This is a genomic window from Pseudomonas sp. EA_65y_Pfl2_P78, assembly GCF_963970495.1.
GTDB classification, from domain to species: domain Bacteria; phylum Pseudomonadota; class Gammaproteobacteria; order Pseudomonadales; family Pseudomonadaceae; genus Aquipseudomonas; species Aquipseudomonas baetica_A.
The window spans coordinates 1-227,911 of the sequence record NZ_CAXAON010000001.1 but is presented as its reverse complement, the minus strand read 5'-3'; the positions used below and the strand labels follow the sequence as shown (position 1 = coordinate 227,911).

The window sequence follows — 227,911 nt, the reverse complement described above, 5'->3', positions numbered from 1 at the left end:
CTGGCGTTGCGCGCCAGTTCGGCGATCAGCGCGAGGCTGCCGCGATCCGGCGAGCGCCGTGGATCGCAAGCGATAACCAGACGTGCCGGGGGAAAGCGGCTGAGTTGTTCGAGCAGTTTGTTGCGTGACTCGCGGCTGTCGAGGATGCCAGCGTTGCTCACGGTTTTCGGCAGGGCCGGCGGCCATGGGCGTTGCTCGTCGAGTTCGATCGCCACCAGCAATGCGCCTTCGCTGGCGTGTTCGCTGACGCTGCTTTCGACGCGGTGCAATTGCTCAGGCGCGGCGTCGGTGACGCCGAGGCGTTCGCTGGTCGGCATCAGGCGTTCGCGCAGTTGGGCGTAGCCGGGCAGGTTCAGGTCCAGATGCAAGCGGTCACGTCCCCGTTTCCAGCGCCAGCGGCAGAACAACATCAGTATCAGACGCGGCAAGACGCCATAGATCAGCACCGCGCCCACCAGCCAGATGGCCCACCACTGGCGAACCAACGCACGGTTGTAGTCGGTGTCCAGCGTCACGCGAATCATGTCGACGCGCGGCGCACTCCAACCCAAGGCATGGGGAATGACCGTCAACGCATCCGTCAGGGCGGCGAAGAAGTCGGCGCCTAACAGCGTGCTTTCCCAAATGAAGTCATAGCGCCGGGCAGCCATCATCAACACCAGCATGCTCAAAGCGCTGAGCATGATCAGCAGCCACAGGCCATTGACCAGCGTGCCGATCGCCCAACGATTGAGTTTTTGGCGTTGCAACAAGACGAGCAACGCTGGGGGCAACTGCGCGGCTTTGGCGTCACGGGCGAATTTTTCGCTGAGCCAAAGCCAGAGCCGGCCGAGTGCGGCGCCATGTTCCCCGGCGAACAACAGTCCCAGCGCCCAACTCAACAGCAAAATCAGATTCACCCCGAGCAACGTACCCAACGCCCAGAAAATATTCACCGGGCGCGTGCCGTCACCCAGCGTGGAAAACGCCATGCCGGCACCGGTCACGCAGGCCAGCACCACCATTAACAGCAGCGCCAGACGCGCGCCTTGCAGCCAGTGCTTGAGTGCGTTGGTCAGCCCGTCACGCTCGGCCAGCCACAAGGCACGGCGTTGAATACGGCTCGGCAGATCGCCGCCAGCCGCGCGGGCCAGACGATTGGCTTCCAGATCATCCAGAGGCCCCGCGTGTTCTTCGCGCAGGCGCACGGTTTCGGTCAACCAGAGGTTTTGCAGTGGAGTCAGTTGTGTCACGCGGCATCCCGTCGCTCAATTGAGCCGTGAGCATAACCGCTGTGGCGCTTATCGGGTCAAGCGAGGCTCTGGTATCCTCGCCGGCATGACTAAAACACTCCCCTTAAGCCTGATCGCAGCCCTCGGTGAAAACCGCGTGATCGGCGTCGATAACAGCATGCCCTGGCACCTGCCGGGGGACTTCAAATACTTCAAAGCCACGACCCTCGGCAAGCCGATCATCATGGGGCGCAAGACCTGGGATTCCCTCGGTCGTCCGCTGCCCGGGCGCTTGAACATCGTGGTCAGTCGTCAGGCCGATCTGGTGTTGGAAGGCGCTGAGGTTTATCCATCACTCGAAGCCGCGGTGGTTCGCGCCGAGCAATGGGCGAAGGAACAGGGCGTCGATGAACTGATGCTGATTGGCGGCGCGCAGTTGTATGCGCAAGGGCTGGCGCAGGCGGATCGTCTGTACCTGACCCGTGTGGCGCTGAGCCCGGAAGGTGATGCGTGGTTTCCGGCGTTCGATCTTAACCAGTGGAAGCTGGTGTCGAATGTGCCGAATGCGGCCGAGGGCGACAAACCGGCGTACACCTTCGAGGTCTGGGAAAAAGCTTAAGAGCTTCGTCGGAACGCCGCCCGGAGCAAGCCCACACACATTGGATCTGTGATCGACACAAATCCAATGTGGAAGAGGGCAGGTCAGGCAAAGAACAACTCAAGCCTGTGCCAACTGCCCATGTTCATCGGCATCGAGCAGTGCTTTATCGGTCTGCTGCATCACCTGACTGGTGATCGCACCGGCGGTGATTGCGCCACTCACGTTCAACGCTGTACGCCCCATGTCGATCAGCGGCTCAACCGAAATCAGCAAGGCCACCAGTGACACCGGCAAGCCCATCGCCGGCAGCACGATCAGCGCGGCAAACGTCGCACCGCCACCTACGCCCGCCACACCGGCCGAACTCAGGGTCACAATCGCCACCAGCGTCGCGATCCACAGCGGGTCCAGCGGGTTGATGCCCACGGTCGGCGCTACCATCACCGCCAACATCGCCGGGTACAGGCCTGCGCAGCCGTTCTGGCCGATGGTCGCGCCGAACGATGCGGCAAAACTGGCTACCGATTGTGGAATGCCCAGACGGCGGGTCTGCGCTTCGATGCTCAGCGGAATGCTCGCTGCACTGGAACGGCTGGTGAATGCAAACGTCAGCACCGGCCAGATCTTGCGGAAGAAACGCAGCGGGTTGATCCCGGCCGCCGACACCAGCAGGCCATGAACGACGAACATCAGGCCCAGACCGAGGTACGACACCGCCACGAAACTGCCGAGTTTGATGATGTCTTGCAGGTTGGAGCCAGCCACCACTTTGGTCATCAGCGCCAGTACACCGTACGGGGTCAGCTTCATCACCAGGCGCACCAGGCGCATCACCCAGGCTTGCAGGGTGTCGATGGCGTTGATCACTTTCTGACCTTTCTCGACGTCATCCTTGAGCAGTTGCAGCGCGGCGACACCAAGGAACGCGGCGAAAATCACCACGCTGATGATTGAAGTCGGTTTGGCCCGCGCCAGATCGGCGAACGGGTTCTGCGGGATGAACGACAGCAGCAGTTGCGGCACATTCAGTTCGGCGACCTTGCCGGCGTAGTCGGTCTGAATGGTTTGCAGACGGGCCATTTCCTGGGTGCCGGCCACCAGACCTTCAGCGCTGAGGCCGAACAGGTTGGTCAGGCCGATACCGACCAGCGCCGCAATCGCGGTGGTGAACAGCAGCGTGCCGATGGTCAGGAAACTGATCTTGCCCAGCGACGAGGCGTTGTGCAGGCGGGCCACCGCGCTGAGGATCGAAGCGAACACCAGCGGGATGACGATCATTTGCAGCAACTGCACATAACCGTTGCCGACCAGATCGAACCAGCCAATCGAGGCTTTCAGCACTGGATTGCCCGCCCCGTAAACGGCGTGCAGAGCTATACCGAACGTGACACCGAGCACCAGCGCGAGCAGGACTTTTTTCGCCAGGCTCCAATGGGTGCGGCGGGTTTGTGCCAGACCCAAGAGCAGGGCGAGGAACACCAGCAGGTTGAGAATCAACGGTAGATTCATGAGAACTCCAGGAAAGACTTTGCCAGCAGCCTTGCGGGGCTGCTGCGAACCGGCAAGCCTAACAGTTTGATTTCAAATGAATTAATACCGAAAACGCAGGGTAATAGTCGCTTTTGGAATAAGTAGGCGTCGCTCTGGGGAATGCATCTGGCGTGATGGAGACGTGGACGGTCGCTGACAGATGAAAACGGTCACACTTATTTGTTACCGTCGGTCTCTTTGATCAGGGAGAAGGGCTTATGAAGTTTGCACCGAAATTTCTGGCTGTCGCACTGACTGTGGGGTTGGGCCTGGCCGGTCAGGCATTCGCCACCGATTTGAAACACTGGCCAGCCGATCAGGCCAAGGCGCTGGACGCGATGATTGCCGCCAATGCCAACAAAGGTAACTACGCGGTGTTCGACATGGACAACACCAGTTACCGCTATGACCTGGAAGAGTCCTTGTTGCCGTTCATGGAAAACAAGGGCCTGATCACCCGCGACAAACTCGACCCCTCCCTGAAACTGATTCCGTTCAAGGACACCGCCGACCACAAGGAAAGCCTGTTCAGTTACTACTATCGCCTCTGCGAAGTCGACGACATGGTCTGCTACCCGTGGGTGGCGCAGGTGTTCTCCGGCTTCACCCTCAAGGAACTCAAAGGCTACGTCGATGAGCTGATGGCTTCGGGCAAACCCGTGCCGGCGACTTATTACGACGGCGATGTGGTCAAGACGCTCGACGTCAATCCGCCGAAAATCTTCACCGGGCAGCAAGAGCTCTACAACAAGCTGATGGAGAACGGCATCGAGGTCTATGTGATGACCGCCGCGTCTGAAGAACTGGTGCGCATGGTCGCCGCCGATCCGAAGTACGGCTACAACGTCAAACCACAGAACGTGATTGGCGTGACGACGATGCTGAAGAACCGCGAGACCAACGAACTGACCACCGCGCGCAAGCAGATCACCGCCGGCAAATATGACGAGAAGGCCAACCTCGGCCTCGAACTGACGCCATACCTGTGGACCCCGGCGACGTGGATGGCCGGCAAGCACGCCGCCATTCTGACTTACATCGACGAGTGGAAAAAACCAGTATTGGTGGGCGGCGACACCCCTACCAGTGACGGATACATGCTGTTCCACGATGTCGACGTGGCCAAGGGCGGCATTCACTTGTGGATCAACCGCAAAGACAAATACATGACGCAGTTGAACGGCATGATGGCCAAGCACGCTGCGGCGCAGGCCAAGGAAGGGTTGCCGGTGACGGCAGACAAGAACTGGGTGATCGTCAAACCCGAAGACATCCAGTAAGCCCCGATCTTCTGTGGGCGCCCGGATTCCGGGTGCACTGACAGTCCCACAGTTTTGATCTTCAGTGTCTGGGGAATCTGGCCAGACAAAAAAATGCCTCGCACTTGGCGAGGCATTTTTGTTCCTGCGATTGACGCTTACAGCCCGTCAAGCATCGCCTTGTTACGCACAGCACCTTTGTCGGCACTGGTCGCCAGCAGGGCGTAAGCCTTGAGCGCGGTGGTCACTTTGCGTGGACGCACTTCCACAGGTTTCCAGCCTTTCTTGTCCTGCTCGACCCGGCGAGCCGCCAGTTCTTCGTCGCTGACCAACAGATTGATCGAGCGGTTCGGAATGTCGATCAGCACTTTGTCGCCATCGCGCACCAGACCGATCGCACCGCCAGCAGCGGCTTCTGGCGAAGCGTGGCCGATGGACAGGCCCGAAGTGCCGCCGGAGAATCGGCCGTCGGTGAGCAAGGCGCAGGCTTTGCCCAGGCCTTTGGATTTCAGGTACGAGGTCGGGTAGAGCATTTCCTGCATGCCCGGGCCGCCTTTCGGACCTTCGTAGCGAATGATGACGATGTCGCCTTCTTTCACTTCGTCGGCGAGGATGCCGCGCACGGCGCTGTCCTGGCTTTCGAAGATCTTCGCGTTGCCTTCAAACACATGGATCGACTCGTCGACACCGGCGGTTTTCACCACGCAGCCGTCCATCGCGATGTTGCCGTACAGCACGGCCAGGCCACCCTCTTTCGAGTAGGCGTGTTCGAAACTGCGGATGCAGCCATTTTCACGGTCGTCATCCAGGGTTTCCCAACGGGTCGACTGGCTGAACGCAGTCTGGGTTGGAATGCCCGCCGGGCCTGCCTTGAAGAAGTGGTGCACGGCCTCATCGGTGGTCTGGGTGATGTCCCACTTGGCGATGGCTTCTTCCATGCTGCGGCTGTGTACGGTCGGCAGATCGGTGTGCAACAGGCCGCCACGGGCCAGAGAACCGAGGATGCTGAAGATACCGCCGGCGCGGTGCACGTCTTCCATGTGGTACTTCTGGATGTTCGGCGCAACTTTGCACAGTTGTGGAACGCTGCGCGAAAGACGATCGATGTCGCGCAGGTCGAAATCGATCTCGGCTTCCTGAGCGGCTGCCAGCAAGTGCAGGATGGTGTTGGTCGAACCGCCCATGGCGATGTCGAGCATCATCGCGTTCTCGAACGCCTTGAAGTTGGCGATGTTGCGCGGCAATACCGCCTCATCGTTGTCGCCGTAGTAACGCTTGCACAACTCGACGATGGTCCGGCCGGCCTGCAGGAACAGTTGTTCGCGATCGCTGTGGGTGGCCAGGGTCGAACCGTTGCCCGGCAATGCCAGGCCCAGGGCTTCCACCAGGCAGTTCATCGAGTTGGCGGTAAACATGCCGGAGCAGGAACCGCAGGTCGGACAGGCGCTGCGCTCGTACTCGGCAACCTTCTCGTCAGAAGCGCTGGAGTCGGCGGCAATCACCATGGCGTCGACGAGGTCGAGGCCGTGGGACGCGAGTTTGGTTTTGCCGGCTTCCATCGGGCCGCCGGAAACGAAGATCACCGGAATGTTCAGGCGCAGGGCGGCCATCAGCATGCCCGGGGTGATCTTGTCGCAGTTGGAAATGCACACGATGGCGTCGGCACAGTGGGCGTTGACCATGTATTCGACGGAGTCGGCGATGATTTCACGGCTCGGCAGCGAATAGAGCATGCCGTCGTGACCCATGGCGATACCGTCATCCACCGCGATGGTGTTGAATTCTTTCGCTACGCCACCGGCGCGTTCGATCTCGCGAGCGACCAGTTGGCCCAGGTCTTTGAGGTGCACGTGGCCCGGCACGAACTGGGTGAACGAGTTGGCAATGGCGATGATCGGCTTTTTGAAGTCGTCATCTTTCATCCCGGTGGCGCGCCACAGTGCGCGGGCGCCGGCCATGTTGCGGCCGTGGGTGGATGTTTTCGAACGGTAATCAGGCATTGAAGCACTCCGGGCGGCTAATCAGGTATCAAAGGGGAAGTGAGCTTCTATTGACGTCTGGAACACCCGGTAATGGCCGTGTGTCTGGAAGTGGCCGATGACGTTGCGGGATCGCCGCTGGTCTCAGCCTGAGCTCATAAACCCGCCGGGGGATGAATGGCGATGAATCTGGCGATTCTACACCGCTGGCGTCTGGAGGGAATGGCGCAAAGTGTTGTTGCAGTGCCAGCGGCGGTTGCGGGATGACGACTGGCAGGATTATTCGCCATCCGGTTGCGCGGTCGTGTTGATCTTGAGCATGTTGGCGCGGCGGCTCACCCCCCTGTTCAACGCCAGAGCCACGCCACTGAGCAAAACAAAGCAGTAACCCAGCGTGGATTGCAGGTTGGCCGGGCTCAGGCTGATCAATGCACTGATTATTCCGCCGCAAATGAAAATGATCGTGCTGCCAGCCGAAGCCGACGTGCCGGCGTTTTCGGGAAACAGGCCCATGGCCCGCGAGGTGGCTGCCGGTCGTGCGATGGTGGTGCCGGCCGTGCAGATCAGCATCGGAATCAGAACGGTGGCTGGGGCCAGTGCATGGTTGGCCGCCAGATAAAGCATCACCAAACCTGACAGCAGGATCAGACTCAGCCCGGTGATGATCTGCCGGCCCGGCGTGATGCGTCGGTTCAGTACGGTGGCGATGATGCCACCGACGACATACGCAGCGCCGTACACCAGCAGGATCAGCGAAAAATCATAGGCCGACAGTTGCAGTTGATCCATGAAGATCAGTGGGGAAATCACGATAAAGGAGAAATGACAGGCGAATGCGAAGGCTGAAATCAGCCAGTAGCCGACAAAGTCGAAATCTCCCAGCACCCGTCGATAGGCCTTGAGGAAACCCGGGTGCGTGCCGCTGACGACAGGGCGAGTGTTCTCCAGAAACAGCCATGCCTTGATCAGCACCGTGGCGGACAGCGCGATGAACACCCCGAAACTGCCGCGCCAGCCAAGGGTGGCTTGCAGAAAGGTGCCGGCCAGCGGCGACACGGAGATAAAAATCCCGGTGGCGGTGACCATCAGAATACGCAAGCGATCACGCTCCTCGCCTTCGAACAGGTCCTGCACCAGTGCCTGGGACAGCACAAAACAGCCGCAACCCAGTGCCTGCACCACCCGGAATATCAGGAACAGCGTGTAGTCGCCGGTCAACACGCAACCGAGGGCGCCGAGCATCGATACGCTCATACCGGCGAGCAACAAGCCCTTGCGTCCGATCACATCGGATAGCGGGCCGATCAACAACTGGGCAAATGCGATGCCCACGGCGAACAGACTGATTGAAAGCGCGATGTCCGCCGGTGTGCTGCGGAAATGCGCCGCCAGTGCCGGAAATGATGGAAGCAGGACATCCAGTGGAAACACGCCCAGCAGCACCATGGCCAGTAAAAGGCCGACAGCCCCGCGACGCTGGCGTGTGATTACCGCGTACTTTCCGTTATCCATCGATCAGTCCTGCCTTGGCAAAAAGTGTCTGGTTATGGGGCGTTGCGAAAAATCCGGCCTTGCGCAGTGCATCCAGCGTAGCGATGGAGCCTGAACGTGCGCGCGCGCGGTTGGCCTGCACCGTTGCCATGCTGGCGACAATGTCCATCACGTCGCTGTCGGCAATGCCCGCACCGCGCAGGCTCTGTTGCAGCCAGCGTTCGTCGACCTCGAAGAAAAGCCCGATGATCTCCAGCAGCGTTCTGCTTGCAAACGTGCGCTGGCGACTGTTCATCGAAAGCCAGAAGTAATGGAACACTTCGGCAAAGTAGCGGCTGTGGCGGGCTTCGTCGGCCAGGTGATCGCGCAGCATGTCGTTCACGCTGGACACCAGACTGTCGCGACAGACGTCCAGCAGCTCCCGGGCAATGATGGTCTCCGAGACGAAGCCAAGCAGAAGCCATGCCAGTGCACGGTGCTTCTGCGGGGTGCGGGCGATCAGTGCGTTCATGCGAGTGATCCGCTTCGGAATCGCCGGACGTGCGCTCATCCCGTAGAACCCGGCGATCTGCTCCGCGAGACGATTGGAGAACAACGCGTGGTAGCCCTCGTCGGTATAAAGTTGCAGCGCCGCGTGTTTCATTGGCAGAGGCACGTAGATAGGCAGTTCCCGATGAACGATGACCTCAACCGCGCGATTGACGATGCGATGTTCGAGCAGGGTGGTGTAATCGAGAAAGTGCACCAGATGGTTGGCCGTCAGTCGGTGTTGCACTTCGCGTCCGGCGGCCTCGATGGCCGGGTGGGCCAGATAAGGCAAAAAGGCCGGTGGAAACCAGTAGCGGGTTTGCAGTTGCTGCAGCACGTCGTCCGGCAATTGATAGTCGTGGGTACTGCTGCGTACCGAGGCGCGGCTGTCCCAATCCCCCAGGGTGAATTTAAGCGCCCATGACACCGGTACTTCGTTCGAATCCGGGATAGGGAGGGTCATGCTTGTACCTCGCGCAAGAGATCGCGCATTTCCTGGCACATCACCTGTCCGTCGCTTTCTCCGCAGCCAACAAAGAACAAAGGTTGTTCAGCGCTTCCCTCGATTTTGAGGAGCGTTTCGACCTGCTTGTCGGCAAATGCACCGGTCAACCAGGTGTTGAGACCCAGTGCTGTGGCGATCAGTTGAAAGGTCTGCGACAGATGACCCGCCTCAATGAATGCCATGCGATAGGCGCGTGAGTGCTCGTACTTCCACCAGAGCCGATCGAATCGAGCGGTGATGAACAATCCCAGCGGCAGGTTGTTGATGAAGTGCTGGCCGCCCAGCAAGTCGCCCAGCGCCGGTTGAGGCAAGGGATTGACCCGGCTAATGGTGTGTTCGGCAGGGTGGTAGGCGTAAATGCCGGGCTCCAGGTCGTCGACGTTGCGCACCAGCAGAAACCCTTCGCATGCATTCAGGCCACCACCGGACGGACTGCTGCGGCGTGCGCCAAGGTCTTGGGCAATGCTGTCGTCGCGATTGAGGTCGCGCTCATGGAGGTAACCGAGAGAAAGGTAAAGCAGGGTGCCGACGTCATCGAGCGTCATCGCTGCGCCGGTGTAGGAGCGACAGGTTTTGCGCTGGAGCAGTGCGTTACTCAGGCTGTCGTCGTTCAAACTGCGCGGGAGGGGCAAAGCGATGCGCTGTCCGGCCACATGCATGGGCCGGTCTGTTGCGGGAGCCGGGGTGGCCAATACTTCGTTGCAGTGCGCCAGATATAGCCTGGACCACTCATGAATATTCTGCGGGCTGTGTTCGCAGGGAATGTTTTGAGTGCCGATGTGATAGATCTTCGACAGTTCATCCCAACCCCATGGCGGGTTGTCTATTTTTGAAACGGTTAGAATGCCGGCGCTTAATAGTTGCGTGTCTATTATGTTGTGTGGGTCGAAGAGGTCTGGGTTGTTTATTAGTTGTGCAAGGCGGGTCGAATAGTTCAGGTCAAGTTCATGTTGGGTGTGCTCTTTGTAGTTCCAGACTATTTGTCCAGGTGAGCGCGGCAATATAAATAGATAAGGGTTTATGTGCATGGTATTCATTCACTCTGGATAAAGTCGAAAGGACGCCGCGTTGCCGGCACTCCACGGCGTCCTGACTCACTTAGCGGGCTTTAGGTGCAACCAGAAAAGCCAGGTTTGCGATTTTGTTGGTTTCCAGAGAAATGCTTTTCATGATGTGAACTCCTTGTTCGTTGATAGTTGAAGTCACCTCGTAGTGACAACTTCATAATAGTTTGTAATGGAATATTGGCAAGTGGATATTAAGTAGGAATGTTCCAGTAATTTTGTCGGAACTATCTTTAGCTGGAGTTGGACTTTGTAGGGTGTTTTTCAATAATTTAAGGGCGTAAGGAAATATCCTTCACGTTAGTAGGAAAGTCCGTGTAGGAAGTCGTGATTGTTGACGTAGAGGTGACGCAGAGTTCGCCAGGGGCAGGCGTAAAGCAAACGGGGAGCCTGCTGGCTCCCCGTCATCCGCATTGATCAGCTGTTAGGCAGCAGGCGGCAGGTGATGCTCTTGATGTAGCGGGTTTCGTTGATCGCCGGGTGTACCGGGTGATCCGGGCCTTGGCCGCCGCGCTCCAGCAACTGGATGTTGCGATCCAGGTGACGTGCACTGGTCAGCAGGATGTTTTGCAGGTCATCTTCCGGCAGGTGCATCGAGCACGAAGCGCTGACCAGGATGCCGTCCTTGTTGAGCAGGCGCATGGCTTGTTCGTTCAGGCGACGGTAGGCGCCTTCACCGTTTTTCATGTCTTTCTTGCGTTTGATGAACGCCGGCGGGTCGGCCACGATCACGTCGAAGCGTTCTTCACTGGCCTTGAGCTCTTTCAAGGCTTCGAAAACGTCACCTTCGATGCAGGTCATTTTGTCGGCGAAGCCGTTCAACGCGGCGTTGCGCTCGACACCGTCAAGGGCAAAGGCCGAGGCATCGACGCAGAACACTTCGCTGGCGCCGAACGCTGCAGCCTGCACGCCCCAGCCACCGATGTAGCTATAGAGGTCGAGGACGCGTTTGCCTTTGGCGTAAGGCGCCAGGCGTGCGCGGTTCATGCGGTGATCGTAGAACCAGCCGGTTTTCTGGCCTTGAATGACCGGGGCTTCGAACTTCACGCCGTTCTCTTCCAGTGCCACCCACTCCGGCACCAGGCCGAATACCGTTTCGACGTAGCGGTTGAGGCCTTCGGCGTCACGGGCGGCGGAGTCGTTCTTGAACAGAATGCCGCTTGGCTTGAGCACTTGAGTCAGTGCGGCGATCACGTCCTCTTTATGCGCTTCCATGGTCGCCGAGGCGATCTGCACGACCAGGATGTCGCCGAAACGGTCGACCACCAGGCCTGGGAGCAGGTCGGAATCGCCGTAGACCAACCGATAGAACGGCTTGTCGAACAGACGCTCGCGCAGGGACAGAGCCACGTTCAGGCGGTGCACCAGCAGCGATTTGTCCAGTGCTACCTTGATGTCGCGCGACAGCAGTCGGGCGCAGATCAGGTTGTTCGGGCTCATTGCCACGATGCCCAGCGGCTTGCCGCCCGCCGCTTCGAGGATGGCCTGATCGCCGGCATTGAAGCCATGCAGTGGCGTGGCGGTCACGTCGATTTCGTTGCTGTAGACCCACAAGTGACCGGCGCGCAGGCGACGGTCGGCGTTGGCTTTGAGGCGCAAGCTAGGCAGGGACATGACGTCGCTCCGGAAAAAAGAGCGGGAGTATACCGTGTTGCGAGTTATGTCGGGTTTGATGAGCGATGAAACGCCGATGCGCCTTCGAGAGCCGCGAATTTGCCACCGAGCGGGTTTCGATTATCCGGTCGGTATCAAAAAGTCCGAAGCCAGGGCTTGAATGAAAGTTCCTGACAAATGCCCACCGAGGTGTCGTCTTGCGGTTTTTAAGCGTTAGAATCGCCGCCTGTCCCAGAGTGTGTACTTATGTCCCAAGAGCTGACCACCGAACAGATTCAACAATCCCTGCAAGGCATCAGCGTGCCCGCGCAGCCGCAGATCATGGTGGATCTGCAAATGGAGCAGTACATGCCCGATCCGGACCTGGAGGTGATCGCCAGACTGATCTCCCAGGATCCCGGCCTGTCCGGCTCGCTGCTGAAAATTGTCAACTCGCCGTATTACGGCTTGAGCAACAAGATCACTTCGATCCAGCGCGCGGTGAATCTGCTGGGCAGCCGTTCGATCGTCAATCTGATCAACGCGCAGTCGATCAAGGGCGAGCTGAACGACGACACCATCGTCACGCTCAATCGTTTCTGGGATACCGCCCAGGATGTGGCGATGACTTGCCTGACGCTGGCCAAGCGCATCGGCATTCAGGCCAGTGACGAGGCCTATGCCTTGGGCCTGTTTCACGATTGCGGTGTGCCGTTGATGCTGCAGCGCTTCCCCCATTACATGTCGGTACTGGAAAAGGCTTACGCCAATGCCAGTGCCGAATGTCGGGTGGTGGACACTGAAAACAGAGAGTTCAACACCAATCATGCGGTGGTCGGTTATTACACCGCCAAATCCTGGCGTCTGCCGGAGCATGTCAGCGCGTCAATCGCCAATCACCACAATGCCTTGGCGATCTTCAGGGATGAGTCGTCGCACGACAATCAGATGAAAAACCTGCTGGCGATCCTCAAGATGGCCGAGCACATCTGCGCTTCGTACCGGGTGCTGGGCAACCAGACCGAAGACTACGAGTGGGAAAGCATCGGTCCGATGATTCTCGATTACATGGGGCTGTCGGACTACGACTTCGAAACGCTCAAACAAACGATCCGCGACCTCGGCGCGCGTTGATTCGAGGACACCATGCCTGAACTGCCCGAAGTCGAAACCACCCGCCGGGGCATTGCCCCGCACCTGGAGGGCCAGCGCGTCAGCCGGGTGATCGTGCGTGACCGCCGGCTGCGCTGGCCGATTCCCGAAGACCTCGATGTGCGCCTGTCCGGGCAGCGCATCGTGTTGGTCGAGCGGCGGGCCAAGTATCTGCTGATCAATGCCGAAGTCGGCACGTTGATCAGCCATTTGGGCATGTCAGGCAATTTGCGCCTGGTCGAGGTCGGTTTGCCGGCGCTCAAGCACGAGCATGTCGATATCGAGCTGGAGTCGGGCCTGGCCTTGCGCTACACCGATCCACGGCGTTTCGGCGCGATGCTGTGGAGCAACGATCCGCTCAATCACGAGTTGCTGATTCGTCTCGGGCCTGAGCCCTTGACCGATCTGTTCGATGGCGAGCGGCTGTTCCAGTTGTCACGCGGGCGTTCGATGGCGGTCAAGCCGTTCATCATGGACAACGCGGTGGTGGTCGGGGTCGGCAATATTTACGCGACCGAAGCGCTGTTTGCCGCAGGGATCGACCCGCGCCGCGAGGCCGGTGGCATATCCCGTGGGCGTTATCTGAAACTGGCGATCGAGATCAAACGCATCCTCGCCGCCGCCATCGAACGTGGCGGTACCACGTTGCGCGATTTCATCGGCGGTGACGGGCAGCCGGGCTATTTCCAGCAGGAACTGTTTGTCTATGGTCGCGGCGGTGAACACTGCAAGGTCTGCGGCACCGGGCTGCGTGAAGTGAAGCTTGGTCAGCGTGCCAGTGTTTTCTGTCCGCGCTGCCAGACCTGAAGCAGGAAGCTGAAAAAATCCCACGGTCTATAGTGAGTTGTCTCACTGTTCAGCCCGAAGGATCGTGCCATGAAATCCTTGCAAGTGCTCCTTGTCGCATTGCTGCTGTGTTCCAGCCTGGCTGTTCAAGCCACGGAAAACGGCAGCGGTGATCCGCGCTACACCCTCCAGAACCCACCGGCCTACGCCATGATCGGCGACTTGCTGATTGCCCGACCTTTGTTGGTCGTGGCGACGGTCATCGGGGCGGGCGTGTTTGTTGTGTCGTTGCCGTTTACCGCGCTGGGTGGCGGGATAGGCGATGCAGGGCAGGCGTTGGTGGTTGATCCGGCAAAAGCGGCGTTTGTGCGGTGTCTGGGGTGTACGGGGGAGGGGTTTGAGCAGCGCGAGTGAGGTGTTCTGAATTCGGCGCGGTTGTTGATGGTCCTTTCGCGAGCAAGCCCGCTCTCACCTTTGGAATGCATTCCAGTGCGGGAGCGGGCTAGCTCGCGAAGAGGCCCGAAGAAACGCTACAAAGCGGTCAGATCAGGCCTTGCCGGTGATCTTGTTGTACTTCTCCATCAACTGTTCTTGAGTTTCAGGATGGGCTTCGTCCAGTGGAATGCAATCCACCGGGCAAACCTGCTGGCACTGCGGTTCGTCGTAGTGGCCGACGCACTGGGTGCACAGGTTCGGGTCGATCACGTAGATCTCCTCGCCTTGGGAAATCGCGGCGTTTGGGCACTCGGGTTCGCAGACGTCGCAGTTGATGCAATCGTCGGTGATGATCAGGGACATGCTCACTCCAGCCGGGGCGGCAGGCCCGGGCGCTATAAATCAATGCGCGCAATTGTGCCGCATTGGCGCCCGCAGTGCACGCGGGCGCCGTTTGAACGGTCGTTACTTCTTGAAGCGCAGGGTCAGGGCGTCTGCCACGGCTGGGTGGACGAACTTGCTGATATCGCCGCCCAACGCGGCGATTTCGCGCACCAGCGTCGAAGAAATGAATGAATAACGCTCGGACGGGGTGAGAAACAGGCTCTCCACATCCGGGGCCAATTGACGGTTCATGTTGGCCAGCTGGAATTCGTATTCGAAGTCCGACACCGCACGCAAACCACGCAGGAACACATTGGCGTTCTTCTCTTTGGCGAAATGCGCCAGCAACGTCGAGAAGCCGACCACTTCTACGTTCGGCAGGTGTTTGGTGACCTCGCGAGCCAGTTCGACCCGTTGTTCCAGCGGGAACAGCGGGTTCTTCTTCGGGCTGGCAGCGACAGCAATGATCACATGGTCGAACAGGCGCGAGGCGCGTTCGACCAGATCGCCATGGCCCTTGGTAATAGGGTCGAAGGTACCTGGGTACAACACTCGGTTCATCGCGTCGTCCTGGCGGGAGTCCGTTGGGGAGTCGGATGGTATCGCAGCCGTCCCGGTCGGCCAAGTCGCCTGTTGGGTAAGAAAGCACTATAGACGATGGGAATGATCCGGTTTTTCATGGGTTTTTCAGTCGATCGGCGAGGGACGTCGCCAATTGTGCCGTCAGCCCGTATACCGACAACTGCGGGTTGGCGCCGATGCTGGTGGGGAACAGCGAGCCGTCGTGAATCGACAGATTGGTGAGCTGATGATGACGGCCAAGGCTATCGGCGACGGCGGTTTTCGGCTCTTCGCCCATCGCACAGCCGCCCATGACGTGGGCGCTGCCCAACCGTGTGCGATACAACTCAAGGCGCAAGCCATCGATCAACGTACGGGCCTCGGCCAGGGTCTTCACATAACGCGCGTCGGCGTGCATCGGCATCACCGCTTTGGCGCCCCCGGCGAACTGGATCTCGGCCATGCTGTGGAAGGCCCGGCGCAACCCCTCCCAGGCATAGGGCGAAACTTGATAGTCGAGCACTGGCGAGCCGTCGCCCCGCAGCTCTACGTTGCCGCCGCTGCTGTCGGGGTGAAACCCATCGCGAAGCAGCGCCAGCGTGACGTGGGTATGTGGCAGATCGGCCATGCGCTGCGCGTTGTCCTGACCAAAACCGCCGAGCAGGGTGGCCGCGAGCGCCGGTTGCAGCGGCGGCACTTCGAGTTTGTAGCCCATGGGGCCGGTGACGCCGTCCTTCCACTGGAAATGGTCGGAATAAATCGACTGCGGCGCGCCGTAGAACGGGTTGATGACGTCATCGAAGCGCCCGGCGGACATGTTCACCAAATGCAGGAATGTGCGTTTGCCCAAGGTTTTGTGTGGGTCTGGCGCGTCTGAACGCAGCAGCAGCGCCGGACTGTTGATGCCGCCGCCGGCGAGCACGTAATGCCGTGCCTTGACCGTGATGGAGCGCCCGGTCGGTTCGACGCAACGCTCGTCCATGGCGACGCATTGCAGGGCGAAAACCTTGTCGCCGGTGATCAACAGCTTTTGCACGCGGGCCAGATAAAGCAGCTCTCCGCCCTTTTCCAGGGTGGCCGGAATGGTCGTGACCATCATCGATTGCTTGGCGTTGGTCGGGCAGCCCATGCCGCAGTAACCGAGGTTCCAGCAGCCGCGCACGTTGCGTGGAATAACGTGCCAGCTATAACCGAGCTGTTCACAGCCTTTACGGATCACGTCGTTGTTGGCGTTGGGCGGAATCAGCCACGGAGCGACGCCGAGACGCTGTTCCATTTTTTCGAACCATGGCGCCATCTCGGCCGGACTGTGGCCTTTGACGCTGTGTTCTTTGGCCCAATGTTCGAGGGTCGGTTCTGGGGTGCGAAAGCTCGATGTCCAGTTGATCAGCGTGGTACCGCCGACCGCCCGGCCTTGCAGGATAGTGATCGCGCCGTCCTTGCTCATGCGGCCAATGCCTTCCTGATAGAGGCTGCTGTAGGCCTTGTCTTCAAGCATTTTGAAATCGGAACTGGTTTTCAGCGGGCCTTCTTCGATCAGCAACACTTTATAGCCGGCGGCGCTGAGGATTTCTGCCGTGGTACCACCGCCAGCGCCGCTGCCGATGATCGCGACATCGGTTTCGAGGGTCAGGTCGTCCGTGAGTTGTGCGCCGTTGTAGGTTTTCCAGCCTCGGGCGAGGCCTTCGCGGAACGGGTCGGGTACTGGCATGTTCAGGCTCTCTTGTTTTTGTTGTTCCAGCGGGCCCCTTCGCGAGCAACCTCGCTTGCCCGCGAAGGGCGCGTCTTGGGTTCAGACAGTCGGCGGGCCGGGATAACCGCAATGCGCCCAGGACTCGGCGCGGGTGTACCAGGCCATCATCACCATTTGCTGAAGCGAGCTGTGGCCCATGCGCAACAGGCTCAACGCGCTGTTTTTCCACCGGTCGAGGAAGTGGCGCATTGCTTCAGGGCTGGCGTTTTCCCAACTGCCCCAGATGCCGGTGAGGGGCCCGCGCGTCACGGCCATGCCCAGCACGTCGAACAACTGCCGGGTGAGCTTGAGCATTTCCGGCGACAGGTGATCGAGGCTGTAGTCCAGCGACTGGAGCGTGCCGTCGACCGCGCCGGGCATCTTCTCGACGGCCACGGCGCCGTCGAGCATTACCGGAATCAATGCGCGCAGAAACAAGAGATCGCCATCGCGCAAAACAGTGAAACCCTGGGCCGGGACGCTCGACGAACAACCACTGAGGCTGGCGCCGAGCCCGGCAGTGGCGAGAAACGCGGTGGCGCCGAGGCTGAATTTCAGCAGGCCACGGCGCGACAGGGCAGGTGTTTCAGTCAGGCTTGGGTGCATTGTTTTTATTACCCGGCGGCGATGACGAATGATTAGCGGATGAACAGCTTCTGAATCAGTTTCTGAATGGATTTTCCGTACGGTGGGTAAATCAGTCTGGCGGCGTTGAAACGCTGTTTGATCAGTACGCCTTTGGCTTTGCTGAACGTCAGAAAGCCTTCGCGACCGTGGTAGTGACCCATGCCCGAAGCGCCGATGCCGCCGAATGGCATGTCATCCTGAGCCACATGCAGCAAGGTATCGTTCAGGCACACACCACCCGAATGGGTTTCGTGCAGCACGCGGTTCTGTTCGCGTTTGTCGTAGCCAAAGTAGTAAAGAGCCAGAGGTCGTGGCCGCTGATTGATGTAAGCCAATGCCTGCTCCAGATCCTGATACGGCACGATCGGCAGCAACGGCCCGAAAATTTCGTCCTGCATCACGGTCATCTCGTCGCTGACATTGAGCAGCACGCTGTGTGGCATGCGGCGACCCTGGCCTTGGTCGAACAACGGAATCAACAGGGCGCCCTTGCTGGTGGCATCGCTGATGTATCCGTTGAGCCGCGCCAATTGGCGATCGTTGATGATTGCGGTGTAGTCCGGGTTGTCGGCGAGGGTTGGATAAAAGCCCTGCACGGCCTGGCGATAGGCTTCGACGAACGCGCCGACGCGGTCTTGCGGCACCAGCACGTAATCCGGGGCCACGCAGGTCTGGCCGGCGTTGAGGGTTTTGCCGAAGGCAATGCGTTCGGCCGCATCCTTCAACGGTACGTCACGGGAGACAATGGCCGGGGACTTGCCGCCCAGTTCCAGGGTGACCGGGGTGAGGTTTTGCGCTGCCGCGCGCATCACCTGCTTGCCGATGCTGGTGGCGCCGGTAAACAGCAGATGATCAAAGCGCAAACGGGAAAACGCCACGCCGATATCTGCTTCGCCGAGCACCACGCACACCAGATCCTCGGGGAAGATTCGCGCCAGCAATGCCTTGAGCAACAGCCCGGTGGCCGGCGTCGATTCGCTGAGTTTGAGCATCACCCGGTTGCCCGCCGCCAGTGCGCCGACCAACGGGCCGATGGCCAGATACAGCGGGTAATTCCACGGCACGATGACGCCAATCACGCCCAGCGGCTGATACACGACTTTCGCCGAGGCGGGCTGGAAGGCCAGGCCGACCTTGCGCCGCGAGGCTTTCATCCAGCCCTTGAGGTGGCGGCTGGCGTAGTGAATGCCGTGCAGGCTGGGCATCAATTCGGCCAGCAGGGTCTCGTCGGCGCTGCGGTGGCTGAAGTCGGCACTGATCGCCTCGATCAAGGCCTGACGTTCATCGCTCAGCACATCGCGCAGGGCCTTGAGCCATTGCTGGCGCTGGGCAGCAGGCGGCATCGGGTTGGCGGCATACGCGGCCCGTTGCGCGTTGAACTGCCGATCAAGCGCTTCCAGTGGCTGTTGCAGCGTTTGCAGGTAGGCTATATCGGCAGTCATAGTGGGCTCCGGAATTATTGTAATGGGGCAATTTTTAGAGCCTATACTCTAGAAAGTCAAATGGCTTCCTTGTGCAGCTTTGTTTTATCCATTTCCGGATAGGTCGTAAGATGCCCGTCACCGCACTCTGAATTAAAGCTCAAGCCATGGCCCCACGAATAAAAACCAGCGAGCGTATCGTGCTGAACAGCCTCGAACTGTTCAATCAACAGGGCGAGCGCAGCATCAGCACCAATCATATTGCTGCTCACATGGAGATTTCTCCGGGCAACCTGTACTACCACTTCCCCAACAAGCAGGCGATCATCGCCGTGTTGTTCAGTGAGTACGAAAGCCTTGTGGACAGCTTCCTGCGCCCACCTCAGGGACGCGCCGCGACGGTCGAAGACAAGCGCTTCTATCTCAAGGAGCTGCTGTCGGCGATGTGGCGTTACCGTTTTCTGCACCGCGATCTTGAGCATTTGCTCGACAGCGATCCGGAACTGGCGGCCCGTTATCGACGCTTTTCCCAGCGCTGCGTGATTCAAGGCGCGGCGATCTACGAGGGTTTCGTTGCCGCCGGGATCCTCGACATGGACCGTGTGCAGATTGAATCGCTGACCCTCAATGCCTGGATCATCCTGACGTCCTGGGTACGCTTTCTGTGCACCACCCGTGAGAACTCCAACCACCTCAGCGAGCAAGCCATCAAACGTGGCGTGTATCAGGTGTTGGTGCTGGAAGCCGGGTTTGTCACCGAGCAGGCGCGCGATCAGGTCAATGCGCTGTTCGAAGAATTCTACGTACCGCTGGCCCAGGCCCTTGAGGACGTGAAGTAAACCGTTCTGTCGAATTCCACAGGAGCCCGTTATGTCGATTGCGCAACTGATCAGCCCTACCGCACTGGATGTCCGCAAGGAGCAGCCGGGGCTGGTGATTCTCGATTGTCGTTTTGCCCTCGATGACCCGGACTACGGTCAGCGCAGCTACGCCGAGGGGCACATTGCCGGAGCGAGTTTCGCCGATCTTGAGCGTGACCTCAGCGGCAAAGTGGTCAAGGGTGTGACGGGCCGGCATCCGTTGCCTGCGCCTGCGGCGCTGGTCGAGCGTCTGCAAGCCTGGGGCATCAACGCTGACAGCGACGTGGTTTTGTACGACGACGGCCCGGGTGCCTATGCGGCCCGAGCGTGGTGGTTGCTGGCGTGGCTGGGCAAGCGTGATGGCGTGTTCATTCTCGATGGCGGGCTCAAGGCCTGGCACGCGGCGGGTCTGCCGCTGAGCCTGAATGCACCGACCACTGTCCGTGGCAGTTTCAGCGGCCAGCCGGACACGACCTTGCTGCTCAGCGCCGAGCAATTGCAGCAGCGGCTCGGTCAACCGACGCTGACCCTTCTTGACGCCCGGGCCTTGCCGCGTTTCAAGGGTGAAGTCGAGCCTATCGACCCGATTGCCGGGCACATTCCCGGCGCGCAATGTGCGGCGTTTACCGACAACCTGGGTGGTGACGGTCGATTCCTGCCGGCCGATCAACTCAAGCAGCGCTTTGCCGCCAGACTTGGCGAGCGTTCGCCGTCGGCACTGGTCGCGTATTGCGGCTCGGGCGTGACGGCGTGTCACAACCTGTTCGCGCTGTGCCTGGCGGGTTATCCGTTGGGGGCGTTGTATGCCGGTTCGTGGAGCGAGTGGATCAACGAGCCTTCGCGTGGAATCGCTACCGGCGAGTAATTACCACGCCCTTCCTTGTGGGGGCGAGCCTGATCAATCATGACGTCAGGCCCGCCAGCCACTGCGGGATGCGCCTTTCCAGATAATAGCCGGGCTGGCGCAACGAGCCCTCGACGAATCCGACGTGACCGCCGCGAGCCAGCAATTGGAATTCAGTCGTCGCCGACAGTTCACTGGCTTGCGGCAGGCTGTGCGGGAACACGAACGGATCGTCCGCCGCTTGAATGATCAGGGTCGGTGTGCGGATCTCGCCGAGAAAGTAACGGCTCGACGCGCGGCGATAGTAATCCTCGGCATCGGTGAACCCGTGCAGTGGCGCGGTCACCCGGCCATCGAAATCCCAGAACGTGCGCATGTTTTCCAGCGAGCCGAGCGCCGCCAGTGCGGCCATACCGTCCTCGCGTCCGTCGTGCTGGAATTGCCTTTGCTTGTTCTTGATGTAGGCGACCATCTCGCGCATGAAGTGCGCCTGATAGACCCTGGAAAAACCCTGGCCGATACGATCGGCGCATTGGTCGAGGCGAAACGGCACCGACACGGCCACCGCACCACACACACCGCTGGTGTTGCCGGTTTCCCCGAGGTGCTTGAGCAACACATTGCCGCCCAGGGAATAACCGACCGCATACAGCGGCGCCAGTGGTCGTTTGGCGCGCAGGTGCCGAATGGTTTCGGCGAGGTCCTCGCTGGCACCGGAGTGGTAACTGCGCGGCAGCAGATTCGGTTCGCCTGAGCAGCCGCGCCAGTTCAGGGCGACACTGGCCCAGCCTTGCGCGGCGAGCGCGGCTTGAAGGCCGGCAACGTATGGCGAGTTCGAGGAACCGGTCAGCCCGTGCAGCACCAATACCAACGGAGCTTTGGCACTGTGAGGGCCGTGCCAGTCGAGGTCGAGGAAATCGCCATCTTCAAGCCACAGGCGTTCACGCTGGCGATCAAGATGAACGGTTTTACGCCACAACGGACCCCACAGGGTTTGCAGGTGTGGATTGCCCAGGCCAAAGGCCGGACTGAAACGAAGGGCGGGGGAAGGGGAACGTGGTTGCACGGCAAATCTCGACTAGGTCTTGCGCAAAGCAGCAGACGCCGGTCGTCTGCTGCTTTTCAATTTAAAACCTAACTTGCCACAAAGCCTGCTACGGCGCGACACATGCACTGGAAGATGTGCCGGGCGGTGTGGCCGGTGGTGCAGGCAACGGCTGCTGATCGACGGTTGCACCGATCGTCACCACGCGCCACTGATCGGCAGCCAGGTGTCGGTTCAGCGCCTCTTTGATTTGCTTGAGCGTCAGGCGTTGCACCTGCTGGGCGATGTAATCGATGTCGAGTGGCAGATCATGGCGATTGATGTCCACCAATTGCTTGAGTATTTGTTTGTTGCTGGCGCTGTCCAGGGCGACCATGTTGGTCACTCTAAGCTTGATCTGGTCGAGCTCTTGTTGCGTCGGCCCGTCGCGCAGATAGTCGCGGAACATTGATCGGGTCAACGCCAGAATGCCTGCGCTCAATGACGGGCTGACTTGCAGGGAAATTGTCATCAAGCCCGCGCTGGCCCAGTGACTGTTTTGTGAATGCACGTCGTACACCAACCCGCGCCTTTCCCGTAGTTCGTTCATCAGTCGGCTGTTTGCCGTGCCACCAAAAATCAGGTTGGCCGCGTACAGCGCGGCATAGTCCGGATGCTGGCGCGACACACCGAGCTGGCCCAGTATCAACGAGGTCTGGGTCAGTGGCTGCTCCTCATGGAAGGTCCGTTTGGTGCCCAGCGGTCTTAGCGCAGGCATCGGCGTAGCCCCCGTGCCCGCAGGCATGACCGGTAATGCGTGGCTGACTTGCAGGCTGATGGCTTTTGCCTGGTCCAGCGTCAGGTCACCGACCAGGGTGATCTGTGCATGACTGGCGCCGTAGAAGCGTTGGTGGAAGTCTTTGACTGCCTGGCGGCTCAGCGACTGCAAGCCTTGATCCGTGCCATAGAACGGCAGCGAATAGGGGCTGCCCGGGGCAAGCAATGCCTTGACCGACTGCTCGGATGAATTGCCTGCCTGCTCCGACCTGAACAGGAGGTGGTCACGCAGTTCGTTTTTTACCCTCTGCAAGGCCTCGTCGGTCAGCAACGGTTCGCCGAGTATCTGAGTAAACAGGTGCAGTGCCGGGGTGCTTTTTTGAGCATCGCTCAAGCTGCGCAACACCAGGTTGGCACGTTCGTGATCGATCGTCATTTCGAGCTGCGCACCGAGGCCGTCGAAGGTTTCGACGATGGCAGGCAAGTCTTTGCCTGGCACGCCTTCGTTAAGCATGCCAAACGTGGCGGCGGCGAGCCCCGGCGTGCCGCCGTCCCGCGCACTGCCCGCCGCGAAGCTGACATGCAGATCGAACATCGGTAATGCCGTGGTGCGGATGAACAACACCTTGGTGCCGGTCAGGGTCTTCCAGCCCTTGATGGACAGCCCCCGTGGCGTGGCCGGATCAGAAACCGGCACCCGGAGAGACTCCAGGCGTGGCGCGGGGAAGTTTGCCGGCGCAACAATCGAAGTGTCTGCAAACGTTCGGGCGCCGCACAGACAGGCGATCAGGCCGAGACCTGACAATGCGACCCAGGTAGGCCAACGGTAGTCGTTCATGGGCGGGTCTCCTTGAACACATGCGCAACACTCAGGCGTTCGCGGGTCAAAAAGGTCATGGCGGCCTGCTGTATATCAGTGGGTGTCACCTGTGCCAGCTCGTCCGCATCCTGATCCAGCAACTGCCAGGGTTGGCCGATACTCTGCAATGCGGCTAACCCCTGGGCCTGCTCTACGATGGAGTCTTGCGCGTAGATCTGCCGGGCAATCAACTGAGTGCGGGCACGTTCCAGCTCATCGGCGGCTGGCGGGCTGGTTCGCAATTCTTCGATCATTTGCCAGACTCGCTGTTCGGCAGCCTCAAGATCGTCAGGGTGGGCGCTGGCAAGATTGGCGGTCAGCAATAGCAGGCTGTCACCGCGTGTGAGGGTGTCGTAAGAGGTTGCCACCTCGCTGAACAACTGCTCGGTAAATTGCAGGCGCTTTTGCAGGCGTGCACTGTTGGCACCGCCCAGCAATGTGTCGATCAGGCGCAGAGCGTGCACGGTTCGCCGATTTTCGGCGGTGACCAACCCCGGCACATTAAAGGTCATGATCAGTTGGGGGGCGGGGACGGGCAGATGCAGGATCAGTCTGCGCTCGCCGGGCTGTTTCAGCTCCGTGGGCCTTAACGCGCCCGGAACGGCTCTTGCTTGCAGATGGCCAAAGTAACGCTGCGCCAACTGCTTGACCTGATCGAGCGTCACGTCACCGACAACGACCAGCGTGGCGTTGCCGGGCGCATAGCGGGTTTCATACCAATGGCGCAGATCGCTGGCATTGAGTTGGTTCAGGTCATGCATCCAGCCAATAGTCGGCGTGCGATAGCTGCTGGCCAAATGCGTCACGGCGGTGAGACGCTCAAGTGCCAGGCCGCTGGGGTCGTCTTCGGTTCGCGAACGCCGTTCTTCGCGAATCACCGCCAGTTCCGGGGTCAGGTCTTCATCGCGCAGGTGTGCAGTTGACATCAGATCGGCCATCAGCTCGAACGCAACCCCCAGGTACCTGGGGGTCAGGGTTTGGTGATAGGCGGTGACATCTTTGCTGGTGAAAGCGTTTTCCCGGGCGCCGAGCGATTGCAGAATCGCCGTGGCCTCGCCGGCGCAAGTCTTGCTGCTGCCTTTGTAGAGCATGTGTTCGAGCGTGTGGGAGAGCCCGCTCTGGCCCGGTGCTTCGTCGGCGGAACCGACCTTGAACCAGAGTTGTGAGGTCACCAGCGGCGCGCGATGATCTTCGCGCACGAGCACCTTAAGGCCATTGTCCAGAGTGAAGTGGTGAGTCGGTGGGGGCGGGGCGGCCAGGGACATCAGGGGCGCCAGGCAAAGAAAGAGCAGCATCCGGCTGCAAAATGTGTCCATACGTGAATCGTCCTCAGTGGTTAACGCAGATTGCGGCAACCACTGTGGCGAGATTCGGAGGGGGCTGTGCGGTATCTATTTATCGCAGATCAGCTAACGCATGTTGCTTGTGATCAGGCGCTGCGTTGCCACAGCGCGTAATAGACACGGCCGGATTTCTGCTCGCGGTGCAGACGCCAGTTGGCCGGCAGGCCGAGGGTCGACGGCGCCGTTTCGCTTTCGGTGTACACCCAGGCGTCGTCGGCCAGCCACTGACGCTCTTCCAGCAGCGTGCAGACGGCGGGCAGCAGGTTCTGATTGAACGGCGGGTCGAGGAATACCAGGTCGAAAGCGCTGGCGGTCTGGGTTTCCAGATAACGCAGGGCGTCGGCCGTCTGCACCTGTCCGTTGGTGCAGCGCAGGGTGCCGAGGTGTTCCTTGAGGCTGGATACCGCGATATTGCTCGCATCCAGCGCCTGCCCCATGGCGGCGCCACGGGACAGGGCTTCGAGAAACAGCGCACCACTGCCGGCGAACGGGTCGAGGACCTTGGCCCCCTCCACATAGGGCGCCAGCCAGTTGAACAGCGTTTCACGCACGCGATCCGGCGTCGGGCGCAGGCCTGGCGCGTCGGGAAAGCTCAGCTTGCGGCTGCGCCACTGGCCGCCAATGATGCGTAGCTGGTTCACGCCGTTGTGGACGTTGTGGGCGGGTTTTTTAGGTGCTCGAGTCGCCATTAATGCTCCGGAACCCCGAGCGGTTGCTCGGCAGGTTTATCAGAAGGGGCCGGTAACGGCTTTTGCGGCACGGTCGGGCCAGCGGTGACGATGACCATTTTATCCGTGCTCAGGTGTTTGTTCAGGGCGTCGCGCACTTGCTCCACCGTCAGGCTCTGCGACTGACGCATGAAGTCGTCCAGATAGCTCAGCGGCAGATTATAGAAGCCCATCGCGCCAAGTTGGCCGACGATATCGGCATTGCTCGCGGTAGACAGCGGGAAGCTGCCGGCCAGTTCGCGTTTGGCGTCGTCGAGCTCTTTCTGGGTCGGGCCGGTTTTCAGATAGTCGGCGAGGACGTCCTGCACCAGTTTCAGGGTGCCCTCGCTCATTTCTGCGCGGGTCTGCAGGTTGATCATGAACGGGCCACGGGCCTGCATCGGGCTGAAACCCGAGTAGACGCCATAAGTCAGGCCACGTTTCTCGCGGACTTCACTCATCAATCGAGTACCGAAACCACCCCCACCGAGGATCTGATTGCCCATCGACAGCGCCGCGTAGTCCGGATCGTCACGGTCGATGCCCAGTTGCGCGAGCATCAGGTTGGTTTGTTTGGACGGGAACTCGATGTGGCTGATGCTGGCCTTCGGTTCCTGCGGCTGAGCGATTTTCGCCAGCGCCGGGCCTTTGGGCAGGGCGGCGCTAACCTGATTGGCAATGGCCTCGGCGTCAGCGCGGGACAAGTCCCCGACCAGCGCGATCACCACGTTGCCAGCGGCGTAGGCCTTGGCATGGAATTCACGCAATTGCGCGAGGGTGATCTGCGGGACGCTCTGCGCATTGCCGTCGCTCGAATGAGCGTACGGGTGATCGCCGTATAGACGCTTCATCAGTTCCAGGCTGGCGAGTTTGCCGGGGTTCTGTTTCTGGTACTCGAAACCGGCCAGCATCTGGTTTTTGATGCGCGCGAACGAGTCGGCAGGGAAGGTCGGCTTGCCCACCACTTGCGAGAACAGCTTCAGGGCCGGCTCGCGCTTGTCGGCAGCACTCAGGCTGCGCAGCGAGGCCAGCGCCATGTCCTTGAAGGCGCCGTTGCCGAAATCAGCCCCCAGCCCTTCAAAGCCTTGCGCAATGGCGCCGACGTCCTTGCCGGCGACACCTTCGTTGAGCATGGCGTTGGTCAGCACCGCCAAACCCGGTGTGTTGCCGTCCTGGCTGCTGCCAGCGGCGAAGATCAGGCGCATGTCGAACATCGGCAGTTCATGCGCCTCGACGAACAGAACCTTGGCACCTTCGGCAGTGTTCCAGGTTTGCACGTCGAGTTTGCGGCTGGCCGGGGCTTTGCCGTCGAGTTCGGTCAGCGATTGCAGCTTTTGGCTGGTCCTGGCCTTGTCCAGCGCTTCGCTGGCGTCGGTTTTAGCGCCGGGCGTCAGGACAAACGCCGCAGAGCCGATTACCGCGATGGCGATCAGACCGAGCAACAGGCGTGGGGGTTTACGCTCACTCATGAGTCGTCTCCAGAGGCAGGACGTGGGCGACGCTGAGACGTTCGCGGGTGAAATACAGCTTGGCGGCGTTCTGGATGTCTTGCGGGGTCACGCTTTCCAGGTCGGCGAGTTCAGTGTCCATCAGTTTCCACGACAGACCGACCGTCTCAAGCTGGCCGATGGCGGTGGCCTGGCTGGTGATCGAATCCCGCTCGTAGACCAGACCGGCAATCACTTGCGCACGTACGCGTTCCAGTTCTTCGACGGTCGGCGCGGTGGTTTTCAGTTGTTCCAGCAGTTTCCAGAGACCGGCCTCGGCTTGGGCGATGGTTTTTTTCTTCTGGGTGTTCGGCGTGGCCGACAGGGTGAACAGGCTGTCGCCACGGGTGTAGGCGTCGTAGCTCGACGACCCGCCGGACACCAATTCTTCGCCACGCTCCAGTTGCGTTGGAATGCGCCCACTGTAACCGCCGTCAAGCAGCGCCGAGATCAGGCGCAGGGCATTGACCGAGCGTTTGTCTTCAGTCGTGGCGATGCTTGGCACGTTGAAGCCGAGCATCAGGCTAGGCAGTTGGGTCTGCACATGCAGGGTGATCTGGCGTTCGCCGGGTTCTGCCAGTTCCAGCGGTTTTTTCGCCGGTGGCACGTCGCGCCTGGCGATTGGCCCGAAGTAGCGCTGGGCGAGGGTTTTCACTTCGTCAGGGGTGACGTCACCGACCACCACCAGCGTGGCGTTGTTCGGCACGTACCAGGATTGATACCAGTGACGCAGCTCTTCGACCTTCATCCGGTCCAGATCAGCCATCCAGCCGATGGTCGGCGTGTGATAACCGCTGGCCGGGTAAGCCATCGCCTTGTAGCGCTCGTAAGCCTTGGACATCGGCTTGTCATCGGTGCGCAGGCGGCGCTCCTCCTTGATGACTTCGATTTCCTTGGCGAACTCGTCGGCCGGCAGGCGCAAGTTGGCCATGCGGTCAGCTTCCAGCTCAAAGGCGACGCCCAGACGATCGCGGGCCAGCACTTGGTAATAAGCGGTGAAGTCGTCGCTGGTGAACGCGTTCTCTTCGGCGCCGAGGTCGCGCAGGATCAGCGAGGCTTCGCCGGGGCCGACTTTCTCACTGCCCTTGAACATCATGTGCTCAAGGGCGTGGGACAGACCGGTCTGGCCCGGGGTTTCGTAGCTGGAACCGACCTTGTACCAGACCTGCGAGACCACTACTGGCGCGCGATGGTCTTCGCGAACGACGACCTTGAGGCCGTTGTCGAGGGTGAATTCGTGGGTCGGTTGCGGGTCGGCCGCCAGGGCCGAAAGAGGCAGGCAGACTGTGCTGAGCAGCAGGCCAGCAGCGCGGCGGGCTAGAGCATTCATTCGTTTTTTAACCTGTTGGGCTGCCCGCTTGGTCTTAGCCTAGGCGGGCGAGGAGGTGCTAGGATACTGATCCGTTTTACCGGCGACCACGCCTATCAGGTTTTCAGGCCTGATCCGGCTGCATGGGTTTGCGGCAGAAAGCTGCGGTGTATCGACTAAACTACGCTTTTTCGCCGATTTTGCCGGTTTAGTCCTTCGTTAATACGATTCTTTGGGGTGCCGCTGGTGCCTCGACAAAATGTTGCGCGTGAACAAGCTGGGTGAAACACAGTCTGTTCTGCATCGAATATTTATTTGCCGGGGCGCCCTTATGGCGCGTCGCTACTGTGAGATAGCCGTCCTCCATGTTTGGTTCCAACGACGACAAGAAGACCCCAGCTGCGGCTGGCGAGAAGAAAAGCCTGTTCGGATGGCTGCGTAAAAAACCGCAGGAACCCGTCGTCGAACAGCCGCCCGCGATTCCTGAACCGGTCAACGCACCCGCTCCTGTAATAGAAGAAGAGCCGGCGCCGACCATTCTGCCGATTGCCGAGCCAGTGTTACAACCGGCGGCCGAGCCAGAGCCGGCGCCGGAGGTGGTTGCCGAGTTGCCGCTGACCCCGGTTGCAGAGCCGTGGCTCACCTTGCCAGTGGCCGAAGAGCCGGTGGCGCTGGTGGAAGAAGCCGCCCCTCACGTCACGCCGCCCATTCCAGCGCCAGCCGCGTTCGTTGCCGAGGTGGCTCCGGCGCCTGTGGTTGAGCCGGTTGTCGAGCCTGCGCCGGTTGTTCCTGAGCCTGTTGCGCCCGTGGTTGTTGAGCCAGTTGCTCCAGTCGTCCAGCAACCAGAGCCAAAACCCGCGCCAGGTGTTGCCGCGCCAATCGTTGCGGCGGACGCTGCGCCCGCGCCAGTGTCGGCCGAAGCCCCGCGCACCGAAGAAACCAAAGCCGGCTTCTTCGCCCGTCTCAAACAAGGCTTGTCGAAGACCAGCGCCAGCATCGGCGAGGGCATGGCCAGCCTGTTTCTCGGCAGGAAGACCATCGATGACGAGCTGCTCGACGACCTCGAAACCCGTCTGCTGACGGCCGACGTTGGTGTCGAAGCCACCACGCAGATCATTCAACGCCTGACCCAGAAGGTCGCCCGTAAAGAGCTGGCTGACGCTGACGCACTGTACAAATCCTTGCAGGCTGAACTGGCCGCTATGCTCAAGCCAGTTGAGCAACCCTTGAAAATCGTTTCGCAGAACAAGCCGTTCGTGATTCTGGTGGTGGGCGTCAACGGCGCCGGCAAAACCACCACCATTGGCAAACTGGCGAAAAAACTGCAACTGGAAGGCAAGAAAGTCATGCTCGCCGCCGGTGACACCTTCCGCGCCGCGGCCGTGGAGCAATTGCAGGTCTGGGGCGAGCGCAACAAGATCCCGGTGATCGCTCAGCACACCGGCGCCGACTCGGCCTCGGTGATCTTCGACGCCGTGCAGGCCGCCAAGGCCCGTGGTATCGACGTGTTGATCGCTGATACCGCCGGTCGTCTGCACACCAAAGACAACCTGATGGAAGAGCTGAAAAAGGTTCGCCGCGTCATTGGCAAACTCGACGCCGACGCCCCGCACGAAGTGCTGCTGGTGCTCGACGCCGGTACCGGCCAGAACGCCATCAACCAGGCCAAGCAATTCAACCAGACCGTCGCACTGACCGGCCTGGCGCTGACCAAGCTCGACGGCACCGCCAAGGGTGGGGTGATTTTTGCCCTGGCCAAGCAGTTTGGTCTGCCGATCCGCTACATTGGCGTCGGTGAAGGCATCGACGATTTGCGTACCTTTGAAGCCGAACCCTTTGTCCAGGCGCTGTTTGCCGAGCGGGAGCGTTCATGATTCGTTTCGAACAGGTCGGTAAACGCTACCCGAACGGTCACGTCGGCTTGCATGAGCTGAGCTTTCGAGTCCGTCGTGGCGAGTTCTTGTTTGTCACCGGCCATTCCGGTGCGGGTAAATCCACCTTGTTGCGCCTGTTGCTGGCGATGGAGCGTCCGACCAGCGGCAAACTGCTGCTGGCCGGGCAAGATCTGAGCACCATCAGCAACGCGCAGATTCCGTTTCTGCGCCGGCAGATTGGTGTGGTGTTCCAGAACCACCAGTTGCTGTTCGACCGCACCGTTTTCAACAATGTCGCGTTGCCACTGCAGATTCTCGGCCTGTCCAAGGCCGAAATCGCCAAGCGGGTCGACTCGGCGCTGGAGCGTGTGGCGCTGTCGGATAAAACCGATCTGTACCCGGGCGACCTGTCCACCGGTCAGCAACAGCGCGTCGGCATCGCCCGCGCCATCGTTCACCGCCCAGCGTTACTGCTGGCGGACGAACCGACCGGTAACCTCGACCCGCGTCTGGCGGCCGAGATCATGGGGGTGTTTGAAGACATCAACCGACTGGGCACCAGCGTGCTGATCGCCAGTCACGACCTGGCGCTGATTGCGCGCATGCGTCATCGCATGCTGACCTTGCAACGCGGCCGATTGATCGGCGACGGGGAGGCCGGCGTATGAGTGCGACACGCAGTCCGAAGGTTTCCGAGCGCGTGGCCCCGAAAGCCGCCGATCCACAACCGCCAAAAAAGAAAAAGCACGACGATGACGACGGCCCGGACTTCGCCACGCTGTTTCGCGCCTGGGTCGAAAGCCACCGTGCCAGTCTGCTCGACAGTTTGCGTCGTCTGGGCAAGCAGCCGATCGGCAGTTTCTTCACCTGCATGGTGATGGCCGTGGCGCTGAGCTTGCCGATGGGCTTGTCGTTGTTGCTCAACAACGTCGAGCGTCTTGGCGGTTCGTGGCAGCGTGCGGCGCAGATCTCGCTGTACCTGCAACTCGATGCCAGCCCAGAGCAGGGCGAGTCGCTGCGCGAGCAGATCAAAGCCATGCCCGGTGTAGCTGATGCTGAATATGTTGGCCGTGACCAGGCGCTGGAAGAGTTCCAGCAGCAGTCGGGATTGGGCGAAGCCCTGCGTGAGCTGCCCGAAAACCCGCTCCCGGGCGTAGTGCTGGTGACGCCGGACGAGGTCGATAAAGCGACGCTGGAAGCATTAAGACAAAAACTTTCCGAACTGCCCAAGGTACAACAGGCGCAACTTGATCTAGTCTGGGTCGAGCGTCTGGCCGCCATCCTCAAGCTCGGTGATCGTTTTGTCTTCGGCCTGACGGTGCTTTTGGTGTCTGCATTACTTTTGGTGATAGGCAATACCATTCGTCTTCATATTGAAAACCGCCGCACCGAGATAGAAGTGATTAAACTCGTCGGCGGCACTGACAGCTATGTGCGCCGTCCTTTCCTTTATATGGGCGCGCTGTATGGCTTCGGTGCGGGGCTGTTGTCCTGGGGAGTATTGGCGTTCGGCCTGAACTGGCTGAACGATGCGGTGGTTGGACTGGCCGGCTTGTACGGCAGTGATTTCGCACTGGCCGGAGTGCCAGTTGCCGACGGTCTGTCGCTCTTGCTTGGCGCGGTGCTGTTGGGTTATATCGGTGCATGGATTGCAGTAGCACGCCATCTCAGGGAGCTGGCGCCGAAGTAGAATCTTTTTGCGCGTGATTGGCCTTACGGTTTTTTTGGGAACTTGTACCTGAGTTCCCGGTCAATTTTTCGCAGTGCTGAAAGGCACAAGTATGTAAGCCGGAGGTTTTTTCGTATGACCAATTCTTTGCAACCTGCGTACGCGTTGGTTCCGGGTGCGAACCTGGAAGCCTATGTGCACACCGTCAACAGCATTCCATTGCTGACGCCGGAGCAGGAGCGTGAACTGGCCGAGAGTCTCTACTATGAGCAGGATTTGGGGGCGGCTCGGCAGATGGTGCTCGCCCACCTGCGTTTTGTCGTACACATTGCCCGTAGCTATTCCGGCTACGGTCTGGCTCAGGCTGACCTGATCCAGGAAGGTAACGTCGGCCTGATGAAGGCCGTAAAACGTTTCAACCCGGAAATGGGTGTGCGCCTGGTGTCGTTCGCTGTGCACTGGATCAAGGCGGAAATTCACGAGTTCATCCTGCGCAACTGGCGCATTGTGAAAGTCGCGACCACCAAGGCCCAGCGCAAACTGTTCTTCAACCTGCGCAGCCAGAAGAAACGTCTGGCGTGGCTGAACAACGAGGAAGTCCACCGTGTGGCGGAAAGCCTCGGCGTCGAGCCGCGGGAAGTGCGAGAGATGGAAAGTCGCCTGACCGGCCATGACATGGCCTTCGACCCGGCTGCCGAAGCCGACGATGACAGCGCCTTCCAGTCGCCAGCCAACTATCTGGAAGACCACCGGTACGACCCGGCGCGTCAACTGGAAGATGCCGACTGGAGTGACAACTCCAACCACAACCTGCACGAAGCACTGGAAGTGCTGGACGAGCGTAGCCGTGACATCCTCTACCAGCGCTGGCTGGCAGAAGAGAAGGCCACGCTGCACGACCTGGCGCAGAAGTACAATGTGTCGGCCGAGCGTATCCGTCAGCTCGAAAAGAGCGCGATGAACAAGCTCAAGTTGTCGATTGCCGCGTAACCGCCCTACAGGCAATAAAAAACGCCCCGATCAGTAATGATCGGGGCGTTTTTTATGGTTCAGTGCAAACCAAATGTGGGAGCGAAAGCGGTAGATCATTGAACATAGATGTTGTCTGACTCCACGCCTTCGCGGGCAAGCCTGGCTCCCACAGGGGCCTTCAGGGCGCTAAGACGACGTTTTGTCATTCGGACCAAGGCGCCCGACGCGAATCATTGAGCCCGAGCAGATAGCTCGTCCCGCCCAGTTGCCTCATCTGCTGGCGAATCCATCCCGCTCGCCGCGAGACATACGCGGTCGGATGGCTTGCGCTCCAAACCCGTGGGTTCGGCAATACGGCTGCCAGATAACTCGCCTGCTGGCGGGACAGCGACCTGGCGCTCACACCAAAGTGATGCCGGGCCGCCGCTTCGGCGCCAAACACCCCGTCATCCCACTCGGCGCTGTTCAGATACACCTCAAGAATTCGCTGCTTGGGCCAGAACACCTCGATCAGCGCGGTAAACCACGCTTCCAGGCCTTTACGCAGATAGCTGCGGCCGGACCACAGAAACAGGTTTTTCGAGACTTGCTGGCTCAAGGTACTTGCGCCACGGATCGAGCCGCCGAGTTCGTTATGGGCCAGCGCTGCCTGAATGGCGCCAAAGTCAAAACCCCAATGCTCGGGAAATTTCTGATCCTCACCGGCCATGACTGCCACTTTGAGATCGTCGGAGATTTCGTTCCACGGCTTCCACGTGCGCTGCAGGTCAATCGGCTCACCATCGACCCACGATTCAATCTTGCGTTCGACCATCAATGCCGTACCCGGCGGCGGTACGAAACGAAACACCAGCACCAGCAAGACGCTGCCGCTGGCGAACCAGAGCAGGGCCTTCGTGAGACGACGGAAAATAGAACGCAGCATAGAGATGGCTTGGCCGAACCGGTGGAGCGGGCCATTATACAGACCCTGCCGATCGAGTCTGAATGGAGTTCCCAATGTTGCGTGGCTTTCTGATGCTGGCCGCTTTCTTTGGTTTTACTGGCGTAGCCTTGGGCGCGTTCGCCGCTCATGGCCTGAAAAGCCGCCTGACGCCCGAGTACCTTGCGATTTTCCACACGGGCGTGACCTACCAACTGCTGCACACCTTGGCGCTGTTTGGTGTGGCGCTGCTGGCCACGCAGATTCAGGGGCGGCTGGTGACCTGGGCTGGCGTTTCGTTCGCTGTCGGTATCGTGTTGTTCTCCGGCAGTCTGTACGTGCTGACCACCACCGGCATCAGCAAGCTCGGCATCATCACCCCATTTGGTGGCCTGGCGTTTCTGGTCGGTTGGGTATGCCTGGGCCTCGCCGCCTGGCGCTTGCAACCAACCGCTTGACGCTTGGTGCTGACCTTTAGGTCATGATCGGGCTAGAATGCCAGCCCCTAAAAATGATGGCGGCGTTACGCATGCGCATTCAGTTGAACGGCGAATCCCTTGAACTGCCCGACGGCGAGACCGTTGCGGCCCTGATCACTCGTCTGGAACTGACCGGGCGTCGAGTAGCAGTCGAACTCAATCTGGATATCGTCCCGCGCAGCCAGCATGCCGACACCACGCTCAACGACGGCGATAACGTCGAAGTTGTGCACGCTATCGGCGGCGGCTAATCGTCCGGTTCGCAAGGCCACAGAATTCTGCAAGACCCTCACCCCTAAAGAGGATTCCCAATGAGCATCGTTCGCAGCGACAAGCCTTTTGTTCTGGCCGGTCGTACTTACCAGTCGCGCTTGCTGGTGGGTACCGGCAAGTACCGTGACATGGACGAAACCCGCCAGGCCATCGAAGCCTCGGGTGCCGAGATCGTCACCTTCGCTGTGCGCCGTACCAACCTCGGGCAGATCGAAGGCGAGCCGAACCTGCTCGACGTGCTGTCGCCGGATCGCTACACCTTCCTGCCGAACACCGCCGGTTGCTACGACGCGATAGAAGCCGTGCGTACTTGCCGCCTGGCCCGCGAGCTGCTCGATGGCCACAATCTGGTGAAGCTGGAAGTGCTGGCCGACCAGAAGACGCTGTTCCCCAATGTGATCGAAACCCTCAAGGCCGCCGAAACGCTGGTCAAGGAAGGCTTCGACGTGATGGTGTACACCAGCGATGACCCGATCATCGCCCGCCAACTGGCGGAAATCGGCTGCATCGCGGTCATGCCGCTGGCCGGTCTGATTGGTTCCGGTCTGGGGATCTGCAACCCTTACAACCTGCAGATCATCCTCGAAGAAGCGAAAATCCCTGTGTTGGTCGATGCCGGTGTCGGTACCGCTTCCGACGCCACTATCGCCATGGAGCTGGGCTGCGACGCCGTACTGATGAACTCGGCCATCGCCCACGCCCAGCAGCCGGTGATGATGGCCCAAGCCATGAAACACGCCATCGTTGCAGGCCGTCTGGCCTACCTCGCTGGCCGTATGCCGAAAAAACTCTATGCCAGCGCCTCTTCGCCGCTGGATGGTCTGATCAAGTAAGAGCCATTGATGACTGAATCGAACGACACGCCTATCCAGACGGAAGAAGGCGACGAGCGCCAACACCGCCGCATCAAGAGCTTCGTGATGCGCGCCGGGCGCATGACCGAAGGCCAGCAACGCGGTCTGGATCAGGGCGCGCCGCTTTACGTGCTGCCGCTGGCCGACGCGCCGGTGGATTACGATCAAGTGTTCGGCCGTTCGGCACCGCGCTCGCTGGAGATCGGTTTCGGCATGGGCCACTCGCTGCTCGAAATGGCGGCGGCTGCACCGGAGCAAGATTTCATCGGCGTTGAAGTTCACCGTCCGGGTGTCGGCGCGCTGCTCAATGGCGTGCTGACCCAGGGCCTGACCAACCTGCGCGTCTACGATTGCGACGCGATCGAAGTGCTCAACCGCTGCATCGCCGACAACAGCCTCGATCGCCTGATGCTGTTCTTCCCGGACCCGTGGCACAAGAGCCGTCACCACAAGCGTCGTATCGTTCAGGCGTCGTTCGCTGAACTGGTACGCAGCAAGTTGAAGGTCGGCGGCATTCTGCACATGGCCACCGACTGGGAACCGTACGCCGAATACATGCTGGAAGTGATGAACGTCGCCCCGGGCTATCGCAACCTCGCTGAAGACGGCAAGTGCGTGCCACGCCCGGCCGAACGCCCGATCACCAAGTTCGAACGCCGCGGCGAACGTCTTGGCCATGGCGTGTGGGACCTGAAGTTCGAAAAACTCGCTTAACCATCACGCAATACCCAATGTGGGAGCGGGCTTGCTCGCGAAGGTGCCGTAACAGTCGATATCAATGTCGATTGATCTAACGTCTTCGCGAGCAAGCCCGCTCCCACAGTTGTTTTGTGTGTGTTGAAAATCAGCGGCGGTCGGCGACTACGCCGATCAGCACCAGCACCACCAACAGTACCGGCGCCAGGCTGTAGTTGTTGAACTGGCTCAACCCCTTGATCACCCAGGGCGTGGCGTAGATCAGTGCGGCACCGCTGCCGATCATGCACAGCAGGGCCATCAGCGGCACGCGCAGGGCGCCGGCGATGCTGCCCAGGCGTTGTTCGACCCAGCCTTTGAAGTCGGCGCCGAACAGCACCAGCAGGCAACCCACCAGGGCCAGGGCGATTTCCGAGAGGTTGCTGCGGCTCCAGCGGGAGACGGTGGCGAGCAGGTCGAGTATCAAATCCATGCGTTTTCCCTTTGGGCTGAAGTCAGTTCAGAAATTGTTGCAGCAAATCGTTTAGAAACAGTTGTCCGCGCTCGGTGGCCGCCAGGCGTGACGGTTCGACCTGCAACAGACCGCTTTGTTCTGCCGCCGCCCGGCCTTCGGCGAGGCTTTCCAGCGACAGCCCCGTGCGCTGCGGGTACAGGCGCGATTCCACACCCGCAGTGAGGCGCAGAGCGTTCATCAGAAATTCGAACGGCATTTCATCATTGGTCAGTGCCTTTTCGCCAGCCTGAAAATTTTTCGCCGGGTTGAGGTAGTCCTTCGGCAGGCGCGTCTTCCAGGTGCGCACGATGCGCCCGTCCGGGTGGCTGAGTTTGCCGTGGGCGCCGGCGCCGATGCCGATGAAGTCACCGAAACTCCAGTAATTGAGGTTGTGCCGCGCCGGGCGACCGGGCAGGGCATAGGCCGAGACTTCGTATTGCGCGTAACCGTGTTCGGCCAGCAGCGCTTGCCCGGCTTCTTGAATGTCCCACAGCGTGTCGTCTTCCGGCAGCACAGGCGGCTGGTTCCAGAACACCGTGTTCGGTTCCAGCGTCAGTTGATACCAGGAAATGTGCGTGGGCTTGAGTTCAATGGCCTGGCGCAGATCGCTCAAGGCATCGTCCAGCGACTGATCCGGCAAGCCGTGCATCAAGTCGAGGTTGAAGTTATCGAAACCCGCCTGCCGCGCCATGCCTGCCGCGCGCACGGCTTCATCGCCGTTGTGGATGCGGCCCAAGGCCTTGAGTTTTTCCTGCTGGAAGCTCTGAATGCCGATCGACAGGCGATTGATCCCCAGCTTGCGATACGCAACGAACTTCTCTTGCTCGAACGTCCCGGGATTGGCTTCCAGAGTGATTTCGATGTCGGCGGCGAACGCAATGCGCTGCTCGACGCCTTCCAGCAAACGGCCGAGGGCGTCGGCACTGAACAGGCTGGGAGTGCCACCACCGAAGAAAATCGAACTCAACTCACGACCGTAAACGGCGTGCAGATCCTCATCGAGATCGGCCAGCAACGCGTCGACGTATTCCTGCTCCGGCAGCACTGGGCTGGCGGTGTGCGAGTTGAAATCGCAATACGGGCATTTGCGCACACACCACGGAATGTGGATGTACAGCGCCAAGGGCGGCAGCGTGGGTAGCGGTGCCCGAGGCGAAGAGGCGCCGCCGCCGATGATCAGCGACGACGCAGAGGGGGTGTCGGTCATTTCAGGCCCAGACGCTGGCGCAGCAGATCCATTGCACGGGCGCGGTGGCTGATCTGGTTCTTGTCGGCAGGGGTCAGTTCGGCGCTTGAGCAATCGCGCTCCGGCACCCAGAACAGCGGGTCGTAGCCGAAACCGTGCTCGCCGCTGGCGGCGGTCAGCATGCGCCCGTGCCACAGCCCTTCGCAGAGGATCGGCAACGGATCATCGGCGTGACGCACGAGCGCCAGGACGCAGACGAATTGCGCGCCGCGTTCGGCTTCAGGTACGTCTTTGAGGGCGTCGAGCAATTTGGCGTTGTTCGCCGCATCGCCCTTGCCGTCGGCATAGCGCGCCGAGTAGATGCCCGGCGCACCGCCGAGGAAATCCACCGCCAGACCGGAATCGTCGGCCAGCGCCGGCAGGCCGGAAATGCGTGCAGCATTGCGCGCCTTGAGGATCGCGTTCTCGACGAACGACAGGCCGGTTTCCTCCGGCTCAACCGTGCTCCACTCGCCGATCGAGCGCAGTTGCACCGATTCGCCGAGCATGGCCTGGAGTTCCTTGAGTTTGCCGGCGTTATGGCTGGCCAGTACGAGTTGCTTGAGGTTCATCATTCGCCGGGAAAAAGTTCTTGGTTGAAATTGATGGTGTCGATCTTGTCACCGGTCTGCACCTTGATTTCAAAGGTGCGGGTTTCTTGCTGAGGTACCGGGTATTGGGCGATGTAGTAGATCGCGCCCTGTTCGGTGACTTGCTTGAAATTCAGCGGCACGCTCTGGCTGGTCAGGTCTTTGACCGTGCCGGTGACGCTGGCGCTCAGTGGTTTGCCGTCCTTGATCACCGAGACATTGATCACGCCCTGGTTCTTGCTGCGGATCAGTTCGGCAGCCTTGGCGATGTCTGGCGTCAGGAAGGTGGAGTTGAAGGTGTTGTAATGCACGGTGACATCACCGAACACTTCCTTGCGCTCACTCTTGATGGCATCGGCAGCCATCGCGGTGGCGCTCAGGCAGGCAGTGAATAACAACAGCGCTAAACGGCCCATGATCGTTCTCCTCGGATTGTCGTGGCTCAGACCGCGACCTTGTGGTCAGCCAGCACGGGGCTGCTGACGCGGTAGATACCAATTTCACCTAACAGATTAGGCCATAGCTTACTGGCCCACCCGTGGCGGTGCTGTTGATCTACGGCAAGCCGATCAATGACCTTCGCGTCACGTTCGCGACAAAGTTCTTCAAAGTCTTCAAAGGTGCAGAAGTGGATGTTCGGCGTGTTGTACCAGGTATAAGGAAGAAACTCGGAAACCGGCATGCGGCCCTTGCTCGCCAGGTACCAGCGGCAGCGCCAGTGGCCGAAGTTCGGGAACGTAATGATGCACTGACGACCGACACGCAGCATTTCGTCGAGGATCTTGTCCGGGTAATGCACCGCCTGCAGGGCCTGGGTCATCACCACGATGTCGAAGCTGTTGCTGGCGAAGTTGCCCAGCCCCTTGTCCAGATCCTGCTCGATGACGTTGACGCCTTTGGCCACACACTCGGCGATGTTGTTGGCGTCGTTTTCCAGGCCATAACCGGTGACCTGTTTATGGTCGCGCAGCCAACTCAGCAACTCGCCGTTACCGCACCCGAGGTCGAGGACGCGGCTGCCAGCGGGGATCCATTCCTGGATGATTTCCAGATCAGCTCTCATGGCTTTCTCACAGCGTGATTCGGTTCATGTAATTGCCGAACGCCTGCAAGTAGCGGGGGATCGGAATCAGGAAGGCGTCGTGGCCCTGTGGCGCGTCGATTTCCAGGTAGCTGACGTCTTTGCGCGCCGCCATCAGGGCATCCACCAGTTCCCGCGAACGGGCCGGGGAGAAGCGCCAGTCGGTGGTGAACGACATCACGCAGAACTTGGCCGTGGCGTTCTCGAAGGTTTTCGCCAGGTTATCGTCGAAGTTCGCCGCCGGATCGAAGTAGTCCAGCGCCTTGGTCATCAGCAGATAGGTGTTGGCGTCGAAACGTCCGGAGAACTCTTCGCCCTGATAGCGTAAATAGCTTTCGACCTGGAACTCGACACTGTGGAAGTCGTAGTTGAGCTTCTCGCTCTTCAGGCCGCGGCCGAATTTCTCGCCCATGGAGTCGTCGGACAGGTAGGTGATGTGCCCGACCATCCGCGCCAGCATCAGCCCGCGCTTGGGGATCACACCCGCTTCCTGGAACGAACCGCCGTGAAATTCCGGGTCGGTGAGGATCGCCTGGCGCGCCACTTCGTTGAAGGCGATGTTTTGCGCCGACAGCTTGGGGGCCGAAGCGATGGCCAGGCAATGGCGTACGCGATCGGGGTAGGTGATGGTCCATTGCAACGCTTGCATGCCGCCCAGGCTACCGCCGATCACCGCTGCCCATTGGCCGATGCCCAGCAGGTCGGCCAGACGCGCCTGGCTGTGTACCCAGTCTTCGACGGTCAGCACCGGGAAATCGGCGCCAAATGGCTTGCCGGTTTCCGGGTTGAGGCTGCTCGGGCCGGTGGAGCCGTTGCAGCCGCCGAGGTTGTTCAGGCTGACCACGAAGAACTTGTGGGTGTCGATCGGTTTGCCGGGGCCGATGCAGCTGTCCCACCAGCCGGGCTTGCGGTCGTCTGGGCTGTGATAGCCGGCAGCATGATGATGGCCGGACAAGGCATGGCAGATCAGTACAGCGTTGCTCGCCTGCGCGTTCAGCGTGCCGTAGGTTTCGTAGATCAGGTCATAGGCCGCCAGCGAACGGCCACAGGCCAAAGCCAGAGGTTCGCTGAAGTGCGCCGTGTGCGGCGTCACCAGACCAACAGAATCGGGGGGGAAGGCAGTTGGCATCGACCCTGCTCTCGTTGAAATGAGGCGTAAGTCTAAAGACCGCTGGGGTTAGCGGCAAGCAACGATCAGGGGCGGCAGAGCCCCGGCAAATCCGGCAACTTCTTCGGCGAGCAGATCTTCACCCGCTTCTGCCGATTCAGCTCACCACTGAGCAAACTGACCTGGCTCTTGGAAACCCCAAAAGCCTTGGCCAGAAAACCCATCAGGTAGGCATTGGCCTTGCCCTCGACCGGCGGCGCGGTCAGGCGGATCTTCAAACGATCACCATGCAGCCCGGCGAAATCATCGCTACGGGCCGCCGGTTGAAGATGACATTCGAGGATCAGGTCGTCCCCGTCCCAGCGAAACCAGCTCACATCAGCAGGCGCAGGATTTCCGGCATCATCGTCATCGCCGCGAGGTTGTTGATCACCAGCATGTCGATCAGTTTCAACGCGAGGAAGGCGAAGATCGGCGACAGGTCCAGGCCACCCATGCTTGGCAGGAGGCGACGGAACGGCGCCAGGGCCGGTTCGCAGATCTGATTGACCAGTTCGGCACCGGGGTTGTGGCTGCCCGGAGCGACCCACGACAGGATCACGCTGATGATCAGGGCGAAGAAGAAGATCTTCAGAAACAGCGCGGTCACGCCAATGATCGACCAAATGAACAGTTGCAGCGGGTTGCCGGTGGTGCCGTAAGTCAGCAGCAGGGTCAGCGCCATCAGCGCCAGTTGCACCAGAATCGCCAGCACCAGCGACGACATGTCGAGACCGAACACGCTCGGGATGATTCGGCGCAGAGGCTTGAGCAATGGCTGGGTGGCCTTGACCACGAACTGGCACAGCGGGTTGTAGAAATTCGCCCGCACCAGTTGCAGGACGAAGCGCAGCAGTACGATCAGCAGGTACAGGCTGCCGAGGGTTTGCAGCACGTAAACCGCTGCGGTGTTCAATCCAATCATGTAAGGCTCCTTATTTGCCCAGTTGTTCGGCCATTTCGGCCGAGCGGTGCGCGGCGGCGCCGAGTGCTTTTTCAACCAGGGCTTCGAAACCACCGGCCTGGAACGATTTGATTGCAGCTTCTGTGGTGCCGGCCGGCGACGTCACGCGGCGGCGCAGTTCGGCGGCATCAACGTCGCTGGAAGCGGCCATGTGCGCGGCGCCCAGGGCGGTTTGCAGGGTCAGTTGTTCAGCGGTTTCTTTTGGCAGGCCGAGTTTGACGCCAGCAGCGGTCATCGCTTCGATCAGCAGGAAGAAATACGCCGGGCCGGAACCGGACACCGCAGTGACCGCATCCAGTTGTTGTTCTTCGTTCAGCCACAGCGCCATGCCGACGGCGGACAGTAGCTCTTCGGCTTGCTGACGCTGCTCGGCGGTCACTGCGTCGGTGGCGTACAAACCGCTGACGCCCTGACGCAACAGCGCCGGGGTGTTCGGCATGCAGCGCACAATCGGCTGTTCGCCGAGCCAGGCGGTCATGCTGGCGCAGGTGATGCCAGCGGCAATCGAAACCACCAGTTGATTGGGTTTCAGGCTCGGGCGGATGGCTTCGCAGACGGCTTTCATTGCCTGAGGCTTGACCGCGAGAACGACGACGTCGACGCCGTCGATGGCTTGGGCGTTGTCGGCAAATGTTTCGATGCCATGCGCGGCGCTGACCTTGGCGCGGGTTTCTTCACCCGGATCGCTGGCGCGGATGTGCGTGGCTTCCAGACCCTTGGCCCGCAGGCCGCCGATGAGGCTGGCGGCCATGTTGCCGGCACCGATAAAGGCAATGCGTGTGTTGCTCATGTCAGGTCCTTATCTGGAAATGTTCAGGATTGGGAATAATCTCGGGCGCCAAACAGGGCCGTACCGATACGAACCCAGGTGGCGCCTTGGGCGATAGCCGACTCAAGATCGTGGCTCATGCCCATCGAAAGTGTGTCGAGCGGCAGACTCAGGCTTTCCTGCAAACGTTGCACGGCGGCAAAAGCGGCGTCCTGTTCGGCGCGCTCTTCGGTTGGCTCGGGAATGGCCATCAGTCCGCGCAGCTTCAGGCGCGGCAGGGCGCTGATGGCCAAGGCCAGTGCCGGCAGGTCGGCCGGGGTGCAGCCGGACTTGCTGGCTTCACCGCTGACGTTGACCTGAATGCAGATGTTCAGCGGCGGCAGGTCGGCCGGGCGCTGCTCGGACAGGCGTTGGGCGATTTTCAGGCGATCCACGGAGTGCACCCAGTCGAAATGCTCGGCGATGGCGCGAGTCTTGTTCGATTGAATGGGGCCGATGAAGTGCCAGATCAAGGGCAGGTCGGCCAGTTCGAGCTGTTTGCCCAAGGCTTCCTGCAGGTAGTTCTCGCCAAAGTCACGCAAGCCGGCGGCATGCCCTTCGCGCAGGGCCTGGGCGGGTTTGGTTTTGCTTACCGCCAGCAGTTGGACGCTGTTTTCATCGCGCTTTGCAGCTTTTACCGCTGCCTGGATGCGCGAACCAACCAGTTGGATGTTGTCTGCTATCGTGGACATCAAGAGGTGCCAGCGGTCTGAAGGTTCGCGGCATTCTACTGGAATTGAGGAGCGCTATGGATATCACTGAACTGCTGGCCTTCAGCGCCAAACAGGGCGCGTCCGACCTGCACCTGTCGGCCGGTCTGCCGCCGATGATCCGCGTCGATGGCGATGTGCGACGGATCAATCTGCCCGCGCTGGATCACAAGCAAGTGCACGAATTGATCTACGACATCATGAACGACACCCAGCGGGTCGACTTCGAGAAACACCTGGAAACGGATTTCTCCTTCGAGGTCCCTGGCGTGGCGCGCTTTCGGGTCAATGCGTTCAACCAGAACCGTGGCGCCGGGGCGGTGTTTCGCACCATTCCCTCGAAAGTGTTGAGCATGGAAGACCTCGCCATGGGCGACGTCTTTCGCAAGATCACCGATGCGCCACGCGGGCTGGTGCTGGTCACCGGGCCGACCGGTTCCGGCAAGTCGACCACGCTGGCGGCGATGATCGATTACCTCAACACCCATCGCCATCACCACATCCTGACCATCGAAGATCCCATCGAATTCGTTCACGAATCGCGCAAATGTCTGATCAATCAGCGTGAAGTCCACCGCGATACCCGCAGTTTCGCCACCGCGTTGCGTTCAGCGTTGCGGGAAGACCCGGATGTGATCCTGGTGGGCGAGATGCGCGACCTGGAAACCATTCGCCTGGCGCTGACCGCGGCTGAAACCGGGCATCTGGTGTTCGGCACGCTGCACACCACTTCGGCGGCCAAGACCATCGATCGGGTGGTGGACGTGTTTCCCGGTGACGAGAAATCGATGGTGCGTTCAATGCTGTCAGAGTCGTTGCTGGCAGTCGTCTCGCAGACGCTGATCAAGAAGGTTGGCGGCGGACGGGTGGCGGCGCACGAAATCATGCTGGGCACGTCGGCGATCCGTAACCTGATCCGGGAGGACAAGGTGGCGCAGATGTATTCGGCGATTCAGACCGGCGGGTCGTTGGGGATGCAGACACTGGACATGTGCCTGAAGGATCTGGTGACCAAAGGCTTGATCAGTCGCGAGCATGCGCGGGATAAGGCGCGTACGCCGGATAATTTCTGAGCGGGCGCTTGTGTCGCTTCCATTGCACCCTTCGCGAGCAAGCCCGCTCCCACCTTTGATTTGTGAACGACACAGATCCAATGTGGGAGCGGGCTTGCTCGCGAAGGGGCCAGTACTGCTTGAACAGATTCTGGATCAGTCAGCTCAGCGCTGAACCACGCGCATCTGCTTCGACTCGTTGGGCAATACGCGTTTGGCCACGACGTAATGCTTCTGCCAGTACGGTTTGTTCAGTGTGTCGATGCTCACCGCTTTGCCACGACGTGGTGCGTGGATGAAGCGGTCGTTGCCCAGGTAGATTGCAACGTGATTGACCCGACGGCTCTTGATGTTGAAGAAGATCAGATCGCCCGGCTTCAGATCCTTGCGCTCGACTTTTACGCCGTGGCCGCTGGCCATGGCATTGGAGGTGCGTGGCAGGTCGAACGTAGCGTCGTTGAACGCGTATTTCACCAGGCCGCTGCAATCGAAGCCTTTACTGGGGCTGCTGCCGCCCCAACGGTAAGGCGTACCGAGGACGTTCACCGCACGGCTGAGGACGTTGCTGCTGGTTTTGTTCGCCATCTGCGGAAGCAGCTTGCTGTGGCCATTGCTGCTCAGGACGGTGTGTTTGACCTGTTTGCTTTTGCTCGATGGCGCAGAAGCATGGGATTTAGGGGTAAAGCCGTTAACGTTGGGAAGACGTTGCTCACGATTGGTGGCGTGGGCGGCCAGTGGCATTAATAGGCAAATAGTTAGCCATGTCTTGAAAAATGGTCGCATTAGGCGTGGCTCTTAGGTGATAGCGCGCAACTTTATAACAGCTTTTTTGTCCCTACCGAGGCCGTTGGTCGATTCAATCGGGAGGCAACGGAACCAAATAAGCTGCAAATTGACGCGATTGTCTGACAGAGGTCCGGTGTTATAAGGGTTTGACGGACGTCACCTTAACATTTGCCATACGTCGGCCACCTGTAAAAAAGTCACAAAGAATTCAAGAATATTTATCTATCGTGTGCAACGAGGTCTTCATGAACAGCTATCGGTTACCCCGTGTGAAGGAAAAAGACACCCACAGCAAAGTGATCGGCTACCTGCTGTGGATTTTCGGTTTTACCGGCGCTCACCGCTTTTATTACGGCAAACCGGTGACCGGGACGATCTGGTTTTTCACCTTCGGTTTGTTAGGGATCGGTTGGCTGATCGACGTGTTTCTGATCCCGGCGATGGACCGCGAAGCGGATCTGCGATTTGCCGCAGGACCGATCGAATACAACGTGGCGTGGATTCTGCTGACGTTCCTTGGCGTGCTCGGTGTGCACCGGATGTACCAGGGCAAGTGGATCAGCGGCTTGCTGTACCTGCTGACCGGTGGGTTGTTCTTTGTGGGTGTGCTGTATGACTTCTGGACGCTCAATGATCAGGTGTCGCTGCGTAACGCCGAAAATCGCGGCGCCTTCCAGTAAGCCTTCGCGAGCAAGACCGCTCCCACACTGGATTTGTGATCGACACCAATCCAGTGTGGGAGCCAGCCCGGTATCAAGCCTGGTGGCTGATCCGTCCGTCCACCAAGGTATAGCGAACCACACCCGGCAAGCTGTGACCGAGGAACGGGCAGTTCTCGCCCTTCGACAGCCAGCCTTCGCCGGCCACGGTCGAGGCTTTCGGATCGAACAGCACGATATCCGCCGCACCGCCGACCGCCAGTTTGCCCGCTGGCAGGCGCAGCGCCTGCGCTGGGCCTGCGCTCAAGCGTGCCAGCAGGGTCGGTAGATCGAGCAAGCCATCCTCAACCAGCGTCATCGCCAGAGGCAGCAGCAATTCAACACTGCTGATGCCCGGCTCGGTCGCGCCGAACGGTGCCAGTTTGGCGTCACGCTCGTGGGGCTGGTGATGGCTGGAAATCGCCGACACCACACCCGACTTCACGGCTTCACGCAGGCCATCGCGGTCGGCGCGGGTGCGCAGCGGCGGCTGGACGTGATAGAGGCTGCTGAAGTCGATCAGCGCTTCGTCGGTCAGAATCAGCTGATACAACGCCACGTCTGCCGTCACTTTCAAACCACGGGCCTGCGCCTGAGCGATCAGCGCGACGCCGCGAGCGCTGGTCAACTGGCTGAAGTGCGCGCGCACCCCGGTTTGCTCGACCAGCAGCAGGTCCCGGGCCAAGGCCACGGTTTCAGCGGTTTCCGGAATGCCCGGCAGGCCAAGGAAGCTGGCGGTTGGGCCTTCGTGGGCCAGCCCCCCGTCTGCCAGATCGTGATCCTGCGAGTTGAAGATCACCGTCAGGTCGAAGGTGGCGGCGTACTCCAGCGCCCGGCACAGGGTACGGGTGTTGCGGAAACTCTCCAGACCATTGCCGAATGCGACGCAACCGGCGTCACGCAGGGCGATCAGTTCGGCCAGTTGTTCGCCGTCCAGGCCTTTGCTCAGCGCGCCAATCGGGAAGACCTTGGTGTTGCCGGCCTCGCGGGCGCGGTCGAGAATCAGCTCGGCCACGGCAGAGGTGTCGAGCACCGGTTTGGTTTTCGGCGGGCAGCACAGGCTGGTCACGCCACCGGCCGCCGCCGCGCGGGTTTCGCTGGCGATGCTGCCTTTGCGGCTGTAACCCGGCTCGCGCAGGGCGACGTTCAAGTCGACCAGGCCCGGAGCGGCCACAAGGCCTGTGGCGTCGATGGTTTCGACAGCGTTGAAACCGGCCGGCGCCGCGCCCAGGGCGACGATCTTGCAGGCTTGAACGTGAATATCGGTGATTTGATCCAGGCCACTGCTTGGATCGATGACGCGGGCGCCGAGAATGCTGAGCTTCACTGGGCGTTCTCCTGCTCGAATTGACGTTGCGCAGTCTGTCCGCTCATGGCCATCGACAGCACAGCCATACGCACCGCGATGCCGTAGGTCACCTGGTTGAGGATCACCGAGTGCGGGCCGTCGGCCACCGCCGACTCGATCTCCACCCCACGGTTGATCGGCCCCGGGTGCATGACGATGCAATCGGGTTTGGCCCCGGCCAGACGTGCAGTGGTCAGGCCGAACAGGCGATAGAACTCGCCTTCGCTCGGCAGCAGGCCGCCGGACATGCGTTCACGTTGCAGGCGCAGCATGATCACCACGTCAACGTCCTTAAGGCCTTCAGTCATGTCGGTGTACACCTTCACGCCGTACTGCTCGATGCCGATCGGCAGCAGGGTTTTGGGCGCGATCACGCGGATGTCCGGGCAGCCGAGGGTCTTGAGGGCGAGCATGTTCGAACGCGCCACCCGCGAGTGCAGGATGTCGCCGACGATGGCCACCGAGAGGTTTTCGAAGCCGCCCTTGTGCCGACGGATGGTGAGCATGTCGAGCATGCCTTGCGTCGGGTGCGCGTGACGGCCGTCGCCGCCGTTGATGATCGCCACTTGCGGGCAGACATGCTCGGCGATGAAGTGCGCGGCGCCGGAGTCGCCGTGGCGCACGACGAACATGTCGGCGGCCATGGCTTCGAGGTTGCGCAGGGTGTCGAGCAGGGTTTCACCTTTACTGGCCGACGACGTCGACACGTTCAGGGTGATCACGTCCGCTGACAGCCGCTGGGCTGCCATTTCGAAGGTGGTGCGGGTGCGGGTGGAGTTTTCGAAGAACACGTTGCACACGGTCTTGCCGCGCAGCAACGGAACTTTCTTCACTGCGCGGGCACCGACTTCAAGGAACGAGTCGGCGGTGTCGAGGATTTCCGTCAGCAACTCGCGGCGCAGGCCATCGAGCGAGAGGAAGTGGCGCAGCTGGCCCTGATCATTGAGCTGCAGCGGGCGCTTGGTATCTAGAGGCGTCATCGCGAGGGGACTCTCAATAGGGCGGATTAAGGATTCAGGTCTTGCAGTTCGAGCGTCAACGGCTCGGGGCCGGACAGCTTTACGCGCTCGTGGGCGGCCAGCGACAGCGTTGCGCCGACCACGTTCGGGCGGATCGGCAGCTCGCCAGCGTCCAGATCGAGCATGCACACCAGGGTCACGCTGGCCGGGCGGCCATAGTCGAACAGTTCGTTCAGGGCGGCGCGGATGGTGCGTCCGCTCATCAGCACGTCGTCGATCAATACCAGATGCTGGCCTTCGATTTCGAAGGGCAGGGAGGACGGACGCACTTGCGGGTGCAGGCCGTTCTGGCTGAAGTCGTCGCGGTAGAAGGAGACATCCAGCGTGCCCAGTGGTGCGTCGCTGCCCAGTTCCTTGAGCAGAGCCTGCGCGACCCAGATGCCGCCAGTGCGGATGCCGATGTAACGCGGTTCGCTGATATCACGCTGTGCAAGGTGCGCCTTGAGGCGGGTCGCCATCTGACTGATCAGATCGGCGGGATTGGGCAGGCTCATGGTTGCTCCTTCTTCAGCCCGAGCCGTGTCCTACCGGACGTGGCTGGGGGTTTGGCCAAAAGAAAAGCGCCGTAGCGCTTTGCAGAATTAAATGCAGTCAGGATTCGAACAATGCAGTGTTTTCATCGAGCCAGCCTTGCAACAGCAGGGCGGCGGCGATGGCGTCCACCGGGTTGTCGCGGTAACTGCCCTTTTGTCCGCCACGTACCAGACGCTCGCCCTTGGCCTCGAACGTGGTCAGGCGTTCGTCGTGGGTATAGAAGGGCACATTGAAGCGGCCGTTGAGGCGGCGGGCGAATTTCTCGGCGCGCAGGCACATCTCGCTCGGCGTGCCGTCCATGTTCAGCGGCAAACCGACCACCACGGCGTCGGGTTTCCATTCCTTTATAAGGGCCTCGACCTGGTTCCAGTCGGGCACGCCGTTCTGCGCTTTCAAGGTGCAGAGTTCGCGGGCCTGGCCGGTGATCACCTGGCCGACGGCAACGCCGATCTGTTTGGTGCCGTAGTCAAAGCCGAGAATCAAGCGCAGGGCCATCAGGCGTGACCTGCCTGGCTGGTCAGCAGGTTGAGGTTGATCCCCAAGTGCCTGGCCGCCGCTTCAAGGCGTAATTCGCTGGTGGTGTTGAACAGGATGTCGGCATTGTACGGGCAGTTCAGCCAGGCGTTGTCGGCCATTTCGGCCTCCAGCTGCCCGGCTTCCCAACCGGCGTAGCCGAGGGCGATCAGGCTTTTCGCCGGGCCGACGCCGTCAGCAATGGCGAACAGCACGTCCTGCGAGGTGGACAGGGCCAGGTCGCCGTCGAGCTGGGCGGTGGCCTGGAACGTCTTGCCCGCCGGGTGCAGAACGAAACCACGATCGGTCTGCACCGGGCCGCCGATGAAGATCGGCACATGCTGGCAGAGGCCGGGCGGGTCGATTTCCGGGCGCAATTGCTCAAGGATGTCTGCCAGATTCAGCTCTTGCGGCCTGTTGACCACGATGCCCATGGCGCCATTGGCCGTGTGCTCGACGATGTAGGTCAAGGTGTGGGCAAAGTTCGGGTCGGCCATGTGCGGCATGGCGATCAGGAATTGGTGCTTGAGGTAGCTGGGGCTGACGTTTTTCATGTGCGCTAGTGTGGCGTTCAAGGGGCGAACTGACAAGCTGGGGATGCTGGCAGCAACACAGTTCCCACAGGGGATTTGCGGTGTGTTCAGTTGCTCGAGAGTTTGTCACCCCGGGCGAATTTCCAGGTGCGGATGATTTCCAGTCGGTCGATATCCGACAGATCGCCGGTAAACGGTGCAAACGGCGCCGCCAGCCGGACGATGCGCTGTGCCGCCTGATCCAGCAGCGGATGGCCGGACGATTCCAGCACCAGCACTTCATACAGCGAACCGTCGCGGTTGATCGAGACCAACAGGCGCAAATTACCGTAGATCTGTTTGCGCCGCGCTTCGTCGGGGTAATTGAGGTTGCCGATGCGCTCGACCTTCTTGCGCCAGTCGTCTTTGTACCAGGCGCCCTTGTCGCGCATGGTCGATGCGGCGCTCAAACGGTGGATGCGCGGGCGTTTGGCGTAGAGTTGTTGTTCCTTGGCCAGTTCCGCTTCGAGGCTGGCGATGTCGCTGGACAACTGGGAGCTGTCGAACTCCGGCGCGTCGACGGTCGGTTTGACTTTGGTTTTGGGTTCTTCTTTCTTGGTTGGCGCTTTTTTCGGCTTTGGCGCGACCGTGGTCACGGCAGCCTTCGGCGCGGCTTCCTGTACTTGCGGTTTGGCGGCCGGTGGCGGGGTGACTTTTTTGACCTGATTGTCCTGGAACGGCGCGACTTCGGTGGTCTTGGGGATCGCCTTCTTGTCGAGGGTGCCGCTGCCTTCCTGATGTTCCTGCGCCAGAAAGTCAGCTTTCTCGGGCTTCTTTTCGCTCTTGAAGGTGGCGAGGGTGATTTCCAGGGTTTTGCTGATCTGCTTGGGCTCGACCATCGTGAAGCCGACGCCTAGCAGCAGCGCCAAATGAATCAGCGCCGCGAGAAACAGGGTAAATCCGAGGCGATCGGCCGGGCGCACGCCGCGATGGGCGAGTTCAGTGGGCAGATCGGACGGGAGGGTCATGACAAGGAAACCAACATCGCGTTTTTCAGAGGCGGGGCATGATAACGCAATGTTGGTCGCATCTTGGTTGTTCTATCTCAACGAGCTTGAAGCTTCTGATCGATGGCATCCATCAACAGGCCACCAATGTCGGTGCCAAACGCGTTATCGATTTCACGGATGCAGGTCGGGCTGGTGACGTTGATCTCGGTCAGGTGCTCGCCGATCACGTCCAGGCCGACGAACAGCAGGCCTTTCTCGCGCAAGGTCGGGCCGACCTGAGCGGCGATCCAGCGATCCTTGTCGGTCAGCGGCCGCGCTTCACCACGGCCACCGGCCGCGAGGTTGCCACGGGTTTCGCCCTGCGCCGGAATCCGCGCCAGGCAGTAATCCACCGGCTCGCCGTCGATCATCAGAATGCGTTTGTCGCCGTCCTTGATGGCTGGCAGGTAAGCCTGACCCATGATCTGCTGGCCGCCGAGAGCGGTCAGGGTTTCCAGAATCACCGAGAGGTTCGGATCGCCTGCACGGTGGCGGAAGATCGAGGTGCCACCCATGCCGTCCAGCGGCTTGAGGATCACATCGCCGTGTTTGGCGGCGAATTCACGCAACACATCCGCGCGGCGGCTGACCACGGTCGGTGGCGTGCACTGCGGGAACAGCGTGGCGAACAGCTTTTCATTGCAGTCGCGCAGGCTCTGCGGCTTGTTCACCACCAGCACGCCCGCGGTTTCGGCTTGTTCGAGCAGATAAGTGGAGTAGACGAACTCCATGTCGAAGGGTGGATCCTTGCGCATCAGGATCACGTTCAGATCGCTCAGCAGGTTGTCCTGCTCGGCGTCCAGTTCGAACCATTTTTCCGGGTTGGCGAAGACTTTCAGTGGGCGCATCCGCGCCCGCGCCTGACCTTCGGCCTGATACAGGTCGCGCTGCTCCATATAGAACAGCTCCCAGCCGCGCTTCTGCGCGGCCAGCAGCATGGCCAGCGAGCTATCCTTTTTATAGGAGATGCTGGCGATAGGGTCCATGACAATCCCGACGCGAACGCTCATTGGATTTTCCTCGAAAATTGGCTACCGGATCGGTATTGAAAAAGTGCCGCCAGAGTGGCTCCGAGCGGGTTTTCGGTCAAGGAAAAACCCGTCGATAGATTGCATCTGGAGACTGTGCTAAAAAGGCTGCCATGCCGTGCTGGCCCTTGAACATCAAGGGTTTCCGGCCATCAGTCATCACAAAACGGACAATTTGATTCGCAAAGGCGACGGTAGAGCCCCCTTATGGAACAGCAGTCCAGCGCCTTGAAGGTCATGGTGATCGACGACTCCAAAACGATTCGTCGCACCGCCGAAACATTGTTGAAAAATGTCGGCTGCGAAGTGATCACGGCGATTGACGGTTTCGACGCGTTGGCGAAGATCGCCGACAACCATCCCGGAATCATTTTTGTCGACATCATGATGCCGCGTCTGGATGGTTATCAGACCTGCGCTTTAATCAAGAACAACAGCGCGTTCAAGGCAACGCCGGTGATCATGCTGTCGTCCAGGGACGGGTTGTTCGACAAGGCCAAGGGCCGGATTGTCGGCTCTGATCAATTTTTGACCAAGCCTTTCAGCAAGGAAGAACTGCTCAACGCGATTCAGGCCCATGTTCCGGGCTTCGCCGCTGTTTTGCCGCAGTAAGACACGCACAGTGACGCTCGGCCAGCGGGCCGGATGTCGACAAGAAAAATGGGGAAAACCATGGCACGTATCCTGATCGTCGATGATTCGCCGACTGAAATGTACAAACTGACCGGCATGCTGGAAAAGCACGGCCACGAAGTGCTGAAAGCCGAGAACGGCGCCGACGGTGTCGCGCTGGCCCGTCAGGAAAAACCTGACGCGGTACTGATGGACATCGTCATGCCCGGCCTCAATGGCTTTCAGGCGACCCGTCAGTTGACCAAGGACGCCGATACCAGCCACATCCCGGTGATCATCATCACCACCAAGGATCAGGAAACCGACAAGGTCTGGGGCACTCGTCAGGGCGCCAGGGACTACCTGACCAAACCGGTCGACGAAGAGACCCTGATCAAAACCCTGAACAACGTACTCAAAGGCTGATCGCGCAACCATGAGCGAATCGCTGACCGCGTTCGAACTGCTCTGGCAGATCGACCAGCGCTGCCGCTTGCTGGCGGCGGACCTGCCGTCGCAACCGGCGCGCCAGGATCGCTGGAGCGGCATCGGCTTTCGCCTCGGCGAGCACTGGTATGTGGCGCCGATGGGCGAAGTCAGCGAAGTGCTGCATGAACCGCGTTTCACTCAGTTGCCCGGGGTCAAACCGTGGGTCAAGGGAGTCGCTAACCTGCGTGGGCGGTTGCTGCCGATCATGGATCTGTGCGGTTTTTTCGGTCATGAACTGTCGCCACTGCGTAAACAGCGGCGGGTATTGGTGGTGGAGCATGGCGAGGTGTTTGCCGGGCTGATGGTCGATGAAGTCTTTGGCTTGCAGCACTTCGATCAGGACAGCTTCGAGCCCATTTCGATCAGTAAACGGCAGGGTTCCAAGGCCGAGTTCGTCAAAGGGTATTTCCGCCGTGAGCAGAACTGGCGGGTGTTCAGCCTGTTTGCGCTGGCACAATCCCCGGTGTTCATGAGCGTCGCAATTTAGTCGAAACACCACAAATCCCATGTGGGAGCGGGCTTGCTCGCAAATACGGTCTGACATTCAATTCGATGCTGGCTGACCCACCGCATTCGCGAGCAAGCCCGCTGCCACATTGAATGCGGCAGGTTTCATAGGCGAGGACCGATGACAAAAGCAAACACAGGCAAGTCGGCGGAAGGATCGCGCAGTCGCTCGCAGATCGTCGTGCTGTTCATCGCACTGATCGTGTTCATCATGCTGCTGTTCGCCAACTTCGCCTACCTCAACACCCAGGCGAACCACGACAAACAGTACATCGGCCACGCCGGGGAACTGCGCGTGCTCTCGCAACGCATCGCCAAGAACGCCACCGAAGCCGCTGCCGGCAAAGCGGCTGCGTTCAAGTTGCTCAGTGATGCGCGCAATGATTTCGCCCAGCGTTGGGGGTATCTGAAAAAGGGTGACCCGGCCACCGGCCTGCCAGCCGCGCCGTCTACCGTGCGCCCGGAAATGCGCGCCGTGCAACTGGACTGGGAGCGCCTGCTGAAAAACACCGACGCCATCCTCTCCAGCGAACAGACCGTACTGTCCCTGCATCAGGTCGCCGCGACCCTGGCCGAAACCGTGCCGCAGTTGCAGATCGAATACGAAAAAGTCGTCGAGATTCTCCTTCAGCGCGGCGCTCCGGCCGCCCAAGTGGCGATGGCTCAGCGCCAATCGCTGCTGGCCGAACGCATCCTCGGCGCGGTCAACACGGTGCTGGCCGGTGATGAAAACTCCCAACAAGCCGCCGACGCCTTTGGCCGCGACGCCACCCGTTTCGGCCAGGTACTCAACGGCATGCTTCAGGGCAACCCGACGCTGAAAATCAGCCAGGTCGAAGACCGCGACGCTCGTGCGCGCTTGAGTGATATTTCCGAGCTGTTCCAGTTCGTCTCCGGCTCCGTGGATGAAATCCTCGAAACCTCGCCGGAGCTGTTCAAGGTTCGCGAGTCGGCCAGCAACATCTTCAACCTGTCGCAAACCCTGCTCGACGAAGCTTCGCACCTGGCCAACGGTTTCGAAAACCTGGCGGGCGGGCGCAACACCGACACCATCGGTGGCTACGTGCTGGGCTTGCTGGCGCTGGCCTCGATCATCCTTATAGGCCTGGTGATGGTGCGGGAAACCAATCGCCAACTGCGCGAGACTGCCGAGAAAAACGAGCGCAACCAGAACGCGATCATGCGTCTGCTCGACGAAATCGAAGACCTCGCCGACGGCGACCTGACCGTGACCGCCTCGGTCACCGAAGACTTCACCGGGACCATCGCCGACTCGATCAACTATTCCGTCGACCAACTGCGCGATCTGGTCGCCACCATCAACCTCACCGCCGGCCAGGTCGCCGCTGCAGTGCAGGAAACCCAGGCCACCGCCATGCATTTGGCGCAGGCCTCCGAGCATCAGGCCCAGCAGATTTCCGAAGCCTCGAGCGCGATCAGCGACATGGCCGAGTCCATCGATCAGGTCTCGGCCAACGCCGCTGAATCCTCGGCGGTGGCCGAGCGCTCGGTAGAGATCGCCAACAAGGGCAACGAGGTGGTGCACAACACCATCCACGGCATGGACAACATTCGCGAGCAGATTCAAGACACCGCCAAACGCATCAAACGCTTGGGTGAGTCTTCCCAAGAAATCGGCGATATCGTCAGCCTGATCGACGACATTGCCGACCAGACCAACATTCTGGCCCTCAACGCCGCGATTCAGGCGTCGATGGCCGGTGATGCCGGACGCGGTTTTGCCGTGGTGGCCGACGAAGTGCAGCGGCTGGCCGAGCGCTCGTCCGCCGCCACCCGGCAAATCGAAACCCTGGTGCGGGCGATCCAGACGGACACCAACGAAGCGGTGATCTCGATGGAGCAGACCACCACCGAAGTGGTGCGCGGCGCACGGCTGGCGCAGGATGCCGGTGTGGCCCTGGAAGAAATCGAAGGCGTGTCCAAGACGCTCGCGGCGCTGATTCAGAGCATCTCCAATGCGGCGCAGCAGCAGACGTCGTCGGCTGGGCAGATCTCGCTGACGATGAACGTGATCCAGCAGATCACCTCGCAGACGTCGTCCGGTTCCACGGCCACCGCCGAGAGCATCGGCAACCTGGCAAAAATGGCCAGTCAGTTGCGCCGCTCGGTGTCCGGCTTCACCTTGCCGGCGGCCTCCGCGTCGGCGACGGATAAAGTGTGATTGGAGCTGCCATGGGTGATCGCCACGACTATGTGGCCCTCGAGTGGGTCAAAGGCGAAATTGCCGAAACGCTGAAACAGGCGCATCGGGCCATTGAAACCGTGCTCGATGATCCGCAGGCGACGCCTGGGCTGGACGAGTGCCTGGATTACATCCATCAGGTCCACGGCAGCCTGCAAATGGTCGAGTTCTATGGCGCGGCACTGCTGGCCGAAGAAATGGAGCAACTGGTCGAAGCCCTGCAACACGAGCGCGTCAGTCATCGCGACGAAGCCCTGCACCTGTTGCTGCAAGCCCTTGGGCAATTGCCGATCTACCTTGATCGCGTGCAGAACGCTCGGCGCGATCTGCCGTTGGTGGTGCTGCCGCTGCTCAACGATTTGCGCAGCGCCCGGGGCGAGAGCCTGCTCTCGGAAACCAGCCTGTTCAGCCCACAACTGCCCGAACTGCCGCCCCTGAACGCACAAGCGCTGGCATTGCTGGCGCCGGCAGAACTGCCAAACATGCTGCGCAAATGGCGCCAGATGCTGCAAATGGCCTTGGTCGGTTTGCTGCGCGAGCAGGACGATCAGACGCACCTCGATTATCTGGCGAAGGTCTTCACCCGCCTCGAAGCCTTGAGCGGCGATGCACCGTTGAGCCCCTTGTGGCAGGTGGCATCAGCCTTGGTCGAAGGCATGCGCCAAGGCGAGATCGCCAACAGCCCGGCGCTGCGCAGCCTGCTCAAGGACGCTGACAAGGAACTCAAACGTCTGCTCGAACAGGGCATGGCCGGCCTCAACCAACCGCCACCGCCGGAGCTGCTCAAAAGCCTGTTGTTCTATATTGCCAAAGCCGAACATCCCACCGGGCAGATGCTGACCATGAAAGATCACTACTCCCTGGACGACGCGTTGCCCGACAGCGCGATGGTCGACGAAGAGCGCACGCGCCTGGCCGGCCCCGACCGCGACGCGATGCGCTCGGTGCTGGCGGCGTTGTGTGAAGAGCTGGTGCGGGTCAAGGAGCGCCTGGACCTGTTCGTGCGCAGCGACCGTCAGCACACCTCGGACCTGGAAGCCCTGCTGGCACCACTGCGGCAGATCGCCGACACCCTCGCGGTGCTCGGTTTCGGCCAGCCGCGCAAAGTCATCATCGATCAACTGGCGGTGGTGCTCAGCCTCGCTCAAGGCCAGCGCGAGCCGAACGACGCCATCCTGATGGACGTCGCCGGGGCGCTGCTGTATGTCGAAGCCACGCTGGCCGGCATGGTTGGCACGGTCGAGCCGCAAAGCCCGGAAGATTCGCGCCTGCCGACCACCGACCTGACGCAGATCCACCAGATCGTGATCAAGGAAGCGCGCATCTGCCTGCAACAGGCCAAGGACATGATCGTCGACTACATCGACGCCGACTGGGATCGCCAGCATCTGCTGCCGCTGCCGGCGCTGCTGACCCAGGTGCGCGGTGCGCTGGCGGTGATTGCGCTCGGTCGCGCGGCCAAACTGGTCGAGGCCTGCAATGGTTTCATCCGCGAACACCTGCTACTTGATTCGCACGAACCAGGCTGGCAGCAACTGGACAACCTCGCCGACGTCATCACCAGTCTTGAGTATTACCTTGAGCGTTTGAGCGATGACCCACTGGCGCCGAGCGAGCAACTGCTGGACGTCGCGCAAAAGTCCCTCGCCAGCCTCGGTTTCTTTCCCGACGAGCAGCCCGACGAACAGCATGTGCCGGTGCTCGAGGATGTGCTCAGCCCCAGCGAAGCGCTGGTGATGCAAGACATGCAGGCGCTCGACGACCCGCACATCGTCCAGTCGCTGGCGGATGTGCTGGCCAGCCCGGTGTCGGCGGTCAACCCGCCGGCACTGATCACCCCCGGCAGCCTGATGCCGCCGCCGGCGGATGAAGAACCGGTCGACGATGAACTGCGCGAAGTGTTCCTCGAAGAGACCGACGAAGTCCTTGAAGTCCTCCACGAGTACTTACCGCGCTGGACGGCCCATCCGCAGGATCGCGCCGCGCTGAGCGAACTGCGCCGTGCCTTCCATACCCTCAAGGGCAGCGGGCGGATGGTGCGTGCGTTGATCCTTGGGGAACTGGCGTGGGCGGTGGAAAACCTGCTCAATCGCGTGCTGGAACAAAGCGTCGAACCCGGTTCGGTGGTGCAGCAACTGCTGGGCGACACCGTGCTATTGCTGCCGGAACTGATCAGCGAGTTCGCCACCCACCGTCAACGCCAGCGCAGCGATGTCGATCAACTCGCCGCCCGCGCCCACGCCCTGGCCAAGGGGGACGAACCGCTGGCCGCCGAAGACACCGATGACGTCGCGGCACTCGACCCCTTGTTGCTGGAGATCTTTCGCAACGAGGCCGAAAACCATCTCGTCAGCCTCAATCGTTTCCTCGATCAAGCCGCCGAACACGTGCCGCTGCAAGCCAGCGACGAGTTGCAACGTGCGTTGCACACCCTCAAGGGCAGTGCATCGATGGCCGGGGTCTCGCCGATTGCCGAACTGGCCGCCCCGCTCGATAAACTCGCTCGCGAATTCAAGGCCCATCAACTGGCGCTGGACCTTGATGAGGTGGAATTGCTGCTTGAAGCCGAAGGTCTGTTTCGGGTCGGCCTGCGTCAACTCAAGCACGATCCGCTGGCACCGATTGTCGGTGCTCAGTCGCTGATCAAACGCACGGAAACACTGCTCGCCGAACGTCTGGAATCGATCCTCAATGCGCTGAACACCGGCCTGCGCGTCAAGCGCGACCCGCAACTGATCAACAATTTCCTCGCCCAGGGCATGGACATCCTGCTCGACGCCGAAAGCCTCTTGCAGCGCTGGCAGCAGCACCCCGGCGAACGTCAGGAACTCAGCGCGTTGCTGGACGAACTGACCACCCTCGGCGAAGGTGCGCACCTGGCGGATCTGCTGCCGGTCGACGTCTTGTGCGAAGCCTTGCTCGACCTTTATGGGGCCGTCGAAGAAAGCAGCCTGGCGGTCAGCGACAGGTTTTTTCAGGAAGCGCAGAACGCCCACGAAGCGCTGATCAACATGCTCGACGAACTGGCCGCCGGTCAGGAAGTCACGCCGCAGCCTGAGCGGATTCGTGCCTTGCATGACCTGCTCGATGAGAGTCTCGACCCGTCCTCCATGGGCTTGATCCGCAGCGATGGCAGCCGCAGCCTGAGCATCCGCGAGCTGGGTGCGGCGACGGCCGAACTGTCACAAACCGCTGCGTCTGCTGCGCCGGCTGACGAGATTGTCGAGATCTTCCTCGAAGAGGCGGTGGACATTCTCGACAGTTCCGGCCAGGCCTTGCAGCGCTGGTTGAAAGACCCTGACAACACCGCGCCGCTGTCGTCCCTGCAACGCGATCTGCACACCCTCAAGGGCGGTGCGCGGATGGCTGAGGTCGAGGCCATCGGCGATCTGGCTCAGGAACTGGAAAGCCTTTATGAAGGGCTGCTCGATCGGCGCTACAGCCATAACCAAGCCTTGGAGCGCTTGCTGCACAAGAGCCATGACCGGTTGGCTCAGTTGCTTGATCAGTTGCAAAACCATCAGCCGCTGACCCCGGCTCAGGATCTGATTGAAACCATTCGAAAGCTGCGCCAGGGGCAGACGCTGGGCGAAACACAGCCGCCGACGGTGGATCCCGACAGCGCCGGGCACGATCCGGAACTGCTGGAAATCTTCCTCGAAGAAGGTTTCGACATCATCGAAAACTCCGGCGCTGCGCTGCTGCGCTGGCAAGCCGAGCCGGGCAATCGCCAGGAAGTCGAAACCCTGCTGCGCGATCTGCACACCCTCAAGGGCGGCGCGCGGATGGTCGAGATCGGCCCCATCGGCGACCTCGCTCATGAGCTGGAGTACCTCTACGAAAGCGTCTCGGCGGCCACGCTGCCAACCTCGGCCGAGCTGTTCGCCCTGGTGCAGCGCGGCCATGACCGACTGGCGCAAATGCTCGATGCCGTGCGCGCCGGGCAACCGTGCCCGCCGGCGGATCGGTTGATCAATGCGATCCAGAATTTCAGTCACCCGGCGAGCCTCGACACGCCGCCGCTGTTGCCTGTGCCGGTAAAAACCGAAACCACGGCGACCGCCCCGGACGCCGGTGCGGACATGGTCAAGGTCTCCGCCGAACTGCTCGACGATCTGGTCAACCTGGCCGGGGAAACCTCGATTTTCCGGGGCCGCATCGAACAGCAAGTCAACGACGCGCAAGTGGCGCTCAACGAGATGGAAACCACCATCGAGCGCATGCGCGATCAATTACGCCGCCTCGACACCGAAACCCAGGGACGTATCCTCAGCCGTCAGCAAGTGGACGCCGAACGCCTCGGTTACGAAGAATTCGATCCGCTGGAAATGGACCGTCACTCGCAGTTGCAGCAACTGTCGCGGGCCCTGTTCGAATCCGCCTCCGACCTGCTCGATCTCAAGGAAACGCTGGATCGACGCAATCAGGACGCCGAAAACCTGCTGCAGCAGCAAGGGCGGATCAACACCGAATTGCAGGAAGGCCTGATGCGCACGCGCATGGTGCCGTTCGAACGGATGTTGCCGCGCCTCAAACGCATCGTCCGCCAGGTCGCCGAAGAGCTGAACAAAGATGTCGCGTTCGTCGTTGGCAATGCCGAAGGCGAGATGGATCGCAACGTGCTTGAGCGCATGGCCGCACCGCTGGAACACATGCTGCGCAACGCCGTTGACCACGGGCTGGAAACCGCCGAAGTACGGTTGGCAGCGGGCAAACCTGCGCAAGGACAGATCCGCCTCGACCTGTCCCGCGAGGGCGGCGACATCATTTTCGACATCCGCGACGACGGCGCCGGGGTGCCGCTGGACGCTGTGCGCCGCAAAGCGATCAAGCGCGGCATGCTCGCCGCGCAGGCCGAGATCAGCGACCGCGACGTGCTGCAATTCATCCTCCAGCCGGGGTTTTCCACCGCCGAAAAAATCACCCAGATTTCCGGGCGCGGTGTCGGCATGGATGTGGTTCACGAAGAGGTCCGGCAACTGGGCGGCAGCATGAGCATCGATTCGGTACCGGGGCAGGGCGTGCATTTTCGCATTCGCCTGCCGTTCACCGTGTCGGTCAATCGTGCGCTGATGGTGCAGTGCTTTGAAGACCAGTACGCGATACCGCTGAACACCATTGAAGGCATTGTTCGGGTATTGCCCAATGATCTGGAGGGGCATTTTCGCCAGGATCCGCCGAGCTACCAATACGCCGGGCAACGCTATGAGTTGTGTTATTTGGGCGAGCTGCTGAAAACCGCGCCGCGCCCCAAACTGATTGGCCAGAGCCTGCCGTTGCCGGTGCTGCTGGTGCAGTGCAACGACCGTCACGTCGCCGTGCAGGTCGACGCCATGGCGGGCACCCGCGAGATTGTGGTCAAGAGTCTTGGCCCGCAGTTTGCGGCAGTGCAGGGCGTGTCTGGCGCAACCATTCTCGGTGATGGCCGGGTGGTGCTGATTCTTGATTTGCTGGCGCCGATCCGGGCGATGCAGGCGCGCGTTGCGCAGCATCCGACGCTGCCGGACATCGACAGCGAACCGCACAAGCCGCTGCTGGTGATGGTGGTCGACGACTCGGTCACCGTGCGCAAGGTCACCAGCCGTTTGCTCGAACGTCACGGCATGAACGTGCTGACGGCCAAGGACGGGGTCGATGCCATGTTGCTGCTGGAAGAACACATGCCCGACCTGATGCTGCTCGACATCGAAATGCCGCGCATGGACGGCTTCGAAGTCGCCACCCAAGTGCGCCACGACGAACGCCTGCAACACCTGCCGATCATCATGATCACCTCGCGCACCGGGCAGAAACACCGCGACCGCGCCATGGCCATCGGCGTCAATGACTACCTCGGCAAGCCGTATCAGGAGTCGGTGCTGCTCGAGAGCATTGCCCACTGGAGCAAGAAACATGCATGAGCGCCGGTACAATGCGCGTAACAGCCAACTCACCGGCCTGCTGCTGCCGCTGGCCGATCGCAACCTGATCCTGCCCAACGTCGCCGTGGCCGAGCTGATCGACTACCAGGCCAGCGCGTTCGATCTCGATACGCCACCGTGGTATCTGGGGCGAGTGAGCTGGCGTGAACGGCAGATCCCGCTGCTGAGTTTTGAATCGGCGTGCGGGCAGAAAATCGTCATCGGCGAACGGGCGCGGATCGTCATTCTCAATGCCCTCGGCGGGTTGCCGGAGCTGAAGTTCATTGCGCTTCTGGTGCAGGGGATACCGCGTTCGTACAAACTCGATAGCCAGTTGAGCTATGTCGATGTGCCGTTGTGTGAATTGGAGCAGGCGGCGGTGCAGGTCGGGGAGCAGGTGGCGAAGGTGCCGGATTTGTTGGGGTTGGAGAAGTTGTTGGTGGATGCGGGTCTCGTTGACTGATCCAAGATTTGCGGTGACCAGACTGGACTCTTCGCGAGCAAGCTCGCACAGTAGGTTTATGTCGTACACAAAATCTGCGTTCTCTGAAGATCTCCTGTGGGAGCGAGCTTGCTCGCGAAAGCGCCAGTCGCCACACCTCAATCCGACAGACAAATCCTCAATCTCTGTGCGCAATAAACGCCTTCCAGTCGCGTTGTTTAAAGACACTAGGTGTTACGGCTCCCTAGCCTACAAATCCTTGCGCCGCTGCCTACGCATGCACCAGAATCCGCCGGCTTGTGCGCCTTTGGCATGCTGCGTAACTTGATTCCGTCACTGATTTCCAGTGATCGGGTTTAGCAGCCCGTGGCTAATCTAAGGGTGCACATACATCATCGTCAGGCTCAGCGCCTGCATTCGATGGCGGCTGTGCGCAGGGCGCTTCGGCGCGCCGGCTTCCTTAGGTTCCCCGGTCTGCTAACCTGCGTTCAGCTGCCACCCCTTCTTTTAGCAGAGAAGCGGTTCCAGCTTTATTTCGGAACCTGAAGATGATTAAACCTACGCCTAACCCCCCGCTCACAGACCCGGCATCCCCCTACGAATCCCCCCGATTCAAAGAAATTCCACGAAGCCGCCGAACGCGCCCTCGACCATTACCTCGGCCCGACCAACGCCGACCTGATGGCCACGCCTTACACCCCCAACACGCTGTACATGGCCAACCCCAATGCCGACACCGAATCCCTGCTGGCCGACGCCAGCGAAACCCTCGGCTCGGCTACGGTCATGCTCAACAACCATGCGGCAATGGTGGAAGGTACGCACCGCAAGACTGTGCAAGGTATTGCGCAGGTGGTGATGGTGGCGGAGATGGCTGTGAATCGTATTTTGGACAAGTTAGTGCCCACAGATTGATCCAGTTTTTTTCAATGATGTTGACTCGTCTTAATGATCGTTCCCATACATAGCATGAGGACGATCATCGGCGGACTGATCCAGCCTTCTTGTGATTTTTGTGCCTTAACTTAACGTGTGCAGCAGGCTAAGTCGGGTTTTAGTTGAGCTGCATGTTTGTGGCATTAGCAAGGGTTATACGTAAGTTTGCCATTGCAATTATTTAGCCCGGTTTCAAGAATCGTATATACCGAAACGCTTTCCTTGTTATATACCGTGTCATTGATTTCTCTCGAGTTGATACGATTCTCAATCTCGCGATGTGTGCTCGAGGCCAGGCAAGTAGCTTCTATCGTACAAATAGCAGCACCTCCAGCCTCATATTTTGTAAGGTTTGATAGTTTGCATGTCTGGGCAGCGCTTGTGGCATCCCATAGTTGCTTACATCCTGCATCGATTTCTGCAAATGCAACATGACTAACAAATGCCGATATTGTCGCCACAATTAAAACCTCAATTTTTTTCATTTTAAACGCTCCATTTTAGAGTTGCGTATGTTCCGATGCTGTAAAAACTTTTGCACGGACATCATTTCACATTTAAAACTTGCGTCCACCTGTCATGTATGACAGGTGTTAATAATGTTAAGAAATAAAAAAGCTGTAGCGCTATAAGAATTTGATCGTCTTGTTCTTTGGATGGTCTGAGGTAATCATTTTTATGGGACTTTATTTAAAAGGCGTGAATCGCGTCTCAGACATGATTGTTTTAAAATCGAGCTCAATCTCCATAAGGCCGGACACTCAATATTGAATTTCTTGTCCTGTTTAACGCAACGTTGGGTCCAACCAGACCGTTACTTTGAGCGTAATGATTCATCGCCCAGCTTGATTGATGCCCACACTCCACACACCTACCTTAGCTCCACGACAGCGAACCCCGTGGAGTGAGCATGACAACAACAATAAACCCCGACTCGCGCTGGACGCGGCGGCGCGATGAAAAGCGGCGTCGCCTCGACAAGGTGCGCGGGATGGCCGATGGTGCGGTGTTGCCCACCGACAAAATCGTCGCCGCGCTCGAAGCGTTGATTCATCCCGGCGACCGCGTGGTGCTGGAGGGCAATAACCAGAAGCAGGCGGATTTCCTCTCCCGTTCGCTGGCCAAAGCCGACCCGGGAAAGCTCCACGACCTGCACATGATCATGCCAAGCGTCGGCCGCTCCGAGCATCTTGATCTGTTTGAGCGCGGCATCGCCCGCAAGCTCGATTTCTCCTTCGCCGGCACGCAGAGTCTGCGCATCAGCCAGTTGCTCGAAGACGGCTTACTGGAAATCGGCGCCATTCACACCTACATTGAACTCTATGCACGGCTGGTGGTGGACCTGATCCCCAATGTCGTGCTCTCGGCCGGGTTCATGGCCGACCGCGCCGGCAACATCTACACCGGCCCCAGCACCGAAGACACTCCAGCGTTGATCGAACCCGCCGCGTTCAGCGACGGCATCGTCATCGTCCAGGTCAACCAATTGGTCGACGACGTCAGCGAACTCCCGCGTGTGGACATCCCCGCCTCATGGGTCGACTTCGTCGTAGTGGCCGACAAGCCGTTCTACATCGAACCGCTATTCACCCGCGACCCACGCCATATCAAGCCTGTGCATGTGTTGATGGCGATGATGGCGATCCGTGGCATCTACGAAAAACACAACGTGCAGTCGCTCAATCACGGCATCGGTTTCAACACCGCCGCCATCGAGTTGATCCTGCCGACCTACGGCGAATCCCTCGGCCTCAAAGGCAAGATCTGCCGCAACTGGACGCTCAACCCGCACCCGACGCTGATCCCGGCGATCGAGAGCGGCTGGGTCGAAAGCGTGCATTGCTTCGGCACCGAACTGGGCATGGAAAATTACATCGCCGCGCGACCAGATGTGTTTTTCACCGGCCGCGACGGCTCGCTGCGTTCCAACCGGATGTTCTGCCAACTGGCCGGGCAGTACGCGGTGGATCTGTTTATCGGCGCGACGTTGCAGGTCGATGGCGATGGTCATTCTTCGACAGTGACCCGTGGTCGCCTCGCCGGTTTCGGCGGTGCGCCGAACATGGGCCACGACCCGCGTGGTCGCCGTCACGGCACCCCGGCGTGGCTGGACATGCGCCACGACGATTCGCAGCAGCCGATGCTCGAACGCGGCAAGAAACTCGTGGTGCAAATGGTCGAGACCTTCCAGGAGGGCGGCAAACCGACCTTCGTCGAAACCCTCGACGCGGTGGAGGTGGCGAAAAAAAGCGGCATGCCACTGGCGCCAATCATGATCTACGGCGACGACGTCACCCACTTGCTGACCGAGGAAGGCATCGCCTACCTGTACAAGGCGCGTTCGCTGGAAGAGCGCCAAGCGATGATCGCTGCGGTCGCAGGCGTCACCGCCATCGGCCTGCGCCACAACCCCAAAGACACCGAACGCATGCGCCGCGAAGGCCTGATCGCCTTGCCCGAAGACCTCGGCATCCGCCGCACTGACGCCACCCGCGAATTGCTCGCGGCGAAAAGCGTCGCCGATCTGGTCGAGTGGTCCGGCGGCCTCTACAACCCGCCCGCCAAGTTCAGGAGCTGGTAATGCACGCACTCAACCTGCAAGCGAAACCGCTTTCTCTGGCCGAGCACCTGGCGGATCTGGCGGTGGATGCGCTGATCGACGAAGCCGATCTGTCGCCGAAACCGGCGCTGGTCGACCGTCGTGGCAATGGCGCGCACACCGATCTGCACCTGGGCCTGATGCACGCGTCGGCGCTGTCGTTGTGGCCGGCGTTCAAGGAGATGGCTGAGGCCGCCATTGAGATTGGCGAGATCAATCCGACGTTGCGTGAAAGCATTGGCCGCATCGGCCGTGAAGGCGAGCAAGCCATGCTCGCCACCACCCACGGCGTGAACACCCATCGCGGCGCGATCTGGGCCTTGGGCCTGATCGTCACGGCGGCTGCACTGGAAACGAGATCCAGCAGCGCCAGTGCCATCTCTGTGCGCGCCGCACGTCTGGCGTTGCTCGACGACCGCTACGCACCGCGCCCGCTCAGCCACGGCGCGCAAGTCGCGTTGCGCTACGGCGCCCGCGGTGCCCGCGAAGAAGCGCAACTCGGCTTCCCGGCCGTGCTGCAACGTGGCCTGCCGCAACTGAAAAAAAGCCGCGCCCATGGCCACGGCGAACAGAACGCCCGACTCGACGCCTTGCTCGCGATCATGTCCGACCTGGCCGACACCTGCGTGCTCTATCGCGCCGGCGAACAAGGCCTGCAAACCATGCAACAGGGTGCGCAAGCGGTGCTCGACGCCGGAGGCAGCGCCAGCCTCAACGGTCGCCGTTGCCTGCACGAACTGGATCAACAACTCATCGCATTGAATGCCTCGCCCGGTGGCGCCGCCGACTTGCTCGCCGCCACGCTGTTGCTCGACCGTATCGAGCACGACGGCATCTTTCAGGGAGCGTTTTGATGGAAACCCTATCGTTTGAATTCCCCGCCGGGCAGCCGCCACGTGGGCGTGCGCTGGTCGGTTGTGTCGGCTCGGGTGATCTGGAAGTGCTGATCGAACCGGGGTTGGCCGGCAAGCTGACGATCAATGTGCAGACGTCGGTCAACGGCGCACAGCTGCGCTGGCAACATCTGTTTGCGCGCATGTTCGACGGCACCACGCCGCCAGCCATGGCCATCGATATCCACGACTTCGGCGCAACACCGGGTGTGGTGCGTTTGCGGCTGGAACAAGGTTTCGAGGAGATCGGCCATGACTGACAGCGCAGCGCTTCTCAACAAACACAGCTTCGTCGAACTCGGCGCGCGGCAACGGGCGAAAGCCTTGCTCGACGCCGGCACCTTTCGCGAATTGCTCGACCCGTTTCAACGCGTCATGTCGCCGTGGCTCGAACGCCAAGGCGTGGTGCCGCAGGCCGACGACGGCGTGGTGATCGCCAAGGGCAACCTCGACGGTTTGCCGGTGGTGATTGCCGCCATCGAAGGCGCTTTCCAGGGCGGCAGCCTTGGCGAAGTCGGCGGGGCAAAGATCGCTGGCGCGCTGGAACTGGCCGCCGAAGACAACCGCAAAGGCCTCCCGACCCGCGCCATCCTGCTGCTGGAAACCGGCGGCGTACGCTTGCAGGAAGCCAATCTCGGCTTGGCGGCGATTGCCGACATTCACGCGGCGATTGTCGATTTGCAGCAGTACCAACCGGTGGTGGGCGTGGTGGCGGGCAGCGTCGGCTGCTTCGGCGGCATGTCGATTGCGGCAGCGCTGTGCAGCTATTTGCTGGTGACTCAGGAAGCGCGCCTTGGTTTGAACGGCCCGCAAGTGATCGAACAGGAAGCCGGGATCGAAGAATACGATTCTCGCGACCGGCCGTTTATCTGGAGCCTGACCGGGGGCGAGCAACGCTTTGCCAGTGGTCTGGTGGATCGCTATGTCGGCGATGATGTGGCGCAGATTCGTCAGCAGGTCGGCGAGTTGTTGCAGCAAGGCTTGCCGGCGCAACCGCGCAGTCAAAGGGCCGAGTGGTTCCTGCAACGTCTGGCTAGCCTGGACACTGACACGCAAATCGAGCCTTCGGTGGTTCGCGATCTGTATCAAGGAGAGCGCTCATGAGTGGTTATTCATTGCGCGGTTTGAACTGGTTCAACGCCTTGTGCGCCGGAGCGAAAACCGTCGAAGGTTTGCCGGCGTCACTGCGGGTGGCGGACACGGCGCTCGGTCGCTTGCTGGCCGTGGTCGCTGACCCGGACAACCGTTTCCCTCGCGCTCGCGATGGCGAAGTCGGCTTGCTGGAAGGCTGGGGTCTGGCCAAGGCTGTCGATGACGCGATCAGCGCCGACCGTGAGCAAACGCACAAGCGTGCGTTGATCGCCATCGTCGATGTGCCGAGCCAGGCTTACGGTCGTCGCGAGGAAGCCCTCGGCATTCATCAAGCGCTGGCCGGTGCGGCAGACAGCTATGCCCGCGCACGTTTGGCCGGGCACACGGTGATTGCACTGCTGGTGGGCAAAGCCATGTCCGGTGCGTTTCTGGCCCATGGTTATCAGGCCAACCGTTTGATCGCCCTGCGTGATCCCGGGGTGATGGTGCATGCGATGGGCAAAGCCTCGGCGGCGCGGGTGACCTTGCGCAGCGTCGAAGAACTCGAAGCATTGGCCGCCAGTGTGCCGCCGATGGCCTATGACATCGACAGCTACGCCAGCCTCGGATTGCTCTGGGAAACCCTGTCGGTGCAACAGATCGAACAGCCGACAGCGCAGGATCTGGCGCGGGTCACTGAGTGCCTGACCCACGCCATCAGCGATATCTCCAACACGGGGCTGAGCAATCGTCTGGGCGCGAAGAATCGTGCCGCGTCCAGCCGCGTGCGGGAACTGTTGAGGGCGCAGTGGTGAACACACCTCTGGCCCACGATCTGCTCTGGGGCATGACCCCGGCGCAATTGCCCGCGGATGCGCCGGGTTGGGCTATCGAGTCGCTCAGCGCCGGGCAACCGGTGGTGGTGCGCCGGGCCTTGAGCGCTGAGGGTTTTGTCGCGGTGGGTGTGCGCGGTGTCTCGCGTGAGCAGCGCTTGGCGGCGTTCATGGCGGTCGATTCGATGGTCTGTCGGGTCAGCCCCGAGGCGCTGAGTCATGTCGACAGTGAGCGTGATCTGCCCGTCATGCGCGCCCTCAAGCAGTTGCGCCCGATGCTCGATGACTGCGGTTGGGTCTGGGGTGTCAGCGGCAGTGCCGGGTTTGAACTGGCCAGCGGCTTTGCCGCGATGCACGAGGGCAGCGATCTCGATTTGATCCTGCGCACACCGCACCTGATTACCCGTAATCAGGCACGCAAACTGGTGGCGCTTTTCGATCAATCCTCATGCCGGGTCGATATGCAATTGCAGACGCCGTTCGGCGCGGTGGCGCTGCGTGAGTGGGCGGGCGCTTCGGCTCATGTGCTGCTGAAAAACGCGCATCAGGCCTGCCTGGTTTCTGATCCATGGAATCCGCAGGAGCAGGCGGCGTGAGCAGTTTGCTGGTGTTTCCCGGCCAGGGCGCGCAACAACCGGGCATGCTCCAGCGTTTGCCTGGGGAGACGCTGACCGAGGCCAGCGACGTGCTCGGCGAGGATGTGTTGTTGCTCGATTCTGCCGACGCGTTGCGCCGCACAAGGGCGGTTCAACTGTGCCTGCTGATCGCCGGGGTCGCGGCGTCGCGGCAGTTGCTGCGTGAAGGCCTCACGGCCGATTACGTCGCCGGTCTGTCCATCGGTGCTTACCCGGCAGCCGTGGTGGCGGGGGCTTTGCGCTTCAGCGATGCGTTGCATCTGGTCAGCCTGCGCGGTGAGTTGATGCAGCAGGCTTATCCACAGGGCTTTGGCATGACCGCGATCATCGGTCTGCAATTATCCACAGTCGAAACGTTGCTGGCGCAGGTTCACGGCGAGGAGTCGCCGGTTTATCTGGCCAACATCAATGCCGATAACCAGGTGGTCATTGCCGGCAGTGATGAGGCGATGCACGCGGTCGCTGAATTGGCGCGCAGCCGTGGCGCAGGACTGGCGAAACGGTTGGCGGTGAGCGTGCCGTCGCATTGTCCGTTGCTGGATGAGCCCGCGCAGAGACTGGCAGAGGCCTTCGCCAGCGTTGAGCTGAAAAACCCGAAAATCGCCTACCTGAGCGGCAGTCGCGCTCGGCCGGTGGTCAAGGTCCAAGCCTTGCGTGACGACCTCGCGTTCAACATGTGCCGCGTGGTGGATTGGCGCGGCACCGTACAAAGCGCTTACGAACGCGGCGTGCGGCTACAGATCGAACTGCCGCCCGGTGCGGTGCTGACCGGGCTGGCGCGCCGGGTGTTTGAGCAGGGCACGGTCACTGCGTTTGACAGTGCTCGCCTGGACACCTTGCAGGCGCTGTTGCGTGAGGAGGGAAGCCGCCAACTCTAAGACCGCCGACTCAAGCTTCGAACAACAAAAACAACATTCGACGATGCAATTTGAGGACTACAACAATGATTATTTACGGTGTGGCGTTTCTGGCGTTTTGTACCCTGGCGGGTATCTGGATCGGTGAAATGCTGGGCAAGTTGATCGGCGTGCCGGCCAATGTCGGCGGCGTCGGTATTGCGATGCTGCTGTTGATCGGTCTGGGCAGTTACCTCAACAAATCCGGTTGGTTCAAGGGCAAGACCGAGCAGGGTGTGGAGTTCTGGAGCGCGATCTACATTCCGATCGTGGTGGCGATGGCGGCCCAGCAAAATGTTTATGGCGCGCTGAAGGGCGGGCCGATGGCGATTCTGGCGGGAACGCTGGCGGTGGTCATTGCCTTTGCCATGGTGCCCGTGCTGGTACGCCTTGGTAACAAGGAACCGGCCGCCGTCATTCCACCCAAGACTGTGGGGTAAGCGCCATGTACGAATCATTGATGAAAGTCATCACCGGTTACGGTCTGATCAGCGGGTTCCTGATTGTCGGCCTGACCATGTGGGTGTCCTACTGGATGTCCAACACCTTCACCAAGGGCCGCTTGCACGGTTCGGCCATCGCCATTTTGCTCGGGCTGTTGCTGTCGTATATCGGCGGTGCGGTGACCGGGGGCCAGAAAGGCGTGGTGGATATTCCGATGCTCTCGGGCATCGGCTTGCTCGGCGGGGCGATGCTGCGTGATTTCGCAATCGTCGCCACAGCGTTCGGCGTGAGTGTCGATGAACTCAAACGTGCCGGATTTGTTGGGGTGCTGGCGCTGTTTGTCGGCGTTGGCACGTCCTTCATCGCAGGCGTCGGCGTGGCGATGGCGTTCGGTTACACCGATGCCGTGAGCCTGACCACCATTGGCGCAGGGGCGGTGACTTACATCGTCGGCCCGGTGACCGGTGCCGCCATTGGCGCCACTTCCGAAGTCATGGCGCTGTCGATTGCGGCAGGGCTGATCAAGGCGATTCTGGTGATGGTGATGACGCCGTTCGTGGCGCCGATGATTGGCCTGAACAGCCCTCGCAGTGCGGTGATCTTTGGCGGGTTGATGGGCACGTCCAGCGGCGTGGCCGGCGGCTTGGCGGCGACGGATCCGAAGCTGGTGCCTTATGGTTGCCTCACCGCCGCGTTCTATACCGCGCTGGGGTGTTTGCTCGGGCCTTCGGTGTTGTTTTTGCTGATGCGTGGGTTGATGGGTTAAGACAGCCTGCTGTCGGGTCTGACGCCTTCGCGAGCAAGCCCGCCTCTACATGGGAAATGCGTTTTCCTGTGGGAGGGGGCTTGCTCGCGAAGGACGCGACTCGGTTTCAGACCTGCCGATTGGCATACATTCGACACTCCGCCAACAACGCCAGCAGATTCGGATCGCGCTCCTTGGCCTTCAAAAACACCACGCCAATGTGCTGCTGCAACCGGTACTTCTCCTGCAACGGGATGAGCTTCACCCGGTTCTCGTACACCGCTGCAATCCTCCCCGGCAGCAACGCATACCCCACACCGGAACTGACCATGCTCAGCAGGGTGAAGATGTCATTGACCTGCATCGCCACTTTCGGCTCGAAGCCTGCCTGTTTGAACACCCGATTGCCGTCCTGATGCGTGGCGAAGCCTTGGGTCAGGGTGATGAAGGTTTCGTTGCGCACCTCGGCCAGATCGACTTCACTGCGCTGGGCAAACCTTGAATCGGCCGGCGTCGCGAGGAAGATGTCATCGCAGAACAGCGCAATCTGCTCGCAGTCCGGGTCGTTGATGCTGTCGTCCAGTGACACCAGAATCGCGTCGACTTCCATGTTTTTCAGCTTGTAGAGCAGGTCGATGTTGGAACCCAGAATCAAATCGATGTTGAGTTCACTGCGGCGGATCTTCAGGCCCATGATCAGTTGCGGCACGGTCTTGACCGTCAGCGAATACAGCGAGCCGAGCTTGAAGCGTTCGGCAGAGAACCCGGCAGCCTCGCGGGTCAGGCGCACGCTTTCGACCACGTCCTGGATCAGCTTCTGCGCGCGCTCTTCCAGCACATAAGCGCTTTCCAGCGGTGTCAGGTTGCGTCCTTCGTGTTTGAACAGCGGGCAGCGCAGGGCGCTTTCCAGTGAATGAATGGCGCGATGCACGCTGACGTTACTGGTTTGCAACTCGGCAGCGGCACGGGCCAGATTGCCGGTGCGCATGAAGGCGAGGAACACCTCGAGTTTTTTCAGGGTCAACTCTTCGTCGATCAGCATGGCGCGGACTCTTTTTGGTATCGGCCGATTGTGCCCAATTACCACGACCTGCGCAGGCTCGTGTTTAACAGAAACATTGCGCTTTTACGCTCAAGGCCCGAGCCTTGCGCGCTGCGGTAATGAATTTGAGGTGAGCGACACATGTATCACGGGGAACGATTGAACGCCTGGACCCATCTGGTCGGGGCGGTGGCGGCTTTTATCGGCGGGGTCTGGATGCTGGTGATCGCCAGCCTCGACGGCAGTCCTTGGAAGATTGTCAGTGTGGCGATTTACGCCTTGACCTTGCTGGTGCTGTACAGCGCTTCAACCGTGTACCACAGCGTGCGCGGGCGCAAGAAAGCGATCATGAAGAAGGTCGATCACTTTTCGATCTACCTGTTGATTGCCGGCAGCTACACGCCGTTCTGTCTGGTGACGCTGCGCGGGCCGTGGGGCTGGACGCTGTTCGGGATTGTCTGGGGGCTGGCGCTGATCGGCATTTTGCAAGAGATCAAGCCGCGCTCCGAAGCGCGGATTCTGTCGATCGTGATCTACGCGGTAATGGGCTGGATTGTGCTGGTGGCGGTCAAGCCGTTGCTGGCGGCGCTGGGCACCACCGGTTTTGCCTGGCTGGCCACGGGCGGGGTCTTGTACACCGTGGGGATTATCTTTTTTGCCCTCGACCATCGGTTGCGCCACGCCCACGGGATCTGGCATCTGTTCGTGATCGCCGGGAGTCTGCTGCATTTTGTGGCGATTCTGTTTTACGTCCTGTAGACGCAATCGTCGTGGGAGGGAGCAAGCCCCCTCCCCTAAGGGTTAGAAATCACCCCAAAGTTGCTGGGCCACCGCCAGTGCCACCACCGGTGCGGTCTCGGTGCGCAGCACTCGCGGGCCGAGGCGCGCAGCGTGAAAACCATTGCCCTTGGCCAACTCGACCTCGGCATCGGACAAACCACCCTCAGGGCCAATCAGGAACGCCAGCGTCGCAGGTTTTGCATGGCTCACCAGCGGCTCGGCCACCGGATGCAAAACCAGTTTCAGGTCTGCCTGCGTCTGCTTCAGCCAATCGGCCAGCAACACGGGCGGATGAATCACCGGCACCCGCGAACGACCACACTGTTCACACGCACTGATTGCAACCTGACGCCAGTGCATCAGGCGTTTGTCCGCGCGTTCGTCCTTGAGTCGCACTTCACAGCGCTCGCTGAAGATCGGGGTGATTTCAGTGACACCCAGCTCGGTGGCCTTCTGAATCGCCCAGTCCATCCGCTCACCGCGGGACAGGCCCTGGCCGAGATGAATCTGTAGCGGCGATTCAACCTGACCGGGCAACTGTTCGTCGATCTGCACCACGACGCGCTTCTTGCCGACGTCCACCAAGGAACCGCGAAACTCATGGCCGGAGCCGTCGAACATCTGCACCGCATCGCCTTCGGCCATGCGCAGCACGCGGCTGATGTAATGCGCCTGGGCTTCCGGCAGTTCGTGTTCGCCAGTGCTCAGCGGGGCGTCGATAAAGAAGCGGGACAGTCTCATGTCGGATCTCTGGAAAAATGTGAATCAGGTGGATCGGTGTCGACTTCATTCGCGAGCAAGCCCGCTCCCACAGGGAAATGCATTCCAAAATGTGGGAGCGGGCTTGCTCGCGAAAGCGGCAGACCAAACACCGCAAATCTAAAGCAAACCGAATCAGCCCGGATCACGGAAGCCGGGATGGAAATCCTTCGGCACCGCCACACTGACGCTGTCACGCGTCGCGATGTCGATGCCTTCGCTGGCGACCTCGGCGAGGAAGTCGATCTGCTCCGGGGTAATCACGTACGGCGGCAGGAAATACACCACGCTGCCCAGCGGACGCAGCAATGCGCCACGCTCCAGCGCATGCTGGAACACCTTCAAGCCGCGCCGTTCCTGCCAAGGGTAGGCCTCTTTGGTGGCTTTATCCTTGACCATCTCGATGGCCAGCACCATGCCGGTCTGGCGCACTTCGGACACGTTCGGGTGATCGACCAGATGCGCGGTGGCCGAAGCCATGCGCTGGGCGAGGGCCTTGTTGTTTTCGATCACGTTGTCCTGCTCGAAGATATCCAGCGTCGCCAGCGCTGCCGCACAGGCCAGCGGGTTGCCGGTATAGCTGTGCGAGTGGAGGAAGGCGCGCAGGGTTGGATAGTCGTCGTAGAAGGCGCTGTAGACGTCATCGGTGGTCACGCACGCCGCCAGCGGCAGGTAGCCGCCGGTCAGGGCCTTGGACAGGCAGAGGAAATCCGGACGGATGCCGGCCTGTTCACAGGCGAACATCGTCCCGGTGCGGCCGAAGCCGACAGCGATTTCGTCGTGGATCAGGTGCACGCCATAGCGGTCGCAGGCTTCGCGCAGCAGCTTGAGGTATATCGGGTGATACATGCGCATGCCGCCAGCGCCCTGAATCAACGGTTCAACGATCACTGCCGCGACACTGGCATGGTGCTCGGCCAGCGTCTGTTCCATCGCCGCGAACAGGTTGCGCGAGTGTTCTTCCCAACTCATGCCTTGCGGGCGCAGGTAGCAGTCCGGGCTTGGCACCTTGATGGTGTCCAACAACAGGGCTTTGTAAGTCTCGGTAAACAGCGGTACGTCGCCGACCGACATCGCGGCCATGGTTTCGCCGTGGTAGCTGTTGGTCAGGGTGACAAAGCGCTTCTTGTTCGGTTGGCCGCGGTTGAGCCAGTAGTGAAAGCTCATTTTCAGCGCGACTTCGATGCAGGACGAACCGTTATCGGCGTAGAACACCCGGTTCAGGCCTTCGGGCGTCATCTTCACCAGACGCTCTGACAACTCGATCACCGGTTGATGGCTGAAACCGGCCAGAATCACATGTTCAAGCTGATCGACCTGATCCTTGATGCGTTGGTTGATGCGCGGGTTGGCGTGGCCGAACACGTTGACCCACCAGGAGCTGACGGCATCGAGGTAGCGCTTGCCTTCGAAGTCTTCCAGCCAGACGCCTTCACCGCGCTTGATCGGGATCAGCGGCAGTTGTTCGTGGTCTTTCATCTGGGTGCAGGGATGCCACAGCACTGCGAGGTCGCGTTGCATCCACTGGTTATTCAGGCCCATTTACAGTCTCCTCGAGGCGGCTCGCGTCAGGCGCGGGCAAACAATCGCGCAAGCCTATGCAATGCATCGCGCGGGAACAACCCATTGTGTCGATTGAGCTACTTTGTATGAGCCGATAGACGTCGCTGGCGGCGCTTTGATGGCTAACGTATTCTTCGCGGTTCTTTGGGTCGTCTGACCCGCAAAACTGCTTTTTCCTACGTGTATTTCCGGAGTTCGCTGAATGTCTGTCGGTTGGCTGCGCGCCTGTGCGCTGGTGATGTTGGGGCTGTTCAGCGTTACAGCGCTGGCCAAGGATAAAACTGCAATCGTGATCGGCGGCGGCCTGTCGGGTCTGACTGCCGCCTACGAGCTGCAAAACAAGGGCTGGCAGGTGACGTTGCTGGAAGCCAAGCCAAGCCTGGGCGGCCGTTCGGGCATGGCCACCAGCGAGTGGATCGGCAACGACAAGACTCAGCCGGTGCTGAACAAGTACGTCTCGACGTTCAAGTTGAGCACCACGCCGGCGCCGGAATTCGTGCGCACGCCGGGTTATCTGATCGACGGTGAGTATTTCTCCGCCGCTGATCTGGCGACCAAGCAACCGGCCACTGCCGAGGCGATTAAACGCTATCAGAAAACCCTCGACGATCTGGCGCGCTCGATTGACGATCCGCAGAACCCGGCGGCCACCAACACGCTGCACGCACTGGACCAAATCAACGTGTCGAGCTGGCTCGACAAGCAGAACCTGCCGGCCACTGCGCGTCAGTTGATCAACCAGGACATCCGCACCCACTACGACGAACCCTCGCGTCTGTCGCTGCTGTACTTCGCCCAGCAGAACCGCGTTTATCGCGGTGTCTCGGACCGTGACCTGCGCGCCGCGCGTCTGGTTGGCGGCAGCCAGGTGCTGGCCCAGGCTTTCGTCAAACAGATCAAGGTCATCAAGACCAACTCGCCGGTGTCGGCCATCAGCCAGGACAAGGACGGTGTGACCGTCAAAGTCGGCGCTGTGGGTTATCAGGCTGATTACGTGGTGCTGGCCGTGCCGCTGCGCGCCTTGAACAAGATTCAGATGACGCCGGCACTCGACGCTCAGCACCTGGCGGCGATCAAGGGCACCAACTACGGCTGGCGCGACCAGATCATGCTCAAGTTCAAGACGCCCGTGTGGGAAAGCAAGGCGCGCATGTCCGGCGAGATCTACAGCAACACAGGTCTGGGCATGTTGTGGATCGAGCCGGCGTTGAAGGGCGGCGCCAACGTGGTGATCAACCTGTCCGGCGACAATGCTCGCGTGATGCAAGCGTTCGGCGACAAGCAGGTGGTCGATCAGGTGCTGATTCGTCTGCACGCGTTTTATCCACAGGCCCGTGGTTCGTTCACCGGTTATGAGATCCGCCGCTACAGCATCGACCCGTCGATGGGCGGCGCCTACCTGGCCTTCGGTCCAGGCCAGATCAGCAAGTTCTGGCGCCTGTGGGAACGCCCGCTGCAACGCATAGCGTTTGCTGGCGAACACACCGACACCTTGTACCCGGGCACGCTGGAAGGCGCACTGCGCACCGGTCAGCGTGCGGCCAGTCAGGTTGAAGATCTGGCGGCAGGCAAATCGTTCGAACCGGCCAAAGTGGTTCCGGCCGCTGCAGCGGCAGGCGCAGCAGGTGCTGTGGCGGCGAAGAAGGGCAACTTCTTCAGCAACCTGTTTGGCGGCTCCGATGACGAGAAGAAGCCAGCGCCAGCCAAGGCCCCGGAACCGGCTCCAGCCCCCGTGGCTCCAGCGCCAACGCCGGCACCTGCGCCAGCTCCGGTGCAAGCGCCGAAGCCTGCTGTTGCGGTAAAAGCTGAGCCAGCGAAGAAAGCGGCGACCAAGCCGGCTGCGAAGAAGCCTGCGGCCAAAACCCAAGCCAAAAAACCTGCGGTCAAGCCTGCAGCGAAAAAGACTGAGCCGGCGAAGAAACCAGTGGTAAAACCTGCCGCCAAGCCTGCTGCAACGACCGAAACCAAGGCGCAGTAAGGCCTTGCGGTAAACAAAAAAGCGCGGCTCTGATGCCGCGCTTTTTATTGGATTGAAACCATGTTTCTATATTCGATGCGGCTATTATTTATATATCAATTATTGCAGTCGGCTCAGTTGTAGGTGCGACCGATAACTCTTATGTTTCGAGCGTATCAACGTTTTTCTTTTTGCTGTGATGGTGTTGAAGCTGCATTGTTATGCTGCGGAGATGCCTTAAGTGCTTCTTGCTTCCAGGACGGCCATTGCTCAACAGTGCGACGAGACTCCGCTAAATGGTTGAGAAAGTCTTCTTTAGTTGGTGTCATTTTGGCTTCCCTCTAGGTACTTTGATAAAAGGTTTGCGGCTATCGTTTCGCGTTCAATGTACGAGCAAGGTAGCATTTGGGTTCGTAATTTAGCATCGTGCTCGCTCCAGTCAAGAGATTGTCCATCGTCAGACTTCCTGATGACAGGATAGCCGCTACCTAGGTTGGTAGAGAATAGATTGAAAAAACTCCTAGGCCCAACTCCGATGAAGGGAGCAAATACGACATTGTCGCTTTGCTGATTTAGTGATATGGAGTCGGAATGAAAGTCCAAGGCTTTGCTCTTCGGGTAAGGTTCAACATATATTACTCTTTTTATTCCGGAGGCGACTATGTGCTTGGCGCAATTGTGGCACGGGAAAGTTGTGCAGTATAAGTCACTGCCAGAGGTGCTGATCCCTAGTCGTGCACTCGAAAGCAACGCTTCCATTTCGGCATGAACGACCCTGCCATATTCCGTAATGTCTTTGATTTTGCTTTTTTTAATGAGGGGGCGAAGCTCTTCACGATACTCCATCGGAATCACCTTCAGAATGCTGTCGATTATCAGCCTTTTTTGAGTGGCATTGGAGTCCTCTCCCTTCATATAATCGCGACCATCTTTTGCGTCTACGATTTCCTGTGTGCTTTCATCTATTTCTGGCCAATATAGTCCGCCGTGTGCTTTTGGTACATCGTTAGCTCCCGTGGAAACTATACATTTATCCTTTGTCAGTACCGCGCCAACTTGTCGGGATAAATCAGCTGATCTCAGCGATGCCGAAAATGCCATGAACATGGCATATTCATCAAATGTTGGCGTTATATAGGGCTTCCCGAAAAGTAAATCAAAAACTCTCCAGATTTGCTTCTTTAGCGAATCTGAGTTTCCGTTATAGTTAATAAAGAAATCTGAAAGATGGTACGTGTCTCGGGTATGCTGGCCATAATCGTCTCGTTCGTCTGCGTCTCTATCGATCAACTTTGACGCCTGCTCCTCGGAAATTGATTTGTCTTTAGTCAGATAATTATGTCTCCTTGTGTGATCGGCATGCACACCAATCAGGAAAAATCCATTTGAGTAAATTTTCCGAAGCCTCTGCACTTCAGCCGGGTTCTTCAAAGAGTTGATAATAAAGGACTTCCTGCGAAATGCTTCCTGCTCTTTTCGAAGTAAATTGATTCTTGCAGCAGCACCTAGTGCCAGTATTGAATTGTCCTTGCTGTTTTTTCTTAGGTTGTTTCCTTCTTCCATGTAAGCAGTAATTCTTCCATACTCGTCTGAGCTGGGAGATGGATTTCCCAGGTTTGAAATTATGTCGGTAGAGATTTTTATACGATCAGCGGTATAGTTGAATTTAAGTAGGCGCTCCTCTATTAATCCTGCGACTTCGGCGAGGTTGGTTCCAATCGTGCCGACTAGGCCGATCACTAGTTCTGAGTCGGAATAAGAATCGTCAAGAAAATAAGTGTCTGGCCCTTGAGAGTCTGCTGAAAGTTCTGCTACAGCAGCCTCTGTTTCAGTGGTGATTTCTCCGGTTTCAGAAATTTCTTCGTGTGCCTGATGATTCAGTAAATCCTCTATCAGCGATTTTAGTTGCTCTGAGGAATTCTGGTCTCCTTGGAAGGTAATGTTTCCCGTCGACGGGTACCAATTCATTATTCCTCTATTGTTGGCTCTGAACTGATGTTGATTTTGGTTGACAGTCCTCCACTCGCCTGCATTTTGCAGTGACAATAATTTTATTTTTAACTCGTCGAATTCGCCGTCAAATCGCATCCCTTATCCCTGTACTGATATTGAACTGGCATCCGGCTACTTGCCGCAGATTCCGGTTCTTGATCATTGGGAGGGTAGTAGACGACTAGTGAGCGGTCTAGCCGCGGCGACAAGGGCAATATTTTTTGCCATTTTTGGCTATAAAAGACGATGTCCTCTAAGCGTCAACCTACACAAAACAAGGTTGATTCCTAATTTTTTGTGGAGATTTCCGACACTGAATCAGTTCTGAGAATACTTTCTGTGTCAGAATTTTTTCCTGTCGGGATAGGATTGAGGTTTTTGGTTAATTTTTCCTTAACGCGGAGGCCAGAAGCTCTTGATCGTATTTCTCGATATTTCAAAGCGAAATTTTCCGCTTTAATTCGATAGATAACTCGCTAGTCTTGGTTCGCAGTTCTCACAGGATTTGGGCAATGCCGCTACGTAACTCTTCTTCGCGCTATGGTTGGGTCAGCATCTTCATGCACTGGGGCGTGGCGCTGGTGGTCTTTGGACTGTTCGCGCTGGGCTTGTGGATGGTTGGGCTGGATTACTACAGCACCTGGCGCAAAGACGCGCCGGACCTGCACAAGAGCATCGGTCTGGTGCTGCTGGGTGTGATGGTGTTGCGGGTGCTGTGGCGCTTTATCAGCCCACCGCCGCCGACGCTGCAAAGCTACAGCCGCATGACCCGCATCGGCGCTAAATTCGGCCACGGGTTTCTGTACCTGGCGTTGTTCGCTGTGATGATTGCCGGTTACCTGATTTCCACCGCAGACGGTGTCGGGATCCCGGTGTTTGGCCTGTTTGAAGTTCCTGCACTGCTCTCCGGGCTACCGGATCAGGCAGATACCGCTGGGGTGATTCATCTCTGGCTGGCGTGGGTGGTGGTAATTTTTTCCGGCCTCCATGCGTTGGCAGCATTGAAGCACCACTTTATTGATCGTGATGCGACCCTCACTCGAATGCTCGGTCGCAAAGCCTGAAGCTCAACCTCGACTCAAAGGAAAAGAAAGCATGTTGAAAAAGACTCTGGCCGCTCTGGCAATCGGTTCTGCCGTGCTGTCCGCCAACGTAATGGCCGCTGACTACATCGTCGACAAGGAAGGCCAACACGCCTTCGTTGACTTCAAGATCAGTCACCTGGGTTACAGCTACATCACCGGTACGTTCAAAGACATCGACGGCAAGTTCAGCTTTGATGCTGCCAAGCCTGAAGCGAGCAAAATCGAATTCAACGTGCGCACCGCCAGCGTATTTACCAACCACGCCGAACGCGACAAGCACATCGCCAGCAAAGACTTCCTGGACGTGGGCAAATTCGCTGACGCCAAGTTCGTCTCCACCAGCGTCAAGTCCACTGGCAAGAACGCCGCGGGCAAAGACACGGCTGACGTGACCGGCGACCTGACTCTGCACGGCGTGACCAAGCCAATCGTGGTCAAGGCTGTGTTCCTGGGTGAAGGCAAGGATCCATGGGGCGGCTACCGTGCCGGCTTCGAAGGCACCACCAGCATCAAGCGTTCCGATTTCGGCAAGATGATGGATCTGGGCCCACAGTCCGACAACGTCGACCTGTACATCTCGTTTGAAGGTGTGAAAGCGAAGTAACTTTCGCCCGCTACACAAAAACGCCCCCGGTCGTAAGATCGGGGGCGTTTTTTATTGTCTGCATCTCACCACGGTTCCCACAGGAGAATGTAGGCGCAGCATAAAAAATGCCCCGTATCTTTCGAGCCGGGGCATTTTTCATGGCAGCGTTAACTCAGCGGTTGCGGGTCAGCAACGCTGGTTTTTCGCCACGCGGGCGGCTTGGCAGTTGGTCGAGTTGCTCAGGCGTCGGGAAGCGGTCGGCTTTCGATTCCTTGTGCATGATCTTCGGGCCATTGCTGCGCGGGTTCTGCACAGCCGGTTCGGTGCGTGGCTGATCGTCACGGGCCGGACGGCGGTTGCGAGAGGAGGACGACGAGGATTCGTCACGACGACCCTGGCCATCACGCGGAGCGCCGTTGCGCGGGCCGTTGCGTTTGCCCGGCGGAGTACCGGTGCTCGAACCGTTGCTGTTGCGCGGGCCGTTCTGACGACCTTGCGACTGACCGCCGCGTGGTGCGCCCGAACCTGCGCCCTGAGCCGGCGCGCCTGGACGACGGCCACGGCCGCCGGCAGGGGCTGGCTTGGGTACGTAATCAACGCGGTTACCGAAGTTATCGATATCGTCGTCAAGAAATTCGTCCGGTGCACGGTCAGCGGCCGCGCGTGGTGGCTGGCTTGGACGTTGTTCGCGGGACGCACTGCCTTCGCGTGGTTTCTGCTGACGGGCAGGGCGCTCGCCACGTTCGCCGGCGGGCTTGTCTTTGCCCTTGTCTTTGCCTTTGTCTTTACGACCGCCGCCGCCACCGCCGCCATTCGGGCCGTCACCGCGTGGGCCGCGAGGGTTGCGTGGATTGCGCACGTCCGGACGTTCACGTACTTCAGGCTTCTCGGCCTCGATGGTGCTGGAATCGAAGCCCATCAGGTCGCCATCGGCGATTTTCTGCTTGGTCATGCGTTCGATGCTTTTGAGCAGCTTTTCTTCGTCCGGAGCAACCAGCGAGATCGCCTCGCCCGAACGGCCGGCACGGCCAGTACGGCCAATACGGTGAACGTAATCTTCATCAACGTTCGGCAGTTCGAAGTTGACGACGTGTGGCAACTGGTCGATGTCCAGACCGCGAGCGGCGATGTCGGTGGCCACCAGGATGCGTACTTCGCCAGCCTTGAAGTCGGCCAGGGCTTTGGTGCGGGCGTTCTGGCTCTTGTTACCGTGGATCGCCACAGCCGGCAGGCCATGCTTGTCCAGGTATTCTGCCAAACGGTTGGCGCCGTGCTTGGTGCGGGTGAACACCAGCACCTGTTCCCAGGCGCCTGCGGTGATCAGGTGCGCCAACAACGCACGCTTGTGACTGGCCGGCAGGCGGAACACGCGTTGCTCGATGCGCTCGACCGTGGTGTTCGGCGGTGTCACTTCGATGCGTTCCGGGTTGTGCAGCAGCTTGCCGGCAAGGTCGGTGATGTCTTTGGAGAACGTCGCCGAGAACAGCAGGTTCTGGCGCTTGGCCGGCAGACGCGCGAGGACTTTCTTCACGTCGTGGACAAAGCCCATGTCGAGCATGCGGTCGGCTTCGTCGAGGACGAGGATTTCAACGTGGGACAGATCGACGCTGCCTTGGCCGGCGAGATCGAGCAGGCGACCCGGGCAGGCGACGAGGACGTCGACACCACGGGACATGGCTTGAACCTGCGGGTTCATGCCGACGCCGCCGAAGATGCAGGCGCTGACGAATTTCAGGTCACGGGCGTAGATCTTGAAGCTCTCGTGAACCTGGGCCGCGAGTTCGCGGGTCGGGGTCAGAACCAATACACGTGGCTGGCGCGGGCCGTGACGCTGGGATTTGTCCGGGTGGCCGTTGGGGAACAGGCGCTCCAGGATCGGCAGGGCGAAGCCGCCGGTTTTACCAGTACCTGTCTGTGCCGCAACCATCAGGTCGCGACCTTGCAACACGGCGGGAATGGCCCGCTGTTGCACCGGAGTAGGCTCGGTATAGCCCGCATCGTTGATGGCGCGGACTAAAGCCTCGGAGAGACCGAGGGAAGCAAAGGACATGAGTAATCCTGTTTTAGTTAGGGCTTGGCCCAATGGGAGTCTTGCCTGGCGCGAATGACGTTTAAGAGGACGCAATCCCGTCCGGTCCTGCTGCGGTTCCGAAGGCACGTCTGGAGCGCTCGCGCGGGCTGGAAAGCTGCGCTGTAGCGGGTCGAGAGGCCTGTTACGGTTCCGGGCGTCCGGGCGTGAGCCTGGCGGGAACGCCGGAGTATAACAGAGCAATCACTGCGCGCTGCTTTCCTGCTGCTCAACGGTTTTGCGGCTGGCCGAAGCAGAGCCCAACGGCGGGTCCTCGACAGGTGCCGCGCCATAGCGTGCGCTGAGTACGGCATAGGCCGGTTCTCGCTTGAACCGTTTGAGTTCTGCGCCGAAACGCTGCACCAGCAAATCCATCCCGGCATTGCGCCGAACCGCCAGAAACTGGCTCTGGCGGCTAATAACGGCAGGATTTTCACTGATCTGATCGCGCAGATTCAGCTCATCGAGCAAATGCTGGCCGACGCGGCGATCAGTGATCAACAAGTCGATACGACCGCGTACCAGCTTGCCGAAGTTGGCTTCGTGGGTGGGGGCCGGCTCACGGGTAAACAATGTTGATTCGCTGAAGTCGGGACTGTAGAGGTAGCCCGGCGAGGTGCCAATGGTCAGGCCCTTGAGTTGTTCGAGTTGGCTGAAAGGGTGCGGCCGGTCGTTGGCATAGAACATCACGAACTCGACGTCCGACAGCGGTTCGCTGGGATAGAGCAGGGTGGCGTCGCGCTCGTCGCTGTGAAAGATGTCCAGTGCGCCGTCGGCCTGGCCGGTTTCCAGCATCGACAGGCAACGCTTCCAGGGCAGGAATTGCCATTCGACTTCAATGCCCAGGCGCTTGAACACGATGGCCGTGGTTTCGAAGTCCAGCCCGAGTTTCTTGCCGTTCTCCTCGTACACGTACGGCGCCCATGGCTCGGTGACAATACGCAACTTCTCGCCTCGAGCGGCGAAGCTCAGGCAAGCAAAAACCAGCACTGCGAATAACTGCGTGATCAAAGGCATGGCCTGAGATTACGACGAGAAACACGAAAGAGCCAGAAAGTGCCTGCACAAGCTCTGTTTCGGGCCTTTAAAAGCAAAAGATCGCAGCCTTCGACAGCTCTTGAGAGCTGTCGAAGGCTGCGATCTCTTGATCTTGCTTTGCGGCTTTAGCGTGAAGCTTGCAACTGCTTCAACGCGGCAACTTCAGGTTATTCCAGATCGCCAGGCTAGGTTCGGCCTGGTTCATGGAATAGAAGTGCAGCCCCGGTGCGCCGCCCTGCAACAGGCGTTCGCACATCTCGCTGACGACGTGTTCGCCGAAGCGCTGAATGCTCTGGCTGTCATCGCCGTAGGCTTCCAGTTGCTTGCGGATCCAGCGCGGAATTTCCGCACCGCAGGCATCGGAGAAGCGCGCCAGTTTGCTGTAGTTGGTGATCGGCATGATCCCTGGAACCACCGGAATATCCACGCCCAGCGCCTGCAAACGGTCGACGAAGTAGAAGTAGCTGTCGGCGTTGAAGAAGTACTGGGTGATCGCGCTGTCGGCACCGGCGCGGGCCTTGCGCACGAAGTTGGCGAGATCGTCTTCGTAGTTGCGCGCTTGCGGATGCATCTCCGGGTAAGCAGCCACTTCGATGTGGAAATGATCACCGGTTTCTTCACGAATGAATTCAACCAGCTCATTGGCGTGACGCAGTTCACCGCTGGTCATGCCCATGCCGGACGGCAGGTCACCACGCAGGGCAACGATGCGCTTGATGCCGGCAACCTTGTACTCGTTCAGCAGGCCGCGCAGGTCGTCCTTGCTGTCGCCGACGCACGACAGGTGCGGTGCGGCCGGTACTTTGACTTCGCTTTCCAGTTGCAGAACGGTGTTGAGGGTGCGATCACGGGTCGAACCACCAGCGCCATAGGTGCAGGAGAAGAAATCGGGATTGTACGTTGCCAACTGACGGGCAACGTTGAGCAGCTTTTCATGCCCAGCATCGGTCTTGGTCGGGAAGAACTCGAAGCTGTAGCGACGGTCTTGGGACATGGGAAATACCCTTGGAAACACGAAGCCTGTGAGGCTTGCGCCGCCCATGTGGGAGCAGGTTTGCTCGCCAAAGCAGTGGGTCAGGCAACATCTGTGTTGAATGATGTACCGCTTTGGCGAGCAAGCCCGCTCCCACAGGGAGAGCAGGCCGCCGCGTCAATCAGTAGCGGTAAGCGTGCGGCTTGAACGGGCCTTCGACGGTGACGCCGATGTAGTCAGCCTGTTGCTTGGTCAGTTGAGTGACCACGCCACCGAAGCCGCGAACCATTTCCAGGGCCACTTCTTCGTCGAGTTTCTTCGGCAGGACTTCAACGGTCAGGCGCTCGGCTTTCTGGGCTGGCGACAAGTCGGCGTACTTCTGGCCGAACAGGAAGATCTGTGCCAGAACCTGGTTGGCGAACGAACCGTCCATGATGCGGCTCGGGTGACCGGTGGCGTTGCCCAGGTTCACCAGACGACCTTCGGCCAGCAGGATCAGGTAGTCGTCGTTCTGTGCGTCGAAAGCGCCCGAACCGGTACGGTGGATCTTGTGTACCTGTGGCTTCACTTCTTCCCATGCCCAGTTCTTGCGCATGAAAGCAGTGTCGATTTCGTTGTCGAAGTGACCGATGTTGCAGACAACAGCGCGCTTCTTCAGAGCTTTGAGCATGTTGGCGTCGCAAACGTTGACGTTACCGGTGGTGGTCACGATCAGGTCGATCTTGCCCAGCAGCGCTTTGTCGATGCTGGCTTCGGTGCCGTCGTTGATACCGTCGATGAACGGCGAAACCAGTTCGAAACCGTCCATGCAGGCTTGCATGGCGCAGATCGGGTCAACTTCGGAGACCTTGACGATCATGCCTTCCTGACGCAGGGACTGGGCCGAGCCCTTGCCCACGTCACCGTAACCGATGACCAGCGCTTGCTTGCCGGACAGCAGGTGGTCGGTACCGCGCTTGATCGCGTCGTTCAGGCTGTGACGGCAGCCGTACTTGTTGTCGTTCTTGGACTTGGTCACCGAGTCGTTGACGTTGATGGCCGGGATTTTCAGCTCGCCCTTGGCCAGCATGTCCAGCAGACGGTGTACGCCGGTGGTGGTTTCTTCGGTCACGCCGTGAACGCGATCCAGAACCTGCGGGTACTTGTCGTGCAGCAGTTGAGTCAGGTCGCCGCCGTCGTCGAGGATCATGTTGGCGTCCCATGGCTGGCCATCCTTCAGGATGGTCTGCTCCAGGCACCACTCGTACTCCTCTTCAGTTTCGCCTTTCCAGGCGAAAACCGGGATGCCGGCCGCAGCGATAGCGGCAGCGGCCTGATCCTGAGTCGAGAAGATGTTGCACGACGACCAGCGTACTTCGGCACCCAGGGCAACCAGGGTTTCGATCAGCACGGCAGTCTGAATGGTCATGTGGATGCAGCCGAGGATCTTGGCGCCTTTCAACGGCTGTTCGCCGGAGTATTTGCGACGCAGACCCATCAGGGCTGGCATTTCCGATTCGGCGATGATGGTTTCGCGACGGCCCCAGGCAGCCAGGGACATGTCGGCCACTTTGTAATCGTTAAAATCTGCAGGCGTGATAACAGCGCTCATGAAGAGCCTCCATTCGTAATGTATGCGAATGGGCGCCGTTGTGCGTTTAGTGTCTGGCCTGAGCCAGTCAACGCCCCATCCGAGCCTGACAGGTTGAACCTGCTGCAGCGCCCCTCGGACAGGTGGCGGGAAAACGGTAGCAAGTGAACGTTACCGTTTTGAAACGGGGGCGATTATAGCTGTCTAGACTGATCTTCCAAAGGCTTTCTGTCGGCCAAATGAAGATCGCCAATGGCGACCATAGTCGAAGGCTCATGGAGCATGACCGATCAGTCTGCCAAGATGGCGCCCATCTTTCGGCAAATGCTCAGGAGTGAACATGAATTTCCACACCCGCAAATGGGTAAAACCCGAAGACCTCAACCCCAACGGCACGCTGTTCGGCGGCAGCCTGTTGCGCTGGATCGACGAAGAAGCGGCGATTTACGCCATCGTCCAGTTGGGCAATCAGCGCGTGGTGACCAAGTACATCTCCGAAATCAACTTTGTCAGCGCCTCGCGTCAGGGCGACATCATTGAGCTGGGCATCACCGCCACCGAGTTCGGCCGCACCTCGATCACGCTCACGTGCGAAGTGCGCAACAAGATCAGCCGCAAGAGCATTCTCACCGTCGAGAAAATGGTCTTTGTGAACCTGGGGGAAGACGGCTTGCCGGCCCCGCATGGGCGGACCGAGATCAAGTACGTCAAAGACCAGTTCAAGGACGATGAACGGGTCACTCCGTAACATCGGCAGCGAGCAAGTCACGCTCCCGCAGTTTCAGCGCAGCCCCTGTGGGAGCGGGCTTGCCCGCGAGGGCGGTGTGGCAGGCGGCGAAGATTTTCCCGCCTACTGAACAGCCATGAGCGCCGGAGGTCGTAGCTAAAAGCCCCCACCGGTTCCGACGCTATGACAACCCCTACAGACGGCAAGACCCCTGACCTCTCGGCCAAAGAGCAAGACGATGTCAAGGAAAGCCAACCGCCCCGTGCGGCGGTGCTGCACGAAATCATTCGCTCCCAAGGTGATCATGAACTGGAGCGCAGCATCGCTGCGTTGTGGTGGTCGGCGCTGGCCGCCGGGCTGACCATGGGGTTGTCGCTCATGGCCATGGGCTTGCTCAACTCTCGCCTGCCCGACGGTGAAGCGTTCAAGGTGATTGCCAGCTTCGGCTACTGCGCCGGCTTCCTCGCGGTCATTCTCGCCCGCCAGCAACTGTTCACCGAAAACACCCTGACTGCCGTGTTGCCGGTGATGAGCAAACCCTCCCTGGCCAACTTTGCTCGTCTGATCCGCCTGTGGACAGTGGTGTTGGTCGGCAACTTGTGCGGCACCATTCTGGTGGCTTACGGAATGCTGGAACTGCCGATTTTCGATAACAACACGGACCTGGCCTTTCTCGAAATCGGTCGCAAGGTCATGGAAAACCAGCCAAGCCAGATGTTTGCCAAAGGCATCGTATCCGGCTGGATGATCGCCACCATGGTCTGGATGATTCCGTCCATGGAGAGCGCGAAGATCTGGATCATCATCCTCATCACTTACCTCATGGCGCTCGGCGATTTCACCCATATCGTGGTGGGTTCGGCAGAAGTGTCGTATCTGGTGTTTGCCGGCGAGTTGCCGTGGAGTGATTTCTGGATGGTGTTCGCAGGGCCGACGCTGGCCGGGAACATCATTGGCGGTAGCTTCATCTTCGCGCTGATCAGTCATGCGCAAATCCGTAGCGAAAGCCGGCCAGTGAAATCCGCCGCCCCTGACGACGCTTATGGCAAATCGAAGAAGGATTGAGTGCGGTCAGGCTAGGCGGTTGAAAGTGCCTTGCACAAAGCGCTCATCATGTTCGGCCGGTCAGTCTGAACATAGCTGATCAGCGCGATCTCTCGGTCATACCGATCATTGCCAACCCGGCTCACGGCACATTTATGGCCCCATTGTTCAAAGCCCGACCAATAAGGCACGAGGCTCACGCCAAGACCTCCAGTCACGAGCATGGCGATGGTCTCCAATGCATCCAGATCTACCAACGGCGTCGGTATCAATCCATGGTCCGCCAAATAATGTTCGGCATGCCGCCCACCCCACGAATCAGGATCGTAGCGGATGTACGGTTGGGTCATCAGTTGGGTCGGGATGCTATCGGCGCACTCTTGCTTCGACAGAAACACCAGAGGTTCCTTGCGTAGCGATACCGCCTGCAGGGCTTTAGGCAACTCAAACGGCGGAACGACGAGGATCGCAGCGTCCACTTCTCCCGAAAGAAGCGCTTGATACAACGACCGCGATGTTCCGGGCACGATGACCGGCGTGAGCCCCGGCGCCAACTCGGTCAGTGCTCGCAATGCCCCGGGTAGCAGCCCCGTGAGAACAGTAGAAACAGCGCCTATTCTCAACTGCCCGGTAAGCCCCCGCACGTCAGCATCTGCGGCCAGTAATTCGATTTCGCGAACGATGCGTTTAGCTCTGGGCAATAAACCAAGGCAGGCTTGACTCGGCTTGGCTGCGTGCCCGACGCGAGATAGCAGCTCAAAACCGAGTTGCCGTTCGAGCACGAGCACTCGCTGGCTGATCGCCGCTGCCGTCAACCCTTCGATGCGTGCGGCATGTGCTATGGAGCCTGATTCCACGACGGCGATGAGGCTCTTCAAGTAACGCGTATCCATAAGAAATACTTTCGATATCGAAAAAATTACATGCTATCTCTTTTGATATAAATCGCACAGTCTTCAACTCGCCAGTTATTTCCGTCTTCCGGCGACCTTCAGGAGCTACCTATGCAGTCTATTTTTCATGTTGCTATTCACGTCAGCGATCTGGAACTTTCCCGCCAGTTCTATGGTGAGTTGCTGGGATGTGAGGAAGGTCGTAGCACCGATACCTGGGTCGATTTCAATTTTTTCGGGCATCAATTGTCGTTGCATTTGGGAGAGCCCTTTAGGGTAACTAACACAGGGAAAGTAGGTGAGCACGACGTACCAATGCCCCATCTTGGCGTGATACTCGAGATGTCGGACTGGATTGTTTTAAAAGACCGTTTGATCAAAGGCCGAGTGAATTTTGTTCTGCCCCCCAGCATTCGTTTTCCAGGAGAGCCTGGTGAGCAAGCAACCATGTTTTTTCTGGATCCCGCCGCAAATCCTATCGAGATAAAAGGCTTCACTGACTTGCAGTCAGTTTTTGCCGCTTGAAGTTTCCATGTAGTGCACTCCCATCAAGTGCTTTTCGAAGGGAAGCCCAAGGAGCGATATGCAAACTTTTAATAACGCAGACGCCACTGCCATTTCGCACATGGTGCGTTCTGGTGTCGTGAGCGCAGAAACGGTCGCCGAGCACTTTCTTGAATGTGTCGAATCGCAAGAGCGAAGCATAAATGCGTTTGTGTCCTTCGACCCGGACAAGGTGCGCAGTCAAGCTTGCCAATTAAAAAACAGCGATGCGAAAGGCCTCCTGGCGGGTGTGCCCGTGGGGGTCAAAGACATCTTTGACACCCTGGATCATCCCACCCGTTTTTACTCCCCCATCTATGAGGACAACCGGCCTTCGCGTGACGCTCATGTCGTCGCGCTTCTGCGCCAGGCCGGAGCCGTCATCATGGGCAAGACCCATACCACCGAATTCGCTTACATGCATACCGGTCCAACCCGCAACCCACATGATCTTGACAGAACTCCAGGAAGTTCAAGTGCCGGTTCGGCAGCGGGAATGGCGGCAGGCTTTTTTCCAATCGCATTGGGCTCACAGACAGCCGGATCATTGATCAAGCCAGCATCCTATTGCGCACTGTATGCGTTCAAACCTTCGTATGGGTTGATTTCTCTAGAGGGGGTCAAACCCTTGGCGCCGAGCTTCGATACGGTGGGTTGGTATGGCCGCTCCGTGCGTGATCTGGAACTGATGGCTCAAGTCTTGATCCCCGGTTTGGCCAGGCGTGTTAATGATCGTCGTCTATGTAAGTTCGGCTTCTGTCGTACCGCCCGTTGGGATCAGGTCGACGAAGATGTGGCGCAATCACTGGACGCTGCTGTTGAAGAACTGAGATTGGCGGGACATCAAGTGAGCGAGGTGTTGCTGCCTGAGGAGTTTGCTGCGGTATTTGATGACCATCTGCTGATAAACGATTGCGAGGGCGCTCGTTCATTGGCCAAAGAACTGCAAGCGCATCCTGACAAACTAAGTGAAGAATTATTGGCCATGATCGAGCGCGCCAGTCTGACGACGTGGGAGCAAGAGTCAGCGGCAAAGAAGCGTTTGGCAACGTTGGCCACGGTGTTGGAACCGATATTCGAGCCTTTCGATGCCGTCCTGGGGGCAAGTTGTGGCATCGTCGCTCCGAAGGGCCTGGGCGCTACCGGACCTTCCGATTTCAGCAAATTCTGGATGGCGTTTGGCTTGCCTCAAATTAACCTCCCTCTGGTTCGCGATATCGGGGCGTTACCCGCAGGGCTTCAAATGATTGGAAGTTTTAGAGGCGACAGCATTCTGTTACACGCTGCCGAGCAGGTTGATGCGGTGCTGAGAGCTGCTGGTTAATACGTGGGCGCTGTGGCATCTGCTCGGGATGCTGAGCAGGCCGTCGCAGAGCGAGTGCTCTGCGAAGGTGCCTGATTGAGCTGTCAGTGTGCTGAATCGGCAGCGCTGACGTTCTGTGCACGGGTCACCCCGCGAACGACGCGGCCAATGGTCAGGCCCTGAAGCAGGATCGATGACAGCACCACGATGTAGGTGATGCTCAGCAGCAGATCACGCTCTTGCCCCAGTGGCAGCGACAGCGCCAGAGCCACCGAGACCCCGCCGCGCAACCCGCCCCACGTCAGCACTCGGATGGTACCGCGTGGCACGGTGCGCCAGCGCCGCAACAGCAGGATCGCTGGGGCCACGGTGAGCAAGCGCGACAGCAGGATCGCCACCGCCAGCAAGCTCGCCGCTGCTACGTGCAACCAGTTGAACGGCAGCAACAACAGCTCCATGCCGATCAGCGCGAACAGCAGGGCGTTGAGCATGTCATCGAGCAACTCCCAGAAGCCGTCGAGGTATTTGCGCGTCATGTCGTTCATCGCCAGGTTGCGGCCCAGGTTGCCGATGATCAGTCCGGCAACCACCATCGCAATCGGTGCCGAGACATGCAACTCACTGGCCATCGCCGAACCGCCGATCACCAGTGCCAAGGTCAGCATCACTTCGATCTGGTGCTGCTCGATGCTCTTGATCATCAGATAGACCAGATAACCGATCAGCCCACCGAACAGCACGCCGCCGATGGCTTCGTGAGCGAACAGCATGGCCGTGGCGCTGACGGTCGGGGTTTCGCCGAGTTGGGCAATGCCCAGCAGCACGGTGAACACCACGACGGCGGTGCCGTCGTTGAACAGCGACTCGCCGACGATGGTGGTTTTCAGTGGTTTTGAGGCATTGGCGGTACGCAATACACCGAGCACCGCGATCGGGTCGGTGGGCGAAATCAGCGCACCGAACAACAGGCAGTAGAGGAAACTCACGTGCCAGCCGAACAGCGCGAAAATATAGTAGGCAAGGCTGCCGATCAGCGTGGTAGCGATCAAGACACCAACGGTTGCCAACAGGCCGATAGGCCAGCGATAGCTGCGCAGGTCATTCAGATTGACGTGCAAGGCGCCGGCGAACAGCAGGAACGACAGCATCCAGTTCATCAGCAAATCGCCGAAGTCGATCTGGCCGATCAGTTGCTGCACACGCTCTTCGAGGCCGGGATAGCCGAGCACGCTGAGACCCTGTAGCAGCAAGGAAAACATCAGTGCGGTCACCATCACGCCGATGGTCGGCGGCAGGCCGATGAAGCGGAAGTTGACGAAGGTGAGCAGGGTGGTGAGGCAGATGAAAGCGGCTACGAGCTCGAGCATCCGGGGTCCTTGGGATGAGGTGTGGAAAGACAGCGCACCGATTCTTCAGTGCAAGGGTTGGATGGGCTGAATCAGGCTGGGGACACAGTGAGGTGTGATCCGATGAAGAGACCTTCACCCCGGCCCTCTCCCGGAGGGAAAGGAGCCGGTGCTGTTTATCAGTGTGCAATGGAGTGCGGCGTGATCGCTTGCGGTATAAACAGTTGCTGATATATCACGCATCCATAACCTGACTGACGGGTGCAGGGTCAACCACAAAAAAGGAGTGGGGTGTGCTGGCGACGGCTCTGGTGTTGATAGCGGCGCTGCTGCATGCGGCGTGGAATACCCTGATCAAATTCAGCGCCGAGCGGCTGCTGGTGGTGGCGTGCATGGACAGCGTGGCGCTGTTGTTTGTCGCTGTCGCGTTGCCCTTTGTGAGCTTGCCTCCCGCAGACATCTGGCCGTGGATTCTGGCTTCGGCAGCTTTTGAACTGCTGTATCGCTATCTGCTGATTCAGGCGTATCGGGTCGGCGACCTCGGGCTGGTCTATCCGCTGATGCGTGGTTTGTCGCCGCTGGTGGTGCTGGCGCTGACGCTGATCTTTGCCGGTGAGGAACTCTGCACTCAGCAGATATTCGGCATCATGCTGATTCCGTTCGGGATGGCATGCCTGCTGTGGCAGGGCGGCGGCGGTAAACATTTACCGTGGTCGATGCTGCCCGTGGTGGCGCTTATCGGCCTGTGCATTGGTTGCTACACCTACATCGATGGTCAAGCGTTGCGGCGCTGGTCGCATCCGCTGGATTACCTGGTCTGGGTCACGCTGCTCAGCGCCTGGCCATTTCCCTTGCTGGCGTGGGCCTCCAAGCGCTCGGCGTTCATACAGTTCTGGCGTGAGCAATGGAAGTTGGGGCTGGCGGTCGGGTTCTGCGTGTTGTTCAGCTACGCTCTGGTGCTGTGGGCGATGCAATTGGGCTCGATTGCCGAGGCAGCGGCGTTGCGCGAGATCAGCGTGATCCTGGTGGTGCTGTTCGGCATGCGTTATCTGAAAGAACCTTTCGGTCGGCCGCGGCTCTTAGCCTGTGGGCTGGTGCTGATCGGCATGCTGGTCATGAAGTTCTGACCGCCCGCAAACCCTATCACTCGAAAAAGGATGGCGTTATGACGGTGGCTTTATGGTGTGTGTTGATTGCGATCTTTTTGCCGTATGTGTGCACGATTGTGGCCAAGGTCTCGGGCGGTTTCAGGCTGAGCGACAATCATGATCCCCGGGATTTTCTCGACAGCGTCGGTGGCGTAGCCCGGCGGGCGCATGCGGCGCAGATGAACAGCTTTGAGGTGATGCCGGCGTTTGCGGCGGCGGTGATCGTTGCGCATCTGGTGGGCACGGCGCAGTTGGTGACGGTCAATGTGCTGGCGGTGCTGTTTATCACCAGTCGCCTGCTTTACATCATCTGCTATCTGGCGGACTGGGCGATTTTGCGGTCGCTGGTGTGGTTTGTCGGGATGGGATTGATTGCTTCGTTCTTCTTTGTGTCGATCTGATTCTGGGGTGTGGCTACTGGCTCTTCGCGAGCAGGCCCGCACCCACGGGGATGTATTCCAACTGTGGGAGCGGGCTTGCTCGCGAAAGCGCGAGTAACCTAAGGTTTGTTTTTGGCTGTGTCTGCCACCTGCGGCACTTGTGGCAACGCGACACCTTTGGGCCAGAGCATCCAGATCTGCCCCTGCTGCTTCATGTCCCCGGCCAGTTGCCCGGCTGCATCGCCAGTGCCCCAGAACAGATCTGCACGAACTTCGCCGGCAATCGCGCCGCCGGTATCCTGCGCCGCCACTGGCCGCACCAAAGCCGTGCCGTCCGGACGGGTGGTCGACAGCCACAACAGGCTGCCCAACGGAATGACCTTGCGATCTACCGCCGCGCTATAACCGGCCGTCAGTGGCACGTTCAACGACCCGCGCGGGCCTTCATTGCTGTCCGGGTTGCGCGTGAAGAACACGTAGCTCGGGTTGCTGGCCAGCAGTTCCGGGATGCGCGAAGGGTTGGCCTTGGCCCAGTTGCTGATCGCACCCATGGTGACGTCTTCTTTCTTCAACTCGCCTTGCTCGACCAGCCAGCGGCCGATTGGTCGGTACGGGTGACCGTTCTGGTCGGCGTAGGCGATACGCAGTTGTTTGCCGTCCGCCGTCTGTATCCGCCCGGAACCCTGGATCTGCAGGAATTGCAGATTCATCGGGTCGGTGAGGTAAGCCACCACGGGTGCTTTCACACCTTTGGATTCGATGGTTGCGGCATCGTCATACGGCTTGAGCACCCGGCCTTCGAGGCGACCGCGCAGACGCTTGCCCTTGAGTTCAGGATAAATGCTGTCGAGGGAGACGATGATCATGTCCTCCGGTACGCCGTACACCGGCACATTGGCCGTTTCGGTTGGCGTCAGGCTGCCGGGGTAGACCGGTTCGTAGTAACCGGTGATCAAGCCGTTGGGGTTGTCGTTCTCGGCGCGCAAGCCGAACACGTCGAGGTTCTGCTTGAGGAACGCGCGGATCTCCTTGGCGCTCTGCGAAACATTGGTCGCCGCTGCGCAGGTGGCGCCCCAGACCGGATCTGCCTTGAGTCGGGTGCAAGCGCTGCGCCACGAACCGAAACCGGCCACCAGATCGCTGTCGGACACGGCCGGCAATGCTTCCCACGTTGCGCTGGAGTAAGTGGCCAAGGCGTGGGTTTTCGGTTTGGCGTCGTCGCCGCCGGTACAACCAGCCAGCATTGCCAGCAGCGCAAGCGTTGCGATCAGCGGGTGACGCCAGGCTTTTAAACGGCTGTTCATGGAGTGATTCCTGTGCTGGCTGCCCGAGAGCTCCATGCGCTCAAGCAATCCGTATTTTTAATAGGGCTATTGGTGTTTGTCGGTGAGGCGAGGATACTGGCCGCCGAATTCCGTGACCTGAAGCCACCATGACTCTTAAAAGATTTTCTGTTGTATTGCTGGCCTGTCTGACCTTGTCCGCCTGCGGCGGTGTCGATCCGAATTCCCCGCTGGGTCAACGCAAAGCGATCTTCAAACAAATGCTCAAGACCAGTGAAAACCTGGGCGGCATGTTGCGTGGGCGCGTTCCGTTCGACGGACCGAAGTTCGCCGAAGGTGCCGTCAAGCTCGATGCGTTGTCCCATGAGCCCTGGAAGCATTTCCCGCAAGTTCGCGAAGAAGATCACACCAGCGCCAAGGACGATGTCTGGCAGAACCAGGCCCGTTTTCAGGAAATGGCCCGTACCCTTGAAGCGGCGACCGGTGAGCTGGTGATCGCCAGCCAGGTTCAGCCCTACAAGGCCAGTAACCTGGGGCCTGCGGTACAGAAAGTTGAAGATGCCTGCAGCGCTTGCCATAAAAAGTTTCGGGATCATTGATCTTTGTAGCCTGACGTCATCGCGGGCATGCTCGCGATGACGTCAGGCAGCTTGCCGGCTTCTTATTTATCGATTTCGTCCAGCGCTTCCTGCAATGCCTTGCGCGCCTCGGCCAGTTTGTCTTTGCGTTTGTTGATCTTCTCGGGATCGCCTTTCTTCATGGCTTTGTCCAGATCCGCCTGGCGCTTGCTGACGTCGTGTTTGGCATCGAGCACCTTGTTTTCGCGCTCTTTCTTCAGGCCGGCGTCGGTGCAATGTTCGGTGACTTCGCGCAGCGCCGTTTCCAGCCCTGTCTGCTGATCGGCATTGCCGCGCGACTTGGCCTGCTCGATCTGGTTCATGATGCCTTGCTTCTTGGCTGCGCAGCCGGTCAGGCCTGGAGCGTCTTCAGCGGCCATCACGGGGGCGGCCATCACACCGCAGAGGGTGAGCAGGGCGAGCGGTGCAAGAAATTTCATAAGAGCTCCATGTGCAAGGGCAATCGGGTCGGTTGGGCACTGCGCTGTTGGAGCGCCTCGGTGGCCGTTGGGTTCCCGGCGCGCCGGGTTTGCATGTTCAGAAACCGTCGATTCCGGCGGCGTGTAAGGTTTCGCTCAGTGCCTGCACCTGCGGTTCGCGGAAGAATGCGCTCAACTGCGCTGCGCGACCGGGGCCGATGCCGGGCTCTGCCTGCCATTGTGCGGTGTCGCGTTGTGCCAGCGCCTGCCATGAGTCAGCCAGTTGTGCCTGGCCGGTGGGCGGTAAGCCCAGCGCTTTGAGCCATCGTGCAAACGGTTGTTGCCGTGCACTGCGAAAACTGTCCATCAGGCGCACGCTGCTGCGTTCGCCAAAGCCGGCAATGTTAGCAAGCTCTGGCTCGTCGAGGGTCAACCAATCCAGCAGGTTGTTCAGACGGCCTGTTTCCAGAAGTTTCTCCCAAGTGCCCCGGCCGACCTGCGACATGGCCAGCCCCTGTTTGCCGCTGAGCCACGTCAAGCGAGCGAGAAACTGGGTTTCGCAGCCCGCTGTCGGTTGCCAACAGCTGAGTGCGTGAAATTCGCTGGAGTCGGGGATGTAAATGTCTGCGCGTTCGGTCGTGCGCAGCACAACACGGTCGAGGCGCGGAATCGTCAGCCCGGCGAGACTGATTGCCACCTGATCGCCGGGGCGAATGTCCAGTTCCTGCCAGCGTTTCAGAGAGCTGGCGCTGACCCGTTTGATCTCCCGGTCGTCGAGCATGACGGGTGTCAGTTCGAGTACGGGGGTGATGCGCCCGGTGCGGCCGATGTTGAAGTTGACCTTGCGCACGTCGGCCAACGCCTGAGCGAACGGATACTTCCAGGCGATGGCCCAGTAGGGTGCACGCGCCTGCCAGCGCTCGGCGGACGGCCGCTGGCTTTGGCGCAGAACGACGCCATCGCTGGCAAACGGCAGGGGCGAGCGGTACCAGTGATCGCGCCACTTCTGCGCGTCTGCGAGGTGGGCGACGGGATGGCTGTATCGCTCGGTCGAGGCGAAACCCAATGTCGCCAGGGTGGATGTTCGTTCGGCCAGATCCAAAGGCCCTTGCGGCCAGTCCCAGACGAACAGTCCGATCCCGGCGGCTTGCTCCGAACTCAGGGCTTTGCGGCCCATCAGTCCGGCGACGATTGCGCGGGCGTTGACGCTGCCGGCGCGTGCTTGCACATGCTCGCTCAGTCGCCAATAGAGTTCGCCTTGCACGAGCAAATCCAGCGGTTGCTTGAGTTGTTGGGGAATGGCGCCGATCTTGCGCGCCGATGCGGTCCAGTCCTGCCCGCTGATGCCGTCTCCCCGACTGATCGCCTGGTGCAAACGTCCGCCGCGATACATCAGCGTCACTGCAACGCCATCGACCTTGGGCTGTACCCAGACATCCTTGCGATCCCGAAGCCAGGCCTCAACGGCTTCGGCTTTATGAAGTTTGTCCAGGCCGGTATGGGCGACGGGGTGCGCCACTGTGCCAGAGGCTGTGCGCAAAGGCGCGGCAGTCAATGGCAAGTTGAAGCACTGGCGCCAATCGCTTAGTCGCAAGCGTGATTGGTCGTAGAGTTCGTCGGCAATCAATGAACGGCCTTGGCGGTGATAGGCGTCGTCCCATTGGTCGATCTGGTTTTGCAGGGTAGTGATTTCGCGTTGGGCTTGGGCCGGTGGCCAGTTCGGGCATTCGGCTTGGGCGTTGAAACTGTGGAGCGTCAGCAGAAAAGTCATCAACAGGCGCAGTGTGGCAAACATCGTGAGCGTCCTTGCTCAAGGGGAATGCTTGAAGGCTAGGCGAGGATTCCAGATTGGGTGTGTGGGGTGTTTTGCGGGGTGTTTCTGATCGGGAATTGATGTCGCCTGTTCGGGTGTCTTCGCGGGCAAGCCCGCTTGTGCAGGTGTATCGGTTGAATTCAGCCTCGCATTTGGGGCAAGAAAAAGCCCCGCACGGCGCGAACCGTGCGGGGCTTTTCATGCCGCCAGGGAATTACAGGCCGGCAGCAGAACGCAGGGTGTCGGCGCGGTCGGTTTTTTCCCAGGTGAAGGTGGTGAAGGTGTCTTCGCCAACCGTCTTGGTTTGCGGCGTGCGACCGAAGTGGCCGTACGCTGCGGTTTCCTGGTACATCGGGTGCAGCAGGTCCAGCATGGTGGTGATCGCGTATGGACGCAGGTCGAACACTTCACGCACCAGTTTGATGATCTTGTCATCGCTGATCTTGCCGGTGCCGAAGGTGTTCAGCGAGATCGACGTCGGCTGAGCCACACCAATGGCGTAGGACACCTGGATCTCGCAACGCTCGGCCAGGCCGGCAGCGACGATGTTCTTGGCAACATAACGGCCAGCGTAAGCCGCCGAACGGTCAACCTTCGAAGGATCTTTGCCGGAGAACGCGCCGCCGCCGTGACGGGCCATGCCGCCGTAGCTGTCGACGATGATCTTGCGACCGGTCAGGCCGCAGTCACCTACCGGGCCGCCAATGATGAACTGGCCGGTCGGGTTGATGTGGAACTGGGTGTCTTTGCTCAGCAGTTCGGCAGGCAGTACGTGCTTGACGATCAGCTCCATTACGCCTTCGCGCAGGTCTTTGTACGACACTTCAGGGTTGTGCTGGGTCGACAGGACAACCGCCTCGATACCGACAACCTTGCCGCCTTCGTAACGGCAAGTGACTTGCGACTTGGCGTCTGGACGCAGCCAAGGCAGCAGACCCGATTTACGGGCTTCGGCCTGACGCTGCACCAGTTGGTGCGAGAAGGTGATCGGCGCTGGCATCAAAACGTCGGTTTCGTTGCTGGCGTAGCCGAACATCAGGCCTTGGTCGCCGGCGCCCTGATCTTCAGGCTTGGCGCGGTCAACACCCTGGTTGATGTCCGGGGATTGCTTGCCGATGATGTTCATCACGCCACAAGTGGCGCCGTCGAAGCCGACTTCGGAACTGGTGTAGCCGATGTCGCAGATCACGTCACGAACGATCTGCTCCAGGTCGACCCAGGCGCTGGTGGTCACTTCACCGGCAACGATGGCCACGCCGGTCTTGACCAGGGTTTCCACCGCAACGCGTGCGTGTTTGTCCTGGGCAATAATGGCGTCCAGCACCGCATCGGAAATCTGGTCGGCGATTTTGTCCGGATGTCCTTCAGACACGGACTCGGAGGTGAAGAGGGAGTATTCGCTCATCTCGATGTTTTCCTGAATTTACCGATGGTGAGTGTCGCCAGCCGGTCGCTGAAAGTGGCGAACCTGGATCTGGAAACCATTACGTAAGCCTATATAGAGGCTTTCCCCGGGAACGAGTCCCGCAGCGGTGGCCCAACGGGCCAAATCATCCTGTTCAAACCCCAACCACAGATCACCGCAGGCCTCCCTGGCCCAACTCTGGTTGTGGCTACATAACTCTGTTACGAGCAAGCTACCGCCCGGTTGCAGCAGGTTGGCCATGTGCTTGAGCGCTTCGGCCGGCGCGGCGAAATGGTGCAAGACCATGTTCAGCACTACGCAATCGGCCTGAAGGCTGGAGCTGTTCAATGCATCGGCCAATTGCAGGCTGACGTTAGCCAGTTCTTCGCGAACGCATACCTGACGCGCCAGTTCGAGCATCGCCGGGCTGTTGTCCAGCGCGGTGACGGTGCTGAAGCGGCTGGCCAGTTCCGGCAGAAAAGCACCATCGCCGGGTCCGACTTCAATGGCCGTGGCAGCACCATTGAAGTTCAGTTTGTCGAGCAGGGCCAGCACGCTGTCGCGGTACTGCGGCAGGCCTGCAATCAAGTCTTGCTGGGCGCGGAATTTCTCCGCCACCCGGGCGAAAAAGTCCTGGCTGGCCGCCGCACGTTGTCCGTGAACCTGAGCGATGCGCGCCAAAACATCGGCGGGCAGGGTCAGATTGTCGACTTCTTCTAACAATGCCGCGTGCAGTTTGCCGCCGAGCAGTTCGGTGTGGGGCAGGGCGCGGCGATAAAAGATCGCGTTGCCTTCGCGGCGGGTCGCCACCAGATCGGCCTGGGCCAGCACTTTAAGGTGATGGCTCATGCCCGACTGACCGATACCGAAGATTTGCGCCAGTTCCAGTACACCGAACGAATCGTTGGCCAGCGCGCGCAATACATTCAGCCGCAGCGGATCGCCGCCGGCCTTGCACAGGGCTGCCAGCTCGTCGCAATCATCATGTCGAATGGAAGGCGCGTGTAAGTTCATAGGGCAGGCAGTCTATTGATGGGCACAAAGCACTGCAAGGGCAATATCAAAAAGTTTTGATATTGCACGATAGATGGCACTTCTCGCTGACGGGTTAACTCTACAAACCAGCAGCGGAAAGGTTTCACCCGCACAATCGGCCGCTAACCATGGGAAAAACGCCTCCGGATGACTATCTGTCATTGCCCCGAGGCGCTCCGGTGAGGGAAAATGCCCTCCTTTTTTCCGTTTCAATCTATTCACACCCAGGAGATCAGCGATGCCTAGCCGTCGTGAGCGTGCCAACGCCATTCGTGCCCTCAGCATGGATGCCGTGCAAAAAGCCAACAGCGGCCATCCCGGTGCCCCTATGGGTATGGCAGATATCGCCGAAGTACTTTGGCGCGACTACCTCAAGCACAACCCGAGCAATCCATCGTTCGCTGACCGTGACCGCTTCGTGCTGTCCAACGGCCACGGCTCGATGTTGATCTACTCGTTGCTGCACCTGACCGGTTACGACCTGTCGATCGACGACCTCAAGCAATTCCGTCAACTGCACAGCCGCACCCCGGGTCACCCGGAGTTCGGTTATACCCCGGGCGTTGAAACCACCACCGGCCCGCTGGGTCAGGGTCTGGCCAACGCGGTGGGTTTCGCGCTGGCAGAAAAAGTCCTGGCGGCGCAGTTCAACCGTCCGAGCCACAACATCGTTGACCACCACACCTACGTTTTCCTGGGTGATGGCTGCATGATGGAAGGCATTTCCCACGAAGTCGCTTCCCTGGCCGGTACTCTGGGTCTGGGCAAGCTGATCGCTTTCTACGATGACAACGGCATCTCCATCGACGGCGAAGTCGAAGGCTGGTTCACCGATGACACCCCGAAGCGTTTCGAAGCCTACAACTGGCAAGTGATCCGCAACGTTGACGGTCACGACCCGGAAGAGATCAAGACTGCCATCGACACCGCGCGCAAGAGCGCGCAGCCGACCCTGATCTGCTGCAAGACCACCATCGGCTTCGGCTCGCCAAACAAACAGGGCAAAGAAGACTGCCACGGCGCCCCACTAGGTGACGCGGAAATCGCTCTGACCCGCCAGGCACTGAACTGGAACCACGGCCCGTTCGAAATCCCGGCCGACATCTATGCCGAGTGGGATGCCAAAGAAGCTGGCCGTGCCGTTGAAGCCGAGTGGGATCAGCGTTTCGCTGCCTACTCCGCCGCGTTCCCGGCTGAAGCCAACGAGCTGATCCGTCGTCTGAGCGGTGAACTGCCGGCTGACTTCTCGGAGAAAGCCTCGGCCTATATCGCTGAAGTCGCTGCCAAAGGCGAAACCATCGCCAGCCGTAAAGCCAGTCAGAACACCCTGAACGCGTTCGGCCCGCTGCTGCCGGAACTGCTTGGCGGTTCGGCCGACCTGGCCGGTTCCAACCTGACCCTGTGGAAAGGTTGCAAAGGCGTCAGCGCTGAAGATGCCAGCGGCAACTACATGTACTACGGTGTGCGCGAATTCGGCATGACCGCCATCATGAACGGCGTCACCCTGCACGGCGGCCTGGTGCCTTACGGCGCGACCTTCCTGATGTTCATGGAATACGCTCGCAATGCCGTGCGCATGTCCGCTCTGATGAAGCAGCGCGTGATCCACGTCTACACCCACGACTCCATCGGTCTGGGCGAAGACGGCCCGACGCACCAGCCGATCGAGCAACTGACCAGCCTGCGTACCACGCCGAACCTCGACACCTGGCGTCCAGCCGATGCCGTTGAATCGGCTGTGGCCTGGAAAAACGCTCTGGAGCGCAAGGACGGCCCGTCGGCGCTGATTTTCTCGCGTCAGAACCTGCAGCACCAAACCCGTGATGCTGGCCAGATCGCCGACATCAGCCGCGGTGGCTACGTGCTGAAGGACTGCGCAGGCGAGCCGGAGCTGATTCTGATTGCGACCGGTTCGGAAGTCGGCCTGGCTGTTCAAGCCTTCGACAAACTGACCGGGCAGGGCCGTAAGGTGCGCGTGGTTTCCATGCCTTGCACCAGCGTGTTCGATGCTCAGGATGCTGGCTACAAGCAAGCCGTCCTGCCGTTGCAGGTTGGCGCGCGTATTGCGATCGAAGCGGCTCACGCCGACTTCTGGTTCAAGTACGTGGGGCTGGAAGGTCGCGTGATCGGCATGACCACTTACGGTGAGTCGGCGCCTGCGCCAGCACTGTTCGAAGAGTTCGGCTTCACCCTGGAAAACATCCTGGGTCAGGCTGAAGAACTGCTGGAAGACTGATCCAGAAGTCGCGTCGTCCGGACTGACGCCTTCGCGAACAAGCCCGCTCCCACAGGAAAGTACATTCCAATGTGGGAGCGGGCTTGCTCGCGAAAGCGGTGGTTCAGACGCCACTGCAATAACGGATTCAAACGGTAATCGAGAACCCCATGCCTCAACCGCGTCCTTACAAAGTTGCACTCAACGGCTACGGCCGGATTGGTCGTTGCGTCTTGCGTGCGTTGTTTGAGCGAGGCGAAAAAGCCGGGTTTGAAATTGTCGCAATCAACGATCTGGCTGACATGGCCAGCATTGAATACCTGACACGCTTTGACTCCACTCATGGCCGGTTTCCCGGCGAAGTGCGGGTTGAGGGCGATTGTCTGCATATTAATGGCGACTGCGTGAAGGTCCTGCGCAGTGCCACTCCCGAAGGCATCGATTGGGCGTCCCTGGGCGTCGATCTGGTGCTTGAATGCTCCGGCGCTTACAACACCCGTGAAGACGGCCAGCGTTTCCTCGACGCCGGCGCGCCACGCGTGTTGTTCTCGCAGCCAATGGCCAGCGAGGCGGATGTCGACGCCACCATCGTCTACGGCGTCAATCAGGATTGCCTGACCGGCGACGAACTGCTGGTGTCCAATGCCTCCTGCACCACCAACTGCGGCGTGCCGCTGTTGCGTCTGCTGGACAAGGCCATTGGTCTGGATTACGTGTCGATCACCACCATTCACTCGGCGATGAACGATCAGCCAGTGATCGACGCCTATCACCACGAAGACCTGCGCCGCACCCGTTCGGCGTTCCAGTCGGTGATCCCGGTGTCCACCGGTCTGGCGCGCGGTATCGAGCGTCTGCTGCCGGAACTTGCCGGGCGAATTCAGGCCAAAGCCGTACGCGTGCCGACGGTCAACGTCTCCTGCCTCGACATCACGATGCAGACCACCACCGCGACCGACGCCAATGAAGTCAACCGGATCTTGCGTGAAGCCGCCACCAGCGGCCCGCTCAAAGGCCTGTTGGCTTACACCGAGCTTCCCCACGCAAGCTGTGATTTCAATCATGACCCACATTCGGCCATCGTCGATGCCAGCCAGACCCGTGTCTCAGGCCCAAAGCTTGTGAACATCCTGGCCTGGTTCGATAACGAATGGGGTTTTGCCAACCGAATGCTGGACGTTGCAGAACACTATCTGCAAACAGCAACTTCAAAAAAACCGTAGGAAGTGCGACCCATGACCGTGTTGAAGATGTCCGACCTCGATCTGCAAGGTAAGCGCGTATTGATCCGCGAAGACCTCAACGTCCCAGTCAAGGACGGTGTCGTCACCAGCGACGCGCGTATCCTGGCTTCGCTGCCGACCATCAAGCTGGCCCTGGAAAAAGGTGCCGCCGTCATGGTGTGCTCGCACCTTGGCCGTCCGACCGAAGGCGAATTCTCCGCCGAGAACAGCCTCAAGCCAGTCGCTGACTACCTGAGCAAGGCGCTGGGCCGTGAAGTGCCGCTGGTGGCTGATTACCTGGGCGGCGTTGACGTCAAGGCTGGCGACATCGTGCTGTTCGAAAACGTGCGCTTCAACAAGGGCGAGAAAAAGAACGCTGACGAACTGGCCCAGCAGTACGCCGCCCTGTGCGATGTGTTCGTGATGGACGCCTTCGGCACCGCGCACCGCGCCGAGGGCTCGACCCACGGCGTGGCCAAGTTCGCCAAAGTCGCCGCCGCTGGCCCGTTGCTGGCCGCTGAACTGGATGCACTGGGCAAAGCCCTGGGCGCTCCGGCCAAGCCAATGGCGGCCATCGTTGCCGGCTCCAAGGTCTCGACCAAGCTCGACGTGTTGAACAGCCTGAGCCAGATCTGCGATCAACTGATCGTCGGTGGCGGCATCGCCAACACCTTCCTCGCCGCTGCCGGTCACCCGGTTGGCAAGTCGCTGTACGAGCCGGACTTGCTGGACACCGCTCGCGCCATCGCCGCCAAGGTCAGCGTGCCGCTGCCGGTCGATGTTGTGTGCGCCAAGGAATTCGCTGAAAGCGCTGAGGCGACCGTCAAACTGATCGCTGACGTCGCTGCCGACGACATGATTCTGGACATCGGCCCACAGACCGCCGCGAACTTCGCCGAACTGCTGAAATCGTCGAAAACCATTCTGTGGAACGGCCCGGTCGGCGTGTTTGAGTTCGACCAATTCGGCAACGGCACCAAAGTGCTGGCCCAGGCCATCGCTGACAGCGCTGCGTTCTCCATTGCGGGCGGTGGCGACACCCTGGCCGCCATCGATAAATATGGCGTGGCTGAGCAAATCTCCTACATTTCCACCGGTGGTGGCGCGTTCCTCGAGTTCGTCGAGGGCAAAGTGCTGCCGGCCGTTGAAGTCCTGGAAACCCGGGCCAAGGCCTGAGGCCACCCGTTTGGCCAGGCAAAGGAGTGGTCACATGGTCAAGTCGTTAGCACTGTTGCTGCTGACCGGTACGCTGGCGGCCTGCGGGAGCAACCCGAAGGCCGAAGCGACACCGGCACCCAGCGAGTTGAACAAGGGCTGTTATCAGGCCGACTGGCAGGCCGAAACCAACCCGGTGCTGAACAAGCGCTCGGGGCCGGACGGTCTGGAGAAATACGAGACGCAAACCCCGGCCAAGGAACATGGTTGTCCTTGACGGGTCTGACTCTTTAACTCAGGGCTGGCGGCGTGCGCTGCCGGTCGAGGAACACGGATGAAAGGCTTGATCGCCATTGCGGCGTTGGCATTGTTGGGCGGTTGCGCGCAGTTGAACCTGTTTCAGTCGTCCGCCCCGGCGGATAACTGGACGACCTGGACCTGCGACAGCCAGGCCAAAGTGCTGTGGCGTTACGCCGATGCCGACAAGAAGGAAGTCGACGTCCGTTTGGGCGGCGGTGATCAGGTCTATCGCCTGAAAGAAGAGCCGGGCGCCTCGGGCACGCTGTACAGCGACGGCATGCTGGCGTTTCACGTCAAGGGTGACGAGGGCCTGGTTTACTGGGTCGCCACCAATGACCTGATTGGCCGCGGCTGCAAAGCGCAGTAATTGACACACCACAGTTCTAATGTGGGAGCGAGCCTGCTCGCGAAAGCGGTCTGACAGGCACTGCATCAGCGACTGCAAGATTGCTTTCGCGAGCAGGCTCGCTCCCACAGGGTTCTGTGTAGTTCTCAGGATTTTGCTTTATCGAATCACCAGACCGGGCCTCAACCCCCGATCTGCAATCACTTGAATAGCCGCCGCCGCTCCGGCAGGCTGGCACGATTAACGACCCTCAACCGGGAGAGACACACACAATGGCACTTATCAGCATGCGCCAGATGTTGGACCACGCAGCCGAATTCGGCTATGGCGTTCCAGCTTTCAACGTCAACAACCTTGAGCAGATGCGCGCCATCATGGAAGCCGCTGACAAGACTGACTCCCCGGTGATCGTCCAGGCTTCGGCCGGCGCCCGTAAATACGCCGGCGCGCCATTCCTGCGTCACCTGATCCTGGCCGCGATCGAAGAATTCCCGCACATCCCGGTGTGCATGCACCAGGACCACGGCACCAGCCCTGACGTCTGCCAGCGCTCCATCCAACTGGGCTTCAGCTCAGTGATGATGGACGGTTCCCTGGGCGAAGATGGCAAGACCCCGACCGACTACGACTACAACGTCCGCGTGACCCAACAAACCGTGGCCATGGCGCACGCCTGCGGCGTCTCGGTAGAAGGCGAGCTGGGCTGCCTGGGTTCGCTGGAAACCGGCATGGCCGGTGAAGAAGACGGCATCGGCGCCGAAGGCGTTCTGGATCACAGCCAAATGCTGACCGACCCGGAAGAAGCCGCTGACTTCGTCAAGAAGACTCAGGTTGATGCCCTGGCCATCGCCATCGGCACCAGCCACGGCGCGTACAAGTTCACCAAGCCACCGACCGGTGATGTGCTGGCGATCGACCGCATCAAGGAAATCCACAAACGCATCCCGAACACCCACCTGGTGATGCACGGTTCCTCGTCGGTGCCACAAGAGTGGCTGGCGATCATCAACCAGTACGGCGGCGACATCAAAGAAACCTACGGCGTGCCAGTTGAAGAAATCGTCGAAGGCATCAAGTACGGCGTGCGCAAGGTCAACATCGACACCGACCTGCGCCTGGCGTCCACTGGCGCCATGCGTCGCCTGATGGCTACCAACCCGAGCGAATTCGACCCACGTAAATTCTTCGGCGCCACCGTGACTGCAATGCGTGATGTGTGTATCGCTCGTTATGAAGCGTTCGGTACTGCGGGTAATGCTTCGAAGATCAAACCGATCTCGCTGGAAGCGATGTACCAGCGTTATCTGAAAGGTGAGTTGAACGCCAAGGTTAACTAAGCCTGAGCGTTAGACTGGTTTAAAAAAAACCCCGCCGTGAGGCGGGTTTTTTTGTGTTTTTTAGAGGTGAATGATTTCCCCTTTGAAGTTGCAGGAAGCCTTAAGTTCGCCCAAGTCCAAAACCTTGATAAGTCCAGACGCCGTTGGGGCCTGCATAGTTACGGCCTCCAGTTAAGGTGTTGAAATCTGAAGTGTTAAATGTCCAACTTTCCGCGTTTTCTCCGATTGTACCTGTCAGCATAACCGTTGTGGTGGTTGCGCCAATGGTTTGATGTCCTGTCAGTGTGCCCGTGGGGCCGCTAACACTGGCGGTTGCTGTTACTGCTCCACCGATGTCATCACTGTAAGTGACATATAGATAAATGTTGGATCCGCCATAGGCGCCATAGAAGTTACCAACGAGCTTGCCCATTATAAAAATCCTTTTCGTGCGGTTAATAGTGGATGGTGGGAATTGTTTTGTTGCTTTGCCTGTTTTTGCTAGTTGCGGAGTTGAAGTTAAACGGTGTCTTGTACTTCGTCACCTGTCAGAGTTGACAGGTTTTAATGTTGTTTCGCGATAAACAATAGTCTTTCTATGGGCGTAATTAGAGCTACCTTGGGGTCACATATGTAAAATCCGCCGGCCAGGCGCGCGGTCCTTTCAATTCGACCGGAACTGACACCGTATCGCTACTAAAGGCGGGAGTTGAATTCTATATTTCATAGAACGGATCGTGCGGTGGATAATTCGAATTCGATATTGATACCTGTCAGGTTTGACAGTGGTCGTTTTTATTGTTTTCGCACAGGCTTGGGGTTCAACTTGGTAATGGAGGACTGACTCATGAGCAAGAAGGATTTACCACCGAAAGAGAAAGGTCCGGCACCCGTAACGATTCCGCCGGAACCAGCGTCATCGACAGAGGTAATCAAAAACTCAAGGGGACCGGCGCCCTATACACTTCCCAAGCAACCGGAGTGAAAGCAAGGACCGAAAACCTGCAGCCATGCGTAATGCTGTTTATTTAAGTATTTGAACTCACGCTGGACTTTCTGGAAATCCGATGCCGGATCTGTAACATCGGATTTTTTTTGTCCGCTCAGCAGGTCTCGACCTCGGCGAACGTTCAACTTCTGCGACGTGAAAGCGTTCATCTACCCATGAACGAAGGTTTAGGGAAACTCTGAAAAAGACTTCCCGATCTGCTGAAATACCCGCCTCACACGAATCGAACGGTTGAGCTCCGATGAAACAGATGTCCTTCGCCGATGCCGAGTACGCCGGCAAACGTAAGCAGACCCGCCGCGAGCGCTTCCTGATCGAGATTGATCAGGTCGTGCCCTGGAAGGGCCTGATTGCCTTGATCGAACCGCACTATCCGAAAGGCGAAGGTGGTCGTCCGGCGTATCCGTTGATGGCGATGTTGCGGGTGCATCTGATGCAAAACTGGTTCGGCTATAGCGATCCGGCGATGGAAGAAGCACTTTACGAGATCACGATCCTGCGCCAGTTTTCCGGGCTGCATCTGGATCGAATTCCCGATGAAAACACGATCCTCAACTTCCGGCGCCTGCTGAAAAAAACGAATTGGCCGGCGGGATTTTGCAGGTCATCAACGGCTATCTGGGTAACCGCGGCCTGCTGTTGCGCCAAGGCACCGTGGTCGATGCGACGATCATTCATGCGCCGAGCTCGACCAAGAACAAGGACGGCAAACGTGACCCCGAGATGCATCAGACCAAGAAAGGCAATCAGTATTTTTTCGGGATGAAAGCGCACATCGGCGCCGACGCCGAATCCGGTTTGGTACATAGCCTGGTGGGCACGGCGGCGAATGTAGCGGATGTGACCCAGGTCGATCAGTTGCTGCATGGCGAGGAAACGTACGTCTGCGGCGATGCCGGTTACACCGGTGTGGATAAGCGTCCTGAGCATCAGGATCGCCAGATGATCTGGTCGATTGCCGCCCGGCCCAGCACGTACAAGAAACACGGCAAGGAGGGTTTGATCGCTCAGGTGTGCCGAAAAATCGAATACGCGAAGGCTCAGGTACGGGCCAAAGTTGAGCATCCATTTCGCGTGATCAAACGTCAGTTTGGGTATACGAAAGTGCGCTTTCGTGGTCTGGCGAAAAACATCGCTCAGCAGACGACGTTGTTCGCGTTGTCGAATCTTTGGATGGTGCGAAAGCGGTTGTTGAATGCAGGAGAGGTGCGCCCGTGATGCGCGAAATGCACCGAGAAAAGGTGTGATTCAAGGAAAAGACATGAATTAAAAAGCGCCAAAGCCTGATTTTTGTCAGGTCATCGATTTTTTGAGCGCCCAATGAAGGGATATCAAAACATCGGTGACTACTTCAGACCTTCCATAAAGAAAAACTGGACAGAAAAAGGACCGGAAAAGGGGGAGGATTTATTAAATTACTCCATCCCCTTCGATTTTGTGTAAGCGCCGCCGCACAGCGATGCGTGACGTCTGTATCGCGGGTTATGAAGCGTTCGGTAATGCGGGTAATGCTTCGAAGATCAAACTGATCTCGCTGGAAGCGATGTACCAGCGTTATCTGAAAGGTGAGTTGAACGCCAAGGATAACTAAAGTCTGAGTGTTAGCTGCTGATTCAAGAAACCCACCGACGGCGGGTTTCTTGTGGCGGCGTTTACAGAGATTGTGGCGAAATTGGAATTTTATGGGGTGTTTCTCTGGGCTTTTAAAAACCAGAAGTGCAACGAACGGAGTTAATTTTGTTTGAGAGACTCCTCTATGAAACTCTCCAGTTGAGGTCTGGGCACGGCGCCAGTCTGATTCGCCACGACGCTTCCGTCCTTGAATAGCTTCATCATTGGGATGCCGCACACGCCAAGCATGGTCGGCGTTTCAGGGTTCTCATCGACGTTCAGTTTGACAACGGTCAGCTTGCCTTTGTAAGCCTCGGCTATCTCGTTCAGTATTGGAGCCATCGTTTTGCAAGGGGCGCACCATTGCGCCCAGAAATCGACCAATACGGGTAACTCGGATTCTAAAACATCGAGCTTAAAAGAAGCGTCGGTGATGTTTTTTATCAGTTCGCTGCTCATGGGGATTTCCTTGAATTAATAGCACTGGCGGGCCAGACGTTATTGCCTGGCTCGCGTTGTCCTGTGCAGGTTGCTTTGCTTCGTTGAATCTAGAACGGTATATGCCGTGCGTCACCTGTAATAACTGACAGTTTTTTATATGAATTCGCTATGTGACCTAGACCCAGATGTGAACTGAAAAAACTCGATGATCAAACAATCGAGGTGGAGCCAGCGTTCCAGCGTTAGCTAAAAGGTTTGTTGAACAAGCGCTCGGCTTTGACCCACGTTATGAAAAACCCGCCGTGAGGCGGGTTGCTTTTTTGCTGAACAGAACTACTCCTTCAACTCAACATGATCCAGCGCCTGATTCACCGCCAGTTCACCAAGCATGACGACCTGCGCGATGCCCAGCGCCGTCTTGCGGTGTGAGGTGTCGAGCATGGCGGCGAAGTTGTTGAGCATTTCGCTGGCTGAGCCCAGGGTTTCGCTGGCATTGGCCAGCAGGGATTCGGTGTTGTACTTCGGGTTGGCGAGGTACATGGGCTCGGGTTTATGCGTGCTGGCCATGATGAAGGCGCACGGTTTGAGGTAATGGTCGAGGGCGCGTTCGGCGGCGTCGTTGAGTTTTCTCGAGTCGAGAGATTCGTAGGGGGATGCGGGATCTGTTTCTGGCGGGTGCGGCGTTGATTTTGTCATTTGCTCGAAACCTGGTTGGAGTGCCCCGCTTTGGCTACTAAATCAAAGTGGAGGCAACTGTACGCAGGTTAGTAGACCGGGGTTTCGAGCAAGCCGGCGCACCCGAAGGTGCCCTGCGCACAGTTACCATCAAGCGCAGGTAGCAAAATACCTGACTGACAGATGCTTGTGCACAACGCTTGAAACCACGGGCTACTAAACCCGATCACTGGAAATCAGTGACGCGAATCAAGTTACCGATGGCCCGCCAGGCGCACAAGCCGGCGGATTCTGGCGTAGTGGTAGGCAACGACGCAAGCTGTTGTAGGCATCCGGAAGTAACGGTGAGAGCCTTTAAACACCGGCGTTTAAAAAGGTCTGGCGGGTGACAAATTACCTGTGGCGAGGGCGCTTGCTCCCGCTGGACTGCGCAGCAGGCCTCGCTTTTTTAGGGCCGCTTCGCGCCCCGGGAGCAAGCTCCCTCGCCACAGGGACAGTGTCTATAGAGGGATTATTTGTCGTGATCGATATCGAGCTTGGAGAAGGTCACCTGCCCACCTTCACTCGTATACCCCGTGTTGTCCTGCACATAAACCCCAGCCTTGAAGTACAACGGCTTGTTCCGCCACGTCGCGCTGATTTTCGAATCCCACTGATAACCCGCCGCGCTGACGCCCAGTGCGCCGCCGGGGCTCAAGTGGATGAGGTAGTTGAATTCACGATCCAGTTTGACCCCGGTGGCGAGCGTGATGACGCGGCTTTCGTCGTCATCTGGATGCATGCGCACCTTGATCACCAGGTTGCCGGTTTGGGTTTTGGTCTTGTACTGGTACTCGAGTTTTACTAGCGGTTTCTGGCTTTGGTAAGCGTGGATCTGGCCGATGACGATCTTTCCGGAACTGGGCACTTTGTTGACCGTAACGGTCGCGCGCAGCAGGTTGTCGGCGTCGGGGTAGTACCAGTTGCGCAAGGTGCCATTGCTGTAGGTTTCGCGCAGTTCGGTGCGCGGGTAGATGGCGTTTTCGGTTTTTGATCCGGTCACCGGCGACCAGAAAAACAGCGTGCCGGTGTCGGAATGGAAGTACTGATCCTTGAAGCCCTTCACCAGTTCTGAGGTTTCGACGGTGTACGGCGGGCTGCCGACTGGAACGCTGAGGTTCCAGGTTGCGAGATCGATCATGTCGGTTCTTCCACTCGATTGATCCTGAACGCGCGTGCCAGAAGCTCTAGTCCGCGCCTTTTGGGGGCGGTCTTTATAAGCGCAGAGGCGTTTTTTGTTAACGGCCGTTTGGCAGATGGTTGGCGTCAACATCCTGTCGAAATGCCATGTTTCCCGGATTGCGTGGGCTGTAGCGACGACCGTTAGTCGGCTAGACAATCATTGGTTAGCTGATGGCCTGATGACAGCTTCTGCTTTTGCCGATCCGGGACTAGAGTGAAGCCTCTATATATGTACGGTTTTTAGCGGAAACCGATCTGATGTCCTGACAAGAGAAGCAGCATGGAATGCGCGCAAACACAGCCAGGTGAAGGCAGCTCAGTCCTATTGATCGTTGATGACTACCCTGAAAATCTGATTAGCATGCGGGCTTTGCTGCAGCGTCAGGATTGGCAGGTGTTGACCGCCGCCTCCGGTTTCGAGGCGCTTAACCTTCTGCTCGAACACGACGTCGATCTGGTGCTGCTGGACGTGCAGATGCCAGGCATGGACGGTTTTGAAGTCGCGCGACTGATGCGCGGCAGCCAGCGTACGCAACTCACGCCGATTATCTTTCTCACCGCCAACGAACAGTCTCAGGCTGCCGTGATCAAGGGGTACGCCAGTGGCGCGGTGGATTATCTGTTCAAGCCGTTCGACCCGCAGATCCTCAAGCCCAAGGTGCAGGCGTTGCTGGAGCACCAGCGCAATCGTCGAGCCTTGCAACGTCTGAGCCGGGATCTGGAATCCGCTCGGGCCTTCAATGCATCGGTGCTGGATAACGCCGCCGAGGGCATTTTGGTGCTGGGCGAGGATGGTTTGATTCGCTTTGCCAATCCGGCGATTTCACGGTTGCTCAATGCGCCGGTAAGGGATCTGGAGGGTAAGGAGTTTCTCGACTATCTGCAGAAACCGCACATTCCGGTGTGGGCCGATTCCGAGTTTTACACCCGCTATCAGCGTGGTGAAACGCTGAGGCTGCACGATGCGTTATTACGCACGGCGCCGGGCCAGCAGGTGCCGGTGGCGCTGTCTTGTGCTGCGTTGCCCGTCGAGCAACACGCCATGGTAGTGACGGTGCTGGATATGTCGGTGGTGCGCCATTTGCACCAGCAACTCGAATTTCAAGCCGTCACCGATCCGCTGACCGGGCTGCTCAATCGACGTGGTTTTTACCAGACCGTGGAAAACCTGCTGCTGCGCGGCGAACGCAATGACAGCAGTTGGGTATTGCTGTATCTGGATCTTGATGGGTTCAAGCGGGTCAACGACTCACTCGGGCACGATGTCGGCGACCGTGTGCTGCGCTGGGTGTCCGAGCAATTGAAGGCTTGCCTGCGGCCGTTCGATATTTTGGCGCGCATGGGTGGGGATGAATTCACGGCGCTGCTGGATCTTGAGTTTCCCGAACAGGCGGCGAAGATTGCGGAAAAGCTCATCGAACGGGTGTCGATCTGTCAGCAGATTGAAGGTCTGGATATCGCCCTCGGCGCAAGCATCGGCATCGCCACTTATCCCGATTGCGGGTCGAACCTCGACGGACTGCTGCGTGCTTCGGACATCGCCATGTACGAAGCCAAGCGTGCCGGGCGTCAGCAATATCGTTTCTACGATCACGAAATGAACGGTCGGGCGCGTTCGCGTTTGATGCTCGAAGAAAGCGTGCGTACCGCCATCGAAAACCGCGATTTCAATCTGGTCTATCAACCACAAGTGGCGATCGACAGTGGTCAGATCCGTGGTTTTGAGGCGCTGTTGCGTTGGCAGCACCCGAGTGTCGGCGACGTGCCGCCGGGGCTGTTTTTGCCGTTGCTGGAAGAGGCGCGGCTGATCAGTCGCCTCGGCAGCTGGATTTATCATCGTGGTGCCGGTCAGCGCAAAGCCTGGGAAACCTTGTTTGCCGAAGACCTGGTGCTCGGCGTGAGTTTGAGCAACACCCAGTTCAGCCTGCCGAATCTGGTCACCGAGTTGCGCCAGGTCATGGAGCGACACGCTCTGCAGCCGCGGCAACTGGAGGTCGAAGTCACCGAAGAGGCATTGATGCAAAACCCCGAGGAAACGCGCAAACAATTGCGTTTGCTGCGCAATCTGGGGGTGCGGGTGGCGCTGGATGACTTCGGCTCCGGACCGTGCTCGCTGGCGCACCTGCGCGATCTGGAACTGGATACGCTCAAGCTCGATCGCCACCTGATTGCGCGATTGCCGGACTCCAAACGCGATGCCTCGCTGGTCAGCACGGTGATCGCGTTGTGCAAGCAATACGGGTTGCTGGTGATCGCCGAAGGGGTCGAGACCATCGAGCAGTACCAATGGCTGCAAGCCCATGGCTGCGAGTACGTGCAAGGCTTTTTGGTGGCGCGGCCATTGATCGCCGAAGATGCCGCCAGCTTTACCGAGCCGTTTGACTGGAGCGCGTTGTCCGGCTGAATTCGCTACACTGGCGCACCTTTTCGAACCGTGTCGCTCGTCCATGACTGTGTTGAAGTATCTCCAGGCCTATCCTGCGCCACTGCAGGATCAGGTACGCCAACTGATCGCCGACGGGCGTCTGGGTGAATACCTGGATCAACGCTATTCGGGGTGCCACGATGTGCAGAGCGACAAGGCGCTTTACACCTACGCCCTGGACTTGAAGCAGCAATACCTGCGCAACGCCCCGGCCATCGACAAAGTGCTGTTCGACAACCGCCTCGACCTGACCCATCGCGCCCTCGGCCTGCACACCACGGTTTCGCGTGTGCAGGGCGGCAAGCTCAAGGCCAAGAAAGAGATTCGTATCGCCTCGCTGTTCAAAGAGGCGGCGCCGGATTTTCTGAAAATGATCGTGGTGCATGAACTGGCGCACTTCAAAGAGTCGGATCACAACAAGGCGTTCTATAAATTGTGTGAGCACATGCTGCCGGGGTATCACCAGGTCGAGTTTGACCTGCGGGTGTACCTGACCTGGCGGGATATGCAGTGAAGATCTGTCACGTTGGGAGTGTTTGGATGGATGTCAGCAAAACCAAAAGCAGTTTTTACCGACGTCTATACGTCGCGTATCTGATCGATAGCGGCTTGGCGCCCAGCGTGCCGGCGTTGACTGAAATCACCGGGATGCCCCGGCGCACGGCGCAGGACACAATTGCCGCGTTGGCGGATCTGGACATCGTCTGTGAGTTCGAGCAGGAAGAGGGCGCACGCAACCATGCCGGGCGCTATAGGGTTCGTGAGTGGGGGGCGATTGATCGCGGGTGGATCGAGCGCAATTTGCGCCAGATCAAGGCTGTGCTTGAGTATCCCTGAGCCTTGTATCGATTGAACTGACACCTTCGCGAGCCAGCCCGCTCCCACAGGAGAATGCATCCCGACCGTGGGAGCGGGCTGGCTCGCGAAGGGGCTGTCAGGAACGGCGCATCCCGATGTGCGCAATGCCATCCTCCAGATATTCCTCACCCACTGCGACAAACCCGTACTTGCCGTAATACCCCTGCAAATGCGCCTGTGCCGACAGGTAGATCGGCACCTGCGGCCAATGCCGCTCGGCCTGTTTCAGCGCCTGTTCCATCATCTCGTGGCCCAGCCCTTTACCGCGCGCCTGTGCTGAGGTCGCTACCCGGCCGATGACCACGTCACCGCCCTGGGACTCCGGATCCAGCAGGCGCAGGTAGGCCACCAGTTGACCTTTGTCCCAGCCCATCAAATGGTAGGTGTCGCCCTCCAGATCCTGCCCGTCGAGATCCGGATACGCACATTTCTGTTCGACCACGAACACTTCCGTTCGCAACTTCAACAGTGCATACAACTGCTCTTTGCCCAGATCGTTGTGATGTTTGCAGACCCACTCGATTGTCATTGTCCGACTCCTTGAACGTGTGGCCCGATACTAAGCGCACTGGCCGCAGATGTCTTTATGGCGTAAGAGTCTGTGACAAAGGTCAAAATGCCACTATTCCTTTCTCGCGACAGTGACATCTTTGTGTAATCTGCATAGGAGCGCTGTGCAATGGCTCCAATGAGCTAATGTTAGGGCCTGGGTTTTGCCGGTAAGGGGCCTTGGGGTTTTGACTGAAAACGCGCCGGGCTGCTCGCCCGCTAAGGATTTTCAAGCATGCCGCGACTGCATCGAGCCTTTGCTTTGATCGGGTTGCTCTTACTGGCTCAAACCGCCGTAGCGGACAAGTTGCGGCTGGTGTTTGATATCTGGCCACCCTTTACCGATGACACCTTGGTCAACGGCGGTCTGGCCACAGACATTGTCAGCACCGCGCTGGCCCGGGCCGGGTATGCCAGCGATTACGAGCAAGTGCCGTGGGCTCGGGCACTGATGGGTGTCGGTGAGGGTCGCTACGATGTGCTGGTCAACGCCTGGTATAACGACGAACGCACCAGGCTTGGGCAGTTTTCCGGTGAGTACCTGCTCAACCGCGTCCGCTTCCTCAAGCGCAAAGACACGCCGCTCGAATACAGCAACTTGCAGCAACTGCACACTTATCCGATCGCGGTGGTGCGCGGTTACGCCTATTCGGCGCCGTTTGATGCCGACACCGCGTTGCAGAAAGTCCCTGTGCATAACTTCGCCATGGCCGTGCGCATGCTCGCGGCGGACCGGGTCAAGTTGACGCTGGAGGATGAATATGTGGCGAAGTATTACCTGGCGCGGGAATCCGCCAAGGTGCGCAATTCGGTGGAGTTTCTACCCAAGCCGTTGAGTGAGAACAGCCTGCACATTCTGGTGAGCCTGAAAAATCCGCAGCATGAGCAGATTGTCGTGGGGTTTGACAAGGCGATAGCGGCGATGAAGGCGGATGGCAGTTATGACAAGTTGTTGAGGCAGCATGGGATGTGAGGGCTGACCCGGATTCTGTGGTGCTGCGAAGGCGTCCTGTCAGCCAGCGCCAATCTCATTGGTGTCTTTGATCAAATGCGCCGCCAAGGTACGCAACGGCCCCAACTGCCGGCAGATCAACGCCAGTTGCGTCTGCACCAGGCGCTGTCCTTCATCAATCTCATCGGGCATCTGTTCCAGTTCATTGGCCAGCGCTTCTTCTTCATCGCTCTGAATCGCAATCGGCTGCTTGCTCGCCAGCCCTTGAGCGATTTCATCGATGCTCGTCGCCAATTTCACCCCGGCACCGTCGATCAAGTGTTCGCGCACATCTGCCGGTAACTGCGTTTCCCGGTGCGCGCCCAGCCCCGACAGGTAGCTGAGCAGGGTGTGCGACAGCACCAGAAAACGGAAGCCCACATCCGCTTCTTTGCGGAAATGTCCCGGCTCCATCAGCATGTTCGCCAGCGTCGTCGACAGCGCTGCATCGGCGTTGTGCGCGTTGCGTCGAGCCAGACGATAAGCCAGGTCGTCGCTTTTGCCCGCGGCGTATTGCTGCATGATCTGGCGCAGGTAGATGCTGTTGCAGGTCAGGGTGTTGGCCAGCACTTTGTTCAGGCGTCGACCCTGCCAGTCCGGCAGGAACAGGAAAACCGCCAGCCCCGCGATCAAACTGCCGAGTAAGGTATCGAACAGCCGTGGCAGGAACAGCCCGTAACCGTCGCCGACCTGGTTGAAGCAGAACAGCACCATGATGGTGATCGCGGCGGTGGCCAGGGTGTAGCGGGTGGTGCGGTTGGTAAAGAACACCACGCCGGCAGCAATCGCAAAGCACGACTGCACCAACGGGCTGGGGAACAGATCGAACAGCGCCCACGCTACGGTCAGGCCGATGGCAGTGCCGACGATCCGCTGGCCGAGTTTGCGGCGTGTTGCCCCGTAGTTGGGCTGGCAGACGAACAGCGTGGTGAGGATGATCCAGTAGCCTTGCGACGGGTGAATCAAATGCACCATGCCGTAGCCGATACTCAACGCCAGCGGCAGGCGCAGGGCATGGCGGAACAGCAAGGATGTCGGCGTCAGTTGCGTGCGCAGGCGAACCCACACGTCTTTCAGATTGCGCGGCGAGCGGTCGAGCAAACTGCTGTCGGTGGCATCGGCCAAGGCATCGGGGTTGCTCGCATCACTGAGCAATCGGTCGAGGGTGCCGAGGTTGGCAGCCAGTGCGCGCAGTGAGCGCAGCAGGCCGCGCCAGGCCGGGTTGCTCTGGATGCGCAGGTGTTCGAGGGAGGCATCGAGGTCGCTCAGGGCGTCAGCGAAACTGGCGTCGTAGACGAAGGGCTGACGCATCTGGATCGATTCGGCCAATGCCCGGCAGGCCTTGCCTTGCTGGCGCAACAGGCGCTGACAGCGGAACAGCACGTCGCTGTGGAAAAACGCATCGGCCAACGCGTTGTACGGATAGTGCGAAGAACTGGCGCGTTCGTGGATGTCCTGGGCGAGGAAGTACAGTTTCAGGTAACGGCTGACTTTCGAGCCAGGGCGACCGTTGCCGACGCGGTGCAGGATGATTTCCTTGGCGCTGTTCAGCGCAGCGACCACGCGACCATTTTGCTGTGCCAGTTCTAGCCGTCGTACTTCGACGTCCATCTGCCGGATCGGCTCGAACAGCGAGGATTTGAGTTTCAGGTAAAAGCCCAGTTCACGGAACAGTCGCGCCAGGCTTTGCTGCACGGGCTGATTGGAGAACAGCGCCTGCCACAACACCGACAGCAGGCCGTACCACGCGGCACCGGCCACCAGCAGCATGGGCTCGTGCCAGAAATCGATGACGGCGCCGCCGCGCTGGTCAACGCCGATCATCGTGTACACGGAAAGAATCAAGGTCGCCGAGGCAATCGCGCCATAACGCTCGCCGAGCGCACCGAGCATGGTCAGGCCGAAACTGGCCAGTGCCAGGGCAACGGCAAAGACGATGGGGTAGGGGAAGAGCAATTCAACCGACAGCGCGGCGACACTGAAACACACCAGCGTCACGGCGAGTGCGTTGAGACGGCCCTGCCAACTGTCGTCGGTTTCGGCCAGGGCGCTGGCGATGATCCCCAGGAACAACGGGATCAGCAGCCCCATTTCATCCTGATACCAACACAGCGCCATGCTGCCGGTCAGGGCGATGAACACCCGCACGCTATAGCTGAATTTATCCAGCGCCCACAGGCGCCGCAAAGACTGACGAAACGAGGTCGAGGACATGAAGTGCGAAGGCCTTCCGAGGCGATGCCGCTAAATTGAGCCAGTAATGACGTCGACGCAATGGCGCCGATCACATCTGACAGCAAAAAGTGTTCCTTTGAGCTCTACACATAACAACTGTGGGAGGGGGCTTGCTCCCGAAAGCGGTGTGTCATTCAACATCAATGTCGACTGATCCACCGCATTCGCGAGCAAGCTTGCTCCCACCGTTTTGATTTTTGCTGGATCAGACGTACTGCGCCGCCGCGTAACCCGAGGCCCAGGCCCACTGAAAATTGAAACCGCCCAAATGGCCGGTGACGTCGAGCACTTCACCGACGAAATACAGGCCGGGGCTTTTCAGCGATTCCATGGTTTTGGAGGAGACCTCACGGGTGTCGACACCCCCCAGCGTGACCTCGGCGGTGCGATATCCTTCAGTCCCCGCGGGCACGACTTTCCAGCTCCCCAGCTTGTCGGCGATTTCCGCCAGTTCGGCGTGGGTGTACTGCTTCATCGGTTTGGAGACGAACCAGTTGTCCGCCAGCAAATTGGCCATCTTCTTGGTGAAGATTTCACCCAGCAAGGTTTTCAACTCACTGTTCGGGCGCTCGGCCACTTGCTGTTGCAGCCAGGCAGCGGCGTCGTGATCGGGCAGCAGGTTGATCTCGACCACGTCGCCGGATTCCCAGAACGACGAGATCTGCAAGATCGCCGGGCCGCTGAGCCCTCGGTGAGTGAACAGGATGTTCTCGCGAAAGCTCTGATCGTTGCAGCTCACCAGACAATCCACCGACGTGCCGGACAGCTCGGTGCACAGTTCCTTGAGCTGATCGGTGATGGTGAACGGCACCAGGCCGGCGCGGGTCGGCAGCAGTTCATGGCCGAACTGTCTGGCCACCTGATAACCGAAACCGGTGGCGCCCAGTGTCGGGATCGACAGGCCGCCAGTGGCGATCACCAGCGATTGGCACTGGACTTGGCCCAGGGTGGTGTCGAGCAGGTAACCGCTCTCGACTTTCTCGATGGTCTGGATCGAGGTGTCGAGGTGCAACTCGACGCCCACCTGATCGCACTCGTCCAGCAGCATGCCGAGGATGTCACTGGACTTGTTATCGCAGAACAACTGGCCGAGTTTTTTCTCGTGGTACGGCACGGCGTGTTTGCCGACCATACCGATGAAATCCCACTGGGTATAACGCGCCAGTGCGGATTTGCAGAAGTGCGGGTTCTGCGAGAGGAAATTGCCTGGTTCGGTGTACATGTTGGTGAAATTGCAGCGGCCACCGCCCGACATCAGGATTTTCTTGCCGGGCTTGTTCGCGTGGTCGAGCAGCAATACCTGACGCCCACGCCCGGCGGCGGTCAGTGCACACATCAACCCAGCGGCGCCAGCGCCAATGATCACGACTTCGGTAGAGCGCAAAACGGTGTCCTCACAAAGAATTCAAAACTCACCGAAGACCAATATCGGGCAGCAGATCGGTTACAAAATGCGCACGCGCAACGAACGGCCCTTGATCTTGCCGTCGTTCAGACGCTGCAAGGCCTGCATGGCCACGGTACGTTCAACGGCCACATACGCCTGGAAGTCGAAGATCGCGATCTTGCCGACCTGAGCGCCCGGGATACCGGCGTCGCCGGTCAGTGCGCCAAGGATGTCGCCCGGGCGAACCTTGTCTTTACGGCCAGCGCCGATGCACAGGGTGGTCATCGGCGGCTGCAGCGGGGCGAGGCCCTGGGACTTGAGGTTGTCGACCTGATCCCAGTTCAGAGGGGATTTCTGCAATTGTTCGATGGCTTGGGCGCGATGCGCTTCGCCCGGTGCGACCAGGCTGATCGCAATGCCTTTCTCGCCCGCACGACCGGTACGGCCGACGCGGTGAATGTGGATTTCCGAGTCGCGGGCCAGTTCGACGTTGATCACCATGTCCAGCGCATCGATGTCCAGACCACGGGCGGCAACGTCGGTGGCGACCAGTACAGAAGTGCTGCGGTTGGCGAACATCGCCAGCACCTGATCACGATCACGCTGTTCCAGGTCACCGTGCAGGCCGACGGCGGAGATGCCTTTGGCGGTCAGGTGATCGACGGTTTCCTGCACCTGCTGCTTGGTGAAACAGAACGCCACGCAGGAGGCCGGACGGAAGTGGTGCAGGACTTTGGTCACCGCACTCATGCGATCTTCCGGGGAAATCTCGTAGAAACGTTGCTCGATCTGTGTGTCGTCGTGGAACGCTTGGGCTTTGACCGTTTGCGGGTCACGCATGAATTTCGAGGCCAGTTGCTTGATGCCCACCGGGTAAGTGGCGGAGAACAGCAGGGTCTGACGGCGCTCCGGGGTCTTGACGATGATGTCTTCGATGGCGTCGTAGAAGCCCATGTCGAGCATGCGGTCGGCTTCGTCGAGGATCAGCGTGTTCAGACCGTCAAGCACCAGCGAGCCTTTGCGCAGGTGCTGCTGGATGCGCCCCGGGGTGCCGACGATGATGTGCGCGCCGTGCTCCAGCGAAGCGATCTGCGGGCCGAACGACACGCCGCCGCACAGGGTCAGGACCTTGATGTTGTCTTCGGCACGGGCCAGACGACGGATTTCCTTGGCAACCTGATCGGCCAACTCGCGCGTCGGGCAAATCACCAGGGCCTGGCAACCGAAATAGCGCGGGTTGATCGGGTTGAGCAGGCCGATGCCGAACGCCGCGGTCTTGCCGCTGCCGGTCTTGGCCTGGGCGATCAGGTCCATCCCTTTGAGGATCACCGGCAAGCTCTGCGCCTGAATCGGCGTCATCTGGGCATAACCGAGTGATTCGAGGTTAGCCAGCATGGCGGCGGACAGCGGCAGAGTATTAAAAGCGGTGGCGATGGTGGTCACGGGACTGGCCTGCAAAACAAAATGTCGCGCAGTGTAGCAGCCCCATGCCACTTTCCTCGAAAGTTCTGGACGAACAGTGATTAATGTTCGATGTGTTCTTCCGGGTGTTTGGCGCGCCGGCCGGTTTCCTTCGAGAGTTGCGAGAAGATCGTAGCGGCAAGCATCGCCATGACGCCAACCGTCACGAAGGTCAACTGGAACGCCCCCAGAACGGTGTCCACGCCGTCATTTCCGGCCTCGGCGGTAAACCCGCCCAGCAAGGCCCCGGCACACGCCACCCCCAGGCTCAACGACAATTGCGCGACCACCGACAGCAAGCTGTTGCCACTGCTGGCGCTGGCGTCGTCGAGGTCGATCAGGGTCACGGTGTTCATCGCGGTGAATTGCAGCGAGTTGATCGCCCCGAGAATCGACAACTGACACAGCAGCAGCCAGTAAGGGGTCTGCTCGCTGACCAGGCCCATGCTTGCCAGCATGATCCCCAATGCCAGCGTGTTGCCGGTGAGCACGATGCGATAACCGAGGCGTTCGATCAGCGGTCGCGCCAGCCACTTGGCGAGCATTGCTGCAGCGGCCAGCGGCAGCATGCTCATCCCCGCTTGCGAGGGCGAATACCCCAGCGCCACTTGCAGCAGCAACGGCACCAGAAACGGCAGCGCGCCGCTGCCCAATCGCGCGAACAGATTGCCGAGAATGCCCACGGCAAAGGTGCGGGTCTTGAACAGTGATGGCGAGAACAAGGGGTTTTCGATGTGGCCTGCGCGCAACCAATAAGCAGCGAGACAAGCCATGCCGCCGAACAGCAGCAACATCACCCGCAGGTGCGGCAAGTGCAGTTCGCCCAGGCCTTCCATGGCGATGGTGATCAGGATCATCGCCGCGCCGAACAAGAGGAAACCCAGGCCATCGAAACGTGTTCGCTCAGTACCGCGCAAGTCGGGAATGAACTTCCATACGGCGTAACAGCCAATGACGCCGACCGGCAGGTTGATCAGGAAGATCCAGTGCCACGTCAGGTATTGCACCATCCAGCCGCCCATGGTCGGGCCGATCAGCGGGCCGAGCAGGCCGGGAATGGTGATAAACCCCATGATCCGCACCAGCTCCGAACGCGGGTAGGCACGCAGCACCACCAAGCGCCCGACCGGCAGCATCAACGCGCCGCCCAAACCCTGAATGACCCGTGCCCCGACCAGCATGGTCAGGCTGCTCGATACCGCGCAGAGCAGCGAGCCGAAGCTGAACAGCAAGATCGCGCCGAAGAAGATTTTCTTGGTGCCGAAACGGTCGGCGATCCAGCCTGAAGCCGGGATCAACAGCGCCACGGTGAGCATGTAGGCGATGATCACGCCTTGCATGCGTAACGGGTCCTCGGCCAGGTCGCGAGCCATGGCCGGCAACGCGGTGTTGAGGATGGTTCCGTCCAGGGACTGCATGAAGAAAGCGATAGCGACGACCCACGGCAACCAGCGTGTGGTGATGGCGTCGAGAGGCGGGCGGCTGGGCATGGAACCTCTTTGGAATTGGATTAATGCGAAACCAGCTTTTGTGTGAGCGGGCTTGCTCGCGAATGCGGTGTATCAGTCACCCTCAATATCGACTGACACATCGCCTTCGCGAGCAAGCCCGCTCCCACCGTAGATCTCCAGTGTTCTGGGGATCTTTGTCTTACAGGGTCAAAGTCAAACGGCTCACCAACGCCCCCGGCAACAACGCCGACGAGGTATTGCGCTGGCTGTATGTACTCGACGAGAGCAGCAACTCACGCTCGGCGGTCAATGCTTCGAGTTGCGAACCCAGCAGGTTGTAGGCGCTGTCGTCGAAACGCATGGTGCTGACCGGCGCCTGGATCTCGCCGTTCTCGACCCAGAAGGTCGCGAAGCGTGTCATGCCCGTCATGCGCGCCGCCGGTTGGTCCGAGAAGTTCAGGTACCACAGGTTGCTGATGTACAGCCCTGTGCCCAACTGCTTGAGGATTTGCGCTTGTGGCAGATCACCCGCCGCCATGTTCAGTGCACTCGGCGATTCGCCGCCACTGGCCCCGTTGGCGGTCAAACCGTATTCGGCCGCACTGCGCGAACCGACCAACTGATCACCCGCCTTGCCCTCGACAATCAGGCGCAGATCACTGCGCGGATAACCTTCGCCGGAAAACGCCGGGCTCAGCGAGTCGCTGACTTTTTCATCCAGTGACACCAGCGCACTGAACGCCTGATCGCCGACATACAGCTTTTGCAGCGGACTGCTCTTGCTGGCGATCGACTGCGCGGAGAACCCGCCCCAACTGAGCATGCCCATGATTTCTTCCAGCGCGGCCGGTGCCAGGTAGGCGCGGTACTGTCCCGGCGCCAAGGTGCGTATCGGACGGCCGAGAAACGCCAGTTGCTCGCGTGCCTGCTCAAAGCGTTTGGCGAAACCCTCACGGCTCCAGTCATGCCCGGCGTAGCTGGCCTTCACCGCTTCGCCATTCTCGTGGAACAGGCTGAAGTCGAAGTTGAAACTGTTCGCCTGGTGCCAGCCGAACGCGCCCGATGAGCTGGCGAAACCACGGCTGATGGGGCCGGCGGCATAGAAACCGACCAGGTCCAGGCCTTCGGCCGCGGCACAGATTTGTTCGACCACATGCTCGGTGTCCGGCAGCGGATGCTCCTGCACATGCGTGCTCTGCCAGCCGTTGTGGTTGAGCAGCAAGTACGGATCCTGCGGCAGCAGCGGCAGGGTGTCGCGCAGTTGTTGCAAGCCTTCGGCGAGGCGTTGCAGGTCGGCTTCCTGATCACCGGACAGGGTGATTTGCAGGTCGGCGTGACGGCCGTCATTGACCAGCTTCAGCCCGATGCTGGCCTGTTGCACTTGCCCGGCCTGACGCACCTTGGCGTGATTGAAGCGGACAAACGCCGAAGACTCGGCGGCATAGCTGAGGGTGAACTGTTCCGGTTCGCGCACGCTGTCACGCAGCCAATTGACCATCACCTTGAAGGCGTCGGACTGATTCTTCGAAATGCTCATCAGGCGTCTCCCCCAAATACATCAATGTTGCTGAAAACGCAGGCCGGCGAGGCATGGCCGACGCGGATGACCTGGTTTGGTTCGCCCTTGCCGCAGTTCGGCGTGCCCAGCACCTTGACGGTGTTGGCGTCGCCGACGGCGCGCAGGCTCTTCCAGAAGTGCGCGGAAATCGCCCGGTAGTTGGGGTTTTTCACCACGCCTTTGAGTTCACCGTTTTCGATCAGTTGACCCCACTCACAGCCGAACTGGAATTTGTTGCGCGCATCGTCAATCGACCACGAACGGTTGGTGCTCATCAGAATGCCATGCTCGATGCCCGTGATCATTTGCTCAAGTGGCTGGTCGCCCGGCTCGATGTTGAGGTTGGCCATACGGTCGATCGGCGCGCGGTTCCAGCCGCAGGCGCGGCTGTTGGCGACACCGTCCAGGCCCGCGCGGTATTGCGACAGCGCACCGCCCAATGGGCGCAGCAACAGACCATCGCGAATCAGAAATTGCTTGCTCGCCTGGGTGCCGTCGTCGTCATGGCCGTAGCTGGCGAGCTCTTCGGGAATGCCCGGATCGAACGTCACGTTGAGCAGTTTTGAACCGTATTGCAGGCTGCCGAAGTCGCTCGCTTTGACGAAACTGGTGCCGGCGTAATTGCGCTCATCACCGAGGATGCGATCCAGTTCCAGCGGGTGGCCGATGGATTCGTGGATCTGCAACATCATCTGGTCGGGCATCAGCAGCAGGTCACGCGGGCCTTGCGGGGTGTTCGGTGCGAGCAGCAGTTGCAGCGCCTGATCGGCCACCTGTGGGCCGGCGCCGACCAGCCCGCAACGGCTGATCACGTCGGCGCCGCCCTGTTGGCCGAAGTTCTCGCGACCGAGGCTGCGAGTCTGGCTGTCGTTACCGTCGTAGGCGGTGACGTCCAGGCTTGGGTAGACGAAACGCTGGGCCTGGCGCAGTTCGGCGCCGGCGCTGCTCAGGTAGATCTGCTCGACGTGGGTGATGCCGATGCTCACTTCCCAATTCACCAGGCGCTCATCCTTTGGCACCGAGGCGGACTCCGCGCCGAGCAGCTCAAAGCAGTCGCTCAGGGACGGGAAGGGTTGTTCGAGATTGGGTGAAAAATAATCAGCGCGGTCGCTGGACACCGGTTGATCGCGCAGGTCGAGCAAGGCGTGGGGCTTGAGCCGCCGGGCTTGCTGTTCGGCGCGTTCAAGGGCGGCTTGCAGGCCTTGTTGCGACAGGTCGTTGGTCGCCGCATACGCTTCGACGCCATTGACGCGCACAGTGAGCATCGCCCCTTCGTCGCGGCTCAGGCTCGGCGGTTCGGCAACGTTCTTGCGCACCGACAGGTGCTGACCGGATTCGCGAACATACCGCAGGGAAAAAAAATCAGCGCCCGTGCGCAAGGCAGCGAAGCGCTGCTTGAGCTGGGGGTGGAAATCGAACATTCGGGAACCTCCTTGTTATGGAGTTGCGGTGCAGCGACGGTGGGGCAGGGGGTGAAACGGTTGCGCGAGGTCTAGAGTAGGCCGGCGTGGGGGTAGGATCAAGTGACGAGGGGGTGTAGGAGGAATTACTTGAAGTCGAGGGGTTTGCGTGGAATGTGAGGGCCCCTTCGCGAGCAAGCCCGATCCCACAGTAGGTCTCCAGTGAACACAAAATCTGTGAGCACTCAGGTCCGATGTGGGAGCGGGCTTGTCTCCGGGCGGCGTTCCGATGAAGGCCGCGCCTCGATATTACGTCTTACTGAGCAACAGGCGTGATATCACGCATCGGCTTGCCCTTAACCGGCGCATCGCCCGCTACATAGTAGGCGGCGGTGCTACGCGGCAATGGCTTGCGACCACGGATCTTGTCGGCGATTTTCTCGGCCATCATGATCGTCGGCGCGTTCAGGTTGCCAGTGGTGATGATCGGCATGATCGAGGCATCGACCACACGCAGGCTCTGCATGCCGTGCACGCGACCTTCGCCATCCACGACCGCCATGTCGTCGGTGCCCATCTTGCACGAGCAGGACGGGTGGAACGCGGTTTCGGCGTGCTCGCGGATGAACTTGTCCAGTTGCTCATCGGTTTGCACGTCGATGCCGGGGCTGATTTCGCGGCCACGGAAAGCGTCCAGTGCCGGCTGTTGCATGATTTCGCGGGTCAGGCGGATGCCGTCACGGAATTCCTGCCAGTCCTGCTCGGTGGCCATGTAGTTGAACAGGATGCTCGGGTGCTGGCGCGGGTCTTTCGACTTGGCCTGAACGCGACCACGGCTTGGCGAACGCATGGAACCCATGTGCGCCTGGAAACCGTGCTCTTTCACACCGTTGCTGCCGTTGTAGTTAATGGCGACCGGCAGGAAGTGGTACTGGATGTTTGGCCATTCGAATTCCGGACGCGAACGGATGAAACCGCCGGCCTCGAACTGGTTGCTGGCGCCGATGCCGGTGCCGTTGAACAGCCATTCGGCGCCGATGGCTGGCTGGTTGTACCAGAGCAGCGAGGGGTACAGCGAAACCGGTTGGGTGCAAGCGTATTGCAGGTACAGCTCCAGGTGATCTTGCAGGTTCTCGCCCACGCCCGGCAAATCGTGTACGACCGGGATGTCGAGGCTTTCCAGCAGTTTCGCCGGGCCGACGCCGGAACGTTGCAGAATCTGCGGCGATGCGATGGCGCCGGAGCACAGCAGCACTTCTTTGCGCGCTTTGGCTTCAACGCGCTCTTCAGCGTCGCCCACCAGGTAACGCACACCAACGGCACGCTTGCCTTCGAACAGGATCTTGTCGGTCAGGGCGTGGGTGACGATGGTCAGGGTCGAACGCTTTTTCGCGGTGTCGAGGTAGCCTCGGGCGGTGGAAGCACGACGGCCGTTCGGCGTCACGGTGCGGTCCATCGGGCCGAAACCTTCCTGCTGGTAACCGTTCAAGTCTTCGGTGCGCGGGTAACCGGCCTGCACGCCTGCTTCAACCATGGCGTGGAACAGCGGGTTGTTACCCGCCTTCGGCGTGGTCACGCTGACCGGGCCTTCGCCACCGTGGTAATCGTTCGGGCCGATGTCGCGGGTTTCGGCTTTGCGGAAGTACGGCAGGCAGTCGAGGTAGGTCCAGTCTTCCAGGCCCGGCAGTTTCGACCAGCCATCGTAGTCCATCGCGTTGCCACGGATGTAGCACATGCCGTTGATCAGCGAAGAACCGCCGAGGCCTTTGCCGCGACCGCATTCCATCCGGCGACCGTCCATGTGTGGCTCTGGATCGGTTTCGTACGCCCAGTTGTAGCGACGGCCTTGCAGCGGGAATGCCAGAGCGGCGGGCATTTGTGTACGGAAGTCGAAACGGTAGTCCGGGCCGCCCGCTTCGAGCAGCAGAACGGTGACGCCTTCGTCTTCAGTCAGACGGGTCGCCAGGGTGTTACCGGCCGAACCGGCACCGATGATGATGTAATCGAATTCTTGGGACATTGAATGCACCCTCTTTAGATGTGGTCAGGTCAGGCCTGACGAGTGCTTCGCACTCGACTCGCGAGCAAGCCCGCTCCCACCTTGGAATGGGGGCTCCTGTGGGAGCGGGTTTGCTCGCGAAGGCGGCCTCGCGAGCAATACAAGGCTCGGTCTTAGAACACCGAGACGTAATCGCCCAGCTCGACCTGTACCGATTTGATGCGAGTGAAGTTGTTCAGCGAGCTGATGCCATTCTCACGGCCCACGCCCGACTGCTTGTAACCGCCCACCGGCATTTTTGCGTCGGACTCGCCCCAGGCGTTGATCCAGCAGATACCGGCTTCCAGTTGATGAATCACGCGGTGAGCGCGGTTCAGGTCTTTGGTGACGATACCGGCGGCCAGGCCGAAGTCGGTGTCGTTGGCGCGGCGGATCACTTCTTCTTCGGTTTCGTAGGAGAGGATCGCCATGACCGGGCCAAAGATTTCTTCACGAACGATGGTCATGTCGTCGGTGCAGTCGGTGAACACGGTTGGGGCAACAAACGCGCCTTTGGCGAATTCGCCGTCGGTCAGACGCTCGCCGCCACACAGGACGCGGGCACCTTCTTCTTTGCCTTTGGCGATGTAGCTGAGCACGCTTTCCATGTGCGGGAAGCTGACCAGCGGGCCGAAGTTGGTGTTTTCGTCTTCCGGGTTGCCGATGCGGATGCGCGCCACGCGCTCAAGGATCTTGGCTTCGAAAGCGGCTTTGAGGTGGCTCGGTACGAACACGCGAGTGCCGTTGGTGCAGACCTGACCGGAGCTGTAGAAGTTGGCCATCATCGCGGTGTCGGCAGCGCGATCGAGGTCGGCGTCGTCGCAGATGATCAGCGGCGACTTGCCGCCCAGTTCCATGGTCACGTCTTTGAGCGAGGATGCCGAAGCGCTGGCCATGACTTTTTTGCCAGTGTCAGTGCCGCCAGTGAACGAGATTTTCTCGATGCGCGGGTGCTCGGTCAGCCAGGTGCCGACTTCGCGGCCGCTGCCGGTCAGAACGTTGAACACACCGTTTGGCACGCCGGCTTCGGTGTAGATCTCGGCCAGTTTCAGGGTCGTCAGCGAGGTGACTTCGCTTGGCTTGAAGATCATCGCGTTACCGGCGGCCAGCGCTGGAGCGGATTTCCACAGCGCGATCTGGATCGGGTAGTTCCACGCACCGATACCGGCCACAACGCCCAGCGGCTCGCGACGGGTGTAGACGAAAGAAGTGTCACGCAGCGGGATCTGCTCGCCTTCGATGGCGGGTACCAAGCCTGCGTAGTATTCCAGCACGTCGGCGCCGGTGACGATGTCGACGTACTTGGTTTCGGAGAAGGCTTTACCAGTGTCCAGGGTTTCCAGTGCGGCCAGTTCATCGTTGCGCTCGCGCAGGATGTCGACGGCACGACGCAGGATGCGCGAACGCTCCATGGCGGTCATCGCGGCCCAGATTTTCTGGCCCTTTTCGGCGCTGACCACAGCGCGCTCGACGTCTTCCTTGGTCGCACGTTGCACTTGTGCGAGAACTTCGCCGTTAGCCGGGTTGATGGCTTCGAAGGTGGCATCGCTGCCGGCGTCGGAATACGCGCCATCGATGTAGAGTTTTTGCAGTTCGAAACGGGCCATAGTGTCCTCGCAAGTGCATTGGTGGTTGGCGTTGGTCACCGGGTGAGCCATGTAACTGAGGCATCGCTGGTCGGTGACAGTTCAGGGGCCGAGCGTTTTCTGTGTGCTCTAACTCACCTGCTTGGCCAATTGGATATCCATGTATTCGTAAGCGATCTGTTGCGCCTGCGCCGTGTCGAAAGCGTCTCCTGACAGCGCGCCGCGCAACCACAAACCGTCAATCAACGCTGCCAGTCCTCGCGCGGCACTGCGCGCTTCTTCGAGCGGCAACACACGGCGAAACTCGCAGCACAGGTTGGAATACAGACGGTGATCGTTGATCCGCTGCAACCTGTGCAAAGACGGCTGATGCATGCTGGTGGCCCAGAAGGCCAGCCAGGTTTTCATTGCCGGGCCATTGATCTGGCTGGCGTCGAAGTTGCCTTCGATGATCACCTGCAGATGCGCCCGAGGGCTGCTGTCTGTCAACGCCTGACGGCGTGCGGTGACGTTCTCGCTGAGGACGTTCATCAGATACCGCATCGTGGCGGCAATCAGGCCGTTCTTGTCCTGAAAGTAATGACTGATGATGCCATTCGAGACACCGGCCAAACGGGCGATCAGCGCAATGCTGGCGTCCCCCATTCCGACCTGATCGACCGCCTGCAATGTGGCTTCGATCAGTTGTTGGCGGCGGATGGGTTGCATACCGACCTTGGGCATCTTGCACATCTCCTTAGGCCTTCCGACGGGCGAATAACGCCTATCGGATTGAGGGCCAGTCTATTTTGTTTTGATTGAACGTTCAATCAACAAAGAATAAGATCTGCGACAATTCGTCGCTGCCTACAGATTTTTCCTACATGTAAGTGGCGATAAAACTGACATCCAAAAAAGCTCGAAACCTGCGCGGGGCATGGCGCGGTTCGCGGTTCGATGGACGTGTTGAAAGGGCAAGACGCTCAGGGCCAGGTTTCGGATGAACGTCCGGACTTTCGGCCACGAAAGCGATTCGCAACACCATTTCGGCAGGTTCGGGCTTTTTTCGGGGTGTCTTTATATCACCCGCCGGTCGGCTGCCAACTAACCGATTGGTCGGGTGCCGTGTTGCCTTGTGTTCTTCTCTCGCACTGCCTGGAGCATTTGTGCCATGAGTTCTGCCTCGCTTATAAAGACCCCGCCCGAGAAGGTGACGGTCAACGGTTGGGTGTTCTACACCTCTACCGCGTTGATTCTGTTGTTGACCGCCATTCTGATTATCGCCCCGCAAGAGGCCGGCAGACTGTTGGGTGTGGCTCAGGAGTGGTTGTCGCGCAGCTTCGGCTGGTACTACATGGTGGTGATCGCCGCTTACCTGGTGTTTGTGGTGGGCCTGGCGTTCTCCTCCTACGGAAAACTCAAACTGGGCAGCAAGGACGACACCCCGGATTTCAGTTACGGCGCCTGGGCGGGGATGCTGTTCTCGTCGGGTATCGGGATTTCGCTGCTGTATTTCGGCGCGTCCGAGCCGCTGGATCACTACTTCAATCCGCCGGAAGGCGTGGCCGCCACCAACATGGCGGCGCGTCAGGCGGTGCAACTGACGTTCCTGCACTGGGGCCTGCACGGCTGGGCGATCTATGCATTGGTCGGCTTGGCCGTGGCTTACTTTGCCTACCGTCATAACCAACCGCTGGCCCTGCGTTCGGCGCTGTATCCGCTGGTCGGCGAGCGTTGGGTCAAAGGCGCGGCCGGTCACGCGGTGGACGGCTTCGGCATGTTCGTGACCCTGCTGGGTCTGGTGACGAACCTGGGGATTGGTTCGCTGCAAGTGTCTTCGGGCCTTGAAAACCTGTTCGGCATGGAACACAGCAACACTAACCTGCTGATCGTGATCATCGTGATGAGCACGGTGGCGACGATCGCTGCCGTGTCCGGTGTGGAAAACGGTATCCGTCGTCTGTCCAACCTGAACATCGTGCTGTTCAGCGGTCTGCTGATTTTCGTCCTGCTGTTCGGCCCGACGTTGCACTTGCTCAACGGCTTTGTGCAGAACATCGGCGACTACCTCAACGGCGCGGTGCTGAAGACGTTCGACCTGTACGTCTATGAAGGCGACAGCGCCAAATCCGACCGCTGGTTGGGCCTGTGGACGCTGTTCTACTGGGCCTGGTGGATTTCCTGGGCGCCATTTGTAGGCATGTTCATCGCGCGTATCTCCCGTGGGCGTACCGTGCGTGAACTGGTAGCCGGCGTGCTTCTGATTCCGCTGGGCTTCACGCTGGCCTGGCTGTCGATCTTCGGCAACTCGGCGCTGGATCTGGTGATGAACCATGGGGCGGTTGAGCTTGGGAAGACGGCGCTGGAACAGCCGTCGATGGCGATCTATCAGTTGCTTGAGCACTATCCGGCGTCGAAAGTTGTCATCGGTGTGTCGATCTTCGTCGGCTTCGTGCTGTTCCTGACCCCGGCCGACTCTGGCGCGGTGATGATGGCCAACCTGTCCTGCAAGGGCGGCAACGTCGACGAAGATGCGCCCCACTGGCTGCGGATCTTCTGGTCGGTGGTGATCACCCTGGTGACCATCGGTTTGCTGTTCGCCGGTAACTTTGAAGCGATGCAAACGATGGTGGTGCTGGCCGGTCTGCCGTTCTCGGTGGTGCTGGTGTTCTTCATGTTCGGCCTGCACAAGGCAATGCGTCAGGACGTGCTGATCGAAGAGGAGCAAGCGCAACTGGCCGAACGTGGTCGTCGGGGTTTCAGCGAGCGTTTGACTCAGCTGGACCTGCAACCGAGCCAGTCGGTGGTGCAGCGTTTCATGGACAAGCAAGTCAGCCCGGCGCTGGAAAGCGCGGCTGCGCAAATGCGTGCTCAGGGGCTGGAAGTGCAAACGCTGCTGGGTAAATCCAAGCGCTGCATGGGCGTGCGCATCGAAATGGAAGAGAGCAACCCTTTCGTTTACGAAGTGAGTCTGGACGGTTACCTCGCAACCCCTGCCGAATCGGTGGCGTCTGAAGAGGCGCGTCAGCGTTTCTATCGCGCCGAGGTGTATCTGCAAAGCGGCAGCCAGGATTACGACCTGATGGGCTTCACGCAGGATCAGATCACGCGGGATGTGCTCGATCAGTTTGAAAGCCATCGGCAGCTCCTTGGCCGGGTGTACAGCTAAACGGCAAGTGGCGCGGTGTTTCTTTCAAAAGCACCGCGCCGCATCCTTCGCGAGCAAGCCGGCTCCCACATTGGCCTGCATTTTAACTGTGGAAGCGGGCTTGCTCGCGAAAAGGGCCATCAGCCACAACACGGTTTGACTTGACGCCCTGATAAACAAAAACGCCGCGATCCTCTCGCGGCGTTTTTGTGTCCGGGATTACTACCCCAGGTTCTTGCCCAGCAACGCGTGATACAACTCGCTGTCACCGAGAATCCCTACGACCTGATTGTTATCGTGCAGCACCAGTTTGTTGCCGGTCTGATAACGAATCTGCAAGGCGTCACGCATGCCGATGTTGGAGTCCACCAGCGTCGGTTTGCGCTCCAGCCCTTCAACCGCTTGTCCCGGTGCCCAGTTCTGCAGGTTGAGTGTCGAGCCGTTCTGCCGTGCGCCTTTGATGGTGTTGCCCTCGGCCAGGTCCAGCCACGAGTCGTCGCCCGGGTCCAGGCACACCGAACCGTTGATGCGTTTGCAGTTATCCAGGGTGCGCATCAGGCTGCGCCCGCACAGCACGTTGAGCGGATTGGTGTGCGCCACGAAGGTACGCACATAGTCATCCGCCGGGTTCAGCACGATCTCTTCCGGCACGCTGTACTGGACGATGCGACCGTCCTTCATGATCGCGATGCGGCTGCCCAGTTTCAGCGCCTCGTCGAGGTCGTGGCTGACGAAGACGATGGTCTTGTTCAACTTGCGTTGCAGTTCCAGCAGTTCATCCTGCAGGCCTTGGCGGATCAGCGGGTCGAGTGCCGAAAACGGTTCGTCCATCAGCAGAATGTCGGCGTCCATCGCCAGTGCACGAGCAAGGCCGACGCGCTGCTGCATGCCGCCGGAGAGTTCGTCAGGCTTTTTGTTGCGCCATTGGGCCAGACCTACCAGTTCGAGCTTCTCGTCAACCAGCTTCCTGCGTTCCTTTTCCGGTCGGCCCTGCATTTCCAGACCAAAGCTGATGTTCTCGCGAACCGTCAGCCACGGCATCAGCGCGAACTTCTGGAACACCATGGCGATGCGTTTGGTACGCATCATTTTCAGTTCGGCGGGGGTGCAGGATGCGATATCGATCTGGCGGTTTTCGTGCTCGACGAACAGCTTGCCGCGGCTCACGGTGTTGAGGCCGTTGATGCAACGCAGCAGGCTCGACTTGCCGGAGCCGGACAGACCCATCAGCACGCAGATTTCGCCTTTGTTGATGTCGAGGCTGGCCTTTTCCACGCCGACGATCTGCCCGGTCTTTTTCAGGATCTCGTTGCGGGTCATGCCCTCATCCAGCAGCTTGAGTGCCTCGCGCGGGTCCTTGGAGAAAATTACGTCGACGTCTTCGAAGCGAATGATGCTCATGCGTCACCCCCTGCTTTGGCTTCGGGCTGTTTGCAGATACGGTCGAGCATGATCGCCAGCAGTACGATCGCCAGGCCTGCTTCGAAGCCCAGGGCGATATCAGCAGTGTTCAGTGCGTTGACCACCGGTTTGCCGAGTCCGTCGGCGCCTACCAGTGCAGCGATCACCACCATCGACAGCGACAGCATGATGCACTGGGTGATGCCGGCCGCGATGCTCGGCATGGCGTGAGGCAGTTCAATCCGTGAAAGCAGTTGGCGACGCGAGCAGCCGAAGGCTTTGCCGGCGTCCATCAGTTCTTGCGGGACATCGCGGATGCCCAGGTAAGTCAGGCGGATCGGCGCTGCGATGGCGAACACCACCGTGGAGATCAGGCCCGGCACCACGCCCAGCCCGAAGAGGGTCAGGGTAGGAATGAGGTAAACGAAGGTGGGTACGGTCTGCATCAGATCGAGAACCGGACGCATCAATGTGTAGAACATCGGTTTGTGCGCGGCGACGATGCCCAACGGCACGCCGATGACCACGCAAACCAGGGTCGCGAACATGACCTGGGCGAGGGTTTCCATGGTTTCCTGCCAGTACCCCAGATTGAGGATCAGCAGGAAGGATGCAATCACAAAAGCAGTCAGTCCCCATTTGCGCTGGATGAAATGGGCGAGTACGGCGATGAGGCCGATCAAGACAAAAGGGTTGAACCAGGTGAGCGCAAACGTCACGCCGTGGATCATCGTTTCCAGTGTCACGGCGATTGCGTCGAATGTATTGGCGCCGTGGTCGGTCAACCATTCAACGAAACCCGCGATGTACTGGCCTAAAGGTATTTTCTGATCAATCAGCATGGTAGTGAACGTCCGCATGCAAGGAATAAACAGTCCGGGCGAGCGCACTCGCCCGGCATAAGGCGATTACTGCGCGAGCTTGGCTTTCACGGCCGCAAGGCCTGGTTTACCGTCAATGGTGGTCACGCCAGCGAGCCAGGTATCGAGTATCTGTGGATTTTTCTTCAGCCAGGCTTTGGCTGCTGCTTCGGGCTTCATCTTGTCATCGAGAACATTGCCCATCAGCTCACTTTCCATGTCGACGGTGAACTCCAGGTTCTTCAGCAACTGGCCGACATTGCTGCACTCTTCGACATAGCCCTTGCGGGTGTTGGTGGCCACGGTGGCGGCGCCGAAATCCGGGCCGAAGAAGTCATCGCCCCCGGTCAGGTATTGAATATGGAAGCGTTTGTTCATCGGGTGGGGGGCCCAGCCCAGGAATACGACCGCGGTGTCACGTCTCTGGGCGCGATCGACCTGCGACAGCATCCCCGCTTCGCTGGATTCCACGATTTTGAAGCCGGCGTCTTTCAGGCCGAAAGCGTTTTTGTCGATCATGCTCTGGATCAGACGGTTACCGTCGTTGCCTGGCTCGATGCCGTAGATCTTGCCGTCGAGTTCTTTCTTGAATTTGGCGATGTCGGCAAAGTCATGCAGACCTTTGTCGTACAGGGCTTGCGGCACGGCGAGGGTGTATTTGGCGCCCTTGAGGTTGGTGCGCACGACGTCCACGGTACCGGCATCGCGGTAGGCCTTGATGTCGTTTTCCATGGTCGGCATCCAGTTGCCGAGGAAAATGTCCATGTTCTTGCCGTCGGCCAGGGACTTGTAGGTCACCGGTACGGAAATCATGGTGGTCTTGGTTTTGTACCCCAGTGCGTCGAGTACGACGCTGGTGGTGGCGGTTGTCACGGTGATATCGGTCCAGCCGACATCGGAGAAGTTGACGGTGCTGCATTGTTCCGGTTCTGAAGCCTGGGCCAGAAGAGGAAGACTGAGCATGGCGGCCAACAACAACGAGGGGGAACCTTTCATGGGGGGACTCCTGAGTGTTTTTTGGGCGGTGTTCCGACGGGATACCCGCACTTATGAATGTTGCGGTCGGTAGGTGCGTGAAACGTGTTCTGACACGCAGCCTTGCAATCAAGTCGTAAATGATCATGTACCAGTGCATATCGGACGCCTACAGGTAGGGTCGCATCCAGTACAGGCGTGGTCGCATCTAGTGTCGGTAACGTCGCTTACAGCTTTTTTCCACCCATTGACGGCTCCCTGGGCCACCAAAAAGCGAGTGGATAGAGCCTCACCGACACACGGCGTTAGTGGACAAGACTACGTCGGTGTCAGACGTCAACCTTACGGCAAAAACCGGAAGATGTGCGAATTCCGGCGTCAAGCGTAGTTGCTGCGCCGCCCGGCGCAGCCGTGTCGGGACGTGTTTGAACTTGAGATATTCGCCCATGGCAATCAGCGTTTTCGACCTGTTTAAAATCGGCATTGGCCCTTCCAGTTCCCATACTGTGGGCCCGATGCGCGCCGCTGCTCTGTTCGTGCAAAGCCTGCGAGAAAAGGCCCTGCTCGATGACGTTCGGCGTGTCGAAGTTCAGCTTTATGGATCGCTGTCGGCCACGGGTATCGGCCATGGCAGCGACAACGCGGTGATCATGGGATTGATGGGCGAATGGCCTGATGCAATCGATCCCGCACAGATTGGCCCGCGCATCCAGGCGCTACGCGAAACCGATACGCTCTTGCTGGACGGTCGTCTGACGGTACCCTTTGTCTGGGCCCGGGACATGCGTCTGATCGAGGAGAACCTGCCTTTCCACCCCAACGCCATGACGCTGATCGCCGAAGGTGATGGCGCTACCCTGCATCGCGACACCTATTACTCGGTCGGTGGCGGTTTTGTCGTGGATGAGGCGCAAGCCTGCAGCGGTGTGGTGGATCTGGATCGCACCGAACTGCCCTATGACTTCTCCAGTGCCGTGGAGTTGTTGGCGCTGTGCAAGCAACATAACTTGCGCGTCGCCGACTTGATGATGGCCAACGAAAAGGTCTGGCGCAGCGAAGAGGAAATCCGCGCCGGGCTGATGAAACTCTGGCTTGCGATGCAAGATTGCGTCGAGCAAGGCCTCAAGCACGAAGGCATCCTGCCTGGTGGGTTGAATGTGCGTCGGCGTGCGGCGAAGTTGCATCGCAGCCTGCAGGAATTGAACAAGCCCAACGTGATCGGCTCGACGCTGAGCGCGATGGAGTGGGTCAACCTGTTCGCCCTTGCCGTGAATGAAGAGAACGCGGCGGGCGGGCGGATGGTCACGGCGCCGACCAACGGTGCGGCGGGGATCATTCCGGCGGTGCTGCACTACTTTATGAAGTTCAGCGAAGCGGTCACCGACGCCAACGTGGTCGACTACTTTCTGGCGGCGGCGGCGGTGGGGATTCTGTGCAAAAAGAACGCGTCGATTTCCGGTGCCGAAGTCGGTTGTCAGGGCGAGGTCGGGTCGGCCTGTGCGATGGCGGCGGCAGGGCTGGCGGAGATTCTTGGCGCTTCGCCTGAGCAGTTGTGCAACGCGGCGGAAATCGGCCTGGAACATAACCTCGGTTTGACCTGCGATCCGGTAGGCGGCCTCGTCCAGGTGCCGTGCATCGAGCGCAATGCGATTGCGGCGGTGAAGGCGATCAACGCCGCGCAAATGGCGTTGCGTGGCGATGGTCAGCACTTCATCTCGCTGGACCGGGTGATTCGCACCATGCGTGATACCGGTGCCGACATGCATGACAAATATAAAGAAACATCGCGCGGTGGGTTGGCGGTCAGCGCGGTTGAGTGCTGAAACCGAGTGGCTTCAATCGTTAGCAGGCTAGCGACCACAGTCGATTCGTATCGATCAGAAAACCTGTGCAAACCAACCTGCCGGCGATTGGGCCAGACCAGTCAAAACTGCGCGCTAAATGAACACGGTTAATCAAACACGCCACCTTTTGGCGCGTCGCAATCAGATAAGAGTCTTTCCCACCTGTAACAGGCAATCAGCACACCCTACCGTCCGTCACCTGTGCCTGTGGTGACACTCCTGTGGAACGGCGCGCAGCCCCGTTCCCACAAGTGATACCGATCTGCTCACAGGCAACGGAGCAGAGCTTTGCCCCTCGCTGATGGCACTTCCAAACACCCTTCGCCGGAGGTCTCATATAGACGCGTCGTGATGTCGTTTTCAGGAGTTATTGAATGGCCATTCAATTTTAGGCATGGCAATTGCTCTGTCATAACAAAGCCCGTCTCCCACTCGAGAACGCTGGCAAAAACAAGAGCCTCCGCCTGAGGCCTTCACCCGCTTTGTGTGAGGAGATACCGCGATGACGTCGTTCAACTCAGGGGCTCAACCCCAGAACCGTGCGCCTCAATCCATCGGCTTTCTGCTGCTGGACAATTTCACGCTGATTTCCCTGGCCTCTGCGGTTGAGCCGCTGCGCATGGCCAATCAGTTGTCCGGTCGTGAACTGTTTCGCTGGAGCACCCTCACCGTCGATGGCGGCCAGGTGTGGGCCAGTGACGGCCTGCAAATCACGCCCGACGCCTCGATGCACAAAGCGCCCCCGCTGGACACCGTGATTGTCTGTGGCGGTGTCGGTATCCAGCGCACCGTGACCCGTGAGCACGTCTCCTGGCTGCAAAGCCAGGCGCGTCAGTCGCGTCGTCTGGGTGCCGTGTGCACCGGCAGTTGGGCCTTGGCCTGCGCCGGGCTGCTCGACGGTTTCGATTGCAGCGTGCACTGGGAATGCCTGGCGGCAATGCAGGAAGCTTTCCCGCGCGTGGCCATGAGTACTCGCTTGTTCACCCTCGACCGCAACCGCTTCACCAGCTCCGGCGGCACCGCGCCGCTGGACATGATGCTTCACCTGATCAGCCGCGATCACGGCCGTGAACTGTCCGCCGCGATCTCGGAAATGTTCGTCTATGAGCGCATCCGCAACGAACAGGATCACCAGCGCGTGCCGCTCAAGCACATGCTCGGCACCAACCAGCCGAAGCTGCAGGAAATCGTCGCGCTGATGGAGGCCAACCTTGAGGAACCGATCGACCTCGACGAACTGGCGGTGTATGTCGCCGTGTCCCGTCGTCAGCTCGAGCGGTTGTTCCAGAAATACCTGCACTGCTCGCCGTCGCGTTACTACCTCAAGCTGCGTTTGATTCGTGCCCGGCAACTGCTCAAGCAGACGCCGATGTCGATCATCGAAGTGGCTTCGGTGTGTGGTTTCGTCTCAACGCCGCACTTCTCCAAGTGCTACCGCGAATACTTCGGCATTCCGCCGCGTGACGAGCGCGTTGGCTCCAACACCACCCAGCAGGTGGCGATGATGCAGTTGCCGCAGGCGATGGTGCTGTCGCCGCTGTCGGGGCCGATGTCGGCGTTGAGTCAGGCGCGTAATGAATCGACGTTTGCCAGCGTAAGGTTGTAAACCGAGTCATCGTTCATCGCCAGCAGGCGGGCTCCCACAGGATGGATGTCGATCACAAAAATGTGGTCAGACACAAAAACTGTGGGAACCCGCCTGTGGGCGATTGGCTTGCTCAGGCGCTGTGGGTCTGTTGGTAGTGTGCCAATGCCGGCAACAACTGTTTGTCGATGGCTTGGCGCACAGCCGGCTGGATGCTCGCGCCGCTGGTGTACATGTCCTTGACCATTTTGCGCAATTCGAACGCCCGAGCATTGTCCAGACCCATTACGGCGAATTCACATGCCTGCTCGGCCGTCGAGCCGACCGGCACCTGCAATCCCAATGCCTTGAGCTGTCCCAACAGGTCTTCCTGATCGATCAAATCGGCAAACATCATGAGGCGAATCCTTCTTCAGCAACGGAGGTCGTGACTCGATTCTGGTAGGCAAGGGGAGGGACGGCAAGGGCGATTTGTCGCAGTGGCTGCTACGACTATGAACGGGTCGTTTTCGGCTAACTCGTTGTCAAAGGGAGTGGGCAAACTGGCTTCAGCTTGCAACACGACGGTTTGGTCACCCTCGCACGGCAGCTCCTCAACAGTACCCTCAGCCCCGATCCTGTCACGGCTTGTATCGGGGCTTTTTTTGCCTGTCCGTCAGTGAAACCGATCTGCGCAGCAAGCGCTCATCTCGCTCGATAGTGGGTTTTAACGGGCCGGTGGCAGGGCGATGATGCGGCCGATGTAAGTCGGGGCGGGCAGGTCGGCCTGCTCGGCGACGATGGCTTGCAGACGGCTCAAGGTGTCCGCGCTGAACGGCGCCGAGCGCGGGCCGGCGAGGTCGACGTGCAGCAACATCTGCTCATTGCCGGCCAGCTCCTGGTCTTCCCCGACTTTGTGCAGGCTGTGATAGAGATGCAGGCGTTTGCTGTCGTGACCGATGATTTGCGTGCGTACTTCGACGTCGGTGTCGAGCTTCACTTCGTGCAGGTAGTTGAGGTGCAGTTCCAGGGTGAACAGCGAGTGGCCGCTGGCTTCGCGGTGGTTGCTGTCCATGCCGAGGCGATCCATCAGGGCGTCGGTGGAGTAGCTGAAAATCAGCAGGTAGAAGGCGTCGCGCAGGTGGCCGTTGTAGTCGACCCAGTCGGGGATGATGCGGGTTTGGTAGGTGGTGAGGCTGGGCATGGTGTCAGATCCAACATTGATAGTGGCTGGGCTGCCGTCTTCGCGAGCAAGCCCGCTCCCACATGGGAATGCGGTCATCTGTGGGAGCGGGCTTGCTCGCGAAGGGGCCGGAACTGTTGAGCAAGGATTATTCGCTGAAACTCATTCCATGCTTCTCCTTGGTAGTCCTCACCGCCTCCAGCACCGCCAGCAGGCAATCATCACGATAGCGCTCCAGCGCCGAAATGCTGTGGCTGCCCAACTGATCGCTGGTGCCATCGACCACATCGTCAATCAACTTGTCGGTCAGCTCCGGTGCCGGCAGATACGTCCATGGCAACTGCAACGCCGGGCCGAATTGCGACATGAAGTGACGCATTCCGGCATCGCCACCGGCGAGGGTGTAGGTCAGGAAGGTGCCCATGAACGACCAGCGCAAACCGGCGCCAAAACGAATCGCGTCGTCGATCTCGCCAGTCGTCGCCACCCCGTCGTTGACCAGGTGCAGCGCCTCACGCCACAGCGCTTCGAGCAGACGGTCAGCGATGAATCCCGGTACTTCCTTGCGCACATGCAGCGGACGCATGCCGAGTGATTCGTAGACTTTCATTGCCGCTTGTATAGCTTCCGGTGCGGTGTTCTTGCCACCGACCACTTCCACCAGCGGCAACAGGTAAACCGGATTGAACGGATGGCCGACCACGCAGCGTTCCGGGTGGATCGAACTCTCGTAGAACTCGCTCGGCAACAGGCCCGAGGTGCTGGAGCCGATCAGCGCATTGGGCTTGGCGGCCGAGCTGATTTTGCTGTGCAGTTGCAGTTTCAGTTCAAGGCGTTCCGGAGCGCTTTCCTGAATGAAATCCGCGTCGCGCACGCACTCCTCGATGGTCGCGACAAAGCGCAAGCGATCCTGCGACGCGCCCGGCGCCAGGCCGTTTTTCTCCAGCGCCCCCCAGGCATTGGCCACGCGTTTGCGCAGCGCCGCTTCAGCGCCGGGCGCCGGATCCCAGGCCACGACATCGAGGCCGTGGGCGAGGGCGCGGGCGACCCAGCCGCTGCCGATAACACCGCTGCCCAGCGCGGCGAAGGTTTTGATTTCGGTGATAAAGCTCATGGTCACATCCTGAATAATTCGTAGAAACCTGTGGAAGCGGGCAAATGAGTGATGATTTATCCGCGCGGGGTCAGGCCCATTTTTTTCCGGCCCTCGGCCGGGGTCAGGACGCTGGCGCCCAAGCGGCTGAGTATCTCGGTGGCACGCTCAACGAGTTGACCGTTGGTCGCCAGCACGCCTTTGTCCAGCCACAGGTTGTCTTCCAGCCCGACCCGCACGTTGCCACCCAGCAGCACCGCTTGCGCGGCCATCGGCATCTGCATCCGGCCGATACCAAACCCGGCCCACACCGCGTCCGCCGGCAGGTTGTCGACCATGGCTTTCATGGTGGTGGTGTCGGCCGGCGCGCCCCACGGAATGCCCAGGCACAGCTGGAACAGCGGGTTATCGAGCAAACCTTCCTTGATCATCTGTTTGGCGAACCACAGGTGACCGGTGTCGAAAATTTCCAGCTCGGCTTTCACGCCCAACTCGGTGATGCGTTTGGCGCCGGCGCGCAGTTGTGCCGGGGTGGAGACATAAATGGTGTCGCCGTCGCCGAAGTTCAGGGTGCCGCAATCGAGGGTGCAGATTTCCGGCAGCAGTTCTTCGACGTGGGCCAGACGAGTCAGCGGGCCGACCAGATCGGTGTTCGGGCCGAACTCCATCGGCTTCTCGCCAGCGCCGATTTCCAGATCGCCACCCATGCCGGCCGTGAGGTTGACGATGATGTCGACGTCAGCCTCGCGGATGCGCTCCATCACTTCGCGGTACAGCGCCACATCGCGACTGAACTTGCCGGTCTGCGGATCGCGGACGTGACAGTGCACAACGGTGGCGCCAGCCTTGGCCGCTTCCACGGCGGCGGCGGCAATCTGTTTTGGGGTGACCGGTACGTGGGGGCTCCTGGCGGTCGTGTCGCCAGCACCGGTGAGTGCGCAGGTGATGATGACGTCGTGGTTCATGTGTCGGTTTCCTTCAGGCGTGATGGGGCTGTTCGCAGCCCTTTGCGGGCTGCGAAACGGTGATTCAGGAGGACGTTATTTGCGGGTCAGTTGCAGGTTTTCAGCGGCCGGTTTGCCGTCGAAAGTGGTCACACCTTCGAGCCAGCGCTGTTTGTCTGCCGGGTGATCCTTGAGCCACTGCTTGGCCGACTCGAAGGCGTCCTTGTGATCGAGCAGCGGTTGCATCATCCGGCTCTCGTCTTCAGCGGTGAACGTCAGATTGCTCAGCAGGCGACCGATGTTCGGGCACTGTTCGGCGTATTTCGGCGCGGTGACGGTCCACACGGTGGCCATGCCCTCGTTCGGGCCGAGGGCGTCATTGCTGCCGGTGAGGTAGGTCATCTTGACGTTGACGTTCATCGGGTGCGGCGCCCAGCCGAAGAACACCACGGCTTCCTTGCGACGCACGGCGCGATCGACGGCGGCGAGCATCCCCGCTTCACTGGACTCGACCAACTGGAACTTGCCGAGGCCAAACTGGTTTTTGGCGATCATTGCCTTGATCTGCGTGTTGGCGCCCGAACCCGGTTCGATGCCGTAGATCTTGCCGCCCAGTTCCTTCTCGAACTTGGCGATGTCGGCGAAAGTCTTCAGGCCCTTGTCAGCCAGGTACGTCGGCACGGCGAGGGTGGCGCGGGCGTCTTTGAGGCTTGGAGCGTCAAGGACTTTGACCTGGTTAGCCTCGACGAACGGGGTGATGGTCTGGGTCATCAGCGGGTTCCAGTAGCCGAGAAACAGGTCCAGACGCTGGTCGCGGATCCCGGCGAAGATGATTTGCTGGGACGCGCTGGTTTGTTTGGTGTTGTAGCCGAGGCCGTCGAGCAGGACCTGGGTCATGGCACTGGTGGCGATCACGTCGGTCCAGTTGACCACGCCCATGCGCACGTTCTGGCAAGACGCGGGTTCGGCGGCCATGACGCTGGCGCTCAAGAAAGCGGTACCGCTGAGTGCAAGAACGCAGCTGCTGATCAGTCGTTTCATGTCGGGTTCCTCGGCAGGTTGTTTATTGTGAGTTCCGGCGTCTGTTGCGCCGGTGATGCAAAGTTACGCAGCAACGCCCCCGTGAAAGCGCACTGCGGCGACTGGCACTTGCACTGTAGCGACCTGCGCGCTTGAACGCTGACGACAATCGGCGTATCAACGAGCCACGCTACCCTCCCTCTCGTTACCCGCGAATCGAGTGCGCACATGTCTCAGGATTTCTACTTCCTGCTGATGCCGGGGTTCTCCGCCATCGGCTTTATCTCGGCAATCGAACCGCTGCGGGTCGCCAACCGCTTTCGCGGCGAGTTGTACCGCTGGCATGTGCTGAGCGCTGACGGCGGGGCGGTACTGGCGAGCAACGGCATGTCGGTCAACGCCGACGCGGCGCTGGAACCGCTGAAGAAAGGCGCGACGTTATGGGTGGTGGCCGGGTTCGAACCACTGAAGTTCGCCACGCCGACGCTTGAACATTGGCTGCGACGGCTGGACAACGAAGGCGTGACCCTCGGCGCCATCGACACCGGCAGCTTCGTTCTGGCTGAGGCGGGCCTGCTCGATGGCCATCGCCTGACCCTGCACTGGGAGGCCATTGACGCCTTCAAGGAATCTTATCCACAGCTCAGCGTGACCCAGGAGCTGTTCGAGATCGACCGTCGGCGCATCACCTCGGCCGGCGGTACGGCGTCCATCGACCTGATGCTCGACCTGATCGCCCAGGCCCATGGCCCGCAACTGGCAATTCAGGTCAGCGAACAATTCGTGCTGGGGCGCATTCGTCCGCGCAAAGATCACCAACGCATGGAAGTCGCCACGCGCTACGGCATCAGCAACAAGAAGCTGGTTCAGGTGATTGGCGAGATGGAACAACACAGCGAACCGCCGCTGACCACGTTGGCGTTGGCGGAATCGATCAAGGTGACGCGCCGGCAATTGGAGCGCTTGTTTCGGCTGCATCTGAACGACACGCCGAGCAATTTCTACCTGCGGTTAAGGCTGGAAAAGGCCCAGCAGTTGTTGCGCCAGACCGACATGAGCGTGCTGGAAGTGAGCATCGCCTGCGGGTTTGAATCGCCGTCGTATTTTACCCGCAGCTACCGGGCAAAATTCGCCCGCTGCCCCCGCGAAGACCGGCATACCGCCCAAACCTGAACGGGTGCACACGACACCCATGTGGGAGCGGGCTTGCTCGCGAATGCGGTGTGTCATTCAACAATGCAGTCGACTGACACGCCCTCTTCGCGAGCAAGCCCGCTCCCACATTTTTGATCTTCTTTGTCTGGAAGATCGGGTTACTTCTTCACCAACGCCGAACAAGCGGCTTTATAAGCCTCATGCTGATATTTGTTCAGCGTCCCCGGCAGCTCGACGTTGTGCTTCTTGGCCTGCGCGTTGATCGTCTGTGGCGACAACAACGTCACTTCACAACCATCCAACAACTGAAACACACCCTCGATCTTGAACGTCGTTGGCCCACCGGCAAATTCGCCCTTCTTGCTGCGCTTCTTGATCGCAATCCGGTCAATCGAATGTTCGCGCACAAACGAGGCAACCTGCGCTGCGAAGCGTTTAACGTTTGCCGCCTCGTCATCATCCTCGAGGGCGATTTTCTTGGTGTTGAGCGCCACATGGCTCAGCGTTGCCCCGTCAAGGGAGGCCACGGCGATGATCGCTTCGCTGCCTTTGATTTCGATGCCGCAGATGTTCATGGGAATTCCTTTGAATGAAGAGGCCAGCCTACAACTCAAGCTGATTGGGCGTGATGCCAAACGCTGCTGCAATTTTCTCGCGGGTTGCCTTGCGTGGCTTCGCTACTGTTTCTTGTTGAGCGAACGCCGGCTGGGAAATTCCCAGACGTTTGGCCACTTCTTCCTGAGTCAGGTTCAGGTGTTCGCGCCAGGCACGGATCGGTGTCGCCCCGTCGACCATTCGACTGACCACCTCATGCGGGATCAGGTCGGGCTGCATTTTCTGTGCGACGTATTGAGCGTAGGGAATGACTACGAAGGCGGGGTTGCCCTCGGCATCGTTGATGATTTGGATGTCGGCAGATTGATTCATGGCGCTGGGAATATAAGTCTTTTATAAGATATTCGAATCTTTACTTATATTTTCCAGTCGGCCAATCCACAACGTTTGTCGGCATGTTGCCGAACTTCCAGAATCACTCCTGCCCAATCGACTCCAGAAACTCCGACCGTTCATCACTCATCCGCGCCACGCAGTCATTTTGCGCAATCTTGAACGCCTTGCTGCCCGCCGTCGCCGGGAACGCCTCCACCGCGCAATCCGCATCCCGGGTCTTCAGCCACTGCTGCTGGGCGGTTTTGAGTTTGGCGGTGATGTCGGCCAGTTGCGCCGGATTCTTGCCGTACGCCGTTTGCATGCGTTCGGTAAGGCTGGCGTAGTTGTCCTTGAGCAGGTCTTCGGCGGTGGTGCGGCTGTAGGTCGAGCATTCCAGGGTCTGGATGTCGTTTTCGACGACGTCGCACGGGTTGTTGTCGGACTCTTCGGCGGCGTGTACGCCGGTCGCAATCAGGGCCAAAGCCAGGAAGATCGATTTCATTGATGTCGCCGCTCTTATCCAGTGGTGTTTGCAAGATGCGCCAGATTCTGGCTTAAGCGAGCAGGCTTGAACAGGTGGCCGTTCGGGGCGGTTAGTGACCCTTTGTCGCGGATTGACGCTTTCGGCAATTCCCCTGTCGTTTTTGCACCCGGTCGCCCCCGCACCGAGGCATATGCTGGCCCCAAAGCGCCGGCAGACGATTCGGCGCATGAATTGCCAATAAGGGGACGCCTGATGAGCCCAGCCGAATTACACGCCGACAGCATCGTTATCGACGGTCTGATCATTGCCAAATGGAACCGCGAGCTGTTCGAAGACATGCGCAAGGGCGGTCTGACGGCGGCCAACTGCACTGTGTCGGTGTGGGAAGGCTTTCAGGCGACCGTGAACAACATCGCTGCCAGCCAGAAGCTGATCCGCGAAAACAGTGACCTGGTGATGCCGGTGCGCACCACCGCCGACATCCGTCGCGCCAAAGAGCAGGGCAAGACCGGCATCCTGTTCGGCTTCCAGAATGCCCACGCCTTTGAAGACCAGATCGGCTATGTAGAGGTGTTCAAGCAGCTCGGCGTCGGCATCGTGCAGATGTGCTACAACACCCAGAACCTGGTCGGCACCGGTTGCTACGAGCGTGACGGCGGCCTGTCGGGTTTTGGTCGCGAGATCGTCGCCGAGATGAACCGCGTTGGCGTGATGTGCGACCTGTCCCACGTCGGTTCCAAGACCTCCGAGGAAGTCATCCTCGAATCGAAAAAACCGGTCTGCTATTCCCACTGCCTGCCGTCGGGGCTCAAAGAGCACCCGCGCAACAAGTCCGATGAAGAACTCAAGTTCATTGCCGACCACGGTGGTTTCGTCGGCGTGACCATGTTCGCGCCGTTCCTCGCCAAGGGCATCGATTCGACCATCGACGACTACGCCGAAGCCATCGAATACGTGATGAACATTGTCGGCGAAGATTCCATCGGTATCGGCACCGACTTCACTCAGGGCCATGGCCAGGACTTCTTCGAATACCTGACCCACGACAAGGGCTACGCCCGTCGTCTGACCAGCTTCGGCAAGATCATCAACCCGCTGGGCATCCGCACCGTCGGCGAGTTCCCGAACCTGACCGAAACCCTGCTCAAACGCGGCCACTCCGAGCGCGTGGTGCGCAAGATCATGGGCGAGAACTGGGTGAACGTCCTGAAGGACGTCTGGGGCGAATAAGCCACCGCACTTCTGAATCCTTTCCCTCGGCCGCCCGCGCCGAGGGCAACACACCAATTTTTCTGGAGTTAAGTTTCCATGGCCAAGATCGCCCCGCAATTGCCAATCGAAGTCGACAGCGAGACCGGTGTCTGGACCTCAGACGCCCTGCCAATGCTGTACGTGCCGCGCCACTTTTTCGTCAACAACCACATGGGCATCGAGGAAGTGCTGGGCGCCGACGCCTACGCCGAAATTCTCTACAAGGCCGGCTACAAATCCGCCTGGCACTGGTGTGAAAAAGAAGCTGAATGCCACGGCCTGGAAGGCGTCGCGGTGTTCGAACACTACATGAAACGCCTGTCGCAGCGCGGCTGGGGCCTGTTCAAGATCCAGGACATCGACCTCGACAAAGGCACCGCCAGCGTCAAGCTCGAACACTCGGCGTTCGTCTACGTCTACGGCAAGGTCGGGCGCAAGGTCGACTACATGTTCACCGGCTGGTTTGCCGGCGCCATGGATCAGATTCTGCAAGCCCGTGGCAGCAACATCCGCACCGTGGCCGAACAAGTCTACGGTGGCTCCGAAGAAGGCCACGATGACGGCCTGTTCACCGTCAAGCCGTTGTAAGTCGAGGAACCCGCCATGGCTTTCGAAGCAATGTTCCAGCCGATCCAGATCGGCAAACTGACCATCCGCAACCGCGTGCTCAGCACTGCGCACGCCGAGGTCTACGCGACTGACGGTGGCATGACCACCGACCGGTACGTCAAGTATTACGAAGAGAAAGCCAAGGGCGGCATCGGCCTGGCGATCTGTGGCGGTTCGTCCGTGGTCGCCATCGACAGCCCGCAGGAATGGTGGAGTTCGGTGAACCTGTCCACCGATCGCATCATTCCGCACTTCCAGAATCTGGCCGACGCCATGCACAAGCACGGCGCCAAGATCATGATCCAGATTACTCACATGGGTCGTCGCTCGCGTTGGGATGGCTTCAACTGGCCGACCCTGATGTCGCCATCGGGCATCCGTGAACCGGTGCACCGCGCGACCTGCAAAACCATCGAGCCGGAAGAAATCTGGCGGGTGATCGGCAACTATGCTCAGGCCGCGCGTCGGGCCAAGGCCGGTGGGCTTGACGGCGTTGAGCTGTCCGCCGTGCACCAGCACATGATTGACCAGTTCTGGAGCCCGCGCGTCAACAAGCGCACCGACGAATGGGGTGGCACCTTCGAAGGCCGGATGAAGTTCGGTCTGGAAGTCTTGAAAGCCGTGCGCGCCGAGGTCGGTGACGACTTCTGCGTGGGCATGCGTATCTGCGGTGACGAGTTCCACCCGGACGGCTTGTCCCACGAAGACATGAAGCAGATCGCCAAGTATTACGACGACACCGGCATGCTCGACTTTATCGGTGTGGTGGGCTCGGGTTGTGACACTCACAACACCCTGGCCAACGTGATCCCCAACATGAGTTATCCACCGGAGCCTTTCCTGCATCTGGCGGCCGGGATCAAGGAAGTGGTCAAGGTGCCAGTGCTCCACGCACAGAACATCAAGGACCCCAACCAGGCCACGCGGATTCTTGAGGGGGGTTACGTCGACATGGTCGGCATGACCCGTGCGCACATCGCTGACCCGCACCTGATCGCCAAGATCAAGATGGGCCAGATCGACCAGATCAAACAGTGCGTCGGCGCCAACTATTGCATCGATCGCCAGTATCAAGGTCTGGACGTGTTGTGTATCCAGAATGCTGCAACGTCCCGTGAATACATGGGCGTGCCCCACATCATCGAGAAATCCACCGGACCGAAACGCAAGGTTGTGGTGGTCGGTGCCGGCCCTGCCGGGATGGAAGCGGCGCGCGTGGCGGCCGAACGTGGCCACGACGTGACCCTGTTCGAGAAGAAGGAATTCATCGGCGGGCAGATCACTACGGCGTCGAAAGCGCCGCAACGTGACCAGATCGCCGGCATTACCCGCTGGTTCCAACTGGAACTGGCACGACTGAAAGTCGACCTGCGTCTGGGCACCGCTGCCGATGCAGCGGCCATCATGGACCTGCGTCCGGACGTGGTCGTACTGGCAGTGGGCGGGCATCCGTTCCTGGAGCAGAACGAACACTGGGGCGCCGCCGAAGGGCTGGTGGTCAGCAGTTGGGACGTGCTTGACGGCAAGGTTGCGCCGGGCAAGAACGTGCTGGTCTACGACACCATTTGCGAGTTCACCGGGATGTCGGTCGCCGACTTCCTCGCCGACAAGGGCAGCCAGGTCGAAATCGTCACCGACGACATCAAACCGGGCGTGGCCATCGGCGGTACGTCGTTCCCGACCTACTACCGCAGCATGTACCCGAAAGAAGTGATCATGACCGGCGACATGATGCTGGAGAAGGTCTACCGCGAAGGCGACAAACTCGTCGCGGTGCTGGAGAACGAATACACCGGTGCCAAAGAGGAGCGGGTGGTCGATCAGGTGGTGGTGGAAAACGGCGTACGTCCGGACGAGGAAATCTACTACGCGCTCAAAGAGGGCTCGCGCAACAAGGGGCAGATCGACGTCGAAGCGTTGTTCGCGATCCAGCCGCAGCCATCGCTGAGCACCACCGGTGACGGCTACTTGCTGTTCCGCATCGGCGATTGCGTGGCGCAGCGTAATACCCACGCCGCCATTTATGACGCCCTGCGGCTCTGCAAGGATTTCTGACGGCGAGCACAAAACCCTGTGGGAACGGGCTTGCTCGCGAATGCATTCTGTCAGTTCGACATGAGCTGACTGATCCAGCGCTTTCGCGAGCAAGCCCGCTCCCACATTAATGCAGACCGTGTTTCTCCAGGCTGTACTGGTGGGAGCTTCACCTATGTTGAACACCCTTCTTCCAATCCTGTTGTTCGCAGCCCTGGGCCTCGGTGTCCTCGGCGCGTTGCGGCGGGTAGCGATGTGGCGTCGTGGCCGGGCCTCTAAGGTCGACCTGATCGGCGGCCTGTTTGCCATGCCCAAGCGCTATATGGTCGATCTGCACCATGTGGTGGCGCGGGACAAATACATCGCCAACACCCACGTCGCCACGGCGGGTGGCGCGGTGGCGTCGATCGTGCTGGCGATTCTGGTACACGGTTTCGGCCTGCATAACCGCATTCTCGGGTATGCCTTGCTGCTGATGACGGCCGTGATGTTCGTCGGTGCGATCTTCGTTTACCTGCGTCGGCGCAATCCGCCGGCACGGTTGTCGAAAGGCCCGTGGATGCGCCTGCCGAAAAGCCTGCTGGCGTTCTCGGCGTCGTTCTTCCTGGTGACCTTGCCGGTGGCCGGGATTCTCCCGGAGAACTTCGGCGGCTGGATTTTGGCGGTGATTCTCGGCTTCGGTGTGCTGTGGGGTGTGTCGGAATTGTTCTTCGGCATGACCTGGGGCGGGCCGATGAAGCACGCCTTCGCCGGTGCCCTGCACCTGGCCTGGCACCGCCGCGCCGAGCGCTTTGGTGGTGGCCGTTCCACCGGTTTGAAGCCTCTGGATCTGAATGATCCAACTGCGCCACTGGGCGTGGAAAAACCCAAGGATTTCACCTGGAACCAGTTGCTCGGTTTCGACGCCTGCGTGCAGTGCGGCAAGTGCGAAGCAGCCTGTCCGGCCTTCGCCGCCGGCCAACCGCTGAACCCGAAAAAACTGATTCAGGACATGGTCGTCGGCCTTGCCGGCGGCACTGACGCCAAATTCGCTGGCAGCCCTTATCCGGGTAAACCGGTCGGCGAACACAGCGGCAATGCGCATCAACCGATCGTCAACGGTCTGGTCGATGCCGAAACCCTGTGGTCGTGCACCACCTGCCGCGCCTGCGTCGAGGAGTGCCCGATGATGATCGAGCACGTCGACGCCATCGTCGACATGCGCCGTCACCTTACGCTGGAAAAAGGCGCCACCCCGAACAAGGGCGCCGAAGTCCTGGAAAACCTGATCGCTACCGATAACCCCGGCGGTTTCGCTCCGGGCGGGCGGATGAACTGGGCGGCGGATCTGAACCTCAATCTGTTGAGCGACAAGACATCCACCGACGTGTTGTTCTGGGTCGGCGACGGTGCTTTCGACATGCGCAACCAGCGCACCTTGCGTGCGTTCGTCAAAGTGCTGAAAGCGGCCAGGGTCGACTTCGCGGTGTTGGGCCTGGAAGAGCGCGACAGCGGCGACGTGGCTCGGCGTTTAGGCGATGAAGCGACCTTCCAGTTGCTCGCCAAACGCAACATCCAGACCCTGGCCAAATACCGCTTCAACCGCATCGTCACCTGCGATCCGCACAGTTTCCATGTGCTGAAAAACGAATACGGCGCCTTCGATGGCAACTACCTCGTGCAGCATCACAGCACTTACATGGCCGAAATCATCCAGGCCGGCGCGCTCAACCTTGGTCAGCACAAAGGCAACAGCGTGACTTATCACGATCCGTGCTACCTGGGCCGCTACAACGGCGAGTACGAGGCGCCGCGTGAAGTGCTGCGTGCCCTCGGTATCGAAGTCAAAGAGATGCAACGTTCCGGCTTCCGTTCGCGTTGCTGCGGCGGCGGTGGCGGCGCGCCGATCACTGACATTCCGGGCAAACAGCGGATTCCCGACATGCGCATGGAAGACATCCGCGAAACCGGCGCCGAACTGGTGGCCGTGGGTTGTCCACAGTGCACGGCGATGCTCGAAGGCGTGGTCGAACCGCGTCCGTTGATCAAGGACATCGCCGAACTGGTGGCCGACGCGCTGCTCGAAGATGCCGCGCCAGGCAAGCCGACTACGCCGGCCAAACGTGAACCAGCGGAGGCCCACTGATGAGCGACATTATCCGCCGCGACCCACGCGCCGAATGGATTGCTCGTAACCGTCTGCACCCGCTGCACGCGGCCATGCAACCGGCGCAACATAGCTGGATGGGCCCAAACGGCGTCATCCGCAAGAACCTGCATGGCATCGGTTTTATCGGGCCGAACGGCCTCAAACGCATCGACCGCAGCGGCGCGCAGCAGGGCGGGGCGGTCAAACGTTCGGCCACGGTTGAAGTGCAATTGCCGCTGCACCAGGTACCGGCCCCGGCGTTCTACATCAGCGTGGTGCCGGACATGGTCGGCGGCCGTTTAAGCAGTCACGACCGCGACCTGCTTGGCCTCGCTCATCAATTGGCCGGCAACGACGGCGCGGTGCTGGCCGTGGTGTTTGGCGAACACAAGGAAAACACCTTCGCCACCGCGGGCGTCGATCGCTTGCTGGTGCTGGAAGGCGACCAGTTCAGCGGTTATGCACCGGAGCAACGGGTGCAGGGCTTGCGCGCTGTGGATAACCAGTTCAGTCCACGTCATTGGTTGTTGCCGGACAGCCGCACGGGTGGCGGCGAGCTCGGTCGGCGTTTTGCCGCCGCCTTGGGTGAGCGCCCGGCGACACGGGTGTGGCAGGTCAAGGATCAGGCGTGTATCGGCCGTGCCGGCGCAGGCCTGCAAGACCTGGCACGGCCGGTCGCACGCTTGATTCTGGCCTCGGCCGAATGTGCCGAACCGGTCAGCGAAACCCGTCATGAGGCCTTGCCGGTGGAGTTATCCACAACCGTTGCGCGCAGCCTGTCGCGCATCGAGGATCTGGGCGCGGTGGCGGTCGATCCGGCGGCGATTCCGATGGCCGAAGCGGAGTTCATCTTCTCTGGCGGCAACGGCGTCAAAGACTGGCAACTGTTCCACCAGACGGCCGCCGCCCTCGGCGCCACCGAAGGTGCATCACGGGTCGCGGTGGACGACGGCTTCATGGCGCGCGACCGCCAGGTCGGTGCGTCCGGCACCTGGGTTACGGCACGGGTTTACGTGGCCGTGGGGATTTCCGGGGCGATCCAGCACCTGCAGGGTATCGGCGCCTGCGACAAAGTGGTGGCGATCAACCTTGATCCCGGTTGCGACATGATCAAACGTGCCGACCTGTCGGTGATCGGCGAAAGCGCGCAGATTCTTCAGGCCTTGATCGCGGCGGTTGAGGCTTACCGCAACGACGCCAAGCGCGATGCGGCTTAAGGAACGGCTATGAACACAAAAATCATCAGTTTGGTTTCAATCGGCGCCCACCCGACCTCCGGCCGGCCACGCCGCGCCGAACAGGACGCACGCGCCGTGGAGCTGGGCCTGCAACTGGCTGGGGATAACCTGCAAGTGCTGCATGCCGGCGATGTTGCGGAACCGGCGTTGCGCGCCTATCTGGGCATGGGGCTTACACAGATGCATGTGCTGGAACAACCCGAGGGCGCCGATGCACTGCCCGCCCTGACCGCGTACCTGCGCGATGCCGGCGCGCAGGTGGTACTGACCGGCAGTCAGGCGGAAACCGGCGAAGGTTCGGGGATGTTGCCGTTTCTGCTGGCCGAGGGTTTGGGCTGGCCATTGGTGGTCGGGCTGGCGCAGGTCGAGTCGATCAATGACGGCTCGGCGCTGGTGCTGCAAGCCTTGCCCCGTGGGCAGCGGCGGCGGTTGAAGGTGAAGCTGCCGTTTCTGGCGACTGTGGATAACGCTGCACCGAAACCTCGGCAAAGCGCTTATGGTCCGGCGCGCCGTGGCGTGTTGAACGCCGAAGACGTGGAAGTGCTGGACGACGAACTGCTGGCCGTCGCCACGCTGCAACCGGCCAAGCCACGGCCCAAACGCTTGAAAGTGATCAAGGCCAAAAGCGGTGCGGACCGGATGAAAGCGGCCACGGCCAAGGCCAGTGGCGGTGGTGGGCAAGTATTGAAAGGCGTCACGGCGCAAGCCGGCGCCGAAGCCATTCTCAAACTCCTGATTGAAGAAGGCGTTGTCCGCTAGCCCCAATCTTCCAGACGCTGGCCCCCTGTGGGAGCGAGCAAGCCCGCTCCCACAGGGGGCCAGCGTTCGTCAAAAAATATTGTCTGCCTGGTGTTTACCCACAATCCCTGTTGGCGGATCTGTGGATAAGGTGTTCGCCCATCCCCACACCGCACGCCAATCAAGCCCTGCAGCCATTCGTTCAAAAAACAACCAGTCTAAGTTGCGGTTTTTTCTGGGTTTTTCCCCTGAATAACTCAGCGAGTTGCCCCCAATCTCTGTTTGCGCTTCTGTGGATAAGATGTTCGCTGTCCGCTGAAGCCTAAACAAACCGTGGCTTGCGAAGATTTGATCAAAAAACAATCAATTCATCCGATTCCACGTAGAACTGCCACGAAAGCCTCGAAATGACACAGCCTCCAGCGCTTTTCCACAGATCGGGCAAAGTTACCCCCGAACTCTGTTGGCGCTTCTGTGGATAACGTGTTCGCCATCCTCTGCAGGCCATGTGAAACGTGGTCTACAAGGATGTGATCAAAAAACGATCAATCTGACGCACAAACCGTGGTTCTGGATAAGTCACGATTTTTCTTCACAAATCAGACAGTTATTTTTCCAGTCATCCACAGTTGTCCCCATTTGCTGTGGGTGGCTGTGTGGATAACTTGTTCGCCAAACCCTGCAAGCCCCGCTGGCTATAGTCCAAATAGCAATTGATCAGATTTCATACAGGTCTAAGCCGTTGCCTTGACTTCGATCCGGCCCCTGTCTTCACTTTGATGGCACAAGGACAGCGACTACTTATCCACATCTGGTTCAGGGAGAACGCCTGATGGATAGCCATCCCCATCGATCAGCCCCCACCCCCCGCAAGTTCTGCGCGCCAGCGCCGCCTTCGTCGCGAAAGCGCTCGGCGCGTCTTGCTGCCCATCAACGCGCTCAGTTGTAGCCGTTAAATCCGCCCAAACCGATGTGCTGTCGCCGGGCTAGCCCGCAGGCCAGGTGCCCGTTCGCCCATTGATTGCAGGCAACCGCAGAGTTGCCCCATCTGCCTGAGAGAGGAACCACCACATGACACGGATCGCAACGCCCATCAGCGAGATCAAGGAACACTACGACGTCATTGTCATTGGCTCCGGTTATGGCGGCGGCATTGCTGCGTCACGCCTGTCCCGTGCCGGTAAGCGCGTGTGTTTGCTGGAGCGAGGCCGGGAAATCCAGCCCGGCGAATACCCCAACACCATGATTGCCGCGACCGAAGAGTTGCAGGTGCACGACCCCGACGGGCATATCGGTTCGCGCACCGGGCTGTTCGACCTGCACGTCAACGCCCAGCAGAACGTGGTGGTCGGTTGTGGATTGGGCGGCACGTCGCTGATCAACGCCAATGTCTCGCTGGAGCCGGAGCCCGGCGTGTTCGATGATCCGCGCTGGCCACAGGCAGTGCGTGAACACCGCGACACGCTGCTCAAGGACGGCTACGCCCGTGCCCGGGAAATGCTCAAACCCAATCCTTATCCGGACACTGCACCCAATCTGCCCAAACTCGACGCCAACAAAAAGTCCGCGGAGTACCTCAAGCAAGGCGCGCATTTCTACAAGCCGCCGATCAACGTGACCTTCGACAAACTGCCGAACAACCTCAACCACGTCGGCGTCGAACAACTGCCGTGCAACCACTGTGGCGATTGCGTCTCGGGCTGTAACAACAAGGCCAAGAACACCACGCTGATGAACTATCTGCCGGACGCCTGGAACCACGGCGCGGAGATTTTCTGTCAGGCCCAAGTGCGACACCTGGAGCGTGACGGCGATGGCTGGATCGTGCACTTCCAGTATCTGGACAGCGGTCGCGAGAAGTTCTCGGCGCCGACGCTGTTCGTGAAGGCCGACATTGTGGTGGTCTCCGCCGGCACGCTGGGCTCCACCGAGATTCTTTTGCGCTCCCGGGACAAAGGCCTGGTGATGTCCGGCCAGCTCGGCGAGAACATGAGCGGCAATGGCGACATCCTGGGCTTCGGCCACAACTGCGAGCAGACCATCAACGGCATCGGTTTCGGCGCGCATCCGGCCAAGGAGTTGCACCCGGTCGGCCCGTGCATCACCTCGATCATCGACATGCGCACCGAGGGCGACTGGCGCAGCCGCATGGTCATTGAGGAAGGCTCGATCCCCGGCGCTCTTGGTCGGCCAATGGTGCCAAGCATGGCCGGGTTCGCCGAGATGATCGGCAAGGCCACCGACGACCGCTTCAGCGCCAAGTTGAAATACAAGGAGCGCGAGGCCGAAAGCTTCCTGCGCGGCCCGTATTACGGCGCGCTGCACAACATGCAGACCTACCTGATCATGAGCCACGACAGTGGCCAGGGGCGGATGGTGCTGGATAACAAGGATCAGTTGCGCATCGACTGGCCAGGCGTCGGCGAACAGGAAAACTTCAAACTCGGCAATGATCGGCTGTATCAGAGCACCAAGGCGCTGGGCGGCGTCTGGGTGGAGAATCCGATCTGGACCAAGCTGCTCAAGCACAGCATCGTCTCGGTGCATCCACTGGGCGGTTGCGTGATGGGCGAGGACGCCGGGCAAGGCGTGGTCAACCACAAGGGCCAGGTGTTCAGCGGTGCTAGTGGCACCGACGTGTACGCCAATCTGTACGTGACTGACGGTGCGGTGATTCCGACCTCGCTGGCGGTCAATCCGCTGCTGACCATCTCCGCCGTCAGTGAACGCAATATGGGCTTGCTCGCCGCTGACCGTGGCTGGCAGATCGATTACACGCTGCCATCCGCACCGAGCAAACAGGTGGCGCCGCCGACCCTTGGCGTGCAGTTTACCGAAACCATGAAGGGCTATTTCTCCCGGGCGTTCACTGCTGCGCAAAGCACCGATCTGAAAGTCTATGAAGCGGCGGCCAAACGCGGCGAGGCAGACAATTCGCCGATCGACTTCACCCTGACCATCACCGCCAACGACCTCAACCGGATGATCAAGGAGCCGGAACACGCCGCGACCATTGTCGGTACGGTCAATGCCTCGGCGCTGTCGCCACAGCCGCTGACCGCCAGCAACGGCGTGTTCAACCTGTTCGAACAATTCGAGGAGCAGGTCGATACGCGCCACATGAAGTACGACATGAAACTGACCGCCGAGGACGGCAGTGACTATTTCTTCAGCGCGTTCAAAACCGTGCCGGAAGACAACGGCGTGCTGAACATCTGGCACGACACCAGCACCCTCTATGTGACGTTGTATCGCGGGCCTGACAAGTCGGGCGAGGTGATCGGCTGCGGGGTGATGCACATTCATCCGACCGATTTCGCCAAGCAGATGACCACCATGAAAGTGCTCAACGCGCGCAACGAGCGCGAGCGCATTGAAGGGCTGGCGCGCTTTGGCAAGTTCTTCGCAGGCATTCTCTGGGAGAGTTATGGCGGGGTGTTTGCCGGTGATATCTACTTCAACCCCGACGCGCCACCACGGCTGAAACGGCCGCTGGATGCGCCATCCCCGGCGGTGCATTTCTTCCCCACCGAGGATGGCGTCGAACTGCGCCTGACTCGCTATCAGGCCGGCAGTAAAGGCCCGGTAATGCTGGTGCATGGTTTGGGTGTGGGTTCGAACATCTTTTCCACCGACACCATTCAGACCAACCTGCTCGAATACCTGTGCAAGCACGATTACGACGTCTGGCTGCTGGATTTTCGCGTGAGCATTCTGCTGCCGGCGAGCAAGAAGGAATGGAACGGCGACCAGATCGCCCAGTACGACTTCAAGGCTGCGATTGCGCAGATTCAACAGCAAACCGCTGCCAAAGACGTGCAATGCGTGGTGCATTGCTATGGCGCGACGACGTTTTTCATGTCGCTGCTGGCCGGGTTGCAGGGTGTGCGCTCGGTGGTCTGTTCGCAGATTGCCGCCGACACGGTGGTTGCCACCGCAACGGGGTTGAAGGCCGGGCTGCACCTGCCGGGAATGCTTGACGCCGTCGGCATCAAATCGATGACGGCTTACGCCGACAGCAAGGAGAACTGGTTCAACAGGCTCTACGACAAGGCCCTCAACGGCTACGCACGGATCGAAGCCCAGGGCTATTGCACCAACCCGGTGTGCCACCGCATCACCTTTATGTACGCGTCGCTGTACCGCCACGACACCCTCAACGAAACCCTGCACGACAACCTGCACGAACTGTTCGGCGAATCGAATATCGAGACTTTCGAGCATCTGGCGCTGATCGTGCGCAAAGGGCATCTGGTGGATTTCAAAGGCAACGATGTGTACATGCCGCACTTTGATCGGTTGACCATGCCGATCTGCTTTATCAGCGGTGCCGACAACCAGTGTTATCTACCGCAAAGCACGCTCAAGACCTATCAGCGCTTGTGTGACCTGCACGGGCCGGATCGCTATAGCCGGCAGGTCGTGCCGGGCTACGGCCACATCGACTGCATGTTCGGCAAGAACGCGGTGGTTGATGTGTATCCGATCATCCTTGAACACCTGGAGAAGACCGCACTCGGTTGACTTGACACCGAGTCGCCCCGTTCGCGAGCAAGCCCGCTCCCACAGGGTTTTGTGTCAGGCACAAGACCAGTGGGTATCCCCCATCCATTGTGGGAGCGGGCTCGCTCGCGAAAGGGGTAGGTCAGGCACTACATCTCTTGGGTCTGTACAAGGAAATGGATGACATGGACACCTACATCCGCTGGTTTCAACGCTTCATCTGGCTAGGCATTGCGATGAACATGGTGTTCGCGATCCCCGCGCTGTTCGCGCCGGGATTGCTGACATCGGTGGTCGGCTTGCCGCCGCAACTCTCCGATCCGTGGCTGGAAAACGCCGGGATGCTGTTGGTGGGCATCAGCGTGTTTTACATGCCGTCGGGGTTCAACGCGTCGCGTTACGTGGTGCATTCCTGGCTGTGCGTGCTGACACGGCTGATCGCCGTGGTGTTCTGGATTTACCTGATCAACACCAGCACTCAGGGCTCGGTGTTTGTGCCGATGCTGATGGGCGATCTGAGTTTTTTCCTGATCCTCGGCATTTTGCTGTATCTGGGCACCACGCCTGAGAATCGACCGCTGGCACTGCTCTGCGAGGGCTGGCGCCAATGGCGCGCCGCGTGGTCGCGACATTGGCAAAGCCACAGCTTCAAGGTCGGCACCTTGGTGGTCGTGGTTTTACTGGGTTTCATCGGTTACGAAACCTGGTACCAGATGCTGCGTGTGGTGCCGGAGCAGGAATACGCCTCCGACGAGGACCACTACAAATACGCCGCCATCGGCCTCGGCATCGAAGCACGAATCCCCTATTACCTGTTCGCCGTGCTGCCGCAGATGTGCCCTGAGAAAATGCCCAAGCCCGGTGGCTGGGAAGTCTTCGGTTTCCTCTTCGAGAACGGTAAGGACCTGCCCATCGGCATGGCAAAAAGGCAAATCGGCTACCCGACCGTCGAGCCCAATTGCGCGCTGTGCCACACCGGCTCTTACCGCGCCAATGCCAGCGACGTCGCCGTCAATGTGCCCAGTGCGCCGGCCAATACCTTGCAACTGCAAGCGTTCCAGTGGTTTGCCTACGATTGCGCCAGCGATCCGACATTCACTACCGACGCGGTGATGGCGGCGATCAACAGCAAATTCCAGCTGGGCTTTTTCGAGAAGCTCTACAACCGTTACCTGATCATGCCGATGGCGAAAAGCGCCTTGCTCAAGCAGAAGCAGGCCTACGCCTGGCAGAAGCTGCGCCCGCAGCAAGGGCCGGGGCGCACCGATACGTTCAACCCGACGAAAATGGTGGTGTTCGGCTTCCCGGATGACTCGACCATCGGCACTGTCGACCTGCCGCAAGTGTGGAACCAGAAACCACGCGAATCGATGTACCTGCATTGGGACGGCAATAACAACAAGATCCACGAACGCAACTACGCTGCCGCGATGGCCGTGGGTGCGACGCCGGAATCGGTACTGCCACCCAGTTTCAACCGCGTGACCAACTGGCTGCTCGGGCACAAGGCCCCGGCGTGGCCGTGGGCGCTGGATCAGGCCAAGGTCGCGCAGGGCAAACCGGTCTGGGAGGCGAACTGTGCCGGTTGCCATGACTTCGGCCGTGCCGACACGGGTCAGGTCACCACCAACATCGATCAGCTCGGCACTGATCCGCATCGGCTGGACTCGTTCACCACCGGTCTGGTGGCGGCGTTCCACACCTTCAAGAAACCGCCGTTCGACTTCGGCGCCTATCGCAAAACCCAGAGTTACAGCAACACGCCCACCGACGGTATCTGGCTGCGCGCGCCGTACCTGCACAACGGCTCGGTGCCGACCCTGTGGGACTTGCTGCAACCGCCGGAAAAACGTCCGCAGGTGTTCATCACCGGTTCCGACATTTACGACCCGGTCAACGTCGGTTTTGTCACCAGCGGCGCGCAGGCCAAGGCCTCGGCGGACTTCAAGTACGACACGCGGCTGGAGGGCAACCACAACAGCGGTCACCTGTATGGCACGACGCTGTCGGACGACGACAAGCGTGCGTTGATCGAATTCATGAAAACCCTGTAAGCCCTTACGGAGAGAGGATTACGCCATGTCACTGGTCAGTCATTGGGAACACGAGTACGACAAGGTCAAAGTACGCATTCACGGCTTGGTCACCCGCATGGAAATGGCCTGGATGAAGCTCGTCAGCGAGCTTGAGCCGCATGAGTTCGAGGCCATCATCAAGCTGCTCCAGCGGGGGCACGATCAGGCGCAGTACGTGCTGAAAAACGGCGAGTTGCCGGACGACGAACCGGGCGTGCCCTGGGAGCTGTCTCACGGCTTGTCGATCTTGCGCATCGGCAACGCCGCGCCGTTGCCGCAGTCGAGCGACCAACTGCAAACCCGGGTGCTCAAGGATGGCAGCCTGCTCGGTTGTCGCAAGTGGGAACTGCTCGATCTGCTGTGGAGCGAGGCGCTGCTCAAGTGGATCGAAAACCTGCGTCATCACGCGACATTCGGCACCGATCCGGCGTTAGTGCAGATGGAGCGCGACGTGACCCTGGCGATTGCCGGCGACTGGGGCACCGGCCCCTTTGACAGCCACGCGCCGGCGGTGTCGGTGGCCAACCAGATGCAACTGGCCCAGGCCGATTTCACCATCCATCTGGGCGATGTGTATTACGCCGGCAGCCACTCGCAGGAAGACGTCGACATGGCCGGATGGCCGATGGGCACTCATGGCTCATTCACCCTCAATTCCAACCACGAGATGTACAGCGGCGCCCACGGCTACTTCAAGGAACTCGCCAAGCGTTTTGCGGGGCAGCAGGGCACCAGTTATTTTGCCTTGATCAACGATGACTGGCTGGTGGTCGGGCTCGACTCGGCGTACGCGTCTGAGGCATTGAATCTTTATATGGACGGCACCTTGAACGAGCCGCAAATCCAGTGGATGAAAGGCTTGCCGAAACGCAAAAAAATCATGGTGCTCAGCCATCATCAGGGTTTCGATATTACCGGGCACAACAAGACCGCGCTGTATCAACCGGTGTGCGATGCGCTGGGGCGTGAACCGGATTATTGGTATTGGGGGCATTTGCACAACGGCATCGTCTACGCGCAGCAGGGCGGTTTGAAGGCGCGATGTGCCGGGCACGGAGCGATTCCTTATGGCAACGCCAGTGAACTGGACGGGCATTCTCGGGTGTTGTGGTCGGAGACTCAGGATGCGAACGATCCGGCGTATCCGCTGCGGGTGTTGAATGGGTACGCGAAAATCAGGCTGGTGGGGGAGGATATTTTTGAGGAGTTTATTGGTGAGGATGGCAGTGTGAGGTGGTCATCGAAGTGATGAGGTGACTGGGCCGGCCTCTTCGCGAGCAAGCCCGCTCCCACAGGTGGAATGCATTCCAAATGTGGGAGCGGGCTTGCTCGCGAAGCTTTTGCCTCTGATCTTAGCCCTGAACCGGCACGCCCTTGAGGTACGGCGCGGGCTCGGCGCCGAGGTTGCTCAGCATGCGCTCGCTGTACCAATCGACGAAGTTGACCACACCAAACTCATACGTCTTGGAGTACGGCCCAGGCTGATACGCGGTGGAGTTGATCCCGCGCTGGTTCTCTTCGGCCAGACGGCGGTCCTGATCGTTGGTCGCGTCCCACACCTGACGCATGCGCTCGACGTCGTAATCGACGCCTTCGACCGCGTCCTTGTGCACCAGCCACTTGGTGGTGACCATGGTTTCCTGGGCGCTGATCGGCCACACGGTAAAGACGATGATGTGATCGCCCATGCAGTGGTTCCACGAGTGTGGCAGGTGCAGGATGCGCATCGAACCCAGATCCGGGTTCTTGATCCGGCCCATCAGTTTGGCGCAGCCCTGTTTGCCGTCGAGGGTCATCGACACGGTGCCCTTGAGCAGCGGCATGCGCACGATGCGGTTACGCAGACCGAAACTGGCGTGGGCGTAAGGGATCTTCTCGGCTTCCCAGGCAGCGGCGGAGGCTGCGACGTGATCCTTGAACGCCTGATCGGCGCGTGGGTCGGTGACGTCGTCCCATTCGAGCAGGGTTTTCAGCAATTCGGGGTGCGACGCGTTGCAGTGGTAGCACTCGCGGTTGTTTTCCAGCACCAGTTTCCAGTTGGCTTTCTCCATCAAGGTGGTGGTGATCGCCACCTTGGTGTTCTCCATGTCGTACGGTTCCATGTAATGGTTCAGCGTCGACAGGAAGTCATCGATGGCCGGCGGGTTTTCCGCCAGGCTGATAAAGATGTAACCGCCGGCCGTCTTCACGTTCACCGGTTTGAGGCCGTACTGCTTCATGTCGAAGTCGGCGCCCATTTCGGTGCCGGCGAACAGCAGGCGACCGTCCAGCTCATAGGTCCACTGGTGGTAGTGGCAGACCAGTTTGGCCACCTTGCCCTTTTCGCTGGTGCACAGGCGCGAGCCACGGTGGCGGCAGACGTTGTGGAAGGCATGCACCACGCCTTCGGCGCCACGAATGACGATGATCGGGTTCTTGCCGACCTGCAGGGTCAGGTAGTTGCCCTTGGCCGGAATTTCGCAGGTCATGCCAGCGATCAACCACTCTTTCTGGAAGATTTCCTGCATGTCGATATCGAACAGCCGTTCGTCGCTGTAGAACGGTTGTGGCAGCGAAAAGGTGCGCTCGCGCTCCTGCAACATCTGTGCGGTGGCCTTGCGTGCGGGTTCCAGTGGATCGCCCAAGCTCAGGGTAGTGGTGACGTCCATCGATATGTTCCTCATGGCCATCAGGGTGGCCGGCGAATAGTGGCTGATACGGTTACATCGCAAGGCGCAGAAAATCTGTGTTGATGTGGCGCTGAGTGTGGGCCCGGCGCAGGGCGCAACCTTATCCATGGGCGACATGGCGCAATCTGTTCCCGACGTGTATCCCCCAGTGATAGGGGGCTGGTTGCCATAAGTATGTCAATGTCGCGGATAGGTAAACGGGACCTCTGCGCTATACGCAGAATCGCCACATGAAGGCCGACAGTCGGCCGTGGAGAACAGCATGTCCAACAGCTTCCTGAATCCGGTCACCACCCAGACCTGGGCCAATGGCCGACACATCGTCCGTTGCGTCAAAGTCATCCAGGAAACCTGGGACGTGCGCACCTTCTGCTTCATGGCCGATCAGCCGATCCTGTTCTTCTTCAAGCCCGGGCAGTTCGTGACCCTGGAGCTGGAAATCGAAGGCCAGCCGATCATGCGCTCGTACACCATTTCCAGTTCGCCGTCGGTGCCTTACAGCTTCTCGGTGACCATCAAACGGGTGCCGGGCGGCAAAGTCTCGAACTGGCTGCACGACAACCTGCATGAAGGCCAGGAACTGGCGGTGCACGGGCCGGTCGGTCTGTTCAACGCCATCGACTTTCCGGGCCCCAAAGTGCTTTACCTCAGCGGCGGCGTCGGTATCACCCCGGTGATGTCGATGGCGCGCTGGTTCTATGACACCAACGCCAACGTCGACATGACGTTTATCCACAGCGCCCGTTCGCCCAAAGACATCATTTACCACCGCGAGCTGGAGCACATGGCGTCGCGGATCGACAACTTCAGTTTGCACCTGATCTGCGAGAAGCATGGTCTGGGCGAACCGTGGGCCGGGTATCGCGGTTATCTGAACCACAAGATGCTCGAACTGATGGTCCCGGACTTCCTTGAGCGTGAGGTGTTCTGCTGCGGCCCGACGCCGTACATGAGCGCGGTCAAGCGCTTGCTGGAAGCGGCCGGTTACGACATGGCGCGTTATCACGAGGAATCCTTCGGCGCCACGCCACCCGAGGCCCGCGCCGACGCAGTGGAGCAGGCCGAACAAGCTGCGGATGCACCGGAAATCGATGTGGCAGACCTGCATCAGGTGGAATTCACCGCGTCGGGCAAGAGCATTCGCGTGGCGCCGGGCGAAACCGTGCACGCAGCGGCGGCCAAGCTTGGGCTGATGATTCCGAAAGCCTGCGGCATGGGGATTTGCGGGACGTGCAAGGTCATGAAGCTGGGCGGCGAAGTCGAGATGGACCACAACGGCGGGATTACCGAGGAAGACGAGGCCGAAGGGTTTATCTTGTCGTGCTGCAGCGTGCCCAAAGGCGACGTGCGGATCGAATTCTAGATTTCACCGCAGTACAAATGTGGAAGCGGGCTTGCTCGCGAATGCGGTATGTCATTCAACACTGATGTTGACTGATTTGACGCCTTCGCGAGCAAGCCCGCTCCCACAGCGGAGGGTGTTTCAATCCACGAACAGGTCGGGCATCAAAGCGGCGTCGCTGTCCGGCTCGAAACGGTAGTGGTCGAATTCAGTCGCGCCGTGCTCGCGCAAAATCTCTTCATCAATCAACAACCGCCCGCTGATCTGGCGTCCGCGGCTACTCAAAATCACATGCGCTGCATCCGCCATGATCGCCGGCGTGCGCGCATGCTTGAACGACTCGCGACTGCCCAGCTGAAATTCGATGGCCGCCGTGGCGATCATGGTCTGCGGCCACAGCGAATTGACGCTGATGCCGTCATTGGCGAATTCCTCACTCATGCCCAGCGTCAGCATGCTCATGCCGTATTTGGTCACGGTGTAGGGGCTGTATTGGGCGAACCACTTGCTCGCCAGATTCAGCGGCGGTGACAGATTGAGAATGTGTCCGGCGGATTTTTTCAGATAGGGCAGGGCGGCCTGGCTGCACAACAGCACCGCGCGGGTGTTGATCTGGTGCATCAGGTCGAACCGCTTGAGCTCGATGTGTCGCACGCCGGTCAACTTGATCGCCCCGGCGTTGTTCACCAGTGCATCGATCCCACCGAAATGCTCATTCGCCTGAGCCAGCGCCTGTCGCACTGCGGTTTCGTCGCGGACATCGACTTGCAGTGCCAATGCCTTGCCGCCAGCAGCCTCGACTTGCGCGGCGACGCTATGAATGGTGCCGGGCAACTTGGCGTGGGGTTCGGCGCTCTTGGCGGCGATGACGATGTTGGCCCCGTCCCTGGCTGCCCGCAGCGCAATCTCACGGCCAATGCCACGGCTGGCGCCGGTGATGAACAGGGTTTTGCCTTGTAGCGACATGCCGATGCTCCTGCTTATTGTTGTGTGAGCGGAGGCTCGACAGACAATGTAGACCAAGCAGCAAGCGCGAGAGCGTTGCTCGTTCCATGCTTTGCGTGGGAACGAGCAGTGCGGGGAGAGGCGTTAGTGGGACATGACTTCGCGGATGTCGCGGGCCAGCTCACGCACGCGCTCTTCTTCGGTGTCCCACGAGCACATGAAGCGTGCCCCGCCCTTGCCGATGAAGGTGTAGAAACGCCAGTTTTTTGCGGTCAACGCCGCAATTGCCGGTTCCGACAGTTGCAGGAACACGCCGTTGGCCTGCACCGGGAACATCAACTCCACGCCGGGAATATCGCTGACCAGTTCGGCCAGCAACTGCGCGCAGTGGTTGGCGTGGCGGGCGTATTTGAGCCAGGCGTCGTTTTCGAGGATGCCGACCCACGGCGCCGACAAAAAGCGCATTTTCGAGGCCAGTTGTCCGGCCTGTTTGCAGCGGTAATCGAAGTCTTCAGCGAGTTTGTGGTTGAAGAACAGAATCGCCTCACCCACGGCCATGCCGTTTTTCGTGCCGCCGAAGCACAGCACATCCACACCGGCCTTCCAGGTCAGATCCGCCGGCGAGCAGCCGAGGAAGGCGCAGGCGTTGGAGAAGCGTGCGCCGTCCATGTGCAGGTGCAGGCCCAGTTCTTTGCAAGTCGCGCTGATGGCGCGGACTTCTTGCGGGGTGTAGACGCTGCCGACTTCGGTGGCTTGGGTCAGTGTGACCACGCGCGGTTTGGGGTAGTGAATGTCCTGGCGCTTGAGCGCAACTTCGCGGATCGATTCCGGCGTGATCTTGCCGTTTTCGGTACGGGCGATCAGCAGTTTCGAGCCGTTGGAGAAGAATTCCGGGGCGCCGCATTCGTCGGTTTCGACGTGGGCGGTTTCCGAGCAGATCACGCTGTGGTAACTCTGGCACAGCGACGACAGCGCCAGCGAGTTGGCGGCGGTACCGTTGAAGGCGAAGAACACTTCGCAGTCGGTTTCGAACAGATTGCGGAAATGGTCGGCGGCTCGCGCTGTCCATTCATCGTCGCCGTAAGCGCGTTGGTGGCCGTGGTTGGCCTGTTCCATGGCAGCCCAGGCTTCAGGGCAGATACCGGAATAGTTGTCGCTGGCGAATTGTTGGCTCTTGTCGGTCATGGCCGGCTTCCGTGATCGAAGCGCTTTTGACGCTTCGTTGGTCAATGAGGGTTGCGCACTTTACCGAAGATCATCCGGGGAGCACACGGGATGTCGCTGTCAGAACTTTACAAGGACACGGGCCGATTATGCACCTGAGTCAACGTGACGGCGCGCTGGATCTGCTCAAGTGGTTAGCGCTTGCAAGCATGCTGCTCGATCATCTGCGATATGTCGGGATCAGCGTCGATTGGCTTTACGTGCCGGGGCGGCTGGCGTTTGCGTGGTTCTGTCTGGCGATGGCGGCGAATCTTTCCCGTGATGGCATGCGCAAGATCGAGTGGCGTTATCTGGGGTGGTTGGTGTTGTTCAGTGCCGTCAGTGAAATTCCGTATCGCTTGTACATGCCTGACCCCGACACGTTGAACGTTATGCCTACGTTGGCATTAGGGCTGCTGGTGGCGCGGGGCTGGCAGGATGGAACACGGGTTTGGCGACTGGTCGGTGTCGCGGCTGTGCTGCTGGCCGCGGTGTTTTGCGAGCGACTGATGTTTGGCATTTTTGGGGTGTTGCTGCCATTGGCGACACTGCTGGTGATCCGCCGTGAGTGGTATTTCAGCCTGTTGCCGGGGCTGGTGTGTCTGGCGGCGAATCAGTGGCGGGTGCTTTTCGAGTCGGCGCAATTGGGCAATGAAGTAGCGATCTTCGGCCTTATCACTTGTCTGATTGCGCCACTGCTTGGCCTGTTCCTGTTGCGACAGACCCGGTCGCTTCATCCGCCACCCATGCGCCGCTGGGCTTACGCCCTCTATCCTGCGCATTTTCTTCTGTTGCTCGCCATTCGTGCGGCCTACACATAACCCCTGTGGGGGCTGTGCAGGTTTGAGGATAGTGTTTTCAACGACATTTCCCGCCATGTCGTAAACGCACCTTTGCGTGGCGTCCGTAGGCATTTGAGCTGTCTGCGCCGGTCATACCATCGCATCAAAGGGCACGCCGGTGCCTGACCGAGACGAATGGCGCACCGCCGCCGCTGGGAGAGACGCGATGTTCAGCAAGCAAGACCAGATCCAGGGTTACGACGATGCACTGCTGGCGGCGATGAATGCCGAGGAGCAACGTCAGGAAGATCACATCGAGCTGATCGCGTCCGAGAACTACACCAGCAAACGCGTCATGCAAGCGCAGGGCAGCGGCCTGACCAACAAGTACGCCGAAGGTTATCCGGGCAAGCGCTACTACGGTGGTTGTGAGCATGTGGATAAAGTCGAAGCGCTGGCCATCGAACGCGCCAAGCAATTGTTCGGTGCCGATTACGCCAACGTCCAGCCGCACTCCGGCTCCTCGGCCAACAGCGCCGTGTATCTGGCGTTGATCAAACCAGGTGACACCATCCTCGGCATGAGCCTGGCCCACGGCGGTCACCTGACCCACGGCGCCAAAGTGTCGTCCTCGGGCAAGCTGTACAACGCTGTGCAGTACGGCATCGACACCAAGACCGGTTTGATCGATTACGACGAAGTCGAGCGTCTGGCCGTTGAGTGCCAGCCGAAGATGATCGTGGCCGGTTTCTCGGCTTACTCCAAGACCCTGGATTTCCCGCGTTTCCGTCAGATCGCCGACAAGGTCGGGGCGCTGTTGTTCGTCGACATGGCCCACGTTGCGGGTCTGGTCGCTGCCGGCCTGTACCCGAATCCGCTGCCTTACGCTGACGTGGTCACCACCACCACCCACAAGACCCTGCGCGGTCCGCGTGGCGGGTTGATCCTGGCCAAGTCCAACGAAGAGATCGAGAAGAAGCTCAACGCTGCTGTCTTCCCCGGCGCCCAGGGCGGCCCGCTGATGCACGTCATCGCCGGTAAAGCCGTGTGCTTCAAGGAAGCGCTGGAGCCAGGCTTCAAGGCTTATCAGCAGCAAGTGATCGACAACGCTCAGGCGATGGCGAGCGTATTTATCAAACGTGGCTACGATGTAGTGTCCGGTGGTACCGACAATCATCTGTTCCTGGTCAGCCTGATCCGTCAGGGCCTGACCGGCAAAGATGCTGACGCCGCCCTCGGCCGTGCCCACATCACCGTCAACAAGAACGCCGTGCCGAACGACCCGCAGTCGCCGTTCGTCACCTCGGGCCTGCGCATCGGCACCCCGGCAGTGACCACGCGCGGCTTCAAGGTGACTCAGTGCGAAACGCTGGCCGGCTGGATCTGCGACATCCTCGACAACCTCGGCGATGCCGATGTCGAGGCCAATGTCGCCCAGCAGGTTGCGGCCCTGTGCGCAGACTTCCCGGTTTATCGCTGAGCGTTCTGGAGTAAATGACTATGCAACGCTATTCGGGCTTCGGCCTCTTCAAACACTCCCTCAGCCACCACGAAAACTGGCAGCGCATGTGGCGCACGCCCACGCCGAAAAAGGTTTACGACGTGGTCATCGTCGGCGGCGGCGGGCATGGTCTGGCGACGGCCTACTATCTGGCCAAAGAACACGGCATCACCAACGTGGCCGTGGTCGAGAAAGGCTGGCTGGGCGGCGGTAACACCGCGCGCAACACCACCATCGTGCGCTCCAACTACCTGTGGGACGAGTCGGCGCACCTGTATGAACACGCGATGAAATTGTGGGAAGGTCTGTCGCAAGACCTGAACTACAACGTGATGTTCTCCCAGCGTGGCGTCTACAACCTGTGCCACACCCTGCAGGACATCCGCGATTCCGAGCGTCGGGTCAGCGCCAACCGCCTCAACGGCGTCGATGGCGAACTGCTCAACGCCAAGCAAGTGGCTGACGAGATTCCGTACCTCGACTGCACGAAAAACACGCGCTACCCGGTGCTGGGTGCGACCGTCCAGCGTCGCGGCGGCGTCGCCCGTCACGATGCCGTGGCCTGGGGCTTTGCCCGTGCCGCCGACGCCCTCGGTGTGGACTTGATCCAGCAGACCGAAGTGATCGGTTTTCGCAAGGAAAACGGCGTGTGCATCGGCGTCGAAACCAACAAAGGCTTCATCGGCGCCAAGCGTGTCGGCGTGGTGACGGCCGGTAATTCCGGACACATGGCGAAACTGGCCGGTTTCCGTCTGCCGATCGAATCCCACCCGCTGCAAGCGCTGGTGTCCGAGCCGATCAAACCGATTATCGACAGCGTGATCATGTCCAACGCCGTGCACGGTTACATCAGCCAGTCCGACAAGGGCGATCTGGTGATCGGCGCCGGTATCGACGGCTACAACGGCTACGGCCAGCGCGGTTCGTACCCGGTGATCGAGCACACCATCCAGGCCATCGTCGAGATGTTCCCGGTGCTGTCGCGGGTGCGCATGAACCGTCAGTGGGGCGGCATCGTCGACACCACGCCGGACGCCTGCCCGATCATTTCGAAAACCCCGGTACCGAACATGTTCTTCAACTGCGGTTGGGGCACCGGTGGCTTCAAGGCCACACCTGGCTCGGGCAACGTGTTTGCCGCCAGCCTGGCCAAGGGTGAAATGCACCCGTTGGCCGCACCGTTTTCCATCGACCGTTTCCACAACGGCGCCCTCATCGACGAACACGGCGCTGCTGCCGTCGCCCACTAACAGGAGAAATCCCCATGTTGCATATCTTCTGTCCTCACTGCGGCGAACTGCGCTCCGAAGAGGAATTTCATGCATCCGGTCAGGCGCACATCCCGCGCCCGCTGGACCCTGCCGCCTGCACCGACGAGGAGTGGGGCGACTACATGTTCTTCCGCGACAACCCGCGCGGTCTGCACCACGAGCTGTGGGATCACGTCGCTGGTTGCCGCCAGTACTTCAACGCCACTCGCGACACCGTGACCTACGAGATTCTCGAAACCTACAAGATCGGCGAAAAGCCGCAATTCACCGACAAGGCTGACCCTGCAAAAACAGCCACGACGGCGCTGGGAGAGAAGGTATGAGCCAGACCAATCGCCTGTCCAACGGTGGACGGATCGACCGCAACAAAGTGCTGAGCTTCACCTTCAACGGTCAGACCTACAAAGGCTTCGAGGGTGACTCGCTGGCCGCCGCGCTGATCGCCAACGGTGTCGACATCATCGGTCGCAGCTTCAAGTATTCGCGTCCACGGGGCATTTTCGCTGCCGGTGCCGAAGAGCCGAACGCCGTGCTGCAGATCGGTGCGACCGAAGCCACGCAGATCCCCAACGTGCGCGCCACGCAACAGGCGTTGTACCAAGGCCTGGTCGCGACCAGCACCAACGGTTGGCCCAACGTCAACAACGACATGATGGGCATTCTCGGCAAGGTCGGCGGCAAGCTGATGCCACCGGGTTTCTACTACAAAACCTTCATGTACCCGCAATCGTTCTGGATGACGTACGAGAAGTACATCCGTAAGGCTGCAGGTTTGGGCCGTTCGCCGACCGAAGTCGATCCGGACACCTACGACTACATGAACCAGCACTGCGACGTGCTGATCGTCGGCGCTGGCCCTGCGGGTCTGGCCGCTGCACTGGCGGCTGCGCGCAGCGGTGCCCGGGTGATTCTGGCTGACGAGCAGGAAGAGTTCGGCGGCAGCCTGCTCGATTCGCGCGAAAGCCTGGACGGCAAACCGGCGATGGACTGGGTTGCCAGCGTCATCGCCGAATTGAAAGACACCCCGGACGTGCTGCTGTTGCCGCGCGCCACGGTCAACGGCTACCACGACCACAACTTCCTGACCATTCACGAACGCCTGACCGATCACCTCGGCGACCGCGCGCCAATCGGTCAAGTGCGTCAGCGCATCCATCGCGTTCGTGCCAAGCGTGTGGTGCTGGCGACCGGCGCTTGCGAGCGTCCGCTGGTTTACGGCAACAACGACGTGCCGGGCAACATGCTGGCCGGTGCTGTGTCGACTTACGTGCGCCGTTACGGCGTGGCGCCGGGCAAGAAACTGGTGCTGTCGACCAACAACGATCACGCCTATCGCGTGGCGCTGGACTGGCTCGACGCCAGTCTGCAAGTGGTGGCCATCGCCGACGCCCGCAGCAATCCGCGCGGTGCGCTGGTGGAAGAAGCGCGCGCCAAAGGCATCCGTATCCTCACCGGCAGCGCCGTGATCGAGGCCCGTGGCAGCAAGCGCGTGACCGCTGCCCGCGTCGCCGCGATTGATGTCAAGGCGCACGCCGTGACCAGCCCGGGCGAATGGCTCGACTGCGATGTGGTCGCGACTTCCGGGGGTTACAGCCCGGTGGTTCACTTGGCCTCGCATCTGGGCGGCAAGCCGACCTGGCGCGAAGACATCCTCGGTTTCATACCGGGCGAAGCACCGCAGAAACGCGTGTGCGTGGGTGGCATCAATGGCGTTTACGGTCTCGGCGATTCGCTGGCCGATGGTTTTGAAGGTGGCGTGCGCGCTGCCAGTGAAGCCGGTTTCGCGGCGGTCGAAGGCACGCTGCCCAAAGCCCTGAGCCGTCTCGAAGAGCCGACGCTGGCGCTGTTCCAGGTGCCGCATGAGAAGGGCACGGCCCGTGCGCCGAAGCAATTCGTCGACCTGCAAAACGACGTCACCGCCGCCGCCATCGAACTGGCGACCCGCGAAGGTTTCGAGTCGGTCGAGCACGTCAAGCGCTACACCGCGCTGGGCTTCGGCACCGATCAGGGCAAGCTCGGCAACGTCAACGGTCTGGCCATTGCCGCCCGTTCGCTGAACGTGACCATCCCGCAGATGGGCACCACGATGTTCCGCCCGAACTACACGCCGGTCACTTTCGGCGCCGTGGCCGGCCGTCACTGTGGGCACATCTTTGAACCGGTGCGCTACACCGCACTGCATCAATGGCACCTGAAAAATGGCGCCGAGTTTGAAGATGTGGGCCAGTGGAAACGTCCGTGGTACTTCCCGAAAAACGGTGAAGACCTGCACGCGGCCGTAAAGCGCGAATGCAAAGCCGTGCGCGACAGCGTCGGCCTGCTCGATGCCTCGACCCTGGGCAAGATCGACATTCAAGGCCCGGATGCCCGCGAGTTTCTCAACCGCGTGTACACCAACGCCTGGACCAAGCTCGACGTGGGCAAGGCCCGTTATGGCCTGATGTGCAAAGAAGACGGCATGGTCTTCGACGACGGGGTGACGGCTTGCCTGGCCGACAACCATTTCGTCATGACCACCACCACCGGCGGTGCGGCGCGCGTGCTGCAATGGCTGGAGCTGTACCACCAGACCGAATGGCCAGACATGAAGGTCTACTTCACGTCCGTCACCGACCACTGGGCGACCATGACCCTGTCCGGGCCGAACAGCCGCAAGCTGCTCAGCGCCGTGACCGACATCGATCTGGGCAACGAAGCGTTCCCGTTCATGACCTGGAAGGAAGGTCTGGTTGGCGGTGTGCCGGCGCGGGTGTTCCGCATCTCGTTCACCGGTGAGCTGTCGTACGAAGTCAACGTGCAGGCCGATTATGCGATGGGCGTGCTGGAGAAAATCGTCGAGGCCGGCAAGCCGTACAACCTGACCCCGTACGGCACTGAAACCATGCACGTTCTGCGCGCCGAGAAAGGTTTCATCATCGTCGGTCAGGACACTGACGGCTCGATGACCCCCGACGACCTGAACATGGGCTGGTGCGTCGGTCGCACCAAACCGTTCTCGTGGATCGGTCAGCGCGGCATGAACCGTGAAGACTGCGTGCGTGATCAGCGCAAACAGTTGGTGGGCCTGAAACCGATCGACCCGAATGTGTGGCTGCCCGAAGGTGCGCAGTTGGTGTTCAACACCAAGCAAGCGATCCCGATGACCATGGTCGGTCACGTGACCTCCAGTTACGCGCACAACTCCCTCGGTTATTCGTTTGCCATGGGCGTGGTCAAGGGCGGTCTCAAGCGTATGGGTGAGCGGGTGTTTGCGCCGCTGGCCGATGGCAGCGTGATCGAGGCGGAGATTGTGTCTTCGGTGTTCTTCGATCCGAAGGGCGACCGTCAAAATATCTGACAGACCGAGTCGCGGCCTTCGCGAGCAAGCCCGCTCCCACAGGGGAATGCATTCCAGATGTGGGAGCGGGCTTGCTCGCGAAGGCGCCAGTAGATTCACCACAGAATTCAGCAAAGGTGCTTTATGACCACAGCCAACGTGTACCAACAACGCCCGACCACCGGTGCCCGTGCCGAGTCGTCGCTGCACCATGCCGACCTCGCCAGCCTGGTCGGCAAGGGCCGCAAGAGCGCCGGCGTGATCGTGCGTGAGAAAAAACTCCTCGGCCACCTGACTCTTCGTGGCGATGGCCACGATGCCGCTTTCGCCGCCGGTGTGCACAAAGCATTGGGCATCGAACTGCCCGGCGCTCTGAGCGTCATCGTCAAAGGCGAAACCAGCCTGCAATGGATGGGCCCGGATGAATGGCTGCTGATCGTGCCCAGCGGTGAAGAGTTCGCCGCCGAGCAAAAGCTGCGCGAAGCCTTGGGCGATCTGCACATCGCCATCGTCAACGTCAGCGGCGGCCAGCAAGTGCTCGAACTGAGCGGGCCGAATGTGCGTCAGGTGCTGATGAAATCCACCAGCTACGACGTGCACCCGAATAACTTCCCGGTCGGTAAAGCGGTCGGCACGGTGTTCGCCAAATCGCAGTTGATGATTCGCCATACCGCTGAAGACACCTGGGAGCTGCTGATCCGTCGCAGCTTCTCGGATTACTGGTGGTTGTGGTTGCAGGATGCATCGGCCGAGTACGGCCTCAGCGTCCAGGCCTAGGAGACACAACCATGAGCCGCGCCCCAGACACATGGATTCTGACCGCCGACTGTCCCAGCGTTCTCGGCACTGTGGACGCGGTGACGCGTTTTCTGTTCGAGCAGGGTTGCTACGTCACCGAGCACCACTCCTTCGATGACCGGCTCTCGGGCCGCTTCTTCATTCGCGTGGAGTTTCGCCAGCCTGACGGTTTCGACGAACAAACCTTTCGCGCCAGCCTCGGCGAGCGTGGTCAGGCCTTCGGCATGGTCTTCGAGCTGACCGCGCCGAACTACCGGCCAAAAGTGGTGATCATGGTCTCCAAGGCCGATCACTGCCTCAACGACTTGCTCTACCGCCAGCGCATCGGCCAATTGTCGATGGACGTGGCGGCGGTGGTGTCCAATCACCCGGACCTCAAGCCGTTGGCCGACTGGCACCAGATTCCCTACTACCATTTCCCCCTCGACCCCAACGACAAGCCGTCGCAGGAGCGTCAGGTATGGCAGGTGATCGAAGAGTCCGGCGCTGAGCTGGTGATCCTCGCCCGCTACATGCAGGTGTTGTCGCCGGAGCTGTGCCGCAAGCTTGATGGCAAGGCAATCAACATCCATCACTCGCTGCTGCCGGGCTTCAAAGGCGCCAAGCCGTATCACCAGGCCTATAACAAAGGCGTGAAACTGGTGGGGGCGACGGCGCATTACATCAACAACGATCTGGATGAAGGGCCGATCATCGCCCAGGGCGTCGAGGCGGTGGATCACAGCCATTACCCGGAAGATCTGATTGCCAAGGGACGGGATATCGAAGGTCTGACCTTGGCCCGGGCCGTTGGCTATCACATCGAAAGAAGGGTGTTTTTGAACGCCAATAGAACAGTCGTTCTCTAGATCGCTTTCGCGAGCAAGCCCGCTCCCACAGGGATTGGTGTCGTTCGCAAAATTTGAATTCACCACCGAACCCAGTGGGAGCCGGCTTGCTCGCGAAGGAGCCATTACTGACAACGCAGCACCCACAAGCAATAACCCGAGCACTTAACGCGCTGCCTGCCTGGGCAACGCGGTTCCATAAAAACAACAGCGAGGTGAAAGCATGTCTGGCAATCGTGGTGTGGTGTATCTCGGCGCTGGCAAGGTCGAAGTACAGAAAATCGACTATCCGAAAATGCAGGACCCGCGCGGTCGCAAGATCGAGCACGGGGTCATTCTCAAGGTGGTTTCCACCAACATCTGCGGCTCCGACCAGCACATGGTGCGCGGCCGTACCACGGCGCAGACCGGTCTGGTGCTGGGTCATGAGATCACCGGCGAAGTGATCGAAAAAGGCTCCGACGTCGAAAACCTGAAAATCGGTGATCTGGTTTCCGTTCCGTTCAACGTGGCTTGCGGGCGCTGCCGTTCCTGCAAAGAGCAACACACCGGCGTCTGCCTGACCGTCAACCCGGCCCGTGCCGGCGGCGCCTATGGCTATGTCGACATGGGCGACTGGACCGGTGGCCAGGCCGAATATGTGCTGGTGCCGTACGCCGACTTCAACCTGCTGAAACTGCCGGATCGCGACAAGGCCATGGAGAAAATCCGTGACCTGACCTGCCTCTCCGACATTCTGCCGACCGGTTATCACGGCGCGGTTACTGCCGGCGTTGGCCCGGGCAGCACCGTTTACATTGCCGGCGCCGGCCCGGTCGGTCTGGCCGCTGCGGCTTCGGCACGTTTGCTGGGCGCTGCTGTGGTGATCGTCGGTGACGTCAACACCATCCGCCTGGCCCACGCCAAGGCGCAGGGTTTTGAAATCGTCGACCTGTCCAAAGACACGCCGCTGCACGAACAGATCGCCGCGCTGCTGGGCGAACCGGAAGTCGATTGCGCAGTGGACTGCGTCGGCTTCGAGGCACGCGGCCACGGCCACGACGGCGTCAAAGCCGAGGCGCCGGCCACCGTGCTCAACTCGCTGATGGGCGTGGTGCGCGTAGCGGGCAAGATCGGCATTCCCGGTCTGTACGTCACCGAAGATCCGGGCGCCGTGGACGCTGCCGCGAAAATGGGCAGCCTGAGCATTCGCTTCGGTCTGGGCTGGGCCAAATCCCACAGCTTCCACACCGGCCAAACGCCTGTGATGAAGTACAACCGCCAACTGATGCAGGCGATCATGTGGGATCGCATCAACATCGCCGAAGTGGTGGGCGTGCAAGTCATCAGCCTCGATCAGGCGCCGGAAGGTTACGGCGAGTTCGATGCCGGCGTGCCGAAGAAGTTTGTGATTGATCCGCACAAGTTGTTTAGTGCGGCGTAAGTTCCACGCATATAAAAAGGGCGACCCTGGGGTTGCCCTTTTTTACGTGTTATTAATTCTTTTCTTCAAACGAGCATTTGCTGACGTCACCATCGGTGACTACGCAATCATCCGAAGGTTTACCTTCCTTATCTTTCCAACCGGTTCCAGTGGCTTTAACCGGAGTACCGTTCCTGTAACCGGACGAGGCGCCGAGGTCGTCTTTGCCGTTGTAGCGACAAATGACAACGGAATTGGCGCTGTCTTTGTCTTTCAAGCGTGCAGAGGTGAAGGTGAGATCCTCGGCACCTTGAGAATGGGTTACCGAGAGAGTCGAGCAAGTTCCTGCATAGGCAGTGCTCATCATGGCCAGACTAACCAGAACACCCGAGACAATTTTCAGCTTCATCATTTGTACTCCATTACATAGTAGGAGCGGAAATTTTCTCTTTGATAATGAAAGCTGCCAACTGTTAGAACTGACAGTTTTTTATGCTTTTTCGCGATTGTTCTTTTCTTTTTAATTACTATCCAATTACAACGTCGCCAGCGCCCCTTGATACAACACCGGCCCAGTCGGTTTTCCTGTTGGCGAACCACCCTTAGGCTCAAGACTCACAGCCAGCGCAATCGGCTGACCAATCAACACCTTCTGCGCATCACTCAACTCAACTCTGCCTTTGCCCCCCGTGGGTATCACCCCCAGCGAGATCGGCTTGCCATCGGCTGGAATCGCCCACAACTCCAGGCTGCGAGCGGGATCGACGACAGCCAGGGTCAGCGGCTCGACCTGCAAATAATCGGCATGCGCTTCAATCTTCAGCGCTGGTTGCGCGTCGGCGCTCAGCAGGGTTGCGCTGTAGCGGGCGTCATCGCGGTTGTACAGCGAGCCGAGGAATACCAAAACCACGATCGAACACAGCGCCGCCGTGACGCGCAGCCAGTTCCAGAACGGACGTTTTTCCGGCACATGCAGGACTTGCGGCTCAATCCGCGCGGTAATGCCATGCCACACGCGGTCGGGCACTGGTTGTTCCGGCAGGGATTCGGTGAGGGTCGCCAGCGTGTCTTGCCATTGCGCCAGTTCAGCCCGCAGCGCCGCGTCGTCGAGCAGCAACTGTTCAAAACGTCGCCGTGCTGCCGAGCCCATCAAACCAATGGCGTAATCGGCGGCGAGGGCGCGGCGCAGGGCTGGGGTCTGGTAGTTCATGATTCAAGGCACCGGCGCAGGCGTTCCATGCCACGGCGAATCCACGATTTCACCGTGCCCAGCGGCGTGGCCAGGTGTTCGGCCAGCTCCGTGCACGACAATCCCTGAAAGTAGGCGACGCTGATCGACTGACGTTGCATGCCGTCGAGGCTGTCCAGGCAGCGGTTCAAGGCGTGGGCTTCGCGGGCGCTGCTCAATTGGTCGTGTGCTGAAGGACCTTCGTCCGCCAGCGCGTCCTGTTCGACATCGCTCAGCGGCCGGTCGCGGTGTTTGCGCAACTGGTCGATGGCTTGGTTGCGAGTGATGTTGATCATCCAGGTCATTGGTGCCGACAGGTGCGCTTCGTAGCGCGAGGCGTTGTTCCAGATGCGCACGAAGCTTTCCTGCAGCACTTCTTCCGCCAGATCGCTGCGGCCCATGAACCGCAGGGCCACGCCGTGCAGGCGCGGGCCGACGCTGCGGTACAGGGTTTCGAAGGCGCGACGATCGCCCAGTGAACACTGGGCCAACAACTGTCGCAACTGATCGGTGTCGGCGAGGGAAATGACGACTCTCCAGGCAAAGGTTCGGCGACGAAGGTGAGTATCGGGCTGTTCACAGGCTAGTCCAGCGACAGCGGTTATGCCATTCATCGCGATCATTCCAGGGTTTCACGATCTGTATACGTGGCTATGCTGAAAATGGATGCGCTGGCTTGGAACATGCCGGCGGATGCCCGGTCAAACCGGCAGTTTTACCGTTCATTGACGGGCGGTTTTCACAGCGCAAGAGGATGTCTGAATGAAGATTTCACGCGGTATTGCCATGGCTTCGCTGATGACCCTTGCGGCCAGCCCGGTGTTTGCCGGGTTCAGCCTGGACGATGTGACCAAGGCTGCTTCGAGCATGCAGGGCGGCAACGCTGCCACCGCCGCTGCGCCGACCTCGGAAACGGCCGGTTTGCTGCAAGCCGTCACCGGTCTGGGGGTTACCCCTCAGCAAGCCGTCGGCGGCACGAGCGCCATGCTTGGCTTGGCCAAGAACCAATTGAGCAGCACCGATTATTCGCAGTTGGCCAAAGAAGTGCCAGGCATCGACAAGCTGTCGGGCGGTAGCGGCAACCTGGCGGCGTTGAGCGGGTTGCTGGGCTCGTCGGGCAAGTCAGCCGGACTGGAAAACGCACTGGGCAACGTCAAGAACACCAGCGATCTGAACAACGCCTTCGGCGCCTTGGGCATGGACAGCGGGATGATCGGCCAGTTTGCCCCGGTGCTCCTCAAATACCTCGGTGATCAAGGTGTCGGTGGCCCGCTCCTGCAGAGCCTGGGCAGCATCTGGGGCGCGGGCACCGGTAGCTGATTCAGCGGCGCGCGTTTTTCAGTTCGCCAATGCGCTGATCCTTCTCGTTCCAGAGTTGGTTGACCCAGCTCTGGACCTTCTGGCGAAACACCGGATCGTTTTCGTAATCGCCCTGCCACAGCGCCGGGTCGAGTTCGCGGGTCTTGATGTCGATGATCACCTTCGGCACGTTGCCGCTGATCAAGTCCCAGAAGCCCGGGATGTTTGGCTGTTGATAAACCACCGTCACATCGAGAATCGCATCCAGTTGCTCACCCAGCGCCGCCAATACAAACGCCACGCCGCCTGCCTTGGGCTTGAGCAAATGCTTGAACGGTGATTGCTGCTGCGCACTTTTCGCGCAGGTGTAGCGAGTGCCTTCCAGATAATTCACCACGGTGACCGGTTGGCGCTTGAACAGCTCGCAGGCCTGCCTGGTGATTTCCAGATCCTTGCCCGCCAGTTGCGGGTGTTTCGCCAGAAACGCCTTGGTGTAGCGCTTCATGAACGGGTAATCCAGCGCCCACCACGCCAGCCCCAGGAACGGCACCCAGATCAGCTCTTTCTTGAGGAAAAACTTGAAGAACGGCGTGCGCCGGTTGAGCGTCTGGATCAGCGCCGGAATATCCACCCACGACTGATGGTTGCTGACCACCAGATAAGAGGTGTCACCGCGCAGATCGTCGCCGCCGCGAATGTCCCATTGAGTGGGGATGCACAGGTGGAAAATCAGCTTGTCGATCTCGGCCCAGGTCTCGGCGATCCACATCACCGCCCACGACGCATAGTCGCGCCAGCGGCCGGGCGCCACCAGTTTGAGCAGGGCAAAGACCATCAACGGCCCGATCAGGATCAGGGTGTTGAGCAACAGCAGCAGGGTGACGAAACAGCCGGTGAGCAGGCGGCGCATAAGCAACTCTATGACGTTGGATGGGCGCGCCATGATAAGCAGCTTCGGGCGGCAGACCAAATTTGCGCTGACGAATGTTTCACTTTTGTACCGGTATTGTGCGGGTTAAATGCGTATTGACTGTTCTGGCCTCTTCGCGAGCAAGCCCGCTCCCACATTTTGAAATGCGTTCCCCTTGTGGGAGCGGGCTTGCTCGCGAAGGCCGGTCAAGGCGAACGAATGCTTCAATGAGTGTCTAAAATCTCGCGTCTGCCGCCCTCATTTTTCAAGGAAGCCCTCTACGTGAAATCCCTCCTTGCACTGTTTGCCCTCGTCGCCCTGCCGGTCATGGCCGCCGAGCCGACCCTGTACGGGCGTTACGAATACATTGCGCTGCCGGAAATCGGCGGTGAAGTACTCAAGGCCAAGATGGACACCGGCGCGCTGACCGCCTCGCTGTCGGCCAAAGACATCGAGACCTTCACCCGCGACGGTGAAAACTGGGTGCGCTTCCGCCTCGCCACCAAGGACGCCAGCAACAAGGTCTACGAACACAAAGTCGCGCGGATCAGCAAGATCAAGAGCCGCTCGGATGAAGAGGACGAGGGCGACACCACTGAAGTCGCCAAGCGCCCGGTGGTCGATCTGGAACTGTGCCTGGGTGACGTCAAACGCACCGTGGAGGTCAACCTGACCGACCGCAGCAATTTCAACTATCCGCTGCTGATCGGTGCCAAGGCCTTGCGTGAATTCGGCGCGGCAGTGAATCCGGCGCGGCGCTTCACCGCTGACAAACCGGACTGCTGAGCCAAGTGGTCTCATTGACGTAACGTCAGGCTTGGGGCACCGTTCGCGCACCTAACCCACAGGCTCGGACGCCATGCCTCATATTCTGATTGTCGAAGACGAAGCGGCGATTGCCGACACGCTGATTTTTGCCTTGCAGGGCGAGGGGTTCACCACCACTTGGGTGAGCCTCGGCGCGGCGGCGCTGGCACATCAACGGCAGACGCCGGCGGATCTGCTCATCCTCGATATCGGTCTGCCGGACATCAGCGGTTTCGAGACCTGCAAACAGTTGCGGCGTTTCAGCGAAGTGCCGGTGCTGTTCCTCAGCGCCCGCGATGCCGAAATCGACCGTGTGGTGGGCCTGGAGATCGGCGCCGACGACTACGTGGTCAAGCCGTTCAGCCCACGGGAAGTGGCGGCGCGAGTCCGGGCTATCCTTAAACGCATGGCGCCGCGCCCCATCATCGACGCCACGTCAGGGCTGTTTCGCATCGATCCGGAACGTGTGCAGATCAGCTATCGCGGCCAGGCGCTGAGCCTGACCCGTCACGAATTCCGTCTGTTGCAATGCCTGCTTGAACAACCGGAGCGGGTGTTCAGCCGCGAGCAATTGCTCGATGCACTGGGCGTCGCGGCCGACGCCGGTTACGAGCGCAGCATCGACAGCCACATCAAAAGCGTGCGCGCCAAGTTGCGTCTGGTGCGGGCCGAGGCCGAACCGATCCAGACGCATCGCGGCCTCGGTTACAGCTACAGCCCGGGGCATAGCTGATGTCGTTGGGCCTGCGGATATTCCTGGTGTATGTGCTGTTTGTCGGCCTGACCGGCTATTTCGTGCTCAACACGGTGATGGAGGAGATCCGTCCCGGCGTGCGTCAGTCCACCGAAGAAACCCTGGTCGACACCGCCAACCTGCTGGCGGAAATCCTGCGCGACGATTTCAAGGCCGGCACCCTCAGCGAGAACCGCTGGCCCGAGTTGCTGCGCGCCTACGGCGAACGCCAACCGCGAGCGACGATCTGGGGGCTGCCGAAAAACCAGGTCAACCATCGCATTTACGTCACCGACGCCAAGGGCATCGTCGTGCTCGATTCCAGTGGCGTGGCGGTGGGGCAGGATTATTCGCGCTGGAACGACGTCTATCTGACGTTGCGTGGCGAGTACGGCGCACGCTCCAGCCGCAGCGATCCGGATGACCCCGCGTCCTCGGTGATGCACGTCGGCGCGCCGATCCGCGACAAGGGTCAGATCATTGGTGTGGTGACCGTCGCCAAGCCCAACAGCTCATTGCAACCTTATGTTGATCGCACCGAACGGCGCCTGCTGTTTTATGGTGCCGGGCTCATCGGCCTCGGTCTGTTGTTCGGCGCCTTGCTGTCGTGGTGGTTGAGCCGTGCGCTGCATCGTTTGACCGGTTACGCCCAGGCCGTCAGTGAAGGGCGGCGGGTGGAAGTGCCGCACTATCGCGGTGGTGAGTTGGAGCAGCTTGCGACAGCGGTGGAGCAGATGCGCACGCAACTGGAAGGCAAGGCCTACGTCGAGCGTTACGTGCACACGCTGACCCATGAACTGAAAAGCCCCCTGGCGGCGATTCGTGGTGCGGCGGAGTTGCTGCAAGGTGAAATGCCCGCGGTTCAGCGAATGCGTTTTGTCAGCAACATCGACAGCGAAAGTGCGCGGATGCAGCAGTTGATCGAGCGGTTGCTCAATCTGGCGCAAGTTGAACAGCGTCAGGGGCTGGAAGAGCGCACTGCGGTGCCTCTGGCGGTGCTTGTGGATGAGTTGCTGCAAGGGCAGGCGGCGCGCATCGAGGGTAAACAGTTGCGCATTGAGCAGGCTGTGGCGGCGGATCTGCTGCTGATGGGTGAGCCCTTTCTGTTGCGTCAGGCGCTGGGCAATCTGCTGGAGAACGCGCTGGATTTCACGCCACTGCAGGGGTTGTTGCGCTTCAGCGCCGAGCGGGTGGGCGAGCAGGTTGAGTTTCGCTTGTTCAATGAAACGGCGCAGATTCCCGACTACGCCTTGCCGCGTTTGACCGAGCGGTTTTACTCGTTGCCGCGCCCGGACAGTGGGCGCAAGAGTACCGGGCTGGGGCTCAACTTCGTCGAAGAGGTCGTCAAATTACATGGTGGGTCGATGAGCATCCGCAATGTTGAAAATGGCGTTGAAGTGACTTTGCGCTTGCCTTGAGACCGAGTCGCGAAGGGCTCGGTGAAGTCTCCATACAATCTCCATATTTCCCCCACATTCCTCCCACACACGCCAACCAGACTCTGCCGATCAAAACAGGGAGAGTCCCATGAACAAGAATCTGACCATAAAGCTCGGGGCGATTGCCCTGTTGATCCTGCTGTTGCTCATCCCTTTGCTGATGATCGACGGGGTTATCGATGATCGCCAGCAACGGCGCGACGGGGTGCTGGAAGACATTGCCCGCAGTTCCAGTTACAGCCAGCAATTGAGCGGGCCGGTGATGGTGGTGCCGTATCGCAAAGTGATTCACAACTGGAAGATCAACGACAAGACCGAGCAGCGTTACGACGAACCAAGCGAGGAGCGTGGGCGTTTGTATTTTTTGCCCGAGCGCTTCGAACTCGATGGCCAGGTGCAAACCGAACTGCGTGCCCGGGGTATCTACGAGGCGCGGTTGTTCCATGCCGATAACCGCATCACCGGCAGTTTTTCGCTACCGGCGCAATTGGGCATCCAGGAAGATTTCAGCGATTACCAGTTCGATGCGCCGTTTCTGGCGGTCGGCATCAGCGACATTCGCGGGATCGAAAACGCTTTGAAACTGGAGCTCGACGGCCAGCGTCTGGACTTCGTTCCCGGTACTCAGGTCGGTTGGCTGGGTGAGGGGGTGCGGGTAACGCTGCCACTGCTCGATACCCGTAAAGCCAACGAACTGGCGTTCGGTTTCGATCTGCGCCTGCAAGGCACCGGTTCGTTGCAGGTGCTACCGGTGGGCAGGAGCAGCAGCGTTAGCCTCACTGCCAACTGGCCGCACCCCAGCTTCATCGGCAACTTCCTCCCGGCCAAACGTGAAATCAACGACGCCGGTTTCAGCGCCGACTGGCAGACCACGTTTTTTTCTACCAACCTGCAAGACGCCATGAGCCGTTGCGTGAGCGGCAATGATTGCGATGGGTTCAATGCCCGCAGCTTCGGGGTGAGTTTCATCGATCCGGTGGATCAGTATCTGAAGAGTGACCGGGCGATCAAATATGCGCTGCTGTTCATTGTCCTGACGTTCGCCGGTTTCTTCCTGTTCGAAGTGCTCAAGAGCCTGGCAGTGCACCCGGTGCAATACGCGTTGGTGGGTGTGGCGCTGGCGTTTTTTTATCTGTTGCTGCTGTCGTTGTCGGAGCACATCGGCTTTGCCCTGGCGTATCTGCTGTCGGCCAGTGGCTGCGTGTTATTGATCGGGTTTTACGTCTGCCACGTCTTGCACAGCGTGCGACACGGTTTGTGTTTTTCGGCGGGATTGGCAGCGTTGTATGGCCTGCTTTACGGGTTGCTCAGCGCCGAGGATTACGCGCTGCTGATGGGCTCGCTGTTGCTGTTCGGCTTGCTCGGCGTGTTCATGGTGCTGACGCGCAAACTGGATTGGTACGGGATCGGTCAGAAACCGGCCAAACCACTGGAGTTTGACGTGGGGGCGATGCAATGAGCGGGTTGCGTGAGGATCAGCGAGAGGCTGAGGTGTTGGTGACGCTGATCTTTGCGTCACTTCCGCCGGCACCGCGGTGGTGCCATCGCTGGCAAGCCACACACAGAACCTGCCTACCGAAATCCAGTGTGGGAGCGGGCTTGCTCGCGAAGAGGCCGGAACAAGCGCCGCCGATTTAAGGTTTGGGCAGGGTCGCGATCATGGACGGTCGCAAGCTCACTTCAGTGAACCAGTGGGCCAATTGCGGATTGGCCTCGCGCCAGCCCAGATCCGGGAAGCGCAGGTCGAGGTAACCCAGGGCACAGGCCACGCTGATCGCAGCAATATCGAAATGGCAGGTCAGCTCGGCAATCGCATCACTTTCCAGCAGGGCCAGGGTGCGACGGATCTTGTCGCGCTGGGCCTCGATCCACTCGTCCCAGTGTTTTTCCGGGGCACGCAGCACCTGCTCGTAACGCACCATCACCGACGCATCCATGATCCCGTCGGCCATCGAGGCCAGGGTCAGGCGGCGCCAGCGGGCCGAGCCGTCACGGGGGATCAGCGGATTGCCGACATGTTGGTGGTCGAGGTAGTCGAGGATCACGCGGCTGTCATGGATGACATTGCCGTCGGCCAGACGCAGGGCCGGGATCTTGCCCAACGGGTTGTCGGCGTTGAGCTCGGCACTCGGGCTGACCGGGCTGAGGACACAGTCTTGCAAGGTGACGCGATCCTGCTGGCCAGTTTCGTGCAGCATCACCATCACTTTGCGAACGAACGGGGAGAGCGTGTTGTGGAACAGGGTCATGCTGGGTGTGGACATGGGGAACCTCGGTGGTCGACGAAGAGCAGGAGGTTAGCCTAGTCAGATGCGGCGTACCTGGCGAGGGATTTGATGGGTGACGATCTAGAAGGACGGCACCTGCCGCCGTCGCTTCCACTGGCTCAAGCGCTGTTGAAGATTCAATGGGCTATCAATCTGCTGCCCCCGTGCTCGGCTGAAGAGAATCAACGCCAGCTCTGCCGTCGCCAGCGCATCGGCACTCGCGTTATGTCGCTCGAACACCTCAAGCTTGAACCAGTCGATCCACTCATCCAGCCCGGCCTCACGAATGTTCGCTTGCGGGCACAGCATCGGCGCAATCTCGGCGACATCCAGAAACACATGCTGCAACTTGTGCCGCAGATGTTCCTTCAGTGCCCGCCCAAGCATGTGCTGGTCGAATGGCGCATGGAACGCCAGCACGGGGCTGTCACCGGCAAACTCCATGAACGCCAGCAATGCCTCGGCCGGATCGCTGCCGGCGGCAATCGCGTTGGGCCCCAGACCGTGGATCAACACACTGGGACTGAGCTTGAGTTCACGACATTGCAGCGTGCGTTCGAACTGCTGGCTGAAATCGATCGCGCCGTCCTCGATCACCACGGCGCCAATCGACAACACCCGATCCTTGTTCAGGTTCAGCCCGGTGGTTTCCAGGTCCAGCACGACCCAGCGTTGTTCGCGCAGGCTGCATTCACTCAGCTCGCTGATCGCCGGCAGTTGCCCCAGGCGTTGCTGCAGATCCGCTGGCAGCGCCGCACTGGCCGGCCGCAGCCACGAGAACAGGCTCATAACTGATACCGCAGGGTCAGGCTGCTTTGCAGGCGTTGAGCCTGGCGCAGGGATTCGCGCAGGATGCGTCGATCCAGATGATTGAGGCTGTCGGGGTCGACACGGTTGGAGTACGGCAGGTTCTCGCGCGTCTGGATCTGATGCTGCTGCATGCGCGTTTGCTGAATGAAGTGATAAGCCTCTTCATACGCCGCGCCGTCCAGCGGTTCGATGACTTCTTTATCCACCAGTTGGCGCAAGCGCTCGAGGGTGTTGTTGGCGTCGATGCCGTTGGCCAGCGCGAGCAATCGTGCGCCGTCCACGAACGGCGTCAGGCCCTGGACCTTCAGATCGAGGGTGGCTTTCTCGCCATTCTTGCGCGCCAGCACAAACTCGCGGAAACGCCCGACCGGCGGGCGATTACGCAAGGCGTTGTCGGCCATCATGCGCTGGAACAAACGGTTGTCGCCGACCTGATCGAGAATCCCCCGGCGCAGTTGCGCGCAACCCTGTTCATCGCCCCAGACCACGCGCAGATCGAAGTAAATGCTCGACCCGAGCAGATTCTCCGGCGTCGCCTCGCGAATGAATGCCGCGAACCGCCGCGCCCATTCTGCCCGGGACAAACACAGCTCAGGGTTGCCGGCCATGATGTTGCCCTTGCACAGGGTGAAGCCGCATTGCGCCAGGCTCTGATTGATCTGCTGGGCAATTGGCAGCAAATTTGCGCGAATCTCTGCTGCATGCACGGCATCGCGGGCGTCGAACAGAATGCCGTTGTCCTGATCGGTGTGCAGCGTTTGCTCGCGCCGGCCTTCGCTGCCGAAACACAGCCAACTGAACGGTACGCCCGGGTCGCCTTTTTCGGCGAGGGTCAGTTCGATTACGCGGCACACGGTGTGATCGTTGAGCAGGGTGATGATGTGGGTGATCTGGGTTGAAGAGGCGCCGTGGGCGAGCATGCGCTCGACCAGTTGGCCGATCTCGCCGCGCAGGATCACCAGTTGCTCGATGCGTTGCGCGCTGCGGATCGTGCGGGCCAGATGCACCAGATCGACCCGCTGCAAGGAAAACAGATCGCGCTCGGACACCACGCCGCACAGGCGCTGATCCTTGACCAGGCAGACGTGGGCGATGTGCCTTTCGGTCATGGCAATGGCCGCGTCGAAGGCGCTGTGGTTGGGCGAAAGATAGAAGGGCGCCTGGGTCATGTGGCGCTCGATGGCTTCGCCGAAATCGGCCACACCGTCGGCCACCACATGACGCAGGTCGCGCAGGGTGAAAATCCCCAGCGGCGCTTTGTGCTCATCCACCACGACGATGCTGCCGACCTGTTGCTCGTGCATCAGCTTCACCGCTGCACGCAGTGGCATGGCAGGGCTGCACGTCACCGGGTGACGCATGGCCAGTTCACCGAGACGGGTGTTGAGCGAGTATTGCGTGCCGAGGGTTTCCACGGCTTTCTGCTGGACTTGCTGGTTGACTTGATCGAGCAGGCTGCTGACCCCGCGCAAGGCGAAGTCGCGGAAGGCATTGGAGAGGGCGAACAGTTTGATGAACGCCAGTTTGTTCAGTTGCAGGCAGAAGGTGTCCTCGCCGGCCAAGTGCGCGGTGCGTGTCGCTCGCTCACCCAGCAACGCGGCCAGGGGAAAGCACTCGCCGGTGGTGATTTCAAAGGTGGTCTCGGTGCCGCCCTTGGCCGTGTGCGGGCGTTCGCCGACGACGCGGCCCTGCTTGACGATATAGAAGTGTTCGACCGGGCCATCGGCGGGTTTGATGATGCTCTCGCCCTGCCCGTAGAAACGCAGCTGACATTGCTCCACCAGATAAGCCAGGTGGGCGTGTTCCATTTGATTGAAGGGCGGGAAGCGCTGGAGAAACTGCAGGGTGCCCTGAATGTTCTGCAACACGGCGGTTCTCCCAGCCTGGGTGAAGGCGTCCGCTTTACTCATAACCATTACCGCAGTCTTTTTCGAATTGTTGTTGTCGGATCGTTGCCCCCATGGTCGGCCCCCTCGTGCAGGGTGCCCATTGGACGTAAGTCTAGGTTCGTCATGCCGTTGGGCATATTTGGGAAGTGCCCTACAAAATCAGTCGGGAATTCTTCTGTCCGACCTCTTGGAAAAAAATCCGACGAAGTGCACATTGAAGCTCTGCCTGGCGTTGTCTGACGACTGTGCCAGGTGATGATTTGAAAACGTAGAGAACGCTATGCCCGACCACGATATTTTGAGCGACGCCGAGCGTGAAGCGCTCAGTGCTGTAATGCTCGAACCTGACCCTCCTGCGCAGCGTGTATTGATCGTCGATGACGACAAGGACGCTCGGGAGCTGTTGTCGGAGATTCTGGCGTTGGACGGCATTCGGTGCCTGACCGCGGCCAGTGGCGAGGCCGCGCTGAAGATGCTGGCGGAGAAACCATCGATTGGTCTGTTGATCACCGATTTGCGCATGGGCAATGTCGGTGGGTTGGACTTGATTCGCCAGGTGCGTGAGTCGGTAAGGGCAGCGATGCCGATCATCATTGTGTCTGGCGATGCCGATGTGAAGGACGCCATTGCGGCGATGCATTTGAGCGTGGTGGACTTTCTGCTCAAACCCATTGATACGGGCAAGTTGCTCGGTCTGGTCAAACACGAATTGGGGATCGACCCCTGACGTTCAAGCCACACCGAAAAAACCGCTCTCACAATGGATCTCCAGTGGTTGTGATGAACCATAAAAAAGCCCCGATCTTCCGATCAGGGCTTTTTCATGTCCGGCATCTACGCAGGGTTACAGGCCGTTGGCAGCCTTGAACTCGCGACGACGGCGGTGCAGCACCGGCTCGGTATAGCCGTTGGGCTGCTTGGTGCCTTCGATCACCAGTTCGACCGCCGCCTGGAAGGCGATGTTGCTGTCGAAGTTCGGTGCCAGCGGGCGGTACAGCGGGTCGTTGGCGTTCTGACGATCCACCACCGGCGCCATGCGCTTGAGGCTTTCCATCACTTGCGCTTCGGTGACGATACCGTGGCGCAGCCAGTTGGCGATGTGCTGGCTGGAGATACGCAGCGTGGCACGGTCTTCCATCAGGCCGACGTCATTGATGTCCGGCACTTTCGAGCAACCGACGCCCTGATCGATCCAGCGCACCACGTAACCGAGAATGCCCTGGGCGTTGTTGTCCAGTTCGTTCTTGATCTGCTCCGGCGTCCAGTTCGGGTTGACCGCCAGCGGGATGGTCAGGATGTCGTCCACCGAAGCGCGGGCACGTTTGGCCAGTTCGGCCTGACGGGCGAACACGTCGACCTTGTGGTAGTGCAGCGCGTGCAGCGCGGCGGCGGTCGGCGAGGGGACCCATGCGGTGTTGGCACCGGCCAGCGGGTGAGCGATTTTCTGCTCGAGCATCGCCGCCATCAGGTCCGGCATGGCCCACATGCCTTTACCGATTTGTGCGCGACCTTGCAGGCCGGTGCTCAGACCGATATCAACGTTCCAGTTCTCGTAGGCGCCGATCCACTTCTCAGCCTTCATGTCGGCCTTGCGCACCATCGGGCCGGCTTCCATGGAGGTATGGATTTCATCGCCGGTGCGGTCGAGAAAACCGGTGTTGATAAACACCACGCGCTCGCTGGCAGCCTTGATGCAAGCCTTGAGGTTGACCGTGGTGCGGCGCTCCTCGTCCATGATCCCGACTTTCAGCGTGTTGCGTTTGAGACCCAGCACGTCTTCGATGCGGCCGAACAGTTCGTTGGTGAACGCCGCTTCTTGCGGGCCGTGCATTTTCGGTTTGACGATGTAGACGGAACCGGTGCGGGTGTTCTTGCGCGACGTGTTGCCGTTGAGGTTGTGCATGGCCGCCAGGCACGTCAGCAGACCGTCGAGAATGCCTTCCGGCACTTCGTTGCCGTCTTTGTCGAGAATCGCGTCAATGGTCATCAGGTGGCCGACGTTGCGCACGAACAACAGCGAGCGGCCGTGCAGAGTCACTTCACCGCCAGTGGGCGTGGTGTAGCTGCGATCCGGGTTCATGGTGCGGGTGAAGCGCTGGCCGCCCTTGGCGACTTCTTCCGACAGATCGCCCTTCATCAGGCCGAGCCAGTTGCGGTAGATCACCACTTTGTCGTCGGCATCGACGGCCGCCACGGAGTCTTCGCAGTCCATGATGGTGGTCAGCGCCGCTTCCATCAGGACGTCTTTGACGCCGGCGGCATCGGTCTGGCCGACCGGGGTGCTGGCGTCGATCTGGATTTCGAAATGCAGACCGTTGTGTTTCAGCAGGATCGCGATTGGCGCGTTGGCGTCGCCCTGGAAACCGATCAGTTGAGCATCGTCACGCAGACCGCTGTTGCTGCCGCCCTTGAGGGTGACCAGCAGTTTGCCGTCAGCGATTTTGTAACCGGTCGAATCGACGTGGGAGCCCGCGGCCAGTGGCGCGGCTTCGTCGAGGAATGCACGGGCGAAGGCGATGACTTTGTCGCCGCGCACCTTGTTGTAGCCTTGGCCTTTTTGCGCGCCACCGTCTTCGCTGATCGCGTCGGTGCCGTAAAGGGCGTCATACAGCGAACCCCAGCGGGCGTTCGAAGCATTGAGCGCAAAGCGGGCGTTCATCACCGGAACCACGAGTTGCGGGCCGGCGGTACGGGCGATTTCGTCATCGACGTTTTGCGTCGTTGCCTGGAAATCAGCCGCTTCTGGCAGCAGATAACCGATTTCCTGCAAGAAGGCTTTGTAGGCCACGGCATCGTGCGCCTGGCCTGCGCGTTCCTGATGCCAGGCATCAATGCGAGCCTGGAAGTCATCGCGTTTGGCGAGTAGGGCTTTGTTCTTCGGTGCCAGGTCGTGAATGACCTTGTCGGCACCTTCCCAGAATGCGTCGGCGGTGAGGCCGGTACCGGGAATGGCTTCGTTGTTCACGAAGTCGAACAGGACTTTGGCGACCTGCAGGCCACCGACTTGAACGTGTTCAGTCATTGCTTGCCTCACTCTGCTCAGCTATTTCGCTTTTCAGCTCTTCAATTTAACAATGAAGCCTCTGGCCATTTAAACCACAAACCTTCCGACCAGTACATGCCATTGCTGGCGGCTGGGCTGGGACCAATCAACGGCTTGGGGCCTTGATGACGGGGCTTTCAGGGTTGCGAACGTGCCTTGGGCAGACATCGATCCAGCGTTATGTAGTGCGCGCCGAGGCATACTACATGATGCGTTGCGCTTGTGAAAATGAGACTAATAACGTCGTTCTGCGACTCCATGACGCATTGCGGTCACAGCGCGGAACGGGATGTTCTCAAAAAACCAATGGATTGTTCCAGCTAAATATAAAAACTTGTACACGATTTGTTGTCTCGAGCGTCTGAGGCGACTGTTCATCCCTTGCCTATACTTGCCCTTCTATAACAAAAGTCATGACAAGAGGGCTGCGCCATGGACCATCTCGTACTCACTGTTTTCGCCCCGGACAAGCCCGGGCAGGTAGAGCGCATCGCCCAATGTATCGCCGAGCATGGGGGGAACTGGCTGGAAAGCCGCATGTCGCGGATGGCCGGGCAGTTTGCCGGGATTCTGCGGGTCGGCGTGCCGGCAGAGGCTTACGACGAATTAGTCGATGCCCTACAAACACTGTCGGCGCATGGCATTCGCGTGTTGATTGCCGAAAGTGGTATCGAGCAATCCTGCACCTGGAAACCGATCGCCATGGAACTGGTGGGCAATGATCGCCCGGGCATTGTGCGCGACATCACCCGCTTGCTGAGCGAGCAGGGTGTAAACCTCGAACGTCTGGTGACCGAAGTGCGGCCGGCACCGATGAGCAGCGAGCCGTTGTTCCATGCCGAAGCGATTCTCGCGGTGCCGCTGACGCTGTCGCTCGACGTGCTGCAATCGCGCCTGGAAACCCTGGCCGATGATTTGATGGTGGAACTGGTATTACGCACAGAGGTTTAGGCGCTGCACGGGTTATCCAGTTTAAACGTGCACCTGCCTGTGGATAACCTGTAGAGACTGCCCGCAACGCCACGCCCGCCGTGGTTTTGCGGATACTGATCAAAAAATCGCCAGTATTCAGTGAGTTGCGCACAAACGGCGGGGATCACGCTGTGGATAAGCTTGGGAAGGAACGATACAGGCCACGAGAACCGTGGCCTGCGAAGTGTTGTGCGTTTTTTGATCAGCTGCGTCGGCGCAGACTTATCCACGCATCGACGCTGTAGACGGCCAGACCGGCCCAAATGAAGATAAACGCCACCAAGGTGCTGGACGACAAGTGCTCACCGAACAGCAACACCGCTTGCAACAACACCAGGGTGGGCGCCAGGTATTGCAGGAAGCCGATGGTGGTGTAGGGCAAGTGCCGGGTGGCGGCGTTGAAGCACACCAACGGAATCAACGTCACCGGGCCGGCCGCCACCAGCCACCAGGCTTCGGACGTCGTCCAGAACTCGGGTTGAGCGCTGGTCGCGGTCGGGTTGAACAGCAGCCATGCGACGGCAATCGGCACCAGCATCCAGGTTTCCACCACCAGCCCCGGCAACGCCTTGACCGGTGCCTGCTTGCGGATCAGCCCGTAGAAACCGAAGGTCAGTGCCAGCACCAGCGACACCCACGGCAGACTGCCGACCTGCCACACCTGCTGCGCCACACCGACCGCCGCCAGACCCACCGCGACCCACTGCATGCGCCGCAGGCGTTCGCCGAGAATCAACATCCCCAGCAGCACGTTTACCAGCGGGTTGATGTAATAACCCAGACTCGCTTCAAGCATGCGCCCGTTGTTCACCGACCACACATAGGTCAGCCAGTTGGCGGCGATCAGCGTGCCGCTCAAGGCCAGAATCGCCAGCCGCTTGGGGTTGTCGAGCAATTCGCGCAACCAGCCCGGGTGTTTCCACACCATCAGCAGCAGCGCGCCGAACAGCGCCGACCACAGCACGCGATGGATGATGATCTCGACCGCCGGGACTTCGGCGATGGCTTTGAAGTAGATCGGGAACAGGCCCCAGATGATGTAGGCACTCAGGCCCAGAATGTACCCGCGACGCGGGTTGGCGGCTTGCATGCAGAATCCTTGCTTAGGCAGCTAACAAAGCAGGGATTGTAAGGAGGTTTGTCGGTGAATGCCTTAGCGAGAAGGTCGGAAAATTGTGAACACTGGATAAATGTGGGAGGGGGCTTGCTCCCGAAGGCGCTGTGTCAGCCAACATCAATGTTGAATGTCAGACCGTCTTCGGGAGCAAGCCCTCTTCTACAGGGGGTGTGGTGAATCAGAACAGTTTCAGCGGTTCTTCATTGAGTGCCGACAACTGCTCACGCAACGCCAGCACCTGATCGCCCCAATAGCGCTCGGTGCCGAACCACGGAAAGCTGCGTGGAAACGCCGGGTCGTCCCAGCGGCGCGCCAGCCAGGCGCTGTAATGCATAAGGCGCAGGGCGCGCAGCGGCTCGATCAGCGCCAGTTCGCGTGGGTCGAAGTCGTGGAATTCGTTGTAGCCGTCCATCAGCTCCGACAACTGCCCCAGACACTCCTGGCGATCACCGGCGAGCATCATCCAGATGTCCTGCACCGCCGGACCCATGCGGCAATCGTCGAGGTCGACGATGTGGAACATCTCGTCGCGGCACATCATGTTGCCGGGGTGACAGTCGCCGTGCATGCGGATGTTCTGGTGCGGCGTGGCGGCGTAGACGTCTTCAACACGTTTAAGCAGGTCCCGGGCGACCGATTCGTAGGCCGGCAACAGGCTCTTGGGAATGAAGTTGCCTTCGAGCAACGTGGTCAGCGAGGCATGGCCGAAGTTCTGTACGCCGAGGGCTTCGCGGTGTTCGAACGGTTTGGTCGCACCGACGGCATGAATGCGCCCGAGCAACTGGCCGAGGCGATACAACTGATCGAGATTGCCCGGCTCCGGCGCCCGGCCACCGCGACGCGGGAACAGGGTGAAGCGGAAACCGGCGTGTTCGTGCAGGGTTTCGCCGTTGTGGATCAGCGGCGCCACCACCGGGATCTCGACGTCGGCCAGTTCGAAGGTGAACTTGTGTTCTTCGAGGATGGCTTCGTTGGTCCAGCGCTGCGGCCGGTAGAACTTGGCGATCAGCGGTTCGCCGTCTTCGATGCCGACCTGATAGACGCGGTTCTCGTAGCTGTTGAGCGCCAGAATGCGTGCATCGCTCAAAAAACCGATGCTTTCAACGGCATCGAGGACGAGGTCGGGTGTGAGGGTTTCAAACGGATGGGCCATGCTGACTCCTGCGCGCAGCAGGCTGCCGCGTCCGGCCCGGCATGGTAACGCAGACTGTAAGGGTTGAGGGTTTTGCCTTGAATGGTAGGCTGCCTGTAAGGGCCCCTTCGGGAGCAAGCCCCCACCCACAGTGGATTTTCTGTGTACCTGCAATCTTCAATGCGGCACAGATCCAATGTGTGTGGGGCTTGCTCGCGAAAGCCGTTTGTCAGGCGCCGACTATTGCGCCGTCTTCACGGGTAATCGCAATCACCGAAGAGCGCGGTTTGCCGTTCGGCAGATGCTCGGGGAAAGTCGAACCGCCGTTTTCGCCGGGATGCTGAATCCCGACAAACAGGGTTTTCTGATCCGGCGAGAAGCTGATCCCGGTCACTTCACAACCAATCGGCCCGACCATGAACCGGCGAATTTCACCGGTCGCAGGGTCAGCGCAAAGCATCTGGTTGTTACCCATCCCGGCAAAGTCCCCGGCGTTGCTGGAGTCACCGTCGGTCAGAATCCACAACCGCCCGGCCTTGTCGAAACCCAGGCCATCCGGGCTGTTGAACATGTTCTGCGGAGTGATATTCGACGAGCCAGCCTTCGGCGTGCCGGCGTGCACGCCCGGGTTGCCGGCGACCACGAACAGATCCCAGGCGAATGTCTTCGACGCATGATCGTCGCGGTCGGTGCGCCAGCGCAGGATCTGCCCGTAGACGTTTTTCTCACGCGGGTTCGGCCCGCCCACCGGTTGCCCGTCCTCGCCGCGCTTGGCGTTGTTGGTCAGGGTGCAATAAACCTGGCCGTCCTTCGGGCTGACCACGATCCATTCCGGACGGTCCATGCGTGTTGCGCCGACCACACTGGCCGCGAGGCGCGCATGGATCAGCACTTCGGCCTGATCGGCAAAACCGCTGCTGGCGTCGATGCCGTTCTTGCCGTGGGTCAACTCGATCCACTGGCCCTGGCCTTTCGGATGGTCCGGGTTGCCGTCACCGGCATCGAACTTCGCCACGTACAGGGTGCCGTGATCGAGGATATTGCGGTTGGCCTTGGCGTTGCGGTGGTTGATGCGGTCGCGGCTGACGAATTTGTAGATGAACTCGCCACGCTCGTCATCGCCCATGTACACCACGGCGCGGCCGTCGTCGGTTTCGGCCAGGGCCGCGTTTTCATGTTTGAAGCGGCCCAGGGCCGTGCGTTTGACCGGGGTCGACTGCGGATCGAACGGGTCGATCTCGACCACCCAGCCATGGCGGTTGAGTTCGTTGGGGTTCTTGGCCATGTCGAAACGCGGGTCAAACGGGTGCCAGTTGATCTCGCGGCTGGCCGCCGAGACACCGTAGCGCTTCTGCGCCGGGTCGAACTGCTGCTGGGCGTTGCTGCTGCCGAAGCAGTCGGTGAAGTTTTCTTCGCACGTCAGATACGTGCCCCACGGCGTTTTACCGTTGGCGCAGTTCTGGAAGGTGCCGAGGACTTTTTTACCGTGTTTGTCGGCACGGGTTTTCAGCAGGTCGTGACCCGCGGCCGGGCCGCTGATACGCAGTGGCGAGTTGCCGTGGATGCGGCGGTTGTAGCGCGAGCCTTGAACGAATTGCCACTGGCCGTTCTTGCGTTGCACTTCAATCACCGACACGCCTTCGCAGGCCAGGGCTTTGCGCACGTCTTCGGCCGATTGCGGCATGCCGCCGTGCGGGTAGAGGTAGCGATAGTTGGTGTATTCGTTGTTGATCGCCATCAACGCGCGGTTTCTGTCATCCGGGAATTCGAACAGGCTCATGCCGTCGTTGTTGTCACCGAACTGCACTTCCTGCGCGGCGGCGGTGCCGTTGCCACTCGGATCGAAGGCCGGGCCGTTCTTGTGCAGCGGTTGGCCCCAACTGATCAGTACCGAGGACTTATAGCCTTTGGGCAGGGTAATGACGTCGGTGGTCGCGGCGCTAATGCTTTCAAAGCCAAGCAAGCGGCTGTTGCCGGCGCTGACGCCTGTGGCCAGTGCGCTGCGGCTCAACAGGCTGCCACCGAGAAACATGGCCGCGCCGCACAGCGCGCCGGCGCCGATGAAGCCGCGACGGCTGAGGCCGACCATTTTTTCCAGGTCAGTGGATTGGTTTTCTTCTAATAGGCTCACATCAGGCTCCCTGCTTGGTTTTGGCAGCCACCTTAATGGGGAGCGATGAAGTTTTTGTTGCAGGCCGACCCTACAGCGGCGTGCCGATCAGCACGTTGGACGGCGAGAACTGTACGTGCACCGGTTGCTCAACGTTCAGTCCGCGTGTGCGAAGTTGCAGCGGCTCAGCCAGGGCGCAGAGCGTGTGGCCGTTGGGCAGGGCGATGCGCACTTCGCTGGGGCCGTCTTCAGCGTCGAGAATGGCTTCAATCGTGCCGCGCAGAAGATTGTGACCAGATGTTGCAGGTTGCTCGATGCTCAGCAATTCGAGCCAGCCTGCCTTGATCAGCGCCACCACTTCAGTGCCCGGTTGCAGCTCCAGGTGCACGGTGCTGTCGTGGGTGATCTGCGCGTTGAGGCAAAGACCTTCGGCCAACTCCAGGCGGATCAGGTCATTGCGACCCTGGCCGGCGATCGCCACGACTTTGCCGTGCAACTGGTTGCGCGCGCTGGTGCGCAGCATCAGTCGACCGAGCAGGTCGAGGTCGCTGGCATCTTCCGCCGCTTCCAGCACCTGCGCCTGTAAGGCCTGCAGCTTTTGATAAAGGCGCAGCACCCGCTCACCTTCGCTGGACAGTTTGGCCCCGCCGCCGCCCTTACCGCCCACCGCACGCTCGACCAAGGGTTTTTGCGCCAGGTTGTTCAGCTCATCGATGGCGTCCCACGCGGCTTTGTAGCTCAAGCCTGCGCTTTTCGCGGCACGGGTGATCGAGCCCTGTTCAGCGATGTGTTGCAGCAGGGCAATGCGCTGCGGCCGTCGGACGATGTGCTGGGACAACAGGGAAGGCATGGACATGGGGGGACGCTTTTGACTTTGGCGATGGGAGGTGAAATTGGCCGCTGGCAACGCGTGAGTCAAGCCCCTGCCCGCAGGGCCGGTTGCCTGATCAGGATCCGGATTTCGGGGTGCGCGCCAGGCAATACACATCAACCCTTGCCGCGCCGGCGTTCATTAACAATCGAGCGAGCGCCTGAGCCGTGGCGCCGGTGGTCAGCACGTCATCGATCAATGCCAGATGCCGGCCGCGTACATCCACCTGGGGCGTCAAAGCGAAAGCATTGCGCAAATTGCGTTTTCGCGCCTTGGCATCCAGATCCTGTTGCGCGCGGGTGTCTTGAATCCTGCACAGCACCTGCTCATCGCAAGGCAGGTCCAGTTTTAGGCTCAACCACCGCGCCAGCATCGCCGCTTGATTGAAGCCGCGTTGACGCAGACGTTTGCTGGCGAGTGGCACCGGTAACAACACGTCGGGGCGAGGCAGATCTTCATCAAAGCGATATTGCAGGTATTGTCCGAGAACGTCGGCGAGCAGGTGGCCAAACGGCCATTTTGCGTTGTGTTTAAAACGCGTAATCAGACTGTCCACGGGAAAGCCATAAAGCCACGGCACAGCGACCTGTTCGAACGCCGGTGGCTCTAGCAGGCAGTCTGCGCAAGTCAGGCCGGATTCAGGCAGCGGCAAAGCGCAGGTCCGGCATTGGCCCATGAGCCAAGGCAATTCGGCTTCGCAGGCCATGCACATTGGCGTTTCTGCCTCTGCCGGCTCATCGCACAGCAAACAGGTCTGTACGTTTTTTAAACAGATGTAAACTTGTCCTTCGTATCGTGGTTGACAGCGCATGGCTCTTCCTTAAATATGCCGAACATCCGTGTAGCGACTGTGGGTATTCCGTTTCCCAGTCGCCAGCCAAGCATAACCAAGGAAATACCCATGAGCGCGAGCACCACTGCCACCCTGCGTCACGACTGGTCACTGGCCGAAGTCAAAGCACTCTTCGTACAGCCATTCAACGACCTGCTGTTTCAGGCTCAGACGGTGCACCGCGCCCATTTCAACGCTAACCGTGTGCAGGTCTCGACGTTGTTGTCGATCAAGACGGGTGCCTGCCCGGAAGACTGCAAGTACTGCCCGCAGTCTGGTCACTACAACACCGGCCTTGAAAAAGAAAAACTGATGGAAGTGCAGAAAGTCCTCGAAGAGGCGGCACGCGCCAAAGCCATCGGGTCGACCCGCTTCTGCATGGGCGCGGCGTGGAAACACCCATCGGCCAAAGACATGCCGTATGTGCTGCAGATGGTCGAAGGTGTGAAAGCCATGGGCCTGGAAACCTGCATGACCCTCGGTCGTCTCGATCAGGATCAAACCCAAGCGCTGGCCAAGGCCGGGCTCGACTACTACAACCACAACCTCGACACCTCGCCTGAGTTCTACGGCAGCATCATCACCACCCGTACTTACGGCGAGCGCCTGCAAACCCTGGCTTACGTGCGTGAGTCGGGGATGAAGATCTGTTCCGGCGGCATCCTCGGCATGGGCGAGTCGCTCGACGACCGCGCCAATCTGCTGATTCAGTTGGCCAACCTGCCGGAGCATCCGGAGTCGGTGCCGATCAATATGCTGGTCAAAGTCGCTGGCACGCCGCTGGAAAATGCCGACGACGTCGATCCGTTCGACTTCATCCGCATGCTCGCGGTGGCGCGCATTCTCATGCCGCAATCCCACGTGCGCCTGTCCGCTGGTCGTGAAGCGATGAACGAGCAGATGCAGGCCCTGGCATTCCTCGCGGGCGCCAACTCGATTTTCTACGGCGACAAATTGCTGACCACCGCCAACCCGCAGGCTGACAAGGACATGCAGTTGTTCGCACGTCTGGGCATTGAGCCGGAAGCCCGCGAAGAGCATTCGGATGAAGTGCATCAGGCGGCCATCGAGCAGGCGTTGGTTGAGCACAAGAGCAGCGAGCAGTTTTATAACGCGGCGGTTTGAAGCCTGCCCCGTTTCCTTTGAAGGAATGCAAAACCCCTGTGAGGGCGGGCTTGCTCGCGAAATCGGTCTGTCAGTAAAGGCGTTGTTGGCTGATACGAGGCTTTCGCGAGCAAGCCCGCTCTCACATTAGAAAACTTGTGCTGACACTCGAGGCCTGCATGTCTTTCGATCTCGCCGCACGCCTTGCTGCCCGCCGTGCCGAAAATCTCTATCGCCAGCGCCCGCTGCTCGAATCCCCGCAAGGGCCCGAGGTGGTGGTCGACGGCCAGCCATTGCTGGCGTTCTGCAACAACGACTACCTGGGCCTGGCCAATCACCCGCAAGTGATCGAAGCCTGGCGCGCCGGTGCCCAGCGCTGGGGCGTTGGCGGGGGCGCCTCGCATCTGGTGATCGGCCATAGCGGCCCACATCACGCACTCGAAGAGGCCTTGGCCGATCTCACCGGGCGCCCACGTGCGCTGCTGTTTACCACGGGCTACATGGCCAACCTTGGCGCGGTCACGGCGCTGGTCGGGCAGGGTGATACGGTGCTGGAAGACCGACTCAACCACGCCTCATTGCTGGACGCCGGGCTGTTGTCCGGTGCGCGGTTCAATCGTTATTTGCACAACGACGCCGGCAGTCTGGCCAAGCGTCTGGAGAAAGCCACCGGCAATACATTGGTGGTCACCGACGGCGTGTTCAGCATGGATGGCGATCTTGCCGACTTGCCAGCGCTGGCCCGTGAGGCCAAGGCCAAGGGCGCGTGGCTGATGGTCGACGATGCCCATGGCTTCGGCCCGTTGGGCGCCAACGGCGGCGGGATTGTCGAGCATTTCGGTTTGGGCCTGGACGATGTGCCGGTATTGGTCGGCACCCTGGGCAAGGCCTTCGGCACGGCTGGCGCATTTGTCGCCGGCAGTGAAGCGTTGATCGAGAGCCTGATCCAGTTCGCCCGTCCGTACATCTACACCACCAGTCAACCGCCGGCGCTGGCCTGCGCAACCTTGAAAAGTCTGGAGTTGCTGCGTAGCGAACACTGGCGTCGCGAGCATTTGCAGGCGCTGATCCGCCAGTTCCGCCACGGCGCTGAACAGATCGGTCTGGAGTTGATGGACAGCTTTACGCCGATCCAGCCGATCATGGTTGGCGACGCCGGCCGTGCTGTGCGTCTGTCGCAGATGCTGCGTGAGCGCGGGCTGATGGTCACCGCGATTCGTCCTCCGACCGTGCCCGCCGGTAGCGCACGACTGCGTGTGACCCTGACCGCCGCCCACAGCGAGGCGCAGGTGCAGCTATTGTTAGAGGGACTGGCCGATTGCTTTGCCCAACTGTCGTCGGAGCCAAGCCATGCGTGATCGCCTGATTCTACTGCCCGGCTGGGGCCTCGGTGTTTCGCCGATGGAGCCTTTGGCTGCTGCATTGCAAGGACTCGATGAACACTTGCATGTCGAGATCGAACCGTTGCCGGAACTCGACTCCAGTGATCTGCAAGACTGGCTCGACGAACTCGATGAACGCATTCCTCAAGATGTCTGGCTCGGTGGCTGGTCGCTGGGCGGCATGCTCGCGTCCGAACTGGCAGCGCACCGCGGCGAACACTGCTGCGGTTTGCTGACGCTGGCGAGCAACCCTGCTTTTGTCGCCCACGAACAATGGCCGAGCGCGATGCCCGGCGAAACCTTCGATGCATTTCTCGCCGGTTGCCATGCCGACCCACGGCTGACCCTCAAGCGTTTCTCGCTGCTGTGTGCCCAGGGCGCGCAAGACCCGCGCGGCTTGTCGCGGCTGATGCTCGGCGCTGCGCCGAACACGGCGCCTGCAACATTGATGGCCGGGCTGGAGTTACTCGCACAACTGGACACCCGTGAAGCCTTGCAGGCGTTTCGTGGGCCGCAGTTGCATTTGTTCGCCGGTCAGGACGGGTTGGTGCCAGCCGAGGCGGCGGGCGAGTTGTTCACCCTGTTGCCGGATATCGAAATTGGTCTGATCGAACAGGCCAGCCATGCGTTTCTTCTGGAAGACCCACACGGAGTAGCGGGCGCGATCCAGGCTTTTTTACATGAGTGCGGTGATGACTGATTTGTCTCTTGTCGCGCTGCCCGGCGGCTTGCCTGACAAGCGCCAGGTCGCGGCCTCTTTCTCCCGCGCGGCGGCCAGCTACGACAGTGTCGCCGAGTTGCAACGTGATGTCGGTACACAGTTGCTGCGGCGTCTACCTGTGGATTTCCGGCCGGCGCGCTGGTTGGATATGGGGTGTGGCACCGGCTACTTCACTCGCGCCTTGGCCGAGCGTTTTTTCGCAAGTCATGGGCTGGCACTGGACATCGCCGAGGGCATGCTCGATCACGCGCGTCCATTGGGCGGCGCCGAGCATTTCATCGCTGGCGATGCGGAGCGGCTACCGTTGCAGGATTCGACCTGTGACCTGATCTTCTCCAGCCTCGCGGTGCAGTGGTGTGCGAATTTTGATGCGGTGCTCAGTGAAGCCTTTCGCGTGCTGAAACCGGGTGGTGTTTTCGCGTTTGCTAGTCTTTGTGTCGGGACGTTGTTCGAATTGCGCGATAGCTGGCGCCAGGTTGATGGCCTGGTGCACGTCAACCGCTTCCGCGAGTTCGCTCGATATGAACAGTTGTGTGCGGCCAGTGGTTTGCGCGTCGTAAGTCTGGAGCAGCAGGCGCATGTACTGCACTACCCGGATGTGCGCAGCCTGACCCATGAACTGAAGGCGTTGGGTGCGCACAATCTCAATCCTGGCCGGCCGGACGGGTTGACCGGGCGGGCGCGGATTCTTGGTTTGGTCGAGGCTTATGAGCAATTCCGTCAGGCACAGGGACTGCCGGCGACCTATCAAGTGGTTTACGCCGTGTTGGAGAAACCCTTATGAGCGCAGCCTATTTCATCACCGGGACGGACACCGACGTCGGCAAAACCACCGTCGCCGCTGGGTTGCTGTGTGCGGCGCGTTCGGCAGGGTTGAGCACGGCGGCGGGCAAACCGGTCGCCTCCGGTTGCGAGGTGACGCCAAAGGGGCTGCGTAACGCCGATGCGCTCGCGCTGTTGGCCGAGTGTTCATTGCCGCTGAGTTATCAACAGGTCAATCCGGTGGCGTTCGAACCGGCGATTGCCCCACATTTGGCAGCGCGCGAAGCGGGTGTCGCACTGACGGTGCAATCGCTGCTTACGCCGACGCGCGAGATTCTGGCGATGAATGCCGATTTCACCCTGATCGAAGGCGCGGGTGGCTGGCGGGTGCCGTTGGCGGATCAGGACAATCTGTCGGACCTGGCCATTGCACTGAAACTGCCGGTGATTCTGGTGGTGGGCGTGCGGTTGGGGTGCATCAGTCATGCGCTGCTGACGGCTGAGGCGATTGCTCGGGATGGCCTGCAACTGGCGGGGTGGGTGGCGAATATCATCGAGCCCAAGACTTCGCGGCTGGAGGAGAACCTGGCGACGCTGGCTGAGCGGATTCCGGCGCCGTGCCTGGGGCGCGTGCCGAAGTTGAAGGCTTTAAGTGCTGAGGCCGTAGCTGAGCATTTGCAATTGGATCTGCTTGACTAAGTTTTTAGCTATGAACAGGCACTGTGCCATTAGTGTTTTTGACGGGTGTTTTTCTGACGTCTCTGTTTCAATGGCGCCTATTGATCCTTCCCAAGGATGAGAACTTCCATGGAAATCTCCGGTAACACAGCTTTTTATGCGGGTCTGAGTACGATTCAGACCGGGCAGAACCGCGTCGATCAGGCCGCTAGCCAGATCGCCAACAATACCATTGAGCGCTCGGTTACCAGCCAGTCTTCCGAGGCGCAGGTCGATCGTCTGCGTGGCGTGGATCGCAGCCAGCAAATGGATCTGGGCAGCGACATGGTCGAGATGGCCCAAGGCAAGTTTCAAGTGGAACTGGGGGCAAAAGTCGCCAAGGCCTCCGATGAAATGCTCGGTACGATCATCGACACCTTCGCCTGATTTTTCGCCATTCATGCATTGCCGACGCCGCGCCTGTTCGCGGCGTTTTTCGTTGTAAGTCCTTCTCCCTCAACTAATCTTTTTTTATCGCCCGTGGCTCTTTCGAGCGCATGGCGGTTTGCTGTGTCCGGCGTTCGAAAGACGCGATGACGAACGGCAAAAGATCGATGCTTGACAAGATTTCGGCGTAAACGTATGTTTCAAACAACTGTTTGACCGTCACAACAAATCTACGCGGTCGTTCATTCCCGGTTACATCAGCAGAGGTTTATCGCTATGCCTGACTACAAGGCCCCCTTGCGTGATATTCGCTTCGTTCGTGACGAACTGCTCGGCTACGAAGCGCACTATCAGAGCCTTCCGGCTTGCGCAGACGCAACTCCAGACATGGTTGACGCCATTCTCGAAGAAGGCGCCAAGTTTTGTGAGCAGGTACTGGCGCCGCTGAACCGCGTTGGCGACACCGAAGGTTGCACCTGGAGCGAGTCCGGTGTGAAAACTCCGACTGGCTTCAAAGAAGCTTACAAACAATTCGTCGAAGGCGGCTGGCCTAGCCTGGCGCACGACGTTGAGCATGGTGGTCAAGGCCTGCCTGAGTCGCTGGGTCTGGCCGTCAGCGAAATGGTAGGCGAAGCCAACTGGTCGTGGGGCATGTACCCAGGCCTGTCGCACGGCGCGATGAACACCATCTCCGAGCATGGCACTCCTGAGCAGCAAGAGGCGTACCTGACCAAACTGGTTTCCGGCGAGTGGACCGGCACCATGTGCCTGACCGAACCGCACTGCGGCACCGACCTGGGCATGTTGCGCACCAAGGCTGAACCTCAGGCCGACGGTTCCTACAAAGTTTCCGGCACCAAGATCTTCATCTCGGCCGGTGAACACGACATGGCCGACAACATCGTCCACATCGTACTGGCCCGCCTGCCGGATGCACCGGCCGGCACCAAAGGCATTTCCCTGTTCATCGTTCCTAAGTTCATGCCGAACGCTGACGGCACTCTTGGTGCGCGCAACGCAGTGAACTGCGGTTCGCTGGAACACAAGATGGGCATCCACGGTAACGCCACCTGCGTGATGAACTTCGACGGCGCCACCGGTTTCCTGATCGGCCCGGCAAACAAAGGCCTGAACTGCATGTTCACCTTTATGAACACCGCTCGCCTGGGTACCGCGCTGCAAGGTCTGGCCCACGCCGAAATCGGTTTCCAGGGTGGCCTGAAATACGCTCGCGATCGTCTGCAAATGCGCTCCCTGACCGGCCCGAAAGCGCCGGATAAAGCGGCTGACCCGATCATCGTGCACCCTGACGTTCGCCGCATGCTGTTGACCATGAAGGCCTTCGCTGAAGGCAACCGCGCGATGGTGTACTTCACCGCCAAACAGGTCGACATCGTCAAATACGGCGTGGACGAAGAAGAGAAGAAGAAAGCCGACGCACTGCTGGCGTTCATGACGCCCATCGCCAAAGCGTTCATGACCGAAGTCGGTTTTGAATCGGCCAACCACGGTGTGCAGATCTACGGTGGCCACGGCTTCATCGCCGAGTGGGGCATGGAGCAGAACGTTCGCGACAGCCGCATTTCGATGCTGTACGAAGGCACCACCGGTATCCAGGCACTCGACCTGCTGGGCCGCAAAGTGCTGATGACTCAAGGCGAAGCCCTGAAAAGCTTCACCAAGATCGTCCACAAGTTCTGCCAGACCAACGAAGGCAACGAAGCCGTTAAGGAATTCGTCGAACCGCTGGCTGCACTGAACAAAGAATGGGGCGAACTGACCATGAAGGTCGGTATGGCCGCCATGAAAGATCGCGAAGAAGTGGGCGCGGCTTCCGTGGACTACCTGATGTACTCCGGTTATGCCTGCCTGGCCTACTTCTGGGCTGACATGGCACGTCTGGCAGCCCAGAAGCTGGCAGAAGGCACTGGCGACGCAGCGTTCTACACCGCCAAGCTGCAAACCGCGCGCTTCTACTTCCAGCGCATCCTGCCGCGTACCCGTACCCACGTGGCTACCATGCTGTCGGGCGCCAACAACCTGATGGACATGAAAGAAGAAGATTTCGCGCTGGGCTACTAAGCCTTAACGCGGTCTGCACAGCCGCTGCTCCTTTCGGGGCAGCGGCTTTTTCTTGCCTGATGAAAAATTGTTTAAGCGATGAAAATTCCCCACTAAAACGCTAAGAAAAGACGATTTCCTGCCGTTAAAGAGGCTTCGATGTGACGCGCGTCACACCGCATGTGCTCAACTGCTCAAAATGCAGGCACAATGCCATCTTTTGCCGGGTCGGAGTTCTACCCTTTGCCGCGTTCTTCCGCTGTACGTCTCAGCCATTTCCTACCTTCACTGCTGTTGTTGCTCGCGGGGTTGGCGGCTGCGTACGTCAAAGACCTCAACGTGTTCTTCACGTCGCTGTTCAACGTTTTGCCGACTCTGGTACTGCTGCTGGGCGGTGCCTACTGCGCGGTTTACCGACGTCAGCGCGAACTGTTTCTGATGCTCACGGTGTACATCGCCTACTTTTTGCTCGACACCCAGACCGATTATTACCGCGACAACGGCAAGGTGCGCGAAGACGCTGCCGTGGTGTTCCATCTGGTCTGCCTGCTGCTGCCGTTGTTGTTCGGTGTGTTCGCTGCCTGGCAAGAGCGTACGCATTTGTTTCAGGACATGGTCGCGCGGTTTGCCGTGTTATTGGCCTTCGGCAGCGTGGCGCTGGGGCTTGAGCAAAGTTACCCACAAGCGCTGCTGATGTGGCTTTCGGAAATCCGCTGGCCGGCGCTGCACGGCGCGTGGATGAGCCTGATCCAGTTGTCGTATCCGGTGTTCATCTCGGCCTTTGTGTTGCTGGCCTGGCAGTACTGGCGCAATCCGCGTCCGCTGCACGCGGCGCAACTGGTCGGGTTGCTCGGGGTGTTCTGGATGCTGCCGAAAACCTTCATCCTGCCATTCACCCTGAACATCATGTGCAGTCAGGTGATGTTGATGATTGCGGCGGCGGTGGCGCACGAGGCTTATCAGATGGCCTTTCGCGATGAACTGACCGGGCTGCCGGGCCGGCGCGCGCTCAACGAGCGCATGCAACGCCTTGGCCGAAATTACGTGCTGGCGATGAGCGACGTCGACCACTTCAAGAAATTCAACGACACCCACGGCCACGATGTTGGTGACCAGGTTTTGCGTCTGGTCGCCAGCAAGCTGTCGAAAATCAGCGGTGGCGGTAGGGCGTATCGTTATGGCGGTGAGGAATTCGCCCTGGTGTTTGCAGGCAAAACCCTTGAGGAGTGCATGCCGCACCTTGAGGTGATCCGCGAGTCGATTGCTTCCTACAACATTCAACTGCGCAATCAGGAAAACCGCCCGCAGGATGATCAGCAAGGTCGTCAGCGCCGCGCCGGCTCTGGTGCTTCCAGTGTCTCGGTCACGGTCAGTATTGGCGTCGCTGAACGCGTCGAGCAACGCAACCCCGAACAAGTGCTCAAGTCCGCGGACGAGGCGCTCTACAGCGCCAAGGGCGCGGGGCGTAACTGCGTGGTGGCGTTCGGACAGAACCGCCGTGGCGCGGTGCGCATGGACACTGCCGCCGGTTGAGTGATGACGGCGCATTCAGCGTCTGGACAATGATTGTGGGGCAGGGGAGCCGGCAGTAGGTTGAAGAAATCTGCTGACGGAGAAGCCACCATGCCCGAGTACAAAGCTCCCCTGCGCGACATGCGCTTTCTGATCGACCACGTCTTCGACTTCCACGCCAACTACGCCGCCCTCGGCGCGCATGACGCCAGCCCGGACATGATCAACGCGATCCTTGAAGAGGGCGCGAAGTTCTGTGAGAACATTCTGGCACCGCTCAATCGCAGCGGTGACGAAGAGGGCTGCCATTTCGACAACGGTGTGGTGACAACGCCTACGGGCTTCAAGCAGGCCTTCGCACAATATGTCGAGGGCGGCTGGCACGGTCTGGCGGCGGATCCGACTTATGGCGGCCAGGGCCTGCCGAGCTCGTTGGGGCTGGTGATCAGTGAAATGGTCGGCTCCAGCAACACGTCCTGGGGCATGTACCCGGGGCTGACCCACGGCGCAATGTCAGCGATCCACGCCCACGGCACCGCCGAGCAGAAAGACACTTACCTGAGCAAACTCACCGCCGGCCAATGGACCGGCACCATGTGCCTGACCGAGGCCCATTGCGGCACTGATCTGGGCATCATCAAGACTCGTGCCGTGCCCCAGGCTGACGGCAGTTACGCGGTCACCGGCAGCAAGATTTTCATCTCTGCCGGCGAGCACGACATGAGCGACAACATCATCCATCTGGTATTGGCCAAACTGCCGGACGCGCCGGCGGGCACCAAGGGCATTTCGCTGTTCATCGTGCCGAAGTTCTTGCCGGATGCTGTGGGTGAGGCCGGTGAGCGCAACGGGGTGTCCTGCGGTTCGATCGAACACAAAATGGGCATCAAGGCTTCAGCTACCTGCGTGCTGAACTTCGACGGCGCCAAGGGCTTCCTGATCGGCGAGCCGAACAAGGGCCTGAACTGCATGTTCACCATGATGAACCACGCACGGCTTGGTACCGGCATGCAGGGGCTGTGTCTGGGCGAGGCGAGTTTCCAGGGTGCGATCAAATACGCCAATGACCGCTTGCAGATGCGCTCACTGACCGGCGCCAAAGCCCCGGACAAAGCGGCCGACCCGATCATCGTCCACCCGGATGTGCGGCGCATGCTGTTGACCATGAAAGCCTTCAACGAAGGCAATCGTGCACTGACCTACTTCACCGCGCAGATGCTCGATGTCGCGCACCTGAGCGGCGATGCCCAAGCGCGTCAGGACGCCGAAGACCTGTTGGCGTTCCTCACGCCGATCTGCAAAGCGTTCATGACTGACACCGGGCTGGAAGTGACCAACCACGGCATGCAGGTGTTCGGCGGGCATGGGTTCATTCGTGAATGGGGCATGGAGCAGTTGGTTCGCGACTGCCGGATTGCGCCGATCTACGAGGGCACCAACGGCATTCAGGCGCTCGATCTGCTCGGGCGCAAGGTGCTTGGCAGTCAGGGCAAGCTGCTGCGGGGCTTCACTAAAATCGTCCACAAGTTCTGCGCGGCGAATGCTGAGCATGCGCAACTGGGCAGTTTTGTCGCTCAGCTCAACGAGCTGAACCAGCAGTGGGGCGACCTGACCATGAAGGTCGGCATGGCGGCGATGAAGAACCCGGACGAAGTCGGTGCCGCCTCGGTGGACTATCTGATGTACAGCGGCTACATCATTCTCGGCTATCTATGGCTGCGCATGGCGCAGGTGGCGCAGGCGCAACTGGACGCGGGCGAGGGTGAGGCGGATTACCTTCGGGGGAAACTGGCAACGTGCGAGTTCTATTTCAAACGGCTATTGCCGCGCACGGCGGCGCATCGTGCGGCGGTCGAGGCGGGTAGCGATTGTCTGATGAAACTGCCGGCAGAGCTATTTGCGCTCTAAGCGCAAAAAAAAGATCGCCGCCTTCGTCGGCTTCTCCAGGTAATCGCGTTTTACCTGGGTCGCTGGCGAAGGCTGCGGTCTTTTTTGTGGTGACTAAAAATAACAAATCAGTCACCGGTTGACCCTATGTGTCGCAAAAGTTGTTGAGGTACACTCAGCCTCAACGAAAGCACCATTCCACGAATCACCTGTTTAGATCTTGCGAGGTTTGCCATGGCTGACTACAAAGCGCCGCTGCGCGATATGCGCTTCGTCCTCAATGAAGTATTCGAAGTCGCCAAACTCTGGGCTGAGTTGCCGGCACTGGCAGAGACCGTTGATGCTGAAACGGTTGAAGCGATTCTCGAAGAGGCTGGCAAGGTCACCAGCAAAAGCATTGCGCCGCTGAGCCGCGCCGCTGACGAAGAAGGTTGTCACTGGGCCGACGGTGCCGTCACCACGCCCGCCGGTTTCCCACAGGCCTATCAGACTTACGCTGAAGGCGGCTGGGTCGGTGTTGGCGGTGATCCGCAATACGGTGGCATGGGCATGCCCAAAGCCGTGTCGGCCCAGGTCGAAGAAATGGTCAACTCCGCCAGCCTGTCCTTCGGTCTGTACCCGATGCTGACCGCCGGTGCTTGCCTGTCGATCAACGCCCATGCCAGCGAAGAGTTGAAAGCCGCGTACCTGCCAAACATGTACGCCGGCGTCTGGGCCGGTTCCATGTGCCTGACCGAGCCGCATGCCGGCACCGACCTGGGCATCATCCGCACCAAGGCCGAGCCGCAGGCCGACGGTTCCTACAAGGTCAGCGGCACCAAGATCTTCATCACCGGTGGCGAACACGACCTCACTGAAAACATCATCCACCTGGTGTTGGCCAAACTGCCGGACGCGCCGGCCGGTCCGAAAGGCATTTCGCTGTTCCTGGTGCCGAAGTTCATGGTCAATGCCGATGGCAGCCTGGGCGCGCGTAACCCGGCCAATTGCGGTTCGATCGAACACAAGATGGGCATTCAGGCGTCCGCGACCTGTGTGATGAACTTCGACGAAGCCGTCGGGTATCTGGTCGGCGAGCCGAACAAGGGCCTGGCTGCGATGTTCACCATGATGAACTACGAACGTCTGGGCGTCGGTATTCAAGGTCTGGCGACTGGTGAGCGCTCGTATCAGAACGCCGTTGAATACGCCCGTGACCGGCTGCAGAGCCGTTCGCCGACCGGCGCGCAGAACAAAGACAAGGTCGCTGACCCTATCATCGTCCACCCGGACGTGCGTCGCATGCTGCTGACCATGAAAGCCTCGAACGAAGGTGGGCGTGCGTTCTCCACCTACGTCGCGATGCAACTCGACACCGCCAAGTTCAGCGAAGACGCGACCACGCGCAAGCGTGCGGAAGATCTGGTCGCGTTGCTGACGCCGGTGGCCAAGGCATTCCTCACCGACCTAGGCCTGGAAACCACCGTACACGGCCAGCAGATTTTCGGCGGTCATGGCTACATTCGTGAATGGGGCCAGGAGCAACTGGTGCGTGACGTACGCATTACCCAAATCTACGAAGGCACCAACGGCATTCAGGCGCTGGACCTGGTCGGACGCAAGATCGTCGGTAGCGGCGGTGCGTTCTACAAACTGTTCGCTGACGAGATCCGCCATTTCACCGCAACCGCCAGTGCTGATCTGGGCGAATTCACCAAGCCGCTGAACGAGGCTGTCGACACCCTTGACGAGTTGACCGCATGGCTGCTGGATCGGGCAAAAAACAACCCGAACGAAATCGGCGCGGCGTCAGTCGAATATTTGCAAGCGTTTGGCTACACCGCTTACGCCTACATGTGGGCATTGATGGCCAAAGCCGCATTGGGCAAAGAAGCGCAGGAAGATTTCTATGCCAGCAAGCTCGGCACTGCACGCTTCTACTTCGCCCGTCTGCTGCCGCGTATTCATTCGTTGAGCGCGTCGGTAAAGGCTGGCAGCGAGTCGCTGTTCCTGCTGGAGGCGGCGCAATTCTGATGATGTAACGTCATGTAAGCATTTGCTTACGTGACGTGATGCTGTTCTCCCATAGGCGTAGATTGGATCCACAGCTAATCTACATTTCATGGACGTCGCGCAGGAAGCGCAAAGCAACAACACGGACACGTAGGATTCTGCCAGGGTGGCGGAGTGAAATGGATGTCAGGGAAACAGTCTGCAAAGCCCCGCTTCGGCGGGGTTTTCTTTTTCCCGCAGAAAAGTCTCAGGCCAAGGGGGCCAGTGGCGATGCCCCTGTAAGCGGTCTCTCCTCACGCGCCATCACCTCTTCCAGCAATGTGCGCAATAGCGCCAAAGACGCCTGCTGACGTTGCACATCGCGACACACCAGCCCGACTTTCAATGGCACCCGAGGTTCGCTCAGCGGTTTCCACAGCAGGTCCTGATCGTGGTACTCCTTCTGAGAACGTCCCGGCAGCACCGTCGCCAGTTTGGTGTGCGGCAGACTGTCGAGAATCCCCACCATATTGTTCAGCTCGGCCTGTACCTGCGGGCGCCGTCCGAGGCTGGTCAGCTGTGCCTGCCAGATCTGACGAATCTGAAATTCTTCCCCCAGCAGCAACATTGGCAATTCGGCCGCTTGGCGCATCGATACTTTCTTGAATTCACGCAATGGATGATCCGCCGGGATGACCAGCGTCAGTTCATCTTCGTACAGCATCACGCCATGGAGGCCCGGTTGGCGCGGTGGTAGATAGCTGATGCCGATGTCCAGCGAACCATTGAGCAGGCGCCGTTCGATCTCCAGCCCGGTCAACTCATAGATTTGCACAACGAGATGCGGTTGGGCCTTGCGCACGCGTTCGAGCAGTTGCGGCACCAGGCCGGTGTGTACGGTTTGCAGCACACCAATCGCCAGCGTGCGCAACGCCTGACCCTTGAAGTTACCCAGCGCCTCGCGCGCCCGTTGCAAGCCATCGAGCAAGGGCTGCGCGTGGTTGTACAGCGTGTGCGCAGCCAGCGTCGGCAGCAGGCGTTTGCTGCTGCGTTCGAACAGGGTGACGTCGAGGTTCTGCTCAAGCTGGCGGATCTGCTGCGACAACGCCGGTTGCGAGATCGACAGCCGCTCAGCAGCCCGGCCGACATGGCCTTCTTCGTAGACCGCGACGAAATAACGCAGTTGTTTGAAATCCATAAGTAACACTTATCGAAAATGCTGGGAAATCGAAATGGCTCGAAGCCGTCAGTGGGCCTAGTCTACCCGCATTCACAAGGCTTACAGGGCCAGAAAGCGCGATGAAGAACGTTCGCTTCGACAGTGTTTGCATAGGCAGTTCAAAAAACCCCAAGCGAGGTTTTTTTCAATGAATCTGTTCAGTTTGCGGCGCCAGACGCCAAGCCTTGATGACCTCTCATTCGAGGCCGCCCCGCCCGATACCGGCGAGCGCCTGATGCCGAGCGTCGAGCGACCACACCAGGTGTTCGTCCGGGGCCAGGGTTCTTGGCTGTGGGACAGCAACGACCGCGCTTATCTGGACTTTTCCCAGGCGGGCGGCGCCAACAGTCTCGGTCACAGTCCTTCAGCGCTGGTGAAAGCCATCACCAGTCAGGCTCAGGCGCTGATCAATTCTGGTTTCAACCTGCACAATCGCGGCATGCTCAGCCTTGTCGAACGCCTGTGCGCCAGCACCTCCAGCGATCGTGCTTATTTGCTCAACAGCGGCAGCGAAGCCTGTGAAGCGGCAATCAAACTGGCGCGCAAGTGGGGCCAACTGCATCGCGGTGGCGCCTCGCGGATCATCGTTGCGAAACAGGGCTGTCATGGCCGTAGTCTGGCGACGATTTCAGCGTCGGACAGTGGCAACCTGCACAACCGTTTCGCTCCGTTGCTGCCGGGTTTCGACCGCGTGCCGTTCAACGATTTGCCGGCCCTGCACGCGGCGGTCGATGCGCAGACCGTGGCCATCATGCTGGAGCCGATCCAGAGCGATGCCGGGGTGGTTGCGGCCAGCGCGCATTACCTCAAAGGCGTTGAGCGTCTGTGCCGCGAGTTGGGCATTCTGCTGATTCTCGACGAAGTGCAGACCGGCATCGGCCGCTGCGGTACCTTGCTTGCCGAACAATCCTACGGCGTTCGTGCCGATATCGTCGTACTGGGCAAAGGTCTGGGCGGTGGCGTGCCATTGGCGGCGCTGCTGGCGCGAGGCAAGGCTTGCTGTTTCGAACCCGGTGAACTGGGCGGGACCCATCACGGCAACGCGCTGATGACAGCGGCCGGTCTGGTGGTACTCGACAGCGTGCAGGACCGGGCCTTTCTCGAACAGGTCAAAGACAACGGCCAGCATCTGCGCGAAGGTCTTGCGCGTTTGGCTCATCGCTACGGCCATGGCGAGTTGCGTGGTCAAGGGTTGTTCTGGGGCCTCACCCTGTCGGACGATTCAGCCGAAGCTGTGGTCCAGGCCGCACGGCACGAAGGCCTGCTGCTCACCGCTGCGCAACCCGACTGCCTGCGCTTCACCCCGGCGCTCACTGTCAGCAAAGCCAACATCGACGAAATGCTCCTGCGCCTGGCCCGAGCCTTCTCCCGCGTGCTTGGCGCACAGATGCAATGCCGCAAAGGGATTGCCGTCTGATCCGAACTGTCTTACCCGAATTCAAGAACCGTCTCGCGGTATAACGCACGCCCTACGCCTGATTCTTTTGGCGTGGGGCGTTTTTTTGTACGCAGTAGTGGCAAACAGCAGTCAGATGCAGTGAACCCTGACGAACGGCAAAGGTCGATTAGCTTGTATGGCTCAAATGAGCCAGCCCCCACTCAGGAGCTGCCCCATGGACTTTATTCGCATCATCATCGCTATTCTGTTACCGCCGCTGGGTGTGTTTCTGCAGGTCGGGTTTGGCGGGGCGTTCTGGTTGAACATTTTGCTGACGTTGTGCGGCTACATTCCCGGGATCGTGCATGCGGTTTACATCATCGCCAAGCGTTGAGTTCTGCGGCGTCAGGTAAATAGTCTTCGCGAGCAAGCCCGCTCCCGCACTGGATGTGTGTTGTTCACAAATCTCCTGTGGGAGCGGGCTTGCTCGCGAATGGGGCGACTCGATGGATGAAAGTGGGCGTGGATCTCAGTCCGCCAACATCACCCGCCGATAAAACGTCCACTCCTGCTCCAACGCATGCGCCTGATTGACTGCGCGGCGGAAGCCATGGTGCTCATCGGCGTAGTAATGCGCCTCGACCGCAATGCCGTTGCGCTCCAGCGCCTGGGCCATGTCGCGGGTCTGTTGCGGCACTACGACAGCATCCAGTTCACCCTGGAAGAAAATCACCGGCACGCGGATGTTGCTTGCGTGCAGCAACGGCGTGCGGGCGGCGTAGCGTTCGGCGTCTTGCTCGGGATCGCCGATCAGCCAATCCAGATAATCCCCCTCGAACTTGTGCGTCGCTCTAGCCAACGCCACCGGATCGCTGACCCCATAAAGGCTGGCGCCGGCACGAAACACCTGATGAAACGCCAAGGCACAAAGCGTGGTGTAGCCGCCCGCGCTGCCGCCACGGATGAACGCACGTTCAGCGTCGATCAGCCCTTGTGCGGCGAGATACCCCACCACTGCGCAAGCATCTTCGACATCCACATCGCCCCAGCTCAGATGCAACGCCTGCCGATATTCGCGGCCATAACCGCTGCTGCCGCGATAGTTGAGGTCAGCGACGGCGAAGCCACGTTGCGTCCAGTACTGGATGCGCGGGTCAAGCATCGGGTAGCAGGCCGAGGTTGGGCCGCCATGGATGAACACCACCAGCGGCGGTTTCACTTCACCGCCCATGGCCGGATAAAAGAACCCGTGAGCCTCTCCCGAACCGCTGGGATAACGCAGGGTTTGTGGACGGCTGATGCGTTCGGCGGGCAACGGTGCGACGCCACCGGCCAGCACTGTTACGTCGTGGGATGCGCGATCAATGGCGATCACCGCCGAAGGGCTGATCGGCGAGGCCGCGATGCAATAGATGAATTGCTGATCCAGTGCCAGATGACGCAAGCGGCTGTAGTCGCCGGTGAAGTCTTCACCGTCGAGCGTCAGACGACCGAAGCCGCCCTCACTCCAACTGCCCAGATACGAGTCGCCAACGGGCAACCAAGTACAGCCACCCAGTTGCCAAGGCGCGGGCGCATGATCGGCTTCGGCGCTTGGCAACGCTTGCAGACCATCGTCTGTTTCGCCCCACGGCTGCCAGAATCCGCCGCGATCAGTCAGACAAAACAAGCGGTTTTCGGTATTGAATCGCGGTTGCTGGATCGACTCCTCAACCCAGTCACCCGCCAGGCAACGTGGTGCTGAAAAGCCCCCGTCAGCCGAGCGCCCAGCCACCATCAACCGAGTCGAAGTCCACGGTTGATGCGGCCGGCTCCACTCGATCCACGCCAAACGCTGGCCATCCGGGCTGATGATCGGCGCGGCATAAAAGTCCGCGCCCTCTGCCAGCACATGACGCGTGCTGTCAGCCAGATCAATCGCGACCAAGCGATGTTGATCGTGGTGTTCTTCCACTGCCAAGACCCGACCCTGGGCAACATGCAGATCGCCGTAGCGACACTCACCCGACGTCAGCGCTTCAGGCTGACCATCCAGCGCCTGTCGATACAACTGCTGATCCGCCTCGCCGACGAAAACCACCCCGTCGGGTGTCAGACAAAACGCGCCACCGCCATATTCGTACACGCGGCTGCGCACGCTGAAACCTTCGGGCGTCAGACATCTCGCCACGCCATCGCGCCAATGCCAGATCCGGCACGCCGCATCCTCCGGACGATATTCATTCCAGAACAAACCGTTGCTACCCAGTTGCAGTTCGGCGAAATCCATCCCGGCGGCGACGGCTTGAGCGGCGCTGAAAGGCTCAGCTTTTGGCGATGAGGCGTGAGTTTCGTTCATTGCGAAAGGCCAGTTGTTCGATGGTTTGAGTGGCGTGCTCGGCTTCTTCGCGGGCCTTGAGGATCACACCGTGATGTTCGGATTTGCTGCACACAGGGTCGGCATTGCTCGCGTCACCCGTGAGCATGAACGCCTGGCAGCGACAGCCGCCGAAGTCCTTTTCCTTCTCGTCGCAGGAGCGGCACGGCTCGGGCATCCAGTCGTACCCGCGAAAGCGGTTGAAGCCGAACGAGTCGTACCAGATGTGCTGCATGCTGTGGTCGCGCACGTTGGGAAATTGTACCGGCAGTTGTCGCGCGCCATGACAGGGCAGGGCAGTGCCGTCCGGTGTGACGGTCAGAAAGATGCTGCCCCAGCCATTCATGCAGGCTTTCGGGCGTTCTTCGTAATAGTCCGGGGTGACGAAAATCAGCTTGCACGGATGCCCTTCGGCTTCCAGCTTGGCGCGGTATTCGTTGGTGATACGTTCGGCGCGCACCAGTTGTTCCTGGGTCGGCAGCAGACCGACACGATTGAGCTGCGCCCAACCGTAGAACTGGCAGGTGGCAAGCTCGACGAAGTCTGCTTCCAGCGCGATGCACAGCTCGATGATGCGGTCGATCTTGTCGATGTTGTGCCGATGGGTGACAAAGTTGAGCACCATCGGATAGCCGTGGGCCTTCACCGCACGGGCCATTTCCAGCTTCTGTGCGAAAGCCTTTTTCGAGCCGGCGAGCAGATTGTTCACCTGCTCGTCGCTGGCCTGAAAACTGATCTGGATGTGATCGAGGCCAGCCTTCTTGAAGTCGCTGATTTTCTGCTCGGTGAGCCCAATGCCCGAGGTGATCAGGTTGGTGTAGAACCCAAGCTTGCGCGCCTCGCCGATCAGCTCGGCGAGATCCTGGCGCACCAGCGGTTCGCCACCGGAAAAACCCAATTGCGCCGCGCCCATTTCCCGCGCCTCGCCAAACACCTTGATCCACTGCTCGGTGCTCAGCTCTTTGCCCTGCTCGGCGAAATCCAGCGGATTGGAGCAGTACGGGCATTGCAGGGGGCAGCGGTAGGTCAGCTCGGCGAGCAGCCACAGCGGCAGGCCGATCTCAGGCTTGGGCGGTACTTGCACCGATGAATCAGGCAAGTTCGATCCAGTGCTGCGCACGGGCAACCTCCATGAATTGCTCGATGTCGTCACCGAGTTCGGGCACGCCGGGGAACTGCTCGTCGAGTTTGGCGATGATCGCCGCGACATCGCGCTCACCGTCGATCAGACCGCCGATTAGCGCAGCGCTGTCGTTGAGTTTGATCATGCCTTCGGGGTACAGCAGCACATGGCCTTTCTGCGCCGGCTCGTACTGGAAACGGTAGCCGGGACGCCAGGTCGGGATCTTGCTGCGATCAAAACTCATAAGGTGATTCCTTTATGCCAGACCCGTTGCTCGGTCACGCTGTGATACGGCGGGCGGTTCAGTTCGTAAGCCATGCTCATGGCATCGAGCATGCTCCAAAGAATGTCCAGTTTGAACTGGAGAATTTCCAGCATGCGCTCCTGGCCCTCGCGGGTCTTGTAGTGCTCGAGAGTGATCGCCAGACCATGCTCGACATCGCGCCGCGCCTGGCCGAGGCGGGTGCGGAAATATTCGTAACCGGCCGGGTCGATCCACGGGTAATGTTGCGGCCAACTGTCGAGGCGCGATTGGTGGATCTGCGGTGCGAACAGTTCGGTCAGTGAACTGCTGGCGGCCTCCTGCCAACTGGCCCGGCGGGCGAAGTTGACGTAGGCGTCGACGGCGAAACGCACGCCGGGCAACACCAGTTCCTGAGATCGCAGTTGATCCGGATCGAGGCCGACGGCTTGGCCCAAGCGCAACCACGCTTCGATGCCGCCGTCTTCACCGGGGGCGCCGTCGTGGTCGAGCAGGCGCTGAATCCATTCGCGGCGGATTTCGCGATCCGGGCAGTTGGCGAGGATGGCCGCGTCTTTCAGCGGAATATTCACCTGATAGTAGAAGCGGTTGGCAACCCAGCCCTGAATCTGTTCGCGGGTGGCGCGGCCCTGGTACATCGCCACGTGATACGGGTGATGGATGTGGTAGTAGGCGCCTTTGGCGCGCAGGGCCGCTTCGAATTCGGCGGGGGACATCGGTTGGTCGGTCATTGCGGTTCTCCGGGGAACAACCGTTGGGATCCTGGGTGTCTGGTCTGATGCCTTCGCGAGCAAGCCCGCTCCCACGTTGGAATGCAGTCTGCTTGTGGGCGCGGGCGTGCTCGCGAAGAGGCCGGTCGCTACAGCACAATACTCATGCCGTCATACGCCACTTCAACATCACGCCGCGCCAGTTCCGCGCGCTGCGGCGAATCCTCGTCGAGAATCGGGTTGGTGTTGTTGATGTGGATAAGCACCTTGCGTTGCTCGGGAAGCTGTTCCAGCACTTCGAGCATGCCGCCAGGGCCGTTCTGCGCCAGATGGCCCATCTCGCGACCGGTGCGGGTGCCGACGCCACGGCGCTGCATTTCATCGTCGTCCCACATTGTGCCGTCGACCAACAGGCAATCGCTGCCCGCCATGATCTCGAGCAACGGCGCGTCAACCTTGCCCAGACCCGGGGCATAGAACAGTTTGCCGCCAGTCTTCAAGTCTTCGACGATCAGGCCGATGTTGTCGCCCGGATGCGGGTCGAAACGATGCGGCGAGTAGGGCGGTGCGGCGCTGCGCAATGGCAGCGGGGTGAAGCGCAGGTTCGGGCACGCGGCGACGGTGAAGCTTTGATCGAGTTCGATGCGGTTCCAGTTCAACCCGCCATTCCAGTGGGTGAGCATTTTGAACAACGGAAAACCCGTGCTCAGGTCTTCGTGAACCATGTCCGTGCACCAGACCTGATGCGGGCAGCCTTCGCGCAGGCTGAGCAGGCCAGTGGTGTGGTCGATCTGGCTGTCCATCAGGATGATCGCGCTGATCCCGGTGTCGCGCAGCGCACGGCCCGGTTGCATCGGAGCGAAGCTCTGCAACTGGGCGCGGATGTCCGGCGAGGCGTTGCACAACACCCAGTTCACGCCGTCATCGGAAATGGCGATGGACGATTGGGTGCGGGCCTTGGCATTCAGGCTGCCGTCGCGAAAGCCTGCACAGTTGACGCAGTTGCAGTTCCACTGCGGAAAACCGCCACCGGCGGCCGAACCCAGAATCTGGACGAACATGAACGCTCCATCATTTCAACGCTGAAAATAAAACGCCTCGGCGAGCCGAGGCGTTGCACTGCAATTCTGACGAGGCAGAACTCAGCGGCTGGCGAAGTACATGGTGACTTCGAAGCCGATACGCAGGTCGGTATAAGCCGGTTTTGTCCAGGACATCAGGTGACTCCTTCATTGAAAGGGCGGGTGGGATAGCGCTATCCATAGGTATAGTCCACGGCAGCGCAGGGACGTTCCAAATAGTTAGGCGGCTATGTTACTCAAAATTTCAGAGGGATTGTCCGTGAATCTTTGAGAAAGCTCCTTGCAGCCTCGGTAATGATCATTTTCCCGCTTGCCAGGGGGCGCCCGGTATTGGGCCGCTGGCGAGGCAGTGCCAGCCGCCTTCGGCAGCGGTCAACCGTTGCGCAGCGGCCAGCAATGTCGTTCGACTCAGTTGGCCGATTGCCGCGACCAGTTGCTCCAGATAATCCGACGGGTGGCCGGCGAGTTTGGCCTGCCAGAGCAGTTCGGCAGCGTCCTTGAAAGGCAGATGGGTGCTGTCGAACTGATCCGCCAGGCGCTGGCGCTGTTGGTCGAGACAGGCCTCGTCGGTGGATTCGATCAATGCGCACATGCCTTCAAGGAATTGCTGAATGTGGCCGAGCAATTCTGTAGTCGTGGCGTTTGGTGATTGCACGCCGAACAGCAACCCAACCTTTCCATGGATTTGCCGCAGTGCACTGAACACGGCGTAACCCAACTGCAACTCGCCCCGCAGGCGTTGATAGAACGGCGTCTGGCAAAGCTGTGCGAGCAAGCGCCATGCGGCTTCGTCGGCGATGTCGCGCCCGGCGGTCGGGCAGAACAGTAACAAGGCGTGTTCGCTGGACGCTGTCTCGATGGGGTGCCACAAATGTTGTGTGGTGAGCGCTGTCGGTGCCGGCAACTGATTGTCCGGTACGCCGGGAATACGGCTCAGGGCCAGGCCCATTGCCGATTGGGTCTGTGGATGAAGGCCCAACGCCAGGCCATCCCAGCGAGAAGTTGTCCACAGGTGTTTGGCGTCATCGCAGGTGTTCGCGGGTTGCAGACAATGCTCCGGGAGTGCCTTGAGCAGTTGGCGGATCGGTATCAACGCCGCTTGCGCCTCACCCGGCAGGGAATCGGTGTCAACTTGCGTCAGACATTTCAGCGCGTGCTCAAGGACGCTGGGCATGGGCTCTTGCAGCCCGGTCAGTTTCAACAGCCATTGATTGCCGCCCATGCTGAGCGATAACTCGACCCCAGCCTGACGCGCATCATCCTGAGTTGCTCGCAGACTGCGCAGCAGCCTCGATTGCAGAGCTGCAGAGGCCGCCGCCTCCAGTTGCCAGCGCAGATAAATCGCCCCGTCATCACCGTTGTCCGGCAAGGCCTGACTCAATTGCATTGGCGAACGTTCGCGACGCCCGCGTGAACGATCCTGAGCAAACGTGCGCAGGCCTCGGTGGGCGCTGGTTTGTCCGCGGATCAGTCCGGCGTTGGCCAGCGGCTCGTTGGCCCGCAGGAAAGGATTGGCGGCGGGCAGGTGCCAGTGGTGACTGAAGTTATCCACCGTGCCCATTTCACGCAGCATTCGTTTCAGCGCGCTCGCGCCCGATTCCGACAAACCGCTTTCGAGTTGCTCGCTGTCGAGCCGCGCCAGTGGCAACGCCGCGCTGACTTGTTGTTGACGCGCAAGCACGGCGGCGTATTCCTTGCGCAGCGGCGCCCAATCCTGTTGCGCGAAGAAACTCAGCCAGTCGCCCGCGTGTTCGCCAATGGCACCCAGCGATTCGGCGGGTGCATTGAATGCCAGATGCAGCAAGGCCTGCCCGGCAAAGTGATACAGCGGCGCTGCGTGCAGGCCGTCAGCCAGAGCCTGTGCCCGCAAGTACGCCAGCAATCCACCTGGTTTGGCGCTGTTGAGCCAATGGCAGAGAAACGCCATCGCCTCAGCCGACGACTCGGGCAACGCGTCGAACGCAAACAGCAGATTGCAGCGCTGTTCACCGACCTGTTGATAACGGCTCACCGCCAGCGGGAGGCTCACGGCTTGCGCAACGTGATCCCCGGCCGGCAACGTCGCCGCAAACTGCAAGGCCAGTGCGCGCAATTGTTCAAGGCTCTGCGGCCCCACCAGGCTCAATGTCATTTGCCCGGTGCGATAAAACCGCTGGTGGAAATCCTTCAACGCCTCTTGAAACGCCGGCTGCTCCACTTGCAGGCTGGCCCGATTCCCCGCATGAAACCCGCGCAAGGGATGCTCGGCTGGCAAACCTTGGTACAACGCAAGATCCTGCTGCGCCGCAGGATCTTGCGACCAAGCGATAAATTCCGCCTGCAGCACTTCCCGTTCCCGCAACTGATCGTCCAGATTCATACGCGGATGGGCGAGCATGTCTGACAGACGCTCAAGCCCGCCGCTGAACGATTGCGTTGGCAACTCAAAGAAAAAGTCAGTCGTACGCTCGTCAGTGCTGGCATTCACCTGCCCGCCGTGACCTTGCACGTAGGCCATCAACCCTTCGCTCGCAGGAAAACGCTCAGTGCCGAGGAACAGCAAATGCTCAAGAAAATGCGCCAGCCCCGGCCACGCCAAGGGCACGTCATGGCTGCCGGCAGCCACCCGTAACGCGGCGGCACTGCGCTTCAAACCGGGCGCATGACGCAGGGTTACGCGCAAGCCGTTGGCCAAGGTTTCGGTGTGGGGGCGGGGGGGAGTCGGCGCAGGCATGGGCACTTCCAGAACAGTGAAGTGCCAATGCTAGCGGATTAGCGCTGGTTCAGCGCGCCGTAAAGCTCGGGGCGGCGATCGCTGAGGTAGTGATTGGCGGCGCGGGAGTCGATCATCAACTGCCGATCCAGTTCGCCGACGATCAAGGCCTCATCCAGACCGGCCTGAGCCCTGCGGCTGCCGTCCGGCGCGGCGATGCTGCTTTGCCCGCAATAGTGAATGTCACCTTCATGGCCGCAGTAGTTGGCGTAAGCCACGTAGCACTGGTTCTCGAAGGCACGCGAGCGGACAGTGACGTCAGCGACGAAATCGAACGGAATCATGTTCGCCGTCGGCACCAGAATCAGTTCGGCGCCTGCCAGGGCCAGACGCCGGGCGTTTTCCGGGAATTCCAGGTCGTAACAGATCAGGAAACCGAGCTTCCAGCCATTGAGTTCAACCACGGGAAACGCGTCTTCGCCCGGACTGAACATCGAGCGATCGAGATCACCGAACAGGTGTGTCTTGCGGTAATTGCACAGGCGTTCGCCTTGGGCGTCGATCATCTGCACAGCGTTGTAGATCTGCCCGTCGGCAGTGCGCTCGGGATAACCGTACACAATCGCAAGGCCGGCAGCCTTGGCGATCCGGCCGATCTGTTGCGCCCATTCACCGTTGTAGACCTCGGCCAATGTACTGACCGCCTCGGCGCCGATGTTGTAGCCAGTCATGAACATCTCCGGCAGCACCAACAGATCGGCGCCTTTGGCCTCCATCGCCAATCGATGCAGGCGTTGCAGGTTGGCGGCGGGGTCCAGTGGCAGCGGTGGACATTGGTAAAGGGCTACACGCATCAGGGATTCCTCTTACTCAGGCAGGGCGATAGGGCCGATATCTTTGAACACATCACCCGGGCCCGGGTTCTCTTTATGTGTAGAACCGCCGAAATGGTTCATGATCCCCCACACCGCGTTGAGCGAAGTCTGCACCGCGCCTTCGACCCAGGCCGGCGTCCACGACACGTCGTCACCGGCGATGAAAATCCCGCGCTGTTCGGCTGGCATGTCGTCCTGCATGAAGTGCGCGTACATGCGCTGGTTGTAGCGATAGTGGCCGGGCAGGGCGCCTTTGAATGCACCGAGGAAATGCGGATCGGCTTCCCACGACACCGTGATCGGATCGCCGATGATCCGCGCGGCGATGTCGACTTTCGGGTAGATCTTTTTCAACGCGTTCAACGCCAGTTCCACACGCTTTTCCACAGGGTGCGGCAGCATCTTCAAGGCGTCGCTCATCCACGAGTACGACAGGCAGATCACGCCCGGTTTGTCGTCGCCGTTATCGAACAGATAGGTACCACGGGTCAGGCGATCGGTGAGGGTCATGCTCATCAGGTCGCGCCCGGTTTGCGGGTTCTTGTCCTTCCAGAACGGCCGATCGACCATCACGAACGTTTTCGACGATTGCATGTAGCGGGTGCGGTCGAGCGCCATCCACATCTTTTGCGAGAACAGGGTTTCGTCGCATTCGATCTGCGTGGTCAGCAGCCAGCTCTGGCAAGTGGTCAGCACGGCGGCGTATTCGCGGGTGTCACCGTTGTTGTCGGTGACGGCGAAACGGCCGTCGGGCGCATGGGCAATTTTCTTCACGCCTGAACGTGGCGCGCCACGGTGCAGGGACTTCAGGCTGGTGCCTTCAGGCCAGTGCACGCAGCGCTGTGGCACATGGCGCCAGATACCCTGCGGCACTTGTTCAACGCCGCCGACCACCAAATGTTGGTGATCGTCGCAGTTGGTCATCACCACCCGGAAGATTTCCAGCATCGAATTGGGAAAGTCAGAATCCCAGCCGCCGGTGCCGAAACCAACCTGACCGAACACTTCGCGGTGATGGAACGATAACTTGGCGAACGCCTCGGACGTGGCGACGAAATCGTAGAAGGTGCGGTCATCCCACAGCGGCACCAGAGTGTTCCACAGCTCTTTGAGGCGCGGCACATCACGGTCGCGAATGGCTTGCTGGATATCGGCGAACTGTGAACCCGCCTCCAATGCATCGGCCCAAGCGTCAGCCACTTCCTGAAACAGGGCAGGAAGATCCTTCAGGCTTTGTGCGTAATGGGTTTTGCCTTCCAGGTCGATCACGGTGCTGCCGGAGGCGGGCGTCAACGGGTTGGGGAAGGGCTTGGTTTCGAGGCCGAGTTTGTCGACGTAGTGATAGAACGCAGTGGAGGACACCGGGAAACGCATGCCACCGAGTTCGGCGACGATACCGTCAGTGCCGTTGAACGCTTGCGAGCGCAGGCGGCCGCCCAGCTTCGAGGCCTCGTAAACCACCGGTTTGAGGCCAAGCTTCATCAGCTCATAAGCCGCCACCAGACCTGCGATGCCGGCGCCGACGATCGCCACTTCAGCGCCGTGGTGATGCTCGGGAATGCTGCCCAGGCCGGCCGGGTGTTCGATCCAGTCATCGAAGGCGAACGGAAAGTCCGGACCGAAAATGGTGATTGGCTTCTTACCGTCTGCAGGATGGCGATTGTTCTTGTTCATGGCTGACCTTGCTGGCGACCCGACGCTGGATGCGCGTCTGAGTATAGGAAAAGATGCCAGCCATTCTAGGGAGCCTGGGACACGTTAATAAGACGCAAAGTGTCGTCGTTTTGCCAGTTTATCGATCAAAGTGACGAGCCAGTGCTACACACCGCACTGTGGGAACCAGCCTGCTGGCGATGAGGCTCTCTCAGCCACCCGCGATTAAACCGGCTGTCCCCGATCAATCTTGCTACTCAAGATGATCGACGTGGTGGTCTTCTCAACCCCATCCACACTGCCAATCTGATCCAGCAGTTGATCCAGTTGCTCCGGCGAATCCGTGCGCAACCACGCCACATAATCAAATTCGCCGCTCACCGCACACAACTGCTGCACCTGCGCCATCGCACTCAACCGGCGCAACACCTCTTTGCCGGAGCGCGGCTGCACCTTGATCCCGACATACGCCTGCAACCCGCCATCGACTACGCGTTGCCCCAAACGCACACCATAACCGGTGATCACTTTGGCCTTTTCCAGGCGTGCCAGCCTTGAAGTCACGGTGGTGCGCGCAATGCCCAACTGCCGGGCGAGCATGGCGACGCTTTCGCGGGCGTTGATTTGCAGAGCGGCGATCAACTGGCGGTCGATTTCATCAAGCGCGGGTGGGCGGGTGTCGGGCAAGGGGGGCTCCATGGTCGCGGGTCTATGGGTTGCGCATGTTACAGGCTCAACGGGTGAGATATAGACATCACACAAAAACGGAAAAGCCGCGCAGTTGCGGTGCCTATCGAGCGAATATCGACTATTGAGCGTAGCGCTGTGCGAAGTCGGCGATTTTCTGTGTTGCCTGAAAATCAACCAGCTGTAGACCATGTGCCTCAATACTTTGCTTGGCAACTTGCACCGCTCTGCGGTGGCGAGGTGATTCAGTCTCTGCAGGAGTGCTAACGGGTATGAGCACGTTTTGCAGCTGAATTATGCCTTCCTGTTCCGCTCTCACGAATTTCATCAGCCACTGATCGCAGTGATCGAGTATTGCGCTGGGCTCTGACTGATCAAAAGCCAAGGGTTTGATAGCTGCCACGACCTTGTTGCGATGCACCAAGGGGAGATGCAGTTTAGTCAGGTCGCCAGTCAGGGTGTCATCGCGAAAACTACGAATAGATGCTTGCGAAAACAATTCTCGAATCTCTCGAACCATGACCTCTTCGCGCCGCTCGCGGCCTATGCCTTGGCGATCTATGTAGCGGTTGAACAGCGTAGCGAGGGTCGCGTCGAGGTTTTCTACAAGTATTGATCGCATGGGGCTGAAGCGAATCATCGACTCCTTCGGCTCCGTCATGAATCGAAAGTGGTTAACGATCTGCGACTCTTGAGCGCCTGCTGACATGAGGCGAATGCTGTCCAGTTCGTTTTGGGCTATTTCCATCGCCTTGCCGAAAAGGTTGCTGCACTCAAAGAAATGATTGACCCGTTTTAGATTTTTACGAGCGAGTTTGTACTCCATACGGCCAATAGCAGGCGCCGAGAGAACGATGCCCACATTGGCAAACTCTTCGGTTTCCGCAAAAGGCGCGAAGCGCACAATGCTGTAAAGGCAGGTGTATTTCATTTCAGGACGCTCCAGAATTCGTCCGATTGGCAAAGCATCAGGTTGCGTTCGATTTCCTCAAGCAGTGTTTCCAGTCCGAGTGCTCCGATGGACTCACACCACTCCTCGGGAATATCTGAGCATATGTCACGAAACCGTCCAGCAGTGTCATGCATCCGCTGAGCGTATTCAACTTTGTCGACCAGATCCAAACGCCATGCCCGATTTTCGGGGCCAAACACATGGCTTTCAGCAAACCCTGAAGCATCCAGTGGCCATTGGAATGCCTGGTTGTGATCGATCAGCTGTAGCTGATTGTTGGTAGTGCACATCAGCAGATTCGGGCGCCCACCAAATGGTCCCAACTGACGATCACTGTTACCGACCCAGTAATCAAAAACGAAGACGGCTTTTTGAAGGCTGCTCGGAACCAGTAGTGCTTGTGAATACAGCAGGTCAGCCGCATCGGCGATGTAGGCAAGGGCATAACTGTCCCCGGGACCGAGATCACTGCGAGCTTGCGGGTTATAACGCAACAAGGCTGGATCGACATAGATGCAGCCGTGCTCGGGGATCGGCAGGCCGAACTGGGCAGCCAAACGAGCGCAGAGTAGTTCGGCAATGCGTTCGGCGGGCGGCAGTTCCAAGCCTTTGACCACATAGTGCTGGTCATTGTTTGCACGACACAGGAATGGGCGTGTTATCCCTCCTTCCAGTCGACGAATGATCTCCACCGCTTCTACGTAGTTACCGACGGCCATTCATGGCTCCCTCATAAATCTGCTTGGCAGACAATACTGGTCTGCTTCTCGATGCACCATGCCTCCTAATCATTTCCAGGCTACATATCATTGGATATCAGGCTGTAGTGGCATCGACGCCCCGATTCACCGGGGCGCGAATCGAGGAAGGTCGTGCTAAACCTGCGTTTGGTTGCGTGTCGCGAAGCGTTGATGGTTGATGACCTTCACTACATCATCAATCACCGCTTTGCTCATCGCCGCCAGAAAATGAGCGCCCCAGGCATAGCGGTCAGTTTTTTTGTCGTAAGCGGCGTCTTCAGCGAAGGCTTTGACGAGAAACAGCAGGTCGGAGGCTTGAGACAGAGCAACGCCGATCGGGAGGCCGGCGCTGACGTGGAAAAGGGGTTGATTGGAGCCGTAGATGAAGGGGGTAAGGCCGATGGTTTTCAGGTCAGAAGGCGTGGACGAGTCTTTTTCAGTCAGGGTGATACTCCTAATTTGAAGAGGCACCGCATTCGTTTCCATGCGAATGGGTGACAGCTGCGCGCAGGTTGGAAACCGGAAAATCAGGAAACCGGCACGTCCGAAGACGTCCCGCGCGCAGCCGTCATAAATCTGGATCGCAGACTAAAAATCTTTGCGATCACGAAGGCAGAGCGTTGTTGTCATTAATTTAATCGGGTTTCCAAGCCTGGCCGCTGATGAGCAGCGACGCCTTGAGAGTATCCCTGTCTAGTCCTGAAATAGGTTTACACCTATCTCACCCTAACGCCCGATGCACTGCATCGGGCGTTTTGTATTTTAAGGACAGGTGCGGGCGCTCTTGGTTGTAGATCAAGACCGCTTCCCGCACCATCTGCTCCGCTTGCTTCAGGTCGGTCGGCCGGTGGAGCAAGAGTTCCGTTTTCAAGATGCCGTTGACCCGCTCTGCCAAGGCGTTTTGGTAGCAGTCGTAGCCATCGGTCATCGAACAAGTGATGCCGTGTTTGGCATGGAGCTTTTGATACAGCGCTGAGCAGTACTGCACACCTCGATCCGAGTGATGGACCAGCTTTTGACGTGTTCTACGCGTCTTCAACGCCATGCGTAACGCTTGAGCTACCGAGTCGGCATGCAGGCTGCCATGCACGTGGTAGCCGACAATTTTTCTCGAGTAGACATCCGTTACCAAGCTCAGGTAGACCGGCTCATCACGCTTGGTGGATAGGTAAGTGATATCGGCTACCCAGACCTGTTCCGGGCCGGTCGCGATGACTTGCTGCGGGCCAGGTTTTAGCAGGTTGGGGTGGCAATGGAAATGATGATGGCTGTCGGTTGTTTTGTGATAAGCCCGTTTCCTGCGCACTAGTTGGCGGTGCTCACGCAAGACCTCGAACAACCTATCCCGGCCGACGTGCAGCTCAGGTTTTTCACGCTTCGCGTGCATCATCGAGTGCAGTTTACGAGCACCAATGCAGGGTTGGCGCACACGGACTTCCTGCACGAACTTGATCAGGCGTTGATCTTGATCGACTCGGGCCCGATAGGCCCGATCACGCTTGTAAAAGGCTTGGCGACTGATCCCCATAAACTGGCAAGCCCTGCTGACACTCAGGGTTTGGGTTTGCGCAACGACTTGCCGGGCCGCTTTTTTACAATGGATACGCCGTAGTCGTT

General features: G+C 59.8%; 204 protein-coding genes, 4 pseudogenes and 1 riboswitch (1 of these 209 cut by a window edge). Of the genes and pseudogenes, 97 read left to right on the top strand and 111 right to left on the bottom strand.

The window, feature by feature from the left end:
• Window positions 1-1,232 carry the 5' portion of a DUF2868 domain-containing protein gene (locus AACY02_RS01045; protein ID WP_339430377.1) on the bottom strand. It extends 148 nt beyond the left edge of the window, so 1,232 of the gene's 1,380 nt are visible here — the first part of the coding sequence; the start codon lies at window positions 1,230-1,232; the stop codon falls past the left edge of the window.
• An 85-nt stretch (window positions 1,233-1,317) separates the two neighbouring features.
• Between AACY02_RS01045 and AACY02_RS01040 the strand changes: the two genes are divergently transcribed.
• Entirely contained in the window at window positions 1,318-1,830 is a 513-nt protein-coding gene (locus AACY02_RS01040) for a dihydrofolate reductase (protein WP_339430376.1), read from the top strand.
• A gap of 99 nt (window positions 1,831-1,929) precedes the next feature.
• Here the strand turns inward: AACY02_RS01040 and AACY02_RS01035 are convergent, their stop codons facing one another.
• Window positions 1,930-3,321, bottom strand: a complete 1,392-nt coding sequence (locus tag AACY02_RS01035; RefSeq protein WP_339430375.1) for an L-cystine transporter — start codon at window positions 3,319-3,321, stop codon at window positions 1,930-1,932.
• 239 nt (window positions 3,322-3,560) lie between these two features.
• Between AACY02_RS01035 and AACY02_RS01030 the strand changes: the two genes are divergently transcribed.
• Entirely contained in the window at window positions 3,561-4,622 is a 1,062-nt protein-coding gene (locus AACY02_RS01030; protein WP_339430374.1) for a haloacid dehalogenase-like hydrolase, read from the top strand.
• 137 nt (window positions 4,623-4,759) lie between these two features.
• On the opposite strand, the gene ilvD is transcribed toward AACY02_RS01030, so the two are convergent.
• The 5 genes from ilvD to AACY02_RS01005 all read right to left on the bottom strand — a co-directional run bounded on the left by ilvD (window position 4,760) and on the right by AACY02_RS01005 (window position 11,782).
• The gene (gene ilvD, locus AACY02_RS01025) at window positions 4,760-6,601 is read right to left on the bottom strand and encodes a dihydroxy-acid dehydratase (RefSeq protein WP_339430373.1); all 1,842 of its coding nucleotides are present in this window, start codon (window positions 6,599-6,601) and stop codon (window positions 4,760-4,762) included.
• 258 nt (window positions 6,602-6,859) lie between these two features.
• Window positions 6,860-8,092: an MFS transporter gene (locus AACY02_RS01020; RefSeq protein ID WP_339430372.1), complete on the bottom strand. Its 1,233-nt coding sequence runs from the start codon at window positions 8,090-8,092 to the stop codon at window positions 6,860-6,862.
• Window positions 8,085-9,062: a diiron oxygenase gene (locus AACY02_RS01015; RefSeq protein WP_339430371.1), complete on the bottom strand. Its 978-nt coding sequence runs from the start codon at window positions 9,060-9,062 to the stop codon at window positions 8,085-8,087. The genes AACY02_RS01020 and AACY02_RS01015 overlap by 8 nt, the downstream gene beginning before the upstream one ends.
• Window positions 9,059-10,132: a SagB family peptide dehydrogenase gene (locus tag AACY02_RS01010; RefSeq protein ID WP_339430499.1), complete on the bottom strand. Its 1,074-nt coding sequence runs from the start codon at window positions 10,130-10,132 to the stop codon at window positions 9,059-9,061. Before AACY02_RS01010 ends, AACY02_RS01015 begins: the two co-directional genes overlap by 4 nt.
• A 453-nt stretch (window positions 10,133-10,585) precedes the next feature.
• On the bottom strand, window positions 10,586-11,782 hold the full coding sequence (locus AACY02_RS01005) for a class I SAM-dependent rRNA methyltransferase (protein ID WP_339430370.1): 1,197 nt from the start codon (window positions 11,780-11,782) through the stop codon (window positions 10,586-10,588).
• 300 nt (window positions 11,783-12,082) lie between these two features.
• Between AACY02_RS01005 and AACY02_RS01000 the strand changes: the two genes are divergently transcribed.
• The 3 genes from AACY02_RS01000 (at window position 12,083) to AACY02_RS00990 (ending at window position 14,113) form a co-directional block, all read left to right on the top strand.
• Window positions 12,083-12,895: an HDOD domain-containing protein gene (locus AACY02_RS01000; RefSeq protein WP_339430498.1), complete on the top strand. Its 813-nt coding sequence runs from the start codon at window positions 12,083-12,085 to the stop codon at window positions 12,893-12,895.
• A 12-nt stretch (window positions 12,896-12,907) separates the two neighbouring features.
• A complete protein-coding gene (gene mutM, locus AACY02_RS00995; RefSeq protein ID WP_034153682.1) occupies window positions 12,908-13,720 on the top strand; it encodes a bifunctional DNA-formamidopyrimidine glycosylase/DNA-(apurinic or apyrimidinic site) lyase in 813 nt (270 codons plus the stop codon).
• A 69-nt stretch (window positions 13,721-13,789) separates the two neighbouring features.
• Window positions 13,790-14,113: a multidrug transporter gene (locus AACY02_RS00990; RefSeq protein ID WP_339430369.1), complete on the top strand. Its 324-nt coding sequence runs from the start codon at window positions 13,790-13,792 to the stop codon at window positions 14,111-14,113.
• A gap of 132 nt (window positions 14,114-14,245) precedes the next feature.
• Here AACY02_RS00990 and AACY02_RS00985 read toward each other — a convergent pair whose 3' ends face one another.
• The 5 genes from AACY02_RS00985 to AACY02_RS00965 all read right to left on the bottom strand — a co-directional run bounded on the left by AACY02_RS00985 (window position 14,246) and on the right by AACY02_RS00965 (window position 18,880).
• Entirely contained in the window at window positions 14,246-14,497 is a 252-nt protein-coding gene (locus AACY02_RS00985; RefSeq protein WP_221732411.1) for a YfhL family 4Fe-4S dicluster ferredoxin, read from the bottom strand.
• A 102-nt stretch (window positions 14,498-14,599) separates the two neighbouring features.
• Window positions 14,600-15,079, bottom strand: a complete 480-nt coding sequence (coaD, locus tag AACY02_RS00980; protein WP_221732410.1) for a pantetheine-phosphate adenylyltransferase — start codon at window positions 15,077-15,079, stop codon at window positions 14,600-14,602.
• A 115-nt stretch (window positions 15,080-15,194) separates the two neighbouring features.
• Complete coding sequence (locus AACY02_RS00975) at window positions 15,195-16,790, bottom strand: GMC family oxidoreductase (protein ID WP_339430368.1); 1,596 nt, start codon at window positions 16,788-16,790, stop codon at window positions 15,195-15,197.
• A gap of 81 nt (window positions 16,791-16,871) precedes the next feature.
• Window positions 16,872-17,417: a twin-arginine translocation pathway signal protein gene (locus AACY02_RS00970; protein WP_339430367.1), complete on the bottom strand. Its 546-nt coding sequence runs from the start codon at window positions 17,415-17,417 to the stop codon at window positions 16,872-16,874.
• Between the two features lie 32 nt (window positions 17,418-17,449).
• Window positions 17,450-18,880 (bottom strand): coniferyl aldehyde dehydrogenase, encoded by a 1,431-nt coding sequence (locus tag AACY02_RS00965; RefSeq protein ID WP_339430366.1) that lies wholly within the window; start codon window positions 18,878-18,880, stop codon window positions 17,450-17,452.
• Between the two features lie 146 nt (window positions 18,881-19,026).
• Between AACY02_RS00965 and AACY02_RS00960 the strand changes: the two genes are divergently transcribed.
• Together AACY02_RS00960 and AACY02_RS00955 are read left to right on the top strand one after the other, a co-directional pair.
• Window positions 19,027-19,698: a TetR/AcrR family transcriptional regulator gene (locus AACY02_RS00960; RefSeq protein WP_221732406.1), complete on the top strand. Its 672-nt coding sequence runs from the start codon at window positions 19,027-19,029 to the stop codon at window positions 19,696-19,698.
• Between the two features lie 31 nt (window positions 19,699-19,729).
• Window positions 19,730-20,584: a sulfurtransferase gene (locus AACY02_RS00955; protein WP_339430365.1), complete on the top strand. Its 855-nt coding sequence runs from the start codon at window positions 19,730-19,732 to the stop codon at window positions 20,582-20,584.
• 37 nt (window positions 20,585-20,621) lie between these two features.
• Here the strand turns inward: AACY02_RS00955 and AACY02_RS00950 are convergent, their stop codons facing one another.
• From AACY02_RS00950 to AACY02_RS00925, 6 genes are all read right to left on the bottom strand, one after another.
• On the bottom strand, window positions 20,622-21,629 hold the full coding sequence (locus AACY02_RS00950) for a hydrolase (protein ID WP_339430364.1): 1,008 nt from the start codon (window positions 21,627-21,629) through the stop codon (window positions 20,622-20,624).
• A gap of 88 nt (window positions 21,630-21,717) precedes the next feature.
• Window positions 21,718-23,202 (bottom strand): M16 family metallopeptidase, encoded by a 1,485-nt coding sequence (locus tag AACY02_RS00945; RefSeq protein WP_339430363.1) that lies wholly within the window; start codon window positions 23,200-23,202, stop codon window positions 21,718-21,720.
• Window positions 23,199-24,539 carry a M16 family metallopeptidase gene (locus tag AACY02_RS00940; RefSeq protein WP_339430362.1) on the bottom strand — a complete coding sequence of 447 codons (1,341 nt, stop codon included), beginning with the start codon at window positions 24,537-24,539 and terminating at the stop codon, window positions 23,199-23,201. The genes AACY02_RS00945 and AACY02_RS00940 overlap by 4 nt, the downstream gene beginning before the upstream one ends.
• Window positions 24,540-24,652: 113 nt before the next feature.
• A complete protein-coding gene (rsmD, locus tag AACY02_RS00935; RefSeq protein ID WP_221732401.1) occupies window positions 24,653-25,255 on the bottom strand; it encodes a 16S rRNA (guanine(966)-N(2))-methyltransferase RsmD in 603 nt (200 codons plus the stop codon).
• The gene (locus AACY02_RS00930) at window positions 25,255-26,742 is read right to left on the bottom strand and encodes a M16 family metallopeptidase (protein ID WP_339430361.1); all 1,488 of its coding nucleotides are present in this window, start codon (window positions 26,740-26,742) and stop codon (window positions 25,255-25,257) included. Before AACY02_RS00930 ends, rsmD begins: the two co-directional genes overlap by 1 nt.
• Window positions 26,735-28,090, bottom strand: coding sequence for a M16 family metallopeptidase (locus AACY02_RS00925; protein ID WP_339430360.1), 1,356 nt, complete (start codon window positions 28,088-28,090; stop codon window positions 26,735-26,737). The genes AACY02_RS00930 and AACY02_RS00925 overlap by 8 nt, the downstream gene beginning before the upstream one ends.
• Window positions 28,091-28,434: 344 nt before the next feature.
• On the opposite strand from AACY02_RS00925, the gene ftsY reads away from it, so the two are divergent.
• The 4 genes from ftsY (at window position 28,435) to rpoH (ending at window position 32,602) form a co-directional block, all read left to right on the top strand.
• Window positions 28,435-29,943, top strand: coding sequence for a signal recognition particle-docking protein FtsY (gene ftsY, locus AACY02_RS00920; protein WP_339430359.1), 1,509 nt, complete (start codon window positions 28,435-28,437; stop codon window positions 29,941-29,943).
• Window positions 29,940-30,611 (top strand): cell division ATP-binding protein FtsE, encoded by a 672-nt coding sequence (gene ftsE / locus AACY02_RS00915; protein WP_003229148.1) that lies wholly within the window; start codon window positions 29,940-29,942, stop codon window positions 30,609-30,611. The genes ftsY and ftsE overlap by 4 nt, the downstream gene beginning before the upstream one ends.
• Window positions 30,608-31,633: a permease-like cell division protein FtsX gene (ftsX, locus tag AACY02_RS00910; RefSeq protein ID WP_221732397.1), complete on the top strand. Its 1,026-nt coding sequence runs from the start codon at window positions 30,608-30,610 to the stop codon at window positions 31,631-31,633. Before ftsE ends, ftsX begins: the two co-directional genes overlap by 4 nt.
• A 114-nt stretch (window positions 31,634-31,747) precedes the next feature.
• Window positions 31,748-32,602: an RNA polymerase sigma factor RpoH gene (gene rpoH / locus AACY02_RS00905; RefSeq protein WP_003229146.1), complete on the top strand. Its 855-nt coding sequence runs from the start codon at window positions 31,748-31,750 to the stop codon at window positions 32,600-32,602.
• 184 nt (window positions 32,603-32,786) lie between these two features.
• Here rpoH and mtgA read toward each other — a convergent pair whose 3' ends face one another.
• Window positions 32,787-33,509 carry a monofunctional biosynthetic peptidoglycan transglycosylase gene (gene mtgA / locus AACY02_RS00900; protein ID WP_339430358.1) on the bottom strand — a complete coding sequence of 241 codons (723 nt, stop codon included), beginning with the start codon at window positions 33,507-33,509 and terminating at the stop codon, window positions 32,787-32,789.
• Window positions 33,510-33,583: 74 nt separating this feature from the next.
• On the opposite strand from mtgA, the gene AACY02_RS00895 reads away from it, so the two are divergent.
• The 4 genes from AACY02_RS00895 to trmB all read left to right on the top strand — a co-directional run bounded on the left by AACY02_RS00895 (window position 33,584) and on the right by trmB (window position 35,826).
• Complete coding sequence (locus tag AACY02_RS00895) at window positions 33,584-33,964, top strand: DUF423 domain-containing protein (RefSeq protein ID WP_339430357.1); 381 nt, start codon at window positions 33,584-33,586, stop codon at window positions 33,962-33,964.
• 71 nt (window positions 33,965-34,035) lie between these two features.
• Window positions 34,036-34,236, top strand: a complete 201-nt coding sequence (gene thiS, locus AACY02_RS00890; RefSeq protein WP_122604433.1) for a sulfur carrier protein ThiS — start codon at window positions 34,036-34,038, stop codon at window positions 34,234-34,236.
• Window positions 34,237-34,296: 60 nt separating this feature from the next.
• Entirely contained in the window at window positions 34,297-35,091 is a 795-nt protein-coding gene (locus AACY02_RS00885; RefSeq protein WP_339430356.1) for a thiazole synthase, read from the top strand.
• A 9-nt stretch (window positions 35,092-35,100) separates the two neighbouring features.
• On the top strand, window positions 35,101-35,826 hold the full coding sequence (trmB, locus tag AACY02_RS00880; protein WP_007913622.1) for a tRNA (guanosine(46)-N7)-methyltransferase TrmB: 726 nt from the start codon (window positions 35,101-35,103) through the stop codon (window positions 35,824-35,826).
• A 130-nt stretch (window positions 35,827-35,956) separates the two neighbouring features.
• Here the strand turns inward: trmB and AACY02_RS00875 are convergent, their stop codons facing one another.
• The 10 genes from AACY02_RS00875 to AACY02_RS00830 all read right to left on the bottom strand — a co-directional run bounded on the left by AACY02_RS00875 (window position 35,957) and on the right by AACY02_RS00830 (window position 42,808).
• Entirely contained in the window at window positions 35,957-36,280 is a 324-nt protein-coding gene (locus AACY02_RS00875) for a DUF3392 domain-containing protein (RefSeq protein ID WP_095186985.1), read from the bottom strand.
• A gap of 22 nt (window positions 36,281-36,302) precedes the next feature.
• The gene (gene hemW / locus AACY02_RS00870; RefSeq protein WP_339430355.1) at window positions 36,303-37,508 is read right to left on the bottom strand and encodes a radical SAM family heme chaperone HemW; all 1,206 of its coding nucleotides are present in this window, start codon (window positions 37,506-37,508) and stop codon (window positions 36,303-36,305) included.
• Complete coding sequence (rdgB, locus tag AACY02_RS00865) at window positions 37,505-38,101, bottom strand: RdgB/HAM1 family non-canonical purine NTP pyrophosphatase (protein ID WP_339430354.1); 597 nt, start codon at window positions 38,099-38,101, stop codon at window positions 37,505-37,507. Before rdgB ends, hemW begins: the two co-directional genes overlap by 4 nt.
• Window positions 38,098-38,532, bottom strand: coding sequence for a DUF4426 domain-containing protein (locus tag AACY02_RS00860; RefSeq protein WP_221732391.1), 435 nt, complete (start codon window positions 38,530-38,532; stop codon window positions 38,098-38,100). The genes rdgB and AACY02_RS00860 overlap by 4 nt, the downstream gene beginning before the upstream one ends.
• 26 nt (window positions 38,533-38,558) lie before the next feature.
• Entirely contained in the window at window positions 38,559-39,179 is a 621-nt protein-coding gene (gene metW / locus AACY02_RS00855; RefSeq protein WP_339430353.1) for a methionine biosynthesis protein MetW, read from the bottom strand.
• A gap of 7 nt (window positions 39,180-39,186) precedes the next feature.
• A complete protein-coding gene (gene metX / locus AACY02_RS00850; RefSeq protein ID WP_339430352.1) occupies window positions 39,187-40,326 on the bottom strand; it encodes a homoserine O-succinyltransferase MetX in 1,140 nt (379 codons plus the stop codon).
• Between the two features lie 65 nt (window positions 40,327-40,391).
• Entirely contained in the window at window positions 40,392-40,682 is a 291-nt protein-coding gene (locus AACY02_RS00845) for a DUF167 domain-containing protein (protein ID WP_169432301.1), read from the bottom strand.
• Complete coding sequence (locus AACY02_RS00840; protein WP_339430351.1) at window positions 40,679-41,269, bottom strand: YggT family protein; 591 nt, start codon at window positions 41,267-41,269, stop codon at window positions 40,679-40,681. Before AACY02_RS00840 ends, AACY02_RS00845 begins: the two co-directional genes overlap by 4 nt.
• Before the next feature lie 10 nt (window positions 41,270-41,279).
• Window positions 41,280-42,098, bottom strand: a complete 819-nt coding sequence (gene proC, locus AACY02_RS00835; protein ID WP_339430350.1) for a pyrroline-5-carboxylate reductase — start codon at window positions 42,096-42,098, stop codon at window positions 41,280-41,282.
• Window positions 42,099-42,121: 23 nt separating this feature from the next.
• The gene (locus AACY02_RS00830; RefSeq protein ID WP_339430349.1) at window positions 42,122-42,808 is read right to left on the bottom strand and encodes a YggS family pyridoxal phosphate-dependent enzyme; all 687 of its coding nucleotides are present in this window, start codon (window positions 42,806-42,808) and stop codon (window positions 42,122-42,124) included.
• Between the two features lie 56 nt (window positions 42,809-42,864).
• On the opposite strand from AACY02_RS00830, the gene AACY02_RS00825 reads away from it, so the two are divergent.
• The gene (locus AACY02_RS00825; protein ID WP_339430348.1) at window positions 42,865-43,899 is read left to right on the top strand and encodes a type IV pilus twitching motility protein PilT; all 1,035 of its coding nucleotides are present in this window, start codon (window positions 42,865-42,867) and stop codon (window positions 43,897-43,899) included.
• A gap of 144 nt (window positions 43,900-44,043) precedes the next feature.
• Here AACY02_RS00825 and AACY02_RS00820 read toward each other — a convergent pair whose 3' ends face one another.
• Entirely contained in the window at window positions 44,044-44,661 is a 618-nt protein-coding gene (locus AACY02_RS00820) for a C40 family peptidase (RefSeq protein WP_339430347.1), read from the bottom strand.
• A 248-nt stretch (window positions 44,662-44,909) separates the two neighbouring features.
• Between AACY02_RS00820 and AACY02_RS00815 the strand changes: the two genes are divergently transcribed.
• Window positions 44,910-45,344, top strand: a complete 435-nt coding sequence (locus tag AACY02_RS00815; protein WP_339430346.1) for a TM2 domain-containing protein — start codon at window positions 44,910-44,912, stop codon at window positions 45,342-45,344.
• A gap of 73 nt (window positions 45,345-45,417) precedes the next feature.
• Here the strand turns inward: AACY02_RS00815 and AACY02_RS00810 are convergent, their stop codons facing one another.
• The 7 genes from AACY02_RS00810 to gshB form a co-directional block, all read right to left on the bottom strand.
• Window positions 45,418-46,689, bottom strand: coding sequence for a dihydroorotase (locus tag AACY02_RS00810; protein WP_339430345.1), 1,272 nt, complete (start codon window positions 46,687-46,689; stop codon window positions 45,418-45,420).
• Complete coding sequence (locus AACY02_RS00805) at window positions 46,686-47,690, bottom strand: aspartate carbamoyltransferase catalytic subunit (RefSeq protein WP_339430344.1); 1,005 nt, start codon at window positions 47,688-47,690, stop codon at window positions 46,686-46,688. Before AACY02_RS00805 ends, AACY02_RS00810 begins: the two co-directional genes overlap by 4 nt.
• Before the next feature lie 26 nt (window positions 47,691-47,716).
• Window positions 47,717-48,223, bottom strand: coding sequence for a bifunctional pyr operon transcriptional regulator/uracil phosphoribosyltransferase PyrR (gene pyrR, locus AACY02_RS00800; protein WP_339430343.1), 507 nt, complete (start codon window positions 48,221-48,223; stop codon window positions 47,717-47,719).
• A 97-nt stretch (window positions 48,224-48,320) separates the two neighbouring features.
• A complete protein-coding gene (ruvX, locus tag AACY02_RS00795; protein WP_008077844.1) occupies window positions 48,321-48,758 on the bottom strand; it encodes a Holliday junction resolvase RuvX in 438 nt (145 codons plus the stop codon).
• Window positions 48,758-49,330, bottom strand: coding sequence for a YqgE/AlgH family protein (locus tag AACY02_RS00790; RefSeq protein ID WP_339430342.1), 573 nt, complete (start codon window positions 49,328-49,330; stop codon window positions 48,758-48,760). Before AACY02_RS00790 ends, ruvX begins: the two co-directional genes overlap by 1 nt.
• Before the next feature lie 86 nt (window positions 49,331-49,416).
• Window positions 49,417-50,316: an energy transducer TonB gene (locus tag AACY02_RS00785; RefSeq protein WP_339430341.1), complete on the bottom strand. Its 900-nt coding sequence runs from the start codon at window positions 50,314-50,316 to the stop codon at window positions 49,417-49,419.
• Window positions 50,317-50,393: 77 nt separating this feature from the next.
• On the bottom strand, window positions 50,394-51,347 hold the full coding sequence (gene gshB, locus AACY02_RS00780; RefSeq protein WP_339430340.1) for a glutathione synthase: 954 nt from the start codon (window positions 51,345-51,347) through the stop codon (window positions 50,394-50,396).
• A gap of 225 nt (window positions 51,348-51,572) precedes the next feature.
• Between gshB and pilG the strand changes: the two genes are divergently transcribed.
• The 7 genes and pseudogenes from pilG (at window position 51,573) to AACY02_RS00745 (ending at window position 62,433) form a co-directional block, all read left to right on the top strand.
• Entirely contained in the window at window positions 51,573-51,977 is a 405-nt protein-coding gene (gene pilG / locus AACY02_RS00775; RefSeq protein ID WP_007913673.1) for a twitching motility response regulator PilG, read from the top strand.
• A gap of 60 nt (window positions 51,978-52,037) precedes the next feature.
• Window positions 52,038-52,403: a twitching motility response regulator PilH gene (gene pilH / locus AACY02_RS00770; protein WP_221732374.1), complete on the top strand. Its 366-nt coding sequence runs from the start codon at window positions 52,038-52,040 to the stop codon at window positions 52,401-52,403.
• Window positions 52,404-52,413: 10 nt separating this feature from the next.
• Window positions 52,414-52,953 (top strand): chemotaxis protein CheW, encoded by a 540-nt coding sequence (locus tag AACY02_RS00765; RefSeq protein WP_339430339.1) that lies wholly within the window; start codon window positions 52,414-52,416, stop codon window positions 52,951-52,953.
• A 141-nt stretch (window positions 52,954-53,094) separates the two neighbouring features.
• Window positions 53,095-55,155, top strand: coding sequence for a methyl-accepting chemotaxis protein (locus AACY02_RS00760; RefSeq protein WP_339430338.1), 2,061 nt, complete (start codon window positions 53,095-53,097; stop codon window positions 55,153-55,155).
• Window positions 55,156-55,166: 11 nt separating this feature from the next.
• Window positions 55,167-61,076: an Hpt domain-containing protein gene (locus AACY02_RS00755; protein WP_339430337.1), complete on the top strand. Its 5,910-nt coding sequence runs from the start codon at window positions 55,167-55,169 to the stop codon at window positions 61,074-61,076.
• A complete protein-coding gene (locus AACY02_RS00750; RefSeq protein WP_339430336.1) occupies window positions 61,069-61,539 on the top strand; it encodes a chemotaxis protein CheW in 471 nt (156 codons plus the stop codon). Before AACY02_RS00755 ends, AACY02_RS00750 begins: the two co-directional genes overlap by 8 nt.
• 527 nt (window positions 61,540-62,066) lie before the next feature.
• Window positions 62,067-62,433, top strand: a pseudogene (locus AACY02_RS00745) (DUF6124 family protein).
• 164 nt (window positions 62,434-62,597) lie between these two features.
• Here AACY02_RS00745 and AACY02_RS00740 read toward each other — a convergent pair.
• Window positions 62,598-62,939, bottom strand: a complete 342-nt coding sequence (locus AACY02_RS00740; RefSeq protein WP_339430335.1) for a hypothetical protein — start codon at window positions 62,937-62,939, stop codon at window positions 62,598-62,600.
• A gap of 425 nt (window positions 62,940-63,364) precedes the next feature.
• Between AACY02_RS00740 and mdcA the strand changes: the two genes are divergently transcribed.
• From mdcA to madM, 9 genes are all read left to right on the top strand, one after another.
• A complete protein-coding gene (gene mdcA, locus AACY02_RS00735) occupies window positions 63,365-65,035 on the top strand; it encodes a malonate decarboxylase subunit alpha (protein WP_339430334.1) in 1,671 nt (556 codons plus the stop codon).
• On the top strand, window positions 65,035-65,907 hold the full coding sequence (locus tag AACY02_RS00730; RefSeq protein WP_339430333.1) for a triphosphoribosyl-dephospho-CoA synthase: 873 nt from the start codon (window positions 65,035-65,037) through the stop codon (window positions 65,905-65,907). Before mdcA ends, AACY02_RS00730 begins: the two co-directional genes overlap by 1 nt.
• A complete protein-coding gene (locus AACY02_RS00725) occupies window positions 65,907-66,206 on the top strand; it encodes a malonate decarboxylase subunit delta (RefSeq protein WP_007913697.1) in 300 nt (99 codons plus the stop codon). Before AACY02_RS00730 ends, AACY02_RS00725 begins: the two co-directional genes overlap by 1 nt.
• Entirely contained in the window at window positions 66,199-67,050 is an 852-nt protein-coding gene (locus AACY02_RS00720; protein WP_339430332.1) for a biotin-independent malonate decarboxylase subunit beta, read from the top strand. The genes AACY02_RS00725 and AACY02_RS00720 overlap by 8 nt, the downstream gene beginning before the upstream one ends.
• Window positions 67,047-67,832, top strand: coding sequence for a biotin-independent malonate decarboxylase subunit gamma (mdcE, locus tag AACY02_RS00715; protein WP_339430331.1), 786 nt, complete (start codon window positions 67,047-67,049; stop codon window positions 67,830-67,832). The genes AACY02_RS00720 and mdcE overlap by 4 nt, the downstream gene beginning before the upstream one ends.
• Window positions 67,826-68,446, top strand: coding sequence for a malonate decarboxylase holo-ACP synthase (locus tag AACY02_RS00710; RefSeq protein WP_339430330.1), 621 nt, complete (start codon window positions 67,826-67,828; stop codon window positions 68,444-68,446). Before mdcE ends, AACY02_RS00710 begins: the two co-directional genes overlap by 7 nt.
• A complete protein-coding gene (gene mdcH / locus AACY02_RS00705) occupies window positions 68,443-69,363 on the top strand; it encodes a malonate decarboxylase subunit epsilon (protein ID WP_339430329.1) in 921 nt (306 codons plus the stop codon). The genes AACY02_RS00710 and mdcH overlap by 4 nt, the downstream gene beginning before the upstream one ends.
• Window positions 69,364-69,428: 65 nt before the next feature.
• The gene (gene madL, locus AACY02_RS00700; RefSeq protein ID WP_221732363.1) at window positions 69,429-69,821 is read left to right on the top strand and encodes a malonate transporter subunit MadL; all 393 of its coding nucleotides are present in this window, start codon (window positions 69,429-69,431) and stop codon (window positions 69,819-69,821) included.
• A gap of 5 nt (window positions 69,822-69,826) precedes the next feature.
• Complete coding sequence (gene madM / locus AACY02_RS00695; protein WP_339430328.1) at window positions 69,827-70,591, top strand: malonate transporter subunit MadM; 765 nt, start codon at window positions 69,827-69,829, stop codon at window positions 70,589-70,591.
• 106 nt (window positions 70,592-70,697) lie between these two features.
• Here madM and AACY02_RS00690 read toward each other — a convergent pair whose 3' ends face one another.
• Window positions 70,698-71,612 carry a LysR family transcriptional regulator gene (locus AACY02_RS00690; protein ID WP_339430327.1) on the bottom strand — a complete coding sequence of 305 codons (915 nt, stop codon included), beginning with the start codon at window positions 71,610-71,612 and terminating at the stop codon, window positions 70,698-70,700.
• Window positions 71,613-71,753: 141 nt separating this feature from the next.
• Between AACY02_RS00690 and trhA the strand changes: the two genes are divergently transcribed.
• Complete coding sequence (trhA, locus tag AACY02_RS00685) at window positions 71,754-72,371, top strand: PAQR family membrane homeostasis protein TrhA (protein WP_339430326.1); 618 nt, start codon at window positions 71,754-71,756, stop codon at window positions 72,369-72,371.
• Between the two features lie 42 nt (window positions 72,372-72,413).
• Here the strand turns inward: trhA and AACY02_RS00680 are convergent, their stop codons facing one another.
• The gene (locus AACY02_RS00680; RefSeq protein ID WP_339430325.1) at window positions 72,414-73,133 is read right to left on the bottom strand and encodes a 16S rRNA (uracil(1498)-N(3))-methyltransferase; all 720 of its coding nucleotides are present in this window, start codon (window positions 73,131-73,133) and stop codon (window positions 72,414-72,416) included.
• 153 nt (window positions 73,134-73,286) lie between these two features.
• Window positions 73,287-74,693, bottom strand: coding sequence for an adenosylmethionine--8-amino-7-oxononanoate transaminase (locus AACY02_RS00675; RefSeq protein ID WP_339430324.1), 1,407 nt, complete (start codon window positions 74,691-74,693; stop codon window positions 73,287-73,289).
• Window positions 74,694-74,916: 223 nt separating this feature from the next.
• Here AACY02_RS00675 and AACY02_RS00670 point away from each other — a divergent pair, with 223 nt between their 5' ends.
• Window positions 74,917-76,692 (top strand): flavin monoamine oxidase family protein, encoded by a 1,776-nt coding sequence (locus AACY02_RS00670; RefSeq protein ID WP_339430323.1) that lies wholly within the window; start codon window positions 74,917-74,919, stop codon window positions 76,690-76,692.
• Window positions 76,693-76,847: 155 nt separating this feature from the next.
• Here AACY02_RS00670 and AACY02_RS00665 read toward each other — a convergent pair whose 3' ends face one another.
• Together AACY02_RS00665 and AACY02_RS00660 are read right to left on the bottom strand one after the other, a co-directional pair.
• Entirely contained in the window at window positions 76,848-77,000 is a 153-nt protein-coding gene (locus tag AACY02_RS00665) for a hypothetical protein (protein WP_339430322.1), read from the bottom strand.
• Window positions 76,987-78,759 carry an anti-phage dCTP deaminase gene (locus tag AACY02_RS00660; protein ID WP_339430321.1) on the bottom strand — a complete coding sequence of 591 codons (1,773 nt, stop codon included), beginning with the start codon at window positions 78,757-78,759 and terminating at the stop codon, window positions 76,987-76,989. The genes AACY02_RS00665 and AACY02_RS00660 overlap by 14 nt, the downstream gene beginning before the upstream one ends.
• A gap of 416 nt (window positions 78,760-79,175) precedes the next feature.
• On the opposite strand from AACY02_RS00660, the gene AACY02_RS00655 reads away from it, so the two are divergent.
• Together AACY02_RS00655 and AACY02_RS00650 are read left to right on the top strand one after the other, a co-directional pair.
• Window positions 79,176-79,727, top strand: coding sequence for a cytochrome b (locus tag AACY02_RS00655; RefSeq protein ID WP_339430320.1), 552 nt, complete (start codon window positions 79,176-79,178; stop codon window positions 79,725-79,727).
• Between the two features lie 31 nt (window positions 79,728-79,758).
• Complete coding sequence (locus tag AACY02_RS00650; protein WP_339430319.1) at window positions 79,759-80,352, top strand: YceI family protein; 594 nt, start codon at window positions 79,759-79,761, stop codon at window positions 80,350-80,352.
• Window positions 80,353-80,506: 154 nt separating this feature from the next.
• Here AACY02_RS00650 and AACY02_RS00645 read toward each other — a convergent pair whose 3' ends face one another.
• The 4 genes from AACY02_RS00645 to ahcY form a co-directional block, all read right to left on the bottom strand.
• Window positions 80,507-82,384, bottom strand: coding sequence for a DEAD/DEAH box helicase (locus AACY02_RS00645; protein ID WP_339430318.1), 1,878 nt, complete (start codon window positions 82,382-82,384; stop codon window positions 80,507-80,509).
• A gap of 222 nt (window positions 82,385-82,606) precedes the next feature.
• A complete protein-coding gene (locus tag AACY02_RS00640; RefSeq protein WP_339430317.1) occupies window positions 82,607-83,419 on the bottom strand; it encodes a substrate-binding periplasmic protein in 813 nt (270 codons plus the stop codon).
• A 169-nt stretch (window positions 83,420-83,588) separates the two neighbouring features.
• Entirely contained in the window at window positions 83,589-84,434 is an 846-nt protein-coding gene (metF, locus tag AACY02_RS00635) for a methylenetetrahydrofolate reductase [NAD(P)H] (RefSeq protein WP_339430316.1), read from the bottom strand.
• 160 nt (window positions 84,435-84,594) lie between these two features.
• Window positions 84,595-86,004 (bottom strand): adenosylhomocysteinase, encoded by a 1,410-nt coding sequence (gene ahcY / locus AACY02_RS00630; RefSeq protein ID WP_221732352.1) that lies wholly within the window; start codon window positions 86,002-86,004, stop codon window positions 84,595-84,597.
• A 23-nt stretch (window positions 86,005-86,027) separates the two neighbouring features.
• Window positions 86,028-86,126: riboswitch (S-adenosyl-L-homocysteine riboswitch) on the bottom strand.
• 197 nt (window positions 86,127-86,323) lie between these two features.
• On the opposite strand from ahcY, the gene AACY02_RS00625 reads away from it, so the two are divergent.
• Together AACY02_RS00625 and AACY02_RS00620 are read left to right on the top strand one after the other, a co-directional pair.
• The gene (locus AACY02_RS00625) at window positions 86,324-86,731 is read left to right on the top strand and encodes an acyl-CoA thioesterase (protein WP_221732351.1); all 408 of its coding nucleotides are present in this window, start codon (window positions 86,324-86,326) and stop codon (window positions 86,729-86,731) included.
• A gap of 162 nt (window positions 86,732-86,893) precedes the next feature.
• Window positions 86,894-87,775, top strand: coding sequence for a formate/nitrite transporter family protein (locus tag AACY02_RS00620; protein WP_339430315.1), 882 nt, complete (start codon window positions 86,894-86,896; stop codon window positions 87,773-87,775).
• An 11-nt stretch (window positions 87,776-87,786) separates the two neighbouring features.
• Here the strand turns inward: AACY02_RS00620 and AACY02_RS00615 are convergent, their stop codons facing one another.
• Entirely contained in the window at window positions 87,787-88,647 is an 861-nt protein-coding gene (locus tag AACY02_RS00615; protein WP_339430314.1) for a LysR substrate-binding domain-containing protein, read from the bottom strand.
• Window positions 88,648-88,758: 111 nt separating this feature from the next.
• On the opposite strand from AACY02_RS00615, the gene AACY02_RS00610 reads away from it, so the two are divergent.
• Both AACY02_RS00610 and AACY02_RS00605 read left to right on the top strand, forming a co-directional pair.
• A complete protein-coding gene (locus tag AACY02_RS00610) occupies window positions 88,759-89,172 on the top strand; it encodes a VOC family protein (RefSeq protein ID WP_339430313.1) in 414 nt (137 codons plus the stop codon).
• 58 nt (window positions 89,173-89,230) lie between these two features.
• Window positions 89,231-90,514, top strand: coding sequence for an amidase (locus AACY02_RS00605; protein ID WP_339430312.1), 1,284 nt, complete (start codon window positions 89,231-89,233; stop codon window positions 90,512-90,514).
• Between the two features lie 83 nt (window positions 90,515-90,597).
• Here AACY02_RS00605 and AACY02_RS00600 read toward each other — a convergent pair whose 3' ends face one another.
• Window positions 90,598-91,860, bottom strand: a complete 1,263-nt coding sequence (locus AACY02_RS00600; protein WP_339430311.1) for a cation:proton antiporter — start codon at window positions 91,858-91,860, stop codon at window positions 90,598-90,600.
• Window positions 91,861-92,132: 272 nt separating this feature from the next.
• Between AACY02_RS00600 and AACY02_RS00595 the strand changes: the two genes are divergently transcribed.
• Window positions 92,133-92,966: an EamA family transporter gene (locus AACY02_RS00595; protein ID WP_339430310.1), complete on the top strand. Its 834-nt coding sequence runs from the start codon at window positions 92,133-92,135 to the stop codon at window positions 92,964-92,966.
• Window positions 92,967-93,004: 38 nt separating this feature from the next.
• Entirely contained in the window at window positions 93,005-93,388 is a 384-nt protein-coding gene (locus tag AACY02_RS00590; RefSeq protein ID WP_339430309.1) for an MAPEG family protein, read from the top strand.
• 98 nt (window positions 93,389-93,486) lie between these two features.
• Here AACY02_RS00590 and mltA read toward each other — a convergent pair whose 3' ends face one another.
• Window positions 93,487-94,671, bottom strand: coding sequence for a murein transglycosylase A (gene mltA / locus AACY02_RS00585; protein WP_339430308.1), 1,185 nt, complete (start codon window positions 94,669-94,671; stop codon window positions 93,487-93,489).
• Window positions 94,672-94,799: 128 nt separating this feature from the next.
• Between mltA and AACY02_RS00580 the strand changes: the two genes are divergently transcribed.
• Window positions 94,800-95,249 carry a c-type cytochrome gene (locus tag AACY02_RS00580; protein ID WP_339430307.1) on the top strand — a complete coding sequence of 150 codons (450 nt, stop codon included), beginning with the start codon at window positions 94,800-94,802 and terminating at the stop codon, window positions 95,247-95,249.
• A 62-nt stretch (window positions 95,250-95,311) separates the two neighbouring features.
• On the opposite strand, the gene AACY02_RS00575 is transcribed toward AACY02_RS00580, so the two are convergent.
• From AACY02_RS00575 to AACY02_RS00560, 4 genes are all read right to left on the bottom strand, one after another.
• Complete coding sequence (locus AACY02_RS00575) at window positions 95,312-95,707, bottom strand: DUF1090 domain-containing protein (RefSeq protein ID WP_339430306.1); 396 nt, start codon at window positions 95,705-95,707, stop codon at window positions 95,312-95,314.
• 97 nt (window positions 95,708-95,804) lie between these two features.
• Window positions 95,805-97,481 carry an NAD-dependent DNA ligase LigB gene (ligB, locus tag AACY02_RS00570; protein WP_339430305.1) on the bottom strand — a complete coding sequence of 559 codons (1,677 nt, stop codon included), beginning with the start codon at window positions 97,479-97,481 and terminating at the stop codon, window positions 95,805-95,807.
• A 232-nt stretch (window positions 97,482-97,713) separates the two neighbouring features.
• The gene (gene metK / locus AACY02_RS00565; protein ID WP_339430304.1) at window positions 97,714-98,904 is read right to left on the bottom strand and encodes a methionine adenosyltransferase; all 1,191 of its coding nucleotides are present in this window, start codon (window positions 98,902-98,904) and stop codon (window positions 97,714-97,716) included.
• A gap of 18 nt (window positions 98,905-98,922) precedes the next feature.
• On the bottom strand, window positions 98,923-99,918 hold the full coding sequence (locus AACY02_RS00560) for an ArsR/SmtB family transcription factor (RefSeq protein ID WP_339430303.1): 996 nt from the start codon (window positions 99,916-99,918) through the stop codon (window positions 98,923-98,925).
• Window positions 99,919-100,177: 259 nt separating this feature from the next.
• On the opposite strand from AACY02_RS00560, the gene tkt reads away from it, so the two are divergent.
• The 6 genes from tkt to fba all read left to right on the top strand — a co-directional run bounded on the left by tkt (window position 100,178) and on the right by fba (window position 106,515).
• The gene (tkt, locus tag AACY02_RS00555; RefSeq protein WP_339430302.1) at window positions 100,178-102,175 is read left to right on the top strand and encodes a transketolase; all 1,998 of its coding nucleotides are present in this window, start codon (window positions 100,178-100,180) and stop codon (window positions 102,173-102,175) included.
• A 149-nt stretch (window positions 102,176-102,324) separates the two neighbouring features.
• Window positions 102,325-103,377: an erythrose-4-phosphate dehydrogenase gene (gene epd, locus AACY02_RS00550; RefSeq protein WP_339430301.1), complete on the top strand. Its 1,053-nt coding sequence runs from the start codon at window positions 102,325-102,327 to the stop codon at window positions 103,375-103,377.
• A 12-nt stretch (window positions 103,378-103,389) separates the two neighbouring features.
• Complete coding sequence (locus AACY02_RS00545; protein WP_221732335.1) at window positions 103,390-104,553, top strand: phosphoglycerate kinase; 1,164 nt, start codon at window positions 103,390-103,392, stop codon at window positions 104,551-104,553.
• 34 nt (window positions 104,554-104,587) lie between these two features.
• Entirely contained in the window at window positions 104,588-104,809 is a 222-nt protein-coding gene (locus AACY02_RS00540) for a hypothetical protein (RefSeq protein ID WP_221732334.1), read from the top strand.
• A gap of 57 nt (window positions 104,810-104,866) precedes the next feature.
• A complete protein-coding gene (locus AACY02_RS00535; protein WP_221732333.1) occupies window positions 104,867-105,199 on the top strand; it encodes an MliC family protein in 333 nt (110 codons plus the stop codon).
• 251 nt (window positions 105,200-105,450) lie between these two features.
• Window positions 105,451-106,515, top strand: coding sequence for a class II fructose-bisphosphate aldolase (gene fba / locus AACY02_RS00530; RefSeq protein WP_314570210.1), 1,065 nt, complete (start codon window positions 105,451-105,453; stop codon window positions 106,513-106,515).
• 100 nt (window positions 106,516-106,615) lie between these two features.
• Here fba and AACY02_RS00525 read toward each other — a convergent pair whose 3' ends face one another.
• Window positions 106,616-106,927: a hypothetical protein gene (locus AACY02_RS00525; RefSeq protein ID WP_339430300.1), complete on the bottom strand. Its 312-nt coding sequence runs from the start codon at window positions 106,925-106,927 to the stop codon at window positions 106,616-106,618.
• An 817-nt stretch (window positions 106,928-107,744) separates the two neighbouring features.
• Between AACY02_RS00525 and AACY02_RS00520 the strand changes: the two are divergent.
• Both AACY02_RS00520 and AACY02_RS00515 read left to right on the top strand, forming a co-directional pair.
• Window positions 107,745-108,721: pseudogene (locus AACY02_RS00520) on the top strand (IS5 family transposase).
• 238 nt (window positions 108,722-108,959) lie between these two features.
• Window positions 108,960-109,094: pseudogene (locus tag AACY02_RS00515) on the top strand (fructose-1,6-bisphosphate aldolase); the annotation flags it as partial.
• A gap of 140 nt (window positions 109,095-109,234) precedes the next feature.
• Here AACY02_RS00515 and trxA read toward each other — a convergent pair.
• From trxA to AACY02_RS00500, 3 genes are all read right to left on the bottom strand, one after another.
• Complete coding sequence (gene trxA / locus AACY02_RS00510; protein ID WP_339430299.1) at window positions 109,235-109,573, bottom strand: thioredoxin; 339 nt, start codon at window positions 109,571-109,573, stop codon at window positions 109,235-109,237.
• A gap of 315 nt (window positions 109,574-109,888) precedes the next feature.
• Window positions 109,889-110,251 carry a DUF6124 family protein gene (locus AACY02_RS00505; RefSeq protein WP_339430298.1) on the bottom strand — a complete coding sequence of 121 codons (363 nt, stop codon included), beginning with the start codon at window positions 110,249-110,251 and terminating at the stop codon, window positions 109,889-109,891.
• 490 nt (window positions 110,252-110,741) lie between these two features.
• Entirely contained in the window at window positions 110,742-111,410 is a 669-nt protein-coding gene (locus AACY02_RS00500; RefSeq protein WP_339430297.1) for a polysaccharide lyase family 7 protein, read from the bottom strand.
• A gap of 321 nt (window positions 111,411-111,731) precedes the next feature.
• On the opposite strand from AACY02_RS00500, the gene AACY02_RS00495 reads away from it, so the two are divergent.
• From AACY02_RS00495 to AACY02_RS00485, 3 genes are read left to right on the top strand one after another with little or no spacing between them, the layout of a single operon-like run.
• On the top strand, window positions 111,732-113,855 hold the full coding sequence (locus tag AACY02_RS00495) for a putative bifunctional diguanylate cyclase/phosphodiesterase (RefSeq protein ID WP_339430296.1): 2,124 nt from the start codon (window positions 111,732-111,734) through the stop codon (window positions 113,853-113,855).
• Window positions 113,856-113,898: 43 nt separating this feature from the next.
• Complete coding sequence (locus tag AACY02_RS00490; protein ID WP_339430295.1) at window positions 113,899-114,390, top strand: M48 metallopeptidase family protein; 492 nt, start codon at window positions 113,899-113,901, stop codon at window positions 114,388-114,390.
• A gap of 26 nt (window positions 114,391-114,416) precedes the next feature.
• Window positions 114,417-114,713 carry a winged helix-turn-helix domain-containing protein gene (locus tag AACY02_RS00485; RefSeq protein WP_339430294.1) on the top strand — a complete coding sequence of 99 codons (297 nt, stop codon included), beginning with the start codon at window positions 114,417-114,419 and terminating at the stop codon, window positions 114,711-114,713.
• 97 nt (window positions 114,714-114,810) lie between these two features.
• Here AACY02_RS00485 and AACY02_RS00480 read toward each other — a convergent pair whose 3' ends face one another.
• The gene (locus AACY02_RS00480; RefSeq protein ID WP_339430293.1) at window positions 114,811-115,263 is read right to left on the bottom strand and encodes a GNAT family N-acetyltransferase; all 453 of its coding nucleotides are present in this window, start codon (window positions 115,261-115,263) and stop codon (window positions 114,811-114,813) included.
• Window positions 115,264-115,518: 255 nt separating this feature from the next.
• Here AACY02_RS00480 and AACY02_RS00475 point away from each other — a divergent pair, with 255 nt between their 5' ends.
• Window positions 115,519-116,256, top strand: coding sequence for a substrate-binding periplasmic protein (locus AACY02_RS00475; RefSeq protein WP_339430292.1), 738 nt, complete (start codon window positions 115,519-115,521; stop codon window positions 116,254-116,256).
• A gap of 39 nt (window positions 116,257-116,295) precedes the next feature.
• Here the strand turns inward: AACY02_RS00475 and yccS are convergent, their stop codons facing one another.
• From yccS to betI, 9 genes are all read right to left on the bottom strand, one after another.
• Window positions 116,296-118,488 (bottom strand): YccS family putative transporter, encoded by a 2,193-nt coding sequence (gene yccS, locus AACY02_RS00470; RefSeq protein ID WP_339430291.1) that lies wholly within the window; start codon window positions 118,486-118,488, stop codon window positions 116,296-116,298.
• A 226-nt stretch (window positions 118,489-118,714) separates the two neighbouring features.
• Window positions 118,715-119,893 (bottom strand): NAD(P)/FAD-dependent oxidoreductase, encoded by a 1,179-nt coding sequence (locus AACY02_RS00465; protein WP_339430290.1) that lies wholly within the window; start codon window positions 119,891-119,893, stop codon window positions 118,715-118,717.
• 60 nt (window positions 119,894-119,953) lie between these two features.
• Complete coding sequence (gene dbpA / locus AACY02_RS00460; RefSeq protein WP_339430497.1) at window positions 119,954-121,291, bottom strand: ATP-dependent RNA helicase DbpA; 1,338 nt, start codon at window positions 121,289-121,291, stop codon at window positions 119,954-119,956.
• Between the two features lie 128 nt (window positions 121,292-121,419).
• Window positions 121,420-122,847, bottom strand: a complete 1,428-nt coding sequence (gene mdtD / locus AACY02_RS00455; protein ID WP_339430289.1) for a multidrug transporter subunit MdtD — start codon at window positions 122,845-122,847, stop codon at window positions 121,420-121,422.
• Window positions 122,848-123,007: 160 nt separating this feature from the next.
• Window positions 123,008-124,345: a TldD/PmbA family protein gene (locus AACY02_RS00450; RefSeq protein WP_339430288.1), complete on the bottom strand. Its 1,338-nt coding sequence runs from the start codon at window positions 124,343-124,345 to the stop codon at window positions 123,008-123,010.
• Window positions 124,345-125,787 (bottom strand): TldD/PmbA family protein, encoded by a 1,443-nt coding sequence (locus AACY02_RS00445; RefSeq protein ID WP_339430287.1) that lies wholly within the window; start codon window positions 125,785-125,787, stop codon window positions 124,345-124,347. Before AACY02_RS00445 ends, AACY02_RS00450 begins: the two co-directional genes overlap by 1 nt.
• Before the next feature lie 295 nt (window positions 125,788-126,082).
• The gene (betA, locus tag AACY02_RS00440; RefSeq protein ID WP_339430286.1) at window positions 126,083-127,786 is read right to left on the bottom strand and encodes a choline dehydrogenase; all 1,704 of its coding nucleotides are present in this window, start codon (window positions 127,784-127,786) and stop codon (window positions 126,083-126,085) included.
• 152 nt (window positions 127,787-127,938) lie between these two features.
• Window positions 127,939-129,411 (bottom strand): betaine-aldehyde dehydrogenase, encoded by a 1,473-nt coding sequence (gene betB, locus AACY02_RS00435; protein WP_339430285.1) that lies wholly within the window; start codon window positions 129,409-129,411, stop codon window positions 127,939-127,941.
• A 108-nt stretch (window positions 129,412-129,519) separates the two neighbouring features.
• Complete coding sequence (betI, locus tag AACY02_RS00430; RefSeq protein ID WP_339430284.1) at window positions 129,520-130,113, bottom strand: transcriptional regulator BetI; 594 nt, start codon at window positions 130,111-130,113, stop codon at window positions 129,520-129,522.
• Between the two features lie 484 nt (window positions 130,114-130,597).
• On the opposite strand from betI, the gene AACY02_RS00425 reads away from it, so the two are divergent.
• Complete coding sequence (locus tag AACY02_RS00425) at window positions 130,598-132,538, top strand: BCCT family transporter (RefSeq protein ID WP_339430496.1); 1,941 nt, start codon at window positions 130,598-130,600, stop codon at window positions 132,536-132,538.
• A 201-nt stretch (window positions 132,539-132,739) separates the two neighbouring features.
• Here the strand turns inward: AACY02_RS00425 and choV are convergent, their stop codons facing one another.
• The 3 genes from choV to AACY02_RS00410 all read right to left on the bottom strand — a co-directional run bounded on the left by choV (window position 132,740) and on the right by AACY02_RS00410 (window position 135,774).
• Complete coding sequence (gene choV / locus AACY02_RS00420; RefSeq protein ID WP_339430283.1) at window positions 132,740-133,918, bottom strand: choline ABC transporter ATP-binding protein; 1,179 nt, start codon at window positions 133,916-133,918, stop codon at window positions 132,740-132,742.
• Entirely contained in the window at window positions 133,915-134,760 is an 846-nt protein-coding gene (choW, locus tag AACY02_RS00415; RefSeq protein WP_221731183.1) for a choline ABC transporter permease subunit, read from the bottom strand. The genes choV and choW overlap by 4 nt, the downstream gene beginning before the upstream one ends.
• Window positions 134,761-134,826: 66 nt before the next feature.
• Window positions 134,827-135,774, bottom strand: coding sequence for a choline ABC transporter substrate-binding protein (locus AACY02_RS00410; RefSeq protein ID WP_339430282.1), 948 nt, complete (start codon window positions 135,772-135,774; stop codon window positions 134,827-134,829).
• Between the two features lie 425 nt (window positions 135,775-136,199).
• Here AACY02_RS00410 and AACY02_RS00405 point away from each other — a divergent pair, with 425 nt between their 5' ends.
• Together AACY02_RS00405 and AACY02_RS00400 are read left to right on the top strand one after the other, a co-directional pair.
• Entirely contained in the window at window positions 136,200-137,576 is a 1,377-nt protein-coding gene (locus AACY02_RS00405) for an L-serine ammonia-lyase (protein ID WP_339430281.1), read from the top strand.
• 523 nt (window positions 137,577-138,099) lie between these two features.
• On the top strand, window positions 138,100-139,203 hold the full coding sequence (locus AACY02_RS00400) for a GlxA family transcriptional regulator (RefSeq protein WP_221731180.1): 1,104 nt from the start codon (window positions 138,100-138,102) through the stop codon (window positions 139,201-139,203).
• A 112-nt stretch (window positions 139,204-139,315) separates the two neighbouring features.
• Here the strand turns inward: AACY02_RS00400 and AACY02_RS00395 are convergent, their stop codons facing one another.
• The 5 genes from AACY02_RS00395 to choX all read right to left on the bottom strand — a co-directional run bounded on the left by AACY02_RS00395 (window position 139,316) and on the right by choX (window position 143,422).
• Window positions 139,316-139,579, bottom strand: a complete 264-nt coding sequence (locus AACY02_RS00395; RefSeq protein ID WP_339430280.1) for a hypothetical protein — start codon at window positions 139,577-139,579, stop codon at window positions 139,316-139,318.
• A gap of 309 nt (window positions 139,580-139,888) precedes the next feature.
• Window positions 139,889-140,365 (bottom strand): thioesterase family protein, encoded by a 477-nt coding sequence (locus tag AACY02_RS00390; protein ID WP_339430279.1) that lies wholly within the window; start codon window positions 140,363-140,365, stop codon window positions 139,889-139,891.
• Between the two features lie 127 nt (window positions 140,366-140,492).
• Complete coding sequence (locus AACY02_RS00385; RefSeq protein WP_339430278.1) at window positions 140,493-141,458, bottom strand: L-carnitine dehydrogenase; 966 nt, start codon at window positions 141,456-141,458, stop codon at window positions 140,493-140,495.
• 56 nt (window positions 141,459-141,514) lie between these two features.
• A complete protein-coding gene (locus tag AACY02_RS00380; RefSeq protein WP_339430277.1) occupies window positions 141,515-142,402 on the bottom strand; it encodes a 3-keto-5-aminohexanoate cleavage protein in 888 nt (295 codons plus the stop codon).
• A gap of 75 nt (window positions 142,403-142,477) precedes the next feature.
• Window positions 142,478-143,422: a choline ABC transporter substrate-binding protein gene (gene choX / locus AACY02_RS00375; RefSeq protein ID WP_339430276.1), complete on the bottom strand. Its 945-nt coding sequence runs from the start codon at window positions 143,420-143,422 to the stop codon at window positions 142,478-142,480.
• A 207-nt stretch (window positions 143,423-143,629) separates the two neighbouring features.
• On the opposite strand from choX, the gene AACY02_RS00370 reads away from it, so the two are divergent.
• Window positions 143,630-144,574 (top strand): GlxA family transcriptional regulator, encoded by a 945-nt coding sequence (locus AACY02_RS00370; protein ID WP_339430275.1) that lies wholly within the window; start codon window positions 143,630-143,632, stop codon window positions 144,572-144,574.
• A gap of 140 nt (window positions 144,575-144,714) precedes the next feature.
• Here AACY02_RS00370 and AACY02_RS00365 read toward each other — a convergent pair whose 3' ends face one another.
• The 3 genes from AACY02_RS00365 to AACY02_RS00355 form a co-directional block, all read right to left on the bottom strand.
• The gene (locus AACY02_RS00365; protein ID WP_339430274.1) at window positions 144,715-145,131 is read right to left on the bottom strand and encodes a DUF3010 family protein; all 417 of its coding nucleotides are present in this window, start codon (window positions 145,129-145,131) and stop codon (window positions 144,715-144,717) included.
• A 28-nt stretch (window positions 145,132-145,159) separates the two neighbouring features.
• The gene (locus tag AACY02_RS00360; RefSeq protein WP_064589571.1) at window positions 145,160-145,483 is read right to left on the bottom strand and encodes a helix-turn-helix domain-containing protein; all 324 of its coding nucleotides are present in this window, start codon (window positions 145,481-145,483) and stop codon (window positions 145,160-145,162) included.
• Between the two features lie 103 nt (window positions 145,484-145,586).
• Window positions 145,587-145,988 carry a lysozyme inhibitor LprI family protein gene (locus AACY02_RS00355; RefSeq protein WP_339430273.1) on the bottom strand — a complete coding sequence of 134 codons (402 nt, stop codon included), beginning with the start codon at window positions 145,986-145,988 and terminating at the stop codon, window positions 145,587-145,589.
• A 234-nt stretch (window positions 145,989-146,222) separates the two neighbouring features.
• On the opposite strand from AACY02_RS00355, the gene AACY02_RS00350 reads away from it, so the two are divergent.
• The 6 genes from AACY02_RS00350 (at window position 146,223) to etfB (ending at window position 153,989) form a co-directional block, all read left to right on the top strand.
• Window positions 146,223-147,200 (top strand): dipeptidase, encoded by a 978-nt coding sequence (locus AACY02_RS00350; RefSeq protein ID WP_194935229.1) that lies wholly within the window; start codon window positions 146,223-146,225, stop codon window positions 147,198-147,200.
• A 78-nt stretch (window positions 147,201-147,278) separates the two neighbouring features.
• Window positions 147,279-147,809 (top strand): DUF5943 domain-containing protein, encoded by a 531-nt coding sequence (locus AACY02_RS00345; RefSeq protein ID WP_003194877.1) that lies wholly within the window; start codon window positions 147,279-147,281, stop codon window positions 147,807-147,809.
• 15 nt (window positions 147,810-147,824) lie between these two features.
• Window positions 147,825-149,885, top strand: a complete 2,061-nt coding sequence (gene dgcA, locus AACY02_RS00340) for a dimethylglycine demethylation protein DgcA (protein ID WP_339430272.1) — start codon at window positions 147,825-147,827, stop codon at window positions 149,883-149,885.
• Between the two features lie 154 nt (window positions 149,886-150,039).
• Window positions 150,040-151,989 (top strand): dimethylglycine demethylation protein DgcB, encoded by a 1,950-nt coding sequence (gene dgcB / locus AACY02_RS00335; RefSeq protein ID WP_339430271.1) that lies wholly within the window; start codon window positions 150,040-150,042, stop codon window positions 151,987-151,989.
• Window positions 151,989-153,209, top strand: coding sequence for an electron transfer flavoprotein subunit alpha (gene etfA, locus AACY02_RS00330; RefSeq protein ID WP_339430270.1), 1,221 nt, complete (start codon window positions 151,989-151,991; stop codon window positions 153,207-153,209). The genes dgcB and etfA overlap by 1 nt, the downstream gene beginning before the upstream one ends.
• Before the next feature lie 9 nt (window positions 153,210-153,218).
• Window positions 153,219-153,989, top strand: a complete 771-nt coding sequence (gene etfB, locus AACY02_RS00325; RefSeq protein ID WP_339430269.1) for an electron transfer flavoprotein subunit beta — start codon at window positions 153,219-153,221, stop codon at window positions 153,987-153,989.
• 69 nt (window positions 153,990-154,058) lie between these two features.
• Here the strand turns inward: etfB and AACY02_RS00320 are convergent, their stop codons facing one another.
• Complete coding sequence (locus AACY02_RS00320) at window positions 154,059-154,331, bottom strand: hypothetical protein (RefSeq protein ID WP_339430268.1); 273 nt, start codon at window positions 154,329-154,331, stop codon at window positions 154,059-154,061.
• Between the two features lie 708 nt (window positions 154,332-155,039).
• On the opposite strand from AACY02_RS00320, the gene AACY02_RS00315 reads away from it, so the two are divergent.
• From AACY02_RS00315 to AACY02_RS00305, 3 genes are all read left to right on the top strand, one after another.
• The gene (locus AACY02_RS00315; protein ID WP_339430267.1) at window positions 155,040-158,492 is read left to right on the top strand and encodes a GMC family oxidoreductase N-terminal domain-containing protein; all 3,453 of its coding nucleotides are present in this window, start codon (window positions 155,040-155,042) and stop codon (window positions 158,490-158,492) included.
• Window positions 158,493-158,656: 164 nt separating this feature from the next.
• Window positions 158,657-160,525, top strand: coding sequence for a c-type cytochrome (locus AACY02_RS00310; RefSeq protein ID WP_339430266.1), 1,869 nt, complete (start codon window positions 158,657-158,659; stop codon window positions 160,523-160,525).
• Between the two features lie 25 nt (window positions 160,526-160,550).
• Window positions 160,551-161,795, top strand: coding sequence for a metallophosphoesterase family protein (locus AACY02_RS00305; protein ID WP_339430265.1), 1,245 nt, complete (start codon window positions 160,551-160,553; stop codon window positions 161,793-161,795).
• A gap of 103 nt (window positions 161,796-161,898) precedes the next feature.
• Here AACY02_RS00305 and gbcA read toward each other — a convergent pair whose 3' ends face one another.
• Window positions 161,899-163,194 carry a glycine-betaine demethylase subunit GbcA gene (gene gbcA, locus AACY02_RS00300; protein ID WP_339430264.1) on the bottom strand — a complete coding sequence of 432 codons (1,296 nt, stop codon included), beginning with the start codon at window positions 163,192-163,194 and terminating at the stop codon, window positions 161,899-161,901.
• A gap of 283 nt (window positions 163,195-163,477) precedes the next feature.
• Here gbcA and gbcB point away from each other — a divergent pair, with 283 nt between their 5' ends.
• On the top strand, window positions 163,478-164,578 hold the full coding sequence (gene gbcB / locus AACY02_RS00295; protein ID WP_221731160.1) for a glycine-betaine demethylase subunit GbcB: 1,101 nt from the start codon (window positions 163,478-163,480) through the stop codon (window positions 164,576-164,578).
• Window positions 164,579-164,698: 120 nt separating this feature from the next.
• Here the strand turns inward: gbcB and AACY02_RS00285 are convergent, their stop codons facing one another.
• Together AACY02_RS00285 and AACY02_RS00280 are read right to left on the bottom strand one after the other, a co-directional pair.
• Window positions 164,699-165,523: an SDR family oxidoreductase gene (locus tag AACY02_RS00285; RefSeq protein ID WP_339430263.1), complete on the bottom strand. Its 825-nt coding sequence runs from the start codon at window positions 165,521-165,523 to the stop codon at window positions 164,699-164,701.
• Between the two features lie 123 nt (window positions 165,524-165,646).
• On the bottom strand, window positions 165,647-166,687 hold the full coding sequence (locus AACY02_RS00280; RefSeq protein ID WP_339430262.1) for a threonine aldolase family protein: 1,041 nt from the start codon (window positions 166,685-166,687) through the stop codon (window positions 165,647-165,649).
• 128 nt (window positions 166,688-166,815) lie between these two features.
• On the opposite strand from AACY02_RS00280, the gene AACY02_RS00275 reads away from it, so the two are divergent.
• From AACY02_RS00275 to fdhA, 8 genes are all read left to right on the top strand, one after another.
• Complete coding sequence (locus tag AACY02_RS00275) at window positions 166,816-167,526, top strand: TraX family protein (RefSeq protein WP_339430261.1); 711 nt, start codon at window positions 166,816-166,818, stop codon at window positions 167,524-167,526.
• Between the two features lie 187 nt (window positions 167,527-167,713).
• A complete protein-coding gene (locus AACY02_RS00270; protein ID WP_339430260.1) occupies window positions 167,714-168,967 on the top strand; it encodes a serine hydroxymethyltransferase in 1,254 nt (417 codons plus the stop codon).
• A gap of 20 nt (window positions 168,968-168,987) precedes the next feature.
• The gene (locus AACY02_RS00265) at window positions 168,988-170,238 is read left to right on the top strand and encodes a sarcosine oxidase subunit beta (RefSeq protein ID WP_221731155.1); all 1,251 of its coding nucleotides are present in this window, start codon (window positions 168,988-168,990) and stop codon (window positions 170,236-170,238) included.
• A 14-nt stretch (window positions 170,239-170,252) separates the two neighbouring features.
• The gene (locus AACY02_RS00260; protein WP_339430259.1) at window positions 170,253-170,582 is read left to right on the top strand and encodes a sarcosine oxidase subunit delta; all 330 of its coding nucleotides are present in this window, start codon (window positions 170,253-170,255) and stop codon (window positions 170,580-170,582) included.
• Entirely contained in the window at window positions 170,579-173,596 is a 3,018-nt protein-coding gene (locus tag AACY02_RS00255; RefSeq protein WP_339430258.1) for a sarcosine oxidase subunit alpha, read from the top strand. The genes AACY02_RS00260 and AACY02_RS00255 overlap by 4 nt, the downstream gene beginning before the upstream one ends.
• Before the next feature lie 123 nt (window positions 173,597-173,719).
• Window positions 173,720-174,352 carry a sarcosine oxidase subunit gamma gene (locus AACY02_RS00250; protein ID WP_339430257.1) on the top strand — a complete coding sequence of 211 codons (633 nt, stop codon included), beginning with the start codon at window positions 173,720-173,722 and terminating at the stop codon, window positions 174,350-174,352.
• Window positions 174,353-174,363: 11 nt separating this feature from the next.
• Window positions 174,364-175,221: a formyltetrahydrofolate deformylase gene (gene purU / locus AACY02_RS00245; RefSeq protein ID WP_339430256.1), complete on the top strand. Its 858-nt coding sequence runs from the start codon at window positions 174,364-174,366 to the stop codon at window positions 175,219-175,221.
• Between the two features lie 202 nt (window positions 175,222-175,423).
• Window positions 175,424-176,623, top strand: coding sequence for a formaldehyde dehydrogenase, glutathione-independent (gene fdhA / locus AACY02_RS00240; RefSeq protein WP_093429915.1), 1,200 nt, complete (start codon window positions 175,424-175,426; stop codon window positions 176,621-176,623).
• A 52-nt stretch (window positions 176,624-176,675) separates the two neighbouring features.
• On the opposite strand, the gene AACY02_RS00235 is transcribed toward fdhA, so the two are convergent.
• From AACY02_RS00235 to AACY02_RS00225, 3 genes are all read right to left on the bottom strand, one after another.
• Window positions 176,676-177,014 carry a hypothetical protein gene (locus tag AACY02_RS00235; protein WP_339430255.1) on the bottom strand — a complete coding sequence of 113 codons (339 nt, stop codon included), beginning with the start codon at window positions 177,012-177,014 and terminating at the stop codon, window positions 176,676-176,678.
• A 123-nt stretch (window positions 177,015-177,137) separates the two neighbouring features.
• Complete coding sequence (locus AACY02_RS00230) at window positions 177,138-177,812, bottom strand: anti-sigma factor (RefSeq protein WP_339430254.1); 675 nt, start codon at window positions 177,810-177,812, stop codon at window positions 177,138-177,140.
• Window positions 177,809-178,444: a sigma-70 family RNA polymerase sigma factor gene (locus AACY02_RS00225; RefSeq protein WP_339430253.1), complete on the bottom strand. Its 636-nt coding sequence runs from the start codon at window positions 178,442-178,444 to the stop codon at window positions 177,809-177,811. The genes AACY02_RS00230 and AACY02_RS00225 overlap by 4 nt, the downstream gene beginning before the upstream one ends.
• A gap of 148 nt (window positions 178,445-178,592) precedes the next feature.
• On the opposite strand from AACY02_RS00225, the gene AACY02_RS00220 reads away from it, so the two are divergent.
• On the top strand, window positions 178,593-179,150 hold the full coding sequence (locus AACY02_RS00220; protein WP_221731148.1) for a DUF2780 domain-containing protein: 558 nt from the start codon (window positions 178,593-178,595) through the stop codon (window positions 179,148-179,150).
• Window position 179,151: 1 nt separating this feature from the next.
• On the opposite strand, the gene AACY02_RS00215 is transcribed toward AACY02_RS00220, so the two are convergent.
• Entirely contained in the window at window positions 179,152-180,039 is an 888-nt protein-coding gene (locus tag AACY02_RS00215) for an acyltransferase (protein WP_339430252.1), read from the bottom strand.
• A 282-nt stretch (window positions 180,040-180,321) separates the two neighbouring features.
• Between AACY02_RS00215 and rloA2 the strand changes: the two genes are divergently transcribed.
• The 4 genes from rloA2 (at window position 180,322) to creD (ending at window position 184,477) form a co-directional block, all read left to right on the top strand.
• The gene (gene rloA2 / locus AACY02_RS00210) at window positions 180,322-180,825 is read left to right on the top strand and encodes a retropepsin-like aspartic peptidase RloA2 (RefSeq protein WP_221731146.1); all 504 of its coding nucleotides are present in this window, start codon (window positions 180,322-180,324) and stop codon (window positions 180,823-180,825) included.
• Between the two features lie 73 nt (window positions 180,826-180,898).
• Window positions 180,899-181,579, top strand: a complete 681-nt coding sequence (gene creB, locus AACY02_RS00205; protein WP_339430251.1) for a two-component system response regulator CreB — start codon at window positions 180,899-180,901, stop codon at window positions 181,577-181,579.
• Window positions 181,579-182,997 carry a two-component system sensor histidine kinase CreC gene (gene creC, locus AACY02_RS00200; protein WP_339430250.1) on the top strand — a complete coding sequence of 473 codons (1,419 nt, stop codon included), beginning with the start codon at window positions 181,579-181,581 and terminating at the stop codon, window positions 182,995-182,997. The genes creB and creC overlap by 1 nt, the downstream gene beginning before the upstream one ends.
• A 109-nt stretch (window positions 182,998-183,106) precedes the next feature.
• Window positions 183,107-184,477, top strand: coding sequence for a cell envelope integrity protein CreD (creD, locus tag AACY02_RS00195; RefSeq protein ID WP_339430249.1), 1,371 nt, complete (start codon window positions 183,107-183,109; stop codon window positions 184,475-184,477).
• A gap of 175 nt (window positions 184,478-184,652) precedes the next feature.
• Here creD and AACY02_RS00190 read toward each other — a convergent pair whose 3' ends face one another.
• The 3 genes from AACY02_RS00190 to AACY02_RS00180 form a co-directional block, all read right to left on the bottom strand.
• Window positions 184,653-185,282 carry a glutathione S-transferase gene (locus AACY02_RS00190; protein ID WP_339430248.1) on the bottom strand — a complete coding sequence of 210 codons (630 nt, stop codon included), beginning with the start codon at window positions 185,280-185,282 and terminating at the stop codon, window positions 184,653-184,655.
• 84 nt (window positions 185,283-185,366) lie between these two features.
• The gene (locus AACY02_RS00185; RefSeq protein ID WP_339430247.1) at window positions 185,367-186,074 is read right to left on the bottom strand and encodes a 3'-5' exonuclease; all 708 of its coding nucleotides are present in this window, start codon (window positions 186,072-186,074) and stop codon (window positions 185,367-185,369) included.
• Window positions 186,071-188,011 carry a putative nucleotidyltransferase substrate binding domain-containing protein gene (locus AACY02_RS00180; protein WP_339430246.1) on the bottom strand — a complete coding sequence of 647 codons (1,941 nt, stop codon included), beginning with the start codon at window positions 188,009-188,011 and terminating at the stop codon, window positions 186,071-186,073. Before AACY02_RS00180 ends, AACY02_RS00185 begins: the two co-directional genes overlap by 4 nt.
• A 253-nt stretch (window positions 188,012-188,264) precedes the next feature.
• On the opposite strand from AACY02_RS00180, the gene AACY02_RS00175 reads away from it, so the two are divergent.
• Window positions 188,265-188,711: a response regulator gene (locus AACY02_RS00175; protein ID WP_339430245.1), complete on the top strand. Its 447-nt coding sequence runs from the start codon at window positions 188,265-188,267 to the stop codon at window positions 188,709-188,711.
• Between the two features lie 117 nt (window positions 188,712-188,828).
• On the opposite strand, the gene AACY02_RS00170 is transcribed toward AACY02_RS00175, so the two are convergent.
• Window positions 188,829-191,006: a malate synthase G gene (locus tag AACY02_RS00170; protein ID WP_339430244.1), complete on the bottom strand. Its 2,178-nt coding sequence runs from the start codon at window positions 191,004-191,006 to the stop codon at window positions 188,829-188,831.
• A 453-nt stretch (window positions 191,007-191,459) separates the two neighbouring features.
• Between AACY02_RS00170 and AACY02_RS00165 the strand changes: the two genes are divergently transcribed.
• Entirely contained in the window at window positions 191,460-191,978 is a 519-nt protein-coding gene (locus AACY02_RS00165) for a glycine cleavage system protein R (RefSeq protein WP_339430243.1), read from the top strand.
• Window positions 191,979-192,201: 223 nt separating this feature from the next.
• Here AACY02_RS00165 and rarD read toward each other — a convergent pair whose 3' ends face one another.
• The 5 genes from rarD to AACY02_RS00140 form a co-directional block, all read right to left on the bottom strand.
• A complete protein-coding gene (gene rarD, locus AACY02_RS00160) occupies window positions 192,202-193,089 on the bottom strand; it encodes an EamA family transporter RarD (RefSeq protein ID WP_339430242.1) in 888 nt (295 codons plus the stop codon).
• Window positions 193,090-193,294: 205 nt separating this feature from the next.
• Window positions 193,295-194,269: a serine/threonine protein kinase gene (locus tag AACY02_RS00155; protein ID WP_339430241.1), complete on the bottom strand. Its 975-nt coding sequence runs from the start codon at window positions 194,267-194,269 to the stop codon at window positions 193,295-193,297.
• Between the two features lie 208 nt (window positions 194,270-194,477).
• Complete coding sequence (locus AACY02_RS00150; RefSeq protein ID WP_339430240.1) at window positions 194,478-196,379, bottom strand: PhoX family protein; 1,902 nt, start codon at window positions 196,377-196,379, stop codon at window positions 194,478-194,480.
• Between the two features lie 70 nt (window positions 196,380-196,449).
• On the bottom strand, window positions 196,450-197,214 hold the full coding sequence (locus AACY02_RS00145; protein ID WP_339430239.1) for a TOBE domain-containing protein: 765 nt from the start codon (window positions 197,212-197,214) through the stop codon (window positions 196,450-196,452).
• A gap of 91 nt (window positions 197,215-197,305) precedes the next feature.
• Window positions 197,306-198,040 carry a ComF family protein gene (locus tag AACY02_RS00140; protein WP_339430238.1) on the bottom strand — a complete coding sequence of 245 codons (735 nt, stop codon included), beginning with the start codon at window positions 198,038-198,040 and terminating at the stop codon, window positions 197,306-197,308.
• A 90-nt stretch (window positions 198,041-198,130) separates the two neighbouring features.
• Between AACY02_RS00140 and bioB the strand changes: the two genes are divergently transcribed.
• From bioB to AACY02_RS00090, 10 genes are all read left to right on the top strand, one after another.
• Window positions 198,131-199,186 (top strand): biotin synthase BioB, encoded by a 1,056-nt coding sequence (bioB, locus tag AACY02_RS00135; RefSeq protein WP_339430237.1) that lies wholly within the window; start codon window positions 198,131-198,133, stop codon window positions 199,184-199,186.
• A gap of 158 nt (window positions 199,187-199,344) precedes the next feature.
• Window positions 199,345-200,523 (top strand): 8-amino-7-oxononanoate synthase, encoded by a 1,179-nt coding sequence (bioF, locus tag AACY02_RS00130; RefSeq protein ID WP_339430236.1) that lies wholly within the window; start codon window positions 199,345-199,347, stop codon window positions 200,521-200,523.
• Window positions 200,516-201,247 carry an alpha/beta fold hydrolase gene (locus AACY02_RS00125; RefSeq protein WP_339430235.1) on the top strand — a complete coding sequence of 244 codons (732 nt, stop codon included), beginning with the start codon at window positions 200,516-200,518 and terminating at the stop codon, window positions 201,245-201,247. The genes bioF and AACY02_RS00125 overlap by 8 nt, the downstream gene beginning before the upstream one ends.
• The gene (gene bioC / locus AACY02_RS00120) at window positions 201,240-202,052 is read left to right on the top strand and encodes a malonyl-ACP O-methyltransferase BioC (protein ID WP_339430234.1); all 813 of its coding nucleotides are present in this window, start codon (window positions 201,240-201,242) and stop codon (window positions 202,050-202,052) included. The genes AACY02_RS00125 and bioC overlap by 8 nt, the downstream gene beginning before the upstream one ends.
• The gene (gene bioD / locus AACY02_RS00115; protein ID WP_339430233.1) at window positions 202,049-202,729 is read left to right on the top strand and encodes a dethiobiotin synthase; all 681 of its coding nucleotides are present in this window, start codon (window positions 202,049-202,051) and stop codon (window positions 202,727-202,729) included. Before bioC ends, bioD begins: the two co-directional genes overlap by 4 nt.
• A gap of 108 nt (window positions 202,730-202,837) precedes the next feature.
• Window positions 202,838-203,134 carry a pyrroloquinoline quinone biosynthesis protein PqqE gene (locus AACY02_RS00110; protein ID WP_221731127.1) on the top strand — a complete coding sequence of 99 codons (297 nt, stop codon included), beginning with the start codon at window positions 202,838-202,840 and terminating at the stop codon, window positions 203,132-203,134.
• Between the two features lie 276 nt (window positions 203,135-203,410).
• Window positions 203,411-205,216 (top strand): phenylacyl-CoA dehydrogenase, encoded by a 1,806-nt coding sequence (locus AACY02_RS00105; protein ID WP_339430232.1) that lies wholly within the window; start codon window positions 203,411-203,413, stop codon window positions 205,214-205,216.
• Between the two features lie 222 nt (window positions 205,217-205,438).
• Window positions 205,439-206,728, top strand: coding sequence for a GGDEF domain-containing protein (locus tag AACY02_RS00100; RefSeq protein WP_339430231.1), 1,290 nt, complete (start codon window positions 205,439-205,441; stop codon window positions 206,726-206,728).
• A 90-nt stretch (window positions 206,729-206,818) separates the two neighbouring features.
• Window positions 206,819-208,615 carry an acyl-CoA dehydrogenase C-terminal domain-containing protein gene (locus AACY02_RS00095; RefSeq protein ID WP_339430230.1) on the top strand — a complete coding sequence of 599 codons (1,797 nt, stop codon included), beginning with the start codon at window positions 206,819-206,821 and terminating at the stop codon, window positions 208,613-208,615.
• A 213-nt stretch (window positions 208,616-208,828) separates the two neighbouring features.
• Window positions 208,829-210,607 (top strand): acyl-CoA dehydrogenase C-terminal domain-containing protein, encoded by a 1,779-nt coding sequence (locus AACY02_RS00090; protein WP_339430229.1) that lies wholly within the window; start codon window positions 208,829-208,831, stop codon window positions 210,605-210,607.
• 226 nt (window positions 210,608-210,833) lie between these two features.
• On the opposite strand, the gene AACY02_RS00085 is transcribed toward AACY02_RS00090, so the two are convergent.
• The gene (locus AACY02_RS00085; RefSeq protein ID WP_339430228.1) at window positions 210,834-211,763 is read right to left on the bottom strand and encodes a LysR family transcriptional regulator; all 930 of its coding nucleotides are present in this window, start codon (window positions 211,761-211,763) and stop codon (window positions 210,834-210,836) included.
• 169 nt (window positions 211,764-211,932) lie between these two features.
• On the opposite strand from AACY02_RS00085, the gene AACY02_RS00080 reads away from it, so the two are divergent.
• Window positions 211,933-213,201, top strand: a complete 1,269-nt coding sequence (locus AACY02_RS00080; RefSeq protein WP_339430227.1) for an aspartate aminotransferase family protein — start codon at window positions 211,933-211,935, stop codon at window positions 213,199-213,201.
• A 196-nt stretch (window positions 213,202-213,397) separates the two neighbouring features.
• The gene (locus AACY02_RS00075; protein WP_003228885.1) at window positions 213,398-213,556 is read left to right on the top strand and encodes a YqaE/Pmp3 family membrane protein; all 159 of its coding nucleotides are present in this window, start codon (window positions 213,398-213,400) and stop codon (window positions 213,554-213,556) included.
• 135 nt (window positions 213,557-213,691) lie between these two features.
• Here AACY02_RS00075 and AACY02_RS00070 read toward each other — a convergent pair whose 3' ends face one another.
• From AACY02_RS00070 to AACY02_RS00005, 14 genes and pseudogenes are all read right to left on the bottom strand, one after another.
• Window positions 213,692-215,500 carry an alpha/beta hydrolase family protein gene (locus tag AACY02_RS00070; RefSeq protein ID WP_339430226.1) on the bottom strand — a complete coding sequence of 603 codons (1,809 nt, stop codon included), beginning with the start codon at window positions 215,498-215,500 and terminating at the stop codon, window positions 213,692-213,694.
• Complete coding sequence (gene pqqE / locus AACY02_RS00065; RefSeq protein ID WP_401160105.1) at window positions 215,466-216,602, bottom strand: pyrroloquinoline quinone biosynthesis protein PqqE; 1,137 nt, start codon at window positions 216,600-216,602, stop codon at window positions 215,466-215,468. Before pqqE ends, AACY02_RS00070 begins: the two co-directional genes overlap by 35 nt.
• Window positions 216,603-216,609: 7 nt before the next feature.
• The gene (pqqD, locus tag AACY02_RS00060; protein WP_041070005.1) at window positions 216,610-216,885 is read right to left on the bottom strand and encodes a pyrroloquinoline quinone biosynthesis peptide chaperone PqqD; all 276 of its coding nucleotides are present in this window, start codon (window positions 216,883-216,885) and stop codon (window positions 216,610-216,612) included.
• Window positions 216,882-217,634 carry a pyrroloquinoline-quinone synthase PqqC gene (gene pqqC, locus AACY02_RS00055; RefSeq protein ID WP_100846463.1) on the bottom strand — a complete coding sequence of 251 codons (753 nt, stop codon included), beginning with the start codon at window positions 217,632-217,634 and terminating at the stop codon, window positions 216,882-216,884. Before pqqC ends, pqqD begins: the two co-directional genes overlap by 4 nt.
• Before the next feature lie 128 nt (window positions 217,635-217,762).
• Window positions 217,763-218,674 carry a pyrroloquinoline quinone biosynthesis protein PqqB gene (pqqB, locus tag AACY02_RS00050; RefSeq protein WP_339430224.1) on the bottom strand — a complete coding sequence of 304 codons (912 nt, stop codon included), beginning with the start codon at window positions 218,672-218,674 and terminating at the stop codon, window positions 217,763-217,765.
• A gap of 81 nt (window positions 218,675-218,755) precedes the next feature.
• Window positions 218,756-218,830, bottom strand: coding sequence for a pyrroloquinoline quinone precursor peptide PqqA (gene pqqA / locus AACY02_RS00045; protein WP_003422658.1), 75 nt, complete (start codon window positions 218,828-218,830; stop codon window positions 218,756-218,758).
• Window positions 218,831-218,993: 163 nt separating this feature from the next.
• Window positions 218,994-221,408 carry a pyrroloquinoline quinone biosynthesis protein PqqF gene (gene pqqF, locus AACY02_RS00040; RefSeq protein ID WP_339430223.1) on the bottom strand — a complete coding sequence of 805 codons (2,415 nt, stop codon included), beginning with the start codon at window positions 221,406-221,408 and terminating at the stop codon, window positions 218,994-218,996.
• A 38-nt stretch (window positions 221,409-221,446) separates the two neighbouring features.
• On the bottom strand, window positions 221,447-222,241 hold the full coding sequence (locus AACY02_RS00035; protein ID WP_339430222.1) for a carbon-nitrogen hydrolase family protein: 795 nt from the start codon (window positions 222,239-222,241) through the stop codon (window positions 221,447-221,449).
• A 12-nt stretch (window positions 222,242-222,253) separates the two neighbouring features.
• A complete protein-coding gene (locus tag AACY02_RS00030; protein WP_339430221.1) occupies window positions 222,254-223,936 on the bottom strand; it encodes a flavin monoamine oxidase family protein in 1,683 nt (560 codons plus the stop codon).
• 204 nt (window positions 223,937-224,140) lie between these two features.
• Window positions 224,141-224,602: an Lrp/AsnC family transcriptional regulator gene (locus AACY02_RS00025; protein WP_007966501.1), complete on the bottom strand. Its 462-nt coding sequence runs from the start codon at window positions 224,600-224,602 to the stop codon at window positions 224,141-224,143.
• A 121-nt stretch (window positions 224,603-224,723) separates the two neighbouring features.
• A complete protein-coding gene (locus AACY02_RS00020; RefSeq protein WP_339430220.1) occupies window positions 224,724-225,533 on the bottom strand; it encodes a DUF3037 domain-containing protein in 810 nt (269 codons plus the stop codon).
• The gene (locus AACY02_RS00015) at window positions 225,530-226,273 is read right to left on the bottom strand and encodes a HipA family kinase (protein WP_339430219.1); all 744 of its coding nucleotides are present in this window, start codon (window positions 226,271-226,273) and stop codon (window positions 225,530-225,532) included. The genes AACY02_RS00020 and AACY02_RS00015 overlap by 4 nt, the downstream gene beginning before the upstream one ends.
• Before the next feature lie 156 nt (window positions 226,274-226,429).
• Window positions 226,430-226,738, bottom strand: a complete 309-nt coding sequence (locus tag AACY02_RS00010; RefSeq protein WP_339430495.1) for a DUF3077 domain-containing protein — start codon at window positions 226,736-226,738, stop codon at window positions 226,430-226,432.
• Window positions 226,739-227,015: 277 nt separating this feature from the next.
• A pseudogene (locus AACY02_RS00005) lies at window positions 227,016-227,911 on the bottom strand (IS3 family transposase); the annotation flags it as partial.

Excerpts from the sequence above, each read along its gene's own strand:
- tkt (WP_339430302.1), top strand. The coding sequence starts at position 100,178 with ATGCCTAGCCGTCGTGAGCGTGCCAACGCCATTCGTGCCCTCAGCATG.
- AACY02_RS00235 (WP_339430255.1), bottom strand. The coding sequence starts at position 177,014 with ATGATGAAGCTGAAAATTGTCTCGGGTGTTCTGGTTAGTCTGGCCATG.
- betA (WP_339430286.1), bottom strand. The coding sequence starts at position 127,786 with ATGTCCCAAGAATTCGATTACATCATCATCGGTGCCGGTTCGGCCGGT.
- ruvX (WP_008077844.1), bottom strand. The coding sequence starts at position 48,758 with ATGGCCCTGCGCTTGATTCTCGGCTTTGACTACGGCACCAAACAGATC.
- AACY02_RS00560 (WP_339430303.1), bottom strand. The coding sequence starts at position 99,918 with ATGAACTTACACGCGCCTTCCATTCGACATGATGATTGCGACGAGCTG.
- ftsX (WP_221732397.1), top strand. The coding sequence starts at position 30,608 with ATGAGTGCGACACGCAGTCCGAAGGTTTCCGAGCGCGTGGCCCCGAAA.
- mutM (WP_034153682.1), top strand. The coding sequence starts at position 12,908 with ATGCCTGAACTGCCCGAAGTCGAAACCACCCGCCGGGGCATTGCCCCG.
- AACY02_RS00385 (WP_339430278.1), bottom strand. The coding sequence starts at position 141,458 with ATGAGCTTTATCACCGAAATCAAAACCTTCGCCGCGCTGGGCAGCGGT.
- dgcB (WP_339430271.1), top strand. The coding sequence starts at position 150,040 with ATGTTGAACACCCTTCTTCCAATCCTGTTGTTCGCAGCCCTGGGCCTC.
- AACY02_RS00495 (WP_339430296.1), top strand. The coding sequence starts at position 111,732 with ATGGAATGCGCGCAAACACAGCCAGGTGAAGGCAGCTCAGTCCTATTG.
- AACY02_RS00390 (WP_339430279.1), bottom strand. The coding sequence starts at position 140,365 with ATGCCCAGCCTCACCACCTACCAAACCCGCATCATCCCCGACTGGGTC.
- choV (WP_339430283.1), bottom strand. The coding sequence starts at position 133,918 with ATGAGCATCATTCGCTTCGAAGACGTCGACGTAATTTTCTCCAAGGAC.
- choW (WP_221731183.1), bottom strand. The coding sequence starts at position 134,760 with ATGCTGATTGATCAGAAAATACCTTTAGGCCAGTACATCGCGGGTTTC.
- gshB (WP_339430340.1), bottom strand. The coding sequence starts at position 51,347 with ATGAGCGTTCGCGTCGGGATTGTCATGGACCCTATCGCCAGCATCTCC.
- ligB (WP_339430305.1), bottom strand. The coding sequence starts at position 97,481 with ATGTTTGCCACACTGCGCCTGTTGATGACTTTTCTGCTGACGCTCCAC.
- AACY02_RS00035 (WP_339430222.1), bottom strand. The coding sequence starts at position 222,241 with ATGCGTGTAGCCCTTTACCAATGTCCACCGCTGCCACTGGACCCCGCC.
- pqqB (WP_339430224.1), bottom strand. The coding sequence starts at position 218,674 with ATGTTCGTCCAGATTCTGGGTTCGGCCGCCGGTGGCGGTTTTCCGCAG.
- AACY02_RS00015 (WP_339430219.1), bottom strand. The coding sequence starts at position 226,273 with ATGGCCGTCGGTAACTACGTAGAAGCGGTGGAGATCATTCGTCGACTG.
- AACY02_RS00970 (WP_339430367.1), bottom strand. The coding sequence starts at position 17,417 with ATGCACCCAAGCCTGACTGAAACACCTGCCCTGTCGCGCCGTGGCCTG.
- mdcE (WP_339430331.1), top strand. The coding sequence starts at position 67,047 with ATGAGTGGTTATTCATTGCGCGGTTTGAACTGGTTCAACGCCTTGTGC.
- AACY02_RS00305 (WP_339430265.1), top strand. The coding sequence starts at position 160,551 with ATGTCACTGGTCAGTCATTGGGAACACGAGTACGACAAGGTCAAAGTA.
- AACY02_RS00640 (WP_339430317.1), bottom strand. The coding sequence starts at position 83,419 with ATGCCTTTGATCACGCAGTTATTCGCAGTGCTGGTTTTTGCTTGCCTG.
- pilH (WP_221732374.1), top strand. The coding sequence starts at position 52,038 with ATGGCACGTATCCTGATCGTCGATGATTCGCCGACTGAAATGTACAAA.
- AACY02_RS00410 (WP_339430282.1), bottom strand. The coding sequence starts at position 135,774 with ATGAAAGGTTCCCCCTCGTTGTTGTTGGCCGCCATGCTCAGTCTTCCT.
- rarD (WP_339430242.1), bottom strand. The coding sequence starts at position 193,089 with ATGCAAGCCGCCAACCCGCGTCGCGGGTACATTCTGGGCCTGAGTGCC.
- AACY02_RS00740 (WP_339430335.1), bottom strand. The coding sequence starts at position 62,939 with ATGAAAAAAATTGAGGTTTTAATTGTGGCGACAATATCGGCATTTGTT.
- proC (WP_339430350.1), bottom strand. The coding sequence starts at position 42,098 with ATGAGCAACACACGCATTGCCTTTATCGGTGCCGGCAACATGGCCGCC.
- AACY02_RS00140 (WP_339430238.1), bottom strand. The coding sequence starts at position 198,040 with ATGCGCTGTCAACCACGATACGAAGGACAAGTTTACATCTGTTTAAAA.
- yccS (WP_339430291.1), bottom strand. The coding sequence starts at position 118,488 with ATGTCCTCGACCTCGTTTCGTCAGTCTTTGCGGCGCCTGTGGGCGCTG.
- AACY02_RS00575 (WP_339430306.1), bottom strand. The coding sequence starts at position 95,707 with ATGAAATTTCTTGCACCGCTCGCCCTGCTCACCCTCTGCGGTGTGATG.
- AACY02_RS00840 (WP_339430351.1), bottom strand. The coding sequence starts at position 41,269 with ATGATTGGATTGAACACCGCAGCGGTTTACGTGCTGCAAACCCTCGGC.
- AACY02_RS00960 (WP_221732406.1), top strand. The coding sequence starts at position 19,027 with ATGGCCCCACGAATAAAAACCAGCGAGCGTATCGTGCTGAACAGCCTC.
- AACY02_RS00815 (WP_339430346.1), top strand. The coding sequence starts at position 44,910 with ATGAACAGCTATCGGTTACCCCGTGTGAAGGAAAAAGACACCCACAGC.
- mltA (WP_339430308.1), bottom strand. The coding sequence starts at position 94,671 with ATGAACAGCCGTTTAAAAGCCTGGCGTCACCCGCTGATCGCAACGCTT.
- AACY02_RS00650 (WP_339430319.1), top strand. The coding sequence starts at position 79,759 with ATGTTGAAAAAGACTCTGGCCGCTCTGGCAATCGGTTCTGCCGTGCTG.
- AACY02_RS00145 (WP_339430239.1), bottom strand. The coding sequence starts at position 197,214 with ATGTCCATGCCTTCCCTGTTGTCCCAGCACATCGTCCGACGGCCGCAG.
- AACY02_RS00220 (WP_221731148.1), top strand. The coding sequence starts at position 178,593 with ATGAAGATTTCACGCGGTATTGCCATGGCTTCGCTGATGACCCTTGCG.
- AACY02_RS00350 (WP_194935229.1), top strand. The coding sequence starts at position 146,223 with ATGAGCCCAGCCGAATTACACGCCGACAGCATCGTTATCGACGGTCTG.
- AACY02_RS00075 (WP_003228885.1), top strand. The coding sequence starts at position 213,398 with ATGGACTTTATTCGCATCATCATCGCTATTCTGTTACCGCCGCTGGGT.
- AACY02_RS00270 (WP_339430260.1), top strand. The coding sequence starts at position 167,714 with ATGTTCAGCAAGCAAGACCAGATCCAGGGTTACGACGATGCACTGCTG.
- AACY02_RS00370 (WP_339430275.1), top strand. The coding sequence starts at position 143,630 with ATGTCTCAGGATTTCTACTTCCTGCTGATGCCGGGGTTCTCCGCCATC.
- pqqD (WP_041070005.1), bottom strand. The coding sequence starts at position 216,885 with ATGAGTTTTGATCGCAGCAAGATCCCGACCTGGCGTCCCGGCTACCGT.
- pqqF (WP_339430223.1), bottom strand. The coding sequence starts at position 221,408 with ATGCCTGCGCCGACTCCCCCCCGCCCCCACACCGAAACCTTGGCCAAC.
- AACY02_RS00875 (WP_095186985.1), bottom strand. The coding sequence starts at position 36,280 with ATGGATTTGATACTCGACCTGCTCGCCACCGTCTCCCGCTGGAGCCGC.
- AACY02_RS00830 (WP_339430349.1), bottom strand. The coding sequence starts at position 42,808 with ATGTCCACGATAGCAGACAACATCCAACTGGTTGGTTCGCGCATCCAG.
- AACY02_RS00955 (WP_339430365.1), top strand. The coding sequence starts at position 19,730 with ATGTCGATTGCGCAACTGATCAGCCCTACCGCACTGGATGTCCGCAAG.
- AACY02_RS00185 (WP_339430247.1), bottom strand. The coding sequence starts at position 186,074 with ATGAGCCTGTTCTCGTGGCTGCGGCCGGCCAGTGCGGCGCTGCCAGCG.
- rpoH (WP_003229146.1), top strand. The coding sequence starts at position 31,748 with ATGACCAATTCTTTGCAACCTGCGTACGCGTTGGTTCCGGGTGCGAAC.
- AACY02_RS00165 (WP_339430243.1), top strand. The coding sequence starts at position 191,460 with ATGGACCATCTCGTACTCACTGTTTTCGCCCCGGACAAGCCCGGGCAG.
- AACY02_RS00720 (WP_339430332.1), top strand. The coding sequence starts at position 66,199 with ATGACTGACAGCGCAGCGCTTCTCAACAAACACAGCTTCGTCGAACTC.
- AACY02_RS00885 (WP_339430356.1), top strand. The coding sequence starts at position 34,297 with ATGAGCATCGTTCGCAGCGACAAGCCTTTTGTTCTGGCCGGTCGTACT.
- AACY02_RS00605 (WP_339430312.1), top strand. The coding sequence starts at position 89,231 with ATGCAAACTTTTAATAACGCAGACGCCACTGCCATTTCGCACATGGTG.
- AACY02_RS00090 (WP_339430229.1), top strand. The coding sequence starts at position 208,829 with ATGGCTGACTACAAAGCGCCGCTGCGCGATATGCGCTTCGTCCTCAAT.
- AACY02_RS00990 (WP_339430369.1), top strand. The coding sequence starts at position 13,790 with ATGAAATCCTTGCAAGTGCTCCTTGTCGCATTGCTGCTGTGTTCCAGC.
- AACY02_RS00265 (WP_221731155.1), top strand. The coding sequence starts at position 168,988 with ATGCAACGCTATTCGGGCTTCGGCCTCTTCAAACACTCCCTCAGCCAC.
- AACY02_RS00485 (WP_339430294.1), top strand. The coding sequence starts at position 114,417 with ATGGATGTCAGCAAAACCAAAAGCAGTTTTTACCGACGTCTATACGTC.
- metW (WP_339430353.1), bottom strand. The coding sequence starts at position 39,179 with ATGAGAGCTGATCTGGAAATCATCCAGGAATGGATCCCCGCTGGCAGC.
- purU (WP_339430256.1), top strand. The coding sequence starts at position 174,364 with ATGAGCCGCGCCCCAGACACATGGATTCTGACCGCCGACTGTCCCAGC.
- ilvD (WP_339430373.1), bottom strand. The coding sequence starts at position 6,601 with ATGCCTGATTACCGTTCGAAAACATCCACCCACGGCCGCAACATGGCC.
- AACY02_RS00755 (WP_339430337.1), top strand. The coding sequence starts at position 55,167 with ATGGGTGATCGCCACGACTATGTGGCCCTCGAGTGGGTCAAAGGCGAA.
- madM (WP_339430328.1), top strand. The coding sequence starts at position 69,827 with ATGTACGAATCATTGATGAAAGTCATCACCGGTTACGGTCTGATCAGC.
- AACY02_RS00355 (WP_339430273.1), bottom strand. The coding sequence starts at position 145,988 with ATGAAATCGATCTTCCTGGCTTTGGCCCTGATTGCGACCGGCGTACAC.
- AACY02_RS00805 (WP_339430344.1), bottom strand. The coding sequence starts at position 47,690 with ATGACGCCTCTAGATACCAAGCGCCCGCTGCAGCTCAATGATCAGGGC.
- trhA (WP_339430326.1), top strand. The coding sequence starts at position 71,754 with ATGTATCACGGGGAACGATTGAACGCCTGGACCCATCTGGTCGGGGCG.
- AACY02_RS00380 (WP_339430277.1), bottom strand. The coding sequence starts at position 142,402 with ATGAACCACGACGTCATCATCACCTGCGCACTCACCGGTGCTGGCGAC.
- ftsY (WP_339430359.1), top strand. The coding sequence starts at position 28,435 with ATGTTTGGTTCCAACGACGACAAGAAGACCCCAGCTGCGGCTGGCGAG.
- AACY02_RS00615 (WP_339430314.1), bottom strand. The coding sequence starts at position 88,647 with ATGGATACGCGTTACTTGAAGAGCCTCATCGCCGTCGTGGAATCAGGC.
- AACY02_RS00155 (WP_339430241.1), bottom strand. The coding sequence starts at position 194,269 with ATGGCCCATCCGTTTGAAACCCTCACACCCGACCTCGTCCTCGATGCC.
- AACY02_RS00600 (WP_339430311.1), bottom strand. The coding sequence starts at position 91,860 with ATGCTCGAGCTCGTAGCCGCTTTCATCTGCCTCACCACCCTGCTCACC.
- AACY02_RS00540 (WP_221732334.1), top strand. The coding sequence starts at position 104,588 with ATGGTCAAGTCGTTAGCACTGTTGCTGCTGACCGGTACGCTGGCGGCC.
- etfA (WP_339430270.1), top strand. The coding sequence starts at position 151,989 with ATGAGCGACATTATCCGCCGCGACCCACGCGCCGAATGGATTGCTCGT.
- AACY02_RS00930 (WP_339430361.1), bottom strand. The coding sequence starts at position 26,742 with ATGAGTGAGCGTAAACCCCCACGCCTGTTGCTCGGTCTGATCGCCATC.
- AACY02_RS00230 (WP_339430254.1), bottom strand. The coding sequence starts at position 177,812 with ATGAACTACCAGACCCCAGCCCTGCGCCGCGCCCTCGCCGCCGATTAC.
- AACY02_RS00790 (WP_339430342.1), bottom strand. The coding sequence starts at position 49,330 with ATGAAAAACGTCAGCCCCAGCTACCTCAAGCACCAATTCCTGATCGCC.
- gbcB (WP_221731160.1), top strand. The coding sequence starts at position 163,478 with ATGTCCAACAGCTTCCTGAATCCGGTCACCACCCAGACCTGGGCCAAT.
- AACY02_RS01015 (WP_339430371.1), bottom strand. The coding sequence starts at position 9,062 with ATGACCCTCCCTATCCCGGATTCGAACGAAGTACCGGTGTCATGGGCG.
- AACY02_RS00280 (WP_339430262.1), bottom strand. The coding sequence starts at position 166,687 with ATGACCGACAAGAGCCAACAATTCGCCAGCGACAACTATTCCGGTATC.
- AACY02_RS00400 (WP_221731180.1), top strand. The coding sequence starts at position 138,100 with ATGACGTCGTTCAACTCAGGGGCTCAACCCCAGAACCGTGCGCCTCAA.
- pyrR (WP_339430343.1), bottom strand. The coding sequence starts at position 48,223 with ATGAGCCTGCCCAATCCCGCCGATCTGATCAGTCAGATGGCGACCCGC.
- AACY02_RS00500 (WP_339430297.1), bottom strand. The coding sequence starts at position 111,410 with ATGATCGATCTCGCAACCTGGAACCTCAGCGTTCCAGTCGGCAGCCCG.
- AACY02_RS00180 (WP_339430246.1), bottom strand. The coding sequence starts at position 188,011 with ATGGTTATGAGTAAAGCGGACGCCTTCACCCAGGCTGGGAGAACCGCC.
- AACY02_RS00645 (WP_339430318.1), bottom strand. The coding sequence starts at position 82,384 with ATGTCCTTTGCTTCCCTCGGTCTCTCCGAGGCTTTAGTCCGCGCCATC.
- AACY02_RS00105 (WP_339430232.1), top strand. The coding sequence starts at position 203,411 with ATGCCTGACTACAAGGCCCCCTTGCGTGATATTCGCTTCGTTCGTGAC.
- AACY02_RS00475 (WP_339430292.1), top strand. The coding sequence starts at position 115,519 with ATGCCGCGACTGCATCGAGCCTTTGCTTTGATCGGGTTGCTCTTACTG.
- AACY02_RS00765 (WP_339430339.1), top strand. The coding sequence starts at position 52,414 with ATGAGCGAATCGCTGACCGCGTTCGAACTGCTCTGGCAGATCGACCAG.
- AACY02_RS00110 (WP_221731127.1), top strand. The coding sequence starts at position 202,838 with ATGGAAATCTCCGGTAACACAGCTTTTTATGCGGGTCTGAGTACGATT.
- rdgB (WP_339430354.1), bottom strand. The coding sequence starts at position 38,101 with ATGATGAACCTCAAGCAACTCGTACTGGCCAGCCATAACGCCGGCAAA.
- AACY02_RS00625 (WP_221732351.1), top strand. The coding sequence starts at position 86,324 with ATGAATTTCCACACCCGCAAATGGGTAAAACCCGAAGACCTCAACCCC.
- AACY02_RS00730 (WP_339430333.1), top strand. The coding sequence starts at position 65,035 with ATGCACGCACTCAACCTGCAAGCGAAACCGCTTTCTCTGGCCGAGCAC.
- gbcA (WP_339430264.1), bottom strand. The coding sequence starts at position 163,194 with ATGGACGTCACCACTACCCTGAGCTTGGGCGATCCACTGGAACCCGCA.
- AACY02_RS00525 (WP_339430300.1), bottom strand. The coding sequence starts at position 106,927 with ATGGGCAAGCTCGTTGGTAACTTCTATGGCGCCTATGGCGGATCCAAC.
- betI (WP_339430284.1), bottom strand. The coding sequence starts at position 130,113 with ATGCCCAAGGTCGGTATGCAACCCATCCGCCGCCAACAACTGATCGAA.
- AACY02_RS00310 (WP_339430266.1), top strand. The coding sequence starts at position 158,657 with ATGGACACCTACATCCGCTGGTTTCAACGCTTCATCTGGCTAGGCATT.
- fba (WP_314570210.1), top strand. The coding sequence starts at position 105,451 with ATGGCACTTATCAGCATGCGCCAGATGTTGGACCACGCAGCCGAATTC.
- creB (WP_339430251.1), top strand. The coding sequence starts at position 180,899 with ATGCCTCATATTCTGATTGTCGAAGACGAAGCGGCGATTGCCGACACG.
- metF (WP_339430316.1), bottom strand. The coding sequence starts at position 84,434 with ATGTCCCAAGACCGTCGCTACAGCTTCGAGTTCTTCCCGACCAAGACC.
- AACY02_RS00395 (WP_339430280.1), bottom strand. The coding sequence starts at position 139,579 with ATGATGTTTGCCGATTTGATCGATCAGGAAGACCTGTTGGGACAGCTC.
- AACY02_RS00260 (WP_339430259.1), top strand. The coding sequence starts at position 170,253 with ATGTTGCATATCTTCTGTCCTCACTGCGGCGAACTGCGCTCCGAAGAG.
- hemW (WP_339430355.1), bottom strand. The coding sequence starts at position 37,508 with ATGACCGACACCCCCTCTGCGTCGTCGCTGATCATCGGCGGCGGCGCC.
- AACY02_RS00365 (WP_339430274.1), bottom strand. The coding sequence starts at position 145,131 with ATGAACATCTGCGGCATCGAAATCAAAGGCAGCGAAGCGATCATCGCC.
- AACY02_RS00680 (WP_339430325.1), bottom strand. The coding sequence starts at position 73,133 with ATGAGACTGTCCCGCTTCTTTATCGACGCCCCGCTGAGCACTGGCGAA.
- madL (WP_221732363.1), top strand. The coding sequence starts at position 69,429 with ATGATTATTTACGGTGTGGCGTTTCTGGCGTTTTGTACCCTGGCGGGT.
- coaD (WP_221732410.1), bottom strand. The coding sequence starts at position 15,079 with ATGAACCGAGTGTTGTACCCAGGTACCTTCGACCCTATTACCAAGGGC.
- AACY02_RS00345 (WP_003194877.1), top strand. The coding sequence starts at position 147,279 with ATGGCCAAGATCGCCCCGCAATTGCCAATCGAAGTCGACAGCGAGACC.
- AACY02_RS00085 (WP_339430228.1), bottom strand. The coding sequence starts at position 211,763 with ATGGATTTCAAACAACTGCGTTATTTCGTCGCGGTCTACGAAGAAGGC.
- AACY02_RS00450 (WP_339430288.1), bottom strand. The coding sequence starts at position 124,345 with ATGAGCATTTCGAAGAATCAGTCCGACGCCTTCAAGGTGATGGTCAAT.
- mtgA (WP_339430358.1), bottom strand. The coding sequence starts at position 33,509 with ATGCTGCGTTCTATTTTCCGTCGTCTCACGAAGGCCCTGCTCTGGTTC.
- AACY02_RS01040 (WP_339430376.1), top strand. The coding sequence starts at position 1,318 with ATGACTAAAACACTCCCCTTAAGCCTGATCGCAGCCCTCGGTGAAAAC.
- AACY02_RS00405 (WP_339430281.1), top strand. The coding sequence starts at position 136,200 with ATGGCAATCAGCGTTTTCGACCTGTTTAAAATCGGCATTGGCCCTTCC.
- AACY02_RS00965 (WP_339430366.1), bottom strand. The coding sequence starts at position 18,880 with ATGACTGCCGATATAGCCTACCTGCAAACGCTGCAACAGCCACTGGAA.
- AACY02_RS00255 (WP_339430258.1), top strand. The coding sequence starts at position 170,579 with ATGAGCCAGACCAATCGCCTGTCCAACGGTGGACGGATCGACCGCAAC.
- metK (WP_339430304.1), bottom strand. The coding sequence starts at position 98,904 with ATGAGCGAATACTCCCTCTTCACCTCCGAGTCCGTGTCTGAAGGACAT.
- metX (WP_339430352.1), bottom strand. The coding sequence starts at position 40,326 with ATGCCAACTGCCTTCCCCCCCGATTCTGTTGGTCTGGTGACGCCGCAC.
- mdcA (WP_339430334.1), top strand. The coding sequence starts at position 63,365 with ATGACAACAACAATAAACCCCGACTCGCGCTGGACGCGGCGGCGCGAT.
- thiS (WP_122604433.1), top strand. The coding sequence starts at position 34,036 with ATGCGCATTCAGTTGAACGGCGAATCCCTTGAACTGCCCGACGGCGAG.
- AACY02_RS01030 (WP_339430374.1), top strand. The coding sequence starts at position 3,561 with ATGAAGTTTGCACCGAAATTTCTGGCTGTCGCACTGACTGTGGGGTTG.
- AACY02_RS00020 (WP_339430220.1), bottom strand. The coding sequence starts at position 225,533 with ATGAAATACACCTGCCTTTACAGCATTGTGCGCTTCGCGCCTTTTGCG.
- AACY02_RS00665 (WP_339430322.1), bottom strand. The coding sequence starts at position 77,000 with ATGACACCAACTAAAGAAGACTTTCTCAACCATTTAGCGGAGTCTCGT.
- AACY02_RS00760 (WP_339430338.1), top strand. The coding sequence starts at position 53,095 with ATGACAAAAGCAAACACAGGCAAGTCGGCGGAAGGATCGCGCAGTCGC.
- pqqC (WP_100846463.1), bottom strand. The coding sequence starts at position 217,634 with ATGACCGACCAACCGATGTCCCCCGCCGAATTCGAAGCGGCCCTGCGC.
- AACY02_RS00690 (WP_339430327.1), bottom strand. The coding sequence starts at position 71,612 with ATGCTGATCGACGAAGAGTTGACCCTGAAAAAACTCGAGGTGTTCCTC.
- AACY02_RS00360 (WP_064589571.1), bottom strand. The coding sequence starts at position 145,483 with ATGAATCAATCTGCCGACATCCAAATCATCAACGATGCCGAGGGCAAC.
- AACY02_RS00675 (WP_339430324.1), bottom strand. The coding sequence starts at position 74,693 with ATGGGCCTGAATAACCAGTGGATGCAACGCGACCTCGCAGTGCTGTGG.
- AACY02_RS00095 (WP_339430230.1), top strand. The coding sequence starts at position 206,819 with ATGCCCGAGTACAAAGCTCCCCTGCGCGACATGCGCTTTCTGATCGAC.
- AACY02_RS00030 (WP_339430221.1), bottom strand. The coding sequence starts at position 223,936 with ATGAACAAGAACAATCGCCATCCTGCAGACGGTAAGAAGCCAATCACC.
- AACY02_RS00285 (WP_339430263.1), bottom strand. The coding sequence starts at position 165,523 with ATGTCGCTACAAGGCAAAACCCTGTTCATCACCGGCGCCAGCCGTGGC.
- AACY02_RS01020 (WP_339430372.1), bottom strand. The coding sequence starts at position 8,092 with ATGGATAACGGAAAGTACGCGGTAATCACACGCCAGCGTCGCGGGGCT.
- AACY02_RS00925 (WP_339430360.1), bottom strand. The coding sequence starts at position 28,090 with ATGAATGCTCTAGCCCGCCGCGCTGCTGGCCTGCTGCTCAGCACAGTC.
- AACY02_RS00620 (WP_339430315.1), top strand. The coding sequence starts at position 86,894 with ATGACAACCCCTACAGACGGCAAGACCCCTGACCTCTCGGCCAAAGAG.
- AACY02_RS00785 (WP_339430341.1), bottom strand. The coding sequence starts at position 50,316 with ATGACCCTCCCGTCCGATCTGCCCACTGAACTCGCCCATCGCGGCGTG.
- AACY02_RS00190 (WP_339430248.1), bottom strand. The coding sequence starts at position 185,282 with ATGTCCACACCCAGCATGACCCTGTTCCACAACACGCTCTCCCCGTTC.
- choX (WP_339430276.1), bottom strand. The coding sequence starts at position 143,422 with ATGAAACGACTGATCAGCAGCTGCGTTCTTGCACTCAGCGGTACCGCT.
- AACY02_RS00545 (WP_221732335.1), top strand. The coding sequence starts at position 103,390 with ATGACCGTGTTGAAGATGTCCGACCTCGATCTGCAAGGTAAGCGCGTA.
- dbpA (WP_339430497.1), bottom strand. The coding sequence starts at position 121,291 with ATGCTGGCTAACCTCGAATCACTCGGTTATGCCCAGATGACGCCGATT.
- AACY02_RS00820 (WP_339430347.1), bottom strand. The coding sequence starts at position 44,661 with ATGCGACCATTTTTCAAGACATGGCTAACTATTTGCCTATTAATGCCA.
- ahcY (WP_221732352.1), bottom strand. The coding sequence starts at position 86,004 with ATGAGCGCTGTTATCACGCCTGCAGATTTTAACGATTACAAAGTGGCC.
- AACY02_RS00940 (WP_339430362.1), bottom strand. The coding sequence starts at position 24,539 with ATGGACACATTTTGCAGCCGGATGCTGCTCTTTCTTTGCCTGGCGCCC.
- mdtD (WP_339430289.1), bottom strand. The coding sequence starts at position 122,847 with ATGCCCAGCCGCCCGCCTCTCGACGCCATCACCACACGCTGGTTGCCG.
- AACY02_RS00225 (WP_339430253.1), bottom strand. The coding sequence starts at position 178,444 with ATGAATGGCATAACCGCTGTCGCTGGACTAGCCTGTGAACAGCCCGAT.
- dgcA (WP_339430272.1), top strand. The coding sequence starts at position 147,825 with ATGGCTTTCGAAGCAATGTTCCAGCCGATCCAGATCGGCAAACTGACC.
- bioC (WP_339430234.1), top strand. The coding sequence starts at position 201,240 with ATGACTGATTTGTCTCTTGTCGCGCTGCCCGGCGGCTTGCCTGACAAG.
- AACY02_RS00215 (WP_339430252.1), bottom strand. The coding sequence starts at position 180,039 with ATGCGCCGCCTGCTCACCGGCTGTTTCGTCACCCTGCTGCTGTTGCTC.
- etfB (WP_339430269.1), top strand. The coding sequence starts at position 153,219 with ATGAACACAAAAATCATCAGTTTGGTTTCAATCGGCGCCCACCCGACC.
- bioF (WP_339430236.1), top strand. The coding sequence starts at position 199,345 with ATGTCTTTCGATCTCGCCGCACGCCTTGCTGCCCGCCGTGCCGAAAAT.
- AACY02_RS00080 (WP_339430227.1), top strand. The coding sequence starts at position 211,933 with ATGAATCTGTTCAGTTTGCGGCGCCAGACGCCAAGCCTTGATGACCTC.
- AACY02_RS00945 (WP_339430363.1), bottom strand. The coding sequence starts at position 23,202 with ATGAACGACTACCGTTGGCCTACCTGGGTCGCATTGTCAGGTCTCGGC.
- AACY02_RS00975 (WP_339430368.1), bottom strand. The coding sequence starts at position 16,790 with ATGCCAGTACCCGACCCGTTCCGCGAAGGCCTCGCCCGAGGCTGGAAA.
- AACY02_RS00505 (WP_339430298.1), bottom strand. The coding sequence starts at position 110,251 with ATGACAAAATCAACGCCGCACCCGCCAGAAACAGATCCCGCATCCCCC.
- bioB (WP_339430237.1), top strand. The coding sequence starts at position 198,131 with ATGAGCGCGAGCACCACTGCCACCCTGCGTCACGACTGGTCACTGGCC.
- bioD (WP_339430233.1), top strand. The coding sequence starts at position 202,049 with ATGAGCGCAGCCTATTTCATCACCGGGACGGACACCGACGTCGGCAAA.
- AACY02_RS00750 (WP_339430336.1), top strand. The coding sequence starts at position 61,069 with ATGCATGAGCGCCGGTACAATGCGCGTAACAGCCAACTCACCGGCCTG.
- AACY02_RS00315 (WP_339430267.1), top strand. The coding sequence starts at position 155,040 with ATGACACGGATCGCAACGCCCATCAGCGAGATCAAGGAACACTACGAC.
- AACY02_RS00825 (WP_339430348.1), top strand. The coding sequence starts at position 42,865 with ATGGATATCACTGAACTGCTGGCCTTCAGCGCCAAACAGGGCGCGTCC.
- AACY02_RS00535 (WP_221732333.1), top strand. The coding sequence starts at position 104,867 with ATGAAAGGCTTGATCGCCATTGCGGCGTTGGCATTGTTGGGCGGTTGC.
- epd (WP_339430301.1), top strand. The coding sequence starts at position 102,325 with ATGCCTCAACCGCGTCCTTACAAAGTTGCACTCAACGGCTACGGCCGG.
- creD (WP_339430249.1), top strand. The coding sequence starts at position 183,107 with ATGAACAAGAATCTGACCATAAAGCTCGGGGCGATTGCCCTGTTGATC.
- AACY02_RS00445 (WP_339430287.1), bottom strand. The coding sequence starts at position 125,787 with ATGTTCGATTTCCACCCCCAGCTCAAGCAGCGCTTCGCTGCCTTGCGC.
- AACY02_RS00670 (WP_339430323.1), top strand. The coding sequence starts at position 74,917 with ATGTCTGTCGGTTGGCTGCGCGCCTGTGCGCTGGTGATGTTGGGGCTG.
- betB (WP_339430285.1), bottom strand. The coding sequence starts at position 129,411 with ATGGCCCGTTTCGAACTGCAAAAACTCTACATCGATGGCGCGTATTCC.
- AACY02_RS00590 (WP_339430309.1), top strand. The coding sequence starts at position 93,005 with ATGACGGTGGCTTTATGGTGTGTGTTGATTGCGATCTTTTTGCCGTAT.
- AACY02_RS00860 (WP_221732391.1), bottom strand. The coding sequence starts at position 38,532 with ATGGGCCGTTTAGCGCTGTTGTTATTCACTGCCTGCCTGAGCGCCACC.
- AACY02_RS00580 (WP_339430307.1), top strand. The coding sequence starts at position 94,800 with ATGACTCTTAAAAGATTTTCTGTTGTATTGCTGGCCTGTCTGACCTTG.
- AACY02_RS00275 (WP_339430261.1), top strand. The coding sequence starts at position 166,816 with ATGCACCTGAGTCAACGTGACGGCGCGCTGGATCTGCTCAAGTGGTTA.
- AACY02_RS00170 (WP_339430244.1), bottom strand. The coding sequence starts at position 191,006 with ATGACTGAACACGTTCAAGTCGGTGGCCTGCAGGTCGCCAAAGTCCTG.
- rsmD (WP_221732401.1), bottom strand. The coding sequence starts at position 25,255 with ATGGCGACTCGAGCACCTAAAAAACCCGCCCACAACGTCCACAACGGC.
- creC (WP_339430250.1), top strand. The coding sequence starts at position 181,579 with ATGTCGTTGGGCCTGCGGATATTCCTGGTGTATGTGCTGTTTGTCGGC.
- AACY02_RS00175 (WP_339430245.1), top strand. The coding sequence starts at position 188,265 with ATGCCCGACCACGATATTTTGAGCGACGCCGAGCGTGAAGCGCTCAGT.
- AACY02_RS00655 (WP_339430320.1), top strand. The coding sequence starts at position 79,176 with ATGCCGCTACGTAACTCTTCTTCGCGCTATGGTTGGGTCAGCATCTTC.
- AACY02_RS00895 (WP_339430357.1), top strand. The coding sequence starts at position 33,584 with ATGTTGCGTGGCTTTCTGATGCTGGCCGCTTTCTTTGGTTTTACTGGC.
- AACY02_RS00985 (WP_221732411.1), bottom strand. The coding sequence starts at position 14,497 with ATGTCCCTGATCATCACCGACGATTGCATCAACTGCGACGTCTGCGAA.
- AACY02_RS01035 (WP_339430375.1), bottom strand. The coding sequence starts at position 3,321 with ATGAATCTACCGTTGATTCTCAACCTGCTGGTGTTCCTCGCCCTGCTC.
- AACY02_RS00660 (WP_339430321.1), bottom strand. The coding sequence starts at position 78,759 with ATGCGATTTGACGGCGAATTCGACGAGTTAAAAATAAAATTATTGTCA.
- ftsE (WP_003229148.1), top strand. The coding sequence starts at position 29,940 with ATGATTCGTTTCGAACAGGTCGGTAAACGCTACCCGAACGGTCACGTC.
- AACY02_RS00070 (WP_339430226.1), bottom strand. The coding sequence starts at position 215,500 with ATGAACGAAACTCACGCCTCATCGCCAAAAGCTGAGCCTTTCAGCGCC.
- AACY02_RS01010 (WP_339430499.1), bottom strand. The coding sequence starts at position 10,132 with ATGCACATAAACCCTTATCTATTTATATTGCCGCGCTCACCTGGACAA.
- AACY02_RS00250 (WP_339430257.1), top strand. The coding sequence starts at position 173,720 with ATGACCACAGCCAACGTGTACCAACAACGCCCGACCACCGGTGCCCGT.
- AACY02_RS00610 (WP_339430313.1), top strand. The coding sequence starts at position 88,759 with ATGCAGTCTATTTTTCATGTTGCTATTCACGTCAGCGATCTGGAACTT.
- fdhA (WP_093429915.1), top strand. The coding sequence starts at position 175,424 with ATGTCTGGCAATCGTGGTGTGGTGTATCTCGGCGCTGGCAAGGTCGAA.
- AACY02_RS00480 (WP_339430293.1), bottom strand. The coding sequence starts at position 115,263 with ATGACAATCGAGTGGGTCTGCAAACATCACAACGATCTGGGCAAAGAG.
- pilG (WP_007913673.1), top strand. The coding sequence starts at position 51,573 with ATGGAACAGCAGTCCAGCGCCTTGAAGGTCATGGTGATCGACGACTCC.
- trmB (WP_007913622.1), top strand. The coding sequence starts at position 35,101 with ATGACTGAATCGAACGACACGCCTATCCAGACGGAAGAAGGCGACGAG.
- AACY02_RS00725 (WP_007913697.1), top strand. The coding sequence starts at position 65,907 with ATGGAAACCCTATCGTTTGAATTCCCCGCCGGGCAGCCGCCACGTGGG.
- AACY02_RS00125 (WP_339430235.1), top strand. The coding sequence starts at position 200,516 with ATGCGTGATCGCCTGATTCTACTGCCCGGCTGGGGCCTCGGTGTTTCG.
- AACY02_RS01005 (WP_339430370.1), bottom strand. The coding sequence starts at position 11,782 with ATGTCCCTGCCTAGCTTGCGCCTCAAAGCCAACGCCGACCGTCGCCTG.
- trxA (WP_339430299.1), bottom strand. The coding sequence starts at position 109,573 with ATGAGCAGCGAACTGATAAAAAACATCACCGACGCTTCTTTTAAGCTC.
- AACY02_RS00490 (WP_339430295.1), top strand. The coding sequence starts at position 113,899 with ATGACTGTGTTGAAGTATCTCCAGGCCTATCCTGCGCCACTGCAGGAT.